The organism is Desulfogranum mediterraneum DSM 13871, assembly GCF_000429965.1.
Classification (GTDB): Bacteria; Desulfobacterota; Desulfobulbia; order Desulfobulbales; family Desulfobulbaceae; genus Desulfogranum; species Desulfogranum mediterraneum.
Window position 1 is genome coordinate 58,813 of record NZ_KE387006.1, and the last position, 179,679, is coordinate 238,491.

Sequence of the window (179,679 nt, forward strand, 5' to 3'; positions counted from 1 at the left end):
TGCCAAGGAGCTAAAGGTGGTTTAAAAAAAGAATCTCGCCCTTGACAAATTCAGCACCGATATGCTGTCATGAAAGCTGTACCCTTAACAACAACTCTTTCCCCCGCCTCTCCTCCCTTGCTGCCGTGACCATGGACGAGACAGGCCTGAGCGTTGACAGACCATGCCTTTAGCTGCCATTACCGCCCGTTTCCCTGTCTTGATGCCCTCCGTCATAGGGATCGTGGCCCTGCTGATGACGCCCACCCCAGCCCGGACCGACCAGTGCCTGAGCACGCTCTATGCCACTCCCCAACGCGCAGTAAGGCAAAACAGCTTTGCCCCGGATGAGGTGATCTACTTTTATCTCTACTGTGACCGCTTTGAGCAAACGGAGCATGCCCTGGCCATCGACTGGGTCGCTCCCACCGGCAGGGTCCTGGGCCAGACCGTTGACGCCTTTACCACCGACTCGGCCCATGGGGTCTTTCAAAAGGTTTATGCGGTAAAGTTACCGAGAAGAGGCTATGTTTCTCAAATCTTGACCGGGGTTCGTTATGGTGACGAACTCTACGGCACCTGGACCTACCGCGTCCACCTCAACGGTGTGCTCCTGGATAAGGACCATTTTACCATCCGTTGACAATCGCCCCCCCCAGCAATCACCAGCAACCATCAGTCCAAGGAGAGGAATGAAAAATCTCATATCATGTGCCGCGGCTCTTGCCTGTCTGTTCATCAGCGGCTGCAGCGACGGCACGGTCACCACCGACGAGGTGCTTGGTTCCTGCAACCTGATCTCCGGTACCTACAGCGGTTCCTATGTTGATACCTCCTGCCGCGGCGACCATAACAGCGGTTCCATCTCCAGCTTCACCATCAGTGACGGCTGCAGCGCCCAGATCCAGGGATTCATCATCGCTGCCAACGGCAGCATCACCAATATCGACGCCGAGGGCAAGGCCTTTGATGTCCGGGCAGAGAGCCCGCCGGGTTCCACCTGCGGCGGACTGAGCGGCCACTGCACCCAGACCAGCGCCAGCCCTGTCAGCTACGACTGTTCCTACTCCTGGGACCAGGGAGGCGGCGGATCCATCCATGTGGTCCGCCACTGAGCTGGCTGCGCCCCCACCCGCCGCCGGACGCTCCCATGAGGCGGCGGATCCAGGGTCGGAACCATATGCCTGCTTACCGCCCAGCTCTGCTTGGCCGGTACAAGCTGATTCGTCAGACAGCAGCAGGAGCCACCTCAAGAGCAGTCCCAAGTCAGAGAACTCAGAGCGTTCCACTTAAAGCCTGTCCCTGCCGAGCGCTCGGCAGGGACAGGGAAGAACACGCCTTCCCTGTCCCGTAAACCTGGAATACCGATCCTTTCATACCTAGGACCACAGCGGCTTCGGCCCCTTCCCTGCCATGGAAAACTTTGTTCTGACCCTCACCATGCTCCTGATCGGCATGGGCCTGAAACGGCTCCCGCTCTTTCCCGAGGAGAGCGGGAATGTCCTCAACCTCTTTGTGATCTATATCTCGCTGCCGGCCCTGATCCTGCTCAAGATCCCGGAGCTGCTCTTCTCCAGGAGTCTGCTGGCCCTGGCCGTGGTCCCCTGGGCCATGCTGCTCCTCTCTGCAGCCCTGATCCTGCTGCTGGCCAGGTTGCTCCGCTGGGACCGGAGTACCACAGGATGCCTGCTGCTCTTAATCCCCCTGGGCAACACCTCGTTTCTGGGGATCCCCATGGTCCAGGCCTTTTTTGGGGATCACGCCATCCCCTATGCCCTGCTCTACGATCAGCTGGGCTCGTTCCTGGCCCTAGCCACCTACGGCTCGCTGGTGCTGGCCTTCTACGGCAGCGGCGAAACCCAACCCAGCGTGACCGGGGTCATCAAGAAGGTGTGTACCTTTCCGCCCTTTATCGCCCTGATCCTGGCCTCTCTCCTTCGCCCCTTTCCCTTGCCAGCCATGGCCCTCAGCCTGCTCGAGACCCTGGCCGCCACCCTGATCCCCCTGGTCTTGATTGCCGTGGGCTTTCAACTCACCCCCCGACTGAACCGGACACTCATCGGACAGCTCAGCATCGGTCTCTGCATCAAGCTGGTCCTTGCTCCCCTGGTGGCCCTGGGCTTCTGCAAGGGTCTCGGACTCGAGGGGGAGGTGGTCCAGGTGGCGGTCTTTGAGGCCGGCATGCCGCCCATGGTCTCTGCCGGGGCCCTGGCGATCCTGGCCGGCCTCTCCCCGGCCCTGACCGCCGCCCTGGTCGGCATAGGTATCCTGCTCAGCTTTGCCACCCTGCCGCTCCTCTATCAGCTGCTGATCTAGCTGCTCGCCCGGGCAAAGCCACTCTGACCGGCGCCGGCATCCGGCAGGGCCGAGCCGACAGGATCCCGGCTCCAAACCGCCCCCACCAAAAAAAAACAGGGGCTGCTCCTGACAAAACAGCCCCTGCCGGGTGCTCCCCATGGCGCTCGACCATGGGGATATTGGTCTCGCCTTATTCGGGCACGATCCGCACCGCCCCCCTGTCAGCCGAGGCGGCAAAGCGGGCATAGACCTTGAGCGCCGTGGAGACGGTGCGCTCCCGCTCCGGGGTATAGGCCTTATCTCCGCGGGCCTCCTCCTCCCGGCGACGGGCCTCCAGTTCCGCCTCATCGACGAGCAGATTGAGGGAACGTTTGGGAATATTGATATCCACCCCATCCCCGTCACGTACCAGGGCAATGGCGCCGCCGCCGGCCGCCTCAGGCGAGACATGGCCGATGGAGAGCCCGGAGGTACCGCCGGAAAAACGGCCGTCGGTCACCAGGGCACAGGCCGCGCCCAGGTGCTGGGACTTCAGGTAGGAGGTGGGATAGAGCATCTCCTGCATCCCGGGCCCGCCCCTGGGTCCCTCGTAGAGGATGAAGACCACGTCGCCTGCCTTAATGGAACCACCGAGGATTCCCTCGCAGGCCGCATCCTGGGACTGAAAGACCCTGGCCGCACCCTGGAAGTGGAGGATGGAGGGATCCACCCCTGCGGTCTTGACGATAGAGCCGTTGAGGGCGATGTTACCGTAGAGCACGGCCAGGCCGCCATCCTGGGAGTAGGCATGGGCCAGGTCGCGGATACAGCCCCCGGCCCGATCCGTATCCAGCTCTGCATACATCTCGTTCTGGGAACCCATCACCAGGTTACGGCCTCCGCCCGGGGCGCTCAGGTAGAGGCTGCGGGCCTCCTCGCTCACCGTGGGTCGCATGATGTCATATTGGGCCAGGGCCTCGGCCAGGCTGAGCCCGTCGGCCCGGGAGACCGTGGTATCGATCAGGCCACCGCGATCCAGTTCTCCGAGGATGCCCATGATGCCGCCGGCCCGGTTGACATCTTCGATATGATAGTGGGAGTTGGGCGCCACCTTGGAGAGGTTGGGTACCTTGCCCGAGAGGGCATCGATATCCTCCATCCCGTACTCCACCCCGGCCTCGTGGGCAATGGCCAGGAGGTGCAGCACGGTGTTGGTGGAACCGCCCATGGCGATATCCAGGGCCATGGCATTGTTGAAGGCTGCCCTGGAGGCAATGGAACGGGGCAGTACCCGCTCATCCTCCTGCTCATACCAGAGCCGGCACATCTCCACGATCTGCTCCCCGGCCCGGGCAAAGAGGTCCAGCCGGGCGGCATGGGTGGCGACCAGGGTGCCGTTGCCTGGCAAGGCCAACCCCAGGGCCTCGTTGAGGCAGTTCATGGAGTTGGCGGTGAACATCCCGGAGCAGGAGCCGCAGGTGGGACAGGCCGAGCGCTCCACCTCTTCCACCTCCTCGTCGCTGACCGTACTGTCTGCGGCCATGACCATGGCATCCACCAGGTCCAGGGCCTTATCCCCTACCTTGCCGGCCTCCATGGGACCGCCGGAGACAAAGATAGCCGGGATGTTGAGCCGCATGGCCGCCATCAGCATCCCGGGGGTGATCTTGTCACAGTTGGAGATGCAGACCATAGCATCCACCTTGTGGGCATTGCACATGTACTCCACCGAATCGGCGATCAGTTCCCGTGAGGGCAGGGAGTAGAGCATGCCGTCATGGCCCATGGCAATGCCGTCGTCGATGGCAATGGTGTTGAACTCGGCCGCAAAACAACCCTGAGCCTCGATGATCTTCTTGACCTGCTGACCGATGGCATGGAGGTGAACATGGCCGGGGACAAACTGGGTAAAGGAGTTGACCACCGCAATCACCGGCTTGCCGAACTGTTCCTCCTGCATGCCGTTTGCCCGCCAGAGGGCCCGTGCCCCTGCCATCTTCCTGCCACTGGTTGTCTCTGCACTCCGTAATGGAATCGCCATTTTTCTTCTCCCTGAAAACGCTGGTCATGCCCACCTTCCCGACCCGATCTCAGGAGGCGGACTGGCCACGATAATACTCTTGAATAATTGAATGAACCTGGGAGGCAGACCCACCTCCTCCCAATCGTCCCCCTGGGCGCGAGCGCCCTGGAGGGACAGAGCCCTGTCAACCTGCTGTCCAGGAACAGAGGGGGCTCCTCCGGGAGGCATCCCCTTTATTCTCTTTTTTCCTTGTATTTTACGGCTCGTCCGCGATAGTACCTTATTAGGTACCTTTGTCAATTTTATACTGGTAGATCTTATGAAACAACAGGAGATTAACTACTGGATCACGGCCATGCTCAAGAAGCATGAGCGGGTTTCAGACCTCAACATCACCGTGGGCAAGAGCCTCCAGGTGGAGAGTGACGGCAAGCTGGTCCCGGTGGAGGTCTCTCCCCCGGTGCCGCGGCTGACCCCCTTCCAATCCGAAGTTTTTGCCCTCAACCTCATCGGCGGCAACAAACGACTGCTCCGCGACCTGGTCACCAAGGGGTCCTGCGACCTCTCCTACTCCCTGGACGACAAGGTCCGCTTCAGGGTCAACATCTTTTCCCAGCGCGGCTACCTCTCCACGGTGCTCCGAAAGCTGGAAACCACCATCCCCACCATCAACGGCTTTCAGTTTCCCGAGTCCTTTAACCTGATGAGCCAGGAGGTCAACGGCCTGATCCTCTTCACCGGGGCCACCGGCACCGGCAAGACCACCTCCATGGCCGCCATCCTCAACCGGATCAACGAGACCCGACCGGTCCATATCGTCACCCTGGAGGACCCCATCGAGTATGTCCACCCCCATAAGGTGGCCACCTTTAACCAACGGGAACAGGGAGATGACTTCAACTCCTTTGCCAACGGCTTGCGGGCGGCCCTGCGCCAGGCGCCCAAGGTCATCCTGGTCGGTGAGATCCGCGACCGGGAGACCCTGGAAATCGCCCTGACCGCGGCAGAGACCGGCCACGTGGTCTTCTCCACCCTCCATACCATTGACACAGGTCAGACCATCAACCGTATCCTGGGTATGTTTGAGCAGGATGAACAACCCCAGATCCGCAACCGCCTGGCCGATACCATCCGCTGGGTGGTCAGTCAGCGGCTGCTGCCCAGGATCAACGGCGGCCGGATCGCGGCCCTGGAGATCCTCTGCACCAGCCTGCGCATCAAGGACCTGATCATCAACGGTGAGACCGAAGACAAGACCTTCTACAGCGTGGTCCGGGAGGGCTCCACCCGCAACATGCGCACCTTTGACCAGCACCTGCTGGAGCTGTTTGAATCCGGAATGATCACCGAGGAATCCGCCCTCTCCTACTCCTCCCACCGTAGCGAGATCAAACGGGGACTGGACACCATCAAGTCCTCTCGGGGTGAACGGACCTCGGATATCAACGAGCTGCACATGGAGAAGCCGCCAGAGGACGAGTTCAGCGGCTGGTCCTGAGCCCGCCGGATGCAGACCCCATAGTCAATCCAGCAAGGAAAGCAAGATGATCAAACAATGTCCCCACTGTCAGGAGCAGCTCCGCTTCAGCCCGGAGCAGAGCGCCAAGATTGAGCAGGCCCTCTCTAGCCTGGACCAGGGCAAGGTGCTCAAGCTCAAGTGTCCCCACTGCCAACAGTCCATCAAGCTGGCCAAGAGCGGCAGCAGCGAGGCCGAACCCTCCGGGGTCGTCCCCCCGGCTCCCCCGGATCTGGATTGGCTGGCCAGCGGGGCCTTCCAACAGGAAGAAAAGGTTGAGGATGTTCCCATGGCCCTGATCCAGGCCCCGCCATCCCCACAGCGGGACCAGATCCAGGAGGCCCTGGAATCGGTCGGCTACCAGGTCGTGGCCGTGACCGGCGCAGATGAGGCCATCGAACGGATGCGCTTTGTCAACTTTGCCTGTGTGGCCCACCTGGAGGAAGAGGGGGTCCCCCTGGCAGAGGCCACCATCCACAACTACCTCTGTCAGCTGCCCATGGAGCGGCGGCGCTATATCTTTTATATCCTCATCAGCCCCTCGCTCCACACCCTCTACAACCTGGAGGCCCTGGCGCTCAGCGCCAACCTGACGGTGAACACCGCGGATCTCAACCACCTGGACCTGGTGCTCCGCAAGGCCATCCCCGACTATGAAGAGCTCTTTGGCCCGATGATGGAAGAACTCAACGCCTTTGGCAAACGCTAGCCCCAAACAGCGCCCCTATTGCAATCGTGAGGCGGCCGTGAGGCCTACGCCCCGTGCTGCCGCCTTCACCCCTTTTTCCGAAAAAGGGGGAGGGCCGAAACAGCGGGAAACCGGGCCTCATCGGGAAAAGCAAAAAATACAGTTTTTCAACAACAAACAGTTGTTTTTCAATCTCAACTCTGGTATTGGTTTAAATTTGTTTCCATGGACGGGATCTTCCCGTATCCATATTTCAACCATCAACCATTAATCCATTAAGCGGCCTGCTTTTCCGGTCGTAACAGGAACAACAACCAATGACTGACAATCGAACTCAACCCGCAGCTGCGGCAGATGACAATGGCTTCGAGGAAATGAGCTTTGCTGAGCTCTTCGAACAGGAAGAAAACAACACCGTAATCAACGTTGGCGAAGTCGCCATCGGCGCGGTGGTTGATATCAACAGCGATGCTGTGCTCATTGACGTCGGAGACAAGGCTGAGAGTTACATATCTCTTTCCGAATTTCGTCACGAAGACCCGGACCGGGTCATCGAGATCGGTGATGAATTCGAAGTTTTCATAGAGAAAAGAAAAGATGAAGGTGGCCTCCTCCTCTCTCGCGAAAAGGCCATTGCCATCAAAGTCTGGGAACAGATTGCCAAGATCCAGGAAGAAGACGGCACCATTGAAGGTCGTATCGACAACCGGGTCAAGGGCGGCATGTCCGTTGACATCGGTGTCCCCGCCTTCCTGCCCTACTCACAGATCGATCTTCGTCCGGTCAAGGATCTTGACGCACTCATCGGCCAGACATTTGAGTTCAAAATCCTGAAGTTCAACCGCAAGCGCAACAACGTGGTTATCTCCAGGCGTGCCATCCTGGAAGAGCAGCGCGCCTCCATGCGTGAGCAGATGCGCACCACCCTGGAAGAGGGGCAGACCATTCGCGGTGCCATCACCAACATCACCGACTACGGTCTGTTCATCGACCTGGGCGGCATGGACGGTCTCTGTCACATCACCGACCTCTCCTGGGGCCGGGTTTCTCACCCATCCAAGCTCTACACCGTGGGCGAAGAGATCGAGGTCAAGATCCTCAAGTACGACAAGAACTCCGACCGGGTTTCCCTGGGTGTCAAACAGCTCAAGTCTGATCCTTGGGAGCAGGTACCTGAGCAGTATCCTGCAGGGGCCCAGGTCACCGGCAAGGTGGTCTCCATCACCGATTACGGTGTGTTTGTCGAGCTGGAAGAGGGTGTCGAAGGTCTGGTCCACATCTCTGAGATGAGCTGGTCCAAGAAGCCGCGTCACCCCTCCAAGGTGGTTGCCGTAGGCGATCAGATCGACGTTCAGGTCCTCAACGTGGAAGCCGAGACCAAACGGATCTCCCTGGGTATGAAGCAGCTCCAGCCCAACCCCTGGGATGTGGTCGAAGAGAGCTATCCCGTGGGTGCTGTTATCGAAGGCAAGATCAAGAACATCACCGACTTCGGGATCTTCATCGGTATCGAAGAGGGTATCGACGGCCTTATCCATGTCTCGGATCTCTCCTGGACCGAGCGGATCAAGCATCCCTCTGAGAAGTATGCCAAGGGTGAAACCATCCAGGCGGTTGTTCTCAAGATCGACAAGGAAAACGAACGGTTCTCCCTGGGCGTCAAGCAGCTGGAGCCGGATCCGTGGCAGGCTGCCGCCAACAACTACCCCATCGGTTCCAGCGTAGAGGGCACCATCACCAACGTCACCGACTTCGGCGTCTTTGTCCAGCTGGAAGAGGGGATCGAAGGTCTGGTCCATGTTTCCGAGATCTCTCGTGAGAAGGTCAAGACCCCGGTTGGAATGTTCAACGTTGCCGACACCCTCCAGGCCATGGTCATCAATGTTTCCGCCGATGATCGTAAGATCGGCCTCTCGGTCAAGGCCCTGGAAGAGAAGGACGACAACAACGGTGAAATCCCTGAAGAGTACTCACAGCAAAAGCAGAGTAGCGGACCTTCCACCTTTGGCGATCTGTTGATTGCCGCTGCTGGTGAAGATGGAGACAATAAATCCTGATAAGCACTTCAATTTGAGGGCATAATTGGATGTTTCCTGAAACCGGGGATGGAGTATCCCCGGTTTCGCTGAAACATCCTTTTCTATTTCATCTTCCCTCTCAATACCCAGGAATGTTTTCCCCACTTTAATAATACGGTAGATAAAAAGGATTATTTAGCATGCTTAAGCGTGAACTGGTCAACGCTGTGTCTTCACAACTCGATGATTACTACAAGCAGGATATTGCCCAAGCTGTTGAAATCATACTTGAAGAGATAGCCCAGGCCCTTGCTGAAGAGAGAAGAGTTGAGATTAGAGGATTTGGCAGCTTTTCTGTACGTACCCGAAGACCGCGAACCACCAAGAATCCCAAGACTGGGAAGATGATGGATATCCCGGCTCGCAAAACCCTTCACTTTACGATGAGTAAATCACTGAAAGAGGTTTTAATTCAGGCTGAATAGGACAGAGGGGTACAGCAGCGAAAGTCGGCCGGTATCTGTCCTCAGTTACCGGCTTTTTTCATTCAAGGAAAAGAGCGCAGCGCCGATCCCGAGACAGGGAAGAGACGCTGTTGAACAGCTTAGATAAAGGGAGCAATGTCGCCCTTACCCTGGCGGAGGATCTCCGGCTGGTCGGTGATCAGGGAGATCACCGTGGAGGGGTCGGGATAGACCTCACCGCCATCGATGATCAGGTCAACCTGTTTGCCGAATAAGCGATCCACATCAAAGCCGTCGCAGACGGGCTGGCCCTCGTCCTCCCCCTCCAGGGTCGCGCTGGTGGTGAGCACCGGGTTGCCCAGCTCTTCCAGGAGCGCCAGACAGATGGGGTGGTCAGGAACCCTGATCCCCACGGTCTTCTGTTTGGTCAGCATGACCTTGGGCACCAGCTTGGTGCCGGGCAGGACAAAGGTGTAGGGACCGGGCAGATTTTTCCGCATCAGCCGATAGGCGGTGTTGGCCACATGGCCGTACTCGCTGATATTGGTCAGCGAGGAACACATGAAGCTGAACGGCTTATGCTTGGGTCGTCGCTTCAGCTGGTGGACCCGGCTGACGGCCTTTTTATTGAAGATATCGCAGCCGATACCATACATGGTGTCGGTGGGGTAACAGATCACCCCGCCCTTTTTGAGGACCTCCACCGCCTGGCTGATCAGCCGTGGTTGGGGGTTATACGGATTTATTTCAATCAATCGGGCCATGGAAGCGTGGACCCCCTATCTGGACGATGATGGATGATGAAGAGAAGGTGTGCAGCTCACGAAGCGCTGCACCACGGACGGCAGGAAAGTAAAGCAGGATCCTCCTAAAAAATCCAGCTGTTTTTTAGCACGACCCTCTATTTCCCTTTGCCGACAGAGATGGATGCTGTTACCACCAGGAAGTAACCATGATACTGGTTTTCATCGATATTATTCCTTTTCCACCGTAACAGTCGGCCCCTGCCGGGATCGTTTTCCGCTTTGCCGGCATTATCCCTGGCCTTCCAGAGCAGAACCATTGAAGAGAACTCTCGCCCCAGGGCAGAACATTAATTTGAACCATTTTTTACTATTTTTTCATATTCGGCACAACCACCGCCACGACCCTAAGGAGTATATATGTTGAACCAGGATATCCCGCTGGCCCTCACCTTTGACGATGTATTACTGGTGCCGGGACCATCTGCGGTCCTCCCCTCCGAGGTCTCCCTGCAGACCAAGCTCACCAACCAGATCACCCTCCAGGCCCCGCTGGTCAGTGCAGCCATGGACACGGTCACCGAACACCAGACCGCCATTGCCATGGCCCGCGAGGGTGGCCTGGGCATCATCCACAAGAACATGAGCGTCAGCAGCCAGGCCAAAGAGGTGGAGCAGGTCAAGAAGTCGGAATCCGGGATGATCGTCGACCCGGTCACCGTCTCCCGCAACCAGAGTGTGGCCGAGGTCCAGGCCATCATGCGCAGCTACAAGATCTCCGGCCTGCCGGTACTGGACGGCGACAAGCTGGTGGGTATCGTCACCAACCGGGACCTGCGCTTTGTCTCCGACGACGGCCTCCGGGTCAACGATGTCATGACCAGCAAACATCTGGTCACCGCTCCGGCCGGAATCTCTCTGGAACACTCCAAGGCCCTGCTCCATGAGCACCGCATCGAGAAGCTCCTGGTGGTGGATGATGCCGGCCGCCTCCAGGGACTGATCACCATCAAGGATATCGAAAAGATCAAGAAGTATCCCAACGCGGCCAAAGACGAGATGGGCCGCCTGCTGGCCGGAGCCGCCATCGGCGTCGGTCCGGAGATGCTGGAGCGGACCCAGGCGTTGGTTGATGCCCAGGTGGACGTGGTGGCACTGGATTCGGCCCATGGTCACTCAGAGGGCATCCTCCAGGGGCTGGAAGTGGTGAAGTCCCACTTCCCGGACCTCCAGGTGATCGCCGGCAACGTGGCCACCGCCGAGGGCACCGCGGCCCTGATCAAGGCCGGCGCCAATGCGGTCAAGGTCGGAGTCGGGCCGGGTTCCATCTGTACCACCCGGATCGTTGCCGGTGTGGGCGTTCCCCAACTCACGGCCCTGAAACAGTGCGTGGCCGAGGCCGCCAACCACGGCATCCCGGTGATTGCCGACGGCGGGATCAAGTATTCCGGCGACATCTGCAAGGGCATCGGCATCGGAGCCCACACCGTGATGATCGGCTCCCTCTTTGCCGGCACCGACGAGACCCCGGGGGAGACCTTCCTCTACCAGGGACGGACCTACAAGGGCTACCGGGGCATGGGCTCCATCGGCGCCATGAAAACCGGCTCCAGTGACCGCTACTTCCAGGAAGAGCAGAGCCCCAGCAAACTGGTCCCTGAAGGCATCGAGGGCAAGGTGCCCTACCGCGGCGCCATCTCGGAGATGATCTACCAGCTGCTGGGCGGCCTGCGCTCAGGCATGGGCTACACCGGCGCCGCCACCATCGAAGAGCTCCATAAGCGGGCCAGGTTTGTCCAGATCTCTTCGGCCGGTCTCAGAGAGTCCCATGTCCATGACGTCATCATCACCAAGGAGGCGCCCAACTACCGGACCGAGTAGCCAGGCGATCCCTGTCCCTGTCCTGCGGGTGTCGGTCTCTCCATGGGCCATTTCGCTCAGACGCGCACCATCAAAAAAACAGCATAGAGATATCATTGCTGTCTCGAGGATGTTTTTTTGAGTATAACGCCGATATTGAGTAGAATAGCCACTGAGGAACAGGCACCCTTAAGGCTTCCTTTCATCAATCATACCCACAAAGGCCCATGACCATTCATTCTGAGAAGATTATCATCCTCGACTTCGGTTCACAGACCACCCAGCTCATTGCCCGCCGTATCCGGGAGCAGAAGGTCTACAGTGAAATCCACCCCTATACCCTGCCCCTGGAGCAACTCAAGGCCATGAACCCCACCGGCATTGTCCTCTCCGGCGGGCCGGCCAGTGTCTATGACGACGACGCCCCCATCAGCGATCCAGGCCTCTTTGAACTCGGGGTGCCGGTGCTGGGTATCTGCTACGGGGCCCAGTTGATGATGGTCCAGCAGGGTGGGCGGGTGGAACGGGCCGAGCACCGCGAATTCGGTAAGGCAGAGCTGAACATCGACTACACTGCCGGCATCTTTGCCGGCATGGAGACCACGCCCTCCCACTACCAGGTCTGGATGAGCCACGGCGACCGGATCGAAGAACTCGCCCCGGGCTTCACCGTCACCGCCACCAGCGGCCACTCACCCTATGCGGCGGTGCGCCACGAGGAACGCCCCTTTGTGGCGGTCCAGTTCCACCCCGAGGTGGCCCATACCCTGATCGGCAACGATGTGCTGAGAAACTTCATCTTCGGGATCTGCGGCTGTAAGCCGGAGTGGACCATGCACTCCTTTATCGATGCCACGGTCCAGGAGATCAAGGACAAGGTGGGCGATGGCCAGGTGATCTGTGCCCTCTCCGGCGGGGTCGATTCCTCGGTGGTTGCGGCCATGGTCCATCGGGCCATCGGTAATCAGCTGACCTGTATCTATGTCAACAACGGTCTGATGCGGACCGGTGAATCCAAGAGCATCATCGACTTCTTCACCCAGAAGACCGACCTGCAGCTGATCGATGTGGATGCCGAGGAGTTCTTCCTCGGTCGCCTGGACGGAATCAGTGACCCTGAAGAGAAGCGCAAGCGGATCGGCTACGGCTTTATCGAGATCTTTGAGCAGGAGGCCAAGAAACTGGGCAAGGTCAAGTTTCTGGCCCAGGGCACTCTCTACCCGGATGTGATCGAATCTGTGGTCTTCCGCGGTAAGGCCCCCATCAAGTCCCACCATAATGTGGGCGGTCTGCCCGAACGGATGGCCATGGAACTGATCGAACCGTTGAGGGAGCTGTTCAAGGACGAGGTCCGGGAGCTGGGCCTGGAGCTGGGCCTGCCCGAAGAGGCCATCTACCGCCAACCCTTCCCCGGACCGGGTCTGGGGATCCGGATCATGGGCGAGGTCACTGGCGAACGCTTGCAGATTCTCCGTCAGGCCGATGTGATCGTCCTGGAAGAGATGAAGGATTCGGGCTGGTACCGTAAGGTCTGGCAATCCTTTGCCGTGCTCCTGCCCATCCAGACCGTCGGGGTCATGGGGGACGGCCGGACCTACGAACACGTCATCGCCCTACGTTCGGTGGACTCACGCGATGCCATGACCGCAGACTGGTCGCGGCTGCCCTATGAGATCCTGGGTAAGATCTCCAGCCGGATCATCAACGAGGTACGCGGCGTCAACCGGGTGGTCTACGACATCTCCTCCAAACCCCCCTCCACCATTGAATGGGAATAAGCCCCTGCTAACGAAGGGATCGTCATTATGCTGAAGACAGGTATCTACGTTGATGCCGAAAACATCAAGATGAGCGGCGGCTACGGCATGCGTTACGACGTGCTGGTGGACCTGGCCAATGACGGGAACTCGACCCTGCTCAGGGCCAACTGCTATCTGGCGGAAGATCGGGAACGGACCCAGAAGGACGGCGAGTATCGTCAGAAGGTCTACTCCTACCACAACATCCTCCGCCAGTGCGGTTTCAAGGTGATCAAGAAGTATGTCCGCCGCTTCCAGGATGAGGACGGCAACATCACCACCAAGGCCAATGCCGACATGGACCTGGCCATCGATGCCCTGCTCCAGGCCCGCAACCTGGATCGGATCATCCTCCTCACCGGAGACGGCGATTTCATCCGCTTGGTCATTGCCCTCCAAAACATGGGCTGCAGGGTGGAGGTCATCGGCTTTCACAACGTCTCCGGTGCCCTGCGGGAGGTGGCCGACTCCTACCTCTCCGGCTACCTCATCCCGGGGCTGTTGCCCATTATCCCCTCCCAAGCCCATGACAGCGGCGAAGAGTGGCAGCGGGGCACGGTGGCCAACTTCAACATGGACCGGGGCTTCGGTTTTTTCCGCTACTACCGGCTCAGGGAGAACCGCCTCTCTGCAGAGACCATCTTTTTCCACCTCTCCAAATCCACCCTGGGCTCGGATCAGTATTTTCTTGATTTCGGCCGGATCTTCGAGTTTCGGATTGTCCAGAATCCCGCCAACGAGAACCGCTCCGAGGCCTGGGATATCCGCCTGCTCAAGGAGGTCTGAGCAGACGGAGCTGTACCCTCCTTCCCTCGAAGCTCGTTTTCGGGGAAGGGGGCACAGGAAATGTTACTGCATCCGGGAAGTTGCATCCTCAGCCGATCATGTTTATGCTCTCAGAGAAACAGGGGTGACTTTCTCGTAAGGTCCCGCCTCTTTCCCCCCGGGACGCGGACAGCCGGCAGCGGGCAGCAGCTGTTCTTTTCCGTGGAGTATGAGGCCCCCGGTTTCGGCCCAAAGCCCAGAGAGGTGGTGCCATCAACGAGGCATCACTCTGCACCGTCGTTCACCGCGTCCCAGGGCTGCTCTCTTCCCTCACACAAAGACCTGCGCTGGCCTATGATCAACCCCTCCCTGCTCCTGGCCGCAGATATCGGCGGCACCAAGACCACCCTGGCCCTCTACCACCGGGCCCAATGGCCGGGCCCGCCCCTGGCAGAGCAAACCATGGCCAACCATGGGACCGCTGGCCTGGAGCAGCTGATTGCACAATTTCTCGACCCCCTGGCCGAGCGACCGGCCTATGGCTGTTTCGGCGTTGCCGGGCCGGTGCGCAACCAGGAGGTGGAGATGACCAACCTGAGCTGGCGGATCTCGGCGGCTGCCCTGGAGCAGCGATTCGGTTTTCAGCAGCTCCATCTGCTCAACGACCTGATGGCAACCGCCATGGGCACCAGCTCGCTCCAGGCCGACGAGTTAGTGACCATCAACCCGGGTTCCCCGGTAGCCGGGGGCACCGTTGCGGTGCTGGCCCCTGGCACCGGCCTGGGAGAGGCCTTTCTCACCCAGGGAGCTCAACCGACCCCGCATCCCTCGGAAGGGGGCCATGCCAGCTTTGCCCCACGCACCCGGGAACAGATCGAGCTGCTGTGTTTCATGCTCCAGAGCCGGGACCATGTCTCGGTGGAACAGGTCTGCTCGGGCAGCGGCCTGCCCCAGCTGTTTGCCTTTCTCCGCACCACCATGGGGGTGCCGCCTGCGCTGGCAGAGGCGCTTGCCGCCAGCCGCGATCAGACCCCGCTGATCGTGGCCTCGGCCCTGAAGGCCCTGCAGGAGGGGGAACAGGAGCATATCGCGGTCCGCACCCTGGAGCTGTTCACCGCCATCCTGGCCGACGAGGCGGCCAACCTGGCCCTGAAAACCCTGAGCCTGGGCGGACTGTTCCTGGGAGGCGGCCTCCCTCCCCGTATCCTGCCCTTTTTTGAGTCGTGCCGTTTCATGTCCATCTTTGCCCGGGGGGTCTACCGCGACTGGCTCCGCACCATCCCTATCCAGCTCATCCTTAACCCGAAAACCGCCATTGCAGGTGCTGCGGCCTACGGCTTCAGCAGAATAGTGCCGACACCATAGGCAGCCCAGGCCGGACACGCTGCAATGTCACCACCCATGGATGTATCATGAAGACCAATCTCCTGAAAAAACTCCTCATCCTCGGCCTGCTCCTGCTGGTAGTCGTGCTCTTTCAACTCTTTGACCTCGGCCAGTACCTGAGCCTGGACTACCTGAAGGCACAACAGGCAGAGCTGCTCGAACTCTATGAACGCCGGCCGGTGCTGATGGTGGCCCTCTATATGGGCGTCTATATCCTGGTCACCGCCTTTTCTCTGCCCGGTGCCGCGGTGATGACCCTGGCCGGAGGAGGCCTCTTCGGCCTGGTTACCGGTACCCTGGCGGTCTCCTTTGCCTCCACCATCGGCGCCACCCTGGCCTGCATGGTGGCGCGCTACCTGCTCCGTGACTGGGTGCAGCACAAGTTTGGCGATAAACTGACCCGAATCAACCAGGGCATGGCCCGGGAGGGCGGCTTCTACCTCTTCAGCCTCCGCCTGGTCCCCCTCTTTCCCTTCTTTGTGATCAACCTGGTCATGGGGCTGACCTCTATCCGGCTGCTGACCTATGCCTGGGTCTCCCAACTGGGAATGCTGCCGGCCACCATTGTCTACGTGAACGCCGGCAAGGAGCTGGCCAGGATCGAAAGCCTGGCCGGGATCCTCTCCCCCAGCCTGATCCTCTCCTTTGCCCTGCTCGGCCTGTTGCCCATTGCCACCAAAAAGCTCTTGGCCCTGGTTACAGCCAAAAAGGACCACTCTCTCCACTAACCCCCCCGGGAGGACCTCCATGAGCACCTTTGATTACGATATAGGTATTATCGGCGGCGGAGCCGCCGGGCTGACCATCACCGCAGGGGCTGCCCAGTTGGGTGCCCGGACCCTGTTGATCGAAAAAGAACCGCTCCTGGGAGGTGACTGCCTCCACTACGGCTGCGTGCCCAGCAAGACCCTGATCAAATCCGCCCATGTCTACCACCAGATCAAAGAGGCCGAGCGCTACGGCCTGCCCACAGCCGCCATTGGCCCGGTGAACTTCCGTTCCATCGCTGCCCGGATCCAGGAGGTGATCTCCACCATCCAGGTCCATGACTCGGTGGAGCGATTCTGCAGGCTGGGGGCCCAGGTGGGATTCGGCCAGGCCGAATTCGTGGATGAGCACACCGTGCTCCTGGACGGCAGCCGCAGGAGCGCCAAGTACTGGGTCATTGCCACCGGCTCGGAACCGGCTCCCCCCCGGGTGAAATGCCTCACCGAGATCGAGATGATCACCAACAGGGATATCTTCTCCCTGGACGAACTCCCCGGCTCCATGATCGTCCTGGGCGCCGGTCCCATTGCCATGGAGATGGCCCAGGCCTTTAACCGCCTGGGCACCCAGGTGAGCGTGATCCAGCGCTCGGCCCAGATCCTCAGCAAGGAGGACAGGGACATGGCCGACACGGTGATGGCCGCAATGGAGGAGGAGGGAGTCCGCTTTTTCCTTGGGGCCACCGTGCTTGCGGCCTCCCAAAAAGGTGGCCGCAGGCGGATCGAGTTCAGCACCGGAGACGGCAGCCGGCACCAGCTGGAGGCGGACCAGGTCCTGCTGGCCCAGGGCCGCACCCCCAATACCCGGGACCTGGGCCTGGAACGGATCGAGCTGGCCCATGACCTGCGGGGGGTGACGGTGGACAGACGCTTACGCACCAGTCATAGACACATCTTTGCAGCCGGTGACATCACCGGCAGCTACCAGTTCACCCATGCCGCCGGCTATGAGGGCGGGATCGTGGTCTCCAACGCCATCTTTCGCCTCCCCCGCAAGACCAACTACACCTGGCTGCCCTGGTGCACTTATACCGACCCGGAGCTGGCCTCAGTCGGGCTCAACGAGCGCAGGGCCCGGGCCCTGGGGATCGACTACACGGTCTGGAGCGAAGAGTTTGCCGCCAACGACCGAGCCCTGGCCGAAGGAGCGACCAGGGGCAAACTCAAGCTGCTCCTGGATGAGAGGGAAAAACCCATCGGCGTCCAGATCGCCGGTCCCAGGGCCGGCGACCTCCTGGGAGAATGGATCGCCATCCTGGGCGGCGGGGTCAAGCTCTCCACCCTGGCCGGAACCGTCCACCCCTACCCCACCCTGGGAGAGATCAATAAGCGGGTGGCCGGCAGCTACCTCTCGCCAAAGATCTTCTCCAGCCGGGTAAAAAAGGGACTCAAGCTCTTTTTCCAGCTCAAGGGACCGGTGGAGGACCCCTGTTCCCGGCTCAGCCCCTGAGCACACCATCTCCCCCCTCCAAAAACGCCTCCCGGCCCCTGACTCCTGCCCAGGGGCCGAAGCACCATCGGCAGACTTGACGAACCAGGGGAAAGGTATAATTGTATCACAGTGTTGAATGACGCCTGTTGCAAGTGTCCTATTCACAGGAAACAGCTGTTGCCAGCCTGTTCCCAAGACAATGTACCCCAATGACGTAAGGAGACCCTTTCCATGCGAAGACAATCAACCCTAACCTGGATGCAGCTCGCCGCATCCCTGTTGCTCTGTTGCACCCTGCTGACAGGCTTCCCCCCCCCTGCCCTGGCCCAGGATGAGGCGGACATCGCCCTCTTGGACCGCTCGGCCAAGGCCTTTTCCTCGGTGGTGGCCAAGGCCGGTCCGGCCGTGGTCCATATTGCCGTGGAAAAAACCATGCACAAGCCCCAGGGGCGACAGCCCAGCGACCTGTTCAGGGATCCCTTCTTTGAACGATTCTTCGGCCCCCAATTCCGCCATCCCCGGACGCCCCGACAGCAGCCGCGCCAGTACCGCCAACAGGGCGCAGGCTCGGGTTTTATCTTTGCAGCTGACGGCTACATCCTGACCAACAACCATGTGGTGGAAGGGGCAGACAAGATCACCGTCCGCCTGGATGACGAACGGGAGTTCTCCGCCAAGGTGGTGGGCACCGACCCCCAATCCGATGTGGCCATCATCAAGATCGACGGCACCAAGCTGCCGGTTCTGCCCCTGGGTAACTCCGATACCCTGGGAGTCGGTGAGTGGGTCATCGCCATCGGCAGCCCCTTTGAGCTCAGCCAGACCGTCACCGTGGGGGTGGTCAGTGCCAAGGGCCGCAACCGGGTGGGCATCGCCGATTACGAGAACTTTATCCAGACCGATGCCGCCATCAACCCGGGCAACTCCGGCGGCCCCCTGCTCAACATCCGCGGCGAGGCCGTCGGCATCAACACGGCCATCTTCTCCCGCAGCGGCGGCTACATGGGCATCGGCTTCGCCATCCCCATCAACATGGCCAAGGCCATCAAGCAGCAGCTCTTAGACCATGGCAAGGTCACCCGCGGCTGGCTCGGAGTGGTGATCCAGGATGTCAACGAGGAGCTGGCCAAATCCTTTGACCTCTCCAGCAGCAAGGGGGTCCTGGTGGCCGAAGTCAGCCCCGACTCCCCTGCCCAGAAGGCTGGCCTCCGGCAGGGTGACGTCATCGTTGGTCTGGAAAAGCAGGCCGTCGATGATGTGGCCGAACTCCGCGACAAGATCGCCATGACCGCGCCCAATGCCAAGATCAAACTGGAGATCATCCGTGACGGCCGCAAGAGGCAACTCGCGGTCACCATCGGCGAGCAACCGGCGGACATGGGCCGGGTGGCCTCGAAGAGCGATGGCTCGCCGCTGGCAGACTTTGGCCTCACCCTCCAGGAGCTCACTCCGGAGCTGGCCGAACAGTTCGGCTATGAAGTGGAGCAGGGAGTGCTCATAGCCGAGGTGGCCTCCGACTCTGCAGCCGGGCGCTTCGGCCTGAAGCCCGGCCAACTGATCGAAGAGGTCAACCGTCAACGGGTCCGTAACCTGGAGGAACTCAACCAGGCCCTGGCAACAGCCAAGAACGGCTCCCGGGTCCTGCTCCGGGTCCGTGGCGGCAAGGCCAGTCACTACATCGTCCTCAGCAAGGAGTAGGGGCTCTTTGCTGATCAGTACGCATCAAGCCGGTGGATCATGTTCCACCGGCTTTTTTATTTGGTGCCTGCTGCCCTTGCTAGATCCCTGCTCCAGGTAGTATTATATTGCTCAGGGCAACCTCCCTACCCACCGGATCATCGGCTGTATCAGGAAGCATAAGGAGATCACATGTCACCCCAGATCAATTTTTCCCAACTTGACCTGCAGCAAGAGTTCAGCTCCCAGGGGAAACCCTACACCTTTTATGGTCTCCAGTTCCTGGCAGAGAGCCCATTCGGACCGCTGAGCAGATATCCCTTCTCCATCCGGATCCTCTTGGAAAACCTGCTCCGTTACCTGGACCAAGGGCTGGTGCGAGAGGAGGACTTCCTGGCCCTGGCCGCCTGGAGGCCCGGTGCAACTCCCAACCAGGGCATCCCCTTCATGCCCAGCCGGGTGGTGCTCCAGGATTTCACCGGCGTCCCGGCCCTGGTGGACCTTGCCGCCCTGCGTTCGGCCCTGGCCCGCAAGGGTGGTGATCCCACCAGCATGAACCCCTTTATCCCTGCAGACCTGGTGATCGATCACTCCATTCAGGTTGACCGCTATGGTTCCACAGAGGCCTTTGACTTCAATGTGCGGTTGGAGATGGAGCGCAATCGGGAACGCTACACCATGCTCCACTGGGGCCAACAGGCCTTTGCCAACTTTCGGGTTGTACCGCCGGGCACCGGGATTGTCCACCAGGTCAACCTGGAATACCTGGCCTCGGTGGCCCAGCTCAACCAACAGGGCAGCCGAACGGTGGTCTCCCCGGACACGGTCCTGGGTACCGACTCCCACACCACCATGATCAACGGCCTGGGGGTCGTGGGCTGGGGGGTAGGCGGGATCGAAGCCGAGGCCGTCCTCCTTGGCCAGCCCTATATTCTCCAGATCCCCGAGGTGATCGGCATGCGGTTAAGCGGCTCCCTGCCCGTGGGCACCACGGCCACCGATCTGGTGCTGACCATTACCCGTTTCTTACGGGAAAAGGGGGTGGTTGGTCGCTTTGTCGAGTTTTTCGGCCCTGCCCTGGACAGCCTCCGCCTGCCTGACCGGGCCACCATCGCCAACATGGCCCCCGAATATGGGGCAACCATGGGCTTTTTCCCGGTGGATCGGGAGACCCTGCGCTACCTGCACAGCAGCGGCAGGGACCAGGCCCAGGTACGGCTGGTGGAAGACTACTGTCGGGCCGCAGGATTGTTCTACGGCCCGGAGACGGTGGAACCGGAATACAGCACCATCTACGAACTCTGTCTGGACGAGGTTGTCCCCTCTCTGTCCGGACCGAGAAAGCCCCAGGAGCTGCTACCCATCTCCCAGGTAAAGGGAGATTTTGGCCGCCAGTTTGCCGCTCGGCTCGGCAGGGGTAACGGCTCCCTGGAGGCGGGCAACATGGATGGCTGCCCGAGCTGTGCCAAGACCCCGGTGGCCTGCAGCCTGCCAACAAGCGGCTGCGACCAGCTCGATAACGGCTCGGTGGTGATCGCCGCCATTACCAGCTGCACCAACACCTCAAACCCGGATGTGATGATCGGTGCCGGCCTCCTGGCCCGCAACGCGGTCAAGCGAGGGCTCCGCTGTAAACCCTGGGTCAAAACCAGCATGGCTCCGGGCTCCAGGGTGGTCAGCCGTTACCTGGAAGAGAGCAAGCTGCTGGCCGATCTGGAGACCCTGGGTTTCCATGTGGTCGGTTATGGCTGCACCACCTGTATCGGCAACTCCGGCCCCCTGGATGAGACCGTGGCCACGGCCATCGAGCGGAAAGGACTGATCACCGCAGCGGTCCTCAGTGGGAACCGTAACTTTGAGGCCAGGATCCATCCCCAGGTCCAGGCCAACTACCTGGGCTCGCCCATGCTGGTCATCGCCTATGGGCTGGCCGGGAGCGTGCTCAGCGATCCGATCAACGAGCCCCTGGGCAAGGATGACCAGGGCAGGCCGGTCTTTCTTCGGGATATCTGGCCCAGCCAGGAGGAGATTCGCCGGGTCGTGGACGCGGCGGTTACCCCGGAGCTGTTCAGCTCCAGTTACCAGTCCCTCTTCAAAGGCGACCAACAGTGGAACAGCCTCCATGGGGGCAGCGGCCAGCTCTTTCCCTGGGACCCGGACTCCTCCTACATCCAGGAGCCGCCCTTCTTCACCAGCCTCAGCAAAGAGGTGCCGCCGATCCAGGATATCCACCAGGCCCGGATCCTGGCCATCTTCGGCGACACCATCACCACCGATCACATCTCCCCGGCCGGGGCCATCCCCGCGGACAGCCCGGCAGGCCAGTACCTCCAGTCCCTGGGGATCGCTCCCCAGGACTTCAACTCCTATGGCTCACGCCGGGGTAACCACCAGGTGATGATGCGGGGCACCTTTGCCAATATCCGCATCCGTAACACCATGGTGGAGCGGGAGGGTGGCTACACCCTGTTGCTGCCCCAGGAAGAGGAGACCTCCATCTATGAGGCGGCCATCCGCTACCAGCAGTCGTCCACCCCTCTGGTGATCTTTGCCGGTAAGGATTACGGCACCGGCAGTTCCCGGGACTGGGCGGCCAAGGGAACCATGCTCCTGGGGGTGAAGGCGGTGGTGGCGACCTCCTTTGAACGGATCCACCGCTCCAACCTGGTGGGCATGGGGGTGCTGCCCCTCCAGTTTGCGCAAGGTACTGACGCGACCAGCCTGGGCCTGACCGGCCGGGAACGGATCTCGATCACAGCCCTGGAAGGGGCCCTCAAGCCGGGGGCTCCACTCCAGCTGCAGCTGGACCGTGCCGACGGCAGCAGCGAGCTCTTCAGCGTACTCCTTCGCCTTGATAATGATATGGAAATCGACTATTACCGTCACGGCGGCATCCTTCACAAGGTCCTTCGCCAACGGCTGAACCAAAACTAGCTCGATCATCTTTCATCAAGGGGTCGTTTCCCAAAAACAGGGACGGCCCCTCTCTTCCTGCAGGCCCTTGCCATGGCTGATATTGTCCTCTCCACCCTCAACGCCCGCTACATCCACACCGCCATCGGCCTGCGCTCCATCCGGGCCAACCTGAAAGAGTTCAGGGAGCGCACCACCATTGCCGAGTACACCATCAGCGATCAGTTGATCGATGTTGCCGAAAAACTCCTGGCCCTTGAGCCCCGGATCATCGGCCTGGGGGTCTATATCTGGAATGGCCTCCAGGTTGCCCAGCTGATCAGGATCATCAAGGCCGTGGATCCCGGGGTAATCATTGTCCTGGGCGGACCAGAGGTGAGCCACCTGCCCTTGCGGCTGGAACTGGAGAGCGCCGATTACCTGGTGCAGGGTGAGGGAGAGAACAACTTCTACCGGCTCTGCCGGGAGCTGCTGGCCGGGCACAGACCGGAACAGCGGCTGATCCCCCCGGATCCGCCCGACCCCGGCCGTCTGGTCCTGCCCTATGACGAATACCTGGACGAAGATATCCTCCACCGGGTCTGCTATGTGGAGGCCTCCAGGGGCTGCCCCTTTTGTTGCGAGTTCTGCCTCTCCTCCATGGACAAGACGGTGCGCTACTTCCCCCTGGAGGCCTTTCTCGCGGCCCTGGAGACCCTCTGGCAGCGGGGGGCGCGCAACTTCAAATTCATCGATCGCACCTTCAACCTCCAGCTGGCGACCGTGACCAGAATCCTGGACTTTTTCCTGGCCAAGGAGCCGCCCTACCTGGTCCACTTTGAGGTCATCCCCGATCATTTCCCGCCACCCCTCAAGGAGCAGCTCCGCCAGTTTCCGCCAGGCAGCCTCCAGCTGGAGGTCGGTATCCAGACCCTCAACCCGGAGGTGGCTGCCGGCATCAGTCGTCGCCTCAACATGGACAAGATCCGCACCAACCTCCGCTTTCTCGAGCAGGAGACCCGGGCCCACCTCCATGTGGATCTGATCATCGGCCTGCCCGGGGAGTCGGCCCAGGGATTCGGCGACAACCTCAATCTGCTCACCAGCCTCACCAGGGCGGAGATCCAGCTGGGGGTCCTGAAAAAACTCTCAGGCACCGCCATCAGCCGCCATGACCGGACCCACCGGATGGTTTACTCCCCCCTGCCGCCCTACGAGATCCTGGCCACGGACCAGATCGATTTCCAGGAGATGCAAGGGCTCAAACGGCTGACTCGCTTCTGGGACCTGCTCTACAACAGCGGTAACTTTCCCCGGAGTGTCCGGCTCCTCTGGGAGGAGGGCGACACCTTCCAGGGATTTAAGGCCTTCTCCGGCTGGCTCTACCAAGAGACCCACTCCACCTGGAAGATCTCCCTTAAGCGGATGGCTGAGCTGCTCTATCGTTATCTGGTGGAAGAGTTGCAACAAGAGGGGACCAGGATAGCCGAGGCCATCGCCGGAGACCTGCAGCGGATTCAGGGCCGGCCCCTGCCGCCGCTGATCCGAGCCCAACTGAAAACGGGCAGCAAGAAGCCCGCCCCTGCTCAGGCAATAACCGAGGAGGCAAAGAGTATCGGCAGGCGTCAGCAGAAACACCTGGCCTAGGCGGAGCACCGCCCGGTGAGGAGAATGTACTGCAGAGGGACTCGGGAGAGGGGAAGAAATGTACTCCGACCGCTTATGCCCTCACCACTCAGGACCGTTCTTCCCGGACCACCCCGCCGGAGAGTTCCAGGATGGCCTGGTTGGCGATGGTCAGGCCGAATATCCCGGTCAGGGTGGGCAGACTGCCCAGGACCCTGCGTTGACGGCCGCGCCCGTCATAGGGGTTTCCTCCAGAGGAGGCGGCTTCCTTCTCCGGATCGCGATAGTTGAAGCACACCGCCTCCGAGGAAAAGACACAGGATATCCCCTCTTCGATCCCCTGACGACGTAAGCGCTTGCGTACCCTGCGGGCCAGGGGGCAGCCCCAGGTCTCGCCGATATCCCCCCAGGCCACCTTGGTGGGGTCGGTGCGCAGGGCCGCACCCATGGAGGAGATCACCCGCAGCCCGGCCCGGTGAGCCGCGCTGAGCAGTTGGACCTTGGGGTTGAGGGAATCGATGGCATCGATAAGCAGCTCAGGGGCTGGCTGGAGGATGGCGCCCATGGTGGCCTCATCGGCAAAAAGCTCCAGCGCCTCCACCCGACAGGCCGGGTTGATGACAGCGACCCTTTGGGCGGCCACCTGGGCCTTGGCCCGGCCCAGGGTGGTCTCCAGGGCCAGGATCTGGCGGTTGATGTTGGAGGGCTGGATGGTATCAAAGTCCACCAACCGCAGGCGACCCACCCCGGCCCGGGCCAGGCCTTCCACCACATATCCCCCCACGGCGCCCAGGCCGACCACGGTGACAGCGGCCTGTTGCAGCCGCTGAAAGCCCTCAGGGCCCAGCAGCCGCTCGGTGCGTAAAAATCGTTCCATTCTTCCAAAGCGTAGTGGTAAAGGTTGTCGGATCACAGCCCCTTAAACGGGCGGCCTGTTGATACAGCTCCACGATGCAGCCGGGTGCGTTGAGCCTCAGCTCGCTGCAGGGTCCCCTCGGCCAGAGGGCCTGATCCGGGGCATCGGTCTCCAAGAGTACCTGCTCCAGAGGGATCGCCCTGAAGACCTGCTGCAGCCGGGTCTCATGCCCAAGCAACAGGCGGGCGGAAAAGGAGCAGTAGACCCCCAGGCGGAGCAGACGCTCCATGGTTTCCAGAGAGCCGCTAAAGGAGTGGACCATGACGGCCGGCCCCTCAGGCGAGAGCCCTGCACCCTCCAGCAGATCCAACAACCTGCCCCAATGGCGGACACAGTGAATAACCAGGGGGCAACGATACTCCAGTGCCAGCTCGAGCTGTCCCTGGAAAAGGCTAAGCTGGCGCTCAAGGGGCACTGCACAGGATCGGTCCAGCCCGACCTCGCCCAGGCCGCAGCCGCCCCTGGCAATCAGGGCAGCCAGCCGCTCCCTCCAGCCCGCAGCCACACTCTCTGCATACCAGGGATGGATACCGAGAAAGGGGATCACCCCGGCAATGGTCCGCCCCAACTCCAGCGCCCCGGCCCACTGCTCCTCAGAGACGGTGTTCGTAAGGAAACGATCCACCCCCCGCTGCCTGGCCAGGGCCAGGAGCGCCGCCAGCCGTCCGCCTATGCGTTCATCCTGGAGATGGAGGTGGGCATCACAGTAGTGTGCCGCTCTGCTCTCCACGCTCTGCAGAGAGGGAGTCATCGAGCTACCCTCCCCTTGCTCACAAAAATTCTGCGCTTCTCTAGCAGTTGTTGCATGGAAAAGATTACCCTGGCTGGCATGACTCATACCCATCCCCGGAGGCTGCTGCTCCCAGGGAAGGCATCGTGATCTGCCTGGTACACTATAGTTGCTGTCGAGTTGGACGGCAGAGAAAAAAACGGTTGATCACAACAGAAAACAGTGGTGGGGAAAAAACAAGGTCCATCCCATAATCACGAGAATCATCGAGTAAAGATATCCTCATTGATATTGCCGGCAAACAAGATCAACTGGATACCGGACATGGCGGGGGTAATGACTCCCGGTGCTGACATGATTTCTGGGTGGAACAGGCAACGGTGCCTTTCAAAGGCGGACACGCGCTTGAAAGGGGGCAGGGAACAGCTTCAGCCGAAGATCTCGGTGAGAGTGAGAGGAGAGCATACCGACGCAGCACTTTCAGTATCAGCCCGTGAACTCATCACTTCTGAACTGTTTTGCCCGTCTGGGGAAAAATCCCAAGACCAAAACAATGATCCGGGGATGCCCTGATAATTCCTCGTATCGATAGCCTCTTCAACTGCCTCGAGAAGATGACCGAAATTTCAGGTAGGTGTTCTGACTTCTGGATCATCCTACTAACTGCGTCTTCCCAACAATATGTCAGTGACGTCCGGCAGTGTTCGTCCCCAGTTACAGCGGCGGGCCCGTCTCCGATTCTCACGGAGTTCCCTTTTCATCCTAGAAGGAGCCTGAAACTTCTTTCAGCAAACAAAATACTCTGTTTATTGTCAAGAATTTTATACTTTTTTCTTCGAATCATCCCTGGGGAATCGGGCAATCACCCTGAAAGAGCAAACTTTTGCACGATCCTGTTGATTATCTCGCTGATTCGGGACATACTTTAAGGAGAGGGGGTTCAAGCCGAATCCCGGCCCCTTACTGCCTCTCCCTCCAGCCTCAAGGGAACCTGTCTATGGAAAACAAAGGGATGAAACAGCTTTCCCGAGCTATTTCACTGCGTATCGCCCTGCCTGCCCTGCTCAGCCTGCTCCTCTTTATTGTCTCGATCTTCCTGATCATCCTCCCTGCCCTGGAACGGAGCTTCATGGCCGGCAAGCGGGAGATGATCAAGGAGCTGACCGAAACGGCCTGGAACGTGCTGGCCACCTATGAATCCTGGGAAGAGGAGGGACGCCTCAGCCGCCAGGAGGCCCAGGAGCAGGCCATTGCCCATATCCGCAATTTCCGTTTTGGCAGCAACGCCATGAACTACTTCTGGATCAATGACCTCTCCCATAAGCTGGTGGTCCACCCCTATCGCCCGGACATGGAAGGCCAGGACTCCACCACCTTCACCGACCCCACGGGAAAACAGATCTTTATCGAGTTTGTCCGGGTGGCCCAAGAGCAGGGGGCCGGCTACGTGGAGTACATGTGGCAGTGGCTGGACAACCCGGAACGGATCGCCCCCAAACTCTCCTACATTAAACTGTTTGAACCCTGGGGCTGGGTCGTCGGCACCGGGGTCTACCTGGATGAAGTCCACGCCCAGGTAGGTGCCATGCGCAAGAAACTCACCGCCATCTCCTCCCTCTTCCTCCTGGGTGCAATCCTGCTGGTGCTCTACTCCATCCGTCATACCATCCTGGCCGATCGGGTGCGGGTCCGGATCTGGGAGGAACGGGGCCACCTGATCAAGGACCTGGAAAAGAACAAGGAACGCTACCGTGCCCTGGTGGAGACCACCAGTGACTGGATCTGGGAGATGAACCCGAAGGGGCAGTTTACCTACAGCAGCCCCAACACCAGGAATATTCTCGGCTACACCCCGGAGGAGATCCAGGGCAAGACCCTGATCGACCTCTGTCCTCCAGGCCGACGAGCCCGATTTGGGCCGCTCTTCAACCAACTCCTGGCCAAAGAACAGCCCTTTTATGGATTTGAAAGTATCTGCCTGGCCAAAAACGGCCAGGAACGGGTCCTTGAGGTGAATGCAGTGCCGGTATGTGAACTCAACGAAGAGTTTACGGTCTTTCGCGGGGTGGCTCGGGATGTCACGGACCGGAAGGCGGCAATGATCGAGCTGCGCCAGAGCCGGGACAGATTACGCGCCAGCCTGGAAGATACCGTGACCTCACTGGCTTCGGCAGCAGAGCAGCGAGACCCTTACACCGCCGGACATCAGCTGCGGGTAGATGGCCTGGCCTGTGCCATTGCCCGGGAGCTGGGCCTGAGCAGCGATCAGATCGAAGGGCTTCACTTTTCATGTATCCTCCATGATATCGGCAAGATGTCTATCCCAGCAGAGTACCTTGCCAAACCGACCGCTCTGTCGAATGAAGAGCGGGCCATCATCAAGTGCCACTCCAGGGCCGGGTACGAGATCTTAAAAAATATCCAATTTCCCTGGCCAGTGGCAGAGATCGTCTACCAGCACCACGAGCTGCTCGACGGCAGCGGCTACCCCCGCGGTCTCCGGGATGATGCCATCCTCCTGGAGGCCAAGATCCTCACCGTTGCCGACGTGGTCGAGGCCATGTCCTCCCACCGTCCCTACCGACCGTCACTGGGCAGGGAGGCCGCCTTAAACGAAATCCGTTCGGGCCGGGGCAGTCGCTATCATCCCGAAAGCGTGGACGCCTGTCTCCACCTGGTCAACCAGAACATCGTCGAGTTGAGTTCCCAGACCTGGTAGCCCGGGAAGGACCAGGTGGACACCGCTCCCTGCGGTGTCCACCATCAACCTTAGCCCCGCTCCTCGGGCGGTGAGTATTCACAGCCCATCAGACCGCAATACTCGCCCACATACTCTGCCTTGGGACGATAGAGGGCCGGTTTTCCCTGGGCATCGGCAAACTGTTCTTCAATGATATGGGAACACCAGCCGGCCACCCGGGAAAAGGCAAAGATCGGGGTCATCACATCCAGGGGAATCCCCATCATGTGATAGACCGGAGCGCTCATGAAGTCCACATTGGGGAGGATAGTGGTTTTTCCCTTGGCGCGAAACTCGGCCAGGGTGGCATCCTCGACCTGTTGCGACAGGGTAAACCAGTTCTGCCCGGAATGGTCGCCCAGCCGCTTGCCCATCTTCTTGAGATAGGCCGCCCTGGGGTCGCCGGTCTTGTAGATGGCATGACCAAAGCCCATCACCTTCTTGCCCTGGGCCAGGCGCGCATGGACCCAGGCCGCGACATCGTCCTCATCCTCCAACTCCAGCAGCATCTGCATCACCCGGGTATTGGCCCCGCCATGGAGACTGCCGGACAGGGCTCCCAGGGCGGCCGTGACCCCGGCATAGATAGAGGCCCTGGTGGAGACCACCTCACGGGCGGCAAAGGTGGAGGCATTGAAGGTATGGTCGGCGTGAAGGATCAGACAGACGTCCAGGTCATGGGCCGTTTCCGGATGGGGCTTCTCCCCCTGGAGCATCCAGAGAAAGTTGGCGGCATGGTCCAGGCTGTCATCCGGGGCCAGGGGCTCCTGGCCGTGACGGATACGGTGCCAGGCTGCGGTAATGGTCGGCAACTTGGCAATCAGGCCGATGGAGTTGGCCAGATATCTGTCCCGGTCAAGGGCCTCTCCCTGGCCATCGGCCATGGCCAGCAGCGGTACCGCGGCCTGGAGCACATCCATGGGATGGGCGGTGACCGGCCAGCGCTTCATACACGCATAGAGAAAGTCCGGCAGCTCACGCGCGGCCCTCACCTGCTCACTGAAGCCTGCGACCTCCTCCCTGGTGGGCAGGCTGCCATGGAGGAGCAGGTAGGCGGTCTCCATGAAGGTGGAGTGGTCGGCCAGGTCTTCAATGCGATAGCCGCGATAAATCAGCACCCCCTGCTCACCATCGATAAAACTGATGGCCGAGTCAGCAACGGTAACGCCCCTGAGGCCAATATTTTTCACGTGTACTTCCTTGCTCATATACCCTCCCGCTCACCTGTGAATCGACACCAACTGCGACACCGAGCCCAGCTGAGCTGGGCGGCCCGTTGGCCTGAAGCTGCCTTGCGCCCTACGCGCCTTTATCAACAATATAAGGAAGTTCTTTTATTTGTAAAAGCTTTTCCCCTTATTATTTTATCCTCCTCCCAGGTGCAAGGAGCAATAAAAAAGCGACATATGCAGATAACCCGCACCATGTCGCTTCATCACACCGTACTGAAAGTGAGCAGTCGTCCTCAGCTATCGCCGCCGGCCCTGGGTACGTCTGTCCTTATCAGGGGCCTAAGAGTAAGAAAATATTTCGTAGCTGGTTTGCTCGCCGAGCAGGCCGTCAATCTTGTCCTGCAGTTTTTTTCGCTCAGGACTCAACACCCACTCCCGCCAGTCATCGGCAGATTGCCAGGTGCTGACAACCAGGCTTTCACCGGGCTTATCAAACCGGGTAAAGGTTTCTCCTGAAATATAGCCTTTTCTGTTGGTGGTCAATGTTCTGAGCTCCCTGAGAAGACCTGAGAGTTCCTGTTCGTTTTCAGAAGTTACTTTTCGTCTGATCAGTACTTTTACAGCCATTTGCACCTCCCTTCGTTTACAAAACGATTTCAGCGGTCCTTGCCATCCTGCTCACTGGGCACGACGTCGTACTCTGACTTAATTATAACCAATTAAACTTCTGAGTCAAATTCAGCTCAGGAAAAAATCTAGAAAAAATAAAATCATAGCAGGAGTACCCCTGCCCACACCACCAGGACATGGGCCATGGCAAGGGCCACGGCCGCAGAGCCAAGATCCTTGGCCTGTCCGGAGAGCGGATGGTGCTCGATACTGATCCGGTCCACCACCGCCTCCACCGCACTGTTGAGCAGTTCCACAATCAGTACCAACAGGAGACTGCCTAGAAGCAGGGACCTTTCCAGACCACTCTCTCCCAGGTAGATGGCCAGGGGGGTCAACACCGCCGCAGCCAGCACCTCCTGACGAAAGGCGGCTTCACTTTTCCAGGCAAACTGCAGCCCTGCAAGGGAACAAATAAAGGCCCGCTGCACCCTCCTCAAGCCCATTCCATTACGTGTCTGCCTCTCCATTGCTCCCTCCCTGTCCATCACTGTTGGCGACCTGAGCTGCTCCTTTGCCCCGACTCTCAAGAGGAGCCAGGACTGTACGCATACTACCCGGAGGTAATGGCTGCTTGCAAGGTCCTATCTTGCCATCTTGGCTGCCAGGGCCTCATGACCAGGTTCCCGCGGATCAGAACAAGAAATAAATTGCCGCTTGATACACCTTGTGGTATCTGTATTTCAAGAACTAGAGAACGTCAGGATGAGCAGTTATGGACCGTGAAAAATTTGCCGAAGCCAGAACCAGACTGGGAAAAACCCAGAAAGCCCTTGCAGAGCTTCTCGGCGTCTCACTGAAGGCCGTGCAGAGCTATGAGCAGGGCTGGAGATCGATCCCAACCCATGTAGAGCGGCAGCTTTACTTTTTACTGGTGAGCCAGCGGGGCAACGGTGCGAGCAGACGGAAAGACTGCTGGACCATTAAAAAATGCGACTGTAAAAAGGAATGCCCTGCCTGGGAATTTCAAGCAGGCCATCTCTGCTGGTTCCTCAGCGGAACCAGATGTGAATGTACAGCAGATAAAAACTGGAAAGAAAAGATGAACATCTGCCGCCACTGCGATATCCTCGCTTCCCTGCTCTAATTCAGCTCGTCCGGTCCTGTACCCCCTGTCCGGGTACAGCGGGATCTGCGCCTCCCGCTTTTCGCCCCTTGCCTTTCTTTGCCCGACGCCCGCGTTTCGCCCCAACAACCCTGCAGTCAACCACCAAACTCCAGCTGAGCTCAGCGCTTTTTTGTCCTATGGGTACCCAAACAACAATCGGCATGGCCATGAGCGGCGGCGTCGACTCCACGGTTGCCGCCCTGCTCCTTAAAGAGCAAGGCTACCGGGTCCATGGCTTTTTCATGCTCCTCCCTGTTCCGGAACTCAGCCAGCAACAGGAACGGGTTGCGGCCGTTGCCCGGCTTCTCGATATCCCCCTGACACTCATCGACCTCAGGAAGGCCTTTACCGCCACGGTTATCCACTCCTTTATCAAGGCCTACCGCCGCGGCCTGACCCCCAACCCCTGTATCTGCTGTAACCAGGAGATCAAGCTGGGGCTGTTTATGGAGCAGCTGCTCGCCCGGGGGATGAGCAAGGTGGCCACCGGCCACTACGCCCGGCTCCACAAGAGCGGCAACCAGAACCTGCTCCGCCGTTCTCCGGATCCCAGGAAGGATCAATCCTACTTTCTCTGTCGCCTGGCTGAGCGCCAACGGGCCCGGCTGCTGCTGCCCCTGGCGGGGTGGAACAAGCAGGATACCTACACCAGGGCCAGGGCACTGGGCATGGACTTCCCGGAGAGCCAGGAAAGCCAGGACGTCTGTTTCCTGCCCCGGGATCTCCCCTCCTTTCTGCTCTCCCAGGGCCTCTCCCCGCTCGCGGGAGAGATCGTCGCCCCGGACGGTTCCTGCCTGGGGCCTCATCAGGGCATCTGGAACTACACCATCGGCCAACGTCGCGGCCTGGGCATCCCCGATGCCACCCCCTGGTACGTCATCGGCCTGGATGCCCGGCGTAACCGGGTGCTGGTCGGCAAGGAAGAGCAGCTGTTCAGCTCCAGCCTGAGGGTACACGGCCTCCAGTGGCACCGCCGGCCCGCCCTCTTCCCCTGGCAGGGTACGGTTCAACTCCGTTCCCGCCACCGCTCAGCCCGGGGAAAACTCCTCCCCCTGGGTCGAGGGCGGGCACAGGTCTGGTTCGACCAGCCCCAACGGGCCATCACCCCTGGACAGTATGCCGCCTTTTATGAAGGTGACAAGCTGGTTGGCAGCGGTATAATAGAGGGGCCCCAACCAATCACTCCAACCAGCGCCGACTCTCCATGAAAAAGCTTGTCAAAGTTGCCATCACCACCCTGGGCTGTAAGGTCAACCAGTTTGAATCCGCCTCCTTTGCCACCGGCTTTGCCGAGGCCGGCTGTGAGCTGGTCCCCTTCTCCCACGCGGCAGATGTCTATGTCATCAACACCTGCACGGTTACTGCCAAGGCCGGTCAACAGTCCCGCCAGCTGATCCGTAAGGCCATCCAGACCAATCCCGATGCCAGGATCATCGTCACCGGCTGTTATGCCCAGATGGCGCCGGACGCCATCCTGGATATCGTCGAGCACAGGGCCTGCCTGGTGGGCAACGACTACAAACACCTGATCGTCGACACCGCCCTCCAGGAGGAACAGCCGGAGCTGGTCGTCCTGATGGGCAGAATCAGTAACCAAGAGGAGATCTGTCTGCTGCCGGTCCGCCGTTTCGGCGGCCGCACCCGAACCTACCTCCGTATCCAGGACGGCTGCAACAACTTCTGTTCCTACTGTATTGTCCCCTACACCCGGGGACCGAGCCGCAGTCTCTCCCTGGAGGCAATATTGAAACAGACCGCTATCTTTAGCGAGGAAGGCTACAGGGAGATGGTGATCACCGGCATCAATGTGGGCAAATACGGCCTGGACCTGGACCAGGGCGAGACCATCTACAGCCTCCTGGACCGACTCTGCCGGGAATTTCCCCAGCTGCGGATCCGGCTGAGCTCCATCGAACCCACCGAGGTCAACCCCAGCCTGCTGGAGTTGATCAGCCGCCATGCCAACTTCATGCCCCACCTCCATATCCCTCTGCAGAGCGGGGACGACGAGGTGCTGCGACGGATGTACCGCCAGTATACCGTGGCCAGCTTCCGCGAGGTCATCCACCAGGTACACCAGGCCATGCCCCACGGGGCCATCGGCTGTGACGTTCTGGGCGGTTTTCCCGGAGAGACCGAGGCCCAGGCAGAGAACACCTTCCAGACCATTGCCGATCTGCCCATCAGCTACCTCCACGTTTTCCCCTACTCCAAACGTCCCGGCACCCTGGCCTCCTTTTTTAGCGACCAGATCCCAGGGCCGGTGAAGAACCAACGGGTCAAACGCTTGCGCACCCTGGACGAACAGTTACGGACCAGCTTCTACCAGAGCCAACTGGGCTCCAGCCAACGGGTCCTGGTGGAACGTCGTCATACCAAGAGCGGCCTGCTCCAAGGGTTTTCAGAAAACTACCTCCCCCTCCACTTCAACGGTCCCTCCGCTCTGGTCCATCAAATTGCCTCGGTACGCTTTGATCATATTGACAATGGCCAACCAATCGGTATTATTCATGATCAACTTGATGAAAACAACCAGGAAACACCTTTAGCCAAACGCAGTTGAAGACAAGGGAGGCTGCCATGATCGGAGAAATTGTTGCCATTGGTGATGAACTGATCTCAGGAAGAATCACCAACACCACCAGCGGCTATGCTGCCCAGAAACTCGCTGCAGCCGGCTACCCCATCCGCTCCATCCATACCATCGGCGACGCCGTGGAGTTGATCGGGCCGACCATCGAGACCAGCCTGAAGCGGGCCGACTTTGTGATCATCACCGGCGGCCTGGGCTCCACCACCGACGACCTCACCAACGAGGCGGTAATCCAGGCCCTGGGCCTGAAGGGGATAAGACACCCGGAGATCATTGCCAGCATCCAGGCCCGCCTGCCCCAGCCCAGCGCCAGCCAGCGGGCAGCCATGGAAAAACTGGCCTGGGTCCCGGAGGACGCCACCATCCTGGACGATGCCTACCGGATGGCCGGCTACATCCTGGCCATCGACGGTACCCCGCTCTTTTTTCTGCCCGGGGTACCGCCCCAGATGGAACAGCTCCTGACCTCCAAGGTGATCCCGGAACTGGAACGCCGTTTCCCCCGAAGCGAGCAGGGCAGGATCCAACGACTCTATCGCACCTTTGGCCTGGCAGAGGCAGAGATCAACGCCCGTCTGCTCAGCCTGGAGGAACAGGAGGGCGTCCAGTTGGGCTACTATCCCGTGGGTTGCGAGGTCCACCTCAGCCTGGGCTTAAACCACTCCTCCCAGGAAGCCCTGGAGCCGATCTTCCAGGAGATCGACGACTTCATCCGCAAGCAGTTGGGCCCGGCCCTCTATGGTATGGGGGAGACCTCCATGGCTGCGGCCACCGGCAGCCTGCTGGCAGCAGCCGGCAAGACCCTCTGTGTGGCCGAATCCTGTACCGGCGGCCTGATCGCCAGCAAGCTCACCCAGGTGGCAGGCAGCTCCCGCTGGTTTGCCGGCGGGGTGGTGGCCTACTCCAACCGGCTCAAGGAACTGCTGCTCAACGTGGATCATGCCCTCCTGACCAACTACGGTGCGGTCAGTCCCGAGGCGGCCCGGGCCATGGCAGCCCGGTTGGCGGCAAAGGTCAACTGCGACACCGGCGTCTCGGTCACCGGGATTGCCGGTCCGGATGGGGGCACTCAAGAAAAACCGGTGGGCACGGTCTATATCGGCCTCTTTCATGACAAACAGGTGACCGCCCGGCTCCATCGCTTCAGCGGCACCCGTACCCAGATCCAGGAACTAACAGCGCTCACCGCCCTTGATACCGTGCGGCGTGCTCTTCTCAATAACTGACCAAGGAGATCCCATGGCTGTGCCCAAGGCGACTGCTGCAGAAGGCAGATTAAAAAGTGTTGATAACGCTATTGTTCAAATTCAACGGCAGTTCGGCAAAGGCGCCATCATGCGCCTGGGCTCGGATGAACGGGAGAATATCCCGGTCATTCCCACGGGAATCCTCTCCATCGACCTGGCCCTGGGAGTGGGCGGCTTTCCGCGGGGCAGGGTTACCGAGATCTACGGTCCCGAGTCCTCGGGAAAGACCACCCTGGCCCTCCACGTCATCGCCCAGGCCCAGAAGATGGGGGGCAACGCCGCCTTTATCGATGCGGAACATGCCCTGGACACCAGCTATGCCGAACGCTTGGGGGTGGATGTGGACAACCTCCTGATCTCCCAGCCCGACTTTGGCGAGCAGGCCCTGGAGATCACCGAGATCCTGATGCGCAGCGGCGGCATCGATGTGATCGTGGTGGACTCGGTGGCCGCCCTGGTACCCCGCGCCGAGATCGACGGCAACGTGGGGGACCAGCATGTCGGCCTCCAGGCACGGTTGATGTCCCATGCCATGCGTAAATTCACCGGGGTGCTCAAACGGACCAACACGGTGCTGATCTTCATCAACCAGATCCGGATGAAGATCGGGGTGATGTTCGGCAACCCCGAGACCACCACCGGTGGTAATGCCCTCAAGTTCTACAGCTCCATCCGCATCGATATCCGCCGGATGACCCAGATCAAGGACGGTCAGGAGGTGGTGGGTAACCGCACCAAGGTCAAGGTCGTCAAGAACAAGGTGGCCCCGCCCTTCAAGCTGGCCGAATTTGACATGGTCTATGGTGAGGGGATCTCCCGGATCGGAGACCTGCTGGATCTTGGGGTGGAGCAGGGACTGGTGGACAAGAGCGGTGCCTGGTACTCTTACCAGGACGAACGGATCGGCCAGGGCCGGGAAAATGCCAAGGCCTTTCTCAAGGAACACCCGGAGATGGTCGCCGACATCGAGCACAAGCTCCACCTGGGCTTTGGCATGGCCACGGCTGAGCCCCCGGCCCCTGCCGCCGAAGAACCGGCTGCCTAGGCTAGGCCCGATCCGAAGTCCGCTGCGCCCCCTTTGATCCGGGGGAACAGCGGACTCCGTGCCTGAACTCCCCTGGGTATCCTCGCCCTCCAGCAGCCTCTATCCCAACCAGGCCTTTCTCTGTCGTGACCGACTGCTCGGCCTCCGGTTTCATCTGGAATCCAGCCCTGAATCGGTCCCCTCCCTGCTCAGCCACTGCGGCCATGAACTGGAAGCGCCCCCCTCCATCCAGTCTGGCAGAGAGCTCAACAGCCCCCGGCTCCTCCACTCCCTGGAACAGCTCCCTGTTCCTTAAAACGAACCAGGGCTGCCAGGGTACTGCAGGTGGGGGTGGCGATGTTGTGCTCCTCACCCTTGGCCGCCACATAACCCACCAGGGCGTCGACCTCGGTGGGCTTGTTGTTCTCGATATCCTGGAGCATGGAGGCCCGATGGTTATAGGTCACCGGAATAAGCTGCTCATAAAAGACCCGGCGATAGGCGGCCGGGTCTTTCCAGGGAGTGGTACGGCCCATGGCGGCAATCACCGCAAAGGTCTCTTCAATCACCTGATTCATCACTCTCCTCGACTCCGGGTGTTCCCCCAGGGCCCCGTAATGCACAGCCAACACCGCACCCAGAGGGTTGAGGGCGCAGTTGTAGAGCAGCTTGGCAAAGAGGTCCTGATGGATATCCTCCACCGCCCGGCAGGGCAGGCCGGCCTGGTTGATGGCCGTGGCCAGGCGGACGGCAGCGAGCGGCACAGCTCCCGGTTGGCAGCCTCCCAGGTGGACATCATCTGCAGACACCGTTATCCGGACCGTGCCGGGACAGTCAATCTCAAAGCCGGTGATCACCCGTCCCCCCAGGGTCCGTTCCGGGCCAAAGGCCGCCTCCAGCTGCTCGATATTACCGCAGCCGTTCTGCAGAGAAACCACCTGGCCGGCAAAACCGGACAGGCCTGTGATCGCCGCAATGGCACTCGGGGTATCGTAGGTCTTGGTGGTGAGAAGGAGATAGTCATGATCGCTCTGACTGATCTCAGCCAGCCCGGTGAACAGCCCCAGCTGTTCCGGACCGACCCGGTAGTCGCCGAAGATCCCGGTCACCTCTAATCCCTGTTGGCCAAGGATCGTTTTGAACCGCTCCCGAAGGACAAGGTCCACCTGGTGTCCGGCTGCTGCCAGCATGCAGCCCACGGCCTGCCCCAGGGCTCCGGCCCCATAGATGAGAAAGTGCATAGCATGTCTCCTGAAAGTAATAGAGGTGCAATTGCTTGCCTAAAAACCCTGTGCACAATAAGATAGTCCCCCAGCTGATTGCAAGCGCTTTTCAGTGAGCCCTTACCGCCCTCTGCCCCGGTGCCTCCATGGAAATCATCCTTATCGCCGCCATGACCCAAGATCGGGTCATCGGTTACCAGAACCGCATTCCCTGGAACCTGCCCTCGGAGCAACGGTTCTTCAAACAGGTTACCATGGGGCACCCCCTGATCATGGGGCGAAAGACCTTTGAATCCATCGGTCACCCCCTGCCGGGTCGAACCAACATCGTGATCACCAGCCGACAGGACTGTCCCTTTGCAGGCTGCCTCCATGTCTCCTCCCTGGACCAGGCCCTGGACCACTGCCGCGACCGGGACAAGGTCTTTATCATCGGCGGGGCCCAGCTCTACCAGGAGGCACTTGTTCTGGCCGACAGCCTGCTGTTGACCCTGATCGATCACCCCTTTCCCGGAGACACCTTTTTCCCGGAGTTCGACTCCACCACCTTTCCCCTGGTGGGACAGGTGGCTGTCCTGGAACCCGTCCCCTACACCATCACCCTCCGCCGCCGTACACCACTGACACCAAGCCGTCAGCAAAGGGACAGCAGCAGCCCCTGGTGACAGGACCGCCAGAACGACAGCTCCCCATCCTGATCCCTGATCCCTGCCCCGGCCCAACTCCGTGCCGGGGAGCAGCTCCTTGACTTTCCTTTTTTTTTAATATAAATTCCTGATAGGAAGGTACAATTGCATAGTAATCGTCTATGCATACTTCCTCTCTTTCATTTTCCTTACAGGAGGATTGTATGAAGAAAAAGGATCTACACCAACTGCTTGCCGGCCTCAGTGTTGCCGGGCTGATCAGTGCCGGTGGTATCGCCGTTCCAGGGGCGCATGCTGCAGGCAGTGGCTGAGGTGCCAAGCCTAGCGCCGGGAGCGCTAGCGAGGTAGAGAAACCTGCTTCAGGCAGTGGCTGAGGTGCCAAACCTAGCGCCGGGAGCGCTAGCGAAGTGAAGAAACCTGCTTCAGGAAGCGGCTGAGCCGGGCACAAAGACAGCGCCGGGAGCGCTGTGGAAAAGGCCAAGGATGAAGCTGGCAAGGCCATGGACAAGGCTAAGCATGAAGCGGGCAAAGTCATGGACAAAGCCAAGGAAGAGATGAAGAAGCAGCCCGGAAAAAGTGGCTGAAGCGGTTAACAATAACGTGCAGGTTGCACGTGCAACATGATAAAATAGAGCCGATACCTTACCAGGTGTCGGCTTTTTTTGTACCAACCGTCCGGACAGCGGCGCAGCAACGATGACCCTGCCGGACCAACCCCTTCCCCCTGCCCCAGAGTGTACCCATGCGTCGTTTTTTCCTCAGCCCGGAGATGATCGAAGACAACACCATCCGCCTCAAGGGCACAGAGGCCCGCCATATGGCCAAGGTCCTCCGCCTCCAGCCGGGTGACCAGGTTGAGTTCTTTGACGGCAGTGGCCTGATCTACCTGGCCACCCTTGAGCGGGTTGACTGGGACAGCGTCATTGCCGCCCTGGAACAGACCCGGACAGAACAGGCGCAGAACAAGGCCCCCCTGACCCTGATCCTGGGCCTGCTCAAGGGGAAGAAAATGGATCTGGTCATCCAGAAGGCCACCGAACTGGGGATCGAACGCTGCATCCCGGTGCACAGCCGTTACTGTGAAAACTTTCGCCACCAGGAACGCCAGAGAGAGCGCTGGCAGCGGATCATGATCGAGGCCTGCAAACAGTGCCGCCGGACCACGCCCATGACCATCGATCCGGTCAGTGACCTCGCTGATCTGGAGTTGGAGGGATACCGGCACCGCCTCCTGGCCTGGGAAGCTGAACAGGCCCAGGTCCTACCCCGGGATCTCACCGCTCAACCAGGCCCCGTCTGTCTCTGTATCGGACCCGAGGGCGGCTGGCACCCGCAGGAGGTTGAACAGCTGACCCGTGCCGGCTGCCGCCCCTTTTCCCTGGGCCCCAGGATCCTGCGGGGCGAGACCGCGGCCATCGCCGGCATGGCCATCATCCAGTATCTCAGTGGCGCACTCTCGCCCCGGCAGCCTCCCCCTGCCTAGTGGCCGGAGCCGCCGCTCTCTGCCTTCCCCGGGGCAAGAATCCCTTTCCCTGGAAAAACTCCTCTGGTAAGCTGCGTGTATTACGGTAGTTTGCCGCGGCGACCTACCTTGTAGCCACAGCCGTGTCAGCGGCCCTTCCCTGCCCACCCTTGCCCCCTACAGATTCATGCGCGCACTTATTCAACGGGTCTCCCAGGCCCGGGTCGATGTCGGCCCAAAAACCATCGGAGCCATTGATCAGGGCCTGCTGGTCCTCCTCGGTGTCCACGCCGATGACAACGAGCGAGATCTCCGTTGGCTGACGGAAAAAATAGTTCACCTCCGCATCTTTGACGATGATCAGGGGGTGATGAACCATTCGCTCTTGGACATTCAGGGAGAACTCCTTATAGTATCACAGTTCACCCTCTTTGGAGACTGTCGCAAGGGCCGACGCCCCTCCTGGTCCGGTGCGGCTCCTCCGGACACCGCTCGTCACTGGTACCAAGGCTTCATCGCAGCCTGTAAAGGTCTGGGTGTACCTACCCAAAGCGGTGAATTCCAGGCCATGATGGCCGTGACCCTCACCAACGACGGCCCGATCACCCTTTTACTCGACTCCCATAAACCCTCTTGAGACAGCCCATGACCACATACACGCCAGGAAAGACCTACTCCAACTTCACCCTGCTCAGACAAGAGGAGATCGCTGAACTGCACTCCACGGTCTACCAGTTCCGACACGAGCAGCTGGGCTGTCAGGCCTTTGCCATCAAGAACGAGGATCCCAACAAGACCTTCTGCATCGCCTTTAAGACCGTACCCGAAGACTCCACCGGGGTAGCCCATATCCTGGAGCACTCGGTGTTGATGGGCTCCAGGAAGTATCCGGTCCACGATGTCTTTGGCGAGATCAACAAGGGCGGGCTCACCACCTTTCTCAACGCCATGACCGGAGCCGATACCACCTGGTACCCCTTTGCCACCCGCAACCGCAAGGAGTACTTCAACATCATGGATGTCTACTGTGACGTCACCCTGAACCCTCTCCTCCAGCAGACCACCTTTGAACAGGAAGGCTGGCACGTTCACCTGGAAAACATGGATGACCAGCTGGTCTACTCCGGGGTGGTGCTCAACGAGATGCGCGGCGCCTATGCAGACCCGATCCGCTCCCTGTTCCACCTCACCTTCAAGGCCCTGATCCCCGACTCCACCTATGCCCACGAATCCGGCGGAGACCCGGCCAGAATTCCGGATCTGAGTTACGACCAGTTTGTCCGCTTCCACCAGGACCATTACCACCCCTCCAACGCCACCCTGTTCTTCTATGGCAACGGCACCCTGGAGGAGGAACTGGCCTTTGTCCAAGACAACTTTCTCCATCACTTCCCCACCCCTGTCCAGCCAGCCACCATCCTGGAGGGCACCCCTATCACAGCGCCGACCTTTGTCGAGGAGGTCTACCCGGTGCAGGCGGAGAGTGAACTGGAACAGAAGACCTTCCTGGCGGTAAGCAGTATCGTTGGTACGGCCCCGGATCGCAAGCTCAACACCACCTTTCAGATCATCGCCAACATCCTCTTCAACTCCGACGCCTCGCCGCTGAAACAGGCTATCCTGGAAGCCCGACTCTGTCGGGACTTTGGCGGCCTCTTCCTGGGTACCTCGTCCTATACCACCTTCATGATGACCTACCTGGTGGGTTCCGACCCGGACAAGGGGGAGCAGTTTATGGAGATCTACCGGGACACCCTGGCCACCATGGTCAGCCAACGACTGGACCGTGACCTGATCCTTTCCGAGCTCAACAAGTTCGAATTTTCCAGCAGGGAGGAGATGAACAAGGCACAGCGGGGACTGGATCTGATCGGCAAGGCCCTGCCGGCCATGAAGTATGAGCTGGATCCCTTTTCCGCCCTCCAGATGGAAGCCTTGCTTGCCGAGATCCGTAGAGATGCCCTGGAGCACCACCTTATAGAAGACCTCATCCAGACGCACCTCCTGGACAACCCGGCCACGGCCATGGTCACCCTGCGCCCTGACCCGGACAAGCTCCAGGTAAATGCCAGGGAGGAGCGGCAGCGACTCGAGAAGATAGAGGAAGGCTTAAACCAGACAGAACGCGAGCAGCTGGTCCAGCGCACCCAGGAGCTGATCCGCCTCCAGTCCACCCCACCCTCTGCCGAATCACTCAAGCTGCTCCCCCGCCTGGCCATCCAGGATCTGGAGCCGCAACCGTTCCTGGACCGGGTGAGCGTTGAGCAGTTGGGCCCCACCCCGCTGTTGATCAGCGAGCTGGACACCAACGGGATCTGCTATCTGGACTTTGGCCTGGACTGTTCCAGCCTGCCGGTCGAGACCCTGCCCTACCTGGATCTCTTTGCCACCCTGGTCACCGAACTGGGCACCTCGACTAAGGACTATATCCAGTTCACCAAGGAGGTGAACCTGTACACCGGCGGCTTCAATCACTCCTTCAACACCTACCCCATGCAGGATCCCAGGGAGACGGTTCGTCCCATCCAGTGGTTCCACCTCAAGACCCTCTCCGCCAACCTGGAGCGGGGCCTGGAACTCCTGGCCGAGGTCTTTGCCGAGGTGGACTTCAGCAACCGCCAACGGATCAGGGAAATTGTCCAGCGCGAATTTGCCTGGGCCGAGCATGGGGTCCAGAGCGAGGGCTACAGCCTGGCCTCCACCCGGGTCTTCTCGCACCTCAGCATGGCCGGCAAGTACAACGAGTATACCCAGGGGGTCCATGCCTACCTGAAACTCAAAGAACTGGCCAGCCGTTACGAGGCCCTGGAAGAAGAGTTTCTTACCGCCATAGCCACCATTGCCCGCGCCCTCTTCCGCCGCCAGGGATCCCTGGTAGCCATCACTGCCGACCGGGATGACATCAGCCGTTTTCAAGGCCTGAGCCCGGCAGTCCTCCAGACCCTTCCCGAGACCTCCCAGCAGGCAGGGGTCCCCTGTTTCCAGCAGATGGCAGCCAACCAGGCCCTCTGTACCTCTGCCGAGGTGGTCTACAATGTCCAGGGCTGCACCCTGTTTCCGGATGTCAGTCAGTATGGGGGAAGTTTTGAAGTCCTCAAAACCTGGCTCTCTCGGGATTACTTTTGGAACAGCGTCCGCCAGAAAGGCGGCGCCTATGGTTGTTTTATCCAGTTCAACCACCTGACCGGTAACTTCGGGGTGGTGAGCTACCGCGACCCCCAGGTGGACCGAACCTTTGCCGCCTACGACAGCCTGGAGCAGGTGGTATCCGGGATGTCGCTCACTAAGGATATGCTCAGCCAACTGGTTATCGGCACCTACGGCAACTTCACCCCCCACCAGGGACCTGCAAGCCGAGGGGCGACGGCCCGCAACGACTACCTCTCCGGGGTGACCCCGGAGTTCAGGCAGCAGCGGATCGAGGAGATCATCCGGACCGACCAGGAACAGCTCCGCAGCTACGGTCCGCTGTTCAGCCGTTTCCGGGAGCAGGCCTACCGGGCCACCATCGGCAGCCAGGAAAAGATCCAGGCCGCAACCACCCCATTTGACGAGACCCTCACCCTCTAGTCTACTCTCCCCCTGCCTGTCCATGGGCGCAGCAGCCTGCTGCTCTGCCCATGGACGCCTCCTCTTTCTCCGGAGATCTCCGGAGTTCTCAGTGATGGGCAGCGCCCCTCCCCTCCCAGGCCTTCCTTTTCCGACTCTCATTCCCGCGCAGGCGGAAATCCCTCCTTGGAGGCGCGCATGAATCATCCCTGCCGCCACAGCCGGGCGAACAAGCAGAAGCTCTGCTATAAGATACGGAACCCAGTTCTTCGTCTCTGCTGAGCAGCATGAAGAGATGCCTTTTCTTTTCCTCAGGGCAAAGGCAAGGGCAAGGGATGGACAGATCAGAGGAGACAGGAGAAGCTGAAGAAGAGAAGGCACGGGGAAAATGGCCCCAAAAAAAGGCGGGAGGGGCCACGACATGAGCCATTGCTCTCCAGGCCTGGATACCCGCCTTCGCGGCCATGACGGCAGAACAATGAACGGATATATCCAGCATGAATGCGGTCACCATCAGCCGGAACATCATCTTGCCAGGACATGGACCTTCATGAGAGGGGCGTCTCCCCAGGGAGGGTCCCCTCTCATTTTTTGAACCTGAAGCTGAGCTTCACCCCCTACCTATATAAGCTGCCCAAGGACTTCTTAACCGTTGAACAGGGGGCCTTGGGTCCCCACCGTGTTGTAGAGTGGGGGGCTTTACGCCCCCTTTTTTTTGAGGGGCTTCGGAGAGAGGGTTCTCTCCCTCTACGCCTCAACAGAGCGGTGCCGACTGTTGTCACTTTTGGCAGGGCTGTGCGCCACACCGCTCCTGCTCAGTCCCGTTCTCCGGCCAGGGTCTCGACCACCCTTGGGTAATAGTCCGAATCCTCACCCAACCGGAGCGGTCGCCCCATCCGGCACTCCAGCTTATGGCGGAGCAGGTTCAGTTTTTTCAACTGGCTGTACTTCTGCTGCTCGTCGCAACAGTGACTCAGCAGGTCCTCGGTCCGGGCGATCTCTTTGCGCAGCGCCACCTCTTCGGGTACGTAGCCGGCATTCTTCAGTATCCGGTATCCCATCCGCAGGTCAGCCGGAACATGCTCCATCTCATCCCTGGGCAGGGGTTTATTTTTCCAGTGACTGAGGTCCTTGAAGGTCCCCTCCTCCATGGCCTGTTGAATCCGCTGTTCAGCGATTCGTTGGATGGCTATGAGCATGATCTCTCCCTGATTGGTTGCGTTCACTTTCCCTGATCCTGTCCTGGCCCTGCCAAGCCGACCGCGCCTGTGGAGGGCCAGGAAGTCTCCTGGAAAGCCTTAACGGTGAAGGATGGTATCCCTGAGACAGGCCGGGTCATGCTCGGGATAGTCCAGGCTATAATGCAGGCCGCGGGACTCCTTGCGCAGGGAGGCACTGCGGACGATCAGGTCCGCAACCACGGCCAGGTTACGCAGTTCCACCAGGTCCGGGGTGAGCAGATAATCAAAGAAATGTTCGTTGATCTCGGCCAGGACCCACTCCAGGCGGCGATGCATCAACTCCAACCGTTTGGTGCTGCGGACGATCCCCACATAGTTCCACATCAGCCGCCGGACCTGATCCCAGTTATGGTTGATCAGGATGGATTCATCCAGCGAGGCGGCCCCACCGGTGCGCCAGGGCTCCACCTCGGGTGCCGGCAGCTTACGCAGTTTGTCAATCTTTTCCTCCAGCATCCTGGCGCCGCGGTGGGCAAAGACCACCGCCTCCAACAGCGAGTTGGAGGCCAAGCGGTTGGCCCCGTGGAGACCGGTGCAGGCGGTCTCTCCGAAGGCCAGCAGGTTCTCCAGCGAACTCTGTCCATAGCTGTCCACCACCACCCCGCCGCACATGTAGTGGGCCGCCGGAACCACCGGAATAGGACGCTGGCTGATGTCCAGCCCCACCTGATCACAGGTCTGGTAGATGTTGGGGAAACGCTCCTGGAGAAACTCACGGGAGCGGTGGCTGATATCCAGGTAGACACAGTCCGCACCGCTGGCCTTCATCTCCGCGTCGATGCCGCGGGCTACGGCGTCACGGGTGGCCAGATCACCCCGGGAATCGTAATCCTTCATAAAGGGACGTCCCTGCTCGTTGACCAGCACCCCGCCCTCTCCCCGGACCGCCTCTGAGATCAGAAAGTTTTTGGCCTCCCAGTTAAAGAAGCAGGTGGGATGAAACTGAATGAACTCCAGGTTCGCCACCTTGGCCCCGGCCCGATAGGCCATGGCCACTCCGTCACCGGTGGCGATATCCGGATTGGTGGTATAGAGATAGACCTTGCCGCAGCCACCGGTGCAGAGCACCGTTACCCGAGCCTGTCTGGGCGCCACCTCGCCGCTGTCCCGATCCAACACATAGGCCCCAAGACAGCGATCCCCCTCCCCGGCCGCTGATCCGCGGGTGGCGGTCCGTGACTCCACCAGCAGATCAATGGCCAGGTGGTTTTCCAAGACCTCGATCTTGGGATTGGCCGCGATCTGTTCCAGGAGGGCGCGTTCAATCTCCCGACCGGTCAGGTCGTGGGCGTGGGCGACTCTCCTGGCCGAGTGTCCGCCCTCCATCCCCAGATCAAACTCCTCGCCGTCGTGGCCCTTTTGAAAACGTACCCCGAAATCCATCAACTCCCGCACCCGATCCGGCCCCTCTTCGGCAACCATCCGGACCACGGTCTCATCGCAGAGACCATCCCCGGAGACCAGGGTGTCCTGGACATGGGCCTCGATGGAGTCCTCCACCGAGAGCACCGCAGCCACTCCCCCCTGGGCCAGGTTGGTGGCCGTATCGGCCTTGGCTTTTTTGGTTATCACCGTCACCGTGGCAAACCGCGCCACCTTCAAGGCAAAGGACAGACCCGAGACACCGCTTCCTATAACCAGCACATCACTATCGTAGGCCATTGCTCCTCCAGCAACCGATGTTTCACGTGAAACATTCGCATTTTTTTAAGTTGAACGCCAAGAGAAATGTACGCTCACAGGGCTGAGTATAGTATACTGTATTTCGTTTTCGTCAATAAAGATAGAGAGTGATAAGGAGGAACGTTGTCCGCTAAAATCATAGCCCTCGCCAACCAGAAAGGCGGGGTTGCCAAAACCACTACAGCCCTGAATCTTGCCGCGGTCCTTGCCACTAAAAGGAAAAAAGTACTGTTGGTCGACTCCGATCCCCAGGGCAATGCCTCCAGCGGCGTGGGGGTCTTCCAGAGCAAGCAGGGGAAAAACATCTACAGCTGTTACAGCCGCAGCGCCGAGACCGAGGAGTGCATCCAGGACACCAGCCTGAAGAATCTGTCCATCCTCCCGGCCTCCATGGACCTGGCCGGGGTGGAGGTGGAGTTGATCAACCAGCAGGACCGGGAAAAGACCCTCAAGGGTGTTCTCCGCCCGGTAAGGGAGTCCTTTGACTATATCTTCATCGACTGCCCCCCCTCCCTGGGACTGCTGACCGTCAACGGCCTGACCGCTGCCGACTCGGTCCTGATCCCGCTCCAGTGTGAATACTTTGCCCTGGAAGGCCTGGCCCAGTTGGTCACCACCATCCGTTCGGTCAAGAAGACCCTGAACCGGGAACTCTACATCGAGGGGCTGCTGCTGACCATGTATGACCGGAGAAACCGACTGACCCACTCGGTGGCTGCAGAGGTCAAGAACCACTTCGGCGATCAGGTCTACTCCACCGTCATCCCCCGCAACGTCCGCCTCAGTGAAAGTCCCAGCCACGGGAAGACCATCGTTGAGTACGATAAGAACTGCAGCGGAGCCAAGGCCTACACCAAACTCGGCAGCGAATTCTTGAAACGATCACAACAGGGAAGCCAGCCATGAGTAAAAAAAATGTCCTCGGCAGAGGGGTCGGTGCCCTGCTGCCCACAGCCCAGCTGGAGGAAGAGGACCGTTTTTTTATGTGCGACATTGAAAAAATCGACCCCAACCCCAACCAGCCCAGGAGCTACTTCGACGAGGAGAAACTCTCGCAACTATCTGATTCAATTAAAGAAAAAGGGGTGATCCAGCCACTGCTGGTCCAGCGCTGTCCCAATGGCCGCTATGATCTGATCGCCGGGGAACGACGCCTGCGGGCTGCCAAGATGGCTCAGCAGAACGAGGTTCCGGTGGTGGTCATGGAGGAGAACGATCCGCTCTCCAGCCTGGAACTGGCCCTGATTGAGAATATCCAGCGCCACGACCTCAACCCCATCGAAGAGGCCCAGGCCTATGAGCGGCTCCTGGAGGAGTTCAAGCTGACCCAGGAAGAGGTGGCCAAGCGGGTGGGCAAGAGGCGGACCACCATCACCAATCTCCTCCGCCTGCTCAAGCTGCCCCCGGCAATCCAGGAGGATGTGGTGGCCGGGCTCCTCAGCGAGGGACACGCCCGGGTACTGCTCCGCCTCAAGGATCAGCCCCAACTCCTCCAACAGGTCCGGGACCGGATCATTGCCGAGGAGCTCTCGGTCCGGGCCACCGAGACCCTCTGTCGCGCCCAGAAGAGCAAGCCAGAGCAGCGCCCCACAGCCAAGAAAAGTTCTGAGGGGCTGCCCAAGTCCTACTGCACCACGGTGATCAACCAGATCACCAACACCCTCAACACCAAGGTCCGGATTGTCCAGAGCGGCAAGCGGGGCAAGGTGGAGATCGACTACTACTCCACCGACGACCTGGATCGCCTGGTCAACCTGCTCTCCAAGCAGTGAGCCTGAGGCCAGAGCGTGAGCGCCTTGCCCCGATGACCCCCTCCTCCCCGATCCGCAAGCTCCCTCTGGTGGTGCTGCTGCTCTTTGCCCTGCTGCTGATGGTGGGGATCAGCCTCGGTGAGCCGCAAAGGGTTCTGGAACAGGCCAAGTCCATCTGCCTGGCCTGTATCGGCATCGGCTAGGGGAAAAGCGGCATGAAGACCATCAGACGATGGAGCCAGTGGCTCTGGCTGCTGCTCACCAACGGCTACCTGGGCTTCCCTTTCTCCGACCCGATCTACCAGGGCCCCCTGAAGGTAATCTGTGCGCCGGGATTGAACTGCTACTCCTGTCCGGCCGCCACCAGCTACTGCCTCCTCGGCAGTCTCCAGCAACTCCTGGCCGGTATCCGCCTCTCCCTGCAGAGCGGCAGCTACTTTCTGGGCTTTTATGTGCTGGCCTCCATGGGCATTCTGGGTACGGCCCTGGGGAGATTCATCTGCGGCTGGGCCTGCCCCTTTGGCCTCTTTCAGGAGCTGCTCTTCAAGATCCCTTCGCCCAAATACCGGATCCCCCCTGTCCTCCGTTGGGGGAAATACCTCTTCCTGACCTTCTTTGTGCTGCTTCTGCCCCTGTTGGTGGTGGATGAGTTCGGCCTGGGCCAGCCCTGGTTCTGCAAGTATCTCTGCCCGACCGGAACCCTGGAAGCCGGCCTCCCCCTGCTGGTGCTGCTACCGGAGCTGCGCACCACCCTGGGCTGGTTATTTTACAGCAAACTGACCCTGGCGTTCTGCTATCTCGGCTGGTCGGTGCTGGCCTCCAGGCCCTTTTGCCGCACCAGCTGCCCCCTGGGGGCATTTTATGGTTTGTTTAACCGCTTCAGCCTGGTACAACTCAAGCTTGACCCGAAAAAATGTACACAGTGTGGTGCCTGCCATGCGGTCTGCCCGGTTGAAATTCGCTTTAACGAGACCCCAAACAGCCCGGAATGTATCAATTGCTTGAAATGCATGCACGAAGCTTGTAGTTTTAACGCAATATCAGTCGATCTGGCCGGGTGCCGCTTGCACCCAGGTAGTAAAAAACAGCTCAACCATCACGGGATTTCCAGCTAGCCCCCCCATGCCTCAAAGAGTCCCGTCGCCAAGGGCGGTTCAGAGCGAGGCAGTCGGCGTCTGGCGCAGCCCTGACGGTTCAGATAAACACCGCTCCCCTTAACCCTAAACCACATCACATGTTCATGAAGCGCAAACACACCCTGATCCTGCTCGTCCTCTTCCTCTCCCTGCTGTTCACCGTTGACTCCGCCCTGGCTGCCATGGTGGCCATCAAGGGTGATGATATCAACATGCGCTCCGGCCCTGGCACCAAGTACAAGGTGCTCTGGAAACTGGATTCCGGGTTTCCCCTGAAAATTCTCAAGAAAAAGGGCAGCTGGTACCGGGTACAGGATTTTGAGGGAACCATCGGCTGGGTCCACCGCAACGTCACCACCAGAAAGGGGCACATGATCGTTGATGTCAACAAGAAGAGCCAAAAACGAGTCAATGTCCGCAGTGGCCCGGGGACCAATAACCGGATCGTGGCCAAGGCCTACTACGGGGTGGTGTTCCGCACCCTGAAACAGAAGAGCGGCTGGGTCCAGGTGGAGCATGAAAAAGGGGTGCGGGGCTGGATCAAGCGCAGCCTGGTCTGGGGATTTTAGCCCTCCCTGCCTGCTGAATTTCAGGCAGCGATGACTGTGCCCCTGCACCAGGGTCATGGCCATCGCTGCCGGCCACCGCCCCTGGCCTGCACTTTCTTCCAGATTCATGGTTTCACTATTTGGCTGCTTCGGCTATAGTCTGACGCTCAGTGAACCTGAACTTATCCCCAGCAGCCATGATTCCCGATAAAAAACTCATTGAACAGCGGTTTGCCAAAGCTGCAGCCACCTACGAAGAGCAGGCCGGTATCCAGAACCAGGTCGCCGATCGACTGCTGCAGATGCTGGAGCGGGAACTCGGTCAGCCCCCTCGGACGGTCCTGGAGGTGGGCTGCTGCACAGGCCTGTTAACCGCCAAACTGGTGGCAGCTTATCCCCGGATGGAACGGTTCACCGTCACCGATCTCTCCCCCTCCTTCCAACCCTATATCGAAGAAAAGACCCGCTGCCTCCGAGGCTCTGCCTCTTTCCTGGGAGGCGATATCGAACAGTTGGAGCTCGAGGGCAGCTATGACCTGATCATCTCCTCATCCACCTTTCACTGGATCCATGATCTGCCCCGGCTCTTTGCCAAACTCCGCTCGCTCCTGACCCCGGAAGGGGTACTGGCCTTCTCCATCTATGGCGCGGAAAACCTCAAAGAGATCCGCCAGATCACCGGAGTGGGCCTGCCCTACCAGAGCTTCAGCGCCATCCGGGCCTGTACCGGGGAACATTTCGCAGTCTGTGCAGCCGAACAGTGCTCCGAGTCTCTCTGGTTCCCCACCCCCCTGGCCGTACTCCAGCATCTCCGCCAGACCGGGGTCAATGCCCTGGGCTCAAAGGCCTGGACCAGAAAAGAACTCAGGCTCTTTATCCAGGAGTATGAACAGCTGTTCTCCGCTCCAGAGGGCGTGCAGCTGACCTATCACCCCATGTTTTTCATCGCCCGCCCCAGACCATAGCAGCCTGGCAGCAGGGAGAACAAGGGCAAGAGGAGCAGGGATAGCGTGAAGAGAAAACCTGCAGCCTGGCCTGATCACTTTTCCAGACCCCGCCTGATTGCAGCCCATCGCGGCTTCAGGGCCTGCTTCCCGGAAAACACCCAACTCGCCTTTTCAGCCGCCTGCGGCCGCTGTGACTTCCTTGAAACCGATATCCGCCTCAGCCGCGAGCTGATCCCGGTGGTGATCCATGACCCGACCCTGAAGCGCACCAGCGACATCTCGGCCCGGCAGCAAGACCCGACGCTGCCCTGTCCGGGGAGCGCTCTGGTTGCAGAGTGCTCTCTGGCCGAGCTGCGCCTGCTTGATATGGGGAGCTGGTTTCTGCAGAGCGACCCCTTTGCCACCATCGCCTCGGGACAGGCAGACCGGGCAAAGCTGAGCGCAGCCATGCCCCAGCGGATCATGACCCTCAGAGAACTGCTGAACTGGGCCCGCAGCCAGGCCCTGCCCCTGAATCTGGAACTCAAGGAGCTGGAGCAGCCTGAGCAGGACCGGCTGGTGGTGGAGAGAGTGGTCAGAGAGATCCAGGCCCAGGATGCCCAGCCATGGGTGCTGATCTCCTCGTTCAAGCACAGCTACCTCAGCCGCTGCCGTCTGCTGGACCCCACCCTTACCACCGCGGCCCTGGTGGCAGAACACCATCCCCCGGATCTGCTCAACTACCTCAAGGCCCTGGAAGTCAGCGCCTATCACCCCGAGGCTGCCATCATTGATCGGGAGCTGATTGCCCTGCTGCGCCGACAGGGACTGGCAGTCAATGTCTACACCGTCAACGAGGCGACCAGGCAGCAGGCGCTGTTTGCGGCAGGAGCCAACGCCATCTTTACCGATTTTTTATAAGGGTATCTTGAATAATCAGGTATCTTGTTCAAGACCAAGGCAGGCGAGAAAAATTACCACAGCTATATAAATGATATTCCGAGGATATTTTTTTAAATATAACGCAGAAATTGGACGAAATAACAACGATTCAAGGTAGCCATAACTCGAGGAGCAGCATGGAGAGCAAGCACAAGAGCATCAGCATCGTCGGCATCGATACCGACGTGGGAAAATCAGTGGTGACCGGCCTGTTGGCCGCCTACCTGGTGGCCGAGAACAGCAAGGTCACCACCCTGAAGCTGGTTCAGACCGGCTGCAGCGAAACCTCGGACGACATCCTGCTCCACCGCAAGCTGATGGGCAGCCCCCTGAGCCGCTACGACGAGGAACGGATCACCTGCCCCTACCTCTTCCCCTTTCCGGCATCCCCACGGCTGGCCGCCAGGATGGCCGGGACGACCATCGACCCCCAGGTCTTTGACCAGGCCATAACCACCCTCCAGGGCGCTTATGAGTGGTTGCTGGTGGAAGGGGCGGGCGGTCTGCTGGTCCCCCTGAACGAAAACCTGCTGCTGATCGATTACCTGGCTGCTCAAGGCCTGCCGGTGGTCCTGGTTACCTCTTCCAAACTCGGTTCCATCAACCACACCAGATTATCCCTGGAAGCGCTAAAAAGCCGCAAAATGAAGCTTCTTGGCCTGGTCTACAATCTCCACAACCCGGGACCGCCTGAAATCGTTCAGGATAGTTTAGCGGAATGCAGGCAGGCGCTGAAGGACTACGACCTGGACGCCCCCCTGGTGGTCATGCCCGACACCAACGAGAGCCAGGCCGTCAACTGGCGGCCGCTGCTGGCGCCCCTGACGGCAGAGTGAAGAGGGGAAGGGAGCGCCCCCTGGCAAGGCTCAGCTGTCGCTGACCTTGCGCCGCTTGAGCTTGAGCTGGCCCCGCTCTTTTTTGGATTGGATCCGCCGTTCCTTGGCCCTGCGGGAAGGCCGGGTCTTTTTTCTGGGCCTGGCCACCTGCAGGGCACTGTTCAACAGGGCGGCAAAACGCTGCAGGGCGGCCTCCCGGTTGGCCAGCTGGGTGCGATGTTCGCTGGAATCGAGGTGAAAGATCCCGTCCCTGGTCAGACGCGAGCCCAGCCGGGCCCGGATCAGGGCCTTCTGCTCCTCGCTTAGGGAGGGGGAGCCCAGCAGATCAAAGCGCAGGGTCACCTTGGTGTTGACCTTGTTGACGTTCTGGCCGCCGGCACCGCCGGAGCGGGAGAATTGAAAGGAGATCTCCTTCAGGGGCAGACTCAGCCCGTGACCTATGACCAGCTCCTTATCCGACACCATCATCGACCTCCACGGCTCAGTGCTCAGTTAACCAGGGCTGTTCAGCCCTTAGAGGATCTGTTGAAGAAAGGCCTGACTGCGGGGATGTTCGGGGTTCTCGAAGAAGACCTCGGGCGGTGCCATCTCCACGATGGCGCCCTCATCCATGAAGACCACCTGATCGGCAACCTCCCGGGCAAAGCCCATCTCATGGGTCACCACCACCATGGTCATCCCCTCACGGGCCAGGGTGACCATCACCTCCAAGACCTCGTTGATCATCTCCGGATCCAGGGCCGAGGTGGGCTCATCAAAGAGCATGATCTTGGGCTCCATGGCCAGGGCGCGGGCGATGGCCACCCGCTGCTGCTGGCCACCCGAGAGCTGAATGGGATAGTGATGGGCCCGATCGCGCAGGCCCACCTTGTCCAGGAGGCTCAGGCCCAACTCCTCGGCCCGGTCCCTGGCCATCTTCTTCAGCTTGATCGGGGCCAGGGTCAGGTTTTCCAGGACCGACTTATGGCGAAAGAGGTTGAAACTCTGGAAGACCATGCCCAGCTCCATCCGCACCTGGTTGATGTCTTCCTCGGGGCTGGCGATGTCACGGCCATCGATGTAGATGGAGCCGGAGTTTATGGTCTCCAACTGATTGATGGTCCGCAGGAGGGTCGATTTCCCCGACCCCGACGGCCCGAGGACCACGACCTTTTCCCCGGCTGCAACCTCCAGGTTGACCCGGTCCAGGGCCTTAAACGAACCAAAATACTTGGTAACATCCTCTATCCGGATAATGGGGTCAGCGGCGTTCATAGTGGCTTAAGCGATGCTCCATAATGCTGATGAGTTTGGAAAGGATCAGGGTGATCAGGAGATAGATCAGGGCGATCATGGTGTAGGTCTCAAAGTAGTTGAAACTCTCGGCCGCAAACTCCCGACCCCGCCTGAGGATATCCGAGACCGCCAGGATGGAGACCAGGGAGGTATCCTTCAACAGGGCGATGAACTCATTACCCACCGGCGGCAGGATGGTGCGCCAGGCCTGGGGCAGGATCACGTAGGCCATGGTCTGACGACGGTTAAAGCCCAGGGAGAGCGAGGCCTCGGTCTGGCCGAAATCGATGGACTTGATCCCGGCCCGGATCACCTCGCCCATATAGGCGCCGTAGCAGACCGCCATGGCCACCACTGCGGCAACGATATCCGGCACCCGGACCAGTCGCCCCAGGGCAAAGTAGATGTAGAACAGCTGCACCAACAGCGGGATACCGCGAACCACCTCCACGTAGAGGGAGGCGGCCAGGTTGATCAGCCGATTCTCTGAGATCCTGCCCAGGCCGGTCAACAGGCCGATGACGATGGCCAGGAGGATGGACATGATGGTCACCTGAAAGGTGATCAGGATGCCGTCGGGAATAAACTTGAGGATCTTCAGGTAGGGGTCGGGCTGCACCAGGGGCAGGGCAATCACCAGGATCAGCGTACCGATCAGGGCGATCCACCATGCAGAGACCAGCCCCTTATCATCTGGGCTGGGGATGGCCGCTCCGTCACCAACTTCGATTTTTTTCACATCCTGATCAGACATAGCGTTCACGGGCTAAGGTAGAGATAAAAGAAAGATAAAAAAAAGCCGGGCTTGAACAGCCCGGCAAGAGAGAGACAACAGGATTTACTGGCCGATCCACTTCTTCTTGAGCTCAAGGTCAATCCCCTTGGCCTTGACCGCGGCAATGCCCCGGTTGATCAGCTCCAGCAGCTCTTCGCTGCCCTTCTTCACGGGAACGCCGTAACTCTCGACCTTTCCGGTCTCGATGATGGCAGAGATCTTGAGGTTGTCCTTGTACTGCATCAGGGCGTAGTTGGCGGCAACCGGATCATCACAGACCACGGCGGCAATCCGACCCACGTTGAGGTCTTCCATGGCCAGGCCGATCTCATCGTAGGACTTGGCCTGCACCCCCTCTGCAGCCTTGATGGCAAAGTAGCCGGTGGTGCCGATCTGGCCTCCCACCTTCTTGCCCTTCAGATCGGCCAGGCTGGTGGCAGCGGAGTTTTTATTGACGATCAGGGCCTGACGCACGGTGAAGTAGGGCGCAGAAAAGCTCATGGCCCTCTGTCGTTCAGGGGTGATGGAGACCGAAGAGACGATGGCGTCATACTTGCCGGCAGCCAGCCCGGCAAAGATCCCGTCCCAGGCGGTATTCTTGAAGACCGGGGTAAAGCCCGCCTCTTTTCCGGCAGCGGTCATGAAGTCGATGGCATAGCCCACCACCTGCTTGTCCGCATTGACAAATTCCATGGGAGGCCAGGTGGCATCGGTGGCAAAGACGATGGTCTTCTTGGCCCAGGCCGGATTTGCAAAGACAGCAGCACACAACAGCGCCAGTAGTACTTTTTTCAACATCTTTCCCTCCATGACATAGATAGTAGTTAGATTACTCCTGAACCCATGTACCACTCTCCTCCTGTCCAGGCAATAAAAAGGTGCAAAGGGTTCTCGCCATTGGAAAAAAAAACAAGCTCCGGGACGGAAAAGCAACGCAGTTTCCACCACAAACCAGAGGTTTCCCTTGACGACAAGGACTGGAAACCGTTATACAATCCTGGATACTTTCCAGCATTCCGCCCACCTTAACGAGGGAAACCATGCACATTGCAACCCGCTTGATGATTGCCAGTGTTTTCACCGGCACAGTGCTGCTCCTGGCCGGCTGCAGCTCTAAACCGATCACGCCGTACAGCTCCGGGGCCAACACCAACATGCCCGAAGGAAAAGCCATCGATTACTCCACCCGCCAGGGGAGCGTTGTCGAAGAGATCGGTCCCAGTGAAGAGGCCCTGGACTCCATGGGCAAAGACGGCCAAGCCGTGGGCAGCTTTGCCACCACCGGCGACCAGAACAGCGAAGAGTACAAGAAGACCTACGGTCGCTCCTCCAGCCAGATGCAGCCCATCTACTTCGACTTTGACCAGTCAACGGTCCGGGGTGACCAGATCCCCCAGCTGGAGCATAATGCCGAGTACCTCAAGGCCAACCCCTCGGCCACGGTGATCGTTGAGGGCAACAGTGATTTCCGGGGCACCAACGAGTACAACCTGGCCCTGGGGGAACGGAGGGCCCTGAGTGCCAAAAACTACCTGATTGAGCTGGGGGTGGAAGAGTACCGGGTCCGCACCGTCAGCTACGGCGAGGAACGCCCCCTCTTTACCGGGGACAGCGACTTTGACTGGTCCCAAAACCGCAGGGACGACTTTGTCCTGGAGTAAGCGACCCTAGCTCGACAGACCAGCCGCTGCTCAGCCGGTTTTTCCCTTGGGAAAACCGGCTGCCTTGTTTCTGCCTTCCCCTGCTTTCCTCTCCGGAAGAGCCCTGCTCCCGGAAAGCCCGCCAAAAGGCCACGCCCCCTGCCCGCCTTCAACACGACCGCAAACTCCCCTCTTCCGGGAAAGCTCCGGCAAGGCGCCTGCACGCTCCTGCCCCCTGAACCACCGCAGATGGGGTCATCCGGATCTCCCAAGGCATGCGCAGGATCCTGTTCCGGGCAGAGGTCTTCAATGGGAATGCTTGCCTGCCGGATGTCCGTCCTGCGAGGCCTGACAGGCCTTGCGGTAGGCCTGCAGGGTTTTCTGGGCACGGCCCAAGGCGCTGCTCCGAGGAAAGATGCCGCGGGTGCTGGCCTGCCCTGCAGGCTCTCCGCTGAGCAGCTCCAAGCCTTCGCTCACATGCTCCACCGTATGGATATGAAACAGGCCCTGGGCCACGGCTTCGACGACCTGCTGGTCGAGCATCAGGTGGCGACGGTTGCGCTCCGGAATCAGCACGCCCTGGCTGCCGTTCAGGCCTGCGGCTGCGCAGATCTGGAAGTAGCCTTCGATCTTTTCATTGATGCCACCCACCGGGAGCACATCGCCGTGCTGGTTCAGGGCGCCGGTCACCGCGATGCCCTGCCTGAGCGGCAGGCCGGACAGCGACGAGAGCAAGACATACAGTTCGGCGCAGGAGGCAGAGTCGCCCTCGACGCCGCTGTATTCCTGTTCAAAGACGATGGAGGCATTGAGCGCCAGCGGGGCATCATGGGCAAACAGCGCCGACAGATAGTTCTGGAGGATAAACACGCCCTTGTCATGGACAGGGCCGGACAGCTCCACCTCGCGGTCGATGTTGATCAGGCCGTCCTCACCGGCGTAGGTGCGTGCGCTGACCCGCATGGGGCAACCGAAACAATGATCCCCCAGGTCCACCACGGTCAGGCTGTTGAGCCGGCCCACCTGCTCGCCATCCACAGAGATCAGCAGATCGCCTTCGGCTATGGCCTCCCGCATCCGCTGTTCAGGATAGTCATGGCGCAGTTTGCGTGCAGCCAGGGCCGCATCGATATCGGTCGCATCGACCAGAGCAACGTCCTCTTTTCGGCAGAGCAGTGCACTTTCCATGATCAAGGCCTTGATGTGGCCGAAGATGGCACTTTGGCGTGAGCGGTCTTCTACTTCGCGGTGGCCCTGTTCCAGCAGGCGTGCGACCGCGGCTGCGGAAAAATGGGGCAGCCCCAGTTTCTGGCAGGTCTGGGCGACAAATACGGCCGAGGCGCGCCGGGTGGCGGCGTTGGCGGCAAAGCTCTCGGCAAAATCCACCTTCACCCGGAAGCGGCGGGCAAACTCGGGATCCCCCTCCTGCAGTTCGTAATAGAGCTCGCGCGAGCCGATCAGGACCACCTTGACCGTGGCATCCACCGCCTCAGGGACCAGGGAAACCGCCGCAATCGGGGCAAAGGCGGTGCCAGGTTCTTCGATCTGGAGCCGATTGCTGCGGAAAAAACGGCGCAATTTTTCCCACACCAGTGCGTCGGTCAAAAGATCGGCCAGATGCAGCAGCAAAAAGCCGCCGTGCGCCTGGTGCAGACTCCCTGCGCGGATGCGGGAAAATCCCGTTACCAGCACGTCGCTCTCGGTTTGATATTCGATGCTGCCGAACAGCGAACGGAACAGGGGGTTGTCTTCGACGATCACCGGTGCTCCCTTAAGGCCGTGGTTGTCCACCACCAGATTCACCTGATAGTGGGACAGCACCTTGTTCAACCGCTCCTTGCGCAACTCATCGTCGCTTTCAGAGGCCTTGAACAGCTCCAGGTTGTCGAGCAGGTCGTCCAGAAGCTGATCCAGATAGAGGCCCAGTGTGGCAGAGTCCTTGATTTCCAGGAGGGTGCGGATCTTTTGGATTTCGCGATCCAGCAGCGGCCTGACCATCTGCCGACGCAATCCTGCCAGGGCCTCGTCCATCGCCCGCTCCATGGGGCGGGTCTTCTCGAAATAGCGATTGATTTCGGCGAGCAGCTCCTGCTCTGCCTGGGCAATTTGCGCACGCCGTTTCCTGGGCAGGGCCAACATTTCATCCTCGGTCATGGCGTGTCCCTTCTTGCCCTGGAGGGTGAAGAGTATCTGGTTGGCCTCCCGGTGCATCCTGAAGTGGCGGGCTTCACCAAAGGTTTCCAGCGCAACAAAGGCCTGGGACTCTTGCTCATGGTAGGACTGTTCGATACGCTCACTCTCCACCTTGAAGTCGGGTCCATCCAGCTGGAGCGGGATTTCCGTCAACAGGGCCCTGGTCATGCCCTCCATGGAATGCCGGAGCAGACGCCCCTGCCCGGCGGGCAGGCGTACTGCGCGGGGATGTTCCGGGGCGTCGAAGTTGTGCAAATAGCAGAGATCCGGCGGCGTCACCCGTTTTGAGGCGGCCTCCTGCATGGCCTGCTTGAGCAGTGAAGAACGGCCGCTGCCGACCTCGCCCAACACGAACAGGTTGTAATCCGTCTGTTCCATTTCAAGGCCGAAACGGGCGGCGATTTCCGCCCGCTCCTGTCCAATCCAGGGCAGGGGCTGATCCAGCAACTCAGAGGTGTCGACAAAGCCCAGGGTATCGGGATCGATGGAGAGACGAAGTTCGGCAGGGGTCAGATTCGTGATCGGCATAGACGACAGAGGGATAAGGTGAGAAAAAAAAACGCTTAATGGCGAAGAGGAAGAGGCAAAGGATCAAGGTGCAGCAAAAGAATCAGGAGTGCATCAGGAACCAGCACTCGCCTTGACGACAACCTTGCTCACCACCTTCCTCGCCGCGACAGAGCATCGGTGGCAAATTCTTTAATAAATCTTAAAAAACAGCACATTAGAAGTCAATGACTTTCCGGAGTTCCGCCTGGAGGCGCGCTGGAGCCGATTACCCCAAGAACGGGGCACAGGGCCCAATGGTTCCTGAGATACCCCCTCTGCTCAGCAGAAGAGAGCCCTCACCCCCCTGCAAAAGATCTGCTTTCGCCGGGCCAAAGACTTGCCCTTAACCCAATGAACTTACAAAACAAGTTATGCTTTCCCGGTGGGGATATTGTCAAGCCCCTCTTCTCTGGGAAGACACGCCTTTGCTGCGCTTCCAAGGCGATCAGCCTCTTTGCTGTTTGTCTCTGTCCATGGCTGAGAGATCTCGCCCAAGTCTGGGATTGCAAAAAAAACAGCGCAGCCATAGAATGGATATCGGAGTCTTCGCTTACCTTCGAGGATGCCTTTTGAGTATGACGCCGGGATTGAGCAACAAGGGAGGATCAAGGTGCCTGGCTGAACAGCAGGGGAAGTAAGGGTAGCCGGGTTCCAGAAAATAATGGCTTATGGCTAATGACTAATGGACGGGTCAAACACTCCGTCATTAACACGTATTAGGGACAAAAAAATGAATGACTCGATACTCCAATATGAAGAAAAAATGTGGCATTTATTTGATATAACAAAAGAGCAGATGCCGGATCTAGCAGAGGCATATTATGGGCCCGTAAAAGAGGCCGTGTACAGCGAAGGCTCCCTGGACATTAAAACAAAAAGATTAATCTCTTTGGCTGTCGCCATCCAAGCCGGCTGTAAGGATTGTATGATCTCTCAAACATCCAAGGCGCTGGAGCTTGGCGCAACACCAGCAGAAATATTCGAAGCCTGCTCGGTTGCAGTGAGCATGGGAGGGACCTTAGCCTGGAGCAAGGTACTGGTTGTTGCCGACTTCTTGAGAGAGAGGAACATCATACAAGACTAAGGATGTTCCCAGCGGCCTGAACTCCCGCCGTGTACGGCAACGACAGCCAGAAGATGAATGACCGAGGGGGCAGAGCCCCTCACGGCTCATTCCTTGGGATATTCGGACCAGCCAAAGGCAATTATTCAGGTTACCCCGAGGCCCCCTTCGGACCGTGGTTCAGCCCCGGTCCCTCACCCCCTCCCAGGGCTTACCCTCCCGGCAAAGGAGTTTTTCAAACAGGCGGCTCAGCTGCTGTCGCTCCTCCTCATCCAGCACCGAAAAATATCGCTGATCACAGACCACAATCCCGGAAAAAACACGTTCAATCAGCTCTATCCCGCCAGGGGTCAACTTAACCAGGGTACTGCGCCGGTCTGCCGAATTACTGAGCCGAGCCACCAGTCCCCTGCCCTCCAGGCGATGGAGGATCTTGGTCATCCCCCCTGAGGTGAGGCCCAGATTTTTATAGAGTGCGGTGGGAGACTGGGGGCTATCAACGCCACAGACGCGCAAGCGAAAGAGCACCTTAAAGTCTCCGGATACAAGCCCGCAACGCTCAACTTCCAACTCAACCGTCTGTTGCAGCTGTTCCTCAATCCGGTAGAACAGGATGACCTCCGGCACGATGCGCTCCCAGGCCTCTGGCCAGTTTTCCTTGATCAGCTCCAGGGTTTGATAGACCGACTCTTCTTCCATATATACCTCCTCTAACTTCAGCTCTCCTGCTCCTTGGTGCCACTGTACCCGAAAAATACCTTTCCAGAAAGATACTAACAGAAAAAGAGCCTCACCTGCATGGCCCTACAGCAAAAAATGTGATGAAACAGCCAAAACGACAAGCGCTCCAGCCAGACCAACTGTTTGCCAGAGACTATCCAGGAAAAGGACCAAACTCAACCACAACCTGTGGGGAAACGCTCTCTTTCCCTGTCGGCAGGGGAAACAGCTGATGCGCACGGGTCGCTCGCTTAATCAGCGTTCAACAGGGCTGCGTCTGGTCCATGCCCTGCTGTTTGAACTCTGCACACTCCTCGTCTGCCTGCCGGTGATCAGCACCTGGCTGCAGATATCCCTGTACAAGGCGCTGATGACCGACATCGGCTTTGCCCTCTTTGCCGTGATCTATGCCTACGGCTTTAACTGGGCCTATGACCGCCTCTTTCCCCTGCCCGCCACCAGACCGGAGCAGGCCGGACGCTGAAGAAACGGGCCCGGCGACTCTCCCTGGCCTTCGGCCGGCCAGGGAGAGGTCCAGACTCGCCTGCCTGCATTCCAAACCAGCAAAAAAGGCGATGGCAAAAGGAGTTGAAACAACAGCTCTTTTGAAAAACCTCCCCAAAAAAGCACGCCTGAAGCAAAAAACCTGCTTGCCTTCAGGCCTGAATGATACTATTTTACCCCTATACCTGATATCTGATATATCAGATATCAACCACTCCTCGTCCCTGCATCTCCACGCAGGTAAACCTTGACCAGAGAGGTGAAGCCATGCATCAGCACCAAGCCATCCGCGCCATGAGCCCACAACAGGCCATTCGCATCCTGATGCTGAGTCCCTGCTACTGGCTGCTCAACCCCCCTGAGCGCAATATCCTGGTCAAAGAATACTGCGCAGCACATGCCGTGGCCGTCGCAACAACCGGGGTCACAGCCGGGGAGCAAGACCGTTCGCTCGATCAGCGGTCCCAGCTCCACTGAGCCTCCCCAGCCCCCGGAGAACAGAACCTCACGGGCCAGTTCAGGCTACCAGGCTGAGCTGGCCCGTGCCCCAGACCCTCCATGCCCAGGCAGCACCTCCAGGTGTTGCCCCCTGCCGTAGCCACTGCCGCTCTACTGCGGTACCTTGAAAAATTAAATTTCTCGATCAAGATCAAGGCGCGCGATACATTTCACCGCAGGCATATATCTGATATTCCGATAATAAAACTTTGAATGCAACGCCAAGATCGGAAAAAAAAGCAGTTTTTCAAGGTGGTCTAGAGACACGGCACAGCAGCCCCTCTCACCTCCCCTCCACCTCCTGAAAAGCAGTTGCAGCTCTAGCCCTCAGCTACACCATAACCATCTAAACCCACAACATAAGTGTCACAAAACACCTCTGAATATCCGGCCAGGCCGAAGGTCTTTGTTGATTTCAACAGTTCCTGGAAAAGGGATAAGCCACGCCGGCTCTCCATGAAGAGGGTGCGCTTCTGTGTCTCGCCGAAATAAGAAAAAAGTGGCACACTCTGGAAATTCAGCACGAAAAGACCGACAATATATGAAAGCACCTTGATCAGCAGAGAGCGATCCATGGCTAACGGACAGCAACACCGGCTTGGAGCAACTGTTGCTGTCCGGCCAATGTCTGCTGATCAGGTTTCGTCTTACTGAAATAGGAGCACCTATCCGGAACCGGAGAAATCCCGGCCCCGGTAATTCGCAGAGAAGAGAACCCGAAACAATGGTATTTTTTCCCTTCCGCAGCATACGAATCAAAATCCTGCTGGTCTTTCTCTCCTGTACCTTGCTGATCATCGGCTCCCTCACCTATGCCTCATACCAGATCATGCTGGAGCGGATGGGCATACTCATCGACGAGAATGCTACCCAGATGGTTGATCTCTACTCCAAAACCATCGGCGACTGGGTTCAGGAGCGTAAACAGGAAATGCGCACCCATGCAAATGTACCGGCCGTCATCAGCATGAATTGGGAGGAGACTGAACCCTATCTTCGACAGGAAATAGCCAAGCGCGACTCATACTATCTCATTTTCTTTGTCGCCGACCGGGACGGCAACTACAACACCACATTACTCCGAAACGCCGGAAACATCAGTGATAGGGACTATTTTCCCAGAGTGATGGCCGGAGAGACCATCGTCTCGGAACCTGTCTTTTCCAGGTCCACAGGGAAACAGATTATTGTGATAGCCGCCCCGATCCGCGACCGACAGAATCAGGTTGTCGGCCTGATGGGCGCTTCTCTGGACCTGATCATGCTCTATGACTGGATCAAGGCCTTCAAGGTTTCCCACCCGAACTCCTATTCCTATATCATCGACCGCGATGGGCTGGTTCTGACCCACCCCGACCGCAACATGATCATGAAAGCCAACCTGCAGGGCAAAGAATACAACCTCAGCTCGGAGACCGTTGAACGACTGCTCCGAGATGGGCAGGGTTCCGTGGAATACTCCTTTCGTAATGTGTTGAGCAGGGCCTATTTCCGGGAAATACCAGGCACCGGAGGCTGGAAGATCATCACCAAGATACCGGAAGATTATCTCTTCAGGCCAATGTACGAACTCAGCCGCTCCCTGCTGCTGCTGAGTCTCGCTGGAGTGGTTATTATCATTCTCTTCTCAGTCTGGTTATCCGCTCAGCTCTCGCGTCCGATCATCAACCTGAACAAGATTTTCAACAGAGGTGCGGATGGAGACCTCACGGTAATAGCGGAAATAGAGTCTGCAGACGAAATCGGCCAGGCTTCGCAAAGTTTCAACACCATGATGGAAACCATCGGCAGGATGACCTATTACGACCCCCTGACCCATCTGCCCAACATGGCCTTCCTGCTCGACAGAATCAAACTTGAGCTTGGCCATCTCCGCGACGAAAGACGTATGGCTGTGATCACCATCGATATCGACCGGTTCCGGCCGCTGTGTGATCTGTTTGGGAAGAAGGTCACCAACCAGATCCTCAAGGTCGTCAGCAGTCGCATCATGGATACGGTTCCTGAAGGCAGTGTCATTTCCCGTATCGGTGAAGACGTATTTGCCGTTGTCCTGTTAAAAATCCATGCCGAGGCGTCAGCACTCAAAATCACGAAAAAGTGCCTCAAGAGGATCAACCAACCGACCATACTGCTTGACAAGACCTACCATATTTCCGCCAGTGCAGGCCTTGCATTTTATCCACAGGATGGCAAAGACGAACAACAACTGCTCAAGAGCGCCAATATGGCCCTGGACCGGGTCAAGCTAACCGCCGGGAGTACGGTTCAGGTCTTTGACTCTTCCATGGGCCTGCAGTTATCAGAACAGCATAGGCTGATCAACGACCTGAATGGATCGATCACCAACGGAGAACTGGAAATTCATTACCAGCCTTTCATTGAAATCGGATCAGGAAAAATCATTGGAAAAGAGGCACTGCTGCGTTGGCGACACCCTGAGCTCGGCCTGGTTCTCCCCGGCCGCTTCATCAACATGGCCGAGGATTCAGGTATGATATTTGTCCTTGGCAAGTGGGTGCTCCGCCAGGTCTGCCTTCAGCACAAAGCCTGGCTCGATATGGGAAACGAGCCGGGGTATGTTGCGGTCAACGTCTCCCCCAGAGAGTTCGCCCATCCCGACTTTGAAGAGACAGTGACCACAATCCTCGAGCAGACCTGCCTTCCTCCGCAGTTCCTTGAATTGGAAATTACCGAAACCATCGCCATGGAGGATGCAGAATCCACGCTCAAGGTTATTAACAGCTTGAAAGAGAGAGGGATCAGGTTATCGATCGATGACTTCGGAACCGGCTACTCGTCCTTGACCTACCTGGAAAGGTTCAATGCCGACGTCCTGAAGATAGATAAATTCTTTATCAATGGGGTCCCCGACGATCAAAAGCTCACCAGTATAGTCAGAACCATCATCTCCATGGCCCACCATCTTGGCCTGAAAGTGCTGGCAGAGGGGGTGGAAACCGCGACCCAGAGAACATTCTTGCACAGGTATGGATGTGATTATGCTCAAGGGTTTTATTACGCTCGTCCCCTCCCAGCCGCTGAAATCGAGCAAATACTCACAGGATCACGCCCACTGGTACCTGGAGAGGATGTTGGCGAGGTGAGGGGCTGATAAAAAGCCTGGATTCATATACTAAGCGCAGAGCCTCTCCAGGTAGCTGAAGAGAAAGGCCTCTTTTAAAAAAGGTCTACTCGGCTCCATTCATCCTCAAGCCAAGGTTGCCGGTTGCCCCTATAGATCACAACAAAGCATCCAGCTCAAGCCTCAGCAGCCACTCCAGCCACGACCAGGGACAACACCCACGTCCTCAAACTTGGGCTTGGCGATCAAGAGCTTGGACGGTCTGAACGCAGCGAGTCTTCAAGCTCTCGCCATCCTCTTCGGGATGCAGGTGAAAGGCATGGCCCGGCTGCCCTTTCGTTCGTCGCATGGTCGGTCAAACCCTACCAGGGGTTCCTTTTCTTTGGCCAGGCAAAATAAAGGAACCCCGACCTGGGCCAGACCAATGTTAAAAAATTAGAGCTTGAGACAGAACCTTAAGCTATCACAAGGACCTACAGTACGGTTGCGGTTGCCAGAGTGCAAAACCGTGGTCTGTCCCCCTCACTAGATACTCCTGCCCCCCTTAGCTAACGATCTCTCTTGCAAAGGCCAACACCTGTTCCTTGGTCGCAACATCCATATCATCAGGACTACTGCACTTGCCCAGGTAGAGTTCTCCTGCCCTGACAGCCTTGTGCGGGGCTTGCAGTCGGTTAAAGGCAAAGAAGACCGGCTCGGCATTATTTTCGTAAGGACCTGCTCCGGTTACCAAAAGGGCCTGACGTTGCCCCTCCACCAGGGAGGCATGTGTCGGCTGGTGATAGTCAAGATAGAGACTGTAGGTTCTGTCGATAAAGGTTTTGAGAGGACCGGCAAGACCCCAGAAGTATAGAGGTGAGGTAAAGAGTACCAGGTCGGATGCCACCATCTTGTCCATAATGTCCACAGCATCATCTTTTTGCACACAGCCTACCTTGTCCGGAGTTTCTTTACATTTACCGCAGGCAAGACATCCTTTGATATCTTTGTCAAAAAGGTCGATGGATTCAACCTGGTGACCCAGTGAAGAAAGTTCATCCTTAACCCATCCGGCAGCTGTTGCAGTATTGCCCTTTTTTCGGGCACCGCCATGCAGCATGATAATGTTCATGTTGTATCCTTGCTTATATATTATTGTGCACCCACGTTTGGGTCGATCCATGACAAGGTATGAGCTCTTTAAGGTTTTGGCAAATCAACAATTCAACTTCTTTGCCCCGTCCCGGACCTCTTGCCGCCCTACCTGCCAGGGAAGGTTGACCTCCCCCCTGTGAGCCCTCTCCATTTAGTGCAATGGTTCCAAAAAACACCGTCGCTTTTCATGAAAAATTCCCAATAAATAGCCACGGTGCTGCTCCAGAGGGAACATCACGGTCAAGCGAGCCGCACCCCACACCCTCCACCTCCTGAAAAGAGGTTGCCTCCCTCCCCCAGCAGATATAAGGTAACCCACCTTAACTGCAATATATTTACTGCAGTCGAGTCGAAAATCCAGTTACGCTTAATCCCCATGATGCCTGGCGAGGCACGGCTTAATACAGGAGAGTAGCATGATTATAAGAAAGGAAAGAGTGACAGATATTGAGGAAATTACTCAAGTCACAGTCGCGGCCTTCAAAGATCTCCCGATCAGCAACCACACAGAGCAGTTCATCATACAGGCATTACGTTCAGCCGGCGCCCTGACCATCTCCCTTGTCGCAGAAATTGAGGGGAAGGTTGTCGGCCATATTGCCTTTTCCCCTGTATCAATTGCTGACTGTACAGAAGCCTGGTACGGACTCGGCCCGATTTCCGTGTTGCCGAACCAGCAAAAACAGGGCATTGGCAGCTCTCTTCTCAACCAGGGATTGTCTCTACTCAAGGGATTGGACGGCCAAGGTTGTGCCCTGGTGGGAGATCCGAACTACTATAGGCGCTTCGGTTTCCGGAACTATCCGGGATTGATCTACGAGGGAGTTCCTCCAGAGTTTTTCCTTGCCTTGCCGTTTACCGAAAAGGTTCCCCAAGGCATTGTCCTCTTCCACAAAGGATTCCTGGCAGAGAGTTAGCCAGCACAACGAACGGACCAGCTCTCCACTCCTCTGCCGCTCCATTCCATCCCAGGGCAAGGCTCCTGTTGCCCTGTCCCCCCCTCGACCAGCTCTATCTATTCCTTTTCCTCTACCAAAAGTACAGACACGAGAGAAGAGTCGGCTCGAACATCCAGGGGCGACTCAAAGGATACCTGCCGTAGCTCATTCTATGCTGTTTACCGGTGGCCGAATCTAAGATCTAAGCCAGAACCGGGAATATTGAAGAAGCACGGGACCGGGTGGCCTGCCTTTTCGAAAAAGAAAGCAGGAGTACACCCCGTTCCTGCGCCGGATGAGAGCCCGGCCAGGGAGCCTCTCCCAAAAGAGCCTTACGCCAATCCCCTGGTATTTCAGACAAATACCACAAGGTCGTCCCCCCCGCACTGTTAACACATTAGAATTTTGTATTAATTGAGGTCGATGAATCAGATCTTCCTATTTGACTTGTGCCCGTTTCTGTTCAACATATGGGTAAGCAGCACTACACAGTCCAAGGTTAAAGACAAGGAGATTTCATGCGACCCAAAACAGTGGTTAATACCCTCATAGCTCTATCTGCGCTGCTTTGGCTCGGCGATGTGGCCTGGGGGCAAGAGCTCAGGTTCACTGCCATCCCGGATCAGGATACTGCCCGGCTGGAACAGCGTTTTACCAGGATCGCCGACTACCTCAGCCAAGAGGTGGGTATTCCCTTTAGCTATGTCCCGGTCAAATCCTACGGGGCCTCGGTGCAGGCCTTTAAAAACAACCAGGTCCAGCTGGCCTGGTTCGGTGGTCTCTCCGGTGTCCAGGCCAGGATGGCCGTCCAGGGCTCCCAGGCCATTGCCCAGGGCGAGGAGGACCAGCATTTCGTCAGCTACATCATTGCCCACCACTCCACCGGTCTGCAGCCGGCAGAGACCCTGCCCGAAGCGATGCGAGGCATGAGCTTCACCTTTGGCGCCAAGGGCTCCACCTCCGGACGATTGATGCCCGAATATTACCTCCGTCTCCACTTCACTCAGGCCCCGGAGAAAATCTTTCAGACCGTGGGCTTCAGTGGCGACCACTCCAAAACCATTGCCCTGGTCCAGTCCGGCAGCTACCAGCTGGGCGCGGTCAACTTCAAGGTCTGGGAAAAGGAGCTGACCCGTGGCACCATCGATCCGGGCAAGGTGCAGGTGATCTGGAAGACGCCGGAATATCCAGACTACAACTGGTCAATACGCGGCGATCTGGACCAACAGTTTGGCCAGGGGACGGCGGCCAAGATCAGGCAGGCCCTGCTTTCCCTGGACGACCCGGCCCTCCTGGATACCTTCCCTCGCAGGCGCTTCATTCCCGCCGACAACAGCCTCTACCTGCCGATCCTGGAAACCGGGAAGGCCATCGGTATTTTCAGGTAGGAGCAGCTGGGCCCAAATGAAGGATCGTCCATGTCACCACAACCACCCACACCATGGCCATCGCCCGTCGCTCCGAACGCCGGTGCTTAGCCTTGATCAGGAAACCATTGCCTATGACGGCTGCATCGCCTTAAACGATATCTCCCTGCAGATCGGCTGTGGTGAAAAAGTCGCCCTGATCGGTCCCAGCGGAGCCGGCAAGACCACCCTCTTGCGCCGGCTCTACCAGCTCAGGCCCGGGGAATGCGCCTTCATCCATCAACAGTATGCCCTGGTGCCACAGCTCAGTGTCTTCCACAACATCTACATGGGCAGGCTGGATCATCACTCCACCCTTCACAACCTGCGCACCCTGATCAGACCAGGCCTACGGGAACGGGAGGAGATCACCGTTATTGCCGAGTCCCTGGGCCTGGCTGAAAAGATCTGGACCCGGACCGGCGCCCTCTCCGGCGGCCAGCAGCAGCGGGTGGCCATTGGCCGGGCCCTCTACCGGGGCGGTAGCATCCTGATGGCCGATGAACCGGTCTCCTCCCTTGATATGGTTCAGGGGCGTGAGATCATCCAACTGATCGTTGATATCGGCCAGACCGTTATCTCCTCGCTCCACCTTGTGGAGCTTTCCCTGGAGTACTTTGACCGCATCATCGGCCTGGCTCGTCAACAGCTCGCCTTTGATCTCCCGGCAGGGCAGGTTTCCCAGGCAGATCTGGATGAACTCTACGGCTGAGCCATGGTCCGCACCTCTCTCTCTTTCCTGGCCCTGGCCGGGATTGCCCTGCTCTTCTCCGACCTCTCCATCTCCACCCTGGATCCCTGGCAGGAGCTGGGACGGATGCTCCAGGGGATGCTCAGTCCCCGGATAACCGACCCCTGGGAGCTGGCCAGGGGTCTGGCCCGAACCCTCAGCATCGCCCTCTTGGGCATCAGCCTGGCTGTTGCAGGGGGAGGCCTCTTTGCCCTCTACTTTGACCACAGACCCGTGCGCCTGTTCTGCGCCTTTATCCGGGCCGTACACGAGCTGTTCTGGGCCCTTCTGCTGATGCCGCTGATGGGCCTCAACGCGCTCTGCGCTGTGCTGGCCATCGCCATCCCCTATGCCGGGGTCTTTGCCAAAGTCTATGCCGAGATCATCCAGGAGTCGGAGCGACAGGCCACGGACAGCCTGCCACCCGGAGTTAGCCGGCTAAGCGGCTTTTTCTTTACCACCCTGCCGCTTATCTACCGCGATCTCAAAAACTACACCTCCTACCGCTTTGAGTGCGGCCTGCGCTCCAGCGCCATCCTCGGCTTTATCGGCCTGCCCACCCTGGGATATCACCTGGAAACCGCCTTCAGCGAGGCGCACTACAGTGAGGCAGCAGCCCTGCTCTACTGTTTCTTTCTCCTGATCATCTCGCTGAAATATTGGGCCCGTCCCGGTTTCATCGTGGTTCCCCTGGTGGCGGCCCTGCTGTTGACCTCCTGGGAGTCATCCCTGTCGCTTGCAAATATCACACGCTTCCTGAGCTACGATATTCTCCCCTGGCCCATGCGGGAGGCGGGCTTCTACGATGGCAGCCGCAGCGTGGCCTTCTCCCTCTGGCCCACCCTGCTCTGGTGCAAACAGGTTCTGGTGGAACAGGCGCTGCCCGGTCTCTGGCTCACCCTGCTCCTCTCCCAGATCGTGCTGGTGGGCAGCGGCCTCTTTGCCCTGAGCGGATTTCCGCCGGCCACGACGCCCTTGAGCTCACCCGCCGGCAGGGGCCTGGCTCACCTTCTGCTGGTGGCACTGCGGACCACGCCGGAATACATCCTGGCCTACTGCTTCCTCGTGCTCTGGGGGCCGTCCATGCTCCCTGCCATCGCCGCCCTGGTGCTGCACAACGGGGCGATCCTTGCCTACCTCAGTGCTCGAGACGCCGACGGGATCCCCCTGCCCTTTGATGCCTCCGAGGGCAGGCTCAACCGCTACTGCTACGAACTGCTGCCCCGCCTCTATGGCCGATTCCTGGCCTTTCTCTTCTACCGCTGGGAAGTTATCATGCGGGAATCGGCCATCCTGGGAATCCTGGGGCTACATACCCTGGGGTTTTACATCGACAGTGCCATGAGCGTGGATCATCTTGACACGGCCATGCTCCTGATTCTGGTCACGGCCCTGGCCAACATGGGGGTGGACAGTTGTTCCCAAGAGATCAGGCGACGGCTGAGGATCTCAGCAGAGTTCACCTCCTCGACCTGAGTGCGGCCGCTTTCCACAATTTTTGGACAGTCTGGCGATCTTTGCTGGATATCTCCATGCCATAAAAGGAGCATCACAGGCGCAGCTCTGCTGGCTGCGCGATGAACCACTCTTTTTAAGGAGATTATTTCATGCAAAAAAACACCGCAGCTGCCCAGATGTCCCAGGCAAAAAACCATCGTTTCGCCACAATCCTCATGGCCCTGTGTCTGCTCCTGGTCAGCTCGACACTCTGCAGGCCGGCCCTTGCAAAATGCCCTGAGCAAAACCGGCAGGGCGAGGGGCTCGGCTCTGTCCAGCGCAACACACTGCTTGATCAACGGGCAGCCTTTAACCAGGAGATGATCGGGCTCCTGGCAGAGGAGGCCAGGCTTGAAAACAGCATGGAGCGGCTCATGCTTGGTGAACAGATCCCGGTGGAGGCCCTGGAGGCAAAAATCAGGAAACGGGCTGAGCTGGAGATCCAGATGGAAATGCTGCGGGTGGCAGCCCTTGCCGACCTCAAGAGCCTGTTAGGCAATCGGCAATGGGAGCAGTATCTCGACCAATATGTCGAGCTTGAGGATGAGACAGGGGAGTGTGATTGTCATCGGCTCATACCTGGGGTACTCTTTGGCACCAACTTTTCCCACGACTACTTTGCAGAGATGGTGCTCTGCTGGTAAACGACCAGCTGCCCCGGAGGCTCTCCCGGGACAGCTGCCCGCAGCCTTGCTCCACAAAAGGCAGCCAAATTCTCTCTCCTCCCGTGTTGCGGCAGAAAATCCTTACCAGGAAGAGGAGAAGTTGGTTGTCCCGTTGAGCCACTCACATCCCACGATTGAGATCAGATGAACTTAAAACGACTCACCCTGCGCTGGAAGATTTTCCTGGTTATCCTGGTCACCAATGTGGCTGTTATCGCCGGGATGTTGCTCTTCATGCTCTACTCCTTCACGGCGGGCTTCAGCGAGTATACCGGCCGGCTGGAACAGGAACAGCTGCAGACCCTGAGCAGCAGACTGGCCGCGCTCTACCAGGATCAGGACTCCTTCACCTTTCTCCAGCGGGACCAGGGGATTGCCCGCTACCTGGAAGAGTTGCTGCTGGAAGAGATGGCGGCAGCCATGGAGGATGAGGCAGCGGCAGAGGAGGGGCAAGGGCAGGGCGAGCTCGAGGAGTTGCCGGTCTTCTTTGTGCTGGACCCGGAAAAGCAGCCCCTCTTTGGCGGTGAGGAGTATCCCCGGGATACCACCCTGCTGCCCATCCTGGTCAGCAGTCGCACCGTGGGCTGGGTCGGGCTCCATGACCCTGAACTCTTTATCGAGCAGCAGATATTTATCGACGGTCAGTACCGCGATTTATTTGGGATTGCCGCCCTGGTGCTCTTCTTTTCCATTAGCGCCTCCCTGTTGGTGGCCCATCATTTTGAAGGACGCTTAAGGGTCATTGCCGATGCCACCCGGGCACTGGCCAGGGGGAGCTACACCAGCCGTATCCCGGTGCGCTCCAGGGATGAGCTGGGTAAGCTGAGCAGGGATTTCAACTCCCTGGCCGTGACCCTGGACGAGAATGAACGCAACCGAAAAAAATGGGTCGAGGACATCTCCCACGAGTTAAAGAACCCCCTGACCCTGATCAGCGGTGAGTTGGAGGCGGTGAGAGACGGCATTCGCCCCCTGGCACCCCAGACCATCGATCTTCTCAGCACAGATATCGAACACCTGAAGAAGCTGGTCAATGATCTCAACGAGCTCTGGCAGACCGAGGCCGGAGCCATGCGCTTTCAGCCGGCAGAGCTGGAGTTGGAGCCCTTGCTCAGGCAGGTGGTGGAGGGCTTTTACCAGCAGTTTGATGACCGGCAGCTTACCCTGGAATACCGGGACTGGCCAAGCTGCCCCCTGAGGGTCCTGGCCGATGAACAGCGGCTCCGCCAACTGCTGACCAACCTGCTCCAGAACGGGCTCTGCTATACCGACCCGGGAGGGCTGACGCAGGTGCTGCTGGAGCAGGAGGCAGGGGAGGCCTGCATGGTCATCCAGGATTCTGCCCCGGGAGTTCCCCGGGCAGCCTATACACAGCTCTTTGAGCGACTCTATCGGGTTGAACCTTCCCGCAACCGGGAATTCGGCGGCGCCGGGATTGGCCTGGCCATCTGTAAGAACATCACCCTGGCCCACGGGGGGTCCATTACGGCCGAGCCCTCTCCCCTGGGCGGCCTGCTCGTTCGCATCCGGCTGCCGCTCTTGCCCTGAACCCTGAGGAGAATCCAGGCCATGCAACAGAAGATACTGATTGTCGAGGATGAGGTGAGGGTAGCCGAGCTCCTGGAGGCCTACCTCCTTGAGGCCGGCTTCAGCCCGGAGAGCCTCCACAGCGGGGCAGGGGTCATCCCCTGGGTACAGGAGCATCCTCCCGACCTGATCCTCCTTGACCGGATGCTGCCGGAAAAAGATGGGCTGACCATCCTCAGGGAGCTGCGGGCCTTCTCCGAGATACCGGTGATCATGGTGACCGCCAAGTCCGAGGAGATCGACCGGCTTCTGGGGCTGGAGATCGGTGCAGACGATTACGTCTGCAAGCCCTACAGCTTCAGGGAGGTGGTTTCCCGGGTCAGGGCGGTGTTGCGCCGCAGCAGGGCAGGCCAGTCCCAGCCTCAATCTCAGGACCAGCCTCAGGAGCAGCAGGCCAACGGTCTCTTCGATGAGGGGGCCTTGACCGTCTGCTTTGGCACCCGGAGCATGGCGCTGACCATGCTTGAGTTTAAACTTCTCCAGACCCTCTGCGCCCAACCGGGAAGGATCTACTCCCGTGATCAGCTGATGGCCCGGATCTACCCGGACGACAGAATCGTCAGTGACCGGACCATCGACAGCCATATCAGCAAACTGAGAAAGCGGCTGGAAAAGGAATGCAGCCTCCGGGAGGTGATCACCGCTGTCTACAGTGCCGGCTACCGCTTCAACCCCGAGGCCGTGTGAAGGGAGGCAGGCCGGGGCGAACGCTTTCCCCTGGAGAGAAACTCCAGGAAAAGGGGAGGGCTGCATGGCTCCTCCAGGACTGGATGCCCGCCTGCGCGGGAATGACAGTCCAAAAAGTGACTAACGGAGAGGTGAGAGCCCCCGCTGCCCATGGCTTGGATATCCGGATCGAGCCAAAAAGCATGGCGCCGGGTCTTTTCTTTGGCCAAGCAGAAAAATGAAACAGTGACAGGATTCAAACCAGAGCGATCAATTCCATTCACAATAAAAAGAGCATGAAACAGAACCTCAAGGCCATCACCCATATGTACGACACGGTTGCCAGGGAGTGGGCGGTCCAGTTCGCTGCTGAGCACCAGCACAAAGCCAAGGACCGGGAGGTTCTGCTGAGATTCAGCGAAGATCTCCAGGGGCGTCAGCCGGTTTGGGACCTGGGCTGCGGCCCTGGTGCCACCACCGCCTACCTGAAGAAGCTTGGGGTTGAGGCATCCGGACTCGATCTCTCGGCAAAGATCCTTGAGCAGGCCAGGAACGCTCATCCCGGCATCCTCTTTCAACAGGGGGACATGCTCAAACTCGGCTTTTCAGACGCCACCATTGCCGGGATAGTCGCCTTTTACGCCATCGTCCATTTCCGGGAACAACAGGTAGAGACGGCATTTCAGGAGATATTTCGTGTGCTGGAGGCCAAGGGAGTCTTTCTTTGCAGTTTTCATATAGGGGAGGGAAGCATCCACCTTGATGAATTTCTTGGAAAAAAAGTCGATATAGAGGTGATCTTTTTCCCTGTAGCCTTTATCCATCGTTGCCTGAAAGATATCGGTTTCCGGCAGATAGAGATCATTGAGCGGGAGCCCTATCCGGGAGTAGAGTATCAGAGCCGCAGGGCCTACGTGTTTGCCACCAAGCCCTCCCGGTAAGGCTGCTCTCCCTGCACGCTGCCCTTTCTGCTGGCCGGGATTGCAATGAGGCCTGGGTGTATCCTTGCTCTCCTTAAGCCGGCGCTAACAACCCGCTCCCTTGCAAAATTCACTTTACGTGCACAATCACTCGGGACCTTTGTGGCTACAGACGAGTATCGAAGAAATCAACAAAAAAAAATGACCTTTAATCCATCTAGTTAACAACAAAATGTGCAATCGTCTCCATGTCGCAGACTGCAGATGAATCCAGCTGCCCGCTCTTCTGCACATCATTTTGCTGATTCGAATAAACAATATTTACATCATAAGGAATTCTCGCCTGGGTCTTCTCTTGATATTTTCTCCATCGTCTACAAACAGATCCATTAATCCTGTACTCTCCTCTCTCAGCTTTTTCTATTTTTTTCTCGCATCTCACCGTGCGATGGTCTCCTGTGCAACGCATCCACTTGTGCCCAGGATAAGGTCCCTGAACAGTAGTATTTCTACACTCATCGATGTAACAGTCGTCTGTAGCGTGAAAGGTAACAGTCACCACAACATCCGACCCCTGTGCAAAGAGTGGAACAAAAAAAAAGGATGTAAAAAAAAGAAACAAAAATCTCACAAAACCCATACCCCCCCTGACCATCAGCACACGCCGCAACAATACGTTCAATTAAGGAAAAACCGGACTACAGGTTCTCTTTCCTGGCAACATCTGGATCATTACCCCACCTCTCCAGTCGCGCCCATTCGCTTCGCAGATAACACTATCCACTGGCCCCTCTACAGTTAATCAAGGCTGCCTTGCCCTTCAGCCCTCCAGCTTGGCCAGATCCCGAAACTGTACCGCCTCAGTTAAGACTGGCCATGAAAGGTATAGATATTGCGCGCATCTTAAACTTATCTTAAAAAACTAACTGCCTTGCTGAAAAACCCAAAAAATATCATCCTGGCAAAGCTGGATCCAAGGCGCATATCTCTCAAAGGCTGAACCGTTGAAAAGGGCAGGGGATGTCCGGGAGACAACTGTTTATCCTATAAAGATGTTTCTTAAAAAGGCGTGAAGAACAATGAGACCTGAGCTTGCTACAGCGGTCCTGGAGAAGACACCGCCCCATAAGTTTTCCCCTCCAGTCACGATCTTGAAAAAGATAGTCAGAAGGAGGCAACTCTTAGAGGTTCTGCTTACCGGCAGAACCACACAGAAAAAGTTGGTTTTTATTGAAGCACGCGCCGGTGCGGGGAAATCGGTTCTTGCCCAACAGTATTTTGAGCAGTGTGAAACAGCACAGGGCTGGTTCCAGGTCAGTGCAGAAGACCAGGATCCCATGACACTCTTTAGTGCTGTCTGCGCCCTCTTACTCCGCACTCTCCCTGAATTTCAATCTCCAGGCGTTGTTTCCTCCCTCGCCACAGGAGTTATCGCCCCCAACGAAGTCGTAGAATTTGCCAAGCTGCTGACAGAAGAACTTGCCGATTTAAAAAACCAGAGCCCCCTGGTGCTTGTGCTGGACGACCTCCATCTGCTCCAACCTTCCAAAGAAAGTTGCAGCTTGCTCTCCACCCTGATCCGTCACAGCCCCAGCTGGATCCAATGGCTGCTGGTATCACGTGTACCTGTTGACACTTTAGTTAAGACCAGAACAGGGGATACAGCGGTTCTTCGTATTGAAGATCACCACCTTAGGCTGAAGGTGGAAGATATTGCCCTGTTGCTGCGATCAATGTATGGCCTCGGCCTCACTATCGCTCAACTGAACGAGATACACCGGATAACAGAAGGCTGGGCCATGGGGGTCGCCCTGGTTGGTGAACAGGGAGCTGACCGCTTCATTCAATTCAACAGCGAGTTGAGCAGACGAGAGCGAGGCAAGCACCTTTCATCCCTCTGCAACTATTTTCTTATCAATATTTTCAGGGGGTATTCTCCGGAGAGGGTTGCCGAAATCATGCAACTCGTCTTACTGGACGAGCTCGAACTGCCCCTGGTAAAGACACTACTTGGAGAGGAGAAAGGACGATGCCTGCTGGAAGAATTAAGAGATAATAACCCCTTTATCCGCTGCCTCCAGGCAGAGAGGGGCATCTACAGCTTCCACCACCTGTTTTACTCCAGCATCCGCCCCTATGCTGAGTCACAGTTACCGGAAGAGATCCGGCAAAGGGTCGTGAGAGAGGCTGTAGAATACTACTCCGAGCAAAATGAAATTGAAACTGCCCTGAAGTATGCAGCTCGCAGCGAGGACCGTTCCCTCCTGGAAGAAACGATAGCTCGGTTCGGGGCGGAACTGTTTAATTCCAATCGAATCGTAACAATACATACGTATCTCTCCGTTTTTCCCAAGGAGGAGATCCTTTGTAAACCGCTGCTGAGCCTCTTCTTTGGGATATGTCTTCAGGCCATGAATCCTGTTGAGGCGCAAGCCTTCCTGGAGTCAGCATGCAAAGGGTTCCTTAATGAAAACAATGCATTGGGTGAAATCCAGGCCAGGTGCCAACTGGTTGAGTTTTTTATCCTGATCAAAGGGATGTTGGCAGAGGGGGCGGAACATGTGGTTAAAATCGAAGAGCTCTACAATGAACTCTCCGCTGTGCTGCCGCTTCCTGTGAAGGCAAGAACTCTATATATACTTGCCGAGGGCTACTGCTATATCATCGCGAACATAGAAAAAGCCCATAATTATATCGATCTGGCCACCAGGCTTTGTCTTAATAATCAGCTCCATAACGTCATGGGCGGACTTGCTGTTATCAGCAATTATCGGTATGGCTTTGTCGGCAACTGGCAGGGATTTGCGCAGAATATTGAAGAAACCTATCACCTACTGGCTAAACCAGAGGTTTCAAACCTGGCTAAACTCTTTCTTAAGCTTTCCCACATCAACCTGCTTGAGATGATTGGGGATTTCAAAAACTATACCCATCAGCGAAATCGCCTGGAGGAAGGTGAGCTTCAGGAGTTGATCCGACAGACAATTCTTCACCCCTTTCTTTATATTTTTGACGCTGACCATGCCATAGCAGAAGGCAGGCTTGAAGATGGACTGGAAACCATCGAGAAAGGCGTACACGGCGGGATTGCCTTTGAAAAACCACATACCCGGAGTCAGTACCTTCATTATAAGGCCTATATCCTAGCATTAAAAAAAGATAAGCAGGGCGCTCTGCGTTGCTATGAGGAGTCCTTAAAACTGAGACAGCAGGCTGGAGGAAATGCCTTCATTGTCCTGAATCATCAGATTTTGGGCATCACCTGTCTCCACCTGGATCTATATGATAAGGCCAGGCAGCACTTTCAAGCCGCAGAAGAGCTTATGCGTGGGCTGGGATCAGAATTTCGCTGGGCAAACACGGATGCACACCTGGCCTATTACTGGTTAAAAAAGAAAGAGACAGCCAAGGCATTGCTTCCAATCGAAAACTGCCTGAAATACCTGCGCAAAAAGAACCATCGCTATTTCTTTACCTGGACCCCTGAGGTCATGACTACGGTTTTGTCCGCAGCATTAGAACATGGCGTTGAGCAGGGCTATGCCAGGGTGCTTGTCAAAGAGCAGCTAAAGGCAGGGATCAGTGGTTCCAACGAGCTCATTCCTCGGCTGCACACTCACATTCTGGTACAGCCAACAGGGGATGAAACTGAGAAAAAATATTTTCAGCTCAACACCCTGCCGCGACATCAACGGCAGCTGCTCATGGGATTGTTTTTCAGTCCGGGAATGCAAATGTCCTTCTATGAGGCTGCATTCTTGCTTTGGCCTGAGAAGAAGGACGACAAAGACAGTGACAGGCTCAGGTCAAGTATGGACACCCTGATCTCCAAACTTCGCAAGCAAATCAAAAAAACCGTCCTCCCGGTAGCTCCTCAAGAGTACCTGGTGGTCAAGAAGGGAACCATCGGCTTGCGAAACTGGCAGATAGATGGCGTTGATTTTCTACAACATCTGCATGATGGGAAAAAGTTGGCAAGCATGGGAAGGCAGTGGCAGGCAAGCAATGCCTTTCATAGGGCCTTTGCCTTGTGGTCTGGTGATGGAAAGATTGACAGCGCACTATTTGACCATGGAGAAGAGCACCTGGACGAACTCAAGCATCACTTCTTAACCGGAGCCAAGGTCTGGAGCCATATATTGATCGCAAGCAATGATATCCATGCCGCACGTTCTCTCAGCAACAAGGCCTTTAGACTTGTCCCGGAAGACACGGCTATAGCCAGGCAATGCTATGACCTGTATGCTCAAACCAAGGACAGCTTTGGTTGTAAAAAGGTATTGAGGCAACACAGGGAAGCCCAGCAGAAGATGAATGAGAGTGAGGCAGAAACCGCATTAGCCATGGAGCGTTTCTGGGGGCAAGACGATTGAAAGATCGTGACAGAGGGTCGTTTGGTATCTTTTTCCATACCTTGAGCCTGCACGATAGGGCTCGCACTCTCTGCCCCCTGCTGCCCAAAGCCCCCCTCTGAAGCTAGCTGAGCGATCTCAGTTTCCTCCATACGCCTAACGCTTTATTCCAACTTGACAGCAAGAACTGCCTCAGGGAGTGGAGCCGGCTCTCCGCTCCAGGGCTATGTTGCTGTGGGGTCACAATGACAAAATGAGAGTAGAGGTGGACCCACCAAAAGACCTGACGTGGGTGTAAAATGCAACGAGCCACCACAACCCCCCACCAGGAACCGAGACCGTAGTAGACCTTCAACCACCACAGCGGGGGGATGAAGGTGGCAGACAAGACGCCAGCCAGCCTCTCCTTGCCCTCAAGTTCCTTGAACCTTCTTTGGGGCCAGCCACGAAAGGGGAGCGGCTCTCGTCTTTTGCCCCTCTCTCCTTGGGGGAGAAAAGGCTCTGGAACCCTCTTAAAATTCCATGGTGAGATATGGTGGAGCAGGGGCAAGGCCCTCACCAGGATCGGATAGTGCCGCTGCAGGTGCTGCCAATCGAGTGAGTGGTAATGCCTCTCTACAAACCCGATTATGTCTGCAGCATGGATCAACCGATATGGCTCATAGCTGAGCGGAGCCCGAAAACCATGCTGAAAGAGATAGTGCAGCATCTCTTCATGGTTGAAGGTGAGCACCTCAACCCCAGCAAGCATGAACCTCTCAGAGGATTCAAGCAGATAGGCAAAATCGACTTCAGGATAATAGGGCGGGCAGTGAGGATAGAGCCCCCTGTGCAGTTCAACGTAAAGATCCAACTCGCCGACGGTCTTATGAATCGCTGGTAAATGATGATGATCTGCGGGAATCGGCGAGGCAGACTGCGAAAACCCTGCAGCCAGCAACAGCTCCTGGGCACGGTCGACTTCATCTTGCTGAAAGAGGAGGTCAATATCGCGCATTGGCCGAAGCGCAGGATCAGGATAAAGGGTGTGGCAGAGGGCAGCTCCCTTGATGACGATTGGAGTCAGCTGATTACGCCGGCAAATTTCCAAGATCTCGAGGAGGAGCTCTGAACGGACCTTGGCCTGATGCTGGTGTCGCCTGTAGAGGATATTCAAGCTTCGCCGAACCGTGTCCGGAAAAAGGCTCCCTGAGGCCAGCAGCTGCCTTCTCAAGAGCGGGGCCATCCCCTCTCGTTCCGCCCGCCTCAGTACCCCTTGCCAGTCTACAAATCCTCGGCAATATTCCCGCAGCATGGCATAGTGAACCTCATGTCCTTCAATTCGAGCACAGACTTCAAGGAGAGGACAGCGAACCATTTAAAAGAGGCCGGAAGAGGTGTTGAACAGGGTATGGAGGTCCGCAAAACTGCTGTACCTCAGTTGAAACGAGCGGCACTGCTTGACGATGGCAGCAAGTTCCGATACCCCATGTCCACTCAAATTCCTGGCATTGACATGGGACTCCAAGAGATACAGACTACTCTTGGCCGGCGATATCTCCTCCCAGGCCAGAGCAGCCCCAGGCCGGTACTCTGGGAAAATCACATCCGTGACGCTTGGCTGCCGGGCGATAAAGCCCGGGCAGAGTAAACGATGGGGGATCATCGAACCCTGCTCAGAGGAGAGTATTCCTCCCTTGTCCCCCCCTGGGAAGAGCCATGATTCAGGCGGGTTGTTCACCTTAAGGTTAAGCGGTCGGGTCAGGGGCAGCGTCTGTCCTTTTCCGGTCAACAAAACGAGCTCATCGCTCAGGTAATGAAAGCCATGGGAAATGAGCCAGCCGGTGATGGTGCTCTTCCCCTGGCCGCTCTTCCCGGGGAGCAGAATGCAGCGGTCGCCCCTAAGAACCGCAGCGGCATGCAAGGCATGGTGCGTGGCATGGCTGTTGATACAGTGGAAGATGACCTCATTCATCAGCGTATAGGCCAGTTGATAACGAGACGCTCCGGAGTAGAGCCTCCGCTCTCCCTGCCAGAGGGACAGCATCGGTTCCGGAGCGGAGGAGATAATGGCGTATCGCCTTGTCCGGGCGCCTGAGGCTGGAGCGGAAAAATCCAAAAACAGAAACTCTGCAAGGGCATAGGCGTCGCGGTTGTTGCACTCTATGGCAAAGAGCTGATCAGCGAACCCGGTTTGGTATACCTTGGGACGACTCTTCATCCTTAAACTCCATCACAGCGTGGGACTGAGGCCTGTTCAACCTCAACAGGCCGGGATAGCCCGGCCAGGATAAGGGATAGCCAGGTACATTGCCAACGGCTCATAGCTGCGAAGATCAGCTCAAAACCTGCCACAGACGAGTACACTTTTTTTGCCACCTTGTCCCGAGCGGAGAAAACTGCTAGCCTACCCAGGAAGATGTTCCTCTTGATATCATCGCCTGTCCAGCCAGATGCAAGCCAGCGACACGGAAAGATGCCTTCCTTTTTTTCGGTGGTTTTCGAGCCGTCCCCCCTCTTGCTGATGAGACTGAAGTCCGAAGGGTAGCGTAAGAAGATAGGGCTGCCCTGCCCCTGACAACCCTGTTCAGAGTGCAACCATGACCCCACCATATGTGCGCGCAATAGTCACAAAAACCAAAAACGGCCTCTTTGCAGTGGATCCTGAAGATAACGTTATCGGCCGCCAGCTGCAATGGTCTGGCGACTATGGAGCCGCAGAGCTGAGCCGGATCAGGGCCAGGATCTCCCCGGAAGACAGCATACTGGTGCTTGGAGCCCATATCGGCACCCTGGCAATCCCTCTGTCGAGGTGGTGTCAGCAGCTTGTTGCCGTCGAGGCAAACCCCGACACCTTCGAGTTGTTGACCATGAATCTGGCGCTGAACAGCATCGACAACATAGAGGCCGTTCATATGGCTGCAAACGACAGGGCAGGATTTCTTCCATTTTTATTGAACAGAAAAAACTCCGGTGGAAGTAAGCGCGTCCCAAAACACAAAAAATGGATGTACTACTATGACAACCCCAAACAGGTAGATGTTCAAGCCTTCAGACTGGATGAATACTTCAAAGAGCAGAAATTTGATATCATCCTGGTAGACATCGAGGGGTCTGAATTCCATGCCCTCTCTGGAATGCAGAGACTCTTATCTCAGTGCAAACTCCTTTGCATAGAATTTCTGCCTCACCACCTGAAATATGTCAGCGAGGTGACGGTTGATCAGTTTTTAGCGGTTATCCAACCCCATTTCTCGAAGCTTACCATCCCCTCGAAAGAGCGTGTTGTACCATCATCCGAAGGCAACATAGCGCTGCAGGAGATGTATGACCTTGACCAAGAGGACGAAGGACTCCTCTTTGAAAAAGAGGAACCCCAACAGTGAAGCCTGGGCCCGGGAGAGCCCGGGCCTTCCACCCGTTCAAACGAACGGGGAGACTCAGCAATGATCAGGCAGGCGCGACAGAGATAACGCTTTCACCAGGTTTTCCCCAGGAATGGGAGCAGGGCCTGGCACCTGCTCTCGGCCAGATCGCCCTCATAGGACTCGGTGGCTGCTTCCCAGAGCGCCTCCCAGTGGGCGGCGTCAAAGGTATTGGCCCCATGAAAGATATAGGTATAGAGCCGCGGCAGGTCTAACAGGGCAACAGCTCCGTTCTCGACAATCTGTTCGCTGACCACCGTGTCTTCCCCCTTCGAGAGCTCCGGATACAGGGGCATCTGCTCCTTTTCACAGAGAAACGATCCCTCCCACAGGCGTCGGCACGAGATGGCAAAACGGCGGCTTTCAGGCCACCAGATCTGCTGGCGTTCTAAAAAACAGGCCTTTGCCTTAAGGTACTTGAGAGCAAAGAGTTGCATGGAGAGCCTGTCCCGATCACTCAGATCGTCATCATCCCACTGGGCCAGATAGCTTCCTGTGGCCTTTGCCACGGCTATATTGCGCAGCTCACCCAGACACTTTCCCTCAGGAGGCAGAGCAAAGTAAACGACCCTGCTGTCGTTTAAGCCCCTGATCCATCGCTTGAGGATCTCATCGGTGCTGTCGTCAATGATGATCAACTCACGATTCTGATAGTACTGCTGTTGAAAACAACGAATCGCACGCTGGGCAAAGAGCGGACGATCCTTGGTGACCATCAGGCATGAAATGCGAGGCGGATCTTCCAGCCCAGAGATAAGGGCTTGGGCCTGGGGCTGCTCAATCCGTGCTGAGCCTGCATGCTGACCCTGCAGATATAAGGAGAGTTTCAGCGCCGGAGCTGATCGGTCCACGGTCTCTCGCCACCAGCTCCCCTGCCAATGGTGAACCCCATAGGCCTTGGCCGCAAGTTGCTCACGAACAGAGGCGTCGAGGTCATCCCAGCAGGTTTCATTGCATATCGGATAGAGCAGCTCTGCTGGCAGGAGGGTGAGCGTGTACCTCCCTGGATAGGAGGCATAGGCCCGGCTGAGCATAAACGGCCCGGTAGCATCAAGGGGATCCGGGAGATGAGAGCAGGCGGACAACTGGGCAAACAGATGAGGCCAAAAAGGGTGGCCTGGGGGAGAGGCCATAAAGGCGTTACAGATCAACTCTCCACGGATTCGCCCCTTGCGGGCATGCCGTTCACGATGGGGATCAGGTTCGCGGCCGACAACAACCTGTCCGCTCTCCAACAGGGCGTCAATGGGTTTCAGACATTCAAAATCCAGATCCACATACACGCCGCCATAGTGAAAGAGGATGAAGTAGCGCGCCGCATCCACGCGCATGATCTGCTCAGGGTAGGCAGCAAAAACCGGAAGAAACCAGCCATAGTTTCGGCGGATAAACTCCTGGATATCCGCGTCTGTCCACAGGCACAGGCTCCAGTCCAGGTGCTGCTGCCGCCATGTTTGCCGGTAGCGTGCACAATCCGGAGGAAGGTCCTCGTCTTTCCAGGTTTGATGCAAGATTCGCGGGATGACAGGCTGGCCATTCTCCTCTTGCCTGGGGACGCCCTGATTGACCGAGATGGAGTTGAGGGCAAGGGTTTGGGGGCCAAGCCAGGGAGAAAGATCGAGTCTGAGACTGTTCTGGATGTTACGCATCAACACCTCATAGAGGTCTCCATCAAAACAGGCTGTTTCTTCTTGCCAGATTGCCTCCCAGCCGGCCCTACCCTGAGGAGAACCCAGGGAGGAGATGATGAGGTAGAGTTGGGGGAAATCAATGAGGGCCACCTCACCCTGGTCAGCAATTTCCTGAAACCTTTGGGGCTTCTTTCCTCTGGCTTGGCTGAACGCAGATGTACAGCATGACTTTTTACAAACCAGCGAATTTTCCCAAAGGTTTTGAGCCGAAAAGATGAGCTGAGCCTTCTCCGGCCAACAGTATTGCAGACGTTGCAGAAAAGAGGCCTCCAGCTGCAACTCCTGGAGAACGGCCATCTGCACCTCCAGACGATGGGGAGCAAAGAGATCTCCTCCATGCCAACAGGCGATAAACTCTCCGCCGGCCTCGGCTGCAAGAGCGAGCCACCCTCCATCCTCCATCGACGCCAGGGAAGCCACCTCTATGCACCGTATTTCAGGATCCTGCAGCTGTGCAATCCGTGAAACCAGTTCAGCCATCCCATGATCAACGACGATGAGCAGTTCTTTGTGGCCGTAGGTCTGGCGCCGGAAACAGTGGATTGAACAGAGCATAGCATCGACCCCTCCACCTGCCACCAGGATACAGCTCACCTCTGCCTGACGACGCCCCTGAGGCCGAGTTCGGCGGCCGGTCTCGATCTCATCCAGGGTGGTGGCTCGCTCCAGATTCCCATGATCCAGGACCCTTATGGCGACGCTCTTTGCCCTGGCAGTGACACTCGTCGGCCACCAGCTGCAGTGCCAGTAATGTATCCCATAGGCGCTCCTGGCGATCCGGCTGCGTTGAACAGGATCGACAAAGATGGGCCTCTCCTGGGTGTCTGCCTCAAGGGGATAGAGCAAGCCTTCGGAGAGAATGGAGATATCTTCCGGATAACCATATGAGGCATGTGCCGTCGTCAACAAGAAGGGCCCGGTGGCATCCAAGGGGTCCGGGGCCTGGCGATAAACAATCAGCTTAGTAAAGAGATGCTCCCAGAACGGGTGCCCTGGCCGGGAAGCCATAAAGGCGTTACACACCATTTTCTGAAATGGCTGCACCGTTGGCTGATGTTGCTCCAGGTGTGCATCTGGCTCGCTGCCCAGCACCAGCTGTTTCCCCTCCAGCAGGTCATCTATGGGCTTGAGACATTCAAAATCCAGGTCAACGTAGACGCCCCCGAAATGGAAGAGGAGAAAATAGCGGACCGCATCCACACGCATAATCTGCTCAGGGTAGGCGTCATACACGGGAATGAACCAGGGATAATAACGTCGCAGGAACTGCCGGTTGTCCTCATCGGTCCACAACCTATAGCTCCAATCCGGGTGACAGCTCTGCCAGCTGCGTTGAAAGCGGGCTAACTCGGCGGGCAGATGAGCATCCTTCCAGGTCTGGTGGAGTATTTTCGGTATCCGGGTTCCCTTGACCCTGCGGCCGCTCTCTTTGACCGAGGCAGGCTCTTGAAGGGGAAGGATATATGGAGCGGAGCAAACAGACCCTTTTCCCTTTCCGCATCGCTGGAGATAGGTTTCGATCTCTTGACAGGCCCTTGCCAGTCCGTCCTCCTGGCGAAGCTTATCGCCCAAGGCCTTTGCCCTGGTTTTCATCTCCCTGGAGAGAACCTTTTGGCCAAGCACCTCAACCAGGCCGTCCTCGCTCATCTTAAAGGGATGCATGGCAGCGCCGACCTTCAGGTTGGCCGCCACCCGGCTGGCATTGTAGAGCTGATCATTGCCATAGGGTTCAATCAGCAGCGGACATCCCTGGCGGAGAGCCTGGGCAATGGAACCGATTCCACCATGCTGCACGGCACATGCTGCGCGGGCAAAGAGCCAGTCATGGGGAAGAAAACCCGTAAACATGATCTCTGCCCGCTCACATTCCGCAGGGAGATCCTCTTCCGAAAAATCGGCCCAACCCCGCTGAACCAGTAAGGGGATTTTCAGGCGACTGGCTGCCCTGGCATGGATCCGGAGTGCCTTTGCCGGTTTTTCAAGTGGTTGACTGCTAAAGCTCAACACAATGGGAGAGCGCTCCATAAAACGGTGTAAGTCGCTATCCGCTTGCCAAGCCATCGAGGCCGGATCCCGATAGTTCCAGAAGCCGGTGATATCAATACTCGAAAAGGGTTGAAACTGATTCAGATCCGGACAACTGAAATGGCGACTACTGGCCAGAAGGACATGGGGTGCAAAGAGCCATCCTGGAGACCAGGGCGGGATCCTCCTCCTGATGCCAAGCTCTTTAAAGGCAAGCAAGAGTTGTGGTTTTAAGGCCGCATATTCCAACTGGAGGGCGCGAAGCTTAGCCCCTTGCTCCTCTGCGGTTCCAGGCTGCCAAAAGGTATAGGGGTTGACGGAAACGGTCAGCCACGGCAGCTCCACCATCTGTTGGACCACAAAACCCAAGGCGCGAATAGAGGTGGAGATAAAGAGATCTGCGCCCTGACATAACTGCGCCAACGCCCCTGCCTGCAGAACAAAACCATGGAGATCAAAGGGTTTCGGGTCTGGCTGATTCGCTCTGTTATGGTGGGGATAATTCCAGAAATCCCAGGCATGGGCATGGGCACGGGCATACTCAGGACCACGTTCGATATCTGGAAGCGCCACGGCTTCCAGGCCAAGCTGGCTGGCAGAGGGATGCATGGCCTGATTAATCACCATTCTGACCCGGTGGCCCTTATCCTGCAGAGACCGGCCAAGGGCCAGAAAAGGCCAATGATCACCAAACGTTCCGGAGGTATAGATAACAATAACAGCCATGGCCGCCAGGGTCTTTGCGTAAGATTGAAAAAGAATCAGCCCATTGCCTGTTGAGTGCAGCCGGGGAGGGGAGAACCCTACTGCGCCGACACCATTGCCCTTCTCTTAAGGCCACCTTTAGAGGGAAGGTTTCAGGAAAGCTTAGCTCTGGTTCTGGATGGTTGCACTGAGCCAGTTGCTCGAGCGACCGCTCACCTCGAGATTAATGTTCAGGGTTTCACCGTAGGCATTGGCATTGGTGATGAAATTAAACCCCAGTTCTCCGGTACAGGCGCTGCCTGATAGCTCGGCGCCCTTAATCTTGCCAACAGGCGCTCCAGAGGGAAAATCAAGCTCCCCTCCGTTGGAGATGGTGTATTGCAGGCTTGTAGACTCTGGATCCACCTCGCAGAGTTCATCCTCATAGCTGAGTTGGGCGTGGCAACCCATTAAATCACGACTATCATACCTGGACGACAGAGAGCGGCTGCGACGCCACCCGCCTATGGAAAAGTTACCAAGAACAGGGCGATCATTGCCAGGCTGTGCAGGCTGTTCAGATGCCCCAGGCTGCTCTGGCTGTTCAGACGCTCCAGGTTGCTCTGCTTGCTCTGGTGTACCGGAGGTAGCAGCATGGGCCGGCAAGACGATGAATTCAATCACCGGCCTGGTCCATTGGACTGGCAAGAGCAGGGGAATCCCGACAACGCCGGCGCTGACGGTCATCATTTTCAAGAGTTGACGACGGCCTGGAGCAGGATCACGGTTCTCCTCTGTCGCCGGATGATCTCCCTTCAATTTTTCATCCATGGAATCCTCCTGAAATGCCGGGGTACATTTACTCCAGGCCTTGATCTTGATCGAAAAATCTCATTTTTCAGAGCAGCCACCAAAACCAGATTCTCACAACCTGGTTAGGGCAGATCATTCAGCGCCAGAGAGCTCAATTACCCTGTTTGACTCAAACAGAGCCAAGGCGTCGACAACATCTGAGCTGATCTGATCCTGCTGTTCAGGATAGGCCTGTTTCAGATAGGCAATGATCTCTCCGACACTACACCCCTCTTTGCAGAGCTGCCAGACAGCATGGGCGGATTCATTGAGGTACACGGCTTTATTTCCACTCACGGTATAGAGCAGAATTTCGCCATCAAAGCTTTCGACCATATAGTCTTGATTTACTTTAAACTTTAAACCATTATCCATGTCAAAACCTAGAAGTTTTGATAAAATAAATATTTCCAGAATACACCATATCGATACATTTATCTCAGATAATTCTCGCTTCTTTCTTTCCAGCTGTTCACCCTTTTCCCCGGTGCCCCAACCCTCAAAGGCACTGCTTGAGCAGTGCGTTCCAGCCACTCTCCTCGCCAGACCACTCACTCTGATCCGGGTCCAGGACAAAGGTGTCAGCTTTCCCCAAGAGTGATGCGCTTGCCCTGTCCGAACGTGTCACACAATGGAGCCGTATAGGTCCACCATAGAAGCGAGTCAGGCTGTCGCGTAATCTCTGTATCGTGGCCGCGGAGAAACGATATCGATGTTCTTCCCCGCTGGTAAAGACTGCACTCTCAAGATTGTTCTGGGTGTTTGAGACGAAGAAGCGGGTATTCAGTGGGTCGAGGCGGGCAAACTTCTCACGCTGGTGGGCAAGCTCAGACAGTTCGTGATTAAAAGTCGCCTTGATGTCCAATCTCGGTTGGGTAGGGCCCCATCTCGTCTGGATGGAGCGGGTATAAAATCCGTGCCAGAAATAGATATCGAAACGCTGCCACCAAACCTGGCCCTTTCGCACATCGAGTTCGCCTCGCTCAAAAAGCGGCATGCCGGCATCCAGCCAATCCGCCAGGCTGTCGGGTGGGCAGATCAACCAGTCGATCGGACCCTGCGCGAAAGATAGACGAAAGGGCTGTTCTCCGACGAATCGAGCAAGTTGAAAGGCGGTCTGGCAGGAGAGACCGGCGCTTGCGAGGCTTATCATGAGACGAGCTTCCCTTGATTTTCCAGAAATGGTATAGCGGTAACCGATGAAACCCGTACAGAATAGTACATGGGTCGACCTTCTTTCCAGATCTTTCACTCCCGAGGACCGTCGTGCATTCCTCTTTTTGCTGCCTTACTCTCCGTAGCCTGACCCTGTTTCCCGACCAACGCCCTGTACAGCGTACAGCGGCTTAGAGTTTGGTCCCCTGCCCCTGTTCGGCATTGTGGACGATCTCTTCCAGCCTGCGCAGGAACCAGGGGTCAGCGGCGTGACGTTTTTTTCCCTGGCGAATGAGTTTACGTAGTTTTTTCAGGAGCTGGGCCTGCGCCTGCTGGTCACGGGTCCCGGGCCGCTCTCTGTAAATGCCCTGGTTGTCCTGGTGCCCTGGACTGTGCATGGCTCCATAGAGGCTCTCCATCAGGGTGAGGGTAATCTTGCCGTCCACCAGCAGCCGTCTGTCCTTTTGGTATCGCCTGATGGCCCGGCGGGTTTTCTTGCCCATGACCCCGTCGAGCTGGTGATGAAAGTATCCCAGCCTGGCAAGTTGCCGCTGCACCCGCAGTACCGTGGCAGGATCGCCGTACTCCAGCATCCCCCCGCTGTTGGCGTGATGTCCGACCAGAAGCAGTTCCTTTGCCCAGCGTCGCTCCCCGGGGGAGAGCTGGCTGCCGATGGTTCTCTTGAGTTCGCGGGCAGGAGCGATCCCCTGGCTTGCCGCCAGGTGTAGCCATCTGTAGGCGAGCAGTTGGTCCCTGGCCGTACCCTCGCCGGCGGCATACATCATCCCCAGCATATATTGGGCGTGGGGGTCCATATCATGGGATAAGGCGGTGAACTGCCTTAGGGCGGTATGATAGTCCTGACGTTCATAGGCGTTCATGGCCGAGGTATAGCTCGCCGCAGCGACCAAGGTGGGCAGCGCCATGGCAAGGACAAGACCGACAAAGAGCAGAATTCGAAGAGGTAAGCGCATACTATTTCTCCTGGCTGGTTATGGACTTATACTCGTTAGTAGGGATAATGGCTGGCGGTGTTGCCGGCCTGCTGATTGGGGATGATGACGATCTCGACCCGTCGGTTGGCGGCATGACTGGAGGAGACCGGGCGGCTCTCGCCGTAGCCCACCGCGCTGATTCGTTGCGGAGCCACGCCCTCTTGGCTCAGGGCAAATTTCACCGCCTCGGCTCTCTGCAGGGAAAGTTGGCGGTTATACCGCTCCGAGCCGCTGGCATCGGTGTGACCGCCCACCTCGATCCGGGTCTGCTGGTACCTTTTGAGCACCCTGGCTATCCTGGCCACTTCGCGCTCTCCTCCGGGCAGCAGGGTAGCCGAGTTATGATGGAAGAAGGTCTCTCCCCGGAAGGTGGCGGTCAACACATCCTGACTCCTGCGGATGCTGGCGGCCTCGGAGGCTGCCAGCACATTTCTAAGCTCCTGCTCCTGATAGTCCATGTAACGGCCCAGCTGATTGCCGGCCACCCCGCCAACCAGGGCGCCGATACCGGCACCGATCAGGGTGGAGTCGGTATTCTTGCCAATGGCCTGGCCCAGGATGGCGCCCACCCCGGCGCCGACCCCTGTGCCGATGGCGGTGCCCTGTTGTTGGTTGCTGTTTAAAGGAGCGCAGGCCGTGAGTACGGCAAGCAGCGCTGCGGCCAGAACAGAATGCGGTACACTTTTTTTCATGGATCTTCTCCCTGGGATGGATCTGGTTGGCAGCTTGCCTGCTGCTTTGTAGGGTAGCTTGTCTTCTGGCTTCACTATAGGCAAAACAGTGCTCCTCCACACTCGACATAGGGGCAGATACCTGCCATATCGGGCTAGGTAACCCGATGTCGGGCCAGCTATCCCCCTGTTTATTGGTCCTTGTCTAGTCTGCCCGGCAAAGAGGCGCACCGGAACGGCTTCTCCGCCTGGAAGGGGAATTGTGGGACGCTGGCTGGGAGAAAGAGGGGAAAACAGGCTGCCGAGCCGGCGGCTGCCGCATCTGAAAGTTTTTTTTTAAGGGAGGACAGGGGAGGGGAGGGAGGAGGATGCGGCAGCTTCAGGCTCATCTGGGCGATGTAGGGCATCCGAGTCCCGGTCTCTGGCTGAGGTTTTAGCGCAGCCTGAAGATCAGAAAGAGGGTCCGCTGCCGCGGACTGAAGTTGCCGTCCGAGACCAGCACCAGCGTCCGACTGCCGTCTGCAAGCTCGGGACCAAAAGACATCCCTTCCATGTTGTCCAGGGAAGGGTAGGCTTCATCCGCAAGCGGCAGGAGCGTCTCCAGATCCAGAACCAGGCTCTTCTTCACAAAGGCCGTAGCGATGCCTTGTAATGAGGCCAGGCCCGAGACATCCTCCACCCCGTGCAGCTTGAGATGGTAGATCCGGAGAGACACCTTGTTGCCGGCAGGAAGCCAGCTCCTCTCCAGGCTGAGCAGGTTCTCCTCATCCAGGGCGAGCAGCTCCACCAGGCCGTTGTCTGCCTGGAAGGCGTTCAGGCCCAGGGGGTTGGGGATCGGGGAGACCAGGTAGGGATAGTGGCCAAGAACCTTGCCGGTGCGGTCATACTTGACGATCCGGATCGGCGAACCAGCCGCAACCGTGGCCCGCTCACCATCCTGCTTCAGGGCCTGTTCGTTGGCTGTAAAGACAAAGGCGCCATCCGGAGTCACGCTTAAGGATTCACAACCGAGATTCTCCCGTACGCCCTGATCGCCCTGGCCGGCCGGGAGAAACTGCGGCGGCAGCAACCAGGATCGGACCCAGCTGCCGTCTTGCTGAAACTCGGTTATGGAGGGTGCTCTTCCCTGCAGGACCGAGCCTTCACTGCTCACCAGCAGGTGGTGGTTGGTCAGCAGCGTTATACCTTCAAGATCTAACTGACCTCTCTTGAACCGCTCCCCTTTGGCGTCTCGGAAAAAAACCACCTCTTTGGGAGTGAGGCTGATCCGGGGATTCCTCTCCCCGGCCACTGCCGCCTCAATCCGGTAGTAGCGGGCCGGCTGGTGGTACGACCTGTCGTCGGATACCGCATAAAAGCAGCCCTTTTCCTGTTCATAGACCAGCCCGGAGAGACCGTTGAACCAGGTCCCGGCCACCATGGCATCGTAGGGGAGGTTTTGCTCGGCAATCAACTCCAGGCTCAACCCTGCGACGGGAGAGACGCTGAGCTGGATCAAGAGCAGGGTCAAGCAGAGCAACCGAGCCATCGCTGGTGCTCCTCGCCTTTTTTCAGGGTTCAGCACATTGCAGACTCCAGGGCAGGGAGTAGCCAGCTGCTCAGAGGCATCCGGACATCCGGTAAAACATCAGGGCGTTCAGGACCAGGCCGTGATCAATCAGCCCCTGCCTGACCATGGATTCCACCTCTTCATGGGAATGGAGAAAGCAGGCAATGTCTTCCATATCGTCAAAACGAGGTTCAGCGGTCTTCACCGCATCCCGCACCAGGACGGTGTAGCAGGAGTTGCGCTGCAGGGCCGGATTGGGACAGACCTTACCGATGATGTTCGGCTCCCTGCCCGTATAGCCGGTCTCCTCCAGGAGCTCACGGCAGGCCGCGCTCACCGGATCTTCACCGGGATCGATCATGCCCCCGGGGATTTCGATCTCCTGGCGGCGGCTGCCGTAGCGAAACTGGCGGATCATCACCAGGCGCCTCTCCGGCGTCACCGCAACCACATTCACCCAGTCGGAAAAATCAAAACGCACAAATTCCTTTTCCCTGCCGCTCCTGCAGCACCTGACAGGGCCGGAGGTGATGGTTGCCACCGGGGTTTTCAGCAGCTCTCGCTCTTCCGCCACTACCCATCCGTCCATGCTGTGATCATCGCCCATGACTGGCACCTTCCTCTCTATCTCTCTAGAATAGGGTTCACTGCTGCTCTCTGATCTTCCTCTATACCACACTCAGACCCGGCTGAACAGGGGCTGGCAGCCAAGCCGCGCGCCCGGCCGGGTTGAGGTGCTGGCTGGTGGGGGACAGGCAACATCCGATAAGGAATCATTTTTTTCTTGACTCAGGAATGATTATCATATAGTTTTGCATTCAAATATCACCTGATAATAAATCCCAACAGCGAGAGGAGCCATTGCGCATGACCCATCAGCGGGAGATTATCCTGGCTGAACTCAAAAAATCAACAGACCATCCCACGGCTGACGAGCTCTACGAGCGGATCAAGAGACAGTTGCCCAGAATCAGCCTGGCAACAGTCTACCGCAACCTGGAGATCCTCTCAACAGCAGGGATGATCCGCAAATTGGAGATCAGTGGTCGGCAGAAGCGTTTTGACTGGGATCTGCGGGAGCACCATCACATCTCCTGTCTGCGGTGCCAACGGGTTGATAATATTGAGCTGGAGGTCCAGGAAATGCTGCCGGCTCAAGCTGAAGATCGACAGGGATATGACATCTCGGGCTGGAGAGTGGAGTTTTTCGGACTCTGCCCGAAATGCAGAAAAGATACCAACAATTCACAAGGAGAAGAGACCATGGCATGTGCCCCGAAAGGACTCAGCGACAACCAGCGACAGGTATTAGAGGCCCTGGCCAAGAGCAAGGAGGCCTGCGGCAGCAAGGACATCGCCGCAGCCACCAGCCTGGAGGCCAAGCAGGTCAGCTGTCAGATAACGGCCCTGAAGAAGAAAGGCTTTGTCGAGAGTCCGATCCGCTGCAAGTACACCATCACCCCGGAGGGTCAAGGGGCCCTTGGTGAGTAAGGACTCCCGGATGAGGAGCCGGTCCGGCAATTTTTCATACCAAGGGCTCCTTTGAAATCTATTTATTTCCATAACCGGAAGATTGAAAGAAAAAACCTTTTTTCAAGGTAGCCTAAGCAACAACGAGCAAGCAGAGAGGATATACCCATGAAGACACTTGTCACCCGTCAGGCCCCGGGATTTTCCGCCACCGCGGTTATGGCCGACAACAGCATCAAAGAGGACTTCACCCTGGCCGACTACCAGGGCAAGTATGTGATCCTGTTCTTCTACCCCCTGGACTTTACCTTTGTCTGTCCTTCGGAGATCCTGGCATTTAACAGGTATCTGGAGAACTTCAAGGTCAAGAACTGTGAGGTGATCGGGGTCTCCATCGATTCCCAGTTCTCCCACCTGGCCTGGAAGAACACCCCGGTCAACGAGGGCGGCATCGGTCAGGTCCGCTTCCCCCTGGTTGCCGATCTCAACAAGAGCATCTCCCGCCGTTACGGGGTGCTGCTGGAGGAGGGCATTGCCCTGCGGGGGACCTTCCTGATCGATAAGGAGGGGGTGATCCGGCATGCCGTGGTCAACGATCTCCCCCTGGGGAGAAACATTGCTGAGGCCTTAAGGATGGTCGATGCTCTCCAGTTCCATGAAGAGCACGGCGAGGTCTGTCCTGCCAACTGGAACGAGGGTGATGAGGCCATGACCCCCACCGCCGAAGGCGTCGCCAAATACCTGACCGACCACGGTTCCAGGTAGACAAAGAAAGCAGAGAGACGGACAGGGCAGGCTTAAGAAGCCATCCAGGTTATTTTCCCTTTCTTGCCGTGTCCAGATGGTTTACAGTTCTTTGAGATCTCTGCATCCTGCAGAGATTTCAGCAATATTTTATTCTCTATTTAAGGAGGGCAATTCATGACCCAGAAAAATGAAGTATACAAATGCGCCCTGTGCGGAAACATCGTAGAGGTGCTGCACGTAGGGGCTGGTGAGTTGGTGTGTTGTGGACAGGGAATGGAGCTGATGGCTGAAAACACCGTAGATGCTGCCAAGGAAAAACATGTCCCGGTCATCGAAAAGGTGGCAAACGGTTATAAGGTCACGGTTGGCTCTGTAGCCCATCCCATGGAAGAAAAGCACTACATCGAATGGATTGAACTCATTGCCGACGGCAAGGTCTATCGTCAGGACCTGAACCCCGGCGATGCCCCTGAGGCCTTTTTTGCCGTGGAAGCCGACCAGGTCACGGTCCGTGAACTCTGCAATCTCCATGGTGTCTGGAAGGCCTGATTACCTTCCCGACTTCACATAACTTCTGCCAGTAAAGGAAAACGAGATGAAAAAGTATGTCTGTATTGTCTGTGGTTATGAGTATGATCCCGAGGTAGGGGATCCAGACAACGGAGTTGCCCCAGGCACCGCCTGGGGAGATGTACCCGAGGATTGGACCTGTCCTATCTGCGGGGCAGGTAAAGAGGAGTTCGAAGAAGCATAATCGTTCCACCCCCCTGGTCAGCGGTGATCAGGGGGGTGGAGTTGTTGCAGGCTGCATTACCTCGCGTAAGCAAACATTTGCTGCAGCCGCCGTCTCCAGCCAGGTTGCCCACAGGAACCTTTCTCTCCCCAGCGTCTCTCACATTCCCCTCGAGAACAGTGTTGATTATCCAACCTGCAACAGCTCTGATTACAGCCAGGAGAAGTAGCCATGAAAAAAACCGTTTTTTTTGCCTTCCGCGGCGATCCGCTCTGTTTTATCCACGTACTCCTGAATGGGCTGGATATGCAGGCACGGCAACTGGAGGGTAAGGTTATCCTGGAGGGTGAGGCCGTCTCCCTGGTGGCTGAAATGGCCCGAAAGGATCACTTCCTCCACCAGCTCTACACCAAGGCCAAGGAGCAGCAGCTCTTTATCGGTGCCTGCAAGGCCTGCGCCAACAAGCTCGGCGCCACCCAGGCGATTGAGGCCGAAGAGATTGCCCTGATTGGGGAAATGTCTGGTCATCCTGCCATGGCAGACTATATTGAACAGGGCTATACTGTGCTCACCTTTTAAGGCCACCCTTAACAAGAGACCGGCTTTAAAAAGCTCATTTTTCAACCTCGTCAGGCCAGGAGCCAGGCCAATCTTTCCATCAGCCGCGGGAATACCCGGAACCTGAGGAGCTTTTTAAATAAGGGGCAACCAGAGAAGGCAACAGCCTTCCAGCCCCACAATCAACGATTACAACCGGAGGATACAGCTGTAATGAAACCTGTTGAACTTGCAAAAAATGTCTACTGGGTGGGAGCCATCGACTGGCTCACCAGGGACTTTCACGGATACTCAACCAACCGTGGCACCACCTATAACGCCTTTCTGATCATCGACGAGAAGGTGACCCTGATCGATACGGTCAAGCGTGAGTATTACGGTGAGCTGATGCACCATATCTCCACCATCATCGATCCGGCCAAGATCGATTACCTGGTGGTCAACCACGTGGAGATGGACCATTCAGGCTCCATCGCTGACGTGATCGAGGCCATCCAGCCGGAGAAGGTGATCTGCTCAAAGATGGGCCACAAGGCCCTGCTCCAGCACTATCACCGGGAAGACTGGCCCTACCATATCGTGGCCTCCAACGAGGAACTCTCCCTGGGCGAGAAGACCCTGAGCTTCCTGGAGACCAGGATGCTCCACTGGCCGGACTCCATGTTCACCTATCTCAAGGAAGATGAGATCCTATTTACCAGCGATGCCTTTGGCGAACACCTGGCCACCAGCGAACGCTTTGACGATGAGGTCAACCAGGACGTGCTGATGCACGAGGCGACCAAGTACTATGCCAACATCCTCACCCTCTACTCGCCGCTGATCAGGAAATTGCTGGTCAAGGTCAAGGAGATGAATCTGCCCATCAAGATGCTGGCCCCTGACCACGGAGTGGTCTGGCGCAGCAACCCGGGAAAGATCATCGAGGCTTACACCAGCTGGTCAGCCAACGAGGGCAACGGCAAGGCAGTGATCATCTATGATACCATGTGGAAATCAACCAGGAAGATGGCGGAGAAGGTGGCCGAAGGACTGCAGGAAGAGGGCGTCAGCTACAAGTTTCTGGATCTCCAGGTCAACCACCGCAGTGACGTCATGACCGACGTCCTGGAGGCCAGTGCCGTGGTCCTGGGCTGTCCCACCCTCAACAACGGCATGCTGCCGAGAATGGCCGGATTTCTGATGTATATGCGCGGCCTGCGGCCCACCAACAAGATCGGGGCCTGTTTCGGTTCCTACGGTTGGTCCGGAGAGGCGGTCAAGCTGATGAACGAGGCCTTGAAAGAGATGAAATTCACCCTCTGTCACGAGGGACTGCGGGTGCCCTATGTGCCCAGGGAAGAGGCCCTGGCCGAGTGTGTGGACTTGGGTCGGACCGTGGCCACCAGCATGCGGGACTTCATGGACGGCAAAGAGGTTGTCTCGGTGATCTGATCCCCTCCCAGCCCCCTGCCTGAGGCTTCATCCCGGCGCTGTTCATGTGATCCGGGATGAAGCGTCCTCTCTTCTCTGTAGCGATTACTTCCCGCCCTTGACGATCTGCCGGTACATCCGGGCCACCACCTCGCCTGCGCTGATGGTGGAGGCATCGATATAGACCGCATCCTCGGCCTGTTTCAAGGGAGCCACTCTCCGCTGACTGTCATCCTTATCCCGCTTGATGATCTGGGCCAGCAGTTGGTCCTCATCCACCTCCACCCCCTGACTCCGCAACTGGGCCGCCCGGCGCACCATCCGGATCTCCGCTCGGGCATCCAGGTAAAACTTCCAGGCAGCCTCCGGAAAGACCACGGTCCCGGTGTCCCTGCCCTCGGCGACCAGCCCGCCGGCCGCACCCATCTGCTGCTGCAGCTCGGTGAGAAAGTTCCGCACCATGGGCAGGGCAGAGTAGGCCGAGGCCTGCATCCCCATCTCCGGGGTGCGGATCAGCCGGCCGATCTCGCGCTGGTTGAGAAAGACCTGGACATCATCGTCCGGCCCTGTGCCCGGTTGGAGCACGATCTCCAAATCGCTGAGCAGTTCGTCCAGAGCCGGGGACTCTTCGGCTGGCAGCTCTGCCTCCAGGCAGCCATAGGCGACGGCCCGATACATGGCACCGGTATCCAGATAGGTGAAGCCCAGTTTCCGGGCCAGCTCCCGTGAGACCGTGGATTTGCCGCCGCCCGAGGGACCGTCGATGGTAACGACCTGGATGCGCTCAGACATAGGCCAGCTCAGCAAGACACTCGCCCAGGGCCTGGACAAAGCGGCTGTTTTCCTGGCCGGTACCGATGGTTATCCGGATAAAGTTGGGATATCCATAGGCCTTCATGGAGCGGACAATCACCCCCTTATAGAGCATGGCCTCGTAGAGTTCGGTGGCATCACCCCGGACATCGATCAGGAAGAAGTTGGTATGGGAGGGATAGGGGCTGCAGCCCAGCTTGGCCACCTCTTCACTCAGCCAGGCCAGTCCCTTGCCGGTCTCAGCCAGGGTCAACTGGTAATGGTCCAGATCGGCCAGGGCGGCCAGGGCCCCGATCTGTGCTGGAAGGTTGATGTTAAAGGGCTGACGTACCCGGTGGAGCAGTTGGGCCAGCTCAGGGGGCATGATCCCGAATCCGACCCGCAGACCGGCCAGGCCAAAGGCCTTGGAAAAGGTACGCAGACTCACCAGTCCAGGGATCCCCTCGGGATTGCGGATATAGTCGAAGATCTCAATCCGCTCCTCCGGGGAGACAAAGTCCACATAGGCCTCATCCAGGACCACCACCACGCTCTCTGGCAGGGAGCGGATAAAGCGGTCAAAGCTCGGCCGGTCGATCAGGGTGGCGGTGGGGTTGTTGGGGTTGTCCAGGAAGATCAACCTGGTCTTGGCTGTGACTGCCCGGCGGATGGCATCCAGGTCATGGACCATCTCCTTGAGCTCGATGATCCGATTGACGCCGCCCCGCACCTGGACAAACTTCTGGTACATCAGAAAGGAGGGGTGGGAACTGATCACCTCGTCTCCCTGGCTGACCAGGGCCTTGATCAGAAATTCGATCACCTCGTTGGAACCGTTGCCCAGGACCAGCTCGGCCGGCTGGGCACCGCTCCAGTCGGCCAGGGCCTGGGTCAGGTAATAGCTGGATCCATCCGGATAGCGATGGAGACCGCTGAGGCAGTCAGCAATGGCAGCCACGGCCTTGGGCGATGGTCCCCAGGCATTTTCATTGGAGGCCAGCTTGATGGAATCGCGTACCCCATACTCCCGTTCCAGTTCATCCTGAGGCTTTCCCGGGGGGTAGGGGACAATGGCTTCTATATTTTTGGGCGGGTTCAGTTGCATCACACGCCTCCTATGACCGGTTTTTTGGCGGCAATCCCGAGCTGCTGTTCCAGGCTTGCGCCGGCCTGGAACAGGACCTCTTCGTTGAAGTGAGCTGCCTGGAGTTGCATGCCGACGGGCAGGCCAGCGCTGGTGAAACCGCAGGGCACAGACATCCCAGGGATACCGGCCAGGTTGGCGGAGAGGGTCAAGATATCGGAAAGGTAGAGCGACAGGGGGTCATCGCTCTTTTCCCCGATGGGCCAGGCCGGGGTAGGGGTCACCGGTGAGGCGATCAGGTCGCACTGCCTGAAGACGGTTTCAAAATCCTGCTTGATCAGGGTACGCACCTGGGAGGCCTTCTTGTAGTAGGCGTCATAGTAGCCGGCCGAGAGGGCGTAGGTCCCGATCAGGATCCGCCGCTTGACCTCATCGCCGAATCCCTGGGAGCGGCTGCGATTATACATCTCCTGGAGGCCGTCGGTCCCGGCCGCCCGGAAGCCGTAACGAACCCCGTCGTAGCGGGCCAGGTTGGAGCTGGCCTCGGCCGGGGCAATCAGGTAGTAGACCGCCACACAGTACTGGGTATGGGGCAGGCTGACCTCGACGATCTCTGCGCCCGCCTGCTCCAGCAGCTCGATCCCCCGGCGAACCGCCGTCTCCACCTCGGGGTCGAGCCCCTGGCCAAAGTACTCGGTGGGTACCCCGATGCGCAGCCCCCGGACCCCGCGCTCCAGGACCTGGCTGTACACAGGAACCGGCCGGTTGATGGAGGTGGAATCACGGGGATCATAACCGGCGATGGCCTCCATCATCAGGGCGCAGTCGCGGACATCCTTGCTCAGGGGCCCCACCTGATCCAGGGAAGAGGCAAAGGCCACCAGGCCGTAGCGGGAGACCCGGCCATAGGTGGGTTTCATCCCCACCACCCCGCAGAGGGAGGCGGGCTGACGGATGGAGCCGCCGGTATCGCTGCCCAGGGCCCCGAAACACTCATCAGCAGCCACCGCTGCCGCAGAACCGCCGCTGGAGCCGCCGGCGATATAGCCCGCCTTCCAGGGGTTTTCCGGGACAGCAAAGGCACAGTTTTCGTTGGTGGAGCCCATGGCAAACTCATCCATGGCCAGTTTACCGGTGATCACGACTCCGGCCTGGTGGAGTTTTTCAACCACGGTGGCGTTATAGGGCGGGGTGAACCGTTCCAGCATCCTGGAGCCGCAGGTGGTGGGAAAATCGCTGGTGCAGAGCAGGTCCTTGACAGCCAGCGGAATCCCGCAGAGCGGTCCGCCCTGACCCTGGGCACGGAGGGCATCTGCCTGTTCCGCCCCCTGCAGGGCCAGCTCTTCATTGTGGGCCAGGTAGGCCTTGATTCGGTCTTCAACGGCTCCTATCCTGGAAAAAACCGCTTGGGTTAACGCCACAGAGGTTGTTGTACCATCCTCCAGCAGCCGCAGGGCCTCATGCAGAGTAAGGGAAGAAAAATCCATAATTTTTTATCTCAGAAGGGGAAGTATGGAAAAGGGGACACCCGGGAACCGTTCATCTCCGGCGATCAGGGACAGTCCTTGGCCGCAGCCAGGACCAGGAGCACGGCCGAGCAGTCCGCCTGATCGAAAACTTAGCGAATGATTCGTGGTACGGAAAAAGAGGCGCCATTGTCTTCAGGCGCATTGGCCAGGGCCTGCTCAGGCTGCAACGAAGGCTGAACCTCATCCTCGCGAAAGGCATTGACCACCTGCTGGGTATGGGTGGTTACCTCCACACCCTGGGTGTCGATCTCATCGAGTTTGGCCACATAGCTTAGGATGGTATCAAGTTGCCGGGTCATCCGCTCAACTTCGGGACCATCAAGCTGGAGTCGGGCAAGGGCGGCAACGCGCTCTACTTCTTCAGGGGTAATCTTCATGACGTGTTCCGAGACAGACTGGGGTTAAATTTGGAAATAACAGGAAACCGGCTACTGTTTATACAGTGAACGTGCTGAAAGAACAACCCCGGCGAAAAGTTCGACCAGCTCAGGGTCAAATTGGGTCGTACTGCAGCGTCGTAACTCGGCAACCGCCTCGACCTGGGAGAGGTTGGTGCGGTAATTTCGCTTGGAGGTCATGGCATCATAACTGTCGGCAATGGTAATGATCCTGGTCAAGGGATCCAGTTCTGCCTGGCCGATCCCATCGGGATAACCGGAACCATCGAGCTTTTCATGGTGATGGCGGATGATATCCTGTTCTTTGTCCATGAAGGAGAGCGGTTCAATGATGCTGGCCCCGATCTCGGGATGCTTCTTGATCAGCTCCCACTCCTCAGGGGTCAGGGGACCTGGTTTCTGGATACAGGAGAGATCGATCACCAGTTTGCCGATATCATGGAACTGGGCCGCCCTCTTCAGGGTAATGCAATCCTCCTGACCGATCTGGGCGGCCTCGGCAAGGAGCATGCTGTAGTGGGTCACCCTGGTGGTATGACCGGCGGTGTAGTCGTCTTTCTCTTCCATGGCGGTCTGCAGACTGGTCATGATCTGGACCGTGGCCTTTTCCAGGTGATCGCCATACTGTTCCAGAAGGACATTTTTCTCGGCAAGTTCCCTGGTCTTTTCAAAGACCTCCTGCTCCAGGTTCTTTTTATAGCGCTTTTCTCTACGAAGAAACTGCCGTTTCTCTATGGCCCGCTTCACCTTGACATGAAAGAGTTCAATATCGGCGATGGGTTTGGTCAGGAAATCATAGGCCCCCAGGTTGATCGCCTTGACCGCATAATCCATGGAGCCGGCGCCGGTGAGAAAGAGTACCGGGATATCCACCTCTTTGCGGTTCAGGTGTTCCAGGGTTTCAAAGCCATCCATTCCCGGCATGTTGATATCCAGGATGATGACGTCAAACTCATCGTTGACCAGCTCCAGCGCCTCCTGACCGGACTGGGCCGGCACAACCTCGTGGCCGAACAGGGTCAATATTTTCTCGATGGCGACCCTGACCAGGGTATCGTCATCGGCAATTAAAATTTTAGAAACCATAATTTATTCTATTTAAAACATGTCGTTTGCTCAAAGTTGCCACCATGGCTGCTGTTGTCGGCGCACCTCCTGGAACAGCTCCGCCGGCGCCGGAGCTGCGGCCAGGGCGCTTGCCTGGCTGATGCCCAGATAGACCGGAAATGCCGGATCCAGGGCAGCTCCATACAGTTCGCTGAGCACCGCAAGACTGCCCTGATGACCGGCCTCCAGGCCGTAGCCTCCTTCCAGGGTGAGCAGCAGCTTGCCCCCGCAGACCTGCTCGGCCAGTCCCACCAGGGCCCTGGTCATATAGGCCAGCCCGGCAGGGCTGACCCGCATGGCACCCAGAGGATCGCCCAGGGCGATATCAAAACCAACAGAGACCAAAATCAGTTCCGGTTGAAAACTGCGCGCCACCGGCAGAAAAATATCATTGATCAGGCCGGCATAGGCAGCGTCTCCCTGCCCTCCGGCCAGGGGCACGTTGATGGTATAGCCCAGGCCCCGACCTTCACCACACTCACCCAAGGCACCGCTCCCCGGATAGTGGGGGTACTGGTGAAAGGAGCAAAACAGCACCTTGTCGCTCCCATAAAAACTCTTTTGGGTACCGTTGCCATGGTGCAGGTCCCAGTCCAGGACACAGATCCTCTTCAGCCCACGCACCTTGATCGCCCAGCGGGCGGCCACGGCCAGAGAGTTAAAGAGGCAGAATCCCATGGAGCGATCCTGTTCCGCATGGTGCCCAGGCGGCCGGACCAGGGCAAAGCCGTTATCGATCCGCCCCGCCAAGAGACGGTTAATGCCGTCTATCAGGGCCCCGGCAGCCAGCAGGGCCGCCTCGTAGGAGCGGGCCGAGGTCCGGGTGTCTGCATCCAGGTAGGCAGCCGCTTTTCCGGCGGTTGCCGCTACCTCCTGGATCATCCGGGCCGAGTGGTTGCGGCGGATATCCTCCAGGGAGGCCGCGGAAAAGTCGGGAAAGAGCAACTTGGCGGTAAGTTCGGGCCGTTCCAGTTCCCGGTAGATCGCCTCGAGCCGCTGGGGGGATTCCGGGTGACCTGCACCGGTCTTATGTTCCTGAAACAGTGGATCTCTATAGATCGCGGTTCGTCGCATGGCCGTCAGCTCCTTTCGCGTTTCCCGGTCCAGACCCCCTCTTCACTTATCACCAGATCCATGGGGATATCATGGACTGCCAGGGGCAGCCGGGAGACCAGTTGCAGTCCAAAGGCCAATCCCAGCCGCCTGGCCTGGGGGGCCTCCCTGGCTAAAAAGCGGTCATAGAAGCCCCCGCCGTAACCCAACCTTCCTCCCTGGCAGTCAAAGACCAGCCCCGGGACCACCACCAGCTCGATGACTCCGGGGTCGATGGCCGCCTGTTCAACCAGGGCAGGAACCGGCTCCGGGATCCCCTGAAAACCGGGGACCAGATCCCTTTCAGGGTCCGTTATCCGAACCGGCACGATGCGGTGCTGGGCAGCCAGGGTGTAGGGCACGGTGACGATTTTCCCCTGGTTCAGGGCCTGGTCCAGGAGTATCCCGGTCTCGACCTCGCTCCTAAAATGGACATAGATACAGATATATTGAGCGGCTTGCCAAGAGGAAAGCGCCAGCAGAGAGCGGCCTATGGCCTCGCTCTTTCTCCTGCGCAGGGCAGGGCTCAGGCCGTCACGTCGGGCAGTTATCCCCTGGCGCAGCTGTTGCCGCTGCTCTTCAAGGGAAACAGTGCTACTCTGTGGTATTTTTTCTTCCATGTACCAAAATTCAAAAAAAAAGACGATATCCTTATCCAGGATACCGCCTTTTCAAACAAACTGACAAAGAAAAAATTACATCGGCAACAACAACTTGTTACTGTCTTCGTTCCACGACACAATCAGGTACCAGAGGGTCGCAAACAGGAAGACCATGGCCAGGGTGGTGCCGTAGCCAAAGACATCGGGAAGATAGACATACTTGCCAAGCCAGCCATTGGCTTCGACATCGAAATTCTTGAACAGGGCCACCATCAGAGAGTTGGACAGGGAGAAGAAGGGTACCACCAGCCACAACTTGATCTGACCCTCACCCACACGCCAGAGGGTTCCGGAACCACAACCACCGGCCATCATCGCGCCCACACCGAAGATGAAGCCACCGACCAGGCCGCCCCAGCCAAAGGTTCCCCGGACATAGTTCATGGGAGCCAGTACGGCCTCACCATCCAGTCGGGCACCGACGCCATACTTGAGCACCGCAGCGCCGACGGCCACGATAACGATGGAAAGGGCCACAGAGCGGGCCATGGTGGAGTCACCGGTCATGTGGGGCTCACGAAAACCCTGGATCATACACCAGCGACCGCGCTGCATGGCATAACCGATGGCCGTGGCAATCAGGACGATCCCGGAAAGCGAGGTGATGTACTCCTCAAAGTCATCCCCTTCATAACCGGCATAGGTACGGGCACCCCAGATGAGGACACCGATTCCGGCGACACCGAAGATCCACTGCACAGGGTAGGGGATGTTGAGGGTGAAGGAACCGCCGCTTCCCCAGGAGACGTGCTCCATCTCTTTATAGAGCAGCCAGAGACCGAGGAGTGCACCTGGAATCAGGCCCACCCACATGGCAAAACCGTTGGCTGCCAGGTTACCGATGGCGTTATACATACCACCCACGTTACAGCCGCCGGCCAGGGCAGCACCGATACCCATGAGCACACCGGCAACCATGGCCTTGACATACTCTCTGACCGGGGGAAAACGGAAGGCAAACTGGCCACCCAGACAGGCCGAGATAAAGGCCCCACCCACCAGGCCCAGACCTATCACCGAGCCGGAGTTGAACCAGATGGATTTCTTCAACAGGAAGTCACCATCTTCATCGATAAAGCCGGTTAACTGGGCCAGGTGATCGCCGCTGAAAGCCCCCACTCCGTAAAGCATCCAGTCACCCCAGTTACGGATGGCACCAACCGCACCCCAGGGACGCCACCAGGCCATGATCAGGATACTGAGCAGGGCCACCACGATACCGGTGGTTGTGGCACTCCACTCATCCTGGCATAACACCTTGTACAGCCTTTTTACCTTCTCCCAAAACAACTTAACATCTTCCATGCACTGCCTCCTTAGACCTATTAAAAAATAGCAACTATACCCAAAAGCTCCAAAAAATGGTTAAGATACATGCAGGCTTTCAATTTGTCAATAACCTCAATGAAACAGACCATTATAGCCCAACATTGAGCACTCATTCATCACAAATAAGCCCCTGTCTGCACCTGAATAGTTATTCAGTTTCTTTTTGATTCGCCTTGACAAATATACCTTTCTTCTTTACCTTTAACTGTCTTTATCCATGTTTAAAATAAGACGTACTATTGTTCTTTTATCAGGAGGAAAAAATGAGTGATGTAAAAGTTGCACCTGAAGGACTGGAAGTAGCCGCCGTTCTCGACGCAAAAGGCCTGAGCTGTCCTATGCCGCTGCTGCGCACCAAGAAAGAGATGGGTAAAATCAATGGTGGAGAGATTCTCCACGTTATGGGTACCGATCCTGGTTCCAGAAACGATATCCCCGGCTGGTGTGATCGTGCAGGTCATGAGTACCTCGGCGAGAAAGAAGAGAGTGGATACATTAGCTTTTTCATCAAAAAGGGATAAGCATTTTTACTCAACAACATCCTTTTAACGGAGGCAAAAGCTAATGGCTGCTGATCCTAATAAATTTGGTATTTTTGTTACCTCCAACCAGAATATGCGCCATATTCTGGGAATTACCCGTGCTGCGGTTCGTGCCGGTAAGGAAGTAATGGTTTTTCTGACCTTCAAATCCGTGCACCTCACCAAGAGCCCTGAGTTCTATGAACTGTCCCAGCTCTGCAAGGTGGAAAACCTTGCCATCTGTGCCGACAGTTATATCTGCGAAGGTTTTGATAATATCGAAGATGTTCCCCGCGGTCTGACCGACAAGCAGATGCGTACCCAGGCTTTTCACGGCGCTATTCTTGAGCAATGTGAAAAGTATATCGTAATGTAAGGAGATACGGATATGGAATCATTAAAAGTATACATCCTGATAGCCAACCGTGTTTATAACGACGGTATACGTTCGGGCTTGGGTCTTGCTGTGGAAAACCACTATGCGTACCCTGTCATCTTCAACGGTGAATTCCCCAGAATGAGCGACTACATGGCAGAGAACATCGCCTGGATCGCCGACATGGAAGGCGAGGTCTTCAGCTGTGGAGCCGATGCTCCCACTGATCTGCCTGAAGGGACCGAAATGACAAATGTTTCATTGGAAGAACTCGGTGAAAAGTTGCGGGATGCAGATTTTATCATTCCTTACGGTCTTCCGAAACAATCACACGAACCGCCCGCAGCCTGTGGTGCTTGAGGAGATACGACCATGAGTGATGAAAAAATGAAAATCCTGCAGGTATACCGTTCTGAGCCTACCAGCGATGTAAACACCCTGGTTGAGATCCTTAACCGTGATCGTGATGCTGATGAGTTCAAGCTCTATCTCGACCAGCCCAACTACGATGTTCTGATCCAGAAGATCTATGCGGCCGATAAGACCGTCTGTTGGTGGTAAACTTTCCTACCTTAGGTACCTCAGTACCTAAAGTAGCTAAAGTAGCCCAACGTAGCGCCAAGCCTGCCTTAAGCAATTAAGGCAGGCTTTTTTTTTACTTCCTCTCTTCACTTCCTCTCTTCACCCCGCCTTGCCCAAACACTCCATGATCCTGTCGTGGAGCAGCGGCCTGAAGCTACGGATCCCGATATTCTCTCTGCAGGGATGGATCCGATTGCTCAACAGCACCACGATGACCTCCTTTTCCGGATCCATCCAGAAAGATGTTCCCGAAAAACCCAGATGACCGGCACTGGAAGGCGAAAACCAGCGGCCACTGCTTGATTGCCCCGGCGTAGGGGTATCAAAGCCATGGTACCAGCTCAGGAGCGCCCTGGGCCGGGTAAAGAGCTTCCTGAAGAGTGGACCTCCCAGGGCCTCCAGGGAGAGTCGTCCCTGCCACTGCTCAAACATCTGCTCACAGAGAGCCGTCACCGCCTCCAGATCCCCAAACAGGCCGGCATGACCGGCCACCCCGCCCAGCAGCCAGCAGTGTTCATCATGCACTTCACCCTGGAGGATTCTCCCCCGCCAGGGACAGGCCTCGGTGGCTGCTATGGCGCTATCCTGCAGGCCCTCTGCGGCAGAACTGCCGCCCAACCCCAGGGGACGAAAGCAGAGCCCCTGTTCCAGGCCCAGTGGACGGCTAACCAGCTCCTCAAAAAAACGATCCAGGCGCATAGCGCTGCGCTCTGCAACGATCTCGCCCAAGAGGATATACCCCAGGTCACTGTATATGTTCCGTGTTCCCGGGGCAGCCAGCAGACCCTGTTCCAGGATACGGGCCAACAAACTCCGGCCCTGCTCCCGCTCGTAGACCGGCTGGTAATCCCGATAAAAGGGGTGATAGGCCGGCAGGCCGCTGCTGTGGGAGAGCAGGTGGTGGATCTGGATATCCTCCCATCCCCGGCCCTTGGCCACCGGCAGGCAGCGCTGCAGGGGGGTCTGCCAATCCAGTCTTTCCCGGGCAATGAGTTGAAGAATACTCACCACCGTAGAGAAGGGTTTGGAGAGCGAGGCCAGGTCAAAGAGGGTACGGCTGGATATCCGGGGGGATCCTGCTTCGCATCTGGTTGTTCCGGCGGTAAAAAAGAACCTCTGCCAGCTTCCGCCGCTTTTCCGGCTGATACCGACGGCGCAGCCGGGAAAGACTCCCTGGACCACGCCCTCTCTGCAAAGAGATTCCACCATCTTTTCTAGCTGTTTTTCCTTGTTTTCAGCCATGGTTAAAATGCATTATTTATTTGAAATTTCAGTTTTTTTAGGGTATTTTCAGGGCCTGTGTTAGTTATTTCTTTATAATCATGTTGATAGGCGGTGGAGAGGATTGTGGATAACTTGTGGATAACTTTATCTGAGCATGTTTCAAGACCATATCCAGGCACAATCGACAAGATATGAACTATAAAAAAACAAAAAAAATCGGACGATTATTGTCTTTACCCACAAACCAACACCCCTAATAACAACCATAAATTTTTAGATATACAAGGATTAATAATTATGGCCTTCCAGTTTAACATAGGCAGAGAAGATTTACTCAAAGCGATCAGTACCCAACAAAACATCACCAGCAAGAAGGGAACCCTGGCTATTTTATCAAATGTTTTATTGGAAGTAGGTCATGATCAGGTTATCTTCACAGGCACAGATCTGGAAATAGGCCTCAAACAGATGGTCCCTGCCGAGGTCATCACCCCAGGCTCCCTCACCTTACCCTCCAAAAAACTCTTTGAGGTGGCCAGGGAATCGGGCTCCTCTGTCATCTCCTTCAAAGAAGAAGAAAAAAATTGGGTGGAAATCACTGCCGGTCCCAGCGTATATCGCCTGGCCGGCATGATGGTGGATGAATTTCCCCAGTTTCCCGAGTATGATGAAGAGGCCATGGTCCCGATGGAGAGTGAGATCATCTCCGGTCTGGTGGACAAGACCATCTTCTCCATTGCCCAGGATAAGGAAAACATGTTCAGCCTCACGGCGGCCCTGTTGGAGAAGGTCAAGGAAGAGGACAAGCTCTTCTTGAAGATGATATCCTCGGACGGCCATCGCTTGACCATCATGAGCAGGGAGGTAGATGAAAAACTGGATAAGCTGGAGCTCAACCCGGTGACCCTGATCCCGAGAAGGGGCGTTCAGGAGATCCGTAAGTTCTGTGATAACACCGATGGCTTTGAGCTGGGGATCGAGAAGGAGCAGGCCGTCCTCAAAAGCACGGACTCCCTGTTGATCATTCGAATCATGGAGGGGGAGTTTCCCGACTATCAGGCCATCCTCGATTCCCTGGCCAAGGATAATATCATCTCCATCGATCGGATTCGATTTCTGGAGAGTCTCAAGCGGATCAACCTCTTTACCGAGGACCTCTTCCATGCCATCAAGATGGAGATCAGCGGGGACAACATGGTGCTGACCTCTCAGAATGCCGATTATGGCTCGGCCAAGGACGAATTCAGCGTGGAGTACAGCGGCGCAGACCTCTCCCTAGGGTTCAACTGCCGCTACTTCATGGATACCCTCCAGGTGGTGGAAGGGGAGACTGTCCAGGCCAGTATCAGCTCCGATGAGAGCCCCTGCCTGATCACCTCGGAGGATGATCCCGGCTTCCTGAGCGTGATCATGCCCATGAAACTCTAGACAAAAAGAAATGGATCTAAAAATTCTCACCACCGGCGGGACCATAGACAAGATTTACTTTGACGCCAAAAGTGAGTTTCAGGTCGGTGATCCCCATATCCACGAGGTCCTGGCCGAGGCCAATGTCAGCTTCAGCTATCAGGTGGAATCCCTGATGCGCAAGGACAGCCTGGATATGGACGAGGCTGACCGGCAGCTGATTGTGGCGCACCTCCTTCAGGAGGTGTGCCCACGCATCCTGATCACCCATGGCACCGATACCATGGTGGAGACCGCCAGGGCCCTGGTCCCGGTGAAAGACAAGACCATCGTCCTGACCGGTTCCATGCAGCCGGGAAAGCTGCGCCAGAGTGATGCGGTCTTTAATATCGGCTATGCCCTGGCAGCAACTCAGATTCTCCCCCCAGGGGTTTACATCGCCATGAACGGTCGGATTTTTGATCCCCTGATCACTTCAAAAAACGTGAAAGCAAACAGGTTTGAAACCTGAGGCCCTGCAGACAGAAATCCTGCTGACCATTCAAAGGCAGTTTTTTCCTCAATTTTTTCAATCTATGTAAAGGAAGCCAGTGAGCGAACAGAACAATTCGTCCTACGGAGCGGAACAGATCAAGGTTCTTGATGGACTTGAAGCCGTTCGAAAAAGACCGTCAATGTACATCGGCAATACCGCCGAAGAAGGATTGCACCACTTGATCTATGAGGTGGTGGACAACTCCATCGATGAGGCCCTGGCCGGCCACTGCGACCGTATTCAGGTCATCATTCACCAGGATAATGCGGTAACGGTCATTGATAATGGTCGGGGGATTCCGGTGGATCAGCATCCCACCGAAAACATGACCGCCCTGGAGCTGGTCATGACCACCCTCCATGCCGGCGGTAAGTTTGATCACTCCACCTACAAGGTCTCCGGCGGCCTGCACGGGGTCGGGGTCTCGGTGGTCAATGCCCTGAGTACCAGCGCCTTTGCCGAGGTCAAGCGAAACGGCAAGGTCTATAGGCAGAGCTATGCCTTTGGGGAGCGGACCAGCGCGCTGGAGGAAATCGGCAGCAGCGAAAAGACCGGTACCACCATTCATTTTGTCCCCGATGACACCATCTTCACCGAGACCACCACCTTCAAGTATGAGACCGTCAAGCACCGCTTACGGGAACTGGCCTTTCTCAACAGAGGGATCCGAGTCTTTCTCAAGGACGAACGTTCCGGTGCCGAGGATACCTTTCACTTTGAGGGGGGGATCAGCTCCTATGTGGAGTATCTCAACCGCAAAAGGACCACGGTCCATCCCGAGCCAATCCTGATCAGCGGTGAAAGGGATCAAGTCCAGGTGGATATCTGTTTTCAATACTTTGACGGCTACTCAGAGCGGATCTTTTCCTTTGTCAACAACATCAACACCCGGGAAGGGGGCAGTCATGTGGCCGGTTTCCGGGCCGCCCTGACCAAATGTATCAACCGCTATGCCAGTGACGATGTGGTGCCCAAGAACCTCAAGGAGAAGATGGGCGGCGACGATGTCCGCGAGGGACTGACCTGTATCATCTCCACCCGGGTGCCCAATCCCCAGTTCGAGGGCCAGACCAAGACCAAGCTGGGCAACTCGGAGGTCAAATCCATCGTCGAGACCCTCTGCAACGAGAAACTCTCCATCTATCTGGAAGAGAATCCGGCCGTGGCCAAGCGGATCCTGAGCAAGGCCGTGGAAGCGGCCCGGGCCAGGGAGGCGGCCAAGCGGGCCAGGGAACTTTCCCGCAAGAAGGGCGGCCTGTCGGTGATGATGGCCGGTAAGCTGGCCGAATGCCAGAGCAAGGATCCGGCACAGCGCGAGCTCTTCATCGTGGAGGGTGACTCGGCAGGCGGTTCGGCCAAGCAGGGCCGAGATCGCGCGGTCCAGGCCATCCTGCCCCTGCGCGGCAAGATCATGAACGTGGAAAAGGCCCGCTTTGACAAAATCCTCAACTCCGAGGAGATCAAACAGCTGATCGCCTCTCTGGGTACCGGCATCGGTCGGGAAGATTTTGATGTGGATAAACTGCGCTACCACAAGATCATCATCATGACCGATGCCGACGTGGACGGTGCCCATATCCGAACCCTGCTCCTGACCTTCTTCTATCGCCAGATGCTGCCCCTCATCGAGAACGGCTATGTCTACATCGGTCAGCCGCCGCTCTATCGCCTGGGTCGGGGCAAGAAAGAACAGTACTTCATCGATGACGACGCCCTCAACGGCTATCTCTACGGTCAGGCCAGCGAGCTCTTCCGGATCAGCAGCGATAAGGGGATGGAGATTCAGGGAGCGGAGTTGGTGACCACCCTGCAGCGACTCTCCTACTTTGAAAAGATCGTCACCCGCCTGGAGCGGATGAATATCCAGGAAGCCATGACCCTCTTTCTCCTGGAAAACCAGGTCAAGTCGGCAGATCAATTCAAGGATAGGGACTTTCTCGAAGAGTTGGTGGAGCAGCTCAAGGTGCTGGAGCCCACCATCGGCAACATCCGTTCCTGCCGCTGGCGGCCCTCCTGCTACGAGGTGGATGTGACCTTCCGGGGCCAGTCCCTGTTGATGACCACACTGGGGCCCAATATCCCCCTGATCGGCGATTATCGCCAGGCCCTGGACATCTATGACCAGGTCAGCGCCTTCCTCAAGGGCGGCTTTCAGATCTACCGGAGCACTGCCGGCGGCCAGGAGAAGGAGTCCAGCGCCGCAGACTGGCACCAGCTGATCGAGCTGGTCCGCAGCGAGACCTTCAAGGGCAGCCACCTCCAGCGCTACAAGGGTCTGGGCGAGATGAATCCCGAGCAGCTCTGGGAGACCACCATGAACCCGGAGAACCGCACCCTGGTCCAGGTGAAGATCGATGATGCCGAGATGGCCGATGACATCTTCTCCACCCTGATGGGAGACAAGGTAGAGCCCAGGAGGGAGTTTATTCAAAACCATGCCCTGGAGGTGGCTGATCTCGATATTTAACCGCTGAGCAGACGAGATAGCCAAGTTTTAGGTAAGATTTAATCAGGAAAACGTAATGACAGAAGCTTCTGAACTACAGGAATTGGAAAAACCGACCATTGCCATCGAAAAGGAGTTGCAGAAATCATACCTTGATTATGCAATGTCGGTCATCATCGGCAGGGCCCTTCCCGATGTGCGGGACGGCCTGAAGCCGGTGCACCGCAGGGCGCTCTTTGCCATGCGCGAGTTGGGCAACACCTACAACCGGCCCTACATCAAGTCGGCCAGGATCGTCGGTGATGTCATAGGTAAGTACCATCCCCACGGTGACACCGCCGCCTATGACACCATCGTCCGGATGGCCCAGCACTTTTCCCTGCGCTATCCCCTGGTGGATGGTCAGGGCAACTTCGGTTCCATGGATGGCGATTCGCCGGCAGCCATGCGTTATACCGAGGCCCGGATGACCAAGCTGGATCAGGAGATCGTGGCTGACCTGGATAAAGACACCGTGGACTTTGTCCCCAACTACGACAACTCCCTCCAGGAACCGTCGGTCCTGCCCTCCAGGATTCCCAACATCCTGGTCAACGGCTCCGAGGGCATCGCCGTGGGCATGGCCACTAAGATCCCGCCCCATAACCTCAGCGAGGTCCTGGACGCCCTGATCGCCCTTATCCAGGATCCCAGCCTCTCCATCCACCAGCTGATGGAGATGATCACCGGTCCTGATTTTCCCACCGGCGGTTTTATCTGCGGCCGGGCCGGGATCCGTGAGGCCTACGAGACCGGCCGGGGCGTGGTCACCATGCGGGCCCGGACCCATATCGAACCACGGGGCAAGAACGGAGAGTCGATCATCATCACCGAGATCCCCTATCAGCAGAACAAGGCCTCCCTGGTGGAGAAGATCGCCCTGTTGATGAAGGATAAACGGATCACCTCGGTTGCCGAGATCAGGGACGAGTCGGATCGCCAGGGGGTACGGGTGGTCCTGGATCTGAAGAAGGATGAGATTCCGGACATCGTCATCAACCAGCTCTACAAGATGACCCCGCTGCAGAAGAGCTTTGGCATCATCCTGCTCTGCATAGTCAACAACAAGCCCGAGATCCTCAACCTCAAGGAGGTGCTGGAGCATTTCCTGGTCCACCGCCGGACGGTGATCTATCGCCGCACCGCCTTTGAGCTGCGCAAGGCCGAGGAGAGGGCCCATATCCTGGAGGGACTGAAGATCGCGATCACCAACCTGGATGAGGTGGTGGCCCTGATCAAGGGTTCCAGCAACCCGGCAGAGGCCAAGGCCGAGTTGATCAGGCGTTTCGAGCTCTCCGAGATCCAGGCCCAGACCATCTTGGATATGCGCCTCCAGCGCCTGACCGGGCTGGAGCGGGATAAGATCATCCGCGACTATAACGAGGTCCTGGAAAAGATCGCCTGGCTGAAGAAGGTCCTCAGCGACGATAACCTGGTGAGTGAGTTGATCTTAGACGAGTTTCGCCAGATCAAGGAGGACTACGGCGACGAGCGCCGCACCGAGATCATCGATGCCCCGGACGATATCCTGCCCGAGGACATGATCATCCCCGAGGAGATGGTGGTGACCGTCTCCCATACCGGTTATATCAAGCGAAACCCCCTGGATCTCTACCGGGCCCAGCGCCGTGGCGGCAAGGGCGTCCGCGGGATGACCACCCTGGAGGATGACTTTGTCACCAACCTCTACACCGCCTCCAATCTGGATACCTTCCTCTTCTTTACCAACAAGGGGCGGGTCTTCTGGAGAAAGGTCTACGAACTGCCCCTGGCAGGCAGGGCAGCCCGCGGCAAGGCCGTGGTCAACCTGCTGGAACTGGGCGATGAGGAGAAGGTGGCCGCCATCCTGCCGGTGAGCGACCTGGCCAACGTGGACAACAGCCAGAGTGTCCTCACCGTGACCAAGTTGGGCAGGGTCAAGAAGACCTCTGTCTCCGAGTATAAACGACCCCTGCGAAAGGGTAAGTTCGGCCTGACCATCAAGGACGAGGACGAGATCCTGACCGCGGCCCTGACCAGCGGCGATGATGAGATCTTCCTGGTCACCAGAAACGGGCTCTCCATCCATTTCCATGAGTCCAATGTCCGGATCATGGGTCGTCTGGCCGCCGGGGTCAAGGGGATCAGCCTTGGGGATGGCGACGAGGTGGTCGGGGTGGCGGTGCTCAAGAGTGATGACTCCATCCTCACGGTCACCGAAAACGGCTATGGCAAACGAACCGCAGTCTCCGAGTACAAACTCCAGAACCGGGGCGGCAAGGGGGTCTTTGCCATCAAGACCAGCGAGCGTAACGGCAGCGTGGTCGGGGTATTGCCGGTGGATGATGAGGATCAGGTGATGCTGATCGCCAATACCGGAAAGGTGATCCGGATGGCCATGGATACGGTTCGGATCATCGGCCGTAATACCCAGGGCGTTCGTCTGATCAACCTGGACCAGGATGAGAGCGTGGTCGGCCTCTCCATGCTGGCCAGGGAGGAGGATGGAGGAGAAGATGAGGGCACGGACGAAGAGGAGAGCGTGATCGATGAAAGCCCTGAGTCAGAATAAAACCGCAGTCATCGGTGCCGGCAGCTGGGGTACGGCCTTGGCCGTGCTGCTGGCCGGTAAGGGGGAGGAGGTCTGCCTCTGGGGCCATAACGCCTCCCACCTGGAGCAACTGGCGGCTGAGCGGCAGAACGCCAGGTATCTCCCGGGAGTTGCCTTTCCCGATACGCTCCAGGCCTGTACCGGGCTGGCAGAGACCATTCAGGGAGCCCGGGTGATCGTGATGGTGATCCCCTCCCACGGCTATCGCCAGGTCTATCGCCGGATCGTGCCGCTGCTTGCATCACCGGTGCTGCTGGTTTCAGCGGTCAAGGGCATCGAGATCGCCACCCGGATGACCATGACCCAGGTCATGGCCGAGGAGACCCCGGGGGATACCCGGGTCTCCCTGGGAGTGCTCAGTGGACCGAGTTTTGCCGAAGAGGTGGTCAGGGCCCAGCCCACGGCGGTGACCGTGGCCTTTGCCGAAGAGCAGGCGGCCCTTGAGGTCCAGCAGCTCTTCTCAACCGAGTACTTTCGGACCTACCGCTCCAGCGATGTCCTCGGGATCGAACTTTGCGGGGCCATGAAGAACGTGATCGCCATCGCCGCCGGGATCTCCGATGGCCTGGGTTTTGGCCTCAACACCCGGGCCGCCCTGATCACCCGGGGGTTGGCCGAGATGACCAGGCTGGGGGTCGCCATGGGCGCCGATCCGGCCACCTTTGCCGGCCTGGGGGGGCTGGGTGACCTGGTCCTGACCTGCACCGGCAACCTCAGCCGCAACCGTAGCGTGGGCTTGAAGCTCGGCAGCGGGAAGACCCTGGACCAAGTGCTGGAGGAGATGACCATGGTGGCAGAGGGGGTGAAGACCACCAAGTCCTGCTATAATCTGGCCCGGGACAGGGGGGTGGAGATGCCGATCCTTGAGCAGGTCTATCAGGTCATCTATGAAGATAAACCCTGCAGCGCTGCTGTTCAGGCCCTGTTCAGCCGGGATCTGAAGCAGGAAACCAGCTGAGCTTGCTCCAGGGTGGATCATGAAAGAGGCAGATAAGCCTCATTTTTCAGGAGATGGAGGGATCGTGAACAAGCTGACAGGATGGTGTATTGGCCTGCTCTTTGTGCTCTTGGCCACAGGATGCGGCTCTACCAGGGTGCAACAGGCCGGCGAGGAGCTGCCGGTCGAGGAGAATCCCCTGATTCTGGAGCTGCCGGCGAGCTTCAGCGGCAGGATCCCCTGTGCAGACTGCGACTATGTCCGGATTGATCTCAACCTCCGTCCCGATAAGCTCTATCAGCTCCGTAAGACCAGGGTAAACGGTGGCAAGGTCGTCAAGAGCGAGGCTCAGATGCGGCGATGGCGATTCGATCCCCAGGAAAATCTGATCATCCTGGGCAAGCGCAAGGGGGCCCTGAAGACCTACCTGGTGGAAGACCCGGATACCCTCAGGTTTCTCGATATCCAGGGAGAGCAGCAGGAAGGCCTGATCAGCTACAGCCTGGTGCGCAGCCCGTCCTATGACCCCTTTAACGACGAGGTCAAGATCCGGGGGATGTACCGTTCCAGCGGCAATAGTCATATCCTCAGAGAATGTGCCAGTGAGTTGGATTTTAGCGTAGACCCATCCGCCGCTTTCAGCGAACTGGACCGGGCCTATCGCAACACTCCCCATGAACCAAACCAGCCCCTGTTGGTCTCGATCCAGGGCAGACTGCTTCTCCGGGGCGCTTCCCAGGACTGGGATGAGGATGTGATCGTGGTCAGCAGTTTTAACCGGCTCTATTCCAATCAGGACTGCAGCGGCAACCTGGCCAGACAGAGCCTCTTTGGGGTGAACTGGAGAGCCATTGAAATCGGCGGCACCCCCATCACAGCGGCAAACGAGGGCAGATCCCCCTTCCTGACCCTGGAGGCCAAAGGCAACAGGGTCAAGGGCTTTTCCGGCTGTAATCGTTTCTTCGGAACTTACCTGTTCAAGGGCAAGGTCTTCATATTTAACAAGCTGGCCAGTACCCGGATGGCCTGTCCGGATAATATCGCCCTGGAGAACGCCTTCCTCGCTGCCCTCAACAACACCGAATCCTACCAGATGGAAGATAACCTGCTGGTGCTGCGTGACAAGAACGATGAGGTGACCATGAAGCTGCAAGCCCAGGATGGAAGTTAAGCCTCTGCACGCCATGGACACTGATTCCAGCGGGGATTGACGCTGCTCTCCAACAGATCAATGCCGTAGATATCCCGTACAAAGGAAAGAACGGCTACGGTTAAAGGGTACCTTGAAAAATGAGAGTCTTTGATGAGGCTCGAGGCGCGCGATAGATTGTACCGCAGCCATGTAATGGATATCCCGAGGATAAAATTTTAAGAGCAACACCAAGATTGGAAGAAAAGGCAATTTTTCAAGGTGGCCAAAACAGGGAAGGTCCATGGAAGAGAAGGTCTATGATCTTGCCATAGTAGGCGGCGGCATCAACGGCTGCGGCATCGCCCGTGATGCTGCCGGCAGGGGCCTCTCGGTGCTGCTCTGTGAACAGGGAGACCTGGCCGGAGGCACCTCTTCGGCCTCGACCAAGCTGATCCACGGGGGACTGCGCTATCTGGAGTACTACGAGTTTAGGCTGGTCAGAGAGTCCCTCAGGGAGCGGGAGGTGCTGCTCAAGGCGGCTCCCCACATCATCTGGCCCCTGCGCTTTATCCTCCCCCATCACCGCGGCCTGCGACCGGCCTGGCTGATTCGGCTGGGACTCTTTATCTACGACCACCTGGGCGGACGCAAGCTCCTGCCCCCGACAAGCAGCCTCGATCTGGGCCGCGATGAGGCGGGTGCGGTCTTAAAAAAAGAGTATAGCAGGGGCTTTGAGTATTCCGACTGCTGGGTGATGGACAGTCGGCTGGTGATCCTCAATGCCATGGATGCCGCCCGGCTGGGTGCCGAGATCAAGGTCCGCAGCCGCTGCCTCTCAGCCGAGCGCAGCGATCGGCTCTGGACCCTTTGCCTCGAGGATCAGGAGAGCGGAGAAGAGAGCAGCCACCGGGCACGGATCCTGATCAACGCCACCGGCCCCTGGCTGGGGGAGTTCATGGACCATGTCAGCCATGAACAGACCAGGGAGTCCATCCGGATGGTCAAGGGCAGCCATATCATCATCAGGCGGCTCTTTGAGCACGGGCGGGCCTACCTCTTCCAGAACGAAGACGGCAGGATCATCTTTGCCATTCCCTATGAGGATGCGTTCACCCTGATTGGCACCACGGATGTTGATTTCTCCGGTGATCCCGGCAAGGTGAAGATCAGCCCGGAGGAGATCAGCTACCTCTGTGCCGCAGCCAGCGAGTACTTCCGCCGGGAGGTGAGTTCCGGGGATGTGGTCCACAGCTACTCCGGGATCCGGCCGCTCTTTGATGACGGCGTCTCGGATGCCAAGGCCGCAACCCGGGACTATATCCTCAGGCTGGACAGCGCCCACGGCAGCAAGCCCCCGCTGCTCTCCATCTATGGCGGCAAGATCACCACCTACCGCAAGCTGGCCGAGTCGGTCCTGGAGAAGCTGGCCGACTTCCTCCCGGCCACCAGGCCCTGGTCGGCAGGCGTCTGCCTGCCGGGGGGCGGATTCTCCCCCAGCGACTTTGAGGGGGAGGTGCTCAGGCTGAAGCAGGCTTTTCCCTTTCTTGGCGACAAGTTTGCCTACCGTCTTGTTCGGACTTATGGTAGACAGGCCTTTATCCTGCTCAAAGATATAAAAAAACGAGAGGATCTGGGCAGCTGCTTTGGCAGTGATCTCTATGCCTGCGAGGTCCGCTACCTGATGGCCCATGAGTGGGCCCGCAGTGCAGAGGATATCCTCTGGCGACGGACCAACCTGGGGCTGTTCCTCTCGACAGAGGAACAGCATAAACTCCAATCCTGGATAGAACAACAGCCGGCCAAAGAGTGGTGCGGGCTGATGGCCGGTCCGGATACAGCCGCCAGCGACGCTTCATCAACTATCCCAAGCTGACGGTCTATGAAAAGATTGCCCCGCCCCTGCCCACCTCCCTGGCCCGGAGCCCGAGCTCGGTCCAGAGCAAATTCTTCTTCGCCACCATGACCATAACCGTCTCTGCCCCAGGACTTGACTGGGGGTCGCGGCTGCGGCCGCTATCCAGACCATCATCAGCGGGGGCCCTGCTTTTCCATACGCATTGCGTAATTCTCTGGGTGTAAGCCACACCTGTACTTCTTCAGCTGAAATGGCCACCGGATATCAGCTGAAACCGTTTGAAACTAGGAGGTTGTACGATGATAAAAAAACTGGCAACAACCGCTGCCCTTGCCACCATGCTGGTCTTTCCGGCTCTGTCCCAGGCGGGAATGGAAGAGGCCAGGAGCTGGGTGGCCGATGAATTTCAGCCCTCAACCCTTTCCAAGGCTGACCAGCTCAAGGAGATGGAGTGGTTTATCAAGGCAGCCGAGCCTTTTAAGGGTATGGAGATAAAGGTGGTCTCCGGGTCCATCATCACCCATCAGTATGAGTCCAGGGTTCTTGCCAAGGCCTTTACCGAGATAACCGGGATCAAGGTCCGCCATGAGCTGATCGGCAAGGGCGATATCATTGAAACGCTCCAGGCCCAGATGCAGTCCGGCAACAGCAGCTATGATGCCTATATCTATGATTCCGACCTGATCGGAACCCTCTTCCGCTATCAGCAGGCCGTACCCCTGACCGACTGGATGAACGCTGAGGGGCAGAGCGTCACCAACCCCATGCTGGATCTGGATGACTTCATCGGCATCTCCTTTAGCACCGGTCCGGACGGCAAACTCTACCAGATCCCGGATCAGCAGTATGCCAACCTCTACTGGTTCCGCTATGACTGGTTCACGGATCCGGAGCTGAAGGCCAGGTTCCAGTCCGAGTACGGCTATGACCTGGGGGTACCGGTCAACTGGTCGGCCTATGAAGACATTGCCGAATTCTTTACCTCCAAGGTCAAGGAGATCGACGGTAAACCGGTCTATGGTCACATGGACTACGGAAAGAAGGATCCTTCCCTGGGATGGCGCTTCACCGATGGCTGGCTCTCCATGGCCGGCGCCGGTGACAAGGGGCTTCCCAACGGTGTGCCGGTGGCTGGGTGGGGTATCCGGGTGGAGGGCTGCAGTCCGGTGGGTTCCTCGGTGGCCCGCGGCGGGGCCACCAACAGCCCGGCTGCGGTCTATGCCCTGAGCACCTACATCGACTGGCTGCAGAAGTATGCACCGCCCGAGGCAGCCGCTATGACCTTCTCCGAGGCTGGCCCGGTTCCTGCCCAGGGCGCCGTTGCCCAACAGATCTTCTGGAACACCGCCTTTACCACGGACATGGCCAGGCCCGGCAGCCAGGTGGTGGATGAAGAGGGGAAGCCCAAGTGGCGGCTGGCCCCATCTCCCCACGGTCCCTATTGGCAGGAGGGGATGAAGCTGGGCTACCAGGACGCGGGCTCCTGGACCCTGCTGGATTCCACTCCAGTGGATCGTCGCAAGGCGGCCTGGCTCTATGCCCAGTTTGTGATTTCCAAGAGCGTCAGCCTGAAGAAGGCCCACGTCGGCCTGACCCCTATCCGGGAGTCTGATATCCGGGACAAGTCCTTTACCATGCGTGCCCCTAAACTGGGCGGCCTGGTTGAGTTCTACCGCAGCCCCGATCGGGTGCAGTGGACCCCAAGCGGTAGCAATGTTCCGGATTACCCCAAACTGGCCCAGCTCTGGCGGCAGAACGTGGCAGACGCGGTAAGCGGCGATAAGAGCGCCCAGGAGGCCATGGATTCCCTGGCCCGGCAGCAGGACAAGGTCCTGGCCGATCTGGAGGATGGTGCTGTCCAGGGTGAGTGTGGTTCCAAACTCAACCAGGAGCAGGATCCCTCCTACTGGTTCAGCCAGCCTGGTTCACCCAAGCCCAAGCTGGAGAATGAGAAGCCCCAGGGGATAACCGTTGATTACGATGAACTGGTGAAGAGCTGGACAGCAGCTGTCAAGCAGTAGCAGCCGGAACAACCCAGGCCTGAGCAAGGGGACAGCCGGACGGAAAAGTTGTCCGGCTGTCGTTATTGTGGGCAGGAATGCTTAGGGTTACCTGAGTTGCTGTCTTTCCCGGTGGGGAGAGGCGGAGGATCGTCTCTGTTGGGACAAGATCAGGGCCAGATACCTGAAGAGAGGGAGACATGCCTGTTTACATACTTGCCATAGACCAGGGGACCACCTCGAGTCGAGCCATCATCTTCAACGCTGAACTGGAGATCGTGACCGTGGCCCAGGAGGAGTTCACCCAGTTTTTTCCCCAATCCGGCTGGGTGGAACATGATCCAGCGGAGATCTGGTCCTCCACCCTGGCCACCTGCAGGCAGGCCCTGGAGCAGGCCGGGATCAGCGCGGCCGAGCTGACCGCCATAGGCATCACCAACCAGCGGGAGACCACCATCCTCTGGGATAGGCAAACCGGGGAGCCGATCCATCGGGCCATTGTCTGGCAGGACCGGCGAACCACCGACTTCTGTGCAGAGCTGGAGCGGCAGGGCCACGGCGAGATGATCACCGCCCGGACCGGCCTGCTGATCGATCCCTACTTCTCGGCCACCAAGATCAGCTGGCTGCTGGATCATGTGGCCGGCGCCAGGCAACGGGCCGAGGCCGGAGAGTTGGCCTTTGGCACGGTGGATTCCTTTCTGCTCTGGCAGCTCAGCGGCGGCCGGGTCCATGCCACCGATGCCACCAACGCGGCCCGTACCCTGATCTTCAACATCCACGATAACGGTTGGGATGAGGAACTGCTGGAGCTCTTGCAGATCCCGGCCTCCCTGCTGCCCGAGGTCAAGGACTGTGCCGCCGACTTCGGCACCACCAGCGCGGAACTGCTGGGGGCGGCGGTGCCGATTAGCGGCATTGCCGGTGACCAGCAGGCAGCCCTGGTGGGGCAGGCCTGTTTTCAGCCGGGAATGCTCAAGTCCACCTACGGGACCGGTTGTTTTGCCGTGCTCAACACCGGCAGCGAGCCGGTACGGTCCCGCAAGCGGTTGCTGACCACCATCGGCTACCGTTTAAAGGGCCAAACCAGCTACGCCCTGGAGGGCTCGATCTTTGTGGCCGGGGCAGCGGTGCAATGGATGCGGGACGCCCTGGGGCTGATCGACTCGGCAGCCGCCAGCGGTGAGTTGGCGGCCCAGGCCGATCCCGCTCAGGAGGTCTATCTGGTGCCGGCTTTTACCGGCATGGGGGCCCCGCACTGGGACGCAGAGGCCAGGGGGGCGCTCTACGGGATCACCCGGGGAACCGGGCCGGCGGAACTCTCCAGGGCAGCCCTGGAGTCGGTCTGCTACCAGACCAGGGACCTGCTGGAGGCCATGCGCAGTGACTGGCACCAGGACAACCCGCCGGTGCTGCGGGTGGATGGGGGGATGGTGGCCTCGGACTTTACCATGCAGGCCCTGGCCGATATTCTCGATGCCCCGGTGGATCGACCCCAGGTCCTGGAGACCACCGCCCTGGGAGCCGCCTACCTGGCCGGCCTCTACCAGGGGGTCTACCCGGAACCCGATGAGTTTGCCGGTCGCTGGAAGCTGGACCGGCAGTTCAGCCCGGAGATGGCTGCAGCGCTCAGGGAACGGAAGTATCAGGGCTGGCAGCAGGCGGTACGCAGGACCCTGAGCAGGTAAGAGAGCTTAACGTCAAGCCGCCTTCAGCGTCCCGGGCCGGGAACAGCTGAAAGGCTTCCATAAAAAAAGGTCTGCCCCTCCCGGCGAGGGGCAGACCTTTTTTCGCTTTTCAGCTGGAGAAAGAGCCTGGCTCAGACCATCCGTTCCTGGGACCAGTCGTTGTGTTCAAACTCGGCGTGATCCGGTTTCTCGGGCTTGTGCTCCTCAAAGCGCTGGCGCAGCCAGACCTGGATCTTGGAGATTTCGGCGGCAAACTCCTGGAGGGCCTTGCCCCGGTGGCTGACCTTGCTCTTTTCCTCCATGGAGGCCTCGGCAAAGGTCTTACCCAAATCCGGGAAAAAGAAGATCGGATCATAACCGAATCCTGCCTCGCCCCGTCGCTCTTCCAGGATCTCGCCGTCACAGCGCCCCTCCCAGGTCAGGGCCGGTCCCTGGGGAGTGGCCAGGGAGAGGACGCACATGAAGTAGGCCGAACGGTCTGCCTTGCCCTGCATCTCGGCCAGCAGTTTTTCGCAGTTATCCCAGTCCGTGGCATTCTCGCCGCTGTAGCGGGCCGAGTAGACCCCGGGCCGGCCGTCCAGGGCATTGACCACCAGCCCGGAGTCATCGGCCAGGCAGGGCAGGCCGAGCATCTTGGCATAGTGGAGGGCCTTCTTGTAGGCGTTGTCGTCAAAGGTCTCCCCGTCTTCCACGGCCTCTGGCATGGGACCGAAGTCCTTGATGGTCTTCACCGTGATGGGGCTCTCTTTGAGCAGGGCCTGTATCTCCTTGAGTTTGTTCTGGTTGCCGGTTGCCAATACAATGACGTTGTCCATGGTACACTCCTGATAACGGGCCTAAGCCCAATGATGATGGGAAAGAAAGGGGGCCAGGGGGCGGGGAGGGCCTGCCTCCCGGGGTCAACCATCCTCGCCCGTGAGCCTGGGATCCCGCCGGTATTTTTTGTCGTAACGCTCCTGCTCGCTGTAGATACAGCCGCAGTAGGGCTGGCGATACAACTCCATGGCAAGGGACTGGTCGATCCCCTCCTGCCAGCCCGGCCGGTAGTCCTCGTAGTGAAAGCGCAGCCCGTAGCGCTCGGCCAGCTGTTCTCCCTGGGTGCGGATCAACTGGTGCTGCTGGTAGCGGGAGTAGAGCAGGGTGGTGGTGAAGGCCTCCATCCCCAGCTCGGCCGCTCGCCGTGCGGTCTGCTCCAGACGCATCCGGTAACAGAGGGGACAGCGTTTGGACTCCTTGAAGACCACCTGGCGGAGGAAGTCGGTGAGTCCGTAGTTGGTATCGATCTCCAGCTCAAGGTCCACCATTTCCCCAAACTGGCGCAGGGCTGCGATCCGTTTTTTAAACTCCCGAAAGGGGTGGATGTTGGGGTTGAAAAAGTAGGCCGTGGGGTTATGGCCCTGTTGGCGGAGCCGCGCCACCGGATAGATGGCGCAGGGGCCGCAGCAGCTATGGAGAAGGAGCTTCATTACTTGACCTTGAACTGCTTGGGATTAATACCGTAGCCATGGATCTTGTAGTTGATGATCCGCAGGCTGGTGTCCAGGTGTTTGGCGGCCTTGGTCTGGTTGCCGTTGGTCCGTTTTAACGCTTCAATGATAAGTTCTCTTTCAAAATTTTCAACTGCAGTGGCCAGGGAAAGGGGTTTATCCGAGGAAATGGAATCGCTGCTCTGCAGGGAGGGTGGCAGGTGAATGGACTTGATGGAGCTCCCGTCACAGATCAGCACGGCCCGTTCCATGCAGTTCTGCAGTTCCCGGACATTGCCCGGCCAGTGGTACTGGTTGAGCAGGTCGATGGCCGGGGTGGAGATCCGCTGGATCTGTTTGTTGTTTTCCTGGGCATACTTTTCCAGGAAGTACTCGGCCAGGAGGATAACATCGGTTCTGCGCGCCCTGAGGGGCGGCAGGTAGATGGGAAAGACGTTGAGCCGGTAGTAGAGGTCTTCGCGGAAGTGGAGCTCCTTGACCGCTGTCTCCAGGTCCCGGTTGGTGGCAGCCACCAGCCGGATATCGGTTTCGATAATCTTGGAGGATCCCAACCGCTGGAAGGTGCGTTCCTGGATGACGTTGAGCAACTTGACCTGGACCGCAGGGCTGATCTCGCCGATCTCGTCTAAGAAGAGGGTCCCGCCCCGGGCCAGTTCGAAGCGACCCTGTTTGGCCTCGGTGGCCCCGGTGAAGGCGCCCTTTTCATGGCCGAACAGTTCGCTTTCCAGGAGGGTCTCGGGCAGGGCCGAACAGTTGACCACGATAAAGGGTCCCTTGGCCCGGTTGGAGTTGTGGTGCAGGGCCTTGGCCACCAGGGTCTTGCCGGTGCCGGACTCGCCCCGGAGCAGGACCGTGGCATTGGAGTCCGCCACCCGGTGGACCATCTCAAAGACCTCCTGCATCCTGGAGGAGTTGCCGATGATCTCCTCGATCTTGTTGCGGGCCGAGAGCTCTCGCTTGAGCCGTGAGTTCTCCAGACGGAGGGCCTCCTGCTCCTCGTTGACCAGCTGGATCCGCTCCACGGTCTGGGAGATCAGGCTGGAGGTGATGGTCAGAAAGCGGAGATCCTGCTCTGAGCGGGCACCAAAACCCTCCGGATAGACCCGGTCGATGGAGAGGGCGCCGATGGATTGGCTGCCGGTGATGATGGGCACACAGAGAAAGGAGCTGTTCTGTTTCTGCTCGTCGCCCCTGGTTCTGGTGCGATTGAGAAACAGGGGTTCGTTGCCGATCCGGGGGACGATGATCGGTTCACCGGTGGCTACCACCTTGCCGGTGATGCCCTCACCGAGTTTGTAGCGGCCCCGACGCCTGGCATGGGCGCTGATGTTGTGGGCGATCTCCACCTCCACCTCACCGGTGGTGGGGTTGATGATGGAGACCGTGCCGTTTTCCATGCCCTTCATCTCGGCCAGGGTCTCCATGACCTTGTTCAGACCGTCCTGGAGGTTGGAGGCAGAGGCCAGGGATTTGGTGATCTCGTAGAGGCAGCTCAGGTTTTTGAGTTCTTGCTCCTGCTGCAGTGAGGAACTATTTTCCTGTTTCATAAGGTAATGAGAGTGTTGACAGTGGCTCGTTGAAATGGTATCTAGTCCAGCTATCGGAGGGATGGCCGAGTGGTTTAAGGCGGCGGTCTTGAAAACCGTTGTACGAAAGTACCGTGGGTTCGAATCCTACTCCCTCCGCCATGTATCTGATTTTTCATCTTCGGAGAGATGACCGAGCTGGCCGATGGTGCTCGCCTGCTAAGCGAGTGTGGGGGTTATACTCCACCGAGGGTTCGAATCCCTCTCTCTCCGCCAGATAGCCTGAATGCCGATTGGTTCGCCAATCGGCATTTTTTTTGTTTTTTTTAAGCTGTTGTCCGGGGATCATCGCCTGTTGCTCAGCCGCACCCCTCTTTGGGGCACCACTCGTCTCTGGCAGGAGGTTCTGCTTCTTTTTTAAAAATCACCCTGCTTCAGCTCGATATCCAACCTGTGGTAGCATATATGACGATGATTGGCAATAAAAAGTTACTTTATTGTAATTTTTCGCGGAAAAGCTTTTCTCTTAATGTCCTTTTTAGCTATTTATTTTCATTTTTGTCACAAAGTTGTCTCGTTTTCCACAGGAGTGGGAATCAGTTCCTGCCAGCCCTGGAGGGCATAAAAGGGAAAGTGGGGAAGTTTCAAGATGGTGGAGGCCTGCTTGCTCCAGGCCCTGAGCTGATTTTTCAGGGGAAAGACCCGGTCACGGCTGGTGACCAGCTTGTGGCTGAAGATATCCGCTGCCGCTCCGAACCGTTGGTAATGGGCCTGGAAGGCCGCCAGCTCGGCCTGGACATTGTCCAGGGAGCGTTTGGGGGGATGCGCCAGGAAGCGTTGCCGCTCAGCCTCCTGGGTGAACATGGAATCCTGGAAGGCCGCCAGGGTCGAGGCTGAGAAGCTGTCCAGGATCTGCTGGTAGCTTGCCGGCGGGATCCCCAGGCTGGGGTGAATGGGCTCCAGGGTACCGCCGATGGCCGTGGAGGAGGTAAACCGTCCCTGCAGTTCCGGTGGCTGGAAGAGGTGGGCCGCCACCCAGACCCCCATGGACCAGGCCAGCAGGTGGATCTCCTGGTAGGCGGCGATCGCTTCCAGATCAAGGCCGGTCAACTGATTGTAGTCATAGACCAACAGGACATCGCACTCCTTGGCCGGGATCCCCTGAAAGGGGCCGGGGTCCATGCCCCAGCCGGCAAGAAAGAGCAGGCATCGGTTGGCCTGGTTGTGGTGCAGCCAGCAGCTCTCCATGGCCGCTTCAGGCCAGGGCCCGGGCAATCAGGCCGGGCAGGGGGGCCAGCTGCTCCCACTCCATGGAGCCGTTGACGCTCAGTCGCAGGCGGGAGGTTCCGGCGGGCACCGTGGGAGGACGGACGGCCTTGACCCAGAAACCGTGTCCACAGACCTGTTCGGCAACCCTGACCGCCAGCTCCGCATCTCCCACCATCACCGGGACGATGTTGCTGCTCCCGTGGGTGGTCAGCCCCTGGCTGCGGAGCTCTGTGCGTAACTGCTCAGCCAGGCCGGCTACCTTTGTCCTGGTGGCGCCCAGTTGAGGGATCCGTTCCAGGACAAAGCAGAGCCAGTGGACGCTGATCGGCGGCAGGCCGGTGGTGAAGATCTGGGAGCGGGCCGTGTTGAGCAGGTAGTCGGCCATCTCCTGCCTGCAGACCACAAAGGCCCCCTGGCCGCCGTAGGCCTTGCCAAAGGTACCGGTAAGGAGCTCGATCTCCTCCATGACCCCATACTCCTCGGCCAGGCCGCAGCCCCGGGCACCGCGGATGCCGACCCCATGGGCATCATCCACATAGAGGGTGGCCTGGTGGCGATTCTTGATATCCACCAGCCGGGCCAGATCGGCTTCGTCCCCGTCCATGCTGAAGATCGACTCGGTGACGATATAGACGTGACGGTAGCGGTCACGCTCCCTCTTCAGGATCCGTTCGATGGCTCCATAGTCCAGATGGGGATAGCGGCTGACCTTGCAGCGACTGAGGCGGAGGCCGTCGATCAGGCTGGCATGACAGAGCTTGTCGGCCAGGATCAGGTCCTGCTTCTCGGTCAGGGCCGGGAGGATGCCGATGTTGAGGTGATAGCCGGAGTTGAAGATCAGGGCTGCCTCGCGGTTGTAGAGTTGTTGCAGCTTCTGCTCCAGCAGCCCATAGGGGGTGGTGTTGCCGGTCATCAGTCGGGAGGCGGTGCTGCCCAGGCCATAGGATTCCAGCAGGGTATCCGGGTTCATCTGGTCCATAAACTCCTGGAGCAGGGCCCGGCTGGTGGCCAAGCCCAGGTAGTCGTTACCAGCCAGGTTGAGGTAGCTGGTTCCGTCGATCTCGACGCAGCCGTGGTCCAGGTGGCGGAGCGGCATGACCTGACGGAACTGGCCCTGTTCGGTGATCTTTTGCAGGCGGTCGCTCAGGTCGTGGTGCAGTTGCGGATTCATGGTCATCCCAGGTATTGGTTATACATTGCTTCGTTAAAGCCGATCAGCAGCCGATCACCCAGCTTCAGGGTCGGTGCCCTGAGGTTGCCGCTGCGACCCAGGGACTGTTTGAGGATGCTTTCCCGGTCATCGATCGCCGGGTCGAAGACGACACTCTTCCTGCCCCGGCCGACGATGATCTCCCGGGCGCTCTTCAGCAGGGTCCAGGCCTGCTCCTCCTGGATGGATTCCTTGCGGGCATCGCTGGTACGGGCGATGGTGATGCTCTCTTGGTCAAACACAGCCTGTGCTTTTTTGCAGGATGCTCAGCCTTTTCTCAGATAGGCCCAATCGATCTCCATGTTCAGCTCCTTAACGGTGTGGAAGGGGGCAGAGGGGATCAGCGGCAGCCGCAAGAGGCGCTGATCGCTGCCGATCCCCTGGTCTTGCTGTGAATAACTTTGAATTCTATAGAAAAAAAGCCAACTCTGCAAGCTCAACCCTGGCCTCTGCCATTTCCCGCCTGGCTGAGAGGGGTTTGCCAGGGTAAGAGCCGGACCCTGAAAAGAGTCAACTCCCCCTGATCATCTTCTCGGGCCGGACATAGCGGTCAAACTCCTCTGCGCTCAGCAGCTTGAGCGCCACGGCCGCCTCCTTGAGGGAGGTCTTGTCCCTGTGGGCCTTGTGGGCGATTTTGGCGGCCTGTTCATAGCCGATATGGGGATTGAGGGCCGTGACCAGCATCAGCGAATGGTGGAGGTGAGCGCTGATGGCGGCCTGGTCGGCTGCAAGCCCGCCGAGACAATGGCGTTCAAAGGAGTCGGTCCCATCGGCCAGGAGCCGGATGGACTGGAGCAGGTTATAGATGATCACCGGTTTGTAGACATTGAGCTGGAAGTTGCCCTGGCTGGCGGCAAAGGTGATGGTGGCATCGTTGCCAAAGACCTGGGCCGCGACCATGGTCAGGGCCTCGGCCTGGGTGGGGTTGACCTTGCCCGGCATGATCGAGCTGCCTGGTTCGTTGGCCGGGATGGTGAGTTCGCCCAGGCCGCAGCGGGGGCCGCTGGCAAGCCATCTGATGTCGTTGGCGATCTTCATCAGGTTGGCGGCAAGCCCCTTGAGGGCGCCGCTGGCAAAGACCAGCTGGTCGTGAGCGCTCAGGCCGTGGAAGCGGTTGGTCATGGCCGTGAAGGGCTTGTTGCAGTCCCGGCTCAGCTGGGCCGCCACCTCTTCACCAAAGCCCTGGGGGGCGTTGAGGCCGGTACCCACGGCAGTGCCGCCGATGGCCAGGGGATAGAGCTGCTCCAGGGCCGACTGCAGCTGGCTGGAGCTGCTGCTGATCATCGCTCTCCAGCCGCTGATCTCCTGCCCCAGGGTCAGCGGGGTGGCATCCTGGAGATGGGTTCGACCGATCTTGACCAGCTCGCGAAAGGACTCCTCTTTGTCTTGCAGGGTGGCCGAAAAGCGCTGGAGCGCAGGAAAAAGGCGCTCTTCCAGGGCAAAGACCGCGGCAATGTGCATGGCTGTGGGGAAGGTGTCGTTGGAGCTCTGGGAGCGGTTGACCTGGTCATTGGGGTGGAGCGGGCCTTTGCTCTCCCCCTGATCCTGGTCGCTGCCCGAGGTTCGGGCCAGGGCTGCGGCCCGGTTGGCGATGACCTCGTTGAGGTTCATGTTGGTTTGGGTGCCGCTGCCGGTCTGCCAGACCGGCAGGGGGAAGTGGTCGTCAAGCAGACCTGCCGTGATCTCGTCACAGACCCGGACAATCAGGGCAGCTGCCTGCTTGGAGAGCAGCCCCTGTCGCTGGTTGACCTGGGCACAGCTCTTCTTGAGGCGGGCATAGCTGTGGATCAGTTCCAGGGGAATGGTCTCCTGACCGATCCGGAAGTTATCCAGGCAGCGCTGGGTCTGCGCCCCCCAGAGTTTCTCCATGGGTACGGACACGGTCCCCATGGTGTCATGTTCCTGTCGATGGTCCATTGAGTTGCCTCGCCGGTGGAATGGGGTAAGATTGGGCTGAGAGGGCTGGCTGGTTTTGCTGGCTTTTCATCCAGGTGGAGGCTTGATCCACCCCAGGGTAGTTAATAAAAGCAGTAACTATCAAGAGCTCTGGGAGCAAGGCCGTGCCCCTCCTTTTCCGCCGTTAAACTGTCCCGGCCAGGCAGGGGCCAGGAAGAAGAGGACAACAGCAGGTGGTCGGCAGCCAAAAGCATGCTCCTGGTAAAAAACATTCGCCTCTGCTCAACATCGGGGGTATAGGAGATGAACGGTTTGCCGGGACAGTGCTGCCGGCGGCCTGGAGTGTGTTTGGCAGAGAGCCATGGCCTCGGGATGCAGGCTAGCGGCTGCTGGAGTGTGCTGCCGGCGCAAGCCCCCTGTTGAAGCGTAAGAGCGTGGAACCTGGCTGTCCGCTGCAGAGGGACAGCAACAAGATAAGGAAGAGGAGAGAGCAGATGAAGAGAACCGTTGTGTCCCTGGTGATGGCCCTTGCCCTGATCGGTCTGGCCGCCCAGGTGTCCCAGGCCAGGAGCTATAGCATCGGAGTGAATCAGTTTGTGGAACACCCCGCCCTTGACGCGGTCCTGGCCGGACTCCAGGACTACTTCAAGGACAAGCAGCTCGAGGTGAGCTTCAAGGTCCACAATGCCCAGGCCAACATGGGCACCGCCAGCCAGATTGGCCAACAGATGCTGGGCGAGCAGAGCGATCTTCTGGTGGCCATCGCCACGCCTTCGGCCCAGGCCTGTGCCCAGGCGCTGCATAAGGCCCCTCCAGGTCTTCGGCGGCCCTTTCTCTTCACCGCGGTGACCGATCCCCAGGCTGCAGGACTGGTCAAAAACCTGGACCACCCAGGGGGCTACATCACCGGGGTGTCCGACCTGCTGCCGGTAAAGGAGCACCTCAAGATGGTGCTGACCTTCAAGCCGGGGATCAGGCGCCTGGGATTTCTCTATAACGCCGGTGAGGCCAACTCCAAGGCCACCCTGCTCACCCTCAAAAAACTGAGCAGCGAGATGGGATTCAAGGTGGTCGGTGCCACCGCCTCAAAAACCGCCGATGTCTACCAGGCTGCCAAGAGTATGGTTGGTCGGGTGGATGCCATCTTTATCCCCACGGATAATACCATCATCTCTGCCCTGGAGTCGGTCCTCAAGGTGGGGATCCAGAACAGGCTGCCGGTCTTTACCGCGGATGTGGATTCCGTGGCCCGTGGTTCGGTTGCTGCCATGGGCTTTGATTACTACGACACGGCTACCAGACCGGCGCCATGGCCCACCGTATCCTTGAGGGGGAGGACCCGGGGACGATCCCGGTGGAGTTTCAAGAGGAACTCCAGCTCCACATAAACGCCTCATCCGCCCAAAAGATGGGGCTGGTTCCACCGCCGGAGCTGCTTGAACAGGCAGCTCAGGTCTACCGCTAAACGGTGCTTCTATGACCATCTACGCAGCCTTGGGTGCCGTGGAGCAGGGGCTGGTCTACGGGATCATGGTGATCGGGGTCTACCTGACCTTCCGTATCCTCGATTTTCCGGACCTGACCGTGGACGGCAGTCTGCCCCTGGGAGCGGCCATCTCGGCGGTGGCCATCACCCATGGGATCAACCCCTACCTCACCCTGCTCTTTGCCCTGGGCGGCGGCTTCTGTGCCGGGATGATAACCGCCATCCTCAACACCAAGTTCAAGATCCTCCACCTGCTGGCCTCGATCCTGACCATGATCGCCCTCTACTCCATCAACATCCGGATCATGGCTGGCCCCAACGTGGCCCTCTTGGGTACGCCCACGGTCTTTGATGCGGTCAGCGAGCTGGGGATCCCCATGCACCTCAGCGGTCTGCTGGTCTTCGGTTGTTTTGCCCTGCTGGTGACCGGTTTGATGATCTGGTTCCTGGGTACGGAACTGGGACAGGCCATCCTGGCCACCGGGGACAATCCCCAGATGATTACCAGCCTGGGGGTCAACACCCATACCATCATCATCTTTGGGGTGGGGCTCTCCAACGGTCTGGTGGCCCTCAGCGGCGCCCTGGTGGCGCAGAATCAGGGGGCCGCCGATGTGGGCATGGGGATAGGTACCATCGTTGCCGGCCTGGCCTCGGTGATCATCGGTGAAACCGTCTGCGGGGCCACCTCCATTGCCCGGGCCTTTATCGCCGCCCTGGCCGGCTCCATCCTCTACCGGCTGGCCATAGCCTTTGCCCTGGGAGTGGAGTGGGGGGGATTCAGTTTCAACCCCAGTGATCTCAACCTGATCACCGCCCTGCTGGTGATCGTTGCCCTGACCACCCCCAACCTGAAGCGGAGGTTGCTGCAGCGATGATCAGCCTGGACCACTGTCACAAGTACTTTCACCGGGGCAGCGTCAACGAGATCCATCCCCTCAACGACATCTGCCTCCAGATCAGGGAAGGTGACTTCATCACCGTGATCGGCTCCAACGGCGCCGGCAAATCCACCCTGCTCAACTGCATTGCCGGCTCCTTCTTCCCGGATAGCGGCAGGATCAGGATCAACTCCTGCGAGGTCACTGCCTGGCCCGAGTATAAACGGGCCAGATTCATCGCCCGGGTCTTCCAGGATCCCCTCTTGGGGACCTGCCCCTCGGCCACCATCGAGCAGAACCTGGCCCTGGCCCTCAAGCGGGGCAGGCGAAGGGGGCTGGGCCGTGGGGTGAAGAACCGGGACAGGGCGCTCTTCCGCGACAAGCTTCGGCACCTGGGCCTGGGCCTGGAGGATCGCCTCCTGGACAAGGTCGGCCTCCTCTCCGGTGGTCAGCGTCAGGCCCTGACCATGCTGATGGCCACCATGATCAGGCCCGAGGTCCTGCTCCTGGATGAACACATCGCGGCTCTGGATCCCAAGACCGCCAACCAGATCCTCACCCTGACCCGGGATATTATCCAGGAGCAGGGCTTGACCACCATGATGATCACCCACAACATGAATCACGCCATCGAATTCGGCAACCGCCTGATCATGCTCCACCAGGGGCGGGTGATCTACGATGTGGCTGGCCCGGAAAAATTGAGCCTGAGTGTGGACGATCTGCTCCATCGTTTTTATAGTGCCCAGGGAGAAGAGTTCTCCCTGGATTCCATGCTCCTGACCTGAGTCGGAACCCCTTCAGGGGATCCCCTGGGCTCGGAGCCAAGCTTCGAACTCTACAGAGGGGGGCGTATGTTGCGGCAACAGGGCGGTCGTGGAAAACCGGGCCAGGGCCTGTTTGGGCTGATCCTGCTGGCGACACTGCTCCTCTCCGGCTGCGCCCTCTCCACTCCCTCACCGGATGAGTATGCCGCCCGCTCTGCTCCAACCAGGGTCATCCCGGCCGACTTTTCCAGTCGCTCCCTCTCGCTGCAGCCGGTGTTCACCCTCCATGGCAGCGAAGAGGTCCACAACCGGATCGGAACGGTGGAGGCCTCTCGGGAGCAGGGGATGGTGGAGGTCCGGGTCAACCCCGAGCGGCCGACCCTCTATACCGCTGAAAAGGGTTTCACCACCACCAGGGGAGCGTACCGCAACCAGATCTACCGGCTCCACTTCAGCCGGACCCCCTTCAGCCTGATCCCCTTTCACCTCACCGCAGGCCGCCATCCCGGTCTGCTGGTGATCATCACCTCCAACCCGGCCGGCCGGCCCCTGCTGGTGACCACGGTCCACACCTGCGGCTGCTATGTGGCACAGACCCCCACGGCCTGGCTGGACCCGGCCTCCTATCCCGATAACTGGCCCCAGGAGTACCTCCCGGTCTATGGAGAGCGTCTGCCGGCCAGGCTGGAGCAGGCCCGGGCCGACCAGGCCCTGGAGATCGTCATCCGGCCGGAGATCCACCGGGTGATGGCGCTCAGGCTGGTCTCCAGGGAAAAGCTTATTGCGCTGCAGCCGATCCGGGCCGCGCTGCAGCCCCTGGCCGCCCTGCGGGCCTTGCCCCTGGGAGATGGTGAGTTCACCAGCTTCTATTACCGCAACTGGCCCCTGGGCGGGCATGTCAGGGGAGCGGTCAGGTGGTGGGAGATGCTGCTGCTCAGCCTTCCCAGTCTGGACCTGTTGGTGGGCATGGATAAGGACTTCGGCGACACCGCCCCCAGCAGCAACCCCTTCTACACCAGCCTCAAGCCGTGGAATCGCTCGGCCTCGGACCTCAACGATTTTCCAGGTTTTCTCCGTTTCATGGGCTGGAAACTATGAGGGGGCAGCGTCTCCCGTTCGGCCCCGGTTAGCCAGGGCAGCGTATCGATCTCTCAGGATAATCAGCAGAGGACGTTTCTGGAAAAGTGGCCGGTGCTGCTGGAGGAGGGCTTCTCTTTCCTGGCCGTCATCGTAAAAATGACCCTTAATAACCTCTGGTGACTATCCCAAGCCGGCTTGGGAGGAGCCTTTGGATCCCCTGCGAGCAGGATTGCGTTTTTTCTTAAGAAAAGAGCTCAGGCCGTGCTAGCATTGGAGTAGAGAGCTTGCCGAACCGTGAGTAACCAGGTACGAAGCCTGAAGGGTACCTTGAAAAATTAGATTTTTCGATCAAGGTGAAGGCGCGAGATAAATTTTACCGTAGTCATGTATTTGATATTGCTAGGATAAAATTTTGAAGGCAACGCCGAGATTGGAAGAAAAAGTTTTTTTTCAAGGTGGCCAGAAAGCCATTGTCGAGGAGCACCATGGAACTGTTCTATAATCAGGAAAAAAATTTTGTCAGGATCGTCTTGTCCGGGGCTATGAATGCGAATGCCCTGACCTATGCCTGCGATGCTGCCCTGGCTGACCCGGGCTATCGCCTGTGGCTGAACCGGATCTGGGATGTGCGGGCGGTAGACCTTACCGCAGTCTCCACCGCGGAGGTTCAGATGCTGAGCTCTTATCTCTATGACCGACCCGATGGCATTAACCTGGTCAAGGTGGCCCTGGTGGCTGAAGAACCGCTGACCTTCGGTCTGGCCAGGGTCTTTGCCACCCTCTCGGCCACCGCTTCGAGAAACGAGGTGATGCCCTTTCGTTCGCTGACCGAGGCCGAGACCTGGGTCTGCGCCGAAGAGGGGTGAGGCCCCCCTGGCAGGATTTTCAGCAAAATTTGGCAATCCCTCCGCCAGAACCACCTCCCTCTATTTTCATTTGACAGCTTCCTGTCCAGGTCGTACTACTGAGATCTGTCTGGTCGTGCCATGATCAGGCCAAAAACAAGAGAACCCGTTTCCCGAGAGGAGGTGGACATGAAATCGTATTCCCTGTCTGAAAACAGCAGCATCCCGGCCCTGGGACTCGGCACCTGGAAATCCGCCCAGGGCGAGGTCTGCCAGGCCGTGCGCACGGCCCTGGAGTTGGGCTATCGTCACATTGACTGTGCGCCGGCCTACGAGAATGAGGCTGAGATAGGGCGGGCTCTGGAAGAGGGACTTGGGGCAGGCCTCTGTACCCGGGAAGAGCTCTGGGTGACCTCCAAGCTGTGGAACAACGCCCATGGCGCCGACCGGGTGGGAGCGGCGCTCAAGGCCACCTTAAACGATCTGCGCCTGGACTATCTGGACCTCTATCTGATCCACTGGCCCGTGGTCTTTTCCCGGGGAGTTTTCTTCCCCCGCCGCGGGGAAGATCTTATAGCCCTGTCCGTTACCCCTATCCGTGAAACCTGGGCCGCCCTGGAGGCGTGCCGGCAGCAGGGGCTGGTCAGACATATCGGGGTATGTAACTTCAGTATCAAGAAACTGGAGGAGTTGGCCCAGACAGCGGTCACGGCTCCGGCGGTCAACCAGATCGAGCTTCATCCCCTGCTCCAGCAGCCCGGGATGCTGCGCTACTGTCGGGCCAAGGGCATTGTCCTCACCGCCTACTCTCCCCTGGGTTCCGGCGACCGGCCCGCAGGCCTGAAGAAGCCGGAGGAGCCCAGCCTGCTGGGTCACCCGGTGATCGGAGAGATTGCCCGCAAACATCAGGCCAGCCCTGCCCAGGTCCTGCTCAGCTGGGGAATGGCCAGGGAGACCGTGGTGATCCCCAAATCGGTCAATCCCCAACGGCTGAAGGAAAACCTGGCAGCCGCAGAACTGCTCCTGGACCAGGACGACCTGGCCCGGATAGGGGTGCTGGATCAACACCACCGGCTGGTGGACGGCTCCTTCTGGCAGGCCCCGGGATCGCCCTATACCCTGGCCAACCTCTGGGACGAGGAGTGGGACAGGCAGTGGCATGAGCAAAGGCGGGGGGACTGAGATGGAGCAGCTGCCGTCTGCCAGGGAGTCGACTCCGGCAAAGAGCAACCATGGGATCGTTTATTTTTCCGCAGCCGGTTCCACCCGCCAGCTGGCCCAGGCCATCGAACAACAGCTCATGGCCCTGGGCTGCCGGGTCTGGTCCGTGGATCTCAGCCAGGGGAGGGCCGCAGTCAAGAACAGGGGCAGGGCCGAAGGGGGCGAACCCTGCTGCCTCTGGGTCGGTTCTCCGGTCTACTGCGATCATGCCCTGCCCCTGGTGGAGGAGTGGCTTGGTCGTCTCTCTCCGGCCGAGAACAGCTGGGCTGTACCCTTTGTCACCTGGGGCGGAGTGTCCAGTGGGCTGGCCCTGCCGGAACTGGCCGGCGTGCTTCAGGAACAGGGCTATGGGGTGCTGGGGGCTGCCAAGATCCTGGCTGTTCACTCCTCCATGTGGGGGGCTGAACAGCCCCTGGCAGGGGAGCACCCGGACAGGGCGGACCAGGAGATGTTGGTTAGGCTGGTGAACGGGGTGGTGGACAAGCTGGACAAGGGCCATGGGGACACCCTTGACCTGTTCTGTCTGGACTATCTCTCTCCCCAGGGAAGTCAAGCTGCAGCCACGAAAAGCCTGGCTGCAGCCAAGGCAGCGCGGCCGCAGCCGGTGCCTGATCCGGCACTCTGCAGCGGCTGCGGTTTCTGTGGGGAGGTCTGTCCTGTCCAGGCCATTACCCTGGAAAACGGTCCCCAGATCGGCCCAGAGTGCATCCTCTGCATGCAGTGTGTCCGTTACTGTCCGGAACAGGCCTTCCCCTTTGATCACCTCGGAGTGGCCGCCTATATTCGGGAGCTGGCCGGCAACAGCGATGAGGCCAAGGAGAGCAGGATCTTCCTCTAGGGGAGAGGGGGATGGACGCCTTCAGCGTTCCAGGACGGTGTTGAAGCGGACGCTGTCGATCAGCCACTCCCCCTGCTCTTGGTTCAGGTGCAGCTGCAGCTCCTCGGCCAAGGGGGGCTGGTCGTCCCCTTCCAGGCCGGCGGCCACCAGGGTGGCCGCCACCGTGGCCTCTGGTTGGCTTTGCTGTCCCTGGTCAATAGTGATGCTGAGGTCGTAGAGTTCCACCCGCAGCTGACTGCTCTGTCTGCGGATCAGGAAGATCTGGTCAACGAGTTCTTTTCGGCTGTAGCTGCCTTGGAGCTGGTGATCTGCCAGTTCCAGGAGACAGGGATCGCTAAAGGCCTTACCGATCCTGGCTGCCCGTTGCAGGGCTTTCAGTGGTGGTTCCTGTTCCTCTTTGTTGGCCAGTTCAGAGAGCTGTGCCAGTTGGCGACGGATCAGGCGGCTGTCGTCTGTATGGAGGTAGAACCAGCTGCCAAGGCCAACCAGGAGCAGCGCCAGGGCCGCTATCCAGAGGGTGGACCGGTTCACCAGACCACCCTGCCCAGGACGCGGGAGGCACGTACCTGACCGAAGCGTTGCTGCTCCGGAGGTCCCTGCCGGTTGTCGCCAACCACGTAGAGGTGGCCGGGGGCGACGGTGCGCGCTGCCAGGGTCCAGTTTGAGGAGCTGGTTTGGTGGGGTTCGCTCAGCGGCTTGCCGTTGATCAACAGGCGGCCCCGTTCAAAGGCCACCTGCTCACCGGGTAGCCCCACCACCCGCTTGAGCAGGACCACCCGAGACCCTGCCATCCTGATCGGGACGATAGCAAAACGGCTGGGCAGTGAGGAGTGATAGGCCAGGGTCCAGTAAAAGTGGAGAGAGCCATCCCGGATGGTCGGCTCCATGCTCTTGCCCTGGATCTGGAGCGGGACCAACAGGTAGCGGAAGAACACCAGGGCGAACAGGGCCAGCCCCAGCAGGCGTAGTCGGCCGGATCGGGAGTTGCTTGGCAGGAGACGGTAGCGCTGGAGATATGCTCGCATGGACACTCAGTGGGTTGAAAGGCTCAGAGATGACTTCAGGCCAGCTTTAAAATTGTTTTTTTCCAACATCGACCTTGCGCTCAAGATTTTGTCCTCGGAATATCTCATATATTCTAATATATGGCTGCGGTAACATTCCTCGCGCGCCTTGACCTTGATCGAAAAATCGAATTTTTCAAGGTACTCTTCAAGTATAGTTTCTTACGGCACCTGATGCAAAATATATGAGCCCAGGAAGGATCCCATGATGACCATTAGCAAGCTCCAGACTCCGGAACTGAGCGTCCCGTACTTCAGTGCAGCCCCGGCAGAGAGCTGGTGCCTGGTCGGCTCCAACCACTCGGGCCTGGATAGTTTCTGTGATCTCTTGGCAGAGCAGGGCGCTGGCTGCAGCTTTGAGCGCTTTGAGCTGCCCGAGCGCATGGGTACGATCACCTTTGCCCGGCAGCAGGCCCTGTTTGAGGCAGAGCTTCGACGTGATGAGACCGATTTTATGGACCGGCTCGATCCCGGCACCCTGGTGCGTAGCTTTCTGAACGATCCGGAGCGCCACCGGGAGTTGATCGCGGCCTGCAAGATGGGCGGTTCCCTGGACAAGGGGTATCGACAGCTCAGTTCGGGCCAGGCCAGGAAGCTCTGTCTGCTGGCCGAGATCACTCGGGGGGTCGACTGCCTGGTGGTCCAGAACCCCTATGAGGGGATCGATCCTGCCAACTGCCGGGATCTGGATGCGATCTTTGCAGAACTGGTTGGCAGAGGTGTGACCGTGGTGATCACGGTGAACAACGGTGCAGATATCCCTGCCTGGTGCAGCCACCTGGGCGTGGTTCGGGAGGGGCTGCTTCAACCCCTGGGACCGGTGGAGCAGGCCCTGCCCCAGGCCAGAGCGCTCCTGGCCGAGGAGGGAACCGGGTTTTCTGTGGGGGTCCGGGAGATGGAGGCTGAGCGCCAGCAGCCTGGACAGGTGGTCACCCCGCTGCTGGTGAGGCTGGTCAAGGGTTTTGCCGGCTACGGTGAGCAGCAGGTCTTCTCCGGAGTCAACCTGACCATTGCCGAAGGGGAGCATACCCTGATCACCGGCCCCAACGGCTGCGGCAAGTCCACCCTGGTCCAGTTGATCACCGGTGATCATCCCCACTGTTATACGAATGACCTTCAGGTATTCGGTATCCAGCGGGGCAGCGGTGAGTCCATCTGGGAGCTGAAGCGCCAGATGGGTCTGGTCAGCCCGGATCTCCACCGTAATCATACCATCCCCGGTAACAGCCTCCAGGTTGTGGTTTCCGGATTGTTTGACTCCATCGGTCTCTATCAACAACCCAGTCCTGCTCAGTTGGAGTTGGCCCGCAGGTGGCTGGGACGCGTCGGTCTCAGCGACAAGGCCAGGCTGCCTTTCCGACGCCTGAGTTATGCAGAGCAGCGCTTGCTCTTGATTGGCCGGGCCCTGATCAAGGTCCCCCGGCTGCTCATCCTGGACGAACCCACCCAGGGGCTGGATCAGGGAACCAGGAAGGCTCTCTTGGATCTGCTGGCAGAGATCGCTGCCGAAGAACTCTGCACCCTGCTCTATGTCAGCCATCGCCAGGACGAGTATCGTCCCTTTTTCCGGCACCAGCTGGTCCTGGGCAGCTGAGGACGACAATCCGGCCCCGGTGACTCCCTGTTCAGGGGCTGCACGTTCTATCCGCCTCTAAGATTTGCCTCTAAGGCTGAAGGCCTGACAGCTGCATCCTGGGGAGTTGGCTTCCCTGGATGCAGCTCGAGCCTTGGCTTCAGGGCTTGAGTTCAGCCGGCTTGAGCCCCTGCTCGGCCATGAACCTGATCATCTTGTTCATGGCCTCCAGGTGGGCCTGGGGGGCGATGCTGCCCTTGGTGGCCACCTTCTCCCAGAGCTCGGTTTGGCTCATGTTCCGATGACAGCCCATGCAGGTCCCGGCCCGGAGAAAGTTGTCGAGCTCCTCTCTGTTAAAGGCCCTGGACATGGGCCAGTGGGTGCCCACCGTGGCCAGCTGGGTACCGTCCCGGGTGACGATCTGGGACCAGTCAAAGTTCAGCCTGGGGATGGCCGGGATCTGGACCGAGTAGCTGGCCGGGATGATCTTGCGGGTGGTGGCATCCATCAGGTCCACCACGATGCTCTCGGCCTGGTGCCGGCCAAAGCTGCCGCCGCCGATGCCCAACCCGGCTACCTTGGGACGGGTGTGGCAGGATTCGCAGCTGCGGGCCTTGCGCTGGGCCGTATGGGGCTGCACCGGTGCCATATCGATGGCCAGGGGTACGTGCTCCTGACCCAGCTGTCTGGCCTCGCCGGCATTGAGGGCGATCTCGTTGTTGAGCAGGGTTTCGCCCTGGTCGTTGATCACGGTGTAGGTCAACTGGCAGCCCGGCATCAGCGGGCTCACCCGTCCTTCTCCACCCACCCCCAGGACCGGATCTTCCCAGCGCAGGTAGGACCTGGTCTCGGAGATCTTGCCCGGTGAGGTGATGCCCCGGGCGCCGAGCCGCGATTCCGCGGTCTGACCGTTTTTCTGCTGGGCACTTCCCGAGGCCACCCAGTCGGTCCCGGCAGCAGCCTTGCCGTAGTTGACCTGGACATGGCAGCCGTAGCACTGGGGCGCCCAGGAGGCGTGGCAGGAGTAGCATTCCAGCCTGGTCATGTGTTTGGCCACCGCGTACATGGCCACCTCCGCCGAAGGATCCTTCCACCGTTTCTCCAACTGGAGGGTCTTTAAGAGCGGTACCTGGAAATCACTGCCCGTGGCCGAGTGGACAATCACCTGTTTCCCCCGGCGGACCACGTTGCCAAAGGGATTGCCCCGGGAGGTGAGAATAAAACCATCCTCCGGTTCGTAGGGGTAGCCGAACTGTCTCCCCGGTACCAGCCGTTTGCCGGCCACCCCGCGTCCCTCCCTGGCCAGCTCCTTGCCGAACTCATCGCCGTAGCCCACGGGCAGCTCCCAGGGGTAGCGGTCGCTGAGGCCGTGGCAGTCGGAACACTCGATCTCCACCTGGGCCAGGGTGGTGCCGTGGATGTTGCCGTCGCCGTGCATGTCGATGGAGGTATGGCAGTCCTGGCAGAGCAGGCCGCCTGAGGGGTTGCCCTCGCGGCTGGCCTGCTGGTGATGGAGGTCATCGGAGATGAAGAGATAGTTCTTGGTGTGGAGCTTGGGCTGTTTTCGGCCCTTCCCGTTGTAGGGCGAGCCATAGGGAAACTCCATCAAGCCCTGAAAGGAGACCCCGATCCGTTTCCCGCGGTTATGGCAGGAGCTGCAGGCCTCCACCGGGATACCGCCGGTCTTGCGGGTGGCCACGATCCGGTGGCTGAGCATGTGGCCGGGGGTCTCCTTGGAGATGGTCTGGTCATCCCCCATGTACAAACCGTCGGTAGCGTAGAGGACGTGGCAGGCGGAACAGCCCATGCCCCTGAAGTCACCGCGCCTCTCCCGGCCGCGGACCCCGATGTGACAGCGCTGGCAGTCATGGCGCTGGTAGGTGATGCCGGCCTTCTTGGGGTCGGTGTTGATCTCATCCATGGTGACCCGGGGGAGCTGGGCAAGGGAGCTGGGATACTGCTTGGGATAGAGGGCGATCTGATTGAGCATGTACTCCCTGTAGACCGGGGTGCCGGAGAGGGGCGTCTGGGAATCGATATCCTCGCTGGCGTAGTTGCCCCAGGGTACCTGGTGGTCCTGGACCTCGCTGAAGCCCCAGGTGGCCAGGTTGCCCTGGATCTTGCCTGCCTCGGTGTTCATCAATCCCAGCCTGGAACGGTAGACATAGCCGGGATGACAGCTGCCGCAGGAGTTATCTGCGATCCAGATGGATCCGGGATCCGGGTAGTAGTCCTTGGGGCCAGGGGCGATCCGCAGGGTGGGGGGCACCCCCTGGTGGGCCTCCTCCCTGGTGGCGGCCTTGGGGTTGCCGCCGTGGCACATCACGCAACCATCCGGGTCGCCGTGCTGGGAGCCGTTCATCTTGATGGTCCGCATCATCTTGTGGTCAGCCGGCTTGATATCGGCGATCCCCTGGTGGCAGGCCCGGGTTGAGCAGCCGCCAGCCCCATGGGCGGCAGCCGAAGCTGTCAGGCAGAGGCCGATGGTCAACGGCAGGATCTTCCTCTGTTGTCTCTCCATAGTTCCCTCCTTGTGACATCTCATAGGGTTCCCTGGCTGCGGGGTGCGCTCATCAGGTCAGCTTGAACAATTTGATTTTTTAAGGTAGTCATCACTACTCAGGGCTTGAAGGTCCCGGTTTATCTCCTGCTGAGCTCTGCTGTTCACCGTTGAGGTGGAGCGGGCTTGGCCCAGCTGCTCGTTCCGGTTGACGATGGGAATGGCCGCCTTGAGCAGGACCGTATAGAGCAGCAGGGCGGCCAGGAGATGTTGATCAAGAGGCTGACAGTGATGATCATCCGGATGCGCTGGATCTTTCCTCGAAGTCGATGGCGCCGCTGCTCTTGAGAAACCTGAAGACCGGGATCATGAAGGCCGGCCCGGCGGCAAAGGCCGAAACCAGAAAGCGGGGGGCGATCAGGCCGGATTTTCAGAAGGGGCGCCCGATATGTACTAAAGCGGAAGAATACCCATCTTTCAAGGGCTCATCTCCGCCATGTCCCGACTCTGAGCTGCAGCTGGAGCGAGTGACGCTCAAGCCGGCAGGGGGGCGCAGTAAAGAAGAGCAGAGGCATCGTGGCTTGAGGGGGAAGATCCCATTGCGGTTTGTCGCCGGTTTGTTTTTTCTTCTGAGAAACCTCTTTGATTTTAAAAGGTAAACGGGCTTGACCTTGACTCCATTTTATGGTGGCAGGATCAATGTCCGGGGTTATAGTTAGAGGGAAACGATGATCAGGGCTCCTGTGCAGAGTTGTGATTCAGGTCAAGATGCCTCGCCATAGTACGCTTGCAGAAGATTGAGGCACCCTTGAGTAAATCGTCGCCGGAAGCTTGAGTTTTTCCGGCCTTAATCATGTTTACGGCTGCTCTGAAGGTGGAGAGCGTGGAAAAGAGGAGATGTTTTGGACGAATTCGTAACCCTGATATATGACGGCAAAGAGATACAACTTCCCATGGTTACCGGAAGCGAAGGAGAAAAGGCGATTGATATCTCCAGGCTGAGGGCCGAGACCGGATTCATTACCCTTGACCCCGGCTACGCCAACACCGGCAGCTGTCTGAGCGGCATCACCTTCATGGATGGAGAAAAGGGCATCCTTCGCTACCGGGGTATCCCCGTAGAACAGCTGGCTACCAAGTCTTCGTTCAAGGAGACCGCCTACCTGCTCATAAACGGCAGACTTCCCAACAGGGATGAACTGACCAGGTTTTCGGTGATGCTCAACGACAACAGCCTGGTTCATACCGATTTAAAGGGCTTTTATCAGAATTTCCCCAGAGCCTCCCACCCCATGGGTATCCTTTCCTCCATGGTCAACGCCCTGAAGAGCTTTTACCCGGAACTTGATACCCTGGAGGAGGAGATCAACATAACCATGACCCGCCTGTTGGCCAAGGTGCGCACCATGGCTGCCATGTCGTATAAAATTTCCAGGGGGCACGAGATAGTCTTACCCAGACCGGAACTGACCTACTGCGAAAATTTTCTCAACATGATGTTTGACACCCCGGTAACCCCCTACGAGATCAAGCGGGAGGTGGTTAATGCCCTGAGGGTGTTCTGGATCCTCCATGCCGACCACGAGCAGAACTGTTCGACCTCCTCGGTGCGCATGGTAGGCAGCGCCAGGGTGAACCTCTATGCCGCCATCTCCTCGGGCATAGCAGCCCTTTGGGGGCCGCTGCATGGAGGGGCCAACCAGGCGGTTATTGAAATGCTCACCAAAATTCAGGAAGAGGGCGGTGATTGCGCAAAAATTGTCCAGCGGGCCAAAGACAGGAATGATCCCTTTCGGCTTATGGGATTCGGTCACCGGGTCTATAAAACCTATGACCCACGGGCAAAGATTATGAAGAAGATGTGCGATGAGCTGCTGGAGTCGATGCAGATCACCGATCCACTCCTGGATACGGCACGGGAGCTGGAGGAGATTGCCTTAAAAGATCCCTATTTTATCGATCACCATCTCTATCCCAACATAGATTTTTACAGTGGGATTGTTTTAAGGGCCATTGGTATCCCCACCAACATGTTTACCGTGATGTTTGCCCTGGGCCGACTTCCCGGCTGGATAGCCCAGTGGAAGGAGAGCACCGATGACCCCAAATGGAAGATCAGTCGCCCTCGCCAGATCTATACAGGGAATCAGGAGTATGATTATGTTCCCCTGCACGCCCGTTAGCAGCGTCCTGTCCCTAAAAAGGAGGTACCAGCGAACCCACTATACAAGAGGGTGGGGAGCTACGTTTCGGGGGAGCCTCCCCGCTGCCCATGCCTCGGGCAGATCCGGATAGAGACAAAAGAATAAAGACACCCTCAAGGGTTCAGCCGGAGCACGGTTTTGACAAAGAGGGGCAGGGTCGCGCTCAGATCTCCCTGGAAATAATAGTCGCCTTTCCCCTGATCGTGGCTGCCGGCAGGTTCAAGTGAAGGGGGGTCCTGGTTGAAGCTGTAGATCCGTCCCTGGTTACGGCGCACCTCCCCGGGCAGGCCGGCTGCAGGATAGACCTGGGCAGAGGTACCCAGGACCAGCAGCAGGTCGCAGTCGGCAATAAGCGCATCAATCTCCTCGATTTTCCTCACGGCCTCGCCAAAGAGCACTACCTTGGGCTTGAGGGGAAACCCGCATCGGCAGCAGAGCGGAACCCGGCTTTGGCGGTAATGCTCCTTGCGCACCGCTTCCTGGTGACCGCAGTGGAGGCAGGCAAGATGCTGATGATCTCCATGTATCTCCAGAACCCTCCTGTTTCCTGCCTGCTGGTGCAGGTTGTCGACGTTCTGGGTGACAACTCCCTGGAGCAGACCTGTTTCTTCCAGCTGCGCCAGGGCTCGGTGGGCCGGGTTGGGCTGTTTGCCGAGCAGGACCTTGCCCAGGGCGCGGAAGAGCTCCCAGGCCTTGGCTGGATTGGTGAGAAAGACCTCGAGGGTGGCGTATTCCTCTGGTGGAAAAACACTCCACAGACCGCCCTTGCTCCTGAAATCAGGGATGCCGCTGCCAACGGAAATTCCTGCCCCGCTGAGCGCCACCCGTTTCTCTGCGGCCCGGAAGCCTTGGGCAGCTGCCAGCAGCTGCTCCCTATCCTGATCTCCTCGAATGAGCTGCATCGCCTTCACCGCCTTCATCATCTTTCTCCATCATCTTCAAAGGGAGTGGCCTGGTGCACGGGGGCTGGCTCTGTTGGCCTGCCCCCTGAGCGTTTGCCTCAGGCCTTGGTCCATTGGATTGCCAGAAAGGCACCCTGTTCCGACCGGTGCATCCTGCCTCTCTGTTCAAGTTCCGGGATGGTTGCCAGAGGAGCATCCTTCTGAAAGTGAATGGCGCTTCTGATGACACTCTTTTCCTTCACGATCGCACGCAGCTCCTCCGGGGAGCGGAAAAAGATATTTTGAAATAAGCCATGGCCCTGTTCAGCCTTCCGGCGCCGCTGTTCAGCCCAGGGGCTGAGGCTGTTGAGGGTGGTGACCACCACGGTGCCGCCCCTGCGGGTAACCCGCTCCAGTTCGGCCGTTACCCGGGCGGCGTCCGCCACAAACTCGATGGCGGTCATGGAGAAGACCCTGTCAAAGCTGTCGTCTGCAAAGGGGAGAGCGGTCATGTCCCCGCAGAGGCCGCTGAACGGGCAGCCGGCGGTGCGGGCAATTGCCCTCTGGAGCATGGGGAGAGAGAGGTCGATGCCGGTCACCGCAGCCCCTGATTCCAGGACATCCTGGGTGAAGATGCCGCTGCCGCAGCCCACATCGAGGATCTGTTCATTGGGAAGCGGTTGGAGCAGCTCCAGGAGGAGCGCAGCCTCATATTTCTTGATGAGCCGGCCGGCCGGGGTGGTGAACCAACGGTCATAGCGCTCAGTCCAGCTGTCAAAGAGTGCGGAGGGCATTGTATCAGACTCCCTTGTGCTGCTCTCCCAGGCGTATCCCCAGGTTTTTTTAGGTTGAGAGAGCTCTAACAGTACAAACCTGCTGCAACTGTACAATGAATGGTGGCCGTGGGCAAGGAGCCGGGTGTTCTGTCCCTTGAGTTGAAGATCCAAAGGCCGGAGGAGGGTCACGTCTCTCTGGAAGCCTGGTTGGGAAGGAACCATTGTCTGCTCCGGGGAGAACCATTGCCAAGGTGGGGAGAACGGGCTAGTATGAGCCCTGTTTACTCCCGGAGCCATTCAGCCTCCCTGGGGGCCATGGTTGGCAGCACGGCGCTCTCACCAGCCTCTCAACATCTGTCTGTACCGGCAGCTGGGATAAAACGAGGTAAGGGCAATATGATGAGAGGGGGATCTTGGAAAAATCAACGATTCAAGCCCCTAGATTGAAGAGGGAACCCAGATGGGCAGTTCACTGTTGGATCAGCTGAAAAAAACCGGGCTGGTCGATGAGAAGAAGGCCAGACAGGCGAAGCAGGAAAAGCATAAGCAGACCAAGAAAAAGAAGGGCAAGCGAGGGGGCAAACCCGATGTGAGCAAGCTCAAGGCCCAGGCAGCCCTGGCCCGGAAGGCGGCCCGGGATCGGGCCCTGAATGAGGAGAAGAAGGCTGCAGCCGAAGAGAAGGCCGTGCTGGCTCAGGTCCGCCAGATGGTCAGCCAAAACCTGGTCAAGAAGGGGGAGGGTGACATCGGCTTTAACTTTACCCACGGCACCCGGGTGGAGCGGATCTATGTGAAGCGTGCAATCCAGGAGCAGCTGGTCCAGGGGAGGCTGGCCATCGTCATGGTCGACGGCCGCTACGAACTGGTAGCACCGGAGGTGGCGGAGAAGATCCGCCAGCGGCACCCGGCCAGTGTCATCTTTCAAGGCAGTGGGCCGGCCCGGGAGGCAGAGCCCGAGGAAGATGACCCCTATGCCGAATTCCAGGTGCCCGACGACCTGATGTGGTAATGTCCGGCCCCCTGGTGTGGATGAATCCATGAGGAAGTGTTTATGAGCCCTTCTCGATGGCCCGGGAGGCAGCGATCTCTGCAGGGGCGAATCCTCTGGCTGCTGTCTTCCCTGCTCTGTGCAGCCGGTCTGTTTGGCTGTGGGGTCAAGGTTGACTGCAGCGACCCTTCCCAGATGTTGTCCTCGGATCGGGAGCTGCGCGCAAGCTGGCTGAGGCAGTGTCGGGAGTTGAACCGCCGGATCAAGGTCAACGGGGTGGTGCAGCCGCCGTCTCCCTCCCCCTAGTCGTACCATGCTGAGCCCTCTTTCCAGGGCCCAGCATGGTCACCTTCAGCTATCCGGCTACTCTGTACCAGAGGAAGATCCCGGTCGGCTGCCTCCGCCACCGGGTTTTCTCCGCCGTCTGCGCCGTGGCGCCCTCTTCTTGTCCCTGTCCTGCTGATTACCCTGCTGTCGACTCTGCTGTTTGGGCTTGGACTTGCGCTTGGGCGGGGGCGGGGTCAACAGCTCCTCTTCCGGCACCACGCAGTCCAGTTTCTTTTCGATGTACTCCTCGATCTCCGGCAGGTAAAAGGCATCCTCTTCGCAGGCAAAGCTGATGGAGGTGCCCAGGGCGCCGGCTCGGCCGGTTCGTCCGATCCGGTGGACATAGTTTTCCGGTTCATAGGGCAGGGTGAAGTTGACCACATGGCTGATCCCCTCGATATGAATACCCCTGGCCGCCACATCGGTGGCAATCAGCACCTTGACCTTACCGGAACGGAATCCCTCCAGCCGCTGGACCCGTTTGTTCTGGGGCACATCGCCGGAGAGCAGGCTGCAGCGGATGTTGTGGTCCTGGAGATTCTGGCTCAGGGTCCTGGCCTCATGTTTCTGGTTGGTAAAGACAATGATCCGTTGGTCGGGCTTACTGCTGATCAGGTTGTAGAGCACCGTATACTTTTCGTCGGTGGTTACCAGGTAGACGATCTGCTCCACGGTCTCTACGGCCAGCTGCTCCGAAGGGATATCGATGAATTCCGGTTTGCGGCACCACTGAAAGGCCAGCCGCTTGACATCTTCGGTGATGGTGGCGGAGAAGAGCATGGTCTGTCGTTGCTCCTTGTCCCGGATTCGGCCGATGATCCGCCGGACATCGGGGATGAAGCCCATGTCCAGCATCCGGTCAGCCTCGTCGATGACCATGATCTCGCAGCGGTCCAGCTTGATCACCTTCTTGCTGACAAAGTCCAGCAATCGGCCCGGGGTGGCCACGATGATATCACTCTTGCCCTCTCGGGCCTCGTCCAGTTGTTTCTGATAATCCACTCCTCCATAGACCGCCAGGATGTTCAGGGGGGTGTACTTGGCCAGCTTGCGGCCGTCCTTGGCGATCTGGATGACCAGCTCCCTGGTCGGGGCGATCACCAAGGCTCGCGGTTTGAAGGGGGGCGCCGGCGGGGTCTCTTTTTCCTGGGCAAGCAGGCGGGTCAGGATGGTGATCAGGAAGACCGCGCTCTTGCCTGTGCCGGTATTGGCCTTGCCCACCATATCCTGCCCCTTAAGGGTGGTGGGCAGGGATTTTTCCTGGATCGGGGTGCAGTATTGAAACTCCAGGTCGGCAATGGCATGCATGATCCGCTTGGGCAGGGTAAAGTCATGGAATCGGCTTTTCCCGGGTACCGGGGTGACCTCAAAGCTGGCCGGATCCCAGGCCGCGGCCTGGGGCTTCTTCTTACGGGAGGGTTGACGAAACTTGGCGGGCCGCTCGGCCGGGGCAGCGGTTTCTTCCGCTGCTGCAGCCGGGACCGCTGGGGAGGACGCAGCCTTTGCTGTCGCCTGCTCGGCTGCACTCTTCAGGGGTTGTTCCGCGCTGCTGCGGGTTTTCTTGGCTGTTTTGCCCGTTGCTGAGCGGGTCAGACTTTTCAGCTGCTTGTTGGCCAGGGAAAGGATTTTTTTAATCATAGATTTTTTGGCTAGAAAGGTGTGTGGGTTGATCCGTTATTCAGGGTGCGGCTCAGGGAGCCCTTTTCCAGGAAACCGGGGTGGGGTGCATCGGGCAGGTGAACGGTGCGCCTCTGTTGCAGTACTCATCGCAGGGCACCAGCGGGGCCCTTTCCGGAGAGGCGGACTCCAGGGGATTCTCCACCCCTGTTCGTTGTCGATGGCTGTTGACGTCGAAAGCGACCGCTCAAGAGAAGGGGGGACCAGATGCGCAGGCCTGGGAAAACACCTTTGGATTCGAAGGAATATGTGGCTGTCGCACCTCCAGGATGATACATGTACCTACCATGTACGATGAATAGTGCAACCATTATGACTCCCAGAAGGCCGATTGTTCGGTTTTTCCCGGCTGTTTTCTTGTCTTAAGGGTAGGTTGAAAAGTTCAAGTTTTCGATCAAGATCAAGGCATGGGGAAAATTTGAGCGCAGGCATCTAAACGATCTTCCGAGGATACAATGCTCCCCATTAGGCAGGGCCTGGAAGGAAAGGCAATTTTTCAAGGGAGCCTCAAGGGGGATTTGCCCCTGGTATCTCCGGCAAATTCAGGGTAAGAGGGGGGCCCTGCAAGGGCGGGATCGATGCAGGGCGAGGAGACGCCGGGGGGGCAGACCAGTGTCTGGCTGCCGCCCTGGCAGAACAGCAGGCAATACGAGGAAAGGTGATGAAAAAGAGTTCCGGAAAACGAACCAGGTTCCTGCCCAAGGGCTTGGAGATCCTCCATGAAGATCGCGATGTCCTGGTCGTGGAGAAGCCTGCAGGCATGCTCACCGTGGCTACGGAGAGCGATAGGGTCAATACGGTCTACTATGCCCTGAGTGACTATGTACGCAAGGGGACCGCCAAGTCCAAGAACCGGATCTATGTGATCCATCGGCTTGATCGGGAGACCTCCGGGCTGCTGGTCTTTGCCAAAAACGAGCAGGCCAGGGAACAGCTGCGCCAACAGTGGCCGACCATGAATAAGACCTTTCTGGCCGTGGTCCACGGCACCCCCAAGCATACAGAGGGGGAGATCAGCTCCTACCTGGCAGAGAACAGGGCCTACAAGGTCTACTCCACCCGGGATAAGACCAAGGGCAAGTGGGCCGAGACCAGTTATCGTCTGCTCAAGCAGAGCCCGGAGTTTGCCCTCCTGGAACTGAGCGTGACCGTGCTCCGCAAACACCAGCTCAGGGTTCATCTGGCCGAGGCCGGTCATCCTGTGGTCGGCGACCGTAAGTACGGCCGGGAGGGAAAACGGTTCAAGCGCCTGGCTCTGCACTGCCAGCAGCTCTCTTTTATCCACCCTTACAGCGGCGAAAAGTGTACCTTTAGCACCCGGCGTCCCGCCAGACTGACCAAGCTGGTGGACGGCTACCGACCTGACCGCCCGGAATAGGGCCGGTGCAGGGTGCGCTCCAGCCGACAGCCATCCTCCCCTGCACAGGCTCAGGATGGAGTTCGGCGCTTGCTCCCCTGGACCGGTCGGCTGGCCGTGGACCTGCAATAAAGATAATGAGGAGCTTGGTTCCCTGCTCACGGGAGGGTATGCTGGTAGGGTCGGTGGGTGTTGTTGTCAGGTTGCTAGGTGTGCAGTTTTCCCGGGGGTCCCGTTCCTATGGCGATTGATCTGAAAACCGTGTTCTTCATGAACATGTTGATTTCGGCCTTGTTTTGTATAGCCTATGGCCTCTACTACCAGGGGCAGAGGACCTATCCCGGTTTTCTCCTCTGGCTTGCTGCCACCTTTGCCGCTGGCTGGGCTCATTTCTTCCTGCTCTCCAGGGGCGTTCTTCCCACCTGGTTGAGTATTGGTGCCACCAACGGGTTCTTTGTCCTTTCCGCACTGTTGCGGGTCGATGCCACCTCTCGTTTTCTCTGTTACAGGAAGCTGCCCCCGCTCCTCTATCTGCTCCCGCTGGCCGTGGTCCTGGCCTGTCTCTACTTCTATCTGGCCCTCGACCAGATCGCTATCCGCAACTTCATCACCGTCAGTCTGCTTTTTTTGGCCATGCTGGTTATTGCCTCGCTCTTTGTGCTGCACTCACCCAGGACCAATCGTTTGCTCTATTATTCTGCAGCCCTATTTATGCTCTTTTGGGCGGCTGTGATCTTCTTCAGGGCCGTATGCTGGCTCTTTTTTCCGGAGATGGAACTCTTTGGCGGTGTCATCTGGCAGGTGGTGCCGGCGGTGGCCACCATCCTGGGTGATGCCGGTTTCGGGGTGCTCTTCCTGTTGATGAACAACCAGCGGGCAGAGCAGGAGCTGAGCCAGGCCAATCTGGCCAAGGAGGCGTTGATCCTTGAACTCCAGGAGGCCCTGAACAGTCTGAGCACCCTGGAGGGGATCATCCCTATCTGCTCCCACTGCAAGAGTGTCAGGGATGATCAGGGGGCCTGGAAGCAGCTGGAGGCCTATGTCGCTAGCCATGCAGATGTCCAGTTCTCCCACGGGATCTGTGAACAGTGTGCCGAGAAACTGTATCAGCATGAGTCCTGGTACGAGGAGTTCAGGCGGGAGCAACAGGCGGTTCGTCCAGAAACCGTGGGACAGGGCTGAACATCATGGTGGTGCATAGCCATCAGGAGGAGAAGGAATGACATACCTTTATCTGGCAGTGGCCATCGTTGCCGAGGTCGTTGCCACCAGCGCACTCAAGGCCTCGGAGGAGTTTACCCGGCTGTGGCCCACTCTTGTGGTCGTGGTGGGCTATGCCCTCTCCTTTTACTGTCTGACCCTGGTGCTGCGCACCCTGCCCATTGGCCTGACCTATGCCGTCTGGTCCGGCCTGGGGATTGTCCTCTTGAGCATCAGCGGGATCGTCCTCTATCGGGAACTGCCTGACCTGCCGGCCATCCTGGGCATGGGCTTGATCGTGATCGGGGTGGTGATCATCAAGGTCTTTTCCCGGACAGTCCCCGGCTGATCGCTCAGCCTCGGAAGTGGGCGCTGAGCTCTCTTGCCTGGGCCCCGCCAAACACCAGGAGTCCGGAGTTTCCCCTGCCCCTGGTCCAGATCCTGACCTTCAGCCTAACCAAGGGGTTTGCCATACTTCTTTGCCTGCCGCTTCATCCGGGCAAGCTCCAGGTCACCGGGTACCACGATCTCCCTGTCCGGGCTGTAGTCCAGGCTCCGCCTGCGCCCCCGGTATTTGACCGAGCTCAAGATCAGCTTCATGGTTTCAAGCCTGGCGCGATGCTTGTCATCGGACTTGATGATCAACCAGGGAGACTCCTTGGTATGAGTCTTTTGAAGCATGACCTGTTTTTTGTGGGTGAACTCATCCCAGAGCTCCTGGGCCTGTAAATCCACCTCAGACAACTTCCACTGTCGCAGGGGATCATTGCGCCTGCGTTCAAAACGTCTTGCCTGTTCCTCCTTGGACACGGAAAAGTAGAGCTTGAGCAGGGTCGTTCGTCCTGCATCCAGGATGAAGTTGTTTTCATAGAGGGTGACCTTCTTGAGAAAGCGTGCGTACTGCTCGCTGGTGCAAAAGGCCATCACCGGTTCCACCATGGCCCGGTTGTACCAGGAGCGGTCAAAGAGGACGATTTCCCCGGCCCGGGGAAACTGTTCTATATAGCGCTTCATGTGCAGCTCGGTCTGCTGCACCGGGTTGGGTTTGCCCAGGGCCACCACCCGGTAATGTTTTTCATTCATGTAGCGGGTGACCCTCCGGATGGTGCCGCCCTTGCCCGAGGCGTCCCTGCCGTCAAAGAGGATGATCATCTTTTTACCGGTGCGTTCCAGGTGGGCCTGCATCTTGATCAACTCTGCCTGGTAGGGCTTGAGCTCCTCTGATTTGAAATACTTGACCAGGGAAGAGCGGATGATCTCTCTTTTGTGTCGCTCCTGGAGAATCGAGTAGAGGTGATTGTGGTAATAGCTGTCTGTGTCCGGGTCACCTGAGGGGGTATCCAATCCCTTTAAGATGTCTTTTAGGGTGTCGCTGCTTTTTTGGCTGGGTTTCATGGCGATACAGAAGGGGTGTTTAGCCCTGTAGGAGAAGGAGAAATGATTGGGGTCGGCTAACAGCGCAATCTACCTCTTCCAGATTCGAATCAGGTTAGGAATCTGTTAGGGGGGTGATTGAGAGCCTTGCTGCTTTGCTACTATGGGTGTTTGGGCTTAAAGTCGGTGGAAACGATCTGATAGCGCCGCATCAGGCGCTGCAAGGCCTGTCGTTCCAAGCCACAGGCGGCAGCGGCATTGGTGACATTACCCCCATGGCTGGTGAGGATGTTGCTGATATAGCCGCTGGAAAAGGTGGAGATGAGCGCTGCTTTTGCCTCATTATACGGGGGATGGTAATACTCTCTGATGTCCCAGGGATCCTTGCTGGCGGCGGCTTCCGCCGTCTCAGGCAGGAGGGTCGAGAGATCCGAGATTTCGATATTGCCCCCCACGGCGAGCAGCACCAGCCGCTTGATACTGTTACGCAGCTCCCGCACATTTCCCTGCCATCTCTTCTGGTAGAGGCGCTGGAGTACCTCTGTGGGGATGCTCAGACCTTCCCGGCCATACTGTTGGGTGAACTGGGATAGGAAGTGGTGAACCAAGAGGGGGATATCCTCTCTCATCTCCTCCAGGCTCGGCATGACCACGGTGACGACATTCAACCGATAAAAGAGGTCTTCCCGAAATTCTCCAGCCTCTATCTTGGCCTCCAGGTCCTGGTTGGTGGAGGCAACGACCCGGACATTAACCTTGATGGTTTTGTTTTGCCCCAGGGGCTGTATCTCTTTTTCCTGCAAGACACGCAGCAGTTTGGTCTGGACAGATACCGGGATATCGGCAATCTCATCCAGGAGAATGGTGGAACCTTCGGCCTCAAGAAACAGCCCCTTCTTATCCTTGAGCGCCCCGGTAAAGGCCCCCTTACTGTAGCCGAAGAGTTCGCTCTCCAGGACGTTTTCCGGCAGTGCCGGGCAGTTGACGGTCACCATCTTTTTATGGTGGCGGCCGCTTAAGGCATGGAGGGCACGGGCAGCAAGCTCCTTGCCGGTGCCGGACTCCCCCCGGATGAGGACCGTGGCGTCCGTATCCGCCACCCTGTTCAACAGTTCAAGGGCAGCTTTGAGTGCCGGACTCTGCCCTATGAATCCTTCGGGAAGACTCAGGTTGTTGAGTCGCTGCTGGAGTTGGATATTGGTTCGCAGCAGATTGGTCCGTTCAAGCCCGTTTTTGACGACCCGGATGATATGGTCCTGGTCAAAGGGTTTTTGGAGGAAATCATAGGCACCGTCTTTCAATGCCTGTACCGCGATGTCGATGGTGCCGTAACCTGTCATGATCACAATGGAAAGCGTGGGGTCCAGGGATCGGGCTCTTTTCAGTAACTCCAGCCCGTCCAGATCCGGCATCTTGATATCGCTGACCAGCACATCCGGCTGCCGCTCTTCGATGATCTCCAGGGCCAGAACCCCTGAAGGCGCGGTAAGCACCTTGCAGTCACATTTTTTTTCAATAACCAGGCGCAACATGGCAAGCATGTCGGGTTCGTCATCGACGATTAAGACCTGCTTAGGGGCAGCCACGAGCTGTTTGCTGTTATTTTTTGCCATTATCCCTCTTCTGAGATACCAGGTGTTGGAAATATCGCTGGATGAACTTTCCTGAAATGGTCTCTTGGCCACTCACCTCAGGCAGGCTGAGCTGCTCAGCGGCTTCACCGAAAAGAGCAGTAAAGACCTGCCTGGAGAGGAGGGCCAGCTCTCTGTGGATCTCCTCCGCAGCCGAAGGCTCCAGCCTGCCTGCTCCTGTGCGGCAATGGATCGGCCGGTATTGATGGAGCAGACAGTGATCACCCTCACGTAAGGGACACGCCTGCTCCGCAGGGTCGTCAGGGAGGGGAGCTGAGACGGGTTCGGTGGCTGACCCCGTGGCGGGCCTGCCGCTGATTTCCTCATCCCCCTCTTTAACCGTTTTTTCGCGCTCGCCGCTGCCGGCGGCCTTTTCGATGACCTGGTTGCGTTGCTGTGAGGAGAGGCTGATATTGACCTTGTCGTTGAGGTAGAGGGCCTCTATCAGAGAGAGTGAAAAGGATTGTCCGCAGCTGGCGCTGTCTCTGCCGCAACATTGGGGCTGCTCACCCCCGAGAAGGGCATCGAGGCGTTGGAGGAGCTGCTCATAGCGTTGATAAAAAAGAGTGAGGTCAAGATGGAGACGATTTTCAGCAGAGGGCTCGGCCAGCTTCAGCTGCCCCTCTTTCCTGCCGAATTTTCTCAGCAGCCACCACTGTGCGAAGTTGGTCGGGTTGGCCCTGGTCTTCCTGAGTAACTTTCCTGCCTTCTTGAGATTAAAGCCCCGACGCAGCATGTAGGCGGTGACAAAGGTGCCGGTGCGCCCCACTCCGAGCTTACAGTGGACCAGGACCTTCTTGCCCAGGTATACTGCTTCGTCCAGCCAGGCCAGGCCCTGCTCCATGGCTTCCATGGTTGGAGCGGTTTCGTCGGCAATGGGCAGGTAGAAGACTTCAAAGCCTGCAGCCTCCTCGAGATCATGGAGATCTGAGAATTCGCCGCAGAGATTGACGATCCCGCTTATCCCCTGTTCCCGGATACTGTCCAGGTCTGCATAGGACATGGGGGCATGGCCGACTGCCAGATACTCTGTTATCCAGGTAAGCTTGTACCCTGCCATTACTTCCTTCCTGCCTGTAGGAGGAGAAGCCGCAGGAGTCGTGCGGGTACGTTCGTCATCACCCCATCCTCTTTTTTCTTCATGGTTCGTGGATACCCTTAACCTTCCTGGGAAAAGGAATATCGTCCCCTGTAAAATTCTTCCACATAGGCGGCAACCATCTGCCGGTCCACCAGCACCATGTCCATGAGTTTGCTGGCGCCAAGTAGACGACCAAGCATATCCAGTTTATCCAGCATCAGGGAGCCGGGCAGATTGGTCAACTTTGCCTCCAAGAGATCGCCTTTTTTTTCCACGACAAATTCAAGGCGATGGAGCACGCGGGCAATAAAATCAATCCGAAGTAGGCGTTGTTCATAGTCACCGCCTCCGCCTGCAAAGCGGAGCAGGCAGTGATTTTCTGCAGGGCTGTCAGCGCAGAGCACATCCACGATGGTAAAGTGATAGCCAAAGCGAAGGTTGAAGTGGAGATAGTCTGCCCCGATGACGGCGTAACTGGCAAAGGCAAAGCTGTCTCTTTTCGGCGGAACGCCACCGGATAATGCTATCTTGTCGTATGCCTCCCAGTCAAAAGGTTTCTGTTTCCACTGCACACCGGGATGGTCCATTCCCCTCCAGAGTGCCTGGAAGGGGGCGGAGGCGACCTGGTTGAGCGGGATGGATCGAGCCCCATGGGGCTGGGTGCTGATCCCGCCTCCCACATCAAAGAGATAGACATCCAGGGGCAGGTCGGCCACCAGTCGCAAGGCGCCTCTGCCGCTCCCGGGGCTGCCTGCGGTAAACATGGCCAGCAGGGCCTTTTCATGGCAGAAGCGGATGATGTCATGCATGGAGCGGCAGCCTTCCGGAGTAAAATTATCCCCGGCCGCGTCGACGAGTTCAAGGGGGGTGATAAAGCTTAAGGCCTCTTTGAGTATCCGCTGGTAGCCAACCTCTTGTGCCGCCCTTGCATTCTCTTGCAGCAGGGATTCAACAGGACCTGCATAGACGCACCCCCTGTTGCCGTCGACCGTGATCATGCTGCCTGGTTGAAAAGAGGCGCAGGCATCGGTAACCTTGGTCAGGTAGGGGACCCCGAATTCCCGGGCCACCGTGGCAAAGTGGCTGGCCCTGCTGCCGCGCTCTGCAAGGACTGCGGCAACTCGGTGGATGACCTGGACATGATCAGGCGGGGAATCACGGCTCACCAGCACCGCCCCCTGGGGAATGTCTTCCAGGGGGTGGGACTCGTCCAGCTGGTAGACCCGGCCCGCTGCGCTGCCAGGTGCGGCCTGTTCGCAAGCTCTACGCAGGAGCTGCCGCTCCGGTCCGTCACCGTCTTCAGGAGGGCTTTCGTTCTGGCCAGCGAGTTGCAGGGGCCGAGCCTGGAGGATGAAGAGGGCCCCCGAAGCGTCAACGGCCCACTCGATATCCTGGGGAGCGCCGAAAAGGTCTTTCAGCTGCAGCCCCTGCTCTGCAATCTCTATAGCCAGCGCAGCGGGGAGGATCCTCTCCCCGGCCGATCCGGAGACCAGCCGTGGCGGGTTATCCCTGGTGAGGAGAGAGTTCTCAGCCAGTGCCCGGCCTGCCACCAGGCGATCGCCGCTGCCGCGGGTGGCGTGGATGTGGAGATGGTGCCGGTGGCCTGGCTCCCGGAGAACGCTCTGGGTATAGAGGACGCCGCTGCAGTCGGCCTGGACCATCTCCTGAACCAGTACCGACATGGCGGTCTCTTCGTCCCCAAGCCCGTGGCTGATCCGGTAGAAGAGCGCCTCAGGCCTATATTTTGAGGCAAGCACCTCCTGGTAGGCCCAGGCGATCCTGTCCCGCTCAACATCCAGCAGGGTCGTGTATTGACCGGCAAAGGAAACCCTGCCATCCTCGCCCAGGGCACTGCTCCGTACGGCAACCCGGATGGGAGCAGGGGAATCCTGCCTCCAGCCGTCGTAGGCGGAGAGCATGGCCTCCTTGATGGCAGGCACCAGTTTTGCCTGACGAACGAGCGTCTGCAGTTGGCCGGAGACCTCCTGCAGAGACCGGGGAGAGTGAATCCGGAGCTGGGCAAGCAGTTCATCCAGGGAGGTGCGGAGCTTGTTGTACTCTATAAAGGCGTGAAAACCACTGGCAGTGACCACAAAGCCCCTGGGCACCGAGAGTCCGAGTTCGTTGTGGATACGGGCAAGGTTTTTGGCCTTGTTGCCGATCCGGCCGGTATCAACGGTGACCTCTTCCAGGGGAAGAACATAGGGCGGGCTCGTATTCAGCCTGGGCGGAGCCAGGAGAAAGCGGATATAAGAGTCGAATTTTTTATGATAGTTTTTCAGGGAGAGGTAACTGCCGGGAGCCATGGTTTCCAGGGCTGCTATCATCCCGGACACCTCTTGGGAAAAACAGCTGAATCGTTTGCGGATGGCAGCGAGGTCTTGGGGCTGGCCGCCGTGGAGCAGGCCTTGAAACTCCGCCATCTGCTCATGGCAGTGGATGTCGTACTGCAACAGCCGCTTCAGGGCCTCATACTTTTCACGGAGCATGGTCCCAGGGGCAAATATCCGGTAGCTCCAGTGCTTGAAAAGTGCGTTGAGCAGCATGGCTTCCCCCTTGGAAGGTGATGGTCGGTGCAGTCAGGGCACCGCGGCTGGCGCTGACTGCTTCAGATCTTGCTCTCCTCAACGGTTCGGGGAAGCGAGCAACAGGGCGTGGTGCTGAGGTTTCTGGCGGTTCTGACTTTTCCTGCCAGGGCGCCTGCCAGACTCCAGCACAGGTAGGTGCAGAGCAGGGAGATGAAATACCAGAAGACCGCTCCGATCAGGATCGGTTCGCCGCTGCCTGTGCCTAGCCGGAGCAGGTATTCCCTGCCAAAGAGTTCCAACATCTGTTCCGGCCGGTAGTATTCATTGATAAAGGCAAAGACAAAGAAGATGGGCAGGACCTTGCGTGCGATGCCCAGGAGCAGTCCTTCAAAAAAGTAATCATAGTAGGCCTTGTTCAGTTCAGCCTGGTCTATATTGCGGGCCATTCTGCTGCCCTTGTCCCGGTCTGCACATTGCATCGCCTCCTGGCGGAGCTGCAGCCAGTGGTGATAGATCTTTTCCAACTCCAGGTAGCGCCTGGTGATGATCAGTCGGTTCAACAGCTTGGTCAGCAGGACCGTGCCCACTGCGAGCAGGGAGATAAGGACAGGCGGCCCCAGCAGATGGAGATGTTGGAGCAGGGAGAACAGGCTATCGCCGGCAAGGCTGAATCCTGCTGCCAGGTATTCCCAGAGGGTGTCAAGCAAGGCATCCATGGAAGGGACTCTCTTCTCTCGTGTTGGTGAAGGCCGGGGGAGGATCTCCCCCGGCTCGGCTCAGTATAACGTTCTTCTTGCTCAGATCCAAACTTCAATTTTGAAGAAACGGAAAAAGAGGAAGAACAGGGTGATGGCCAGGACCACCTTCAGCTGCATCTCACTGAAGAGCTTCTGGGCACGGCTGCCCAGCATACCACCGGCAAAGCCGCCGATGATGATCGCACCGGCAAGCACCCAGTCCGGCCAGTAACCGATCATGACATAGCCCAAAAAGGAGCCGATACTGGAAAAACAGGTGCCGATCAGGGAGATCGGTACGGCCACATACATGGGCAGCGCACCCAGGGTGGTCATCGCCGGTACCAGCAGAAAGCCGCCGCCGATACCAAAGGAGCGGGAGACGATACCGATGAGCACACCGAGGAAGGCAAAGAGCAGGGGATTGATCTTGAACTCTTCACCCCAGAATTTGAAGCGGTAATCGGTGAGTCCTGTCTTTACCGGTTCGATGGAGCCCATCTCCATGGCCTCCCCGGTCTCCTTGGCCTTTTTCACGGCCGCATTGAACTTCTGGGTCATGGCCTTGATGTTCTTCCGCTTGTTCATGGCCTTGGGGGTCATCTCGGTGAGGGTCTTGATCCCCATGATCACCACCAGAACCGCGAGCCACTCCTTGTAGGCAGCCATGGGCAGCATGGCAGAGACATATTTACCGAGCCAGATGGAACCGATGAAGATACCGACACCAAAGGAGATACCAACCGGCCAGGCCACCCGCTTCTCCACCACGGCAAAGCGATAAAAAGAACCAAGGGGGGAGAACAGGGTCAGGGCCATGTTGGAGGGCTTGAGCACGTTGGCGGCGTTCACCCCCACCGGACCTGCGGTCTGGACAACCAGGACCTGGAAGGCGGCCATCAGCATACCGCCGGCAGCGCCAATCATGGAAAAGTAGGTCCCCACGGCAATGGCGCCGATCACGATCCAGAGAGGATTCATGTAGCGGAAGCCTTTGGCCAGCCAGAAACCCTTGCCCTCTAAGGCGAAGGAGGTGGCTTTGCTGCCGTTGACATAGACGTCAAATTTGGTGTCCGGCGGCGTGTGGCGATAGCTGGTAAAGCTGGCGCTAAACTGACCAGTGGCCTTGTCCAGCTTGACCGTGGTCCCCTTGTCCCAGTAGTTGCCGCTTGACTGGTCCTGGAGGACGGTCCTGGAGAAGATCACAATCTTACCAACCCGGTTGCCCTCCTTGACGATGGTGTTGATACCATAGCTGGATTCGTTGGCCCATTTCAGGAATTTCCACTGTTCCTCGCTCTGAATGGGGCCCAGCCCGGCCTTGGCTGCGGCATCTATCCCGTTGAAGTCTTTGTTGAGCAGGTAGCTGTAGGTGGAGTAGAGTCCCTTGGTGCGACCCTTGCCCAGCAGCACGGAAGGACCGCCGTACCTGGTGTCGTCAACGCGCTGACCAAAGGCTGTGGGGTTGGTGGTGAGGACATAGTAGAGGGGCGGGATGGAGGCATCCATGCCAAAGCCCCTCTTCTTGGTTTCCTTGGCAAACCTCTTCTCTTCGTGGGGCATGGTGGCATCAGAGGGCTTGAACTCCTCTTGCTGGGCAATGGTCAGGTAGAGTTCCTGTCCAGGTGCAATAGCTCCCTCAATGGTGACGGTATCACCAACCTTGCCGTTGGTGGTGATTGTGGTTTCCGCTGAGGCAAGCGTCAAACTTGCCAGGAGCAGGAGGGTGAGACTGATCGCCGTCAGAAACGGGATGCGCATTATTTTCATGCTTGATTCTCCTTGTGATTGTGGTGGTAAGTTGCGCATGGATGAAGGAATCGTTTTCCTGGGTGCACCTCCTCTCTGAATGTGATGATCATATCGAGTCGCTTCGCTCTACATTTCTATAGATTCAGCTGTTGCTGTATCCCCTTTTTTTCGTGCAATCCAGGCGCCGAAGAGGATGCCTGCCAGTGCCGCGCCGCTCGAGAGGGCGGCTCGGCTGGCCTCAAGCAGCGGTTCCCAGGGAAAGAGGACGGGGATGGCCAGGTAGCCTGTTGCCGCCAACAGCACGCTCATGCTGAGCAGCCCCATTTTTGGATGGGGAAAAGCGCTGCACCGGTCCATCAGGCCATAGCCTGCTGCCGCAGCGTTGAAGGCGATGATCAGCGGCAGAAGTAGCAACAGGGCTCCTGTTGAGAGCACCATGGAAAAAAAGAAGAGCAGGATAATGACGCCTGTGGCCGCTGTAGCCACGCTGTAGAGGTACACTCCCACGGGAGAGGCGAGGAACTGCTGCCATCGTTCTCCTGCCAGCCGTGTTCCGTTGTTGCAGATATCAATCATGGTTCACCTCGTATGTTCAGCTCTTGCCTTCAGGGCAATGTGAACGAAAAGTTTATTATTCCAGATAGGCTGCAATCGCCTGCCGGGATAGCTGTGCAGATCCTCTCATGATGTTGAGGGCTTGGCATTGGATTGGAGGGCCGCAATCCGGGTCGAGCCCACATAGGCATTGCTGGAAAAACCCGTTACCTTGATCATTTCCCGGGTAAGAGCTGCCATCTTTTTCATGTTGTTGATGACCAGATCCATCTCTGCGCTCATTTCCGGGTCGGCTACATCATCGCGCAGCAACTGGGCGGTTCCCAAGGCTGCAAACAAAGGGGTGTTCAGCTCATGGGCTGCGGTCCCTGCCATCTCGATGACCCCCTGCAGTTTCATCCGCTGGGAGTGTTCCTGTTCCAGCAGGACCTGGTCGGTGATGTCATGGACGGCCTCGATCACAAAATCCACCGCACCCTGGCCGTTGATAATGGGAGCGAGCTGGCGTTCAAACCAGCGTTCCCGGTCTGCTTCCTGGTACTGCTTGACCACGGTCCGCGGTTTGCAGGAGCGCAGCACCTGCTCCAGGGGAGAGTGCTGGCCTGTTGCGTCGTGCCAGGGTGATACCGATGGGTAGCGTTGGCCCAGGACCTCTTCCTCTCGGCGGCCGTGTCGTGCCAGAAAGTGCTTGTTGACCATGATGATCCGCTGGTCAGGTCCGATCACCAGCAGCTCCAGCCAGAGCGCGTCAAGGATGGTCTGGAGAAATCGCTCATGCTCTTCAATCTGGTTAAAGAGGAGGCTGATCTTGCGATATAACCTGGCTTTTTCAATGGCATTGCCTCCCTCTTCGGCCACCGTGACCGCAAAGTGGGTATCGTTGGCCGAAAAGGAGCGATGGTGAGCGCTGAGCAGGCGGAGCACCCCGATAATTTCCTGGTCGTTTGTTATGGGCACCGCCAGGATGGAGCGGATGCCCTCTTCCCTGATCTCCGCGTGATAGTTGACCCGGGGATCATTGGCTGCATCGTAGATCGCCACCGGCTCCCCTTTCAGCACCTTGAAGATGGAATCCTCACGGTTAATGCTGCCCCGGGTCAGGTATTTTTTGGAAACACCCGATGCTGCAACCAGCTCAAGACGATTGGTGGCAGGCTGGAGCAGGCGGATGGTGCAGCCCTTGACCCCCATGATCCCGGGCAGTTTTTCAACAATCGCCTCCAGGATCTGTTCAAGGTTCAGGGTGGAGTTGACCAGCCGGGATATTTCTCGCTGGGCACTAAAAAACCTGACCTGGTTTTCCAGTTCCTGAAACATCTGGCAGGTTGCAATGGCCAGCCCCACCTGTTCCGCGAGGGACATGGCAAAGTTGATTTCTGCCTGGGCAAATTCACGCCGGTCCTTGGTGAGGAGACGGAGCAGGCCGGTTATCTGATCCTTGTAGATGATGGGCAGTGACATGGCACTCTTGACGCCCTCCTTGGAGATAAAGGCACAGTTGTCATGGTCACAGCTTACATCGATATTCTTCCTGGCAGTCGGCCTGCCGGAGAGCAATGCCGACATCACCTCGTCGGTATCGATGGTTGAGCGGGAGAGATACTCATCGGAAACCCCCCAGGCAGCCCCCAGGACAAAACTGTTGGTTCCACGGTCAAACAATCTGATGGTGGCGGCGTCCACCTCCAACAGGGCAGGAAGCCGTCTGACCACCAGATCCATGACCTCCTGGGCATCATGGACACTGCTGATCAGGCGGGTGACCTCCTGAAAAACCTTGAGGTAGTCGTTTTCGATAAAATGGGTATCAGGGCTCATGGGCATCCTCAGCACCGCTGGCGTCAGGCGCAGGCGCCAGCGGTATCGTTGACCGGCTGCAGGTGGCTGGAGGGCATCAGGTCGACTGGAGGGTAACCAGCTTCAGGGCATGGGTGGTGCACTTGGCAACGCAGGCCGGTTTCAGGCCGGCGTCAAGCCGGTCCATGCAGAGATCACACTTCACCGCCTTACCGGTATCGGGGTTCTGGACCGGAATCTCCCAGGGGCAGGCGCTCGTGCAGGCCATGCAGCCGATACATTTCTCCTGGTCGATGTAGACGATCCCGTCTCTGCGCTGGAGCATGGCATCCGTGGGGCAGACCGGGACACAGAGCGGGTCCTCACAGTGTCTGCAGGCCGAGAAGGTGATCTCTGTCTTCGGGATGCCGCCTACCTTCTTTAAGGGGGTGCAGCTGACGGTGCAGAGGAACGGACCCACGGGCAGGTTCTTGTTGGCCTTGCAGTGCACCTCACAGCCATGACAGGCGATGCATCTGCGGCTGTTGAGGTGAATCATATATTTTTTCACAGTTCCGCCCTCCTGGTGGTGTTGCGAATACTCTTTTTCACATGGACGAAAACTTCGCAGAGACTGATTCCGCCTCCTGCCTGGTCCCAGTCATCCAGTGCGCCGACCATCAGTTTCTGATCACTGACTCCTGCCAGGAAACTCCTTCGCTGACGGGGAATCTCCTTGCCGAAACCATGCACCGTGAAGACCGCCTCCGGGTGGACATGATCGGTTACCTGGGCCGCCACGGTGGCGTTGTAGGAGTGATCGGCCGAGGAAAGCTCCACCTGGTCGCCTGTCTGAATACCCAGTTTTTTCGCCTGCTTGGTGTTGATCCAGGCCGTGTTGGTGGGCATCAGTTCGGAGAGCATGGGGTTGTTGGTGGTGTGGCCCTGGGTGTGGACCGCCACCTTGCCGTAGATCAGGCGGAACATGCCCTTTTCCGCTGCCTCCGGTTTCTCGAAGGGCTTTAAGGATGGCAGGCCCGCCTTGGTCAGTTTTTCACTGACCAGTTCAATCCTGCCGCTGGGGGTCTTGAAGGTGGAGTCCAGCTGGTCACGGTCATGCCAGAGGGGCTGGTCGATCAGTTCGACAAAACCCTTTTCCTCAAAGTCGGCCATGGTGTGGCCGGTGGGCTCAAGCTGCCAGGCCCAGAGTTCTTCGATGGTTGTGAAGGGGAAGGTGGCTTCCAGGCCCAGGCGATGGGCCAGGCCGGTGAAAATCTCCCAGGAGGCCCTGGTGTCGTACCTGGGTTCAACGGCCTTGCGCCGGACGGCCAGCCGTGGCTTCAGGCCTTTCTGCTGGACAATGGGGGTATCCCGTTCAAGATAGGTGGATTCCGGGAGGATGACATCGCTGTACCAGCCATACTCGCTGTAGTTGGTGTCGATGGAGACCAGCAGCTCGCACTTGTCAAAGGCCAGCTTCTGCTGCTGGGGATCGGGCATGCCGCTGAATGGATCATGGCGCATGGCAATCCAGGCCTTGATCGGGTAGGGATCTTCCTTGAGCATGTTGTTGAAGAAGAGATGGGCCAGACCAGGCCCCTTGTCGAAGTGGGTGTACTGCCAGCCGACCCCGTCACCCCGTTTGATATCAGGCTTCGCGCAGTCAATGGAGCGAATCCCTGGCAGGCCGCAGTCGGCTGCACCCTTGGGGATAAACAGCCCGCCCTTCAGCTCGATGTTGCCCATCAGCACGTTGAGGATATGCATGGCGCGACTGGCATAAAAGGAGTCCCTGTACCTGGCCAGGTTCCAGCCGGGATGAAAGATTACACCGGGTCGGTCTTCGCCGATCTCATCCACAAAGGCCAGCAGCTCTTTTTCCCTGATGTTGCACTCCTTGGCCGCCCAGGCCGGGGTGTAGGCTTCAATAAAGCTGCAGAGTTCGTCAAAACCGCTGACGTAACGGTCCAGGAAGTCCTGGTCGTAATAGCCCCGTTTAATCACCTCATGGATCAGCCCCAGGGCCAAGGCATAGTCGGTTCCCGGTCGAATCTGGAAGAAGCGGCTGGCCTTGGCACCGGTCATGGTCTGACGCACATCCACATAGGTGAGGCGGCCGCCCTTATCGAGCATGTCCAGGGTCTGATGGTTCTCGGCAATACGCAGCGCGGAAAACATGTCCCGACCAAAGAGCACCAGGTGGCGGGCATTCCTGATGTCGTAGCCAAAGCCCTTGCGGCCGACCCCGTTGATGGAGAGACTGGCATGGTGGGTGTTGCGGCCGCAGGTGCAGTCGTGATTGGTGTAGTTGGGAGAGCCGAAGGCATGGATAAAGGCCTTGTACATCCCCTGCCAGGGGCCGCCGCGACTGGAGAGCACCACCGACTCCGGACCATGGGTCTGCTTGATGGTTTTCAGTTTGGCGGCGATATAATCCAGGGCCTCGTCCCAGCCCGCCTCACGCCAGCGTCCGGCACCGCGAGCACCCACCCGGATGAGGGGGGATTGGGGACGTTGGCTGTCGTTGACCAGGGCAACACCGGCCGTACCCTTGGCACAGAGTGCCCCGCCAAGCAGATGGGGGTTCCCTTCGATCCAGGTTACCTGATTGTCTTCAGACTCCACCCGGATGGGGCAGCGCACCGTGCACATCCCGCACATGGAGTAAACTGATTGTTTCATACAACTCTCCTTGTTGTCATTTGCTGATCTGAACATTGTGACTCGCGTCCGATGACGCGAAAGCTGTCATCTGGATCCAGTTACTAACGTGTCAGAACTTCTGCTACTTTTTCTTTCAGCTCCAGGATGTCAATCGGTTTGACGCAGTATTCACCGGCACCGAGTTCAATGGCTGTCCGGGCTGTCTCCAGGGTGGGGTAGCCGGTCAGCATGATCGCCCTGAGCTCGGGGTTGAGCTTTTTCATCTCTTCCAGGACCTGGATGCCGTTCATCTTCTTCAGTTTGATATCAAGGACGGCAAGATCGACCCGATGCCGGGCGACATGATCGATCGCTTCCTGCTCCTCGGTAAAGGTCCGGACATGGTGTCCCTCTCTGGTCAGTACTTTTTTAACCAGAACCACTGCGTCCAGGACGTCGTCCAATACGAGTATTTCAGCCATTGTTAGGTGTGCTCCCTGTCTGTTTGCTTTGGCGCTTCACTGAGCGGCAATCGTATCTGAAAGGCTGTCCCGCTGATGGTCTCACCGCTCTCGGGATCGATGAACGGACTTTCAACCGTGATGCTGCCCCCATGTTCCTGGATGATGCCGTAGATAACCGAGAGGCCAAGCCCCGTTCCCTTGCCGACTTCCTTGGTCGTGAAAAAAGGATCAAAGATTTTGCTTTTGATCTCTTCGGGGATACCGCTGCCGGTATCCCGGACCGAGAGGAGGACCTCCTCCTGCTGGCTGTAGGTGGTGATGAAGAGGCGGCCGCCGTCTTCTGCCATGGCGTACTGGGCATTATTCAGGAGGTTGATCATGACCTGACGCAGCTTTTCCGCATCTCCGATCACCTCTGGATGGTGCGGATCAAAGTTGCGGATCACCCTCACCTGGTGGATGTTGAGGGAGTGCTCGGTGACTGCCAAGACCTCCTCGATGAGCTGGTTGAGATCAATGGCGGCCTTGACGCTGTCCGCCTGGCGGGAGAACTTGAGCAGGTCGGCTACAATCCTCCTGCAGGCCTTGGTCTGACGCTCCATGACCTCAAGGTTGGCATGGGCATCTGTGCCCTGGTGGTAATCATCCAGCATCAACTGGGTGTAGCCGAGGATGATCCCCAGGGGGGTGTTGATCTCGTGGGCGACTCCTGCGGCCATTTCGCCGACCGAGGCCATCTTTTCGCGGTTAATGAGCTGCTTGGTCATGGTCTTGAGCCGGGTCATATCCTTGCCTATCCCCTCACAGCCGACCATGGTTCCCGCCTGGTCATAGACCGTGTTGGCGGTAAAGAGGATATAGCGCCTGGTTCCGCCTCGTCCCCTGCACTCAATCTCCAGGTCCCTGACAAAACCGTTTTTTTGCAGTGCGTCGACATAGCGCTGGCGATCTTCCGCCCGGGCAAAAAGGTCATAAAAGCTGACGCGTTCCAGGGATGGATCCAGGTCAAGCAGTTCCCTGCCGCTGCTGTTGATGCTGGTCAGGTAGCCGGACTGGTCACAGAAAAAGATGATGTCCTTGGAGTTCTCGAAAAATTTGCGAAATTTCTTCTCCGAGGTCGAGAGGTTGCGGGTGCGCTCATCCACGATCTCTTCCAGGTGGGTATTGAGCAGCTTGAGTTGGGCGGCACTGGAGAAAAGCTTGCTGTTGGCCTCACTCAGTTTTTCTGCCTCCGACCTGATCGCCTTGTAGGCCGCAAGCCCCTTGTGATAGTAGATGGTGACCGCTGCGGTGGAGATGATCAACATGGTGTTGAAACCGCCCGAGTAGGGAGAGAGCTCTTTCCAGAGCGCTCCCTGTCCGCCAAAGACCAGGAAAATCCGGACAATATGACCAACGCCCCTGGAGAGCGAGAACGCTGCCATGGCAACGCAGAAATAGAAGAGGAAGCCCCAGATAAAGTTGTTTGGTTCTGTCCTGACCAGGATCCTGGCGTAGTAGAGGGCCAGGAAAGAGAGCAGGATTGCCAGGCTGGAGCCGATAATGTCGACAATGTTCGCAGGCAGGAGGGGCAGGCTGTTCATTGCTCCTTCTCCCTGAGAACTTCTTGACTAAAGCTGCGGAGTCCCACCACCAGGGCAACCAGGGCCGGGACATAGAGCAGATGGTCCATCTTGGTGATGAAGTAGACCATCTTTATCGGGCTGATGGGGCCAACAATCTGTTCGTTCCAGCTCGATTTAGCGATGAAATCCCCAGGTGAGAGAAACTTGATGGCCTCGTGCCCCACCAGGGCCAGCAGATTCCAGCCGGCAAAGAGAAGGCAGAAGGTCTGTAAGTATCTCCAGCCCCTACCGCTTAACTCAGGGGTTCGACGGGTGTGCCAGTAGAGGTAGATTAAGGCCCCCATGAACAGCAGGTGGGACATCTGGTGTACATAGAGCCCTTCGGGCGCGCTATGGGGTTGTAAGGCCCAGGCACTGCCTGGAGCACAGAGGATGCTCCAGAGGAGTAGCCAGCAATGTTGTCGGTATGGTGGTCGCTTCATAGTTTCCTCGTCTTGGTTACGCTTACAGCACTATTCATGCCGGAGATGACAGCTCTGTCGGGATGTGTTTTTTTTAATGTGAAAACAAGTTGTTGTCGGTTTGTATTCTTCTGGTTTTATCCGCTGACCTGGAGAGAGTGGTGTTTTTTGCTCTGATCTGCAACTTAAATGTTGCGCCGGAATGGGGCCTTGCCGGCTCCCATACCCTGCCGGCTCCCGCTATTGCAGGCTTTGCAAGGCTCTCCTTAAGAGAGGCAGGGGAGGATCAAGGTGCAACCGTTTTGGTGCGCTTGTCTTTTTTCTTATGATTATAGTGGCTTGTCTCGGTGGCGCCCAGGAGATACCCAGCTGAGACCACCTCTGGTGCCACATCCTTGTTGCGTCTCGGGTCGGCGGGGTTGAGTGCTCTCAGCCGGGTGGGTGCCGGAGGCTCCCCCGGAGAGGTGCGTGGGGTCTGCGGGGGCAGGATCGAGGCAAGCTCAAGTCTGCTGGGTACCTTGAAAAGTGAGATTTTTCGATCAAGGCCAAGGCGCGCGAAAAATTTTACCGCAGTCATGTATTTGATATTGCAGGGATAAAATTTTGGGTGCAAGGCCGAGATTGGAAGAAAAAGCATTTTTTCAAGGTGGCCTGCTGTCGAAGGGGCCTGGGTTGTGCACAGGGGGGGAACAGGCAGCCTCCCGGCCGGGGGAGGCTGCGCGGGGTGCAGCGGCTAGATGGCGATGCCGTCAAAGAAGCGCTTGTTGATCAGGATATGGCTTGCAATGCTGGCCGCGTATCCCAGGGCAATGACCGGGGCCCATTTCAGGTGGCTGAAGAAGGTATATATTCCCTTGGACTGGCCCATCAGGGCCACGCCTGCGGCCGAACCGATGGAGAGCAGGCTGCCGCCGACACCTGCGGTCAGGGTGACCAGCAGCCACTGTCCGGTGGACATCTCCGGGTGCATGGTCAGAACGGCAAACATAACGGGGATATTATCCAGGGTCGCCGAAAGTATCCCTACCATGATGTTGGCGGGCAGAGGCCCCCAGCCAACGTAGATAAGCTCTGAAACAATCCCCAGGTAGCCGATGAAGCCAAGGCCTCCGACACAGAGGATCACCCCATAAAAAAACATCAGGGTGTCCCACTCGGCCCTGGCGATGTTGCGAAAAACATCAAAGGCAACGGTATCGCCGATCTGCTCCCCTGATTTCTTGGGATCATAACCGGGCGCTCCCTTGGGATTCTTGTGGGTCCTCTTCAGGTAGAAGCCAAAAAGTTTGAGATAGGCAAGACCGGTCATCATCCCCATCATCGGCGGCAGGTGGAGAAAGTTATGGAAGCAGACCGCAGTGGCTATGGTCATGAGGAAGAGGACCATGACCGTCAGGGCGCCGCGTTTGAGGCGGACATCGACGGGACAGGCCGCCGGCTGCATTCTGGGGACGGCAAAGTGGAAGATGGCCGCCGGCAGCAGCCAGTTGATCAGGGAGGGAATAAACAGGTTGAAAAAGGTGGTAAAGTCAACCAGCCCCCTCTGCCAGACCATCAGGGTGGTGATGTCGCCAAAGGGGGAGAAGGCTCCGCCGGCATTGGCTGCAACCACGATGTTGATACAGGCAAGACTGATGAAGCGACGATTATCCCTGCCTATGGCCATCACCACGGCGCACATCAGCATGGCCGTGGTGAGGTTGTCGGCAACCGGTGAGAGGAGAAAGGAGATGGCACCGGTGAGCCAGAACAGTTTGCGCAGGGAGAATCCTGTACAGACCAGTCTGCTGCGCAGGGTTTCAAAGACCTGGCGCTCATCCATGGCATTGATATAGGTCATGGCCACCAGGAGAAAGAGCAGCAGTTCGGCATAGTCAAGGATGTTGTGGCGCACCGCCACTTCGGCCGCCTGGGTAAAGCCATTGGCCGCATAGATTGCAGCAATCAGACCCCAGATGATCCCGGCAGCCAGGAGGACCGGCTTTGACTTGCGCAGCTGGGTATACTCTTCAAACACAACCAGGCCATAGGCAACCATAAAGATCAGCAGACAGCTGAGCCCTGCCAAGCTGGTGGTCAGGTTGAGTGGACCCGCACTGGCCGCGAAAACGGTATCAGCAGCCAAGAGCAGCAACACCCCTGTCAGCCGGAATAATCTCGTCAGGCTGGTGGATAAGGCCTCTGCCACGATAGATCCTCCTCTTGGTGTATCAGTCCCTGAAAGTTCCTCTCCAACTCGGCAGCATCCTGAAAAATCCTCCGCATCTCGACACTCCCTCCTGTGGCCCTGTCGGCAGCGGGGTGAGAGGGTGTCGTTGTCAGCTCATTGTAGTAGGTTGTGATAATTTTGGTACAAAGATCTTGCTGCCTGAGCCCTCACAGGGGAGGAGCTCTCCATGCACTCACCGCCGACACGGTGGGGCCTGTTTCCCAAGGATTCCTGCGGTGCCGGTGGAAAGAGTACATTCTTTGCAAGAAAATGGTGGTGGGCTGTGGTACAAGCTGTTGCTGTTCCTCTGTCCTGATCCGCTTGAACCCTTGGTGAAGAGGTGGCTGGGCGTTTCCCGGCCCCTCGAAATGGAAGAAATGGAAGATAATCGCTGCTTATCCAAGATTCCCTCCTGTCTGTTATGAAAAAATATATCGGCTGGATGATCGTGGGGACCCTGCTCTTTTATCTGCTCAGTGTCCTCTCTCCCGCTCTCCTCACCGTGGCGACCCTCCTCGCCTACCTGGTGGTCCTGCTGAGTTGGCGATCCCTGGCAAAGGGCGCCCTGCACCAGGCCCTGTTGCTGGTGGGCAGCGGTTTGCTGGCCATCTCTTTTTCGGCGAGCCAGGGGGGCTTTCTGGGCTGGACCGAGATCTTTGCCGTTAACCTGCCCCTGCTGGCCATGTTTGTGGCGGTGACCTTTCTCACCCTCACCAGCCAAGATCGTGAAGATCCTGACCTGCCCAGCGGCAAGCGCGCCGTGGCGGCAACGGCCCTGGGAACCCACCTGTTCGGAGCGGTGATCAACCTGTCGGTGATGTTTGTCTTTGGGGATCGCCTCCAAAAACACGGAGCGCTCAGCAGGGCGCAACTGATTGTCCTGGGACGCTCCTTCAGTGCGGCTGCCTGGTGGTCGCCCTTTTTCATCGCCACCGGTGTTGCCCTTACCTATGCTCCGGGAATGGTGTGGAAAGAGACGCTGATTCCTGGCGCGCTGATGAGCGGGATCGCCCTGGGCTATACCATCATCGAGGTGTGCTGTTGGCAGAAAGAACCCTTTGCCGGTTATCCTCTCCGGGTTGAAAGTCTGCTGGTTCCGCTCCTGCTTGCCGCTGCCGTGATCGTGGTCCACCATTTCTGGCACGAGCTCAACATCTTGCTGCTCATCTGCCTGCTTGCGCCTCTGGGCGCCTGCCTCTTTATGCGTGGTCGGCCCAGGCTGGCAACACTGCATCGCTTCATCGACACCAGGATAGCAGCCGTGAACAGTCAGTTTGCCCTGTTTCTTGCCGCAGGGGTCTTTTCCACAGGCATCAAGTCGATTACCCGGCTCTACCCTGCTCTGTTCAGCCTCGAAGGTGCGGTTTTTAGCCCCCTGTTGTTTGCAGGCGTCTTGGCAGGGATGATCATCATCGGGATCATGGGGGTGCATCCCATTGTCAGCATCGCCATAGTCAGCCCGCTGCTGATCCCCCTGCAACCGGATCCTTCCCGGTTAGGTTTTCTCTTCTTGAGCAGTTGGGCGATCACCGCGGGCAGCAGCCCTCTGTCCGGGGTGGGCTTGGCCCTGGTGAGTCGATACAAGGCTTCACCCCGGGGGATTCTGCAGAGCAACTGGCACTATGCGCTGGTGATGTGGGGTGGGGCCTCGCTGCTGAATCTGCTTGTTTTTAACCACTGAGACTGCTCCCCCCTGTTGCTGCTTGGCATCATTTTCTTGGGTCTATCCGAATCTCCCAACCGCCTTATTGATATCTTTGGCTTAAGCCTGTGTAGATTTTGAGCCTGAAGCTGAAGTCACAATCACTTCAATCAAAACGTTTCAGGAGGCTTTGAACTCCTGAACAGCCCTATTTTCTCCTAAACCATGTCGCAGGGCGGGATAACCTGTTAACCTTTTTGGGAGATCCGGATGTAGCCTGATTAATTCAGTACAGCAATAGCTTCGATTTCAATGCGTCCGCCTAGAGGTAGAGCTGCTACCTGAAACGCACTGCGTGCGGGAAACGGCTGTGAAAAATACTCTGAGTAAACACCGTTTGCTTCCAGGAAATTGCTCATGTCTGCCATGAATACAGTTGTTTTTACAACATTGTCCAGAGAACCACCTGCTTCGGTGATGATTGCCTTGAGGTTTTCAAGGACCTGGCGAGTACACTCCTCAATGGAACCTTCACACATCTTGCCTGTATCAGGATCGATGGGAAGCTGACCGGAAATATAGAGGGTGTTGCCTGTTTTTATTGCCTGGGAATAGGGTCCGACTGCTCCTGGAGCATTGGTAGTGCTGATCTGTGTTTTCATTTTTGGAATTTCCTTTAAGTTAGTTGTTGTTAGCATAGATAATAGGAAGTGCGACGTACATCATGGCCGCAGCAAGAACCTGTTCTTTTTTTACATATTCATCGGGAACGTGACAGGATTTCAGGTCGCCTGGACCATAACCGATGACCGGGATATTGTTTTTTCCCATGATGGCGACCCCGTTTGTGGAAAAAGGCCAGGTGGTTAAGACTGCATCTTTGTTAAAAAGTCCTTTGTACGCTTTCTGCGCCGCATGGGTTACTGGATGTTGCTTGTCCAGCTTCCATGCGGGGAAAATGCATTCCTTAACGCACTGTTTTCCGGTATAGGAAGGCTCTTCAAACATGTGAACTTCAACTTCTGCGCCTGCCTCTACCACACTGGGAAGGTTTTTAATTTGGTCAATGGCGTAGTCTGCGGATTCACCCCAGGTCAGCCGCCTATCGATGGAAATGTCACAGTGGTCTGCAACAGAACATCTGGAAGGAGCTTTGGTGTGAACCTCAGAAACAACAAGGCAGCCTTTGCCCAACTCGCTATCTTTCACCTCCATTCTGGCGTTCAATGCTTCCAGGTCGGATATGATTCTTGCCATTTTGTAAATGGCATTGTCTCCCATGTGGGGAGCGGAGGCATGGGCTGTTTGTCCAGATACGGATACTTTGAGTTCCATGCGCCCTCTCTGGGCCAGTGAAATCTGGTCTTCGCTTGGTTCTGCCAGGATGACGAAGTCGGGGTGCATGCCTCGCTCTTCGATCATGTATTCCCAGGCCAGACCCTCGCATGGTTCTTCCTGAACGCTAGCACAGACCATGTATCTGATTCTGTCTGTTAGATTAAGGTCTTTCAGAATCCTACCGGCATAGATCATGGACGCTATGGCCGATTTCATATCTGTTGCCCCTCGTCCGTAAATGTTATCAGCATCCTGCTCGCCGGACAGGGGGGGGCGCGACCACAGGCTCTCTTCACCTGTCGCTACTACATCCATGTGACCGTCAACGCAGACAAAAAGCGGACCGTTTCCTACCGAGCCGCAAACATTGCCCATTTCATCGACTTCTACTGAGTCGAATTTGAGCTGTTTCATTTTATCGGCAACGATTTTTGCAGCCTCTCCTTCGTGACCCGAAAGGCTCTCCGTGCGGATAAGTTCGCTGGCAAGGTCGTATATTTCCTGCTCATAGTGTTTGGTGTGTGCAACAATTTTGTCAAACATAAAGTCTCTTTCCTGGTCTGGTTGGCTCGTTGACGCGAAGATTGGTTGCTTTCGCGCCAATGGAAGTATGTAGGAATGGACGAGGAGTGAAGAGATAACCTCATCAATTCTGGAATTCCTGGCGGAACATCTTCATTGTACTGATCATACACAGAAACAGTACAAACATCAGTGGCAAGGCAAATATCAGGCTGATACTCTGCAGGAGTTCAATACCTGTTTTGCTGCCGAGCATCAAAGTCAGTGCCATGGAAGCTTGAGCAATAGTCCAGATGGTCTTCATCCTGTTGCTGGGGTTGGTCGCGCCGTCCTGACTCATGGAGCTCAGGGTAAAGGTGGAACTGTTCAAGGAAGTGATAAAACAAGTGAACAGGGCCAGTACAACACCCCATGAGATAAGAGAACCTAACGGGAATCCTTCCAAAACGATAAAGGTGGCAGCCTTTGAAGATGCTGCTGCAGCCTTGAGGGCTTCAGCCGGGGCCTGAATTCCTATGGTTCCGAAGAAGGCTACCCAGAGGAAAATACCGAGGCAGGGTAGGATCATGGAGCCGAGGATGAACTCACGTACTGTTCGTCCCTTGGAAACACGGGCAATGAAGGGGCCGACAAAAGGTGCCCAGGCGATAGCCCATGCATAGTAATATATCGGCCAGCCGGTAATCCATGGGGTCTCTTCTTTTGCAGCGAAAGTAGGCAGCATCAGCCCATCACGGAAGAAGTCGTTCATGTAGTTGCCAATGGAGTCAAAATATACATTGAGCATTGTTGTGGTCGGGCCGACCACTCCTACCAGCAGGATCAAGCCCATGAGCAGGTATGCATTGTAGTCTGAAAGGACTTTGATCCCTCTTTCAAGTCCTGTTGTAGTGCAAAGGACTGTGATGCCGGTGATGATTCCAACAACAAGGAATTTTGTCAGTGTTGAGTCCGGAGTCCCAAGCAGGTATGAAAAACTTACACTCAGAGATAGTCCAGTTTGACCGAGGGAGGTTGAAATACCAGCAATAGCCCCGAATATGCAGATCAGGTTGACAGCTTTGCCCCAATTGCCGTTGGCTTTGTCGCGGCCCCAGGGAAGCAGAATGTTACTGATCAGGCCGCTTTCTTTCTTGCGGTACATGAGATAGCCGAGAATCAGGCCGACAACAGAAAATGCGGACCATGCCTGAATGCCCTGATGGATGAAACTCTGCTTCATTGCAAATTTTGCCGCTTCAGGGGATTGAGGGGAGATCCCGGTTGTGACCAGCGGATTCATGTAGTGATACACTGGTTCTGCGACCCCCCAGTAAAGCATTACAGTACCCATGCCGGCTGAGAACAACATGCCCATCCACGAAAAAGTGCTGAATTCTGGCTTCGAATCGTCATCGCCAAAACGGATATTGCCGTATTTGCTGAATGCAAAAAAGAACATGACCATTACATAGGCAAAAGAACCTGCCATGTAGACCCAGCCGAAAGTCTCGGTCAGGTAGTTCATTGTTCCTATGCCGACGTTATATAAATGTTCCGGGAAAAGCAGTCCGGTAAGTACGACTAGAGCAATAAAGCTCATGGTGCTAATGAACAGCATTTTTCCCTGGTTAAGCTGCTGGATGGTTACAACTGCAGGTTTTGCCGCGACAGCTACGTTACCATTTGACATAATAATCTCCTTGCAGTGTCAGGTTAATCAATGATTGTGATATGCTCACTGGCGCGGCGGGTCAACCACTCGGCACCGTCTTCAGTAATCACGATGTTTTCTTCGTGGACCATATCTTTGCCTGGAGCATACGTCATGCCTGGTTCAAGGGTGATAACCATGCCCGGTTCTAGCACGGTGTTGTCTGTGGCTGTGTTGGAGGGCCACTCTGTCAACTGGATACCAAGTCCGTGTCCCAGGCGCCCTACTTCGTTGCCGAGTGCTCCGCCAGCTTCCATGACCTTCCACATGGCCTTGTACAGGTCGGTGGTGGTTGCACCAGGGCGGGCCACTTTAAATCCGGCATCGGTTGCCTCGTAAACGCAGTCGTAGGCCCGTTTTGTCTCATCACTGCAATGTCCGAAAGCGAAGTTGCGGTCAAAGTCGGAGAAGTAGCCGTCGTAAACAGCTCCTACATCGATGATGAGTACATCCCCTTTTTCAATTATGCGCGAAGTGGGACCCATGATAATGGAATCGTATCCGTCGGGACCTGAGCCGGAAATGAGGTATTTAACGAATTCCGCTCCCTTGCTGAGCATGTTGATGCGCATCTGGGTACAGATTTCACGTTCGGTCTGACCTGCTTTGGCATGGGCTGGAATCATGTCAAAGCCGTGGTTGGTAATGGCACAGGCCCTGCGGATCTTTTCCACTTCGGCGGTTGATTTTATGCTGCGAAGCTGATGGATATCTTTCGCTATATCAATAAACTCCTTGCCCTTAAGCATGTCGGCAAGCTTCAGGTAGTCGGTGGTGGGCATGCGCAGGTATGACTGCAGTCCGAGGGTGGCGCCGATTCGTCCGAAACAGCTGGGGAGGGAGTTGATAACGCCTGATACGAGGGTGATACCATCGTCTTCAGGATTGGGTGAAGACCAGGTGTGGATATCTTCAATCCAGGTGGCCTGCATGCCGCTTGCACCTATGCCGGGGATTACGGCGATGGGTTTGCCTTCAAGGGGAATAACCAGAAACCAGGGTCGAGTTGGGCTTTCCCAAAACTGGGTATAGAAGCCGGTGAAGTAACGAATGTTAGGTTCTGTGGTCAGGAAAACAGCATCGAGTCTTTTCTCATGCATGACCTTCTGTATACGCGCTGTTCTTGCCTCAAACTCTGAAGTGGTAAAGCCGAGTTCATTATTTCCCATCATATTCTCCATAACAAGTTGTTTGAACTATAATTTTTCTCGTCCGAACCAGACCACATCCCGGTAGGTCTGTGGGGATGTGTCTCCTTCTGTGCTGATGCACAGAACTTTCGAGTTCTCATTGAGTCCAATTTTTTCCCGTGCCTCACACCCTTCTTCCTCCTGCATGATCCAGTTGAGAAAACCTATTGTTGCCGCTCCGGATTCACCGGAAACAACCTGCTGATCTCCCTTTATGGGAGCGCCCAGAATGCGCATGCCTTTGGCGGCTATGTCGTCTGTACAGGAAGCGTAAGCCAGCGGGTAGTCGCGCAGGATCTCCCAGCTGGTGGGATTGGGCTCGCCGCATGCAAGTCCGGCCATCAGTGTTGCAAGATCTCCGTAAACAGCGTGGGGCTTACCGTCATTGGCACAGGCAGAAGCATAGAAACAGTTGGCTGCTTCAGGTTCTACAAGGATGAAAGTAGGAGCATCTTTTCCGAATACAGACATAAAGAATCCCAGCATTGCCCCTGCAAAACAACCTACTCCGGCCTGAAGCAGCACGTGGGTGGGACGATTGACGTCAATGGCTTGCATCTGCTCCAGGGCTTCAAGGGCCAATGTGGTGTAGCCCTGCATGATCAGATTGGGGATTTCTGTATATCCGTCCCAGGCAGTGTCCTGCACTGTAACCCAGTCGTTTTTTTGTGCTGTGTCCCAAGCCATCCGTACACAGTCATCATAGTTCAGTTCGGAAATGGTGCATTGTGCACCATGTGATTTGATGTTCTCAAGGCGGACAGGGTCAGAACCTTTAGGCATGTAAATGATAGCTTTATGGTTGAACTGCTGGGCAGCCCAGGCCAGGCCGCGTCCATGGTTTCCATCGGTTGTGGAGGCAAATGTTATATCACCGACAGCGGCACGCACTTCTTGTGATTTCAGGGAATCGCAGCTTACTTCCGTAATGCTTTTGCCCAGTTTCCGGGCAAGGTATTCACCTACCGCGTAGGAGCCGCCGAGGACCTTGAAAGCGTTCAGGCCGAAACGGTATGATTCGTCTTTGACCAGCACTTCTCTAAGGCCGAAATGAGTGGCAAGATTGTTGAGTCTAGCCAGTGGAGTCGGGGTGTAGGCTTCAAAGGTGGAGTGGAAGTTCCGCACCTTTTCAGCTACGTCCCTGCTCAACATGGAGACATCAGCTCCTGTTGTGGGAGCTTTTAAACTCCCGTTGTATTGAATCTTTACTTTTGACAACGTCTGTCCTCCTCGATGAATAGATTAATGCAGCTTATTCATGACTAGCAAAGAGCGCGCCAGAAGCGAGATTTTGTATATGTTTTGTTATTGTAGGTGGTTAGATGTTTGTTGTGTCTGGTTTGACAATGGCGCAAGCTTCTCAAAATGAGAAATTTCTCATTTTGAGAAGCTTGCGAGAGAGGGGGCAAGCAGGGTGAAGGCGATAGTGGAGGAGGTATCCGTCAAGAGAGCTGGCGCTCTATGTCTTTATCGATCAAGTTTCCGATATAAAGTTGCCAGGCTGATTCCCAGGGTCTTGGCGGCCTGTTTTTTGCCAGAGGTGGAATCTCCGTAATATTCAAGTGCTCGCAAGATTGCCTGCTTTTCCATTTCCTTGAGCGGAACCATGGGCGATTGCGGTGTTTGAGAAAGTTTAACCGTTTCCGGCATTGACTCCCCTTTGCTTTGTAGGAAGCCGGCATGCAGTCCTGCTTCGTTGATAGTGCCATCTGGAGCCGACATGTTTATAAGATATTCAATGGCGTTTTCAAGCTCACGGATGTTACCTGGCCAGCAGTAATTGCGCATGCGTTGAATGATCGATGAGGGGAGGTTGAGTTTGTTTTTCCCGAATAAATCGCAGTATTTTGTGATGAAATGATTGACCAGCAGATCGAGATCCTCAAGGCGCTGGCGCAGGGGAGTGGTCTGAATAGGGATCACGTTCAGCCTGTAGTAGAGGTCGCTTCTAAACATGTTTTGAGCCATCAGTTCATGGAGATTGTCGTTGCTTGCAGCTATGACGCGTATGTCAACGGCTACAGGACGGTTGCCTCCCAGGCGGATTATGGTGCGCTCTTGCAGTGCACGCAGAAGTTTAACCTGTAGATAGAGCGGCATGCATGATATCTCATCCAGAAACAGCACTCCCCCGTCTGCCAGTTCGAATTTCCCGATCTGTCCTTGCGGCAAGGCTCCGGTAAATGCTCCGCCAACATAGCCGAATAATTCACTTTCAAGCAGCGTGTCCGGAATTGCGCCGCAATTTATGGCCACAAAAGGCTCTTTAGACCTGTCACCGATGGAATGGATGCCACGGGCAACCAGCTCTTTGCCTGTACCGCTCTCTCCGGTGATCAGGACGGATGAATTAGTATCTCCTGTAGCGGTAATCTGTTCTTTTAATAGAATAATGTGAGGAGAATGGCCGATAATATGGTCAAGGCTACTGTCGAAATTAACCGTTGCAGCCTGCAGTGACTTGGATACAACTGAACGGATGGTGTCAAAAACAAAAACCGAAGAAAAACGGTTTGTTGAAGATTCTATTTCGGCCTGTTTGCCAATTATCAATTGTTGCCGACCGTCCTGTTCCACACTATATTCATTTAGGTCGGATAGGGTGAACCCGGTCGGGGTGATGGTGAAGTTCTCAAATTGAGAAGGGATGGTTTTCTGGAGAATTTTCTCCGCCTGATCATTATTAAACACAACTGATCCCTGACCATCGTAGATCAGTATGCCTTTTTCGTTAGCGTTAACCACCTGAGACATGACGTTGAGGAGGTCATTGATATCCTCAAACTCTTTCCTCTCCCGGACACGGACCGCAATACTGCTGGCTAGTAAGGACAGAAAGTTCATGTAAATTTCACGTCGACCCAACATTTGCTTCCGCACTTCCGAAGAAAAGCAGACCATCTCCATAGCTCCGTATGTAGTTATTCCGTCAGAAATGGGTGCACAGACGGAACACAGTTCGTGACAAGTTGCCTTGGTCGGGCATCCTTTGCAGATGATGTTTTTACGGGGATTGTCAATAAAGAGCGGTGTACTACCTTTTAGGGTTGTTTTTAATAGGTTTCCTGCGTTGTTAATGCTCTTCCCAATGTTTCCGGCATATTCCCCAGTCCCGGCGATACGGATAAGTTTCGTGTTTACGACTTCTATGTCCAGCCCGGTAATAGCTGAGATTGTATCTGCGTAGTATTGAATCTGTTCTTGCATTTTAAGTAACATTGTTTACACCTTGTAAGGAATGGGTACTAAAAAATACTCATTTTTCAAAAAAAGAAATGCAGTGCTCCATCGGAAAAGAGCTGTTGTTGAGAGTTGCTGTAACAGGCAGTTGAGAATGCTTTTTTTTCTAAGACTATCTGAGTCTTTTTTAAAGTAACATGGATTCACTTTGAAAAAGAAAATAGAGCCCTGCTTTTCGTAATAGTAAATAGCTGAGCATCTTCCTGGGAGCATGTAAGCTTACAGGTGAGTATAGCTTTTCTGGGAAATCGTGAAAGATTAGGCAGGCTAATGACTCTCCTGATTGTTGAAGTAGTAGCTAATCTACAGTTGACTGGTAGTACAGGGATGTAAGCGGTCTGCAGCGGTCATTCAAGAGATTGTTCTTTGTTGTCATTTGGGTTAATTCTGAAATGAGCATTATTATTTGTGGTGCCTGCCAGAGCCGTGCCGGGAGTAAGTGCCTGCGGGCCATGGATGAGCGCGAAGGCACCTTTGCCCTATAAGAATGAGGACATTCAGCTCGTGGGCCATACCACCTGTGGCGCTTGCCCAGGGGGCAACATCGAGTATGCTCCTGCTGAAGTGAAGAAGAATGGTGCAGGGGATATTTATCTGGCCAAAGGTATCAAGTCGATTACCCGGCTCTACCCTGCTCTGTTCAGCCTCGAGGGTGCGGTCTTTAGCCCCCTGTTGTTTGCAGGCGTCTTGGCAGGGATGAT

156 protein-coding genes, 2 tRNA genes, 2 pseudogenes and 1 riboswitch are annotated in these 179,679 nt (G+C 57.8%); of the genes and pseudogenes, 89 read left to right on the top strand and 71 right to left on the bottom strand.

Going from position 1 to position 179,679, the window contains the following annotated elements:
- Window positions 1–163 precede the first annotated feature (163 nt).
- From G494_RS0118375 to G494_RS0118385, 3 genes are all read left to right on the top strand, one after another.
- Entirely contained in the window at window positions 164–622 is a 459-nt protein-coding gene (locus tag G494_RS0118375) for a hypothetical protein (protein ID WP_028585693.1), read from the top strand.
- Window positions 623–671: 49 nt separating this feature from the next.
- Complete coding sequence (locus tag G494_RS0118380; protein WP_028585694.1) at window positions 672–1,094, top strand: hypothetical protein; 423 nt, start codon at window positions 672–674, stop codon at window positions 1,092–1,094.
- Window positions 1,095–1,392: 298 nt separating this feature from the next.
- Entirely contained in the window at window positions 1,393–2,295 is a 903-nt protein-coding gene (locus G494_RS0118385; RefSeq protein ID WP_028585695.1) for an AEC family transporter, read from the top strand.
- 172 nt (window positions 2,296–2,467) lie between these two features.
- On the opposite strand, the gene ilvD is transcribed toward G494_RS0118385, so the two are convergent.
- On the bottom strand, window positions 2,468–4,297 hold the full coding sequence (gene ilvD / locus G494_RS0118395) for a dihydroxy-acid dehydratase (protein WP_028585696.1): 1,830 nt from the start codon (window positions 4,295–4,297) through the stop codon (window positions 2,468–2,470).
- Window positions 4,298–4,598: 301 nt separating this feature from the next.
- Between ilvD and G494_RS0118405 the strand changes: the two genes are divergently transcribed.
- The 4 genes from G494_RS0118405 (at window position 4,599) to G494_RS0118420 (ending at window position 8,986) form a co-directional block, all read left to right on the top strand.
- Window positions 4,599–5,777 carry a type IV pilus twitching motility protein PilT gene (locus G494_RS0118405; protein WP_028585698.1) on the top strand — a complete coding sequence of 393 codons (1,179 nt, stop codon included), beginning with the start codon at window positions 4,599–4,601 and terminating at the stop codon, window positions 5,775–5,777.
- Window positions 5,778–5,823: 46 nt separating this feature from the next.
- On the top strand, window positions 5,824–6,504 hold the full coding sequence (locus G494_RS0118410) for a zinc ribbon domain-containing protein (RefSeq protein WP_028585699.1): 681 nt from the start codon (window positions 5,824–5,826) through the stop codon (window positions 6,502–6,504).
- A 296-nt stretch (window positions 6,505–6,800) separates the two neighbouring features.
- Window positions 6,801–8,540 carry a 30S ribosomal protein S1 gene (locus G494_RS0118415; RefSeq protein ID WP_028585700.1) on the top strand — a complete coding sequence of 580 codons (1,740 nt, stop codon included), beginning with the start codon at window positions 6,801–6,803 and terminating at the stop codon, window positions 8,538–8,540.
- Between the two features lie 161 nt (window positions 8,541–8,701).
- Window positions 8,702–8,986: an HU family DNA-binding protein gene (locus tag G494_RS0118420; protein ID WP_028585701.1), complete on the top strand. Its 285-nt coding sequence runs from the start codon at window positions 8,702–8,704 to the stop codon at window positions 8,984–8,986.
- Between the two features lie 119 nt (window positions 8,987–9,105).
- On the opposite strand, the gene G494_RS0118425 is transcribed toward G494_RS0118420, so the two are convergent.
- Window positions 9,106–9,729, bottom strand: a complete 624-nt coding sequence (locus G494_RS0118425) for an L-threonylcarbamoyladenylate synthase (protein WP_028585702.1) — start codon at window positions 9,727–9,729, stop codon at window positions 9,106–9,108.
- Window positions 9,730–10,128: 399 nt separating this feature from the next.
- On the opposite strand from G494_RS0118425, the gene guaB reads away from it, so the two are divergent.
- From guaB to G494_RS24415, 9 genes are all read left to right on the top strand, one after another.
- Window positions 10,129–11,589 (top strand): IMP dehydrogenase, encoded by a 1,461-nt coding sequence (gene guaB / locus G494_RS0118435; protein WP_028585703.1) that lies wholly within the window; start codon window positions 10,129–10,131, stop codon window positions 11,587–11,589.
- A gap of 206 nt (window positions 11,590–11,795) precedes the next feature.
- Window positions 11,796–13,346 carry a glutamine-hydrolyzing GMP synthase gene (guaA, locus tag G494_RS0118440; protein ID WP_028585704.1) on the top strand — a complete coding sequence of 517 codons (1,551 nt, stop codon included), beginning with the start codon at window positions 11,796–11,798 and terminating at the stop codon, window positions 13,344–13,346.
- Between the two features lie 27 nt (window positions 13,347–13,373).
- Window positions 13,374–14,153, top strand: a complete 780-nt coding sequence (locus tag G494_RS0118445; protein ID WP_035247544.1) for a LabA-like NYN domain-containing protein — start codon at window positions 13,374–13,376, stop codon at window positions 14,151–14,153.
- Window positions 14,154–14,486: 333 nt separating this feature from the next.
- A complete protein-coding gene (locus tag G494_RS0118450) occupies window positions 14,487–15,497 on the top strand; it encodes a glucokinase (protein WP_051305861.1) in 1,011 nt (336 codons plus the stop codon).
- A gap of 47 nt (window positions 15,498–15,544) precedes the next feature.
- Window positions 15,545–16,246, top strand: a complete 702-nt coding sequence (locus G494_RS0118455) for a TVP38/TMEM64 family protein (RefSeq protein WP_035247547.1) — start codon at window positions 15,545–15,547, stop codon at window positions 16,244–16,246.
- 19 nt (window positions 16,247–16,265) lie between these two features.
- Window positions 16,266–17,735 carry a dihydrolipoyl dehydrogenase family protein gene (locus G494_RS0118460; RefSeq protein ID WP_028585708.1) on the top strand — a complete coding sequence of 490 codons (1,470 nt, stop codon included), beginning with the start codon at window positions 16,266–16,268 and terminating at the stop codon, window positions 17,733–17,735.
- 213 nt (window positions 17,736–17,948) lie between these two features.
- A complete protein-coding gene (locus tag G494_RS0118465) occupies window positions 17,949–19,415 on the top strand; it encodes a DegQ family serine endoprotease (protein WP_153305950.1) in 1,467 nt (488 codons plus the stop codon).
- 171 nt (window positions 19,416–19,586) lie between these two features.
- The gene (acnA, locus tag G494_RS0118470) at window positions 19,587–22,328 is read left to right on the top strand and encodes an aconitate hydratase AcnA (RefSeq protein ID WP_051305862.1); all 2,742 of its coding nucleotides are present in this window, start codon (window positions 19,587–19,589) and stop codon (window positions 22,326–22,328) included.
- Between the two features lie 72 nt (window positions 22,329–22,400).
- On the top strand, window positions 22,401–23,933 hold the full coding sequence (locus G494_RS24415; protein ID WP_035247550.1) for a B12-binding domain-containing radical SAM protein: 1,533 nt from the start codon (window positions 22,401–22,403) through the stop codon (window positions 23,931–23,933).
- 88 nt (window positions 23,934–24,021) lie between these two features.
- On the opposite strand, the gene G494_RS0118480 is transcribed toward G494_RS24415, so the two are convergent.
- Both G494_RS0118480 and G494_RS24420 read right to left on the bottom strand, forming a co-directional pair.
- Window positions 24,022–24,789, bottom strand: coding sequence for a tRNA threonylcarbamoyladenosine dehydratase (locus G494_RS0118480; RefSeq protein ID WP_028585711.1), 768 nt, complete (start codon window positions 24,787–24,789; stop codon window positions 24,022–24,024).
- On the bottom strand, window positions 24,749–25,579 hold the full coding sequence (locus G494_RS24420) for a TatD family hydrolase (protein ID WP_051305863.1): 831 nt from the start codon (window positions 25,577–25,579) through the stop codon (window positions 24,749–24,751). The genes G494_RS0118480 and G494_RS24420 overlap by 41 nt, the downstream gene beginning before the upstream one ends.
- Window positions 25,580–26,170: 591 nt before the next feature.
- Window positions 26,171–26,350, bottom strand: a riboswitch (cobalamin riboswitch).
- Between the two features lie 220 nt (window positions 26,351–26,570).
- Between G494_RS24420 and G494_RS0118495 the strand changes: the two genes are divergently transcribed.
- Complete coding sequence (locus G494_RS0118495; protein WP_232362598.1) at window positions 26,571–28,277, top strand: cache domain-containing protein; 1,707 nt, start codon at window positions 26,571–26,573, stop codon at window positions 28,275–28,277.
- Window positions 28,278–28,327: 50 nt separating this feature from the next.
- Here the strand turns inward: G494_RS0118495 and G494_RS0118500 are convergent, their stop codons facing one another.
- From G494_RS0118500 to G494_RS0118510, 3 genes are all read right to left on the bottom strand, one after another.
- Entirely contained in the window at window positions 28,328–29,506 is a 1,179-nt protein-coding gene (locus G494_RS0118500; RefSeq protein WP_028585714.1) for a citrate synthase, read from the bottom strand.
- A gap of 303 nt (window positions 29,507–29,809) precedes the next feature.
- A complete protein-coding gene (locus G494_RS0118505; protein ID WP_028585715.1) occupies window positions 29,810–30,097 on the bottom strand; it encodes an antibiotic biosynthesis monooxygenase family protein in 288 nt (95 codons plus the stop codon).
- A 143-nt stretch (window positions 30,098–30,240) separates the two neighbouring features.
- Window positions 30,241–30,609: a diacylglycerol kinase gene (locus G494_RS0118510; RefSeq protein WP_028585716.1), complete on the bottom strand. Its 369-nt coding sequence runs from the start codon at window positions 30,607–30,609 to the stop codon at window positions 30,241–30,243.
- Window positions 30,610–30,854: 245 nt separating this feature from the next.
- Between G494_RS0118510 and G494_RS0118515 the strand changes: the two genes are divergently transcribed.
- From G494_RS0118515 to G494_RS26485, 6 genes are all read left to right on the top strand, one after another.
- Window positions 30,855–31,226, top strand: a complete 372-nt coding sequence (locus G494_RS0118515) for a helix-turn-helix domain-containing protein (RefSeq protein ID WP_028585717.1) — start codon at window positions 30,855–30,857, stop codon at window positions 31,224–31,226.
- 158 nt (window positions 31,227–31,384) lie between these two features.
- Entirely contained in the window at window positions 31,385–32,455 is a 1,071-nt protein-coding gene (gene mnmA, locus G494_RS24425) for a tRNA 2-thiouridine(34) synthase MnmA (protein WP_084457077.1), read from the top strand.
- Window positions 32,452–33,810: a tRNA (N(6)-L-threonylcarbamoyladenosine(37)-C(2))-methylthiotransferase MtaB gene (mtaB, locus tag G494_RS24430; protein ID WP_035247554.1), complete on the top strand. Its 1,359-nt coding sequence runs from the start codon at window positions 32,452–32,454 to the stop codon at window positions 33,808–33,810. The genes mnmA and mtaB overlap by 4 nt, the downstream gene beginning before the upstream one ends.
- Before the next feature lie 17 nt (window positions 33,811–33,827).
- Window positions 33,828–35,066, top strand: a complete 1,239-nt coding sequence (locus G494_RS0118530) for a CinA family nicotinamide mononucleotide deamidase-related protein (protein ID WP_028585718.1) — start codon at window positions 33,828–33,830, stop codon at window positions 35,064–35,066.
- A 13-nt stretch (window positions 35,067–35,079) separates the two neighbouring features.
- On the top strand, window positions 35,080–36,132 hold the full coding sequence (recA, locus tag G494_RS0118535; protein WP_028585719.1) for a recombinase RecA: 1,053 nt from the start codon (window positions 35,080–35,082) through the stop codon (window positions 36,130–36,132).
- 58 nt (window positions 36,133–36,190) lie between these two features.
- Window positions 36,191–36,427 carry a hypothetical protein gene (locus tag G494_RS26485; protein ID WP_028585720.1) on the top strand — a complete coding sequence of 79 codons (237 nt, stop codon included), beginning with the start codon at window positions 36,191–36,193 and terminating at the stop codon, window positions 36,425–36,427.
- Here G494_RS26485 and G494_RS24435 read toward each other — a convergent pair.
- Window positions 36,378–37,352 (bottom strand): ketopantoate reductase family protein, encoded by a 975-nt coding sequence (locus tag G494_RS24435; protein WP_051305867.1) that lies wholly within the window; start codon window positions 37,350–37,352, stop codon window positions 36,378–36,380. The two genes, G494_RS26485 and G494_RS24435, sit on opposite strands and share 50 nt — an antisense overlap.
- Window positions 37,353–37,480: 128 nt before the next feature.
- On the opposite strand from G494_RS24435, the gene G494_RS0118550 reads away from it, so the two are divergent.
- The 5 genes from G494_RS0118550 (at window position 37,481) to G494_RS0118575 (ending at window position 43,013) form a co-directional block, all read left to right on the top strand.
- Window positions 37,481–37,999: a dihydrofolate reductase gene (locus G494_RS0118550; protein WP_028585721.1), complete on the top strand. Its 519-nt coding sequence runs from the start codon at window positions 37,481–37,483 to the stop codon at window positions 37,997–37,999.
- A 185-nt stretch (window positions 38,000–38,184) separates the two neighbouring features.
- Entirely contained in the window at window positions 38,185–38,565 is a 381-nt protein-coding gene (sbtA, locus tag G494_RS27485; RefSeq protein ID WP_208597710.1) for an SbtA family thio(seleno)oxazole RiPP natural product precursor, read from the top strand.
- A gap of 158 nt (window positions 38,566–38,723) precedes the next feature.
- Window positions 38,724–39,464: a 16S rRNA (uracil(1498)-N(3))-methyltransferase gene (locus tag G494_RS24440; protein WP_051305868.1), complete on the top strand. Its 741-nt coding sequence runs from the start codon at window positions 38,724–38,726 to the stop codon at window positions 39,462–39,464.
- Between the two features lie 166 nt (window positions 39,465–39,630).
- Window positions 39,631–40,080 carry a D-aminoacyl-tRNA deacylase gene (dtd, locus tag G494_RS0118570; RefSeq protein ID WP_028585722.1) on the top strand — a complete coding sequence of 150 codons (450 nt, stop codon included), beginning with the start codon at window positions 39,631–39,633 and terminating at the stop codon, window positions 40,078–40,080.
- Window positions 40,081–40,088: 8 nt separating this feature from the next.
- Window positions 40,089–43,013 (top strand): insulinase family protein, encoded by a 2,925-nt coding sequence (locus tag G494_RS0118575; protein WP_035247557.1) that lies wholly within the window; start codon window positions 40,089–40,091, stop codon window positions 43,011–43,013.
- Between the two features lie 794 nt (window positions 43,014–43,807).
- Here the strand turns inward: G494_RS0118575 and G494_RS0118580 are convergent.
- Window positions 43,808–44,218 carry a DnaJ family domain-containing protein gene (locus tag G494_RS0118580; RefSeq protein WP_051305869.1) on the bottom strand — a complete coding sequence of 137 codons (411 nt, stop codon included), beginning with the start codon at window positions 44,216–44,218 and terminating at the stop codon, window positions 43,808–43,810.
- Window positions 44,219–44,290: 72 nt separating this feature from the next.
- Window positions 44,291–45,895, bottom strand: a complete 1,605-nt coding sequence (gene nadB, locus G494_RS0118585; protein WP_028585725.1) for an L-aspartate oxidase — start codon at window positions 45,893–45,895, stop codon at window positions 44,291–44,293.
- Between the two features lie 144 nt (window positions 45,896–46,039).
- On the opposite strand from nadB, the gene G494_RS0118590 reads away from it, so the two are divergent.
- From G494_RS0118590 to bioD, 8 genes are all read left to right on the top strand, one after another.
- Window positions 46,040–46,822, top strand: coding sequence for a ParA family protein (locus G494_RS0118590; RefSeq protein ID WP_028585726.1), 783 nt, complete (start codon window positions 46,040–46,042; stop codon window positions 46,820–46,822).
- Window positions 46,819–47,688, top strand: coding sequence for a ParB/RepB/Spo0J family partition protein (locus G494_RS0118595; protein WP_028585727.1), 870 nt, complete (start codon window positions 46,819–46,821; stop codon window positions 47,686–47,688). The genes G494_RS0118590 and G494_RS0118595 overlap by 4 nt, the downstream gene beginning before the upstream one ends.
- Before the next feature lie 32 nt (window positions 47,689–47,720).
- A complete protein-coding gene (locus G494_RS27290; protein WP_167331687.1) occupies window positions 47,721–47,870 on the top strand; it encodes a CD1871A family CXXC motif-containing protein in 150 nt (49 codons plus the stop codon).
- A 12-nt stretch (window positions 47,871–47,882) separates the two neighbouring features.
- On the top strand, window positions 47,883–48,782 hold the full coding sequence (locus tag G494_RS0118605; RefSeq protein ID WP_028585728.1) for a 4Fe-4S binding protein: 900 nt from the start codon (window positions 47,883–47,885) through the stop codon (window positions 48,780–48,782).
- A 125-nt stretch (window positions 48,783–48,907) separates the two neighbouring features.
- Complete coding sequence (locus G494_RS0118610) at window positions 48,908–49,372, top strand: SH3 domain-containing protein (protein WP_153305952.1); 465 nt, start codon at window positions 48,908–48,910, stop codon at window positions 49,370–49,372.
- A 176-nt stretch (window positions 49,373–49,548) separates the two neighbouring features.
- Window positions 49,549–50,316 (top strand): malonyl-ACP O-methyltransferase BioC, encoded by a 768-nt coding sequence (bioC, locus tag G494_RS0118615; protein ID WP_035247560.1) that lies wholly within the window; start codon window positions 49,549–49,551, stop codon window positions 50,314–50,316.
- A gap of 45 nt (window positions 50,317–50,361) precedes the next feature.
- A complete protein-coding gene (locus G494_RS0118620) occupies window positions 50,362–51,198 on the top strand; it encodes a glycerophosphodiester phosphodiesterase (protein ID WP_028585731.1) in 837 nt (278 codons plus the stop codon).
- Between the two features lie 158 nt (window positions 51,199–51,356).
- Window positions 51,357–52,055, top strand: coding sequence for a dethiobiotin synthase (gene bioD, locus G494_RS0118625; RefSeq protein WP_028585732.1), 699 nt, complete (start codon window positions 51,357–51,359; stop codon window positions 52,053–52,055).
- A 30-nt stretch (window positions 52,056–52,085) separates the two neighbouring features.
- On the opposite strand, the gene arfB is transcribed toward bioD, so the two are convergent.
- The 4 genes from arfB to G494_RS0118645 form a co-directional block, all read right to left on the bottom strand.
- Window positions 52,086–52,523 (bottom strand): alternative ribosome rescue aminoacyl-tRNA hydrolase ArfB, encoded by a 438-nt coding sequence (arfB, locus tag G494_RS0118630; protein ID WP_208597711.1) that lies wholly within the window; start codon window positions 52,521–52,523, stop codon window positions 52,086–52,088.
- A gap of 45 nt (window positions 52,524–52,568) precedes the next feature.
- Complete coding sequence (locus G494_RS0118635; protein WP_028585734.1) at window positions 52,569–53,309, bottom strand: amino acid ABC transporter ATP-binding protein; 741 nt, start codon at window positions 53,307–53,309, stop codon at window positions 52,569–52,571.
- Window positions 53,296–54,084: an amino acid ABC transporter permease gene (locus tag G494_RS0118640; RefSeq protein WP_028585735.1), complete on the bottom strand. Its 789-nt coding sequence runs from the start codon at window positions 54,082–54,084 to the stop codon at window positions 53,296–53,298. Before G494_RS0118640 ends, G494_RS0118635 begins: the two co-directional genes overlap by 14 nt.
- Before the next feature lie 84 nt (window positions 54,085–54,168).
- Entirely contained in the window at window positions 54,169–54,903 is a 735-nt protein-coding gene (locus G494_RS0118645; RefSeq protein ID WP_028585736.1) for a basic amino acid ABC transporter substrate-binding protein, read from the bottom strand.
- A gap of 242 nt (window positions 54,904–55,145) precedes the next feature.
- Between G494_RS0118645 and G494_RS25815 the strand changes: the two genes are divergently transcribed.
- Window positions 55,146–55,766: an OmpA family protein gene (locus G494_RS25815; RefSeq protein WP_051305870.1), complete on the top strand. Its 621-nt coding sequence runs from the start codon at window positions 55,146–55,148 to the stop codon at window positions 55,764–55,766.
- 285 nt (window positions 55,767–56,051) lie between these two features.
- Here G494_RS25815 and G494_RS0118655 read toward each other — a convergent pair whose 3' ends face one another.
- Window positions 56,052–58,466 carry a Lon protease family protein gene (locus G494_RS0118655; protein WP_028585737.1) on the bottom strand — a complete coding sequence of 805 codons (2,415 nt, stop codon included), beginning with the start codon at window positions 58,464–58,466 and terminating at the stop codon, window positions 56,052–56,054.
- Window positions 58,467–59,217: 751 nt separating this feature from the next.
- Here G494_RS0118655 and G494_RS0118660 point away from each other — a divergent pair.
- On the top strand, window positions 59,218–59,571 hold the full coding sequence (locus G494_RS0118660; RefSeq protein ID WP_051305871.1) for a carboxymuconolactone decarboxylase family protein: 354 nt from the start codon (window positions 59,218–59,220) through the stop codon (window positions 59,569–59,571).
- A 159-nt stretch (window positions 59,572–59,730) separates the two neighbouring features.
- On the opposite strand, the gene G494_RS24450 is transcribed toward G494_RS0118660, so the two are convergent.
- The gene (locus G494_RS24450) at window positions 59,731–60,249 is read right to left on the bottom strand and encodes a MarR family winged helix-turn-helix transcriptional regulator (protein ID WP_051305872.1); all 519 of its coding nucleotides are present in this window, start codon (window positions 60,247–60,249) and stop codon (window positions 59,731–59,733) included.
- Window positions 60,250–60,502: 253 nt separating this feature from the next.
- On the opposite strand from G494_RS24450, the gene G494_RS24455 reads away from it, so the two are divergent.
- The 3 genes from G494_RS24455 (at window position 60,503) to G494_RS27295 (ending at window position 61,251) form a co-directional block, all read left to right on the top strand.
- Entirely contained in the window at window positions 60,503–60,754 is a 252-nt protein-coding gene (locus G494_RS24455; RefSeq protein WP_051305873.1) for a chlorhexidine efflux transporter, read from the top strand.
- 91 nt (window positions 60,755–60,845) lie between these two features.
- The gene (locus tag G494_RS27045; protein ID WP_153305953.1) at window positions 60,846–61,025 is read left to right on the top strand and encodes a hypothetical protein; all 180 of its coding nucleotides are present in this window, start codon (window positions 60,846–60,848) and stop codon (window positions 61,023–61,025) included.
- Window positions 61,026–61,041: 16 nt separating this feature from the next.
- The gene (locus G494_RS27295) at window positions 61,042–61,251 is read left to right on the top strand and encodes a hypothetical protein (RefSeq protein ID WP_035247563.1); all 210 of its coding nucleotides are present in this window, start codon (window positions 61,042–61,044) and stop codon (window positions 61,249–61,251) included.
- A 341-nt stretch (window positions 61,252–61,592) separates the two neighbouring features.
- Here G494_RS27295 and G494_RS0118680 read toward each other — a convergent pair whose 3' ends face one another.
- Entirely contained in the window at window positions 61,593–61,847 is a 255-nt protein-coding gene (locus G494_RS0118680; protein ID WP_028585739.1) for a hypothetical protein, read from the bottom strand.
- Window positions 61,848–62,101: 254 nt separating this feature from the next.
- Between G494_RS0118680 and G494_RS25820 the strand changes: the two genes are divergently transcribed.
- Window positions 62,102–64,387, top strand: coding sequence for a bifunctional diguanylate cyclase/phosphodiesterase (locus G494_RS25820; protein WP_208597712.1), 2,286 nt, complete (start codon window positions 62,102–62,104; stop codon window positions 64,385–64,387).
- A 514-nt stretch (window positions 64,388–64,901) separates the two neighbouring features.
- Here the strand turns inward: G494_RS25820 and G494_RS0118690 are convergent.
- A complete protein-coding gene (locus G494_RS0118690) occupies window positions 64,902–65,468 on the bottom strand; it encodes a flavodoxin family protein (RefSeq protein WP_028585740.1) in 567 nt (188 codons plus the stop codon).
- Window positions 65,469–65,907: 439 nt separating this feature from the next.
- Between G494_RS0118690 and G494_RS0118695 the strand changes: the two genes are divergently transcribed.
- The 8 genes from G494_RS0118695 (at window position 65,908) to G494_RS0118735 (ending at window position 73,921) form a co-directional block, all read left to right on the top strand.
- Window positions 65,908–66,408: a GNAT family N-acetyltransferase gene (locus tag G494_RS0118695; RefSeq protein ID WP_028585741.1), complete on the top strand. Its 501-nt coding sequence runs from the start codon at window positions 65,908–65,910 to the stop codon at window positions 66,406–66,408.
- Between the two features lie 539 nt (window positions 66,409–66,947).
- Complete coding sequence (locus tag G494_RS0118700; protein ID WP_028585742.1) at window positions 66,948–67,817, top strand: putative selenate ABC transporter substrate-binding protein; 870 nt, start codon at window positions 66,948–66,950, stop codon at window positions 67,815–67,817.
- 16 nt (window positions 67,818–67,833) lie between these two features.
- Window positions 67,834–68,547 carry a phosphonate ABC transporter ATP-binding protein gene (locus G494_RS0118705; protein ID WP_084457081.1) on the top strand — a complete coding sequence of 238 codons (714 nt, stop codon included), beginning with the start codon at window positions 67,834–67,836 and terminating at the stop codon, window positions 68,545–68,547.
- A gap of 3 nt (window positions 68,548–68,550) precedes the next feature.
- Window positions 68,551–70,041 carry a PhnE/PtxC family ABC transporter permease gene (locus tag G494_RS24470; protein ID WP_035247566.1) on the top strand — a complete coding sequence of 497 codons (1,491 nt, stop codon included), beginning with the start codon at window positions 68,551–68,553 and terminating at the stop codon, window positions 70,039–70,041.
- Window positions 70,042–70,172: 131 nt separating this feature from the next.
- A complete protein-coding gene (locus G494_RS0118715; RefSeq protein WP_028585744.1) occupies window positions 70,173–70,706 on the top strand; it encodes a hypothetical protein in 534 nt (177 codons plus the stop codon).
- Between the two features lie 165 nt (window positions 70,707–70,871).
- Complete coding sequence (locus G494_RS24475) at window positions 70,872–72,275, top strand: ATP-binding protein (RefSeq protein ID WP_051305875.1); 1,404 nt, start codon at window positions 70,872–70,874, stop codon at window positions 72,273–72,275.
- A 21-nt stretch (window positions 72,276–72,296) separates the two neighbouring features.
- Complete coding sequence (locus tag G494_RS0118725) at window positions 72,297–73,001, top strand: response regulator (RefSeq protein ID WP_028585745.1); 705 nt, start codon at window positions 72,297–72,299, stop codon at window positions 72,999–73,001.
- Between the two features lie 275 nt (window positions 73,002–73,276).
- Complete coding sequence (locus G494_RS0118735; RefSeq protein WP_028585746.1) at window positions 73,277–73,921, top strand: class I SAM-dependent DNA methyltransferase; 645 nt, start codon at window positions 73,277–73,279, stop codon at window positions 73,919–73,921.
- Between the two features lie 196 nt (window positions 73,922–74,117).
- Here the strand turns inward: G494_RS0118735 and G494_RS27050 are convergent, their stop codons facing one another.
- Window positions 74,118–74,342 (bottom strand): hypothetical protein, encoded by a 225-nt coding sequence (locus G494_RS27050; protein ID WP_153305954.1) that lies wholly within the window; start codon window positions 74,340–74,342, stop codon window positions 74,118–74,120.
- 709 nt (window positions 74,343–75,051) lie between these two features.
- On the opposite strand from G494_RS27050, the gene G494_RS0118740 reads away from it, so the two are divergent.
- Window positions 75,052–78,273 (top strand): AAA family ATPase, encoded by a 3,222-nt coding sequence (locus G494_RS0118740; RefSeq protein WP_208597713.1) that lies wholly within the window; start codon window positions 75,052–75,054, stop codon window positions 78,271–78,273.
- Window positions 78,274–78,376: 103 nt separating this feature from the next.
- Here the strand turns inward: G494_RS0118740 and G494_RS0118745 are convergent, their stop codons facing one another.
- Together G494_RS0118745 and G494_RS0118750 are read right to left on the bottom strand one after the other, a co-directional pair.
- Window positions 78,377–79,609: a nucleotidyltransferase family protein gene (locus G494_RS0118745; protein ID WP_084457083.1), complete on the bottom strand. Its 1,233-nt coding sequence runs from the start codon at window positions 79,607–79,609 to the stop codon at window positions 78,377–78,379.
- Window positions 79,610–80,452: a hypothetical protein gene (locus tag G494_RS0118750; RefSeq protein WP_028585749.1), complete on the bottom strand. Its 843-nt coding sequence runs from the start codon at window positions 80,450–80,452 to the stop codon at window positions 79,610–79,612.
- A gap of 379 nt (window positions 80,453–80,831) precedes the next feature.
- Here G494_RS0118750 and G494_RS0118760 point away from each other — a divergent pair, with 379 nt between their 5' ends.
- A complete protein-coding gene (locus tag G494_RS0118760) occupies window positions 80,832–81,617 on the top strand; it encodes an FkbM family methyltransferase (RefSeq protein WP_084457087.1) in 786 nt (261 codons plus the stop codon).
- 92 nt (window positions 81,618–81,709) lie between these two features.
- On the opposite strand, the gene G494_RS25825 is transcribed toward G494_RS0118760, so the two are convergent.
- The 8 genes from G494_RS25825 to G494_RS24490 form a co-directional block, all read right to left on the bottom strand.
- A complete protein-coding gene (locus tag G494_RS25825; protein ID WP_051305876.1) occupies window positions 81,710–86,098 on the bottom strand; it encodes a glycosyltransferase in 4,389 nt (1,462 codons plus the stop codon).
- Between the two features lie 141 nt (window positions 86,099–86,239).
- Window positions 86,240–86,887, bottom strand: a complete 648-nt coding sequence (locus G494_RS27055; RefSeq protein WP_153305955.1) for a hypothetical protein — start codon at window positions 86,885–86,887, stop codon at window positions 86,240–86,242.
- 114 nt (window positions 86,888–87,001) lie between these two features.
- A complete protein-coding gene (locus tag G494_RS27060; protein ID WP_153305956.1) occupies window positions 87,002–87,442 on the bottom strand; it encodes a PqqD family protein in 441 nt (146 codons plus the stop codon).
- The gene (locus G494_RS0118795) at window positions 87,408–88,160 is read right to left on the bottom strand and encodes a hypothetical protein (RefSeq protein ID WP_153305957.1); all 753 of its coding nucleotides are present in this window, start codon (window positions 88,158–88,160) and stop codon (window positions 87,408–87,410) included. Before G494_RS0118795 ends, G494_RS27060 begins: the two co-directional genes overlap by 35 nt.
- Window positions 88,161–88,254: 94 nt before the next feature.
- On the bottom strand, window positions 88,255–89,037 hold the full coding sequence (locus tag G494_RS0118800; RefSeq protein WP_028585756.1) for a peptidoglycan-binding protein: 783 nt from the start codon (window positions 89,035–89,037) through the stop codon (window positions 88,255–88,257).
- Window positions 89,038–89,072: 35 nt separating this feature from the next.
- On the bottom strand, window positions 89,073–89,750 hold the full coding sequence (locus G494_RS0118805; protein WP_028585757.1) for an OmpA family protein: 678 nt from the start codon (window positions 89,748–89,750) through the stop codon (window positions 89,073–89,075).
- Window positions 89,751–90,162: 412 nt separating this feature from the next.
- A complete protein-coding gene (locus G494_RS0118810) occupies window positions 90,163–91,257 on the bottom strand; it encodes an esterase-like activity of phytase family protein (RefSeq protein ID WP_051305877.1) in 1,095 nt (364 codons plus the stop codon).
- 70 nt (window positions 91,258–91,327) lie between these two features.
- Window positions 91,328–91,867 (bottom strand): NUDIX hydrolase, encoded by a 540-nt coding sequence (locus G494_RS24490; protein WP_161630020.1) that lies wholly within the window; start codon window positions 91,865–91,867, stop codon window positions 91,328–91,330.
- Between the two features lie 278 nt (window positions 91,868–92,145).
- On the opposite strand from G494_RS24490, the gene G494_RS24495 reads away from it, so the two are divergent.
- From G494_RS24495 to G494_RS0118845, 6 genes are all read left to right on the top strand, one after another.
- Window positions 92,146–92,769: a Fur family transcriptional regulator gene (locus G494_RS24495; RefSeq protein ID WP_035247570.1), complete on the top strand. Its 624-nt coding sequence runs from the start codon at window positions 92,146–92,148 to the stop codon at window positions 92,767–92,769.
- A 147-nt stretch (window positions 92,770–92,916) separates the two neighbouring features.
- Window positions 92,917–93,513 (top strand): peroxiredoxin, encoded by a 597-nt coding sequence (locus G494_RS0118825; RefSeq protein ID WP_208597714.1) that lies wholly within the window; start codon window positions 92,917–92,919, stop codon window positions 93,511–93,513.
- Between the two features lie 156 nt (window positions 93,514–93,669).
- The gene (locus tag G494_RS0118830) at window positions 93,670–94,044 is read left to right on the top strand and encodes a desulfoferrodoxin (RefSeq protein WP_028585760.1); all 375 of its coding nucleotides are present in this window, start codon (window positions 93,670–93,672) and stop codon (window positions 94,042–94,044) included.
- A 46-nt stretch (window positions 94,045–94,090) separates the two neighbouring features.
- On the top strand, window positions 94,091–94,249 hold the full coding sequence (rd, locus tag G494_RS26490) for a rubredoxin (protein WP_084457088.1): 159 nt from the start codon (window positions 94,091–94,093) through the stop codon (window positions 94,247–94,249).
- A gap of 210 nt (window positions 94,250–94,459) precedes the next feature.
- Window positions 94,460–94,807, top strand: coding sequence for a DsrE family protein (locus G494_RS0118840; RefSeq protein ID WP_028585761.1), 348 nt, complete (start codon window positions 94,460–94,462; stop codon window positions 94,805–94,807).
- A gap of 192 nt (window positions 94,808–94,999) precedes the next feature.
- Window positions 95,000–96,220 carry an FprA family A-type flavoprotein gene (locus G494_RS0118845; RefSeq protein ID WP_028585762.1) on the top strand — a complete coding sequence of 407 codons (1,221 nt, stop codon included), beginning with the start codon at window positions 95,000–95,002 and terminating at the stop codon, window positions 96,218–96,220.
- Between the two features lie 84 nt (window positions 96,221–96,304).
- Here the strand turns inward: G494_RS0118845 and cmk are convergent, their stop codons facing one another.
- From cmk to G494_RS0118885, 8 genes are all read right to left on the bottom strand, one after another.
- Window positions 96,305–96,991, bottom strand: coding sequence for a (d)CMP kinase (gene cmk, locus G494_RS0118850; protein WP_028585763.1), 687 nt, complete (start codon window positions 96,989–96,991; stop codon window positions 96,305–96,307).
- Window positions 96,984–98,096 carry a histidinol-phosphate transaminase gene (hisC, locus tag G494_RS0118855; RefSeq protein WP_028585764.1) on the bottom strand — a complete coding sequence of 371 codons (1,113 nt, stop codon included), beginning with the start codon at window positions 98,094–98,096 and terminating at the stop codon, window positions 96,984–96,986. Before hisC ends, cmk begins: the two co-directional genes overlap by 8 nt.
- Window positions 98,096–99,562 (bottom strand): Asp-tRNA(Asn)/Glu-tRNA(Gln) amidotransferase subunit GatA, encoded by a 1,467-nt coding sequence (gene gatA, locus G494_RS0118860; protein WP_028585765.1) that lies wholly within the window; start codon window positions 99,560–99,562, stop codon window positions 98,096–98,098. The genes hisC and gatA overlap by 1 nt, the downstream gene beginning before the upstream one ends.
- Window positions 99,563–99,693: 131 nt before the next feature.
- On the bottom strand, window positions 99,694–99,981 hold the full coding sequence (gatC, locus tag G494_RS0118865; protein ID WP_028585766.1) for an Asp-tRNA(Asn)/Glu-tRNA(Gln) amidotransferase subunit GatC: 288 nt from the start codon (window positions 99,979–99,981) through the stop codon (window positions 99,694–99,696).
- Window positions 99,982–100,032: 51 nt separating this feature from the next.
- Window positions 100,033–101,088 (bottom strand): HD domain-containing phosphohydrolase, encoded by a 1,056-nt coding sequence (locus G494_RS0118870; protein WP_028585767.1) that lies wholly within the window; start codon window positions 101,086–101,088, stop codon window positions 100,033–100,035.
- Window positions 101,089–101,118: 30 nt separating this feature from the next.
- Window positions 101,119–102,183, bottom strand: coding sequence for a histone deacetylase family protein (locus G494_RS24500; RefSeq protein WP_051305879.1), 1,065 nt, complete (start codon window positions 102,181–102,183; stop codon window positions 101,119–101,121).
- A 5-nt stretch (window positions 102,184–102,188) separates the two neighbouring features.
- Window positions 102,189–102,821, bottom strand: a complete 633-nt coding sequence (locus G494_RS0118880) for a 5-formyltetrahydrofolate cyclo-ligase (RefSeq protein ID WP_051305880.1) — start codon at window positions 102,819–102,821, stop codon at window positions 102,189–102,191.
- A gap of 75 nt (window positions 102,822–102,896) precedes the next feature.
- Window positions 102,897–104,168 carry a YeeE/YedE thiosulfate transporter family protein gene (locus G494_RS0118885; protein WP_028585769.1) on the bottom strand — a complete coding sequence of 424 codons (1,272 nt, stop codon included), beginning with the start codon at window positions 104,166–104,168 and terminating at the stop codon, window positions 102,897–102,899.
- Window positions 104,169–104,455: 287 nt separating this feature from the next.
- Between G494_RS0118885 and G494_RS0118890 the strand changes: the two genes are divergently transcribed.
- From G494_RS0118890 to G494_RS24505, 4 genes are read left to right on the top strand one after another with little or no spacing between them, the layout of a single operon-like run.
- Window positions 104,456–104,713 (top strand): sulfurtransferase TusA family protein, encoded by a 258-nt coding sequence (locus tag G494_RS0118890; RefSeq protein ID WP_084457090.1) that lies wholly within the window; start codon window positions 104,456–104,458, stop codon window positions 104,711–104,713.
- A 43-nt stretch (window positions 104,714–104,756) separates the two neighbouring features.
- Window positions 104,757–105,089 carry a hypothetical protein gene (locus G494_RS0118895; RefSeq protein ID WP_028585771.1) on the top strand — a complete coding sequence of 111 codons (333 nt, stop codon included), beginning with the start codon at window positions 104,757–104,759 and terminating at the stop codon, window positions 105,087–105,089.
- 12 nt (window positions 105,090–105,101) lie between these two features.
- Window positions 105,102–105,449 carry a hypothetical protein gene (locus G494_RS0118900; RefSeq protein ID WP_028585772.1) on the top strand — a complete coding sequence of 116 codons (348 nt, stop codon included), beginning with the start codon at window positions 105,102–105,104 and terminating at the stop codon, window positions 105,447–105,449.
- A gap of 12 nt (window positions 105,450–105,461) precedes the next feature.
- A complete protein-coding gene (locus G494_RS24505; RefSeq protein WP_035247574.1) occupies window positions 105,462–105,650 on the top strand; it encodes a hypothetical protein in 189 nt (62 codons plus the stop codon).
- Window positions 105,651–105,770: 120 nt separating this feature from the next.
- Here the strand turns inward: G494_RS24505 and G494_RS0118910 are convergent, their stop codons facing one another.
- A complete protein-coding gene (locus tag G494_RS0118910; protein WP_051305881.1) occupies window positions 105,771–106,913 on the bottom strand; it encodes a serine hydrolase domain-containing protein in 1,143 nt (380 codons plus the stop codon).
- A 279-nt stretch (window positions 106,914–107,192) separates the two neighbouring features.
- On the opposite strand from G494_RS0118910, the gene dnaN reads away from it, so the two are divergent.
- From dnaN to glpK, 9 genes are all read left to right on the top strand, one after another.
- Window positions 107,193–108,323, top strand: coding sequence for a DNA polymerase III subunit beta (gene dnaN, locus G494_RS0118915; protein ID WP_028585774.1), 1,131 nt, complete (start codon window positions 107,193–107,195; stop codon window positions 108,321–108,323).
- 10 nt (window positions 108,324–108,333) lie between these two features.
- The gene (locus G494_RS0118920) at window positions 108,334–108,813 is read left to right on the top strand and encodes an asparaginase domain-containing protein (RefSeq protein ID WP_028585775.1); all 480 of its coding nucleotides are present in this window, start codon (window positions 108,334–108,336) and stop codon (window positions 108,811–108,813) included.
- A 79-nt stretch (window positions 108,814–108,892) separates the two neighbouring features.
- The gene (gene gyrB, locus G494_RS0118925; protein WP_028585776.1) at window positions 108,893–111,304 is read left to right on the top strand and encodes a DNA topoisomerase (ATP-hydrolyzing) subunit B; all 2,412 of its coding nucleotides are present in this window, start codon (window positions 108,893–108,895) and stop codon (window positions 111,302–111,304) included.
- 55 nt (window positions 111,305–111,359) lie between these two features.
- The gene (gene gyrA, locus G494_RS0118930; RefSeq protein ID WP_028585777.1) at window positions 111,360–113,873 is read left to right on the top strand and encodes a DNA gyrase subunit A; all 2,514 of its coding nucleotides are present in this window, start codon (window positions 111,360–111,362) and stop codon (window positions 113,871–113,873) included.
- Complete coding sequence (locus tag G494_RS0118935) at window positions 113,851–114,870, top strand: NAD(P)H-dependent glycerol-3-phosphate dehydrogenase (RefSeq protein WP_028585778.1); 1,020 nt, start codon at window positions 113,851–113,853, stop codon at window positions 114,868–114,870. The genes gyrA and G494_RS0118935 overlap by 23 nt, the downstream gene beginning before the upstream one ends.
- A gap of 64 nt (window positions 114,871–114,934) precedes the next feature.
- Window positions 114,935–116,020 carry an META domain-containing protein gene (locus G494_RS25830; RefSeq protein ID WP_161630021.1) on the top strand — a complete coding sequence of 362 codons (1,086 nt, stop codon included), beginning with the start codon at window positions 114,935–114,937 and terminating at the stop codon, window positions 116,018–116,020.
- A 262-nt stretch (window positions 116,021–116,282) separates the two neighbouring features.
- Window positions 116,283–117,854 carry a glycerol-3-phosphate dehydrogenase gene (glpD, locus tag G494_RS24515; RefSeq protein ID WP_084457092.1) on the top strand — a complete coding sequence of 524 codons (1,572 nt, stop codon included), beginning with the start codon at window positions 116,283–116,285 and terminating at the stop codon, window positions 117,852–117,854.
- 320 nt (window positions 117,855–118,174) lie between these two features.
- Window positions 118,175–119,857: an ABC transporter substrate-binding protein gene (locus G494_RS0118955; RefSeq protein WP_408608412.1), complete on the top strand. Its 1,683-nt coding sequence runs from the start codon at window positions 118,175–118,177 to the stop codon at window positions 119,855–119,857.
- 179 nt (window positions 119,858–120,036) lie between these two features.
- Entirely contained in the window at window positions 120,037–121,524 is a 1,488-nt protein-coding gene (glpK, locus tag G494_RS0118960; protein ID WP_028585780.1) for a glycerol kinase GlpK, read from the top strand.
- A gap of 131 nt (window positions 121,525–121,655) precedes the next feature.
- Here the strand turns inward: glpK and G494_RS0118965 are convergent, their stop codons facing one another.
- The 3 genes from G494_RS0118965 to G494_RS0118975 all read right to left on the bottom strand — a co-directional run bounded on the left by G494_RS0118965 (window position 121,656) and on the right by G494_RS0118975 (window position 124,558).
- A complete protein-coding gene (locus tag G494_RS0118965) occupies window positions 121,656–122,339 on the bottom strand; it encodes an XTP/dITP diphosphatase (RefSeq protein WP_028585781.1) in 684 nt (227 codons plus the stop codon).
- Between the two features lie 84 nt (window positions 122,340–122,423).
- Window positions 122,424–122,990: an epoxyqueuosine reductase QueH gene (locus tag G494_RS0118970; RefSeq protein ID WP_028585782.1), complete on the bottom strand. Its 567-nt coding sequence runs from the start codon at window positions 122,988–122,990 to the stop codon at window positions 122,424–122,426.
- Complete coding sequence (locus G494_RS0118975) at window positions 122,990–124,558, bottom strand: sigma-54-dependent Fis family transcriptional regulator (protein ID WP_035247576.1); 1,569 nt, start codon at window positions 124,556–124,558, stop codon at window positions 122,990–122,992. Before G494_RS0118975 ends, G494_RS0118970 begins: the two co-directional genes overlap by 1 nt.
- Before the next feature lie 55 nt (window positions 124,559–124,613).
- Here G494_RS0118975 and G494_RS0118980 point away from each other — a divergent pair.
- Together G494_RS0118980 and G494_RS0118985 are read left to right on the top strand one after the other, a co-directional pair.
- Window positions 124,614–124,699 (top strand) — tRNA-Ser (locus tag G494_RS0118980).
- 21 nt (window positions 124,700–124,720) lie between these two features.
- Window positions 124,721–124,813: transfer RNA gene (locus G494_RS0118985), tRNA-Ser, on the top strand.
- Between the two features lie 285 nt (window positions 124,814–125,098).
- On the opposite strand, the gene G494_RS24520 is transcribed toward G494_RS0118985, so the two are convergent.
- The 4 genes and pseudogenes from G494_RS24520 to fumC all read right to left on the bottom strand — a co-directional run bounded on the left by G494_RS24520 (window position 125,099) and on the right by fumC (window position 128,933).
- Complete coding sequence (locus G494_RS24520) at window positions 125,099–125,785, bottom strand: pimeloyl-ACP methyl esterase BioG family protein (RefSeq protein WP_153305958.1); 687 nt, start codon at window positions 125,783–125,785, stop codon at window positions 125,099–125,101.
- Window positions 125,786–125,792: 7 nt separating this feature from the next.
- On the bottom strand, window positions 125,793–126,977 hold the full coding sequence (locus G494_RS0118995; protein ID WP_028585784.1) for an aminotransferase class I/II-fold pyridoxal phosphate-dependent enzyme: 1,185 nt from the start codon (window positions 126,975–126,977) through the stop codon (window positions 125,793–125,795).
- 2 nt (window positions 126,978–126,979) lie between these two features.
- Window positions 126,980–127,267 (bottom strand): annotated as a pseudogene (locus tag G494_RS0119000) (ArsC family (seleno)protein); the annotation flags it as partial.
- 259 nt (window positions 127,268–127,526) lie between these two features.
- Entirely contained in the window at window positions 127,527–128,933 is a 1,407-nt protein-coding gene (gene fumC, locus G494_RS0119010) for a class II fumarate hydratase (RefSeq protein WP_028585786.1), read from the bottom strand.
- Window positions 128,934–129,433: 500 nt separating this feature from the next.
- Here fumC and G494_RS24525 point away from each other — a divergent pair.
- The 7 genes and pseudogenes from G494_RS24525 (at window position 129,434) to G494_RS24535 (ending at window position 136,030) form a co-directional block, all read left to right on the top strand.
- Window positions 129,434–130,377, top strand: a pseudogene (locus G494_RS24525) (ABC transporter substrate-binding protein).
- An 11-nt stretch (window positions 130,378–130,388) separates the two neighbouring features.
- Entirely contained in the window at window positions 130,389–131,276 is an 888-nt protein-coding gene (locus G494_RS0119020) for an ABC transporter permease (protein ID WP_028585787.1), read from the top strand.
- Entirely contained in the window at window positions 131,273–132,067 is a 795-nt protein-coding gene (locus G494_RS0119025; protein ID WP_028585788.1) for an ABC transporter ATP-binding protein, read from the top strand. The genes G494_RS0119020 and G494_RS0119025 overlap by 4 nt, the downstream gene beginning before the upstream one ends.
- Before the next feature lie 66 nt (window positions 132,068–132,133).
- Window positions 132,134–133,144, top strand: coding sequence for a hypothetical protein (locus G494_RS0119030; RefSeq protein ID WP_028585789.1), 1,011 nt, complete (start codon window positions 132,134–132,136; stop codon window positions 133,142–133,144).
- 467 nt (window positions 133,145–133,611) lie between these two features.
- Window positions 133,612–133,992, top strand: coding sequence for a hypothetical protein (locus G494_RS0119035; RefSeq protein WP_028585790.1), 381 nt, complete (start codon window positions 133,612–133,614; stop codon window positions 133,990–133,992).
- 168 nt (window positions 133,993–134,160) lie between these two features.
- Complete coding sequence (locus tag G494_RS24530; RefSeq protein WP_051305886.1) at window positions 134,161–135,153, top strand: aldo/keto reductase; 993 nt, start codon at window positions 134,161–134,163, stop codon at window positions 135,151–135,153.
- A 1-nt stretch (window position 135,154) separates the two neighbouring features.
- Window positions 135,155–136,030 carry an EFR1 family ferrodoxin gene (locus G494_RS24535; RefSeq protein ID WP_161630022.1) on the top strand — a complete coding sequence of 292 codons (876 nt, stop codon included), beginning with the start codon at window positions 135,155–135,157 and terminating at the stop codon, window positions 136,028–136,030.
- A 21-nt stretch (window positions 136,031–136,051) separates the two neighbouring features.
- On the opposite strand, the gene G494_RS0119050 is transcribed toward G494_RS24535, so the two are convergent.
- Together G494_RS0119050 and lepB are read right to left on the bottom strand one after the other, a co-directional pair.
- Window positions 136,052–136,561 (bottom strand): hypothetical protein, encoded by a 510-nt coding sequence (locus G494_RS0119050; protein WP_028585791.1) that lies wholly within the window; start codon window positions 136,559–136,561, stop codon window positions 136,052–136,054.
- Window positions 136,558–137,055, bottom strand: coding sequence for a signal peptidase I (gene lepB / locus G494_RS0119055; RefSeq protein WP_035247579.1), 498 nt, complete (start codon window positions 137,053–137,055; stop codon window positions 136,558–136,560). Before lepB ends, G494_RS0119050 begins: the two co-directional genes overlap by 4 nt.
- 244 nt (window positions 137,056–137,299) lie before the next feature.
- Here lepB and G494_RS0119065 point away from each other — a divergent pair, with 244 nt between their 5' ends.
- Window positions 137,300–138,688 (top strand): ATP-binding cassette domain-containing protein, encoded by a 1,389-nt coding sequence (locus tag G494_RS0119065; RefSeq protein WP_028585793.1) that lies wholly within the window; start codon window positions 137,300–137,302, stop codon window positions 138,686–138,688.
- A gap of 139 nt (window positions 138,689–138,827) precedes the next feature.
- On the opposite strand, the gene G494_RS24540 is transcribed toward G494_RS0119065, so the two are convergent.
- Window positions 138,828–141,188: a hypothetical protein gene (locus G494_RS24540; protein ID WP_051305888.1), complete on the bottom strand. Its 2,361-nt coding sequence runs from the start codon at window positions 141,186–141,188 to the stop codon at window positions 138,828–138,830.
- 881 nt (window positions 141,189–142,069) lie between these two features.
- Between G494_RS24540 and G494_RS0119085 the strand changes: the two genes are divergently transcribed.
- A complete protein-coding gene (locus tag G494_RS0119085) occupies window positions 142,070–143,350 on the top strand; it encodes a citrate synthase (RefSeq protein WP_028585795.1) in 1,281 nt (426 codons plus the stop codon).
- 134 nt (window positions 143,351–143,484) lie between these two features.
- On the opposite strand, the gene G494_RS0119090 is transcribed toward G494_RS0119085, so the two are convergent.
- Window positions 143,485–144,294, bottom strand: coding sequence for an SIR2 family NAD-dependent protein deacylase (locus G494_RS0119090; protein WP_084457094.1), 810 nt, complete (start codon window positions 144,292–144,294; stop codon window positions 143,485–143,487).
- A gap of 77 nt (window positions 144,295–144,371) precedes the next feature.
- On the bottom strand, window positions 144,372–145,046 hold the full coding sequence (locus G494_RS0119095) for a class I SAM-dependent methyltransferase (protein WP_028585797.1): 675 nt from the start codon (window positions 145,044–145,046) through the stop codon (window positions 144,372–144,374).
- A 442-nt stretch (window positions 145,047–145,488) separates the two neighbouring features.
- On the opposite strand from G494_RS0119095, the gene G494_RS0119100 reads away from it, so the two are divergent.
- Both G494_RS0119100 and G494_RS0119105 read left to right on the top strand, forming a co-directional pair.
- The gene (locus tag G494_RS0119100; protein ID WP_028585798.1) at window positions 145,489–146,037 is read left to right on the top strand and encodes a DUF2058 domain-containing protein; all 549 of its coding nucleotides are present in this window, start codon (window positions 145,489–145,491) and stop codon (window positions 146,035–146,037) included.
- A 42-nt stretch (window positions 146,038–146,079) separates the two neighbouring features.
- The gene (locus G494_RS0119105) at window positions 146,080–146,322 is read left to right on the top strand and encodes a hypothetical protein (RefSeq protein ID WP_028585799.1); all 243 of its coding nucleotides are present in this window, start codon (window positions 146,080–146,082) and stop codon (window positions 146,320–146,322) included.
- 57 nt (window positions 146,323–146,379) lie between these two features.
- Here G494_RS0119105 and G494_RS24545 read toward each other — a convergent pair whose 3' ends face one another.
- The gene (locus G494_RS24545; RefSeq protein WP_084457096.1) at window positions 146,380–147,981 is read right to left on the bottom strand and encodes a DEAD/DEAH box helicase; all 1,602 of its coding nucleotides are present in this window, start codon (window positions 147,979–147,981) and stop codon (window positions 146,380–146,382) included.
- Window positions 147,982–148,681: 700 nt separating this feature from the next.
- On the opposite strand from G494_RS24545, the gene G494_RS0119115 reads away from it, so the two are divergent.
- The 3 genes from G494_RS0119115 (at window position 148,682) to G494_RS0119125 (ending at window position 150,926) form a co-directional block, all read left to right on the top strand.
- Entirely contained in the window at window positions 148,682–149,398 is a 717-nt protein-coding gene (locus tag G494_RS0119115) for an RluA family pseudouridine synthase (RefSeq protein ID WP_028585800.1), read from the top strand.
- Between the two features lie 249 nt (window positions 149,399–149,647).
- A complete protein-coding gene (locus G494_RS25835; protein WP_153305959.1) occupies window positions 149,648–150,559 on the top strand; it encodes a hypothetical protein in 912 nt (303 codons plus the stop codon).
- A gap of 37 nt (window positions 150,560–150,596) precedes the next feature.
- Window positions 150,597–150,926, top strand: coding sequence for a DMT family transporter (locus tag G494_RS0119125; protein WP_028585801.1), 330 nt, complete (start codon window positions 150,597–150,599; stop codon window positions 150,924–150,926).
- Window positions 150,927–151,030: 104 nt separating this feature from the next.
- Here G494_RS0119125 and G494_RS24555 read toward each other — a convergent pair whose 3' ends face one another.
- The 14 genes from G494_RS24555 to nhaD form a co-directional block, all read right to left on the bottom strand.
- Window positions 151,031–151,972 carry a polyphosphate kinase 2 family protein gene (locus G494_RS24555; protein ID WP_035247582.1) on the bottom strand — a complete coding sequence of 314 codons (942 nt, stop codon included), beginning with the start codon at window positions 151,970–151,972 and terminating at the stop codon, window positions 151,031–151,033.
- Between the two features lie 140 nt (window positions 151,973–152,112).
- A complete protein-coding gene (locus G494_RS0119140; RefSeq protein WP_051305891.1) occupies window positions 152,113–153,564 on the bottom strand; it encodes a sigma-54-dependent transcriptional regulator in 1,452 nt (483 codons plus the stop codon).
- Window positions 153,551–154,642 carry a protein-tyrosine phosphatase family protein gene (locus tag G494_RS0119145; RefSeq protein WP_028585803.1) on the bottom strand — a complete coding sequence of 364 codons (1,092 nt, stop codon included), beginning with the start codon at window positions 154,640–154,642 and terminating at the stop codon, window positions 153,551–153,553. The genes G494_RS0119140 and G494_RS0119145 overlap by 14 nt, the downstream gene beginning before the upstream one ends.
- Before the next feature lie 98 nt (window positions 154,643–154,740).
- On the bottom strand, window positions 154,741–157,209 hold the full coding sequence (locus tag G494_RS0119155) for a PEP/pyruvate-binding domain-containing protein (protein WP_028585804.1): 2,469 nt from the start codon (window positions 157,207–157,209) through the stop codon (window positions 154,741–154,743).
- A gap of 62 nt (window positions 157,210–157,271) precedes the next feature.
- Window positions 157,272–157,907 carry a hypothetical protein gene (locus G494_RS0119160; RefSeq protein WP_028585805.1) on the bottom strand — a complete coding sequence of 212 codons (636 nt, stop codon included), beginning with the start codon at window positions 157,905–157,907 and terminating at the stop codon, window positions 157,272–157,274.
- 81 nt (window positions 157,908–157,988) lie between these two features.
- Window positions 157,989–159,698, bottom strand: a complete 1,710-nt coding sequence (locus G494_RS0119165; RefSeq protein ID WP_232362600.1) for a sulfite exporter TauE/SafE family protein — start codon at window positions 159,696–159,698, stop codon at window positions 157,989–157,991.
- Window positions 159,699–159,806: 108 nt separating this feature from the next.
- On the bottom strand, window positions 159,807–160,256 hold the full coding sequence (locus G494_RS0119170) for a hypothetical protein (RefSeq protein ID WP_028585807.1): 450 nt from the start codon (window positions 160,254–160,256) through the stop codon (window positions 159,807–159,809).
- A 105-nt stretch (window positions 160,257–160,361) separates the two neighbouring features.
- A complete protein-coding gene (locus G494_RS0119175) occupies window positions 160,362–162,053 on the bottom strand; it encodes a GAF domain-containing protein (protein ID WP_028585808.1) in 1,692 nt (563 codons plus the stop codon).
- Between the two features lie 76 nt (window positions 162,054–162,129).
- Complete coding sequence (locus G494_RS24560) at window positions 162,130–162,582, bottom strand: 4Fe-4S dicluster domain-containing protein (RefSeq protein WP_035247587.1); 453 nt, start codon at window positions 162,580–162,582, stop codon at window positions 162,130–162,132.
- Complete coding sequence (locus G494_RS0119185; RefSeq protein WP_028585809.1) at window positions 162,579–164,693, bottom strand: molybdopterin-dependent oxidoreductase; 2,115 nt, start codon at window positions 164,691–164,693, stop codon at window positions 162,579–162,581. Before G494_RS0119185 ends, G494_RS24560 begins: the two co-directional genes overlap by 4 nt.
- Window positions 164,694–164,776: 83 nt before the next feature.
- Complete coding sequence (locus tag G494_RS0119190) at window positions 164,777–165,136, bottom strand: response regulator (RefSeq protein WP_028585810.1); 360 nt, start codon at window positions 165,134–165,136, stop codon at window positions 164,777–164,779.
- A 2-nt stretch (window positions 165,137–165,138) separates the two neighbouring features.
- Window positions 165,139–166,701, bottom strand: a complete 1,563-nt coding sequence (locus G494_RS0119195) for a two-component system sensor histidine kinase NtrB (protein ID WP_028585811.1) — start codon at window positions 166,699–166,701, stop codon at window positions 165,139–165,141.
- Entirely contained in the window at window positions 166,698–167,165 is a 468-nt protein-coding gene (locus G494_RS24565; protein WP_051305892.1) for a hypothetical protein, read from the bottom strand. Before G494_RS24565 ends, G494_RS0119195 begins: the two co-directional genes overlap by 4 nt.
- Window positions 167,166–167,877: 712 nt before the next feature.
- Window positions 167,878–169,332, bottom strand: coding sequence for a sodium:proton antiporter NhaD (nhaD, locus tag G494_RS0119210; protein ID WP_084457100.1), 1,455 nt, complete (start codon window positions 169,330–169,332; stop codon window positions 167,878–167,880).
- Window positions 169,333–169,774: 442 nt separating this feature from the next.
- Here nhaD and G494_RS0119215 point away from each other — a divergent pair, with 442 nt between their 5' ends.
- On the top strand, window positions 169,775–171,034 hold the full coding sequence (locus tag G494_RS0119215; RefSeq protein ID WP_028585814.1) for a hypothetical protein: 1,260 nt from the start codon (window positions 169,775–169,777) through the stop codon (window positions 171,032–171,034).
- 242 nt (window positions 171,035–171,276) lie between these two features.
- Here G494_RS0119215 and G494_RS0119220 read toward each other — a convergent pair whose 3' ends face one another.
- The 6 genes from G494_RS0119220 to G494_RS0119245 form a co-directional block, all read right to left on the bottom strand.
- On the bottom strand, window positions 171,277–171,657 hold the full coding sequence (locus G494_RS0119220; RefSeq protein WP_028585815.1) for a RidA family protein: 381 nt from the start codon (window positions 171,655–171,657) through the stop codon (window positions 171,277–171,279).
- Between the two features lie 19 nt (window positions 171,658–171,676).
- Window positions 171,677–172,876 carry a YgeY family selenium metabolism-linked hydrolase gene (locus G494_RS0119225; protein ID WP_028585816.1) on the bottom strand — a complete coding sequence of 400 codons (1,200 nt, stop codon included), beginning with the start codon at window positions 172,874–172,876 and terminating at the stop codon, window positions 171,677–171,679.
- A 103-nt stretch (window positions 172,877–172,979) separates the two neighbouring features.
- Window positions 172,980–174,527: a BCCT family transporter gene (locus G494_RS0119230; RefSeq protein WP_208597716.1), complete on the bottom strand. Its 1,548-nt coding sequence runs from the start codon at window positions 174,525–174,527 to the stop codon at window positions 172,980–172,982.
- A gap of 23 nt (window positions 174,528–174,550) precedes the next feature.
- A complete protein-coding gene (locus G494_RS0119235) occupies window positions 174,551–175,720 on the bottom strand; it encodes a M24 family metallopeptidase (protein ID WP_035247678.1) in 1,170 nt (389 codons plus the stop codon).
- Window positions 175,721–175,744: 24 nt separating this feature from the next.
- Complete coding sequence (gene dpaL / locus G494_RS0119240; RefSeq protein ID WP_028585819.1) at window positions 175,745–176,956, bottom strand: diaminopropionate ammonia-lyase; 1,212 nt, start codon at window positions 176,954–176,956, stop codon at window positions 175,745–175,747.
- A gap of 249 nt (window positions 176,957–177,205) precedes the next feature.
- Window positions 177,206–178,957 (bottom strand): sigma-54 interaction domain-containing protein, encoded by a 1,752-nt coding sequence (locus G494_RS0119245; protein WP_028585820.1) that lies wholly within the window; start codon window positions 178,955–178,957, stop codon window positions 177,206–177,208.
- A 477-nt stretch (window positions 178,958–179,434) separates the two neighbouring features.
- On the opposite strand from G494_RS0119245, the gene G494_RS28190 reads away from it, so the two are divergent.
- The coding region (locus G494_RS28190) for a CGGC domain-containing protein (protein WP_208597717.1) at window positions 179,435–179,679 on the top strand (245 nt) is incomplete at its 3' end.

What these genes read in the sequence shown, in the direction of transcription:
- G494_RS0118375 (WP_028585693.1), top strand. Translation starts at nt 164, where the DNA reads ATGCCTTTAGCTGCCATTACCGCCCGTTTCCCTGTCTTGATGCCCTCC.
- G494_RS0118380 (WP_028585694.1), top strand. Translation starts at nt 672, where the DNA reads ATGAAAAATCTCATATCATGTGCCGCGGCTCTTGCCTGTCTGTTCATC.
- G494_RS0118385 (WP_028585695.1), top strand. Translation starts at nt 1,393, where the DNA reads ATGGAAAACTTTGTTCTGACCCTCACCATGCTCCTGATCGGCATGGGC.
- ilvD (WP_028585696.1), bottom strand. Translation starts at nt 4,297, where the DNA reads ATGGCGATTCCATTACGGAGTGCAGAGACAACCAGTGGCAGGAAGATG.
- G494_RS0118405 (WP_028585698.1), top strand. Translation starts at nt 4,599, where the DNA reads ATGAAACAACAGGAGATTAACTACTGGATCACGGCCATGCTCAAGAAG.
- G494_RS0118410 (WP_028585699.1), top strand. Translation starts at nt 5,824, where the DNA reads ATGATCAAACAATGTCCCCACTGTCAGGAGCAGCTCCGCTTCAGCCCG.
- G494_RS0118415 (WP_028585700.1), top strand. Translation starts at nt 6,801, where the DNA reads ATGACTGACAATCGAACTCAACCCGCAGCTGCGGCAGATGACAATGGC.
- G494_RS0118420 (WP_028585701.1), top strand. Translation starts at nt 8,702, where the DNA reads ATGCTTAAGCGTGAACTGGTCAACGCTGTGTCTTCACAACTCGATGAT.
- G494_RS0118425 (WP_028585702.1), bottom strand. Translation starts at nt 9,729, where the DNA reads ATGGCCCGATTGATTGAAATAAATCCGTATAACCCCCAACCACGGCTG.
- guaB (WP_028585703.1), top strand. Translation starts at nt 10,129, where the DNA reads ATGTTGAACCAGGATATCCCGCTGGCCCTCACCTTTGACGATGTATTA.
- guaA (WP_028585704.1), top strand. Translation starts at nt 11,796, where the DNA reads ATGACCATTCATTCTGAGAAGATTATCATCCTCGACTTCGGTTCACAG.
- G494_RS0118445 (WP_035247544.1), top strand. Translation starts at nt 13,374, where the DNA reads ATGCTGAAGACAGGTATCTACGTTGATGCCGAAAACATCAAGATGAGC.
- G494_RS0118450 (WP_051305861.1), top strand. Translation starts at nt 14,487, where the DNA reads ATGATCAACCCCTCCCTGCTCCTGGCCGCAGATATCGGCGGCACCAAG.
- G494_RS0118455 (WP_035247547.1), top strand. Translation starts at nt 15,545, where the DNA reads ATGAAGACCAATCTCCTGAAAAAACTCCTCATCCTCGGCCTGCTCCTG.
- G494_RS0118460 (WP_028585708.1), top strand. Translation starts at nt 16,266, where the DNA reads ATGAGCACCTTTGATTACGATATAGGTATTATCGGCGGCGGAGCCGCC.
- G494_RS0118465 (WP_153305950.1), top strand. Translation starts at nt 17,949, where the DNA reads ATGCGAAGACAATCAACCCTAACCTGGATGCAGCTCGCCGCATCCCTG.
- acnA (WP_051305862.1), top strand. Translation starts at nt 19,587, where the DNA reads ATGTCACCCCAGATCAATTTTTCCCAACTTGACCTGCAGCAAGAGTTC.
- G494_RS24415 (WP_035247550.1), top strand. Translation starts at nt 22,401, where the DNA reads ATGGCTGATATTGTCCTCTCCACCCTCAACGCCCGCTACATCCACACC.
- G494_RS0118480 (WP_028585711.1), bottom strand. Translation starts at nt 24,789, where the DNA reads ATGGAACGATTTTTACGCACCGAGCGGCTGCTGGGCCCTGAGGGCTTT.
- G494_RS24420 (WP_051305863.1), bottom strand. Translation starts at nt 25,579, where the DNA reads ATGACTCCCTCTCTGCAGAGCGTGGAGAGCAGAGCGGCACACTACTGT.
- G494_RS0118495 (WP_232362598.1), top strand. Translation starts at nt 26,571, where the DNA reads ATGAAACAGCTTTCCCGAGCTATTTCACTGCGTATCGCCCTGCCTGCC.
- G494_RS0118500 (WP_028585714.1), bottom strand. Translation starts at nt 29,506, where the DNA reads ATGAGCAAGGAAGTACACGTGAAAAATATTGGCCTCAGGGGCGTTACC.
- G494_RS0118505 (WP_028585715.1), bottom strand. Translation starts at nt 30,097, where the DNA reads ATGGCTGTAAAAGTACTGATCAGACGAAAAGTAACTTCTGAAAACGAA.
- G494_RS0118510 (WP_028585716.1), bottom strand. Translation starts at nt 30,609, where the DNA reads ATGGAGAGGCAGACACGTAATGGAATGGGCTTGAGGAGGGTGCAGCGG.
- G494_RS0118515 (WP_028585717.1), top strand. Translation starts at nt 30,855, where the DNA reads ATGGACCGTGAAAAATTTGCCGAAGCCAGAACCAGACTGGGAAAAACC.
- mnmA (WP_084457077.1), top strand. Translation starts at nt 31,385, where the DNA reads ATGGGTACCCAAACAACAATCGGCATGGCCATGAGCGGCGGCGTCGAC.
- mtaB (WP_035247554.1), top strand. Translation starts at nt 32,452, where the DNA reads ATGAAAAAGCTTGTCAAAGTTGCCATCACCACCCTGGGCTGTAAGGTC.
- G494_RS0118530 (WP_028585718.1), top strand. Translation starts at nt 33,828, where the DNA reads ATGATCGGAGAAATTGTTGCCATTGGTGATGAACTGATCTCAGGAAGA.
- recA (WP_028585719.1), top strand. Translation starts at nt 35,080, where the DNA reads ATGGCTGTGCCCAAGGCGACTGCTGCAGAAGGCAGATTAAAAAGTGTT.
- G494_RS24435 (WP_051305867.1), bottom strand. Translation starts at nt 37,352, where the DNA reads ATGCACTTTCTCATCTATGGGGCCGGAGCCCTGGGGCAGGCCGTGGGC.
- G494_RS0118550 (WP_028585721.1), top strand. Translation starts at nt 37,481, where the DNA reads ATGGAAATCATCCTTATCGCCGCCATGACCCAAGATCGGGTCATCGGT.
- G494_RS24440 (WP_051305868.1), top strand. Translation starts at nt 38,724, where the DNA reads ATGCGTCGTTTTTTCCTCAGCCCGGAGATGATCGAAGACAACACCATC.
- dtd (WP_028585722.1), top strand. Translation starts at nt 39,631, where the DNA reads ATGCGCGCACTTATTCAACGGGTCTCCCAGGCCCGGGTCGATGTCGGC.
- G494_RS0118575 (WP_035247557.1), top strand. Translation starts at nt 40,089, where the DNA reads ATGACCACATACACGCCAGGAAAGACCTACTCCAACTTCACCCTGCTC.
- nadB (WP_028585725.1), bottom strand. Translation starts at nt 45,895, where the DNA reads ATGGCCTACGATAGTGATGTGCTGGTTATAGGAAGCGGTGTCTCGGGT.
- G494_RS0118595 (WP_028585727.1), top strand. Translation starts at nt 46,819, where the DNA reads ATGAGTAAAAAAAATGTCCTCGGCAGAGGGGTCGGTGCCCTGCTGCCC.
- G494_RS27290 (WP_167331687.1), top strand. Translation starts at nt 47,721, where the DNA reads ATGACCCCCTCCTCCCCGATCCGCAAGCTCCCTCTGGTGGTGCTGCTG.
- G494_RS0118605 (WP_028585728.1), top strand. Translation starts at nt 47,883, where the DNA reads ATGAAGACCATCAGACGATGGAGCCAGTGGCTCTGGCTGCTGCTCACC.
- G494_RS0118610 (WP_153305952.1), top strand. Translation starts at nt 48,908, where the DNA reads ATGAAGCGCAAACACACCCTGATCCTGCTCGTCCTCTTCCTCTCCCTG.
- bioC (WP_035247560.1), top strand. Translation starts at nt 49,549, where the DNA reads ATGATTCCCGATAAAAAACTCATTGAACAGCGGTTTGCCAAAGCTGCA.
- bioD (WP_028585732.1), top strand. Translation starts at nt 51,357, where the DNA reads ATGGAGAGCAAGCACAAGAGCATCAGCATCGTCGGCATCGATACCGAC.
- arfB (WP_208597711.1), bottom strand. Translation starts at nt 52,523, where the DNA reads ATGATGGTGTCGGATAAGGAGCTGGTCATAGGTCACGGGCTGAGTCTG.
- G494_RS0118635 (WP_028585734.1), bottom strand. Translation starts at nt 53,309, where the DNA reads ATGAACGCCGCTGACCCCATTATCCGGATAGAGGATGTTACCAAGTAT.
- G494_RS0118640 (WP_028585735.1), bottom strand. Translation starts at nt 54,084, where the DNA reads ATGTCTGATCAGGATGTGAAAAAAATCGAAGTTGGTGACGGAGCGGCC.
- G494_RS0118645 (WP_028585736.1), bottom strand. Translation starts at nt 54,903, where the DNA reads ATGTTGAAAAAAGTACTACTGGCGCTGTTGTGTGCTGCTGTCTTTGCA.
- G494_RS25815 (WP_051305870.1), top strand. Translation starts at nt 55,146, where the DNA reads ATGCACATTGCAACCCGCTTGATGATTGCCAGTGTTTTCACCGGCACA.
- G494_RS0118655 (WP_028585737.1), bottom strand. Translation starts at nt 58,466, where the DNA reads ATGCCGATCACGAATCTGACCCCTGCCGAACTTCGTCTCTCCATCGAT.
- G494_RS0118660 (WP_051305871.1), top strand. Translation starts at nt 59,218, where the DNA reads ATGAATGACTCGATACTCCAATATGAAGAAAAAATGTGGCATTTATTT.
- G494_RS24450 (WP_051305872.1), bottom strand. Translation starts at nt 60,249, where the DNA reads ATGGAAGAAGAGTCGGTCTATCAAACCCTGGAGCTGATCAAGGAAAAC.
- G494_RS24455 (WP_051305873.1), top strand. Translation starts at nt 60,503, where the DNA reads ATGCGCACGGGTCGCTCGCTTAATCAGCGTTCAACAGGGCTGCGTCTG.
- G494_RS27045 (WP_153305953.1), top strand. Translation starts at nt 60,846, where the DNA reads ATGGCAAAAGGAGTTGAAACAACAGCTCTTTTGAAAAACCTCCCCAAA.
- G494_RS27295 (WP_035247563.1), top strand. Translation starts at nt 61,042, where the DNA reads ATGCATCAGCACCAAGCCATCCGCGCCATGAGCCCACAACAGGCCATT.
- G494_RS0118680 (WP_028585739.1), bottom strand. Translation starts at nt 61,847, where the DNA reads ATGGATCGCTCTCTGCTGATCAAGGTGCTTTCATATATTGTCGGTCTT.
- G494_RS25820 (WP_208597712.1), top strand. Translation starts at nt 62,102, where the DNA reads ATGCTGGAGCGGATGGGCATACTCATCGACGAGAATGCTACCCAGATG.
- G494_RS0118690 (WP_028585740.1), bottom strand. Translation starts at nt 65,468, where the DNA reads ATGAACATTATCATGCTGCATGGCGGTGCCCGAAAAAAGGGCAATACT.
- G494_RS0118695 (WP_028585741.1), top strand. Translation starts at nt 65,908, where the DNA reads ATGATTATAAGAAAGGAAAGAGTGACAGATATTGAGGAAATTACTCAA.
- G494_RS0118700 (WP_028585742.1), top strand. Translation starts at nt 66,948, where the DNA reads ATGCGACCCAAAACAGTGGTTAATACCCTCATAGCTCTATCTGCGCTG.
- G494_RS0118705 (WP_084457081.1), top strand. Translation starts at nt 67,834, where the DNA reads ATGAAGGATCGTCCATGTCACCACAACCACCCACACCATGGCCATCGC.
- G494_RS24470 (WP_035247566.1), top strand. Translation starts at nt 68,551, where the DNA reads ATGGTCCGCACCTCTCTCTCTTTCCTGGCCCTGGCCGGGATTGCCCTG.
- G494_RS0118715 (WP_028585744.1), top strand. Translation starts at nt 70,173, where the DNA reads ATGCAAAAAAACACCGCAGCTGCCCAGATGTCCCAGGCAAAAAACCAT.
- G494_RS24475 (WP_051305875.1), top strand. Translation starts at nt 70,872, where the DNA reads ATGAACTTAAAACGACTCACCCTGCGCTGGAAGATTTTCCTGGTTATC.
- G494_RS0118725 (WP_028585745.1), top strand. Translation starts at nt 72,297, where the DNA reads ATGCAACAGAAGATACTGATTGTCGAGGATGAGGTGAGGGTAGCCGAG.
- G494_RS0118735 (WP_028585746.1), top strand. Translation starts at nt 73,277, where the DNA reads ATGAAACAGAACCTCAAGGCCATCACCCATATGTACGACACGGTTGCC.
- G494_RS0118745 (WP_084457083.1), bottom strand. Translation starts at nt 79,609, where the DNA reads ATGGTTCGCTGTCCTCTCCTTGAAGTCTGTGCTCGAATTGAAGGACAT.
- G494_RS0118750 (WP_028585749.1), bottom strand. Translation starts at nt 80,452, where the DNA reads ATGAAGAGTCGTCCCAAGGTATACCAAACCGGGTTCGCTGATCAGCTC.
- G494_RS0118760 (WP_084457087.1), top strand. Translation starts at nt 80,832, where the DNA reads ATGACCCCACCATATGTGCGCGCAATAGTCACAAAAACCAAAAACGGC.
- G494_RS25825 (WP_051305876.1), bottom strand. Translation starts at nt 86,098, where the DNA reads ATGGCTGTTATTGTTATCTATACCTCCGGAACGTTTGGTGATCATTGG.
- G494_RS27055 (WP_153305955.1), bottom strand. Translation starts at nt 86,887, where the DNA reads ATGGATGAAAAATTGAAGGGAGATCATCCGGCGACAGAGGAGAACCGT.
- G494_RS0118800 (WP_028585756.1), bottom strand. Translation starts at nt 89,037, where the DNA reads ATGCGCTTACCTCTTCGAATTCTGCTCTTTGTCGGTCTTGTCCTTGCC.
- G494_RS0118805 (WP_028585757.1), bottom strand. Translation starts at nt 89,750, where the DNA reads ATGAAAAAAAGTGTACCGCATTCTGTTCTGGCCGCAGCGCTGCTTGCC.
- G494_RS0118810 (WP_051305877.1), bottom strand. Translation starts at nt 91,257, where the DNA reads ATGGCTCGGTTGCTCTGCTTGACCCTGCTCTTGATCCAGCTCAGCGTC.
- G494_RS24490 (WP_161630020.1), bottom strand. Translation starts at nt 91,867, where the DNA reads ATGGACGGATGGGTAGTGGCGGAAGAGCGAGAGCTGCTGAAAACCCCG.
- G494_RS24495 (WP_035247570.1), top strand. Translation starts at nt 92,146, where the DNA reads ATGACCCATCAGCGGGAGATTATCCTGGCTGAACTCAAAAAATCAACA.
- G494_RS0118825 (WP_208597714.1), top strand. Translation starts at nt 92,917, where the DNA reads ATGAAGACACTTGTCACCCGTCAGGCCCCGGGATTTTCCGCCACCGCG.
- G494_RS0118830 (WP_028585760.1), top strand. Translation starts at nt 93,670, where the DNA reads ATGACCCAGAAAAATGAAGTATACAAATGCGCCCTGTGCGGAAACATC.
- rd (WP_084457088.1), top strand. Translation starts at nt 94,091, where the DNA reads ATGAAAAAGTATGTCTGTATTGTCTGTGGTTATGAGTATGATCCCGAG.
- G494_RS0118840 (WP_028585761.1), top strand. Translation starts at nt 94,460, where the DNA reads ATGAAAAAAACCGTTTTTTTTGCCTTCCGCGGCGATCCGCTCTGTTTT.
- G494_RS0118845 (WP_028585762.1), top strand. Translation starts at nt 95,000, where the DNA reads ATGAAACCTGTTGAACTTGCAAAAAATGTCTACTGGGTGGGAGCCATC.
- cmk (WP_028585763.1), bottom strand. Translation starts at nt 96,991, where the DNA reads ATGTCTGAGCGCATCCAGGTCGTTACCATCGACGGTCCCTCGGGCGGC.
- hisC (WP_028585764.1), bottom strand. Translation starts at nt 98,096, where the DNA reads ATGCAACTGAACCCGCCCAAAAATATAGAAGCCATTGTCCCCTACCCC.
- gatA (WP_028585765.1), bottom strand. Translation starts at nt 99,562, where the DNA reads ATGGATTTTTCTTCCCTTACTCTGCATGAGGCCCTGCGGCTGCTGGAG.
- gatC (WP_028585766.1), bottom strand. Translation starts at nt 99,981, where the DNA reads ATGAAGATTACCCCTGAAGAAGTAGAGCGCGTTGCCGCCCTTGCCCGA.
- G494_RS0118870 (WP_028585767.1), bottom strand. Translation starts at nt 101,088, where the DNA reads ATGGTTTCTAAAATTTTAATTGCCGATGACGATACCCTGGTCAGGGTC.
- G494_RS24500 (WP_051305879.1), bottom strand. Translation starts at nt 102,183, where the DNA reads ATGCGACGAACCGCGATCTATAGAGATCCACTGTTTCAGGAACATAAG.
- G494_RS0118880 (WP_051305880.1), bottom strand. Translation starts at nt 102,821, where the DNA reads ATGGAAGAAAAAATACCACAGAGTAGCACTGTTTCCCTTGAAGAGCAG.
- G494_RS0118885 (WP_028585769.1), bottom strand. Translation starts at nt 104,168, where the DNA reads ATGGAAGATGTTAAGTTGTTTTGGGAGAAGGTAAAAAGGCTGTACAAG.
- G494_RS0118890 (WP_084457090.1), top strand. Translation starts at nt 104,456, where the DNA reads ATGAGTGATGTAAAAGTTGCACCTGAAGGACTGGAAGTAGCCGCCGTT.
- G494_RS0118895 (WP_028585771.1), top strand. Translation starts at nt 104,757, where the DNA reads ATGGCTGCTGATCCTAATAAATTTGGTATTTTTGTTACCTCCAACCAG.
- G494_RS0118900 (WP_028585772.1), top strand. Translation starts at nt 105,102, where the DNA reads ATGGAATCATTAAAAGTATACATCCTGATAGCCAACCGTGTTTATAAC.
- G494_RS24505 (WP_035247574.1), top strand. Translation starts at nt 105,462, where the DNA reads ATGAGTGATGAAAAAATGAAAATCCTGCAGGTATACCGTTCTGAGCCT.
- G494_RS0118910 (WP_051305881.1), bottom strand. Translation starts at nt 106,913, where the DNA reads ATGGCTGAAAACAAGGAAAAACAGCTAGAAAAGATGGTGGAATCTCTT.
- dnaN (WP_028585774.1), top strand. Translation starts at nt 107,193, where the DNA reads ATGGCCTTCCAGTTTAACATAGGCAGAGAAGATTTACTCAAAGCGATC.
- G494_RS0118920 (WP_028585775.1), top strand. Translation starts at nt 108,334, where the DNA reads ATGGATCTAAAAATTCTCACCACCGGCGGGACCATAGACAAGATTTAC.
- gyrA (WP_028585777.1), top strand. Translation starts at nt 111,360, where the DNA reads ATGACAGAAGCTTCTGAACTACAGGAATTGGAAAAACCGACCATTGCC.
- G494_RS0118935 (WP_028585778.1), top strand. Translation starts at nt 113,851, where the DNA reads ATGAAAGCCCTGAGTCAGAATAAAACCGCAGTCATCGGTGCCGGCAGC.
- glpD (WP_084457092.1), top strand. Translation starts at nt 116,283, where the DNA reads ATGGAAGAGAAGGTCTATGATCTTGCCATAGTAGGCGGCGGCATCAAC.
- G494_RS0118955 (WP_408608412.1), top strand. Translation starts at nt 118,175, where the DNA reads ATGCTGGTCTTTCCGGCTCTGTCCCAGGCGGGAATGGAAGAGGCCAGG.
- glpK (WP_028585780.1), top strand. Translation starts at nt 120,037, where the DNA reads ATGCCTGTTTACATACTTGCCATAGACCAGGGGACCACCTCGAGTCGA.
- G494_RS0118965 (WP_028585781.1), bottom strand. Translation starts at nt 122,339, where the DNA reads ATGGACAACGTCATTGTATTGGCAACCGGCAACCAGAACAAACTCAAG.
- G494_RS0118970 (WP_028585782.1), bottom strand. Translation starts at nt 122,990, where the DNA reads ATGAAGCTCCTTCTCCATAGCTGCTGCGGCCCCTGCGCCATCTATCCG.
- G494_RS0118975 (WP_035247576.1), bottom strand. Translation starts at nt 124,558, where the DNA reads ATGAAACAGGAAAATAGTTCCTCACTGCAGCAGGAGCAAGAACTCAAA.
- G494_RS24520 (WP_153305958.1), bottom strand. Translation starts at nt 125,785, where the DNA reads ATGGAGAGCTGCTGGCTGCACCACAACCAGGCCAACCGATGCCTGCTC.
- G494_RS0118995 (WP_028585784.1), bottom strand. Translation starts at nt 126,977, where the DNA reads ATGAATCCGCAACTGCACCACGACCTGAGCGACCGCCTGCAAAAGATC.
- fumC (WP_028585786.1), bottom strand. Translation starts at nt 128,933, where the DNA reads ATGGACCATCGACAGGAACATGACACCATGGGGACCGTGTCCGTACCC.
- G494_RS0119020 (WP_028585787.1), top strand. Translation starts at nt 130,389, where the DNA reads ATGACCATCTACGCAGCCTTGGGTGCCGTGGAGCAGGGGCTGGTCTAC.
- G494_RS0119025 (WP_028585788.1), top strand. Translation starts at nt 131,273, where the DNA reads ATGATCAGCCTGGACCACTGTCACAAGTACTTTCACCGGGGCAGCGTC.
- G494_RS0119030 (WP_028585789.1), top strand. Translation starts at nt 132,134, where the DNA reads ATGTTGCGGCAACAGGGCGGTCGTGGAAAACCGGGCCAGGGCCTGTTT.
- G494_RS0119035 (WP_028585790.1), top strand. Translation starts at nt 133,612, where the DNA reads ATGGAACTGTTCTATAATCAGGAAAAAAATTTTGTCAGGATCGTCTTG.
- G494_RS24530 (WP_051305886.1), top strand. Translation starts at nt 134,161, where the DNA reads ATGAAATCGTATTCCCTGTCTGAAAACAGCAGCATCCCGGCCCTGGGA.
- G494_RS24535 (WP_161630022.1), top strand. Translation starts at nt 135,155, where the DNA reads ATGGAGCAGCTGCCGTCTGCCAGGGAGTCGACTCCGGCAAAGAGCAAC.
- lepB (WP_035247579.1), bottom strand. Translation starts at nt 137,055, where the DNA reads ATGCGAGCATATCTCCAGCGCTACCGTCTCCTGCCAAGCAACTCCCGA.
- G494_RS0119065 (WP_028585793.1), top strand. Translation starts at nt 137,300, where the DNA reads ATGATGACCATTAGCAAGCTCCAGACTCCGGAACTGAGCGTCCCGTAC.
- G494_RS24540 (WP_051305888.1), bottom strand. Translation starts at nt 141,188, where the DNA reads ATGGAGAGACAACAGAGGAAGATCCTGCCGTTGACCATCGGCCTCTGC.
- G494_RS0119090 (WP_084457094.1), bottom strand. Translation starts at nt 144,294, where the DNA reads ATGATGAAGGCGGTGAAGGCGATGCAGCTCATTCGAGGAGATCAGGAT.
- G494_RS0119095 (WP_028585797.1), bottom strand. Translation starts at nt 145,046, where the DNA reads ATGCCCTCCGCACTCTTTGACAGCTGGACTGAGCGCTATGACCGTTGG.
- G494_RS0119100 (WP_028585798.1), top strand. Translation starts at nt 145,489, where the DNA reads ATGGGCAGTTCACTGTTGGATCAGCTGAAAAAAACCGGGCTGGTCGAT.
- G494_RS0119105 (WP_028585799.1), top strand. Translation starts at nt 146,080, where the DNA reads ATGAGCCCTTCTCGATGGCCCGGGAGGCAGCGATCTCTGCAGGGGCGA.
- G494_RS24545 (WP_084457096.1), bottom strand. Translation starts at nt 147,981, where the DNA reads ATGATTAAAAAAATCCTTTCCCTGGCCAACAAGCAGCTGAAAAGTCTG.
- G494_RS0119115 (WP_028585800.1), top strand. Translation starts at nt 148,682, where the DNA reads ATGAAAAAGAGTTCCGGAAAACGAACCAGGTTCCTGCCCAAGGGCTTG.
- G494_RS25835 (WP_153305959.1), top strand. Translation starts at nt 149,648, where the DNA reads ATGAACATGTTGATTTCGGCCTTGTTTTGTATAGCCTATGGCCTCTAC.
- G494_RS0119125 (WP_028585801.1), top strand. Translation starts at nt 150,597, where the DNA reads ATGACATACCTTTATCTGGCAGTGGCCATCGTTGCCGAGGTCGTTGCC.
- G494_RS24555 (WP_035247582.1), bottom strand. Translation starts at nt 151,972, where the DNA reads ATGAAACCCAGCCAAAAAAGCAGCGACACCCTAAAAGACATCTTAAAG.
- G494_RS0119140 (WP_051305891.1), bottom strand. Translation starts at nt 153,564, where the DNA reads ATGGCAAAAAATAACAGCAAACAGCTCGTGGCTGCCCCTAAGCAGGTC.
- G494_RS0119145 (WP_028585803.1), bottom strand. Translation starts at nt 154,642, where the DNA reads ATGGCAGGGTACAAGCTTACCTGGATAACAGAGTATCTGGCAGTCGGC.
- G494_RS0119155 (WP_028585804.1), bottom strand. Translation starts at nt 157,209, where the DNA reads ATGCTGCTCAACGCACTTTTCAAGCACTGGAGCTACCGGATATTTGCC.
- G494_RS0119160 (WP_028585805.1), bottom strand. Translation starts at nt 157,907, where the DNA reads ATGGATGCCTTGCTTGACACCCTCTGGGAATACCTGGCAGCAGGATTC.
- G494_RS0119165 (WP_232362600.1), bottom strand. Translation starts at nt 159,698, where the DNA reads ATGAAAATAATGCGCATCCCGTTTCTGACGGCGATCAGTCTCACCCTC.
- G494_RS0119170 (WP_028585807.1), bottom strand. Translation starts at nt 160,256, where the DNA reads ATGATTGATATCTGCAACAACGGAACACGGCTGGCAGGAGAACGATGG.
- G494_RS0119175 (WP_028585808.1), bottom strand. Translation starts at nt 162,053, where the DNA reads ATGAGCCCTGATACCCATTTTATCGAAAACGACTACCTCAAGGTTTTT.
- G494_RS0119185 (WP_028585809.1), bottom strand. Translation starts at nt 164,693, where the DNA reads ATGAAACAATCAGTTTACTCCATGTGCGGGATGTGCACGGTGCGCTGC.
- G494_RS0119190 (WP_028585810.1), bottom strand. Translation starts at nt 165,136, where the DNA reads ATGGCTGAAATACTCGTATTGGACGACGTCCTGGACGCAGTGGTTCTG.
- G494_RS0119195 (WP_028585811.1), bottom strand. Translation starts at nt 166,701, where the DNA reads ATGAACAGCCTGCCCCTCCTGCCTGCGAACATTGTCGACATTATCGGC.
- G494_RS24565 (WP_051305892.1), bottom strand. Translation starts at nt 167,165, where the DNA reads ATGAAGCGACCACCATACCGACAACATTGCTGGCTACTCCTCTGGAGC.
- G494_RS0119215 (WP_028585814.1), top strand. Translation starts at nt 169,775, where the DNA reads ATGAAAAAATATATCGGCTGGATGATCGTGGGGACCCTGCTCTTTTAT.
- G494_RS0119220 (WP_028585815.1), bottom strand. Translation starts at nt 171,657, where the DNA reads ATGAAAACACAGATCAGCACTACCAATGCTCCAGGAGCAGTCGGACCC.
- G494_RS0119225 (WP_028585816.1), bottom strand. Translation starts at nt 172,876, where the DNA reads ATGTTTGACAAAATTGTTGCACACACCAAACACTATGAGCAGGAAATA.
- G494_RS0119230 (WP_208597716.1), bottom strand. Translation starts at nt 174,527, where the DNA reads ATGTCAAATGGTAACGTAGCTGTCGCGGCAAAACCTGCAGTTGTAACC.
- G494_RS0119235 (WP_035247678.1), bottom strand. Translation starts at nt 175,720, where the DNA reads ATGATGGGAAATAATGAACTCGGCTTTACCACTTCAGAGTTTGAGGCA.
- G494_RS0119245 (WP_028585820.1), bottom strand. Translation starts at nt 178,957, where the DNA reads ATGTTACTTAAAATGCAAGAACAGATTCAATACTACGCAGATACAATC.